Origin of the sequence: Pantoea agglomerans (assembly GCF_020149765.1) — a bacterium.
Classification (GTDB): domain Bacteria; phylum Pseudomonadota; class Gammaproteobacteria; order Enterobacterales; family Enterobacteriaceae; genus Pantoea; species Pantoea alvi.
Genome location: NZ_CP083809.1, coordinates 3,471,926 through 3,699,037, shown reverse-complemented (window position 1 = coordinate 3,699,037; position 227,112 = coordinate 3,471,926). Strand labels below are relative to the sequence as shown.

The 227,112-nt window shown below is 59.2% G+C and carries 211 protein-coding genes, 4 tRNA genes and 3 pseudogenes (2 of these 218 only partly in view); 111 read left to right on the top strand and 107 right to left on the bottom strand.

Annotated features, from left to right (window positions below; genetic code table 11):
- Positions 1-1,186, top strand: the 3' portion of a protein-coding gene (locus LB453_RS20380) for a PAS domain-containing methyl-accepting chemotaxis protein (RefSeq protein ID WP_103793683.1). It extends 359 nt beyond the left edge of the window; only the last 1,186 of its 1,545 coding nucleotides appear in the window; the start codon falls outside the window, past its left edge; the stop codon is at positions 1,184-1,186.
- Here LB453_RS20380 and LB453_RS20375 read toward each other — a convergent pair.
- On the bottom strand, positions 1,183-2,142 hold the full coding sequence (locus tag LB453_RS20375; RefSeq protein ID WP_103793684.1) for an AraC family transcriptional regulator: 960 nt from the start codon (positions 2,140-2,142) through the stop codon (positions 1,183-1,185). The genes LB453_RS20380 and LB453_RS20375 overlap by 4 nt on opposite strands.
- Before the next feature lie 104 nt (positions 2,143-2,246).
- On the opposite strand from LB453_RS20375, the gene LB453_RS20370 reads away from it, so the two are divergent.
- The 4 genes from LB453_RS20370 to LB453_RS20355 all read left to right on the top strand — a co-directional run bounded on the left by LB453_RS20370 (position 2,247) and on the right by LB453_RS20355 (position 6,856).
- Complete coding sequence (locus LB453_RS20370; protein WP_103793685.1) at positions 2,247-3,434, top strand: MFS transporter; 1,188 nt, start codon at positions 2,247-2,249, stop codon at positions 3,432-3,434.
- A 215-nt stretch (positions 3,435-3,649) separates the two neighbouring features.
- Positions 3,650-3,859 carry a DUF1471 domain-containing protein gene (locus tag LB453_RS20365; protein ID WP_103793686.1) on the top strand — a complete coding sequence of 70 codons (210 nt, stop codon included), beginning with the start codon at positions 3,650-3,652 and terminating at the stop codon, positions 3,857-3,859.
- A 209-nt stretch (positions 3,860-4,068) separates the two neighbouring features.
- Complete coding sequence (locus LB453_RS20360) at positions 4,069-5,109, top strand: YncE family protein (RefSeq protein ID WP_103793687.1); 1,041 nt, start codon at positions 4,069-4,071, stop codon at positions 5,107-5,109.
- Between the two features lie 109 nt (positions 5,110-5,218).
- Positions 5,219-6,856 (top strand): dihydroxyacetone kinase subunit DhaK, encoded by a 1,638-nt coding sequence (locus LB453_RS20355; RefSeq protein WP_103794025.1) that lies wholly within the window; start codon positions 5,219-5,221, stop codon positions 6,854-6,856.
- A gap of 42 nt (positions 6,857-6,898) precedes the next feature.
- On the opposite strand, the gene sbmA is transcribed toward LB453_RS20355, so the two are convergent.
- Positions 6,899-8,140: a peptide antibiotic transporter SbmA gene (gene sbmA, locus LB453_RS20350; protein ID WP_103793688.1), complete on the bottom strand. Its 1,242-nt coding sequence runs from the start codon at positions 8,138-8,140 to the stop codon at positions 6,899-6,901.
- Positions 8,141-8,437: 297 nt separating this feature from the next.
- On the opposite strand from sbmA, the gene LB453_RS20345 reads away from it, so the two are divergent.
- Genes LB453_RS20345 through LB453_RS20335 form a run of 3 tightly spaced genes read left to right on the top strand, consistent with a single transcriptional unit; the run spans position 8,438 to position 12,282 of the window.
- Positions 8,438-9,169 carry a gluconate 2-dehydrogenase subunit 3 family protein gene (locus LB453_RS20345; protein ID WP_103793689.1) on the top strand — a complete coding sequence of 244 codons (732 nt, stop codon included), beginning with the start codon at positions 8,438-8,440 and terminating at the stop codon, positions 9,167-9,169.
- 1 nt (position 9,170) lies between these two features.
- The gene (locus LB453_RS20340; protein ID WP_224481564.1) at positions 9,171-10,955 is read left to right on the top strand and encodes a GMC family oxidoreductase; all 1,785 of its coding nucleotides are present in this window, start codon (positions 9,171-9,173) and stop codon (positions 10,953-10,955) included.
- Between the two features lie 10 nt (positions 10,956-10,965).
- Complete coding sequence (locus LB453_RS20335; protein WP_103794026.1) at positions 10,966-12,282, top strand: c-type cytochrome; 1,317 nt, start codon at positions 10,966-10,968, stop codon at positions 12,280-12,282.
- A gap of 47 nt (positions 12,283-12,329) precedes the next feature.
- Here LB453_RS20335 and LB453_RS20330 read toward each other — a convergent pair whose 3' ends face one another.
- The 4 genes from LB453_RS20330 to LB453_RS20315 all read right to left on the bottom strand — a co-directional run bounded on the left by LB453_RS20330 (position 12,330) and on the right by LB453_RS20315 (position 18,280).
- On the bottom strand, positions 12,330-13,742 hold the full coding sequence (locus tag LB453_RS20330; protein ID WP_103793691.1) for an MFS transporter: 1,413 nt from the start codon (positions 13,740-13,742) through the stop codon (positions 12,330-12,332).
- Positions 13,743-13,928: 186 nt separating this feature from the next.
- Positions 13,929-15,449: a p-aminobenzoyl-glutamate transporter gene (gene abgT / locus LB453_RS20325; protein ID WP_103793692.1), complete on the bottom strand. Its 1,521-nt coding sequence runs from the start codon at positions 15,447-15,449 to the stop codon at positions 13,929-13,931.
- 78 nt (positions 15,450-15,527) lie between these two features.
- Complete coding sequence (locus LB453_RS20320; protein ID WP_103793693.1) at positions 15,528-16,970, bottom strand: M20 family metallopeptidase; 1,443 nt, start codon at positions 16,968-16,970, stop codon at positions 15,528-15,530.
- The gene (locus LB453_RS20315) at positions 16,967-18,280 is read right to left on the bottom strand and encodes an amidohydrolase (RefSeq protein WP_103793694.1); all 1,314 of its coding nucleotides are present in this window, start codon (positions 18,278-18,280) and stop codon (positions 16,967-16,969) included. The genes LB453_RS20320 and LB453_RS20315 overlap by 4 nt, the downstream gene beginning before the upstream one ends.
- A 104-nt stretch (positions 18,281-18,384) precedes the next feature.
- Between LB453_RS20315 and LB453_RS20310 the strand changes: the two genes are divergently transcribed.
- Together LB453_RS20310 and yjdN are read left to right on the top strand one after the other, a co-directional pair.
- A complete protein-coding gene (locus tag LB453_RS20310) occupies positions 18,385-19,281 on the top strand; it encodes a LysR family transcriptional regulator (protein ID WP_103793695.1) in 897 nt (298 codons plus the stop codon).
- Positions 19,282-19,354: 73 nt separating this feature from the next.
- A complete protein-coding gene (gene yjdN / locus LB453_RS20305) occupies positions 19,355-19,792 on the top strand; it encodes a VOC family metalloprotein YjdN (protein WP_103794027.1) in 438 nt (145 codons plus the stop codon).
- A gap of 203 nt (positions 19,793-19,995) precedes the next feature.
- On the opposite strand, the gene LB453_RS20300 is transcribed toward yjdN, so the two are convergent.
- The 3 genes from LB453_RS20300 to LB453_RS20290 form a co-directional block, all read right to left on the bottom strand.
- Positions 19,996-20,862 (bottom strand): nucleoside-specific channel-forming protein Tsx, encoded by an 867-nt coding sequence (locus LB453_RS20300; RefSeq protein WP_033793233.1) that lies wholly within the window; start codon positions 20,860-20,862, stop codon positions 19,996-19,998.
- 275 nt (positions 20,863-21,137) lie between these two features.
- Positions 21,138-22,493 carry a sensor histidine kinase gene (locus tag LB453_RS20295; RefSeq protein ID WP_103793696.1) on the bottom strand — a complete coding sequence of 452 codons (1,356 nt, stop codon included), beginning with the start codon at positions 22,491-22,493 and terminating at the stop codon, positions 21,138-21,140.
- On the bottom strand, positions 22,490-23,149 hold the full coding sequence (locus LB453_RS20290) for a response regulator (RefSeq protein WP_103793697.1): 660 nt from the start codon (positions 23,147-23,149) through the stop codon (positions 22,490-22,492). The genes LB453_RS20295 and LB453_RS20290 overlap by 4 nt, the downstream gene beginning before the upstream one ends.
- 175 nt (positions 23,150-23,324) lie before the next feature.
- Here LB453_RS20290 and LB453_RS20285 point away from each other — a divergent pair, with 175 nt between their 5' ends.
- The 3 genes from LB453_RS20285 to LB453_RS20275 all read left to right on the top strand — a co-directional run bounded on the left by LB453_RS20285 (position 23,325) and on the right by LB453_RS20275 (position 25,953).
- Positions 23,325-23,693, top strand: a complete 369-nt coding sequence (locus LB453_RS20285; protein WP_103793698.1) for a helix-turn-helix domain-containing protein — start codon at positions 23,325-23,327, stop codon at positions 23,691-23,693.
- A 69-nt stretch (positions 23,694-23,762) separates the two neighbouring features.
- Entirely contained in the window at positions 23,763-24,653 is an 891-nt protein-coding gene (locus LB453_RS20280; RefSeq protein ID WP_224481563.1) for a LysR family transcriptional regulator, read from the top strand.
- A gap of 106 nt (positions 24,654-24,759) precedes the next feature.
- Entirely contained in the window at positions 24,760-25,953 is a 1,194-nt protein-coding gene (locus LB453_RS20275) for an MFS transporter (protein ID WP_103793700.1), read from the top strand.
- Between the two features lie 95 nt (positions 25,954-26,048).
- Here the strand turns inward: LB453_RS20275 and LB453_RS20270 are convergent, their stop codons facing one another.
- Positions 26,049-28,439 (bottom strand): glucose/quinate/shikimate family membrane-bound PQQ-dependent dehydrogenase, encoded by a 2,391-nt coding sequence (locus tag LB453_RS20270; RefSeq protein WP_103794028.1) that lies wholly within the window; start codon positions 28,437-28,439, stop codon positions 26,049-26,051.
- Positions 28,440-28,721: 282 nt separating this feature from the next.
- On the bottom strand, positions 28,722-29,312 hold the full coding sequence (locus LB453_RS20265) for a hypothetical protein (protein ID WP_224481562.1): 591 nt from the start codon (positions 29,310-29,312) through the stop codon (positions 28,722-28,724).
- A 386-nt stretch (positions 29,313-29,698) separates the two neighbouring features.
- Between LB453_RS20265 and LB453_RS20260 the strand changes: the two genes are divergently transcribed.
- Positions 29,699-30,940, top strand: coding sequence for an MFS transporter (locus LB453_RS20260; RefSeq protein WP_103793701.1), 1,242 nt, complete (start codon positions 29,699-29,701; stop codon positions 30,938-30,940).
- Positions 30,941-31,036: 96 nt separating this feature from the next.
- Here LB453_RS20260 and LB453_RS20255 read toward each other — a convergent pair whose 3' ends face one another.
- The gene (locus LB453_RS20255; RefSeq protein WP_103793702.1) at positions 31,037-32,194 is read right to left on the bottom strand and encodes a Gfo/Idh/MocA family protein; all 1,158 of its coding nucleotides are present in this window, start codon (positions 32,192-32,194) and stop codon (positions 31,037-31,039) included.
- 277 nt (positions 32,195-32,471) lie between these two features.
- Between LB453_RS20255 and LB453_RS20250 the strand changes: the two genes are divergently transcribed.
- A complete protein-coding gene (locus LB453_RS20250; RefSeq protein WP_103793703.1) occupies positions 32,472-33,377 on the top strand; it encodes a BadF/BadG/BcrA/BcrD ATPase family protein in 906 nt (301 codons plus the stop codon).
- 7 nt (positions 33,378-33,384) lie between these two features.
- Positions 33,385-34,503, top strand: coding sequence for an ROK family transcriptional regulator (locus tag LB453_RS20245; RefSeq protein WP_103793704.1), 1,119 nt, complete (start codon positions 33,385-33,387; stop codon positions 34,501-34,503).
- 55 nt (positions 34,504-34,558) lie between these two features.
- Here LB453_RS20245 and LB453_RS20240 read toward each other — a convergent pair whose 3' ends face one another.
- Positions 34,559-35,650: an ABC transporter ATP-binding protein gene (locus tag LB453_RS20240; RefSeq protein WP_103793705.1), complete on the bottom strand. Its 1,092-nt coding sequence runs from the start codon at positions 35,648-35,650 to the stop codon at positions 34,559-34,561.
- Positions 35,651-35,662: 12 nt separating this feature from the next.
- Positions 35,663-36,262, bottom strand: a complete 600-nt coding sequence (locus LB453_RS20235) for a GNAT family N-acetyltransferase (protein WP_103793706.1) — start codon at positions 36,260-36,262, stop codon at positions 35,663-35,665.
- A 547-nt stretch (positions 36,263-36,809) separates the two neighbouring features.
- Here LB453_RS20235 and LB453_RS20230 point away from each other — a divergent pair.
- From LB453_RS20230 to LB453_RS20215, 4 genes are read left to right on the top strand one after another with little or no spacing between them, the layout of a single operon-like run.
- Complete coding sequence (locus tag LB453_RS20230) at positions 36,810-38,141, top strand: extracellular solute-binding protein (RefSeq protein WP_103793708.1); 1,332 nt, start codon at positions 36,810-36,812, stop codon at positions 38,139-38,141.
- 54 nt (positions 38,142-38,195) lie between these two features.
- Positions 38,196-39,068 carry a carbohydrate ABC transporter permease gene (locus tag LB453_RS20225; RefSeq protein ID WP_103793709.1) on the top strand — a complete coding sequence of 291 codons (873 nt, stop codon included), beginning with the start codon at positions 38,196-38,198 and terminating at the stop codon, positions 39,066-39,068.
- The gene (locus LB453_RS20220; RefSeq protein WP_103793710.1) at positions 39,068-39,883 is read left to right on the top strand and encodes a carbohydrate ABC transporter permease; all 816 of its coding nucleotides are present in this window, start codon (positions 39,068-39,070) and stop codon (positions 39,881-39,883) included. The genes LB453_RS20225 and LB453_RS20220 overlap by 1 nt, the downstream gene beginning before the upstream one ends.
- Positions 39,884-39,901: 18 nt before the next feature.
- Positions 39,902-41,230 carry a glycoside hydrolase family 28 protein gene (locus LB453_RS20215; RefSeq protein WP_103793711.1) on the top strand — a complete coding sequence of 443 codons (1,329 nt, stop codon included), beginning with the start codon at positions 39,902-39,904 and terminating at the stop codon, positions 41,228-41,230.
- On the opposite strand, the gene LB453_RS20210 is transcribed toward LB453_RS20215, so the two are convergent.
- Complete coding sequence (locus LB453_RS20210; RefSeq protein ID WP_103793712.1) at positions 41,227-42,303, bottom strand: tartrate dehydrogenase; 1,077 nt, start codon at positions 42,301-42,303, stop codon at positions 41,227-41,229. The genes LB453_RS20215 and LB453_RS20210 overlap by 4 nt on opposite strands.
- A gap of 86 nt (positions 42,304-42,389) precedes the next feature.
- Between LB453_RS20210 and LB453_RS20205 the strand changes: the two genes are divergently transcribed.
- The 4 genes from LB453_RS20205 (at position 42,390) to LB453_RS20190 (ending at position 45,606) form a co-directional block, all read left to right on the top strand.
- Positions 42,390-43,307, top strand: a complete 918-nt coding sequence (locus LB453_RS20205) for a LysR family transcriptional regulator (RefSeq protein ID WP_103793713.1) — start codon at positions 42,390-42,392, stop codon at positions 43,305-43,307.
- A 127-nt stretch (positions 43,308-43,434) separates the two neighbouring features.
- Positions 43,435-44,523, top strand: a complete 1,089-nt coding sequence (locus tag LB453_RS20200) for a YncE family protein (RefSeq protein WP_103793714.1) — start codon at positions 43,435-43,437, stop codon at positions 44,521-44,523.
- Between the two features lie 379 nt (positions 44,524-44,902).
- A complete protein-coding gene (locus LB453_RS20195) occupies positions 44,903-45,202 on the top strand; it encodes a hypothetical protein (protein WP_103793715.1) in 300 nt (99 codons plus the stop codon).
- An 89-nt stretch (positions 45,203-45,291) separates the two neighbouring features.
- A complete protein-coding gene (locus tag LB453_RS20190; protein ID WP_103793716.1) occupies positions 45,292-45,606 on the top strand; it encodes a hypothetical protein in 315 nt (104 codons plus the stop codon).
- A gap of 327 nt (positions 45,607-45,933) precedes the next feature.
- On the opposite strand, the gene LB453_RS20185 is transcribed toward LB453_RS20190, so the two are convergent.
- The 3 genes from LB453_RS20185 to LB453_RS20175 all read right to left on the bottom strand — a co-directional run bounded on the left by LB453_RS20185 (position 45,934) and on the right by LB453_RS20175 (position 48,214).
- Positions 45,934-46,227, bottom strand: coding sequence for a DUF1330 domain-containing protein (locus LB453_RS20185; RefSeq protein ID WP_103793717.1), 294 nt, complete (start codon positions 46,225-46,227; stop codon positions 45,934-45,936).
- Positions 46,228-46,238: 11 nt separating this feature from the next.
- Complete coding sequence (gene yghU / locus LB453_RS20180; RefSeq protein ID WP_103793718.1) at positions 46,239-47,105, bottom strand: glutathione-dependent disulfide-bond oxidoreductase; 867 nt, start codon at positions 47,103-47,105, stop codon at positions 46,239-46,241.
- Positions 47,106-47,194: 89 nt separating this feature from the next.
- Positions 47,195-48,214 carry a LacI family DNA-binding transcriptional regulator gene (locus tag LB453_RS20175; RefSeq protein ID WP_103793719.1) on the bottom strand — a complete coding sequence of 340 codons (1,020 nt, stop codon included), beginning with the start codon at positions 48,212-48,214 and terminating at the stop codon, positions 47,195-47,197.
- A gap of 97 nt (positions 48,215-48,311) precedes the next feature.
- On the opposite strand from LB453_RS20175, the gene LB453_RS20170 reads away from it, so the two are divergent.
- Positions 48,312-49,325, top strand: coding sequence for a Gfo/Idh/MocA family oxidoreductase (locus LB453_RS20170; RefSeq protein ID WP_103793720.1), 1,014 nt, complete (start codon positions 48,312-48,314; stop codon positions 49,323-49,325).
- Between the two features lie 4 nt (positions 49,326-49,329).
- On the opposite strand, the gene LB453_RS20165 is transcribed toward LB453_RS20170, so the two are convergent.
- Together LB453_RS20165 and LB453_RS20160 are read right to left on the bottom strand one after the other, a co-directional pair.
- Positions 49,330-50,214 carry a sugar phosphate isomerase/epimerase family protein gene (locus LB453_RS20165; protein ID WP_033793251.1) on the bottom strand — a complete coding sequence of 295 codons (885 nt, stop codon included), beginning with the start codon at positions 50,212-50,214 and terminating at the stop codon, positions 49,330-49,332.
- A 21-nt stretch (positions 50,215-50,235) separates the two neighbouring features.
- A complete protein-coding gene (locus LB453_RS20160) occupies positions 50,236-51,267 on the bottom strand; it encodes a Gfo/Idh/MocA family protein (protein ID WP_103793721.1) in 1,032 nt (343 codons plus the stop codon).
- A gap of 317 nt (positions 51,268-51,584) precedes the next feature.
- Between LB453_RS20160 and LB453_RS20155 the strand changes: the two genes are divergently transcribed.
- From LB453_RS20155 to LB453_RS20145, 3 genes and pseudogenes are all read left to right on the top strand, one after another.
- Entirely contained in the window at positions 51,585-52,610 is a 1,026-nt protein-coding gene (locus LB453_RS20155; protein WP_103793722.1) for a LacI family DNA-binding transcriptional regulator, read from the top strand.
- Positions 52,611-52,761: 151 nt separating this feature from the next.
- The gene (locus LB453_RS20150; RefSeq protein WP_103793723.1) at positions 52,762-53,685 is read left to right on the top strand and encodes a TIM barrel protein; all 924 of its coding nucleotides are present in this window, start codon (positions 52,762-52,764) and stop codon (positions 53,683-53,685) included.
- A gap of 10 nt (positions 53,686-53,695) precedes the next feature.
- Positions 53,696-54,864: pseudogene (locus LB453_RS20145) on the top strand (Gfo/Idh/MocA family protein).
- 15 nt (positions 54,865-54,879) lie between these two features.
- On the opposite strand, the gene LB453_RS20140 reads toward LB453_RS20145, so the two are convergent.
- The 4 genes from LB453_RS20140 to LB453_RS20125 all read right to left on the bottom strand — a co-directional run bounded on the left by LB453_RS20140 (position 54,880) and on the right by LB453_RS20125 (position 58,930).
- Positions 54,880-55,611 (bottom strand): class II aldolase and adducin N-terminal domain-containing protein, encoded by a 732-nt coding sequence (locus tag LB453_RS20140; protein ID WP_103793725.1) that lies wholly within the window; start codon positions 55,609-55,611, stop codon positions 54,880-54,882.
- Positions 55,612-55,677: 66 nt separating this feature from the next.
- Entirely contained in the window at positions 55,678-56,490 is an 813-nt protein-coding gene (locus tag LB453_RS20135; RefSeq protein WP_103793726.1) for an ABC transporter substrate-binding protein, read from the bottom strand.
- A gap of 19 nt (positions 56,491-56,509) precedes the next feature.
- Positions 56,510-57,382: a phytanoyl-CoA dioxygenase family protein gene (locus LB453_RS20130; protein ID WP_103793727.1), complete on the bottom strand. Its 873-nt coding sequence runs from the start codon at positions 57,380-57,382 to the stop codon at positions 56,510-56,512.
- A 27-nt stretch (positions 57,383-57,409) separates the two neighbouring features.
- On the bottom strand, positions 57,410-58,930 hold the full coding sequence (locus LB453_RS20125; RefSeq protein ID WP_103793728.1) for an amino acid ABC transporter permease/ATP-binding protein: 1,521 nt from the start codon (positions 58,928-58,930) through the stop codon (positions 57,410-57,412).
- A gap of 465 nt (positions 58,931-59,395) precedes the next feature.
- Here LB453_RS20125 and LB453_RS20120 point away from each other — a divergent pair, with 465 nt between their 5' ends.
- The 5 genes from LB453_RS20120 (at position 59,396) to argE (ending at position 64,001) form a co-directional block, all read left to right on the top strand.
- Positions 59,396-60,316 carry a LysR substrate-binding domain-containing protein gene (locus LB453_RS20120; RefSeq protein WP_103794029.1) on the top strand — a complete coding sequence of 307 codons (921 nt, stop codon included), beginning with the start codon at positions 59,396-59,398 and terminating at the stop codon, positions 60,314-60,316.
- A gap of 151 nt (positions 60,317-60,467) precedes the next feature.
- The gene (locus LB453_RS20115) at positions 60,468-61,733 is read left to right on the top strand and encodes a flavin-containing monooxygenase (protein ID WP_103793729.1); all 1,266 of its coding nucleotides are present in this window, start codon (positions 60,468-60,470) and stop codon (positions 61,731-61,733) included.
- Positions 61,734-61,751: 18 nt separating this feature from the next.
- Positions 61,752-62,186, top strand: coding sequence for a RidA family protein (locus tag LB453_RS20110; RefSeq protein ID WP_103794030.1), 435 nt, complete (start codon positions 61,752-61,754; stop codon positions 62,184-62,186).
- A complete protein-coding gene (locus LB453_RS20105) occupies positions 62,183-62,857 on the top strand; it encodes a DUF1028 domain-containing protein (RefSeq protein WP_103793730.1) in 675 nt (224 codons plus the stop codon). Before LB453_RS20110 ends, LB453_RS20105 begins: the two co-directional genes overlap by 4 nt.
- Positions 62,850-64,001, top strand: coding sequence for an acetylornithine deacetylase (argE, locus tag LB453_RS20100; RefSeq protein ID WP_103793731.1), 1,152 nt, complete (start codon positions 62,850-62,852; stop codon positions 63,999-64,001). Before LB453_RS20105 ends, argE begins: the two co-directional genes overlap by 8 nt.
- A gap of 231 nt (positions 64,002-64,232) precedes the next feature.
- On the opposite strand, the gene LB453_RS20095 is transcribed toward argE, so the two are convergent.
- From LB453_RS20095 to aspA, 6 genes are all read right to left on the bottom strand, one after another.
- Positions 64,233-64,308 (bottom strand) — tRNA-Phe (locus tag LB453_RS20095).
- A gap of 107 nt (positions 64,309-64,415) precedes the next feature.
- Complete coding sequence (gene dicD / locus LB453_RS20090) at positions 64,416-64,994, bottom strand: division control transcriptional repressor DicD (protein WP_103793732.1); 579 nt, start codon at positions 64,992-64,994, stop codon at positions 64,416-64,418.
- Positions 64,995-65,046: 52 nt separating this feature from the next.
- The gene (locus tag LB453_RS20085) at positions 65,047-66,747 is read right to left on the bottom strand and encodes a protein-disulfide reductase DsbD (protein ID WP_103793733.1); all 1,701 of its coding nucleotides are present in this window, start codon (positions 66,745-66,747) and stop codon (positions 65,047-65,049) included.
- Entirely contained in the window at positions 66,723-67,037 is a 315-nt protein-coding gene (gene cutA / locus LB453_RS20080; RefSeq protein WP_103793734.1) for a divalent cation tolerance protein CutA, read from the bottom strand. The genes LB453_RS20085 and cutA overlap by 25 nt, the downstream gene beginning before the upstream one ends.
- 76 nt (positions 67,038-67,113) lie before the next feature.
- Positions 67,114-68,415, bottom strand: a complete 1,302-nt coding sequence (locus LB453_RS20075; RefSeq protein ID WP_224481560.1) for an anaerobic C4-dicarboxylate transporter — start codon at positions 68,413-68,415, stop codon at positions 67,114-67,116.
- Positions 68,416-68,517: 102 nt separating this feature from the next.
- Positions 68,518-69,954, bottom strand: a complete 1,437-nt coding sequence (gene aspA / locus LB453_RS20070; RefSeq protein ID WP_103793736.1) for an aspartate ammonia-lyase — start codon at positions 69,952-69,954, stop codon at positions 68,518-68,520.
- 347 nt (positions 69,955-70,301) lie between these two features.
- Between aspA and LB453_RS20065 the strand changes: the two genes are divergently transcribed.
- The 4 genes from LB453_RS20065 (at position 70,302) to LB453_RS20050 (ending at position 73,537) form a co-directional block, all read left to right on the top strand.
- Complete coding sequence (locus LB453_RS20065) at positions 70,302-70,760, top strand: FxsA family protein (RefSeq protein ID WP_033749241.1); 459 nt, start codon at positions 70,302-70,304, stop codon at positions 70,758-70,760.
- 237 nt (positions 70,761-70,997) lie between these two features.
- Positions 70,998-71,291, top strand: coding sequence for a co-chaperone GroES (locus tag LB453_RS20060; RefSeq protein WP_033749242.1), 294 nt, complete (start codon positions 70,998-71,000; stop codon positions 71,289-71,291).
- Between the two features lie 45 nt (positions 71,292-71,336).
- Entirely contained in the window at positions 71,337-72,986 is a 1,650-nt protein-coding gene (gene groL / locus LB453_RS20055; RefSeq protein ID WP_103793737.1) for a chaperonin GroEL, read from the top strand.
- Positions 72,987-73,180: 194 nt separating this feature from the next.
- Positions 73,181-73,537 (top strand): DUF4156 domain-containing protein, encoded by a 357-nt coding sequence (locus LB453_RS20050; RefSeq protein ID WP_103793738.1) that lies wholly within the window; start codon positions 73,181-73,183, stop codon positions 73,535-73,537.
- A gap of 73 nt (positions 73,538-73,610) precedes the next feature.
- On the opposite strand, the gene epmB is transcribed toward LB453_RS20050, so the two are convergent.
- Complete coding sequence (epmB, locus tag LB453_RS20045) at positions 73,611-74,639, bottom strand: EF-P beta-lysylation protein EpmB (protein WP_103793739.1); 1,029 nt, start codon at positions 74,637-74,639, stop codon at positions 73,611-73,613.
- A 41-nt stretch (positions 74,640-74,680) separates the two neighbouring features.
- On the opposite strand from epmB, the gene efp reads away from it, so the two are divergent.
- The 3 genes from efp to LB453_RS20030 all read left to right on the top strand — a co-directional run bounded on the left by efp (position 74,681) and on the right by LB453_RS20030 (position 75,668).
- Positions 74,681-75,247, top strand: coding sequence for an elongation factor P (gene efp / locus LB453_RS20040; RefSeq protein ID WP_033793280.1), 567 nt, complete (start codon positions 74,681-74,683; stop codon positions 75,245-75,247).
- 51 nt (positions 75,248-75,298) lie between these two features.
- Complete coding sequence (locus tag LB453_RS20035; protein WP_103793740.1) at positions 75,299-75,430, top strand: entericidin A/B family lipoprotein; 132 nt, start codon at positions 75,299-75,301, stop codon at positions 75,428-75,430.
- 103 nt (positions 75,431-75,533) lie between these two features.
- Positions 75,534-75,668, top strand: coding sequence for an entericidin A/B family lipoprotein (locus LB453_RS20030; protein ID WP_033749247.1), 135 nt, complete (start codon positions 75,534-75,536; stop codon positions 75,666-75,668).
- A gap of 33 nt (positions 75,669-75,701) precedes the next feature.
- Here the strand turns inward: LB453_RS20030 and LB453_RS20025 are convergent, their stop codons facing one another.
- Positions 75,702-76,226, bottom strand: a complete 525-nt coding sequence (locus LB453_RS20025) for a lipocalin family protein (protein WP_103793741.1) — start codon at positions 76,224-76,226, stop codon at positions 75,702-75,704.
- Between the two features lie 133 nt (positions 76,227-76,359).
- On the opposite strand from LB453_RS20025, the gene epmA reads away from it, so the two are divergent.
- Positions 76,360-77,337: an elongation factor P--(R)-beta-lysine ligase gene (epmA, locus tag LB453_RS20020; RefSeq protein ID WP_103793742.1), complete on the top strand. Its 978-nt coding sequence runs from the start codon at positions 76,360-76,362 to the stop codon at positions 77,335-77,337.
- Between the two features lie 77 nt (positions 77,338-77,414).
- On the opposite strand, the gene degS is transcribed toward epmA, so the two are convergent.
- The 3 genes from degS to zapG all read right to left on the bottom strand — a co-directional run bounded on the left by degS (position 77,415) and on the right by zapG (position 80,455).
- Positions 77,415-78,479, bottom strand: coding sequence for an outer membrane-stress sensor serine endopeptidase DegS (degS, locus tag LB453_RS20015; protein ID WP_103793743.1), 1,065 nt, complete (start codon positions 78,477-78,479; stop codon positions 77,415-77,417).
- A 92-nt stretch (positions 78,480-78,571) separates the two neighbouring features.
- Positions 78,572-79,942: a serine endoprotease DegQ gene (gene degQ / locus LB453_RS20010; RefSeq protein ID WP_103793744.1), complete on the bottom strand. Its 1,371-nt coding sequence runs from the start codon at positions 79,940-79,942 to the stop codon at positions 78,572-78,574.
- A 111-nt stretch (positions 79,943-80,053) separates the two neighbouring features.
- Positions 80,054-80,455, bottom strand: coding sequence for a Z-ring associated protein ZapG (gene zapG / locus LB453_RS20005; protein ID WP_033749631.1), 402 nt, complete (start codon positions 80,453-80,455; stop codon positions 80,054-80,056).
- Positions 80,456-80,630: 175 nt separating this feature from the next.
- Between zapG and zapE the strand changes: the two genes are divergently transcribed.
- The 5 genes from zapE to sspB all read left to right on the top strand — a co-directional run bounded on the left by zapE (position 80,631) and on the right by sspB (position 84,281).
- Complete coding sequence (gene zapE, locus LB453_RS20000) at positions 80,631-81,758, top strand: cell division protein ZapE (RefSeq protein ID WP_103793745.1); 1,128 nt, start codon at positions 80,631-80,633, stop codon at positions 81,756-81,758.
- Positions 81,759-81,986: 228 nt separating this feature from the next.
- Positions 81,987-82,415 (top strand): 50S ribosomal protein L13, encoded by a 429-nt coding sequence (gene rplM / locus LB453_RS19995; protein WP_033793286.1) that lies wholly within the window; start codon positions 81,987-81,989, stop codon positions 82,413-82,415.
- A 15-nt stretch (positions 82,416-82,430) separates the two neighbouring features.
- The gene (rpsI, locus tag LB453_RS19990) at positions 82,431-82,823 is read left to right on the top strand and encodes a 30S ribosomal protein S9 (RefSeq protein ID WP_031375459.1); all 393 of its coding nucleotides are present in this window, start codon (positions 82,431-82,433) and stop codon (positions 82,821-82,823) included.
- A gap of 327 nt (positions 82,824-83,150) precedes the next feature.
- Positions 83,151-83,792, top strand: a complete 642-nt coding sequence (sspA, locus tag LB453_RS19985) for a stringent starvation protein SspA (RefSeq protein ID WP_033793297.1) — start codon at positions 83,151-83,153, stop codon at positions 83,790-83,792.
- A 3-nt stretch (positions 83,793-83,795) separates the two neighbouring features.
- Positions 83,796-84,281, top strand: coding sequence for a ClpXP protease specificity-enhancing factor (sspB, locus tag LB453_RS19980; RefSeq protein WP_103793746.1), 486 nt, complete (start codon positions 83,796-83,798; stop codon positions 84,279-84,281).
- 52 nt (positions 84,282-84,333) lie between these two features.
- On the opposite strand, the gene LB453_RS19975 is transcribed toward sspB, so the two are convergent.
- Together LB453_RS19975 and gltB are read right to left on the bottom strand one after the other, a co-directional pair.
- The gene (locus LB453_RS19975; RefSeq protein WP_103793747.1) at positions 84,334-85,752 is read right to left on the bottom strand and encodes a glutamate synthase small subunit; all 1,419 of its coding nucleotides are present in this window, start codon (positions 85,750-85,752) and stop codon (positions 84,334-84,336) included.
- Positions 85,753-85,801: 49 nt separating this feature from the next.
- On the bottom strand, positions 85,802-90,271 hold the full coding sequence (gene gltB, locus LB453_RS19970) for a glutamate synthase large subunit (RefSeq protein WP_103793748.1): 4,470 nt from the start codon (positions 90,269-90,271) through the stop codon (positions 85,802-85,804).
- 569 nt (positions 90,272-90,840) lie between these two features.
- On the opposite strand from gltB, the gene LB453_RS19965 reads away from it, so the two are divergent.
- The 3 genes from LB453_RS19965 to mtgA all read left to right on the top strand — a co-directional run bounded on the left by LB453_RS19965 (position 90,841) and on the right by mtgA (position 95,066).
- A complete protein-coding gene (locus tag LB453_RS19965) occupies positions 90,841-91,092 on the top strand; it encodes a hypothetical protein (RefSeq protein ID WP_103793749.1) in 252 nt (83 codons plus the stop codon).
- Positions 91,093-91,120: 28 nt separating this feature from the next.
- The gene (gene arcB / locus LB453_RS19960) at positions 91,121-93,454 is read left to right on the top strand and encodes an aerobic respiration two-component sensor histidine kinase ArcB (RefSeq protein WP_103793750.1); all 2,334 of its coding nucleotides are present in this window, start codon (positions 91,121-91,123) and stop codon (positions 93,452-93,454) included.
- Positions 93,455-94,346: 892 nt separating this feature from the next.
- Entirely contained in the window at positions 94,347-95,066 is a 720-nt protein-coding gene (gene mtgA, locus LB453_RS19955) for a monofunctional biosynthetic peptidoglycan transglycosylase (RefSeq protein ID WP_103793751.1), read from the top strand.
- A 3-nt stretch (positions 95,067-95,069) separates the two neighbouring features.
- On the opposite strand, the gene npr is transcribed toward mtgA, so the two are convergent.
- The 11 genes from npr to LB453_RS19900 all read right to left on the bottom strand — a co-directional run bounded on the left by npr (position 95,070) and on the right by LB453_RS19900 (position 103,059).
- A complete protein-coding gene (gene npr, locus LB453_RS19950) occupies positions 95,070-95,342 on the bottom strand; it encodes a PTS phosphocarrier protein NPr (protein ID WP_033793304.1) in 273 nt (90 codons plus the stop codon).
- A complete protein-coding gene (rapZ, locus tag LB453_RS19945) occupies positions 95,339-96,193 on the bottom strand; it encodes an RNase adapter RapZ (RefSeq protein ID WP_033749261.1) in 855 nt (284 codons plus the stop codon). Before rapZ ends, npr begins: the two co-directional genes overlap by 4 nt.
- A 54-nt stretch (positions 96,194-96,247) precedes the next feature.
- Positions 96,248-96,727, bottom strand: coding sequence for a PTS IIA-like nitrogen regulatory protein PtsN (ptsN, locus tag LB453_RS19940; RefSeq protein WP_103793752.1), 480 nt, complete (start codon positions 96,725-96,727; stop codon positions 96,248-96,250).
- Between the two features lie 154 nt (positions 96,728-96,881).
- The gene (hpf, locus tag LB453_RS19935) at positions 96,882-97,169 is read right to left on the bottom strand and encodes a ribosome hibernation promoting factor (protein ID WP_103793753.1); all 288 of its coding nucleotides are present in this window, start codon (positions 97,167-97,169) and stop codon (positions 96,882-96,884) included.
- A 21-nt stretch (positions 97,170-97,190) separates the two neighbouring features.
- Positions 97,191-98,624, bottom strand: coding sequence for an RNA polymerase factor sigma-54 (gene rpoN / locus LB453_RS19930; protein WP_103793754.1), 1,434 nt, complete (start codon positions 98,622-98,624; stop codon positions 97,191-97,193).
- A 47-nt stretch (positions 98,625-98,671) separates the two neighbouring features.
- Entirely contained in the window at positions 98,672-99,397 is a 726-nt protein-coding gene (gene lptB / locus LB453_RS19925; protein ID WP_103793755.1) for an LPS export ABC transporter ATP-binding protein, read from the bottom strand.
- A gap of 5 nt (positions 99,398-99,402) precedes the next feature.
- Complete coding sequence (lptA, locus tag LB453_RS19920; RefSeq protein WP_103793756.1) at positions 99,403-99,951, bottom strand: lipopolysaccharide ABC transporter substrate-binding protein LptA; 549 nt, start codon at positions 99,949-99,951, stop codon at positions 99,403-99,405.
- The gene (lptC, locus tag LB453_RS19915; RefSeq protein WP_103793757.1) at positions 99,920-100,498 is read right to left on the bottom strand and encodes an LPS export ABC transporter periplasmic protein LptC; all 579 of its coding nucleotides are present in this window, start codon (positions 100,496-100,498) and stop codon (positions 99,920-99,922) included. The genes lptA and lptC overlap by 32 nt, the downstream gene beginning before the upstream one ends.
- Complete coding sequence (kdsC, locus tag LB453_RS19910) at positions 100,495-101,061, bottom strand: 3-deoxy-manno-octulosonate-8-phosphatase KdsC (protein ID WP_103793758.1); 567 nt, start codon at positions 101,059-101,061, stop codon at positions 100,495-100,497. Before kdsC ends, lptC begins: the two co-directional genes overlap by 4 nt.
- A 13-nt stretch (positions 101,062-101,074) precedes the next feature.
- The gene (gene kdsD, locus LB453_RS19905; protein WP_103793759.1) at positions 101,075-102,061 is read right to left on the bottom strand and encodes an arabinose-5-phosphate isomerase KdsD; all 987 of its coding nucleotides are present in this window, start codon (positions 102,059-102,061) and stop codon (positions 101,075-101,077) included.
- Between the two features lie 17 nt (positions 102,062-102,078).
- Positions 102,079-103,059 carry a calcium/sodium antiporter gene (locus tag LB453_RS19900; RefSeq protein WP_103793760.1) on the bottom strand — a complete coding sequence of 327 codons (981 nt, stop codon included), beginning with the start codon at positions 103,057-103,059 and terminating at the stop codon, positions 102,079-102,081.
- 225 nt (positions 103,060-103,284) lie between these two features.
- Between LB453_RS19900 and mlaF the strand changes: the two genes are divergently transcribed.
- The 7 genes from mlaF to murA all read left to right on the top strand — a co-directional run bounded on the left by mlaF (position 103,285) and on the right by murA (position 108,090).
- The gene (gene mlaF, locus LB453_RS19895) at positions 103,285-104,100 is read left to right on the top strand and encodes a phospholipid ABC transporter ATP-binding protein MlaF (RefSeq protein ID WP_103793761.1); all 816 of its coding nucleotides are present in this window, start codon (positions 103,285-103,287) and stop codon (positions 104,098-104,100) included.
- Positions 104,101-104,104: 4 nt separating this feature from the next.
- A complete protein-coding gene (mlaE, locus tag LB453_RS19890) occupies positions 104,105-104,887 on the top strand; it encodes a lipid asymmetry maintenance ABC transporter permease subunit MlaE (RefSeq protein WP_103793762.1) in 783 nt (260 codons plus the stop codon).
- 4 nt (positions 104,888-104,891) lie between these two features.
- Positions 104,892-105,437 (top strand): outer membrane lipid asymmetry maintenance protein MlaD, encoded by a 546-nt coding sequence (gene mlaD, locus LB453_RS19885; protein WP_103793763.1) that lies wholly within the window; start codon positions 104,892-104,894, stop codon positions 105,435-105,437.
- Positions 105,438-105,450: 13 nt separating this feature from the next.
- A complete protein-coding gene (gene mlaC, locus LB453_RS19880) occupies positions 105,451-106,083 on the top strand; it encodes a phospholipid-binding protein MlaC (protein WP_224481559.1) in 633 nt (210 codons plus the stop codon).
- 2 nt (positions 106,084-106,085) lie between these two features.
- Complete coding sequence (gene mlaB, locus LB453_RS19875; RefSeq protein ID WP_033749276.1) at positions 106,086-106,391, top strand: lipid asymmetry maintenance protein MlaB; 306 nt, start codon at positions 106,086-106,088, stop codon at positions 106,389-106,391.
- A 115-nt stretch (positions 106,392-106,506) separates the two neighbouring features.
- Entirely contained in the window at positions 106,507-106,764 is a 258-nt protein-coding gene (ibaG, locus tag LB453_RS19870) for a BolA family iron metabolism protein IbaG (protein WP_033749277.1), read from the top strand.
- A gap of 66 nt (positions 106,765-106,830) precedes the next feature.
- On the top strand, positions 106,831-108,090 hold the full coding sequence (gene murA, locus LB453_RS19865; RefSeq protein ID WP_103793765.1) for a UDP-N-acetylglucosamine 1-carboxyvinyltransferase: 1,260 nt from the start codon (positions 106,831-106,833) through the stop codon (positions 108,088-108,090).
- A 64-nt stretch (positions 108,091-108,154) separates the two neighbouring features.
- On the opposite strand, the gene LB453_RS19860 is transcribed toward murA, so the two are convergent.
- Together LB453_RS19860 and ispB are read right to left on the bottom strand one after the other, a co-directional pair.
- On the bottom strand, positions 108,155-108,457 hold the full coding sequence (locus LB453_RS19860; RefSeq protein ID WP_103793766.1) for a helix-turn-helix domain-containing protein: 303 nt from the start codon (positions 108,455-108,457) through the stop codon (positions 108,155-108,157).
- Between the two features lie 249 nt (positions 108,458-108,706).
- On the bottom strand, positions 108,707-109,678 hold the full coding sequence (ispB, locus tag LB453_RS19855) for an octaprenyl diphosphate synthase (RefSeq protein ID WP_103793767.1): 972 nt from the start codon (positions 109,676-109,678) through the stop codon (positions 108,707-108,709).
- A gap of 256 nt (positions 109,679-109,934) precedes the next feature.
- Between ispB and rplU the strand changes: the two genes are divergently transcribed.
- The 3 genes from rplU (at position 109,935) to cgtA (ending at position 111,920) form a co-directional block, all read left to right on the top strand.
- The gene (gene rplU / locus LB453_RS19850; protein ID WP_033749281.1) at positions 109,935-110,246 is read left to right on the top strand and encodes a 50S ribosomal protein L21; all 312 of its coding nucleotides are present in this window, start codon (positions 109,935-109,937) and stop codon (positions 110,244-110,246) included.
- A gap of 15 nt (positions 110,247-110,261) precedes the next feature.
- Complete coding sequence (gene rpmA / locus LB453_RS19845) at positions 110,262-110,519, top strand: 50S ribosomal protein L27 (protein WP_006121751.1); 258 nt, start codon at positions 110,262-110,264, stop codon at positions 110,517-110,519.
- 228 nt (positions 110,520-110,747) lie between these two features.
- The gene (cgtA, locus tag LB453_RS19840) at positions 110,748-111,920 is read left to right on the top strand and encodes an Obg family GTPase CgtA (protein WP_103793768.1); all 1,173 of its coding nucleotides are present in this window, start codon (positions 110,748-110,750) and stop codon (positions 111,918-111,920) included.
- Positions 111,921-111,959: 39 nt separating this feature from the next.
- On the opposite strand, the gene LB453_RS19835 is transcribed toward cgtA, so the two are convergent.
- Genes LB453_RS19835 through LB453_RS19815 form a run of 5 tightly spaced genes read right to left on the bottom strand, consistent with a single transcriptional unit; the run spans position 111,960 to position 116,812 of the window.
- Entirely contained in the window at positions 111,960-112,376 is a 417-nt protein-coding gene (locus tag LB453_RS19835) for a hotdog fold thioesterase (protein ID WP_224481558.1), read from the bottom strand.
- Positions 112,377-112,379: 3 nt separating this feature from the next.
- Positions 112,380-113,138: a 2,3-dihydro-2,3-dihydroxybenzoate dehydrogenase gene (gene dhbA / locus LB453_RS19830; RefSeq protein ID WP_103793770.1), complete on the bottom strand. Its 759-nt coding sequence runs from the start codon at positions 113,136-113,138 to the stop codon at positions 112,380-112,382.
- Entirely contained in the window at positions 113,138-113,989 is an 852-nt protein-coding gene (locus LB453_RS19825) for an isochorismatase (protein WP_103793771.1), read from the bottom strand. Before LB453_RS19825 ends, dhbA begins: the two co-directional genes overlap by 1 nt.
- Before the next feature lie 17 nt (positions 113,990-114,006).
- Entirely contained in the window at positions 114,007-115,623 is a 1,617-nt protein-coding gene (locus LB453_RS19820) for a (2,3-dihydroxybenzoyl)adenylate synthase (protein WP_103793772.1), read from the bottom strand.
- A 10-nt stretch (positions 115,624-115,633) separates the two neighbouring features.
- Entirely contained in the window at positions 115,634-116,812 is a 1,179-nt protein-coding gene (locus tag LB453_RS19815) for an isochorismate synthase (protein ID WP_103794031.1), read from the bottom strand.
- A 177-nt stretch (positions 116,813-116,989) separates the two neighbouring features.
- Between LB453_RS19815 and fepB the strand changes: the two genes are divergently transcribed.
- On the top strand, positions 116,990-117,955 hold the full coding sequence (gene fepB / locus LB453_RS19810) for a Fe2+-enterobactin ABC transporter substrate-binding protein (protein WP_103793773.1): 966 nt from the start codon (positions 116,990-116,992) through the stop codon (positions 117,953-117,955).
- On the opposite strand, the gene entS is transcribed toward fepB, so the two are convergent.
- Positions 117,950-119,200 carry an enterobactin transporter EntS gene (entS, locus tag LB453_RS19805; RefSeq protein ID WP_103793774.1) on the bottom strand — a complete coding sequence of 417 codons (1,251 nt, stop codon included), beginning with the start codon at positions 119,198-119,200 and terminating at the stop codon, positions 117,950-117,952. The genes fepB and entS overlap by 6 nt on opposite strands.
- A 144-nt stretch (positions 119,201-119,344) precedes the next feature.
- Here entS and fepD point away from each other — a divergent pair, with 144 nt between their 5' ends.
- Genes fepD through LB453_RS19790 form a run of 3 tightly spaced genes read left to right on the top strand, consistent with a single transcriptional unit; the run spans position 119,345 to position 122,108 of the window.
- Complete coding sequence (fepD, locus tag LB453_RS19800) at positions 119,345-120,334, top strand: Fe(3+)-siderophore ABC transporter permease (protein ID WP_103793775.1); 990 nt, start codon at positions 119,345-119,347, stop codon at positions 120,332-120,334.
- Positions 120,331-121,311: an iron-enterobactin ABC transporter permease gene (gene fepG / locus LB453_RS19795; protein WP_103793776.1), complete on the top strand. Its 981-nt coding sequence runs from the start codon at positions 120,331-120,333 to the stop codon at positions 121,309-121,311. The genes fepD and fepG overlap by 4 nt, the downstream gene beginning before the upstream one ends.
- Complete coding sequence (locus tag LB453_RS19790) at positions 121,308-122,108, top strand: ATP-binding cassette domain-containing protein (protein WP_103793777.1); 801 nt, start codon at positions 121,308-121,310, stop codon at positions 122,106-122,108. Before fepG ends, LB453_RS19790 begins: the two co-directional genes overlap by 4 nt.
- Before the next feature lie 157 nt (positions 122,109-122,265).
- On the opposite strand, the gene LB453_RS19785 is transcribed toward LB453_RS19790, so the two are convergent.
- From LB453_RS19785 to fes, 3 genes are read right to left on the bottom strand one after another with little or no spacing between them, the layout of a single operon-like run.
- Positions 122,266-126,186: an enterobactin synthase subunit F gene (locus LB453_RS19785; protein ID WP_103793778.1), complete on the bottom strand. Its 3,921-nt coding sequence runs from the start codon at positions 126,184-126,186 to the stop codon at positions 122,266-122,268.
- Complete coding sequence (locus LB453_RS19780) at positions 126,179-126,397, bottom strand: MbtH family protein (RefSeq protein WP_103793779.1); 219 nt, start codon at positions 126,395-126,397, stop codon at positions 126,179-126,181. The genes LB453_RS19785 and LB453_RS19780 overlap by 8 nt, the downstream gene beginning before the upstream one ends.
- A gap of 40 nt (positions 126,398-126,437) precedes the next feature.
- Entirely contained in the window at positions 126,438-127,649 is a 1,212-nt protein-coding gene (gene fes, locus LB453_RS19775; RefSeq protein WP_224481557.1) for an enterochelin esterase, read from the bottom strand.
- Between the two features lie 276 nt (positions 127,650-127,925).
- Here fes and LB453_RS19770 point away from each other — a divergent pair, with 276 nt between their 5' ends.
- Positions 127,926-130,160 (top strand): TonB-dependent siderophore receptor, encoded by a 2,235-nt coding sequence (locus tag LB453_RS19770; RefSeq protein WP_103793781.1) that lies wholly within the window; start codon positions 127,926-127,928, stop codon positions 130,158-130,160.
- Here LB453_RS19770 and pmrB read toward each other — a convergent pair whose 3' ends face one another.
- From pmrB to dacB, 3 genes are read right to left on the bottom strand one after another with little or no spacing between them, the layout of a single operon-like run.
- A complete protein-coding gene (pmrB, locus tag LB453_RS19765; protein ID WP_103793782.1) occupies positions 130,161-131,219 on the bottom strand; it encodes a two-component system sensor histidine kinase PmrB in 1,059 nt (352 codons plus the stop codon).
- Complete coding sequence (gene pmrA / locus LB453_RS19760) at positions 131,216-131,878, bottom strand: two-component system response regulator PmrA (RefSeq protein ID WP_103793783.1); 663 nt, start codon at positions 131,876-131,878, stop codon at positions 131,216-131,218. Before pmrA ends, pmrB begins: the two co-directional genes overlap by 4 nt.
- Positions 131,879-131,881: 3 nt before the next feature.
- Positions 131,882-133,315 carry a serine-type D-Ala-D-Ala carboxypeptidase gene (gene dacB / locus LB453_RS19755; protein ID WP_103793784.1) on the bottom strand — a complete coding sequence of 478 codons (1,434 nt, stop codon included), beginning with the start codon at positions 133,313-133,315 and terminating at the stop codon, positions 131,882-131,884.
- Positions 133,316-133,565: 250 nt separating this feature from the next.
- Between dacB and greA the strand changes: the two genes are divergently transcribed.
- The gene (gene greA, locus LB453_RS19750) at positions 133,566-134,042 is read left to right on the top strand and encodes a transcription elongation factor GreA (protein ID WP_103793785.1); all 477 of its coding nucleotides are present in this window, start codon (positions 133,566-133,568) and stop codon (positions 134,040-134,042) included.
- Between the two features lie 121 nt (positions 134,043-134,163).
- Here greA and yhbY read toward each other — a convergent pair whose 3' ends face one another.
- Positions 134,164-134,457, bottom strand: coding sequence for a ribosome assembly RNA-binding protein YhbY (gene yhbY / locus LB453_RS19745; protein ID WP_103793786.1), 294 nt, complete (start codon positions 134,455-134,457; stop codon positions 134,164-134,166).
- Positions 134,458-134,583: 126 nt separating this feature from the next.
- Here yhbY and rlmE point away from each other — a divergent pair, with 126 nt between their 5' ends.
- The 17 genes from rlmE to LB453_RS19660 all read left to right on the top strand — a co-directional run bounded on the left by rlmE (position 134,584) and on the right by LB453_RS19660 (position 152,563).
- Positions 134,584-135,213, top strand: a complete 630-nt coding sequence (gene rlmE / locus LB453_RS19740; protein WP_033749635.1) for a 23S rRNA (uridine(2552)-2'-O)-methyltransferase RlmE — start codon at positions 134,584-134,586, stop codon at positions 135,211-135,213.
- A gap of 112 nt (positions 135,214-135,325) precedes the next feature.
- Entirely contained in the window at positions 135,326-137,251 is a 1,926-nt protein-coding gene (gene ftsH, locus LB453_RS19735; RefSeq protein WP_033749306.1) for an ATP-dependent zinc metalloprotease FtsH, read from the top strand.
- Positions 137,252-137,332: 81 nt separating this feature from the next.
- Positions 137,333-138,166 carry a dihydropteroate synthase gene (gene folP / locus LB453_RS19730; protein ID WP_103793787.1) on the top strand — a complete coding sequence of 278 codons (834 nt, stop codon included), beginning with the start codon at positions 137,333-137,335 and terminating at the stop codon, positions 138,164-138,166.
- 7 nt (positions 138,167-138,173) lie between these two features.
- Positions 138,174-139,508 (top strand): phosphoglucosamine mutase, encoded by a 1,335-nt coding sequence (gene glmM / locus LB453_RS19725; RefSeq protein WP_103793788.1) that lies wholly within the window; start codon positions 138,174-138,176, stop codon positions 139,506-139,508.
- Between the two features lie 216 nt (positions 139,509-139,724).
- A complete protein-coding gene (gene secG / locus LB453_RS19720) occupies positions 139,725-140,060 on the top strand; it encodes a preprotein translocase subunit SecG (RefSeq protein ID WP_103794032.1) in 336 nt (111 codons plus the stop codon).
- 48 nt (positions 140,061-140,108) lie between these two features.
- A tRNA-Leu gene (locus LB453_RS19715) sits at positions 140,109-140,195 on the top strand.
- A 59-nt stretch (positions 140,196-140,254) separates the two neighbouring features.
- A tRNA-Met gene (locus tag LB453_RS19710) sits at positions 140,255-140,331 on the top strand.
- Between the two features lie 209 nt (positions 140,332-140,540).
- Entirely contained in the window at positions 140,541-140,993 is a 453-nt protein-coding gene (gene rimP / locus LB453_RS19705; protein ID WP_033749310.1) for a ribosome maturation factor RimP, read from the top strand.
- A gap of 24 nt (positions 140,994-141,017) precedes the next feature.
- Positions 141,018-142,505 carry a transcription termination factor NusA gene (nusA, locus tag LB453_RS19700; protein ID WP_033749311.1) on the top strand — a complete coding sequence of 496 codons (1,488 nt, stop codon included), beginning with the start codon at positions 141,018-141,020 and terminating at the stop codon, positions 142,503-142,505.
- Positions 142,506-142,522: 17 nt separating this feature from the next.
- Positions 142,523-145,210, top strand: a complete 2,688-nt coding sequence (gene infB / locus LB453_RS19695; protein ID WP_103793789.1) for a translation initiation factor IF-2 — start codon at positions 142,523-142,525, stop codon at positions 145,208-145,210.
- A 65-nt stretch (positions 145,211-145,275) separates the two neighbouring features.
- Complete coding sequence (gene rbfA / locus LB453_RS19690; RefSeq protein WP_103793790.1) at positions 145,276-145,683, top strand: 30S ribosome-binding factor RbfA; 408 nt, start codon at positions 145,276-145,278, stop codon at positions 145,681-145,683.
- On the top strand, positions 145,683-146,627 hold the full coding sequence (gene truB, locus LB453_RS19685) for a tRNA pseudouridine(55) synthase TruB (RefSeq protein ID WP_103793791.1): 945 nt from the start codon (positions 145,683-145,685) through the stop codon (positions 146,625-146,627). Before rbfA ends, truB begins: the two co-directional genes overlap by 1 nt.
- A 118-nt stretch (positions 146,628-146,745) precedes the next feature.
- Entirely contained in the window at positions 146,746-147,015 is a 270-nt protein-coding gene (gene rpsO / locus LB453_RS19680) for a 30S ribosomal protein S15 (protein ID WP_033749314.1), read from the top strand.
- 307 nt (positions 147,016-147,322) lie between these two features.
- Entirely contained in the window at positions 147,323-149,458 is a 2,136-nt protein-coding gene (pnp, locus tag LB453_RS19675; RefSeq protein WP_103793792.1) for a polyribonucleotide nucleotidyltransferase, read from the top strand.
- Between the two features lie 131 nt (positions 149,459-149,589).
- The gene (nlpI, locus tag LB453_RS19670; protein WP_033749316.1) at positions 149,590-150,474 is read left to right on the top strand and encodes a lipoprotein NlpI; all 885 of its coding nucleotides are present in this window, start codon (positions 149,590-149,592) and stop codon (positions 150,472-150,474) included.
- A 105-nt stretch (positions 150,475-150,579) separates the two neighbouring features.
- Positions 150,580-150,636: a protein YrbN gene (gene yrbN / locus LB453_RS23460; protein WP_100229640.1), complete on the top strand. Its 57-nt coding sequence runs from the start codon at positions 150,580-150,582 to the stop codon at positions 150,634-150,636.
- 16 nt (positions 150,637-150,652) lie between these two features.
- Positions 150,653-152,563, top strand: coding sequence for a DEAD/DEAH family ATP-dependent RNA helicase (locus LB453_RS19660; protein ID WP_224481556.1), 1,911 nt, complete (start codon positions 150,653-150,655; stop codon positions 152,561-152,563).
- Between the two features lie 71 nt (positions 152,564-152,634).
- On the opposite strand, the gene LB453_RS19655 is transcribed toward LB453_RS19660, so the two are convergent.
- Positions 152,635-153,381, bottom strand: a complete 747-nt coding sequence (locus LB453_RS19655) for an SDR family NAD(P)-dependent oxidoreductase (protein WP_103793794.1) — start codon at positions 153,379-153,381, stop codon at positions 152,635-152,637.
- A 179-nt stretch (positions 153,382-153,560) separates the two neighbouring features.
- Here LB453_RS19655 and LB453_RS19650 point away from each other — a divergent pair, with 179 nt between their 5' ends.
- Positions 153,561-154,466 carry an AraC family transcriptional regulator gene (locus tag LB453_RS19650; RefSeq protein WP_103793795.1) on the top strand — a complete coding sequence of 302 codons (906 nt, stop codon included), beginning with the start codon at positions 153,561-153,563 and terminating at the stop codon, positions 154,464-154,466.
- 18 nt (positions 154,467-154,484) lie between these two features.
- Here LB453_RS19650 and LB453_RS19645 read toward each other — a convergent pair whose 3' ends face one another.
- The 3 genes from LB453_RS19645 to LB453_RS19635 all read right to left on the bottom strand — a co-directional run bounded on the left by LB453_RS19645 (position 154,485) and on the right by LB453_RS19635 (position 157,499).
- Positions 154,485-155,495, bottom strand: coding sequence for a luciferase-like monooxygenase (locus tag LB453_RS19645; protein WP_103793796.1), 1,011 nt, complete (start codon positions 155,493-155,495; stop codon positions 154,485-154,487).
- A 116-nt stretch (positions 155,496-155,611) separates the two neighbouring features.
- Complete coding sequence (locus tag LB453_RS19640; RefSeq protein WP_103793797.1) at positions 155,612-156,493, bottom strand: U32 family peptidase; 882 nt, start codon at positions 156,491-156,493, stop codon at positions 155,612-155,614.
- Between the two features lie 10 nt (positions 156,494-156,503).
- Positions 156,504-157,499 (bottom strand): peptidase U32 family protein, encoded by a 996-nt coding sequence (locus LB453_RS19635; protein WP_103793798.1) that lies wholly within the window; start codon positions 157,497-157,499, stop codon positions 156,504-156,506.
- A 56-nt stretch (positions 157,500-157,555) separates the two neighbouring features.
- Here LB453_RS19635 and LB453_RS23340 point away from each other — a divergent pair, with 56 nt between their 5' ends.
- Genes LB453_RS23340 through LB453_RS19625 form a run of 3 tightly spaced genes read left to right on the top strand, consistent with a single transcriptional unit; the run spans position 157,556 to position 158,727 of the window.
- Positions 157,556-157,678: a hypothetical protein gene (locus LB453_RS23340; RefSeq protein ID WP_255728864.1), complete on the top strand. Its 123-nt coding sequence runs from the start codon at positions 157,556-157,558 to the stop codon at positions 157,676-157,678.
- A gap of 24 nt (positions 157,679-157,702) precedes the next feature.
- On the top strand, positions 157,703-158,227 hold the full coding sequence (locus LB453_RS19630; protein WP_103793799.1) for an SCP2 domain-containing protein: 525 nt from the start codon (positions 157,703-157,705) through the stop codon (positions 158,225-158,227).
- Positions 158,221-158,727 (top strand): GNAT family N-acetyltransferase, encoded by a 507-nt coding sequence (locus LB453_RS19625; protein ID WP_103793800.1) that lies wholly within the window; start codon positions 158,221-158,223, stop codon positions 158,725-158,727. The genes LB453_RS19630 and LB453_RS19625 overlap by 7 nt, the downstream gene beginning before the upstream one ends.
- Here LB453_RS19625 and LB453_RS19620 read toward each other — a convergent pair.
- Positions 158,711-158,998 (bottom strand): GIY-YIG nuclease family protein, encoded by a 288-nt coding sequence (locus LB453_RS19620; RefSeq protein ID WP_103794033.1) that lies wholly within the window; start codon positions 158,996-158,998, stop codon positions 158,711-158,713. The genes LB453_RS19625 and LB453_RS19620 overlap by 17 nt on opposite strands.
- A gap of 90 nt (positions 158,999-159,088) precedes the next feature.
- Here LB453_RS19620 and LB453_RS19615 point away from each other — a divergent pair, with 90 nt between their 5' ends.
- Positions 159,089-159,535, top strand: coding sequence for a YhbP family protein (locus LB453_RS19615; protein ID WP_103793801.1), 447 nt, complete (start codon positions 159,089-159,091; stop codon positions 159,533-159,535).
- 18 nt (positions 159,536-159,553) lie between these two features.
- Here LB453_RS19615 and LB453_RS19610 read toward each other — a convergent pair whose 3' ends face one another.
- Positions 159,554-160,075: a type 1 glutamine amidotransferase domain-containing protein gene (locus LB453_RS19610; protein WP_103793802.1), complete on the bottom strand. Its 522-nt coding sequence runs from the start codon at positions 160,073-160,075 to the stop codon at positions 159,554-159,556.
- Positions 160,076-160,219: 144 nt separating this feature from the next.
- Here LB453_RS19610 and LB453_RS19605 point away from each other — a divergent pair, with 144 nt between their 5' ends.
- The gene (locus LB453_RS19605) at positions 160,220-160,846 is read left to right on the top strand and encodes an NAD-dependent epimerase/dehydratase family protein (protein WP_103793803.1); all 627 of its coding nucleotides are present in this window, start codon (positions 160,220-160,222) and stop codon (positions 160,844-160,846) included.
- Here LB453_RS19605 and nrdG read toward each other — a convergent pair.
- From nrdG to argF, 6 genes are all read right to left on the bottom strand, one after another.
- Complete coding sequence (gene nrdG / locus LB453_RS19600; protein WP_103793804.1) at positions 160,843-161,322, bottom strand: anaerobic ribonucleoside-triphosphate reductase-activating protein; 480 nt, start codon at positions 161,320-161,322, stop codon at positions 160,843-160,845. The two genes, LB453_RS19605 and nrdG, sit on opposite strands and share 4 nt — an antisense overlap.
- Positions 161,319-163,457 carry an anaerobic ribonucleoside-triphosphate reductase gene (gene nrdD / locus LB453_RS19595; RefSeq protein ID WP_103793805.1) on the bottom strand — a complete coding sequence of 713 codons (2,139 nt, stop codon included), beginning with the start codon at positions 163,455-163,457 and terminating at the stop codon, positions 161,319-161,321. Before nrdD ends, nrdG begins: the two co-directional genes overlap by 4 nt.
- 208 nt (positions 163,458-163,665) lie before the next feature.
- Entirely contained in the window at positions 163,666-164,052 is a 387-nt protein-coding gene (ridA, locus tag LB453_RS19590; RefSeq protein ID WP_103793806.1) for a 2-iminobutanoate/2-iminopropanoate deaminase, read from the bottom strand.
- An 82-nt stretch (positions 164,053-164,134) separates the two neighbouring features.
- The gene (pyrI, locus tag LB453_RS19585) at positions 164,135-164,599 is read right to left on the bottom strand and encodes an aspartate carbamoyltransferase regulatory subunit (RefSeq protein ID WP_103793807.1); all 465 of its coding nucleotides are present in this window, start codon (positions 164,597-164,599) and stop codon (positions 164,135-164,137) included.
- 12 nt (positions 164,600-164,611) lie between these two features.
- Complete coding sequence (gene pyrB, locus LB453_RS19580; protein ID WP_103793808.1) at positions 164,612-165,547, bottom strand: aspartate carbamoyltransferase; 936 nt, start codon at positions 165,545-165,547, stop codon at positions 164,612-164,614.
- A gap of 227 nt (positions 165,548-165,774) precedes the next feature.
- Positions 165,775-166,782 carry an ornithine carbamoyltransferase gene (gene argF / locus LB453_RS19575; protein WP_103793809.1) on the bottom strand — a complete coding sequence of 336 codons (1,008 nt, stop codon included), beginning with the start codon at positions 166,780-166,782 and terminating at the stop codon, positions 165,775-165,777.
- Between the two features lie 163 nt (positions 166,783-166,945).
- Here argF and rraB point away from each other — a divergent pair, with 163 nt between their 5' ends.
- From rraB to LB453_RS19560, 3 genes are all read left to right on the top strand, one after another.
- Positions 166,946-167,374, top strand: coding sequence for a ribonuclease E inhibitor RraB (gene rraB / locus LB453_RS19570; protein WP_033793365.1), 429 nt, complete (start codon positions 166,946-166,948; stop codon positions 167,372-167,374).
- A gap of 57 nt (positions 167,375-167,431) precedes the next feature.
- On the top strand, positions 167,432-168,193 hold the full coding sequence (gene miaE, locus LB453_RS19565) for a tRNA isopentenyl-2-thiomethyl-A-37 hydroxylase MiaE (RefSeq protein ID WP_103793810.1): 762 nt from the start codon (positions 167,432-167,434) through the stop codon (positions 168,191-168,193).
- Positions 168,194-168,817: 624 nt separating this feature from the next.
- Positions 168,818-169,606, top strand: coding sequence for a histidine phosphatase family protein (locus LB453_RS19560; RefSeq protein ID WP_103793811.1), 789 nt, complete (start codon positions 168,818-168,820; stop codon positions 169,604-169,606).
- Here the strand turns inward: LB453_RS19560 and LB453_RS19555 are convergent.
- Positions 169,601-170,104, bottom strand: a complete 504-nt coding sequence (locus LB453_RS19555; RefSeq protein ID WP_103793812.1) for a GNAT family N-acetyltransferase — start codon at positions 170,102-170,104, stop codon at positions 169,601-169,603. The genes LB453_RS19560 and LB453_RS19555 overlap by 6 nt on opposite strands.
- Positions 170,105-170,392: 288 nt before the next feature.
- Here LB453_RS19555 and LB453_RS19550 point away from each other — a divergent pair, with 288 nt between their 5' ends.
- Positions 170,393-170,905, top strand: a complete 513-nt coding sequence (locus tag LB453_RS19550; RefSeq protein ID WP_224481555.1) for a hypothetical protein — start codon at positions 170,393-170,395, stop codon at positions 170,903-170,905.
- Between the two features lie 17 nt (positions 170,906-170,922).
- On the opposite strand, the gene LB453_RS19545 is transcribed toward LB453_RS19550, so the two are convergent.
- The 5 genes from LB453_RS19545 to pepA all read right to left on the bottom strand — a co-directional run bounded on the left by LB453_RS19545 (position 170,923) and on the right by pepA (position 176,613).
- Positions 170,923-171,255 (bottom strand): type II toxin-antitoxin system PemK/MazF family toxin, encoded by a 333-nt coding sequence (locus LB453_RS19545; protein ID WP_103793814.1) that lies wholly within the window; start codon positions 171,253-171,255, stop codon positions 170,923-170,925.
- Complete coding sequence (locus LB453_RS19540; RefSeq protein ID WP_103793815.1) at positions 171,255-171,512, bottom strand: antitoxin; 258 nt, start codon at positions 171,510-171,512, stop codon at positions 171,255-171,257. The genes LB453_RS19545 and LB453_RS19540 overlap by 1 nt, the downstream gene beginning before the upstream one ends.
- 134 nt (positions 171,513-171,646) lie before the next feature.
- Positions 171,647-174,502: a valine--tRNA ligase gene (locus tag LB453_RS19535; protein ID WP_103793816.1), complete on the bottom strand. Its 2,856-nt coding sequence runs from the start codon at positions 174,500-174,502 to the stop codon at positions 171,647-171,649.
- A gap of 5 nt (positions 174,503-174,507) precedes the next feature.
- A complete protein-coding gene (locus tag LB453_RS19530; RefSeq protein WP_033749344.1) occupies positions 174,508-174,966 on the bottom strand; it encodes a DNA polymerase III subunit chi in 459 nt (152 codons plus the stop codon).
- A gap of 135 nt (positions 174,967-175,101) precedes the next feature.
- Positions 175,102-176,613 (bottom strand): leucyl aminopeptidase, encoded by a 1,512-nt coding sequence (pepA, locus tag LB453_RS19525; protein WP_103793817.1) that lies wholly within the window; start codon positions 176,611-176,613, stop codon positions 175,102-175,104.
- Between the two features lie 257 nt (positions 176,614-176,870).
- On the opposite strand from pepA, the gene lptF reads away from it, so the two are divergent.
- The 3 genes from lptF to LB453_RS19510 all read left to right on the top strand — a co-directional run bounded on the left by lptF (position 176,871) and on the right by LB453_RS19510 (position 180,117).
- Entirely contained in the window at positions 176,871-177,971 is a 1,101-nt protein-coding gene (gene lptF / locus LB453_RS19520) for an LPS export ABC transporter permease LptF (protein ID WP_103793818.1), read from the top strand.
- Positions 177,971-179,047, top strand: coding sequence for an LPS export ABC transporter permease LptG (lptG, locus tag LB453_RS19515; RefSeq protein WP_103793819.1), 1,077 nt, complete (start codon positions 177,971-177,973; stop codon positions 179,045-179,047). The genes lptF and lptG overlap by 1 nt, the downstream gene beginning before the upstream one ends.
- Before the next feature lie 152 nt (positions 179,048-179,199).
- Positions 179,200-180,117 (top strand): Rpn family recombination-promoting nuclease/putative transposase, encoded by a 918-nt coding sequence (locus tag LB453_RS19510; RefSeq protein WP_103793820.1) that lies wholly within the window; start codon positions 179,200-179,202, stop codon positions 180,115-180,117.
- Between the two features lie 84 nt (positions 180,118-180,201).
- Here the strand turns inward: LB453_RS19510 and LB453_RS19505 are convergent, their stop codons facing one another.
- From LB453_RS19505 to LB453_RS19495, 3 genes are all read right to left on the bottom strand, one after another.
- A complete protein-coding gene (locus LB453_RS19505; protein ID WP_103793821.1) occupies positions 180,202-181,482 on the bottom strand; it encodes a DUF445 domain-containing protein in 1,281 nt (426 codons plus the stop codon).
- A gap of 41 nt (positions 181,483-181,523) precedes the next feature.
- Complete coding sequence (locus LB453_RS19500) at positions 181,524-183,026, bottom strand: helicase HerA-like C-terminal domain-containing protein (RefSeq protein ID WP_103793822.1); 1,503 nt, start codon at positions 183,024-183,026, stop codon at positions 181,524-181,526.
- Positions 183,027-183,165: 139 nt separating this feature from the next.
- Positions 183,166-184,737: an ABC transporter substrate-binding protein gene (locus LB453_RS19495; RefSeq protein WP_103793823.1), complete on the bottom strand. Its 1,572-nt coding sequence runs from the start codon at positions 184,735-184,737 to the stop codon at positions 183,166-183,168.
- Between the two features lie 573 nt (positions 184,738-185,310).
- Between LB453_RS19495 and LB453_RS19490 the strand changes: the two genes are divergently transcribed.
- From LB453_RS19490 to LB453_RS19480, 3 genes are read left to right on the top strand one after another with little or no spacing between them, the layout of a single operon-like run.
- Positions 185,311-186,039 carry a gluconate 2-dehydrogenase subunit 3 family protein gene (locus LB453_RS19490; RefSeq protein WP_103793824.1) on the top strand — a complete coding sequence of 243 codons (729 nt, stop codon included), beginning with the start codon at positions 185,311-185,313 and terminating at the stop codon, positions 186,037-186,039.
- Between the two features lie 34 nt (positions 186,040-186,073).
- Entirely contained in the window at positions 186,074-187,843 is a 1,770-nt protein-coding gene (locus tag LB453_RS19485; protein ID WP_103793825.1) for a GMC family oxidoreductase, read from the top strand.
- A 4-nt stretch (positions 187,844-187,847) separates the two neighbouring features.
- Entirely contained in the window at positions 187,848-189,104 is a 1,257-nt protein-coding gene (locus LB453_RS19480) for a c-type cytochrome (protein WP_103793826.1), read from the top strand.
- 194 nt (positions 189,105-189,298) lie between these two features.
- On the opposite strand, the gene LB453_RS19475 is transcribed toward LB453_RS19480, so the two are convergent.
- The 3 genes from LB453_RS19475 to LB453_RS19465 all read right to left on the bottom strand — a co-directional run bounded on the left by LB453_RS19475 (position 189,299) and on the right by LB453_RS19465 (position 191,337).
- A complete protein-coding gene (locus tag LB453_RS19475; RefSeq protein ID WP_103793827.1) occupies positions 189,299-189,976 on the bottom strand; it encodes a MarC family NAAT transporter in 678 nt (225 codons plus the stop codon).
- A 34-nt stretch (positions 189,977-190,010) separates the two neighbouring features.
- Entirely contained in the window at positions 190,011-190,646 is a 636-nt protein-coding gene (locus LB453_RS19470; RefSeq protein ID WP_103793828.1) for a hypothetical protein, read from the bottom strand.
- Between the two features lie 169 nt (positions 190,647-190,815).
- Positions 190,816-191,337, bottom strand: a complete 522-nt coding sequence (locus tag LB453_RS19465) for a DUF2501 domain-containing protein (protein ID WP_103794034.1) — start codon at positions 191,335-191,337, stop codon at positions 190,816-190,818.
- A 493-nt stretch (positions 191,338-191,830) separates the two neighbouring features.
- On the opposite strand from LB453_RS19465, the gene LB453_RS19460 reads away from it, so the two are divergent.
- On the top strand, positions 191,831-192,820 hold the full coding sequence (locus tag LB453_RS19460) for a lysozyme inhibitor LprI family protein (RefSeq protein WP_103793829.1): 990 nt from the start codon (positions 191,831-191,833) through the stop codon (positions 192,818-192,820).
- 30 nt (positions 192,821-192,850) lie between these two features.
- Here LB453_RS19460 and LB453_RS19455 read toward each other — a convergent pair.
- A pseudogene (locus tag LB453_RS19455) lies at positions 192,851-194,557 on the bottom strand (flagellar biosynthesis protein FlhA); the annotation flags it as partial.
- On the opposite strand from LB453_RS19455, the gene LB453_RS19450 reads away from it, so the two are divergent.
- The 6 genes and pseudogenes from LB453_RS19450 to LB453_RS19420 all read left to right on the top strand — a co-directional run bounded on the left by LB453_RS19450 (position 194,556) and on the right by LB453_RS19420 (position 198,644).
- Complete coding sequence (locus LB453_RS19450; RefSeq protein ID WP_103793831.1) at positions 194,556-195,362, top strand: OmpA family protein; 807 nt, start codon at positions 194,556-194,558, stop codon at positions 195,360-195,362. The pseudogene LB453_RS19455 and the gene LB453_RS19450 sit on opposite strands and share 2 nt — an antisense overlap.
- Before the next feature lie 16 nt (positions 195,363-195,378).
- Positions 195,379-196,152: a C40 family peptidase gene (locus tag LB453_RS19445; protein WP_224481554.1), complete on the top strand. Its 774-nt coding sequence runs from the start codon at positions 195,379-195,381 to the stop codon at positions 196,150-196,152.
- Positions 196,153-196,214: 62 nt separating this feature from the next.
- Positions 196,215-197,247: pseudogene (parM, locus tag LB453_RS19440) on the top strand (plasmid segregation protein ParM domain-containing protein).
- 70 nt (positions 197,248-197,317) lie between these two features.
- Positions 197,318-197,896 carry a hypothetical protein gene (locus LB453_RS19435; RefSeq protein WP_103793832.1) on the top strand — a complete coding sequence of 193 codons (579 nt, stop codon included), beginning with the start codon at positions 197,318-197,320 and terminating at the stop codon, positions 197,894-197,896.
- A 258-nt stretch (positions 197,897-198,154) separates the two neighbouring features.
- A tRNA-Leu gene (locus LB453_RS19425) sits at positions 198,155-198,239 on the top strand.
- Positions 198,240-198,311: 72 nt separating this feature from the next.
- Complete coding sequence (locus LB453_RS19420) at positions 198,312-198,644, top strand: hypothetical protein (protein ID WP_146053790.1); 333 nt, start codon at positions 198,312-198,314, stop codon at positions 198,642-198,644.
- Positions 198,645-199,283: 639 nt separating this feature from the next.
- Here LB453_RS19420 and LB453_RS19415 read toward each other — a convergent pair.
- Positions 199,284-200,525 carry a hypothetical protein gene (locus LB453_RS19415; RefSeq protein ID WP_103793834.1) on the bottom strand — a complete coding sequence of 414 codons (1,242 nt, stop codon included), beginning with the start codon at positions 200,523-200,525 and terminating at the stop codon, positions 199,284-199,286.
- A 1,544-nt stretch (positions 200,526-202,069) separates the two neighbouring features.
- On the opposite strand from LB453_RS19415, the gene LB453_RS19410 reads away from it, so the two are divergent.
- Together LB453_RS19410 and LB453_RS19405 are read left to right on the top strand one after the other, a co-directional pair.
- Entirely contained in the window at positions 202,070-203,086 is a 1,017-nt protein-coding gene (locus LB453_RS19410; RefSeq protein WP_103793835.1) for an isopenicillin N synthase family dioxygenase, read from the top strand.
- Positions 203,087-203,095: 9 nt separating this feature from the next.
- Entirely contained in the window at positions 203,096-203,887 is a 792-nt protein-coding gene (locus LB453_RS19405; RefSeq protein WP_103793836.1) for a MetQ/NlpA family ABC transporter substrate-binding protein, read from the top strand.
- A gap of 154 nt (positions 203,888-204,041) precedes the next feature.
- On the opposite strand, the gene LB453_RS19400 is transcribed toward LB453_RS19405, so the two are convergent.
- From LB453_RS19400 to LB453_RS19345, 12 genes are all read right to left on the bottom strand, one after another.
- Entirely contained in the window at positions 204,042-205,472 is a 1,431-nt protein-coding gene (locus LB453_RS19400) for an anion permease (RefSeq protein WP_103793837.1), read from the bottom strand.
- A 99-nt stretch (positions 205,473-205,571) separates the two neighbouring features.
- Positions 205,572-208,181 carry a bifunctional aconitate hydratase 2/2-methylisocitrate dehydratase gene (locus LB453_RS19395; RefSeq protein ID WP_103793838.1) on the bottom strand — a complete coding sequence of 870 codons (2,610 nt, stop codon included), beginning with the start codon at positions 208,179-208,181 and terminating at the stop codon, positions 205,572-205,574.
- 40 nt (positions 208,182-208,221) lie between these two features.
- Positions 208,222-208,812 (bottom strand): RBBP9/YdeN family alpha/beta hydrolase, encoded by a 591-nt coding sequence (locus LB453_RS19390; protein WP_103793839.1) that lies wholly within the window; start codon positions 208,810-208,812, stop codon positions 208,222-208,224.
- Between the two features lie 25 nt (positions 208,813-208,837).
- A complete protein-coding gene (gene citG, locus LB453_RS19385) occupies positions 208,838-209,710 on the bottom strand; it encodes a triphosphoribosyl-dephospho-CoA synthase CitG (RefSeq protein WP_103793840.1) in 873 nt (290 codons plus the stop codon).
- A complete protein-coding gene (gene citX / locus LB453_RS19380) occupies positions 209,685-210,233 on the bottom strand; it encodes a citrate lyase holo-[acyl-carrier protein] synthase (protein ID WP_103793841.1) in 549 nt (182 codons plus the stop codon). The genes citG and citX overlap by 26 nt, the downstream gene beginning before the upstream one ends.
- Positions 210,230-211,750 carry a citrate lyase subunit alpha gene (gene citF / locus LB453_RS19375; protein ID WP_103793842.1) on the bottom strand — a complete coding sequence of 507 codons (1,521 nt, stop codon included), beginning with the start codon at positions 211,748-211,750 and terminating at the stop codon, positions 210,230-210,232. The genes citX and citF overlap by 4 nt, the downstream gene beginning before the upstream one ends.
- A 33-nt stretch (positions 211,751-211,783) precedes the next feature.
- Positions 211,784-212,659: a citrate (pro-3S)-lyase subunit beta gene (citE, locus tag LB453_RS19370; protein ID WP_103793843.1), complete on the bottom strand. Its 876-nt coding sequence runs from the start codon at positions 212,657-212,659 to the stop codon at positions 211,784-211,786.
- The gene (gene citD, locus LB453_RS19365; protein ID WP_103793844.1) at positions 212,656-212,949 is read right to left on the bottom strand and encodes a citrate lyase acyl carrier protein; all 294 of its coding nucleotides are present in this window, start codon (positions 212,947-212,949) and stop codon (positions 212,656-212,658) included. Before citD ends, citE begins: the two co-directional genes overlap by 4 nt.
- A gap of 23 nt (positions 212,950-212,972) precedes the next feature.
- Complete coding sequence (gene citC / locus LB453_RS19360) at positions 212,973-214,046, bottom strand: [citrate (pro-3S)-lyase] ligase (RefSeq protein ID WP_103793845.1); 1,074 nt, start codon at positions 214,044-214,046, stop codon at positions 212,973-212,975.
- 57 nt (positions 214,047-214,103) lie between these two features.
- Complete coding sequence (locus LB453_RS19355; RefSeq protein WP_103793846.1) at positions 214,104-214,967, bottom strand: fumarylacetoacetate hydrolase family protein; 864 nt, start codon at positions 214,965-214,967, stop codon at positions 214,104-214,106.
- Positions 214,968-215,048: 81 nt separating this feature from the next.
- Positions 215,049-216,296, bottom strand: a complete 1,248-nt coding sequence (locus LB453_RS19350) for an MFS transporter (protein ID WP_103793847.1) — start codon at positions 216,294-216,296, stop codon at positions 215,049-215,051.
- Positions 216,297-216,379: 83 nt separating this feature from the next.
- Positions 216,380-217,468 (bottom strand): 4-oxalomesaconate tautomerase, encoded by a 1,089-nt coding sequence (locus tag LB453_RS19345; RefSeq protein WP_103793848.1) that lies wholly within the window; start codon positions 217,466-217,468, stop codon positions 216,380-216,382.
- 160 nt (positions 217,469-217,628) lie between these two features.
- Here LB453_RS19345 and LB453_RS19340 point away from each other — a divergent pair, with 160 nt between their 5' ends.
- Positions 217,629-218,588, top strand: a complete 960-nt coding sequence (locus tag LB453_RS19340; protein ID WP_103793849.1) for a LysR family transcriptional regulator — start codon at positions 217,629-217,631, stop codon at positions 218,586-218,588.
- Between the two features lie 140 nt (positions 218,589-218,728).
- Positions 218,729-219,514 carry a CDP-diacylglycerol diphosphatase gene (locus LB453_RS19335; protein WP_103793850.1) on the top strand — a complete coding sequence of 262 codons (786 nt, stop codon included), beginning with the start codon at positions 218,729-218,731 and terminating at the stop codon, positions 219,512-219,514.
- 105 nt (positions 219,515-219,619) lie between these two features.
- On the opposite strand, the gene LB453_RS19330 is transcribed toward LB453_RS19335, so the two are convergent.
- Positions 219,620-220,069, bottom strand: a complete 450-nt coding sequence (locus LB453_RS19330) for a hypothetical protein (protein WP_103793851.1) — start codon at positions 220,067-220,069, stop codon at positions 219,620-219,622.
- A 775-nt stretch (positions 220,070-220,844) separates the two neighbouring features.
- Here LB453_RS19330 and LB453_RS19325 point away from each other — a divergent pair.
- Positions 220,845-221,351, top strand: coding sequence for an RcnB family protein (locus LB453_RS19325; protein WP_103793852.1), 507 nt, complete (start codon positions 220,845-220,847; stop codon positions 221,349-221,351).
- 100 nt (positions 221,352-221,451) lie between these two features.
- Here LB453_RS19325 and LB453_RS19320 read toward each other — a convergent pair whose 3' ends face one another.
- From LB453_RS19320 to LB453_RS19305, 4 genes are all read right to left on the bottom strand, one after another.
- Complete coding sequence (locus LB453_RS19320) at positions 221,452-222,564, bottom strand: NAD(P)/FAD-dependent oxidoreductase (RefSeq protein ID WP_103793853.1); 1,113 nt, start codon at positions 222,562-222,564, stop codon at positions 221,452-221,454.
- A gap of 36 nt (positions 222,565-222,600) precedes the next feature.
- Positions 222,601-223,374: an amino acid ABC transporter ATP-binding protein gene (locus LB453_RS19315; protein WP_224481553.1), complete on the bottom strand. Its 774-nt coding sequence runs from the start codon at positions 223,372-223,374 to the stop codon at positions 222,601-222,603.
- Positions 223,371-224,183, bottom strand: a complete 813-nt coding sequence (locus LB453_RS19310) for an amino acid ABC transporter permease (RefSeq protein WP_103793855.1) — start codon at positions 224,181-224,183, stop codon at positions 223,371-223,373. The genes LB453_RS19315 and LB453_RS19310 overlap by 4 nt, the downstream gene beginning before the upstream one ends.
- Before the next feature lie 73 nt (positions 224,184-224,256).
- Complete coding sequence (locus LB453_RS19305; protein ID WP_103793856.1) at positions 224,257-225,069, bottom strand: ABC transporter substrate-binding protein; 813 nt, start codon at positions 225,067-225,069, stop codon at positions 224,257-224,259.
- A 195-nt stretch (positions 225,070-225,264) separates the two neighbouring features.
- Here LB453_RS19305 and LB453_RS19300 point away from each other — a divergent pair, with 195 nt between their 5' ends.
- A complete protein-coding gene (locus LB453_RS19300; protein ID WP_103793857.1) occupies positions 225,265-226,335 on the top strand; it encodes a LacI family DNA-binding transcriptional regulator in 1,071 nt (356 codons plus the stop codon).
- On the opposite strand, the gene yfaU is transcribed toward LB453_RS19300, so the two are convergent.
- Positions 226,329-227,112, bottom strand: the 3' portion of a protein-coding gene (gene yfaU / locus LB453_RS19295; protein ID WP_103793858.1) for a 2-keto-3-deoxy-L-rhamnonate aldolase. It continues 17 nt past the right edge of the window; only the last 784 of its 801 coding nucleotides appear in the window; its start codon lies beyond the right edge, outside the window; its stop codon occupies positions 226,329-226,331. The genes LB453_RS19300 and yfaU overlap by 7 nt on opposite strands.

The window sequence follows — 227,112 nt, the reverse complement described above, 5'->3', positions numbered from 1 at the left end:
AGCGGAAATCCGCGGCGCCGAAGCGCTCTACCGCGATTTTCGTGAAGGACGGGCCAAAGGGCGCCGCTTTCATAAAGGGCTGATAGTCCGCACCGGCTGGCGTCGCGTCACATCGCTGCTGAAAACGCTGCCGCTGCGCTGGCGCATTCGCCTGCCGCTGATGACGCTGCTGCCGCTGGCGGCGCTCAGTGCCGCGCTGCTCGGCATGACGCCTGCCTCACTGGGCTGCTTTAGCGGCGGCATGGCGATCCTGCTGCTGCTGACCAGCCTGTGGATGGAGCAGCAGATTTCGCGCCCGATCGAGCGCATTTGCCAGCAGGCGCTGAGCGTGGCGACCGGTGCCAGCCATAAGGTCGAGCAGATGGACCGCGTCGATGAGGTGGGCATGACGCTGCGCGCCGTCGGCCAGCTCGGCCTGATGTTCCGCTGGCTGGTGGATGACGTCAGCGGCCAGGCGATTAATGTCCTCAGCGCCAGCGACGCCATCGCCAGCAGCAACAACGAGCTGAGCCGCCGTACCGAACAGGCGGCGGCCAACGTGCAGCAGACTGCCGCCACTATGAATGAGATGACCGCCACGGTGAAAAGCAACACCGAAACGGCAGGCGAGGTGAATACCCTTTCGGCGCGCACCAGCCAGGCGGCGAGCAAGGGCGGCGACGTGATGCAGGAGATGGTCGGCATGATGGCGGAAATCGCCGAAAGTTCGCAGCGCATCGCCAACATCACCAGCGTGATCGACGGCATCGCCTTCCAGACCAATATCCTCGCGCTTAACGCGGCGGTAGAGGCGGCGCGCGCGGGCGAGCAGGGCAAAGGCTTTGCGGTGGTGGCAGGAGAGGTGCGCAGCCTGGCGCAGCGCAGCGCGAAGGCCGCCAGCGAAATCAAAAGCCTGGTGGAAACCAGCGCCAGCCGCGTGCAGCTCGGCAGCCGCCACGCCGACGCGGCGGGACGCACCATGCAGGATATTGTCGCGCAGGTGCAGAACGTCTCGTCGCTGATTGCGCAGATCAGCGCCGCTACCGCCGAGCAGTCTACCGCGCTGAGCGAGGTCTCTTCGGCGGTCGAGGATCTCGACGATATTACCCACCGCAACGCCGCGCGCGTGCAGGAGAGCGCCGAGGCGTCCGGCCGTATGACGCACCAGGCCAACCGGCTGGTGGAGGCGATCAGCGTCTTCCGCTAAGAGGCGCGCGCCTCTACCCGTCCGGCGCGCAGTGCGCCGGGCGGCTGACCAACGATGCGCTTAAAGGCGCGGCTAAAGGCGGCCAGCGAGCCGTAGCCGAGCTGAAACGCCACCACCTCTACCGCTTCGCCGTTATTGACGATGCGCTGCACCGCCAGCCGCATGCGCAGCTCGGTGAGATAGCGCAGCGGCGTCATGGTGGTGGCGTGCTGAAAGCGCTCGGCAAATACCGAACGCGAGCAGCCCGCCACGCGCGCCAGCCGCTCGACCGTCCAGTTCTCTCCCGGTTCGCGGTGCATCGCGGCAATCGCCTTGCTCAGGCGCGGATCGCGCATCGCCTGCACCAGTCCGCTGCCCTGGCCGCAGCCGTTCTCTACCCAGCCGCGCACGATCAGCGCCGCCACCACGTCCGCCAGCCGCGACAGAATGCCAGCGAACCCGGCGTGGCGCGTGCGCGATTCCCGCTCCATGGCGTCGAGAATCGGCTGGATCTCCGGGTACTGCGACAGCAGCGTGCTCACCAGCATGATATCCGGCATGGTGTTGATCAGCGGCTGCATGCCCCCCAGCTCGAACTTCATACAGGCGCTGAACAGGATCACGCTCTCCTCGTCGTCGCAGGCGTCGGCAGGCGCGCCGATGGCGCAGACGCTGTCGCAGATCGGCTTGCTGACGTAGGCGGCAATATTCTCAGTCGCGGCGTCGGGTGATGAAAGCAGGCTGTGCGGTTTGCCGTGGGGGATCAGCAGCGCGTCGCCGGTATTAAGCGTGAAGATGGCGCCCGACGCGCCGCGCACCAGCAGCGGCCCGCGCCCGACAAAGTGGAACTGCGCGCGGCCCGGCGCATGCTCATAGCGCAGGCCGAAGGGCGCGGCGAGCTGAATGCGCTGATAGGTCACGCCGTGCAGCCGCATCCCCATCAGCAGCTCGCTGGTCAGATCTTCATAATGGCTCATTGCATTCCAGACGAATTATCAATAATGAAGGTGTCACCATCATAGATCGTCTTGCCCGCAGCCTCTATGCTCCAGCCTTAATAAATTTTCTATGGAGAAGCTGCATGAGTCTGAGTAGCGAAGTGGCTGATGAGGTTTCCGTACCCGCGCGTCCAGCCTGGGGCGCGGTATTTTCAATGGCGTTTGGGGTCTTCGGCCTGATCACCGCCGAATTTCTGCCGGTCAGCCTGCTGACGCCGATCGCCGCCTCGCTGCAGGTGTCGGAAGGGCAGGCGGGACAAACGGTAACGGTGACCGCGCTGGTGGCATTGCTGACCAGTCTGGTGGTGGGCAGCGTCACGCGGCGGCTCGATCGCCGCGTGGTGATGCTGGCCTTTACGCTGCTGCTGGTCGCCTCGGCGCTGCTGGTGGCGCTGGCGAGCAACCTGACGCTGATCCTGCTGGCGCGCGTGCTGCTCGGCATGGCGATCGGCGGCTTCTGGACGCTCTCTACCGCTATCACCATGCGGCTGGTGCCCAGCGATCAGGTGCCGCGCGCCCTGTCGATCGTTTTCAGCGGCATTTCGCTGGCAACCATTATCGCCGCGCCGCTCGGCAGCTATCTTGGCGGCCTGATCGGCTGGCGCAATATCTTTATGCTGACCGCCGGGCTGGGCGGGCTGGCGCTGATCTGGCAGTGCTTTACGCTGCCGGCGATGCCGCCAGAGAATAAAGCGCGCAGCGGCGGCGTGCTCGATCTGCTGCGCAGCGGGCTGATGCGCTGGGGCATGCTGGCGGTGATTATGATGTTCACCGGCCACTTCGCCTTCTTTACCTACCTGCGTCCGTTCCTTGAGAGCAGCGCGCAGCTCAGCCTTAATCAGCTCTCGCTGGTGCTGCTGGCGTTTGGCGTGGCGAACTTCTTCGGCACCTCGCTGGCGGGCTACCTGGTGACGCGCAGCGTATCGCTAACGCTGAGCGCGATGGCGCTGGTGATGAGCGCCACCGCGCTGCTGCTGGTGAGCTTTGCCGATCTCTCCTGGCTGGTGGCCGCGGGCGTGGCGCTGTGGGGGCTGGCGTTTGGTTCGATGCCGACCGGCTGGTCCACCTGGATCTCGCGCGCGGTACCGGACGACGCGGAATCGGGCGGCGGCCTGCTGGTGGCCACCATCCAGCTGGCGATCACCGGCGGGGCTGCGGCGGGCGGCTGGATGTTCGACCTGCAGGGCGCAGGCGGCGTCTTTCTCGCCAGCGGCGTGCTGATGCTGCTCGCCTCTGTCACTATCTTTACTCGCGTGCGACATCACGGCTAACAGGTAAATGGGCAGCAAAATATGCTGCCCTTTTTCTTTATGCCAGTGGGTTAACCTTTTGCGGCGCCGCTACACCTAATGTGCGCTTTGACTTTCAGTAAATTTGATAAAGAACGGCAATTATCTCCGCTATCAGCAGCAGCTTCCCCGGTCTATTATTCATATCAACAAGGCGACACGCCTTACCTGAATAAACATCTACCGAGGAATTGACCATGAAAACTATCAAAACTTTTGCTGCTGTTATCGCTCTCTCTGTTCTTCCCCTGACCAGCTTTGCGCAGAGCGTCACCGCTACCGACTCTACCCTTGACGGTGCGGAAGCCAAAATCGCGGCGCAGGCGAAAGAAGCGGGCGCATCTTACAAAGTGACCGAAGCCTACACCAACAACGGCGTACATATGACGGCTGAACTGCTGAAATAAGCCTGACCGGCTGTTGCTGACAGGACGCCTGCGGGCGTCCTGGCGGCGTTTAAGCGGGTGAAACCGCTTCCCTTTCGGCGATAAATCCTTATGATTTGCCAAAAAAACTGTCTCTGCTGGCCTTAGGGCCGTTTCGCTTTTTTGTCTGGTTTGCAATGTGAGCTTTCCAGCACTGCCTGACGGCGGTGAATTTTTGCTATGGAGAGATCATGAAATCCTTATCCTCTGCGCTGCGTGTGACGCTGCTCGCCACCGCGCTCTTTTCCGCTTCCGGCATGCTGGCGCATGCGAACGACCTTACCCAGCCGATCGGCAAAGGCGCCTATGAACTCGCTTTTAGCCCCAGCGACAATACGCTGTTCCTTGCCGCATCACAGGGCAGAGACGCGCCGGGCGGCGCGGTGTTCCGCCTCGATGCGCAAAACCTGGCGATTAAACAAACCATCCCCACCGAGCTGAAAAGCTTTGGCGCGGCGATTAACCCGCAAACCAACGTGCTCTACATTGGCAATACGGTCAGCAGCGCGCTGACCGCCATCGACGCCGTGAGCGGCAAGGTGATCAACACGCTGGTGCTGGACGGCCGCCAGCGCGGCGAGGGCGTGCGCCCGCTGCAGCCGCGCGAGATCGCCGTTGATACCAAAACCAACCGCGTCTACGTCACCGGACTGGGGCCGCAGAGCGTGGTCTGGGTGGTGGATGGCAAAACCCTGCAGCTTATCAGCGTGGTGCCGAACACCGGCAAAATGGCCACCGGCCTGGCGCTCGACAGCGAGCGGCAAAAACTCTACGTGACCAACGCCGACGGCGAGCTGGTTACCATCAACACCCGCACCAACGCGATTGAACAGCGTGAGAAAATCAGCGGTGACAAAGAACACTTTTTCCTGAATATTGCGCTCGATACGCAGGGCCAGCGCGCCTTCCTCAGCGATTCAAAACAGCCGCAGGTGCTGGTGGTCGATCTGCGCGATCGCAAGGTGATCCAGGGGATCGCGGTGCCTGAGTCGCTGGCGGTGCTGTTCAATGCGCAGCGCAACGAACTCTACGTCACGCACCGCAAAGCGGGCGAGGTCAGCATCATCGACGCCAGCAGCTATAAAGTGAAGCGCAGCGTTAAAACCGCAGGGCTGCCTAACAGCCTGGCGCTCTCCGCCGACGGCAGCACGCTCTACGTCAGCGTCAAGCAGCCGGGGTCGCGCAAAGAACCACCGAAGGATCCCGACAGCGTGATGCGTATCGCGCTTTAATTTGACCCTCCTCTTCAGGGGCGGCCGCTGCGCCGCCCTTTGCATTTCTTCGGCTACCTTTATTAGCGTGCCGCTGCCTGGCGGCATCAACACCATTGGAGAAGATGCAATGAGCCAGTTCCTGATGAATGAAAAAAATAATCTGGTCAACGAAGCGATAGAGGGCGTGCTGCTGAGCACGCCGTGGCATAACCTCAGCCGCCTCGACTTAGGCGACGATATTCGGGTGGTGGTGCGCAACGACTGGGACAAAAGCAAGGTGGCGCTGATTTCGGGCGGCGGCTCGGGGCATGAACCGGCGCACGCCGGCTTCGTTGGCAAAGGGATGCTGACCGCGGCGGTCTGCGGCGATATTTTCGCTTCTCCCAGCGTCGACGCGGTGCTGAGCGCCATTATCAACGTCACCGGCGACGCCGGCTGCCTGCTGATTGTGAAAAACTACACCGGCGACCGGCTTAACTTCGGCCTGGCGGCGGAGAAGGCGCGCGCGATGGGCTACCAGGTAGAGATGGTAATGGTGCAGGACGATATCGCCCTGCCGGACAACCCGCAGCCGCGCGGCATCGCCGGCACCGCCCTGATCCACAAAATCGCCGGCTACGCCGCAGAGCAGGGGCAGTCGCTGGCGCAGGTGAAAACCCTGGCGCAGCGCGCCATCAAGGGCACGGCGAGCATTGGCGTCGCCTTTTCCACCTGCCATATTCCCGGCGAAAAGCGCGACAACCGCGTGAAAGAGGGCGAGAGCGAGCTGGGTATGGGCATTCACGGCGAGCCGGGCGTTATTACGCTGGATACGCAAAACAGCGAGCAGCTGGTCACTCTTATGACGGAGAAGCTGGCTAAACATCTCTCTTCCGGCACCCGCGCGGTGCTGATGGTGAACAACCTCGGCGGCTTCTCGATGCTGGAGCTGGCGCTGGTAACGCGCGACGTGCTGAAAAGCCCGCTGGCGGCGCAGATCAGCCATCTGATCGGCCCGGCGACCCTGGTAAGCGCGCTCGATATGAAAGGCTTTTCGCTGACGGTGCTGCAGGTGGAAGCGGCGTTTCTCGAGGCGCTGAAAGCGCCGGTCGAGGTGCTGGGCTGGGCGCCAGTCCATGCGGTGGAGTCAGTGACCACGCTGAGCAGCCAGCGCGTGGTCAGCAACGTTGAATTTACCCCCTCTCAGGACGAACGCACGGCGCAGATAGTTGACCGCGTGGCGCAGACGCTGATCGATCTCGAAGCGGAGCTGAACGCGCTGGACGCGAAAGTAGGCGACGGCGACACCGGTTCGACCTTCGCCGCCGGCGCGCGCAAGGTGAAAAGCGCGCTGGAGGCGCAGCAGCTGCCGCTGGCGGATCTGCCGACGCTGTTCGCGCTGGTGGGCGAGCAGCTGGCGACGGTAATGGGCGGCTCGAGCGGCGTGCTGATGTCGATTCTGTTTACCGCGGCGGGGCAGCGGCTGGCGGAGGGGGGCACGCTGCCGCAGGCGCTGACGCAGGGGCTGGAGCAGATGAAGCACTACGGCGGCGCGCAGATTGGCCACCGTACGCTGGTGGATGCGCTGGAGCCGGCGCTGGCGGCGCTATCGGCGGGCAGCTCACTGGCGGAGGCGGCAGTGGCGGCGGCGCAGGGCGCCGACTCCACCGCGCAGATGCAGAGCGCCAGAGCGGGACGCGCCTCCTACCTTAATCAGCAGACGCTGGATGGGGTAAAAGATCCCGGCGCCTGGGCCGTGGAGAAGGTTTTCGCCGCGCTGGTGTGATGCCGGGCGGAGCTGTCCCCGCCGTGGGGACAGCTTCAGTGGCTACTCGTTTTCCGCCGCTTCGCGCATCATCTCCTGATGCGGGATATCCTGCAGAATCTGCTCGAAACTGCGCAGACGTTTGTAGATCGACATCAGCTCCACCAGCGTCGACCAGGAGGTAATCAGGTACTGGAATGAGGAGCGCACCTGGTCGAAAACGTTGGTGATCTGGTTCAGCAACCCGAGCGTAATGGTGCCCGCCACAATAGAGGGAAACAGCACGAACAGGCCGAATACGTTATCGACCTGCAGATAGAGAATGCGGGTGATATTAAAGTAGAGATAGTGAAAGTAGAGGCGGAAATAGTTAAAGCGTACGCGGCTGAACAGCGCCTGCACCGTCGGCGGCGTCGCGCGATCGGCATTATCTTCGCCGTAGACCAGCTCTTTACGATAGGCCGCCTCGACCCGCTGATTGCGGAACTCCAGCCCCGGCAGCTTGATGCCTACCAGCGCCAGCAGCGCCGTGCCGAACAGCGACCAGAGCAGCGCAGCGATCACCAGCGCATAGGGGATATTGCCGAGAATCGGCACATCCTTAACGTGATGCGACAGGCCGATCAACACCGGCAAAAAGGCCACCAGCGTCATAATCGCCTGAATAAAACTCACGCCCCAGTCCTCCAGCGTGCTGGCGAAGCGCATGGTGTCTTCCTGCACGCGCTGCGCCGCGCCTTCGACCTTACGCAGGCGCTGCCAGTTGTGCATATAGTAGTTGTTCATCGCGGTACGCCAGCGGAACACCCAGTGGCTGATAAAGAACGAGTTCATCACGCCAATCACCACCGCTATCAGGGCTATGCCGAGAAAAGCCATCACTTCCGCGTAAAAACGGCTAATCGGCACCGACCCTGCTTTGGTCAGCGCCTGCTGAATAAGATCGTAAAACGGGCCATACCAGGCGTTGACGCCGACGCCGACCTGCACGCCAAACCAGGTGACAAAGATAATCAGCGCCGATCCCCACACCGACCAGCGCTGCCAGGGATGGTTATCAATAACCCGCCAGGCCAGGGCGAAGATCGCCACCACTATCCAGTAGTAGCCATAAAACCAGAGCTGGCTGGGGGCGATAAAACGCGCGGCCGTGGTCGGCAGCGGCTGCTGGACGGCGGCATGCAGCGCTGGCCAGCGGGACGGCAGGTCATCGGCAAAGCCGAACCAGGCAAAAATCGCGATCAGACTCCAGATCGCTGCCGAGCTGAAAAACAGCGCTGGCCGGGGGAAAAAGGACTTAAACATAGGCTCTCCGCTGTTGTGTGCACTCTTTTATAACGTCTTTTAGCATTATCTGTCTGTTGAGTGTTGTTTCTGGTGGTGACAGTTATCCGGTGCGTCAGGTAAAGCATTTCGACGAGATGTTAATGAATTTGTGCGAATTTGTTTCGGCGAACTAAATGTTTCACCACAACAGTGTTACACTAGCGGCCGCTGTTACCGGTAACAGTGCTGCTGTAACCCTTAATCCGCATAAAAAAACCATTACAACGCAACTGTTTAACTTTCATGCCGCATTATAAGCGGTACTGAGGCAATGTCATGTCAGAACAAAAACGTGGGCAGACACGCAGGGATTTTCTGTTAAGAACCATTGCGCTGGCGCCAGCGATGGCGGCGGGCAGCGCCGTCGTCGGCGGCTTCAGCATGGCACCCGCGGTGCAGGCTGCCGATCCCGCAGCGGCGCAGCCGGCGCGCGACTACCAGCCCAGCTGGTTTACCGCAGAAGAGTTCACCTTTATCAAGGCTGCTGTCGCCCGCCTGATCCCCAATGATGAGCGCGGCCCAGGCGCGCTGGAAGCGGGCGTGCCGGAATTTATCGACCGCCAGATGAACACCCCTTACGCCACCGGTGCCAACTGGTATATGCAGGGGCCGTTCAATCCGGACCTGCCGAAAGAGCTGGGCTATCAGCTGCCGCTGGTGCCGCAGCAGATCTACCGTCTGGGACTGGCGGACGCCGACGACTACAGCAAGCGCCAGCACGGCAAGGTCTTTGCCGATCTCAGCGGCGAGCAACAGGACGCACTGCTGCAGGCGATGGAGAGCGGTGAGGCCGATTTCCGCCAGCTGCCGGCGAAAACCTTCTTCGCCTTTCTGATCCAGAACACCCGCGAAGGCTTCTTCAGCGACCCGATTCACGGCGGCAACCAGAATATGGTGGGCTGGAAGCTGATCGGCTTCCCAGGCGCGCGCGCCGACTTTATGGACTGGGTAGAGCGCGGCGAACGCTATCCGTTCCCGTCAGTATCGATTCGCGGGGAGCGTGCGTAACATGGCAAACGAGATGAAAAAAGCAGACGCGGTGATTGTTGGTTTCGGCTGGGCCGGGGCAATTATGGCGAAAGAGCTGACCGAAGCGGGTCTGAACGTGGTGGCGCTGGAGCGCGGCCCGCATCGCGACACCTATCCAGACGGCTCCTATCCGCAGTCGATTGACGAGCTGACCTACAATATTCGCAAAAAGCTGTTCCAGGATCTGTCGAAAAGCACCGTGACTATCCGTCACGACGCCTCGCAGACGGCGGTTCCCTATCGCGAGCTGGCCGCCTTTCTGCCGGGCACCGGCACCGGCGGCGCAGGGCTGCACTGGTCTGGCGTCCACTTCCGCGTCGATCCGACCGAGCTGCGCCAGCGCAGCCACTATGAAGAGCGCTACGGCAAAAACTTTATCCCGGAAGGGATGACTATCCAGGATTTTGGCGTCACCTATGATGAGCTGGAGCCGTTCTTCGACAAGGCGGAAAAAGTCTTCGGCACCTCCGGCACGCCGTGGAGCATTAAAGGGCAGGTAGTCGGCAAAGATAAGGGCGGCAACCCGTTTGCGCCGGATCGCTCCGATAAATTCCCGCTGCCGGCGCAGAAGCGCACTTACTCGGCGCAGCTGTTTGCCGAGGCGGCGAAGTCGGTGGGCTATCACCCCTACGATCTGCCGTCGGCCAACACCTCCGGCCCCTACACCAACCCCTACGGCGCACAGATGGGGCCGTGCAACTTCTGCGGCTACTGCAGCGGCTACGCCTGCTACATGTACTCGAAAGCGTCGCCGAACGTGAATATCCTGCCTGCGCTGCGCCAGGAGCCGAAGTTCGAGCTGCGCAATAACTCTTACGTGCTGCGCGTCAACCTGACCGACGACAAAAAGCGCGCCACCGGCGTCACCTATGTCGACGCGCAGGGGCGTGAGGTGGTGCAGCCGGCGGATCTGGTGATCCTGTCAGCGTTCCAGTTCCACAACGTCCACCTGATGCTGCTCTCCGGCATCGGCAAGCCCTATAACCCGATCACCAACGAAGGCACCGTCGGCCGCAACTTTGCCTATCAGAACATCTCGACCCTGAAGGCGCTGTTCGACAAAAATACCACCACCAACCCCTTTATCGGCGCGGGCGGCGCGGGCGTTGGCGTCGACGACTTCAACGCCGACAACTTCGACCACGGGCCGCACGGCTTCGTCGGCGGCTCGCCGTTCTGGGTCAACCAGGCGGGTACCAAACCGATCTCTGGCCTGCCGACCCCAACCGGCACGCCGAACTGGGGCAGCAAGTGGAAAGCGGCGGTGGCGGATACCTATACGCACCACGTCTCGATGGACGCCCACGGCGCGCACCAGTCCTACCGCGTGAACTACCTCGATCTCGATCCCAACTACAAAGATGCCCACGGCCAGCCGCTGCTGCGCATGACCTTTGACTGGCAGGATAACGACATCAAAATGGCGCAGTTTATGGTGGGCAAGATGCATAAAATTGCCGAAGCGATGAGCCCGAAGATGATTATCGGCGGCGCGAAAAAGCCGGGCAGCCATTTCGACACCACGGTCTATCAGACTACGCACATCAGCGGCGGCGCCATTATGGGGGAGGATCCCTCAACCAGCGCGGTTAACCGCTATCTGCAGAGCTGGGACGTGCCGAACGTCTTTGTACCGGGCGCCTCCGCTTTCCCGCAGGGGCTGGGCTATAACCCGACGGGCATGGTGGCGGCGCTGACCTACTGGTCGGCGAAAGCGATCCGCGAACAGTATCTGAAAAACCCGGGTCCACTGGTGCAGGCATAAGGAAATGGCGATGAAAAACGGCTTACTGGCCCTGATTCTGGGCACGATGACCTTTGCCGCACTGGCGGACGACAACGGCGGCGATCGGGTAAAACGCGGCGAGTATCTGGCGCGCGCGGGCGACTGCGTCGCCTGTCACACCAGCAAAGATGGCAAACCTTTCGCCGGCGGCCTGCCGATGGCGACGCCGATCGGCACCATCTACTCCACCAATATCACGCCGGACAAAGCGACCGGTATTGGCGACTACAGCTACGACGACTTCCAGAAGGCGGTGCGTCACGGCGTGGCGAAGAATGGCGATACCCTCTATCCAGCGATGCCTTATCCCTCTTATGCGGTGGTAAGCGACGAAGATATGCAGGCGCTCTACGCTTACTTTATGCACGGCGTGGCGCCGGTGGAGCAGGCTAACCATAAAAGCGACATTCCCTGGCCGCTGTCAATGCGCTGGCCGCTGGCTATCTGGCGCACGATGTTCGCGCCGGACGTGAAGGCGTTCCAGCCGGCGGCGCAGGAAGATCCTGAGCTGGCGCGCGGGCGCTATCTGGTGGAAGGGCTGGGCCACTGTGGTGCCTGTCATACGCCGCGCAGCATCACCATGCAGGAGAAAGCCCTGAACAACGGTGAAGGCAGCGACTATCTGGCGGGCAGCAGCGCGCCGATTGACGGCTGGACCGCCAGCAATCTGCGCGGCGATAACCGTGACGGGCTGGGCCGCTGGAGCGAAGAGGATCTGCGTCAGTTCCTGCGCTACGGTCGCAACGACCATACCGCTGCGTTTGGCGGCATGACCGAGGTGGTTGAGCACAGCCTGCAGCATCTCAGCGATAAGGATATCGCGGCGATCGCCCACTATCTGAAGTCGCTCGGCGCGAAGGACCCGAACCAGGCTGCGTTTAGCGTCGATGACGCCACGGCGAAAGCGCTGTGGAAAGGCGACGACAGCGCGACCGGCGCCTCGGTCTATGTTGATAGCTGCGCGGCCTGTCATAAAACTGACGGCAGCGGCTATCAGCGCTTCTTCCCGGCGCTGCGCGGCAACCCGGTGGTGATGGCCGAGGATCCCACCTCGCTGATCCATATCGTGCTGGCGGGCGGCACCTTGCCCGGCGTGAAAGGCGCGCCGACCACCATTACCATGCCGGCGTTCGGCTGGCGGCTGGACGATCAGCAGGTCGCGGACGTGGTGAATTTTATCCGCACCAGCTGGGGCAACGGCGGCAAGTCAGACGTCACGGCGAAGGATGTGGCGAAGCTGCGTAAAGATAAGACTATTCAGCCTTATCAGGGCAGCGCGGATATCCACCAGCTCGAAAATCAGTAATCCTGTATCACGGCGCTCCGGCTCAGGCTGGAGCGCCTTTATTCCACTTAAATATTCTCCAGATCGATCCCGCGCGTTTTTGGCCCGTAAACCCCCACCGACAGCATCACCATCAGCATACTCAGCACGATAAAGGCGATAACGCCCTGGCTGCCCGCATACTGCAAAATCATCCCGATAAGAATGCTGCTGAACACCGTTGAGAGGCGGCTAAAAGAGTAGCAAAAGCCGACCGCGCGGGCGCGGATATGGGTGGGAAAAATTTCCGTCTGGTAGGCGTGATAGCTAAAGGTCAGCCAGGCGTTGGAGTAGGTGATCAGAAAGCCGCAGAGTATCAGCAGCACCGGATTAGTCTGGAAGGCGAACAGCGTGCCGAACACCACCGTCATCAGACAGGATAAAACAATCTGCCATTTGTTCTCGATCCTGTCAGCGTAGCGGCTGCAGATCAGCGAGCCGAGCGGGTAGGCGAGGGTGATAAAAAAGGCGTAGAGCAGGCTGTGGGTGACGGTCGCGCCTTTGCCCGACAGCAGCGCGGGCAGCCAGTTGCCGAAGCCGAAAAAGCCGATCGCCTGAAAGAAGTTCATCACCACCAGCATCAGGGTACGCTTGCGGTAGGCGGGCGCCCAGATCTCGCTGAAGCGGCCGCGTTTCGGCAGCTGCGCCGCCGCGTCATCCGGCGGAAAATCTGCGCCGGGCGCGACGCCGCAGCGTTTCTCCATCGCGCTCAGCACCTGATGCGCCTCCTGATGACGGCCCTGCTGCGCCAGCCAGCGCGCCGACTCCGGCAGATCTTTGCGGATAAACCAGATAATCAGCGAACAGAGTGCCCCTGCAATCACCACCCAGCGCCACCCTTCGAGGCTTAACAGTGTTTGCGGCACCAGCCACCAGGACATGAGCGCCACCGTTGGCACCGAGAGGAACTGCACGAAAAAAGAGAAGGCGAAGGCGCGGCTGCGCAGATGCGTCGGCACCCATTCTGAAAGATAGGTGTCGATGGTCACCAGCTCGATGCCGAGGCCGATGCCCACCAGAAAGCGGAACAGAATAATCATCTCCGCGCTCTGCTGGAAGGCCATCAGCAGCGAGAAAACGCCATACCACGCCAGCGCGCACATAAACGTCAGGCGGCGACCGAAGCGGTCGGCCCAGGGCGCAAGCAGGCTGGCGCCAACAAACAGGCCGAGAAAGGTGGCGGAGGCGAAGGCGGCCTGATCGGCGATGCCGAACACGCCCGCGCTGCCGGTGTGGAAGATACCGGCGGCCACTAGCCCGGCGCTGATATAGCCGGTTTCGAACAGATCGTAGAGCTCAAAAAAGCCGCCGAGCGCCAGCAGCGTAATAAAACGCCATAAGCCGCGTGACGAAGGCAGGGCGTCGATGCGCGCCGCTAAGCTGTTATTCGGCGACGGCGCAGCGCACCCCGGCGCCATCCCTGAAGTGCAGGTGGTTGTCATTATTTTATTAACCTCGGTGTGACGGTGTTTGCCTGTCTCGCTAACGGCGTGGCGACGTTATAAAAATAGTGACCGTTAGCAAGCGAAGAAACAGCAGAATAATCAATTCGGCGATCCTTGCCGAGAGGGGTGTTGGTGAGTTTTTAGCAACGTACGTTGCACTTTTCGCCCTCCCTGGCGAGAGCGCTAAGGCATCTGCGGCCAGACGCCCGGCCCGATCGGCAGCCCCAGCGCATACCACGCGAGCAGCAGCGCGATCCAGGTGATAAAGAAGACCACCGGATAGGGGAAAATCAGCACGTAATAGGTGCCGAGCTGGGCACCTTTCAGGTAGCGCTGCAGAAAGGAGAGAAACAGCGGCAGAAAGGGCGACATCGGCGCCAGCGGCAGCACCGCCGAGTCGGCAATACGGAAGATCATCTGGGCGAAGGCGGGGTGAAAGCCGAGCAGCATAAACATCGGCACGAATACCGGCGCGAGGATCGACCATATCGCCGATCCGCTGGCGATAAACATACAGAGAAAGGCCGACAGGAACATCAGGCCGAGAAAGGCGGGCGCGCCGCTGATACTCGCGCTCTCCAGCACGTCGGTCAGCCCGATGGCCATAAACTTGCCCATGTTGCTCCAGTTGAAGAACGCCACAAACTGCGACAGCGGAAACACCATAACGATAAAGCCCGCCATGCTTTTCATCGGCTCAACCAGCAGCTGCGGAATATCGTCGGGACGACGAATTTGCTTTGTCACCGCGCCATAGACGATCGCCACCACGAAGAAAAACAGAATGATGATCGGCACGATGCCGCGAATGAAGGGGGAGGGCACAATGCCGCCGGTTTTGGGATCGCGCAGCGGCGCATGTTCCGGCACCACCAGCAGCGCCAGCACGCCGATAAACAGCAACGCCGCAATGCCCGCCGCGCGCAGGCCGCGATTCTCCAGCGGCGTCAGGGCCGCCAGCCGCTCGCTGCTGCCCTCATTCCACTGCGGCAGGCGTGGTTCGATAAATTTGTCGGTGAGAATGGCGCCCGCCACGGTCAGCACAATCACCGAGGTGGCCATAAAGAACCAGTTATCGATCACGCTGACCTGTACCGTATCGCTCACCGCCTTCGCCGCCTCGGTGCTGATGCCGGAGAGCAGCACATCGGTGGTGACGATAAGCAGGTTAGCGGTAAAGCCCGAGGCGACGCCGGCAATCGCCGCCAGCAGGCCCGCCACAGGATGACGGCCCACGGCGAGAAAGATCAGCGCCCCGAGCGGCGGCATCACCACCAGCGCGGCATCGGAGGAGATATGGCTGAAAAAGGCGATAAACAGCACCATATAGCTGGCGTAGCGGCGGCTCACGCGTGACGCCATCTTCACCATCAGCGACTGCAGCAGGCCAACTTTTTCCGCCAGGCCCGCGCCGAGCACCAGCGCCAGAATCGAGCCGAGCGGCGTAAAGCCGCTGAAGTTTTTGATGATATTGGGCAGGATCCACTGCAGGCCGGCGACGCTCAGCAGGTTATTAACGCGCACCATCTCGCCGCTGACCGGATTTTTCACCGCCAGATCGAGCGAGCTGATAATCGCGGTGGCTACCATCAGCACCAGGATTAAATAAACAAACAGCAGGAAGGGATTGGGGACTTTGTTGCCGACCCGCTCTATCCAGCCGAACACTTTCCCAGGGCTGCGACTCTCCGACATTATGGTCATGATATTCCTCGTCTTGAATGGTCGTGTTTGCGTTTTTTTATTGTGTTATCGGTCCGCGCCCGGCGGCGCGGCCGCGGCTCAGCTGGCCAGTTTTGAAGGCGTGACGCCTGCAGGAATCGGGCATCTATAGGGCTGCGCGCGGCGCGCCCGTTCAAATTCGGCGCGGCAGCGCGCCAGCGCCTGCGCATCGGTCAGCAGCTCCAGCACGGTGGCGGCCATCACTTTGCCCGCCAGCAGCATCCCCTTGTGCGCGACGGTGGTGCGTCCCTGCGCCACCAGCTGCCAGGTGTGCAGCGGCGTGCCGAAGGTAAAGCAGGGTGCAAAGCACTGCGCAACGGGCGTCACCCAGCTGACGTCGCCGACGTCGGTGGAGCCGTAGAGCAGCTCGCGCGTCGCCGCGCAGGGCGCCACTTCATCCATCAGCAGCTTGTCGCCGTGCGCCTCAATCCAGGCCGCGCCCGCCTCGCCGCCGGTGCGCGCCGCATTAAGCCGCGCGTTGCGCAGATCCTCCTCGCTCAGCGTGGCGCGGATATCGGCGGCGAAGGCGCGCTCGTCGTCGCTGTAGTGCGGCAGACCGAAGTGATGCAAATAACGCTCCATCACCGCCTCCAGCGCGCGGTTCGGCACATAGTTAGAGCAGGCCTTATCGAAGCGCACACTGACCTGAGTGTCGGTCATCAGCGCCGCGCCTTTGGCAATATTGATTACGCGCTGGTAGATCTCCTGCGCCTGCGGCAGCTCGGGCGCGCGGATCAGGTAGAGCACTTCGGCATCGGCCTGCACCACGTTGGGCGAGACGCCGCCGCTGTTGGTCACCGCATAGTGCAGCCTCGCCTCCTGCACGATATGCTCGCGCAAAAAGTTGGCACCGGTGTTCATCAGCGTCACCGCATCAAGCGCGCTGCGGCCCAGGTGCGGTGAGTTGGCCGCGTGCGCCGCCACCCCTTTGAACTGAAATGCCGCCTGGATGTTGGCCAGCGTGCTGAGATTAAACAGGCCGCTAAAGCCCTCGGGATGCCAGGTAACGGCGGCGTCGACATCGTCGAACAGCCCCTCGCGCACCATAAAGGTTTTACCCGATCCCCCCTCTTCGCCGGGGCAGCCGTAGAAGCGCACCGTGCCGCGTCCGCCGTGCTGCGCCAGCCACGCCTTCAGCGCGAACGCCGCCGCCAGCCCCGCGGTGCCGAGCAGATTATGGCCGCAGCCGTGGCCGTTGCCGTTTGCCTCCAGCGGCTCCGGCCGCGCGCAGCCCGCCCGCTGGCTCAGCCCGGCCAGCGCGTCGAACTCGCCAAGAATGGCGATCACCGGCTGGCCTTCGCCCGTACTGGCGATAAAGGCGGTTTCGATATTGCCGACGCCGCGCGTCACGGTGAAGCCTTCCTGCTCCAGCGCATCAGCCAGCAGCGCGCTGGATCGGACTTCGGCGAAGCGGGTTTCTGGCGTCTCCCAGATGGCGTCGCTGAGGGCGGTGAAGCGCGCCTGGTGAGTGTCGATATAGTCGGCAAGGCGATCCGCGTTCATCGTCCGCCTCCGAACTGCGCCTGGTTGAGCGCCAGCGTCGCCAGCATCTGCACCGCTTTGCCCATCACGCTTTCGTCAAAGTCGAAGCGGGCGTTATGGTGACCCGCCGCCAGCTCGCAGCCGAAGATGGCGTAGGTCGCCTGGCCGCCGCGCTGTTTGACGCGCTCCATCATGTAGGTCGCGTCTTCCGATCCGGCGGCCTGCGCCTTGCGGTCCACCACCGAGTCGAAGATGCCCAGCGCCTCCGCCTGCTGGTGGAGAAAATCGACCCAGGGCTGAGTCGGCGTGCAGCTGCGCGCCGCGCCCATCAGCTTCACCTCATACTCCACGCCGTACATCGCGGCTGCGCCGGCGATAACGCGCAGCGCCTGCTGATAGATATCGTCGTTGACCTCGTTGCTGGCGCCGCGCGTCTCCACCTTCATCAGCGCGGTGTCAGCCACCACGTTGCGGCCGGTTCCCGCCTGCAGCACGCCGACGTTGACGCGCGCCACGCCGCCGCTGTGCTGGGGCAGCCCGTGCAGCCCCAGCGTGGCCTGCGCCGCCGCCAGCAGCGCGTTGCGCCCCTCTTCAGGCTTGCCGCCCGCGTGCGCGCCGACGCCGGTAAAGCGTACGTCGAGCTTCGTGGTGGCGAGGAAGCTGTCGCTGCCGCATACCAGTTCGCCAGCGGGCACGCCGGTGCCGAGATGGATGGCGGTAAAGAGATCGACATCGTCCACCACGCCCGCTTCCACCATCGCCTTCGCGCCGCGGACGCCCTCTTCAGCGGGCTGGAAAATCAGTTTGAGGGTGCCGCTCAGCTGCGACTTCATCGCCATCAGCACGCTGGCGAGCGCCAGCCCGATGGTGGTATGGCCGTCGTGGCCGCAGGCGTGCATCATGCCGGGATTGCAGGAGGCGAAGCCTTCGCGCTGCGGCAGGTGATCGGCCGCCTGGCTCTCATTAAGATCGAGCGCGTCCATATCGACGCGGAACCCCATGACCGGGCCGGGTCGGCCAGTCTCGAGCGTGGCGACGATGCCGCAAAAGCCGCCGGAGAACGCGGGCAGCCACTGGGGCAGCGCACCCTGCTGCAGCGCGCGCGCCTCCTGCTGTTTGATGATTTCGGCGTCGGGCAGCCCCATGCGCGCCTCGGCGTTAATCACCTCGCGGCCCAGCTGCAGCTGATAGCCCAGCCTGTGTAGCGCGTCGGCCACCCGCGTCGCGGTGCGAAATTCCAGCCAGCCAGATTCGGCGTACTGATGGAGATCGCGGCGCCAGCTTTGCATCTGCGGCGCCAGCGCCTGGACCTGCTCGGAGAGGGTTGTCATAGGAAATCCTTATTGATGGTTTTTTATGCACAGCGTCGAATTTACACAAGGCGCGCGGACCGCATAAGATGCGAATAACTTTCTCCTGATAAACCGTGGTTATCATGCCGTCACAGCTTAAATTGCATCAGCTGCGCGCCTTTGTAGAGGTGGCGCGCCAGGGCAGTATCCGCGCCGCAGGCCGTCTTTCCGGGCTTTCCCAGCCAGCGCTGACCAAAGCGATTCAGGAACTTGAGCAGGTTTTAGGCGCAAAACTCTTTATTCGCCGCCAGCAGGGTGTGGTGTTAACCGACGTAGGTGATAACTTTTTTCGCCATGCGAGTCTGGTGCTGGAAGAATTACGTGTGGCGCAGGAGGATATTCAGCAGCGGCTGGGGCTGGCAGGCGGACGGGTGAATATCGGGGTGGGCGGCAGCGTGGCGCGCACCATCATGCCGCAGGTTATCACCCAGTTTCACCGCGAATATCCGCAGGTAAAGGTGCGTATCGTTGAGGGGCAGCTGGTGTCGATGATCCCGGAGCTGCGCCAGGGCGAACTCGATTTCACCATCAACACCTACGACCAGAGCCATCTCGATCAGGAGCTGAGCTTCGAGAAAATGATGCAGCGCGACTACAAGGTGGTGGTGCGCAAAGGGCACCCGCTGGAAAAGGCGCGCACGCTGGCGGAGTTGCAGCAGTGCGACTGGACGATGCCGACGCCGAAAGGCAGCTATTACCGACTGCTGCACGATCTGTTTGGCGAGCGCGGCATGGCGCCGAAAATCGTGGTCTCCTGCGAAACCTTTATGGCCTGCACCAGTCTGGTGGCGCAGAGCGATTTCGTCAGCATTTTGTCGGTGGATGTGATTAACGATCCGGTGCTGGGGCACCAGCTGGTGGCGCTGGAGCTGGACGAGCCGCTGCCAAAAGCGACCTTCTACCTGATTCAGCGCAAAGAGACCGCACTGACGCCGATGAGCGCCTATATGGCGCAGCTGTTTCGGCGCTATTGCCAGTAAAAACAGTGCATTAGGTCGATCGTCTACACTGTTAAGGTGCTGTAAGAAATCCAACCGACAAATGGAGGTGAAGATGCAAGTCAGTCCTTATCTGTTTCTCTATGGCCGCTGCGAAGAGGCGATCGATTTTTACCTGGCCGCCACCGAGGGCGAACTGCTGTACAAAATGACCTTTGGCGATATGCCGGATCAGGGTGAACAGGTGGGCGACCAGTCTGCGCCGCCGCTGCCGCCGGAGAAAATCATGCACGCTCATCTGCGTATTGGTCAGGGTGAGCTGATGCTGAGCGACGGCAACACCGATCAGCCGCCAGCTTCAGAACATGCGGGCTATGCGGTCAGTCTGTCGACCACCGATGTGGATCAGGGTAAAGCCTGGTTTGAAAAGCTGTCGGCGGGCGGCAAAGTCACTACGCCGTGGCAGGAGACCTTCTGGTCAGACGGCTTCGCCATGTTTATCGATAAGTTTGGCATTCCGTGGCGCATCAATGTGGTGAAACCGCAGCAGTAAGTCTGGTTAAGGTAGTGTGTTTACGCGGTGAGCGTTTTCCCATAACGCATCGCGTCAGCCCGGTAACGGGCGCACCTCAGGGATGAGGTGCGTATTTGCGCAGGTCGAGCTGGCATAGCCGTTTTTGCATCTCTGCGATCGGGCCAGCTCTCCTGCGACAGGCACTGCTTTCAAGCGGGCAGATAATTGATCGCCCGCTTTTATCAGAAGTTGTAACCCGCCACCAGGTAGTAACCCCAGCCAGTAGATTTCACTTCAAAAGGTCCGCGACCAAAGTTCAGCTCCTGGCCATCCGCCCACTGACCGCCGTTATGGAAGTAACGCGCCACGGCGGAGATATGCCAGTGGTCGTAACCCAGCGACAGAATATGGCTGGAGGCGATGGAGTTGCTGGTGCGCGACGCGTCTGATTTGTCGCGCAGGTCGGAACCCCAGTCAAAGTTGGTAAAGCCGATATAGCTCAGGTTGCCGCCCCACAGGGTGGTAATCGGCACCATATATTTCACCTTGAAGCGATAGCCATCCCAGCTGTTTTCGTTCGCCGCGCCGTAGTTTTCCCACTGGTATTTGGCGTAGACGTTAAGCGACAGGCCGACGTCGCTGTGCGTGTCGATGTCGGTGCCGAGACCCATATACCAGGTGTTCTGGCGGTTATCGCTGTTGCGGCCCATATCGTAGATATAGTTGTTGGCGAAATACCACTCTTTGAACGGGCCGAAGGCCAGGCTGGTGCCGGTCAGCTTATCGATTGAGAAACGCGGCTCAATTTCCATGAACATCGGCGAACCGTGGTCGAAGATGCCGTTGGCGTTGCTGTTACCCATGCCGAAGAAATTGGTCAGATCGAGATAGCCGTAGAAATCGAACCAGTCCTTTTTCGCGAAGGCTTCATATTCCAGATAGACATCGTTATTGAACTGCGGTCCGAAGCGGGTGTGATAGCTGCCCACCACGTTGACGCTCTGATGCCACCAGTCGGAAAGGTATTGCGGATCGCTTTCTGCGGCCTGCGCGCCGCTGCTCAGGGATGTCGCCAGCAAGGCGCCTGCTATCAAGGTTTTAAATTTCATTATCATTAACCACATGCTTTTGACTGCGCGGGGACGCAGCCAGAGTAAAATCGATCCCAGAGTGGGGCGGCGAAGATGTAACCGTTTTTTACAGCCGGTTTTTGACCTGCGTAGCCTGACCGTTACAGAGCGATAGAAAATAGATTTTGCTCACGTTTGTCAAAATGTGTTGCATTGCATTTACGTGAAATTGTGAAGTCCATCACGAAATTAAGCGGTGGCGAACGGAACGCCGCAACCGTTTACGTTGTCGGGATTGCGCGCGAACGTGAAAATCAGGGCAGGGTGACGCGAACCTGTAACCCGCAGATGGCGCCCTGCGGATTGAGGCAGTTGGAGAGGGAAACCTGGATATGGTGTTTCTGCGCGACGCTGCGCACAATCGACAGGCCCAGGCCGCTGCCCTGCGCCTTTACCGTCGGCGAACGGGTAAAGCGGTCAAAGGCGCGATCGATAAACGCCTCGGGCATGCCGGGGCCGTTATCGACGATATCGACCACCGTGCGATCCCCGACCTCATGCAGCAGGACATCCACCAGGCTGCCTTCCGGGGTATGCAGCATGGCGTTGCCGATCAGATTATCGAACAGGCTGCGCAGCTCGGAGCGGCTCGCCTGCAGGCGATAGCGAGTCGAGCCGTTAAAGCCGATGTCGATGCCGCGCTTGTCGGCCACCACCATCAGCTGCTCGATGCTCTCTTTCAGCAGATCTTCCAGCTCGATATTCTCTACCGAGGCGACCAGGGTTTTATCTTCCTGGCGTGAGATATTCAGCAGCTGCGTCACCAGATGTCGCGTGCGCGTTACGCCCGCCTCCAGCTGATCGAACTGGCGGCTCGCTTCGCCCGGCTGAATATGCTGGCGCAGGTTCTCCAGCTGCAGCGTCACCGCGGTGACCGGCGTGCGCAGCTCATGCGCCGCGTCCTCCAGGAACTGGCGCTGCGACGACCAGGCGGCGCGCAGCTTGTTCAGCAGTGAGTTGTAGGCCTCAACCAGCGGCAGGATCTCGTCCGGCAGCCCCTCGGGCGACACCAGATGGGGATGCAGCGTCTCCTGCGCGGCGATCTCGCGCGAGGCGACGCGCAGATCGCGGGTGATTTTGCGCACCACCAGCCAGATAACCAGCAGCGAGAGCGGCATCATCAAAATCAGGGGAATAATCGCCGCCAGCGCGCGCCTCACCATCTCGGCACGCATATGGCTGAGGTTATGCATCACCTGAATGGTTTTAATTTCGCTGCCTGGCTCGCCGGGACGGGTGTAGATACGCCAGGCGCACTCGTCACAGCCGCCAACGTCGATATCGTGCCAGCCTTTTTGCGCCTGCAGCGGCGCATGCAGCTCCGGCCAGGAGCTGGCGCGCAGCCTGCCGTTGCTGTCCCACAGCTGTACGACGTAGGCGCTTTTCATTTTGTCGGCGTGCAGCATCAGTGGCATCAGCGCCGGGATCGTTTTGTTGGTCGCCCAGGCGTCGGCAATTTTCGACAGCTGGTCGTCCTTCATGGTGCCAATCATGTCGCCGTAGCAGCTAAAGAAATACCAGGTTACGCCGCCGATCATCAGCAGATGGATAAGCAGCAGCGTGCTCAGCAGCTTATTGCGCAGGGATCGCATAAAAGTAAAAGGTTTCATAACGCAGGCACGCGCCAGCCAAGCCCGCGCACGTTGCGGATGGCGTCGTTGCCGAGCTTGCGGCGCATGCCGTGGATCAGCACGTCCACCGCGTTGCTGGTTACCTCTTCGCCCCAGCCGTAGATGCGGTTCTCCAGCTGCTCGCGCGACAGGATGGCGCCGGGACGCTCCAGCAGGGCGTAAAGCAGGGCATATTCGCGCGCGGTAAGCTGCTCGCGCTGGCCCTTATAGAGCACTTCGCGCGTCATCATATCCAGCTGAACGTCGCCGCTGCCGAGCAGCGAGTCCGCTGCGCCGTGGCGACGACGGGTGATTGCACGCATGCGCGCCAGCACCTCTTGCAGGTCGAACGGTTTCAGAAGGTAGTCGTCGGCGCCGCTGTCGAGCCCCTGCACGCGCTGCGCCACCGTGTCGCGCGCCGTTAAAATCAGCACCGGCGTGGTATCGCCGCGTCCGCGCGCGCGCTTCAGCACCTGCAGGCCATCGTCGCGTGGCAGGCCGAGATCGAGCAGCACGCAGGTATAGTCGCCCTCATTCCAGGCGTGATGGGCGAAGACGCCGTCGCGCGCCCAGTCAACCGACCAGCCTGCGGCTTCGAGCGCCTGCTGCAGGTTAGCGCCGATCATTTCATCATCTTCAACCAAAAGTACGCGCATGGAAGATCGCCTCGTCAGTGACTGGCCTCAGTTTACGCCGGGATTATTAGCACAGAATTAAAGCCGCCGCACGGCGGCGCGATGCTAATTCTGCGCTAATTTTTCGCTAATTAAGGGATAAATTTTCCCCGTTACAGTGGGTTCACTGAACATCATGCCGTATCAGGAGGAACTCATGAATCAGCGCGAATTCATTCGTAGTCTGCTGCAGTGGATTGAAAATAACTTAGGCCAGGATCTCCATCTGGATGAGGTGTCGCGCCGCTCAGGCTATTCCCGCTGGCATCTGCAGCGTTTGTTTCGTCAGCACACCGGCTTTTCGCTGGCGGAATATATTCGTCAGCGCCGCCTGACGGAGTCCGCGCTGCTGCTGCTGAACAGTAACGAGGCGATTCTGCAGGTGGCGATGAACTACGGTTTCGACACCCAGCAGGCCTACACGCGAACCTTTAAAAACTATTTTCGCGTCACGCCGGGGCAGCTGCGCCGTCAGCGCCGCGTTGAGCCGGATCGTCTGCTGTTTCCGCTGGCGATGGCAAGCTGAGGCCAGCTAACAGGTGTAACGGATAGCTGAATTGTTTAGTCTGCTTTTTTGCGGCGGACGAAGACGATTATGGATAACAGCGAAAACTTAACGGCGATGATGATGTTCGCCCGGGTGGTAGAGTGCAAAAGCTTCAGCGAGGCCGCGCGCGCGCTCGGCCTCTCTAAATCCCACGTCAGCCGGGAGATCGCCCGGCTTGAGGTGCGGCTCGGCTTTAAGCTGCTCTATCGCACCACGCGCAATATGGCGCTGACCGAGCTGGGCCAGGCCTACTATCCCTTCTGTACCCGCATGCTGGCGGAGATGCAGCGCGCCGACGCCTTTGTTCAGCAGCTGCATCAGAACGTCGCGGGCAACGTGCGGCTGCAGGCGCCGGTCACCTACGGCTGCCAGTGCGTCGCGCCGGTGCTCAACCTCTTTTTGCGTCGCCATATCCATATCAATGTCGATCTCGACCTGACCGATCGCGGTAGCGATCGGCTGGAGGAACAGGTCGATATCGCCGTGGCGATCCGCGCCCGCGCGCCGCAGGGCGCGCACGTCCGGCTGTTAGGCGATATTGAGTGGGGACTCTATGCTGCACCGGCCTATCTGGCGCAGCGCCCGCCTGTTACCCATCCCGATATGCTGCCGCGCCACGACCTGCTGATGTTTCACGGGCCGGCGCATACCGCCGCGCTGCCATTTCGCCGCGATAAGCAGCGGCTGGCGGTCGACGTGCGCAGCCGCTTTCGCGCCAACAACAGCATGGCGCTGCTTAACGCCGCCCAGGCGGGCAGCGGCATCGCCTATTTGCCTTCCTATATGGCGCAGGCGGCGCTGGCGCGCGGCGAAATTGTTCAGCTGCTGGCGGAGTGGCAGATGGATCGCCTGCAAAGCTATCTGCTGCTGAAGGAGGCGCAGCCTGCCGCGCCGGTCAGCCTGCTGTGCGACGCGCTGGTCGCCGCGCTGAGCGGCTGATTGTTGCTCTCCAGCAACAGCGGGCGGCGCTGAGTAATTATCGCGCCGCTACTGTTGTTCCCATGACAACGACGCTAGCCTGAAAGCCAGTCAAAAAGGAGGCCTGATGGAAGCGATCGCCGCGCCAGACGCGCAAATCTGGAAACGAAACTTATGGGTATGCGTGCTGGGCTCGTTCAGCACGATTGTCGCAATGACGCTGCTGCTGCCTTTTCTGCCGCTCTATGTGCGGCAGCTCGGCGTAACGGAACCGGCGGCCATCGCGCGCTGGTCCGGGCTGGCCTACGGCGCAACCTTTTTCAGCGCCGCACTGACCGCGCCGCTCTGGGGCAGGCTGGCGGATCGCTATGGCCGCAAGCTGATGCTGATCCGCGCCAGCCTCGGCATGGCGGTGGCGATGGCGCTGATTGGCATGGCGACCGCGCCCTGGCAGCTGGTGGCGCTGCGGCTGCTGGCGGGGCTGCTCGGCGGCTACGCCTCCGGCTCTACCATTCTGGTGGCGTCGCAGACGCCGAAGGCGCAGACCGGCTGGGCGCTGGGCGTGCTCTCTTCCGGCATTATGGCGGGCAACGTTGTCGGTCCGCTGCTGGGCGGCGTGCTGCCGCCGCTGATCGGCATTCGCCATACCTTCTGGCTGACCGGCGGCGTAATTTTCCTCGCCTTTCTGGCGACCACCTTTTTGCTTAAAGAGCAGCCGCGTCCGCCTGCGGCAACGCGCGCCGCCGACAGCGCCTCCGGCGCCGTCAGCGGCGTGGTAAAGCTGATGTGGCTGTCGGGCATGCTGCTGATTTTCGCCAATATGTCGATTGAGCCAATTATCACGCTCTATATTGGGCAGTTCGTTACCGGCGATCGCGCCATTACCGTTACCGCCGGGCTGGTGATGGCCGCCGCCGCGCTGGGCAGCATTCTCTCCGCGCCGCGGCTGGGCAAGCTGGCTGACCGCATCGGCCACTGGCGCGTGCTGATCGCCGGTCTGCTGGCCTGCGCGGCGCTGCTGATCCCGCAGGCGTTTATTACCGCCGCGTGGCAGCTGGTGGTGTTGCGCTTCCTGATGGGGATGGCCCTCGGCGGGCTGCTGCCCTGTATTACGGCGATAATTCGCCATAGCGTGCCGGAAGAGCAGGTCGGACGCATGCTGGGCTACTCGACGTCTGCGCAATATATCGGTCAGGTGAGCGGCCCGCTGTTCGGTGGCTTTATCGGCGGCGCCTTCGGTATGCGGCCGGTGTTTTTGCTGACGGCGGCGGTGCTGTTGTTGTGTGGGGCAGTGAACTGGAGGAAAAGCCGGAAAAAGTAGCGATAAGAGAATGAACTGAACGGGTTCATCTACGCTGGCACGTTGCCAATAAAAAAGCGGACCGAAGTCCGCTTTTTAACATACCTCGAAGAGGCTTATTTCTCGTCCGGCAGCGCGTAGGCGATCACATAGTCGCCCAGTTTGGTGCCGAAGGAGCCGTGACCGCCCGCCGCGATAACAACGTACTGCTTGCCATTCGCTTCATAGGTCATCGGCGTTGCCTGGCCGCCAGCCGGCAGACGCGCCTGCCACAGCAGCTCACCCGTTTCGGTGCTGAAGGCACGCAGATAGTTGTCTGCGGTCGCGCCGATAAAGAAGACTTTACCAGCCGTAGCGATCGGACCGCCCAGCATTGGCATACCCATCTTGAACGGCAGCGGAACCGGTGCGCTGTCGCGCGTGGTGCCGATACGTTTCTTCCAGACCACCTCATTGGTTTTCAGGTCGACGGCAGAAACGTAGCCCCAGGCCGGCTGCTTACACGGCAGACCAAACGGCGACAGGAACGGGTTCAGCTCAACGCCGTACGGCACGCCGTACTGCGGCTGGATACCGGTTTCGGTGCCAGAACCGCCGCTCGCGCCTTCAGGCGGCTCGATCGGGTTGCCTGGACCGCGCGGCACCAGTTTAGAGACGAACGGCAGGGCCATCGGGTTAGCGATAGCGATCTGACGATGCGGATCGACCGCGATGCCGCCCCATTCGAACATGCCCAGGTTACCCGGGAACACCAGGGTGCCCTGCTCAGACGGCGGGGTGAACGGACCTTCATAGCGCAGACGCTTAAAGATCACGCGGCACACCAGCTGGTCATACAGGGTCGCGCCCCACATATCCTTGTCCGTCAGATTCTGCTTCGGACGGAAGGTCAGCTCGGAGTACGGCTGCGTCGGCGAAACGTGATCGCCTTTGGCCGCGCCCTGCGGAACCGGGGTTTCCGGCGCAGGCACTACCGGCTTGCCGGTACGACGATCCAGCACAAAGATGTTACCGGTTTTCGCCGGGGCGTAGATCACCGGAACGGTATTGCCATCTTTATCGGTGATGTCGGCCAGCGTCGGCTGCGACGGCAGGTCCATGTCCCACAGGTCGTGATGCACGGTCTGATATGACCACACCAGCTTACCGGTGGTGGCGTTCAGCGCCAGCACGCTGCTCGCGTAGCGCTCCTGCTCCGGGGTACGGTTGCCGCCCCAGATATCCGGGGTAGAGACGCCCATCGGCAGGTAAACGATATCCAGTTTCGGATCGTAAACCGCCGGTGCCCAGGAGTTAGGCGAGTTCATGGTGTAGGTGTGTTCGTCAGCCGGAATCGCGTTAGGATCTTTCGCGCCCGGATCGAAGGCCCACAGCAGTTTGCCGGTGTTAACGTCGAAGCCGCGAATCACGCCAGAAGGCTCGCGAGTCGAGTAGTTATCCGTTACCGCGCCCGCCATAACGATGGTGGTATCGGTGATAACCGGCGGTGACGTCGGCTCATACTGACCCGGCGTGGTTACCGGCTGCTTGTGCTGCAGATCCAGCTCGCCGTTGTTGCCGAAGGCAGGGCAGCGTGCGCCAGTTTCCGCATCCAGCGCGAACAGACGACCGTCGTTTACCGGCAGGTAAATACGGCGCGAGCAGAGCGCAGGCTGGCTGTTAGCAGCATCGGCCGCCGCAGGCACTTCGTGGTAAGAGACGCCACGGCAGGTCATATGCTGGAAGGTCGGATTCGGTTTCATACCCGGATCGAATTTCCACTTCTGCTTGCCGGTGGTCGCGTCGAGCGCGAACAGAATCTGGTGCGGCGAGCAGAGGTAGAGGGTGTCGCGGACTTTAATCGGCGTCACTTCGTCGGTAATTTCGCCCGGATCGTTAGGGGTCTTCAGATCGCCGGTCTGGAACTGCCAGGCAACCTGCAGGTTCTTCACGTTTCCTTCGTTGATCTGTTTCAGCGGCGAGAAACGCGTACCCTGCTGGTCGCGCGCATAGGCGGGCCAGTCGGCATCGTCGATATTGCTCAGCGGCTGCGCCGGCGTGGCGTTCTGCGCGGTCTCCGGCAGTTTGCCGTTGACCGTTTGCGGATCGTTAAATACCGCATACGCCAGCACCAGTGCGCTGGCGATCAGCGCGACAGCCATGCTGCCCAGCGCGGCTTTGCTGCCAGCGTTTACGCTACGGTAAACAAAAGGCAGGATCAGCCAGACGCCAAAAATTACCAGCACGTCGGTGCGCGGCGCCAGGGCCCAGAAGTCGGTGCCGACTTCCCACACGCCCCAGATCAGGGTGCCGATCAGCAGCAGCGCATAGAGAACCAGCGCGGTGCTTTTGCGACGTGACAGCAGATAAGCGGTGATAAGCATAACCACACCGCCGATAACGTAATACCAGGAACCTCCGATAGCGGCTAACCAACCACCGCCAATCAGCATAAACGCGCCCGTCAGGAATGCGAACAGCACCGTCAGGAAACGAATTACGCCAAAAGATGAGGAACTTTTCCCCATAATGTCGACCTCGTTTGTTGCCATAAAAACACAGAAAACAACGAATTACGCTGTTTTCACGTTATATAAAGTACGTAAGAAAGCAGGTGTTCAATGCTGCTCTTCCCGTGAGCATCTTGATCCGTGTGAGTTAAATTTTATAGTAAAAACGTTAAGAGGTTTGATTTTTTTGGCGCTTTACGCTTAACAGCGCGATTACTACAACATTTTATGAGGTTAACGCTGCGTTATGGCGCTCAGGGTTCGCTCACAACGCCAGCGTTTGGGTTTTTCCTCGGTGCGTCAGCAGATAAGGCTGCCTGCGCGTCGTTGCTGCTGCCATCCCGATATATTTAGCGTCTTCATCACCTCGTCGGGCGGGACAGGCTGGGGGCTGCGGACAATAACCTTAATTTCTCTTTCAGCAAATGAAGATAATAAAAAGGGGAAGGTGAATTTTTGATAATTAGTGTTAAAGAAATCTTCGCTTAACACGATGCCGGAAAAGGGAAAAGAGTCAATCAGTCGCCAGTCTGCGCCGGGCGGCGCGAAGTCGAGCAACCAGAACTGAAAAACATTTGTTATTTCAGGCAAAGCGAGGCGGCACGCTTTTAACGCCTCATAGTTAATGGCCAGGCGAACGCGCGGATGTTGCCAGCAAAAATATTGATCCGGTGCGGCAATGATTTGTTTAAGCTGCTTCAGGGCAACGGGAATAATCATTAATGCCGCTTCATGTGGACAATGATTTTTCCATGTAACTATATCGCCATTATTATTGATTTCCTCTGCATCATCCAGTAAGTAAGGTTTTGAATAACAAAAACCCAGCAGGGTGCCTGCAGGGCCGAGAATATTTTCAGTAACATCTGGATTGTACAAGCTATTTTCCATGCATCTCTGGTTAAAAGAAAAAGTCGGACAAAGTTATAAGTGTTTCTCAAGGTAACGCTCAGGTTACTGCTGGACTCAATATAAAACGGAAATATTAAAGTCGTCATCCTTTTTATGCGCCTTATTGCGCGGCTAATAACGTGCATTGCAAAGAATACTTAATAATTTAATGGACCTAATTTTGTCTTTCTGGAAATAAATAGTCTGATAATAGTCAATAATAAAGCTGCCGCTCTGCGCCGCATTTTAGCGACAGGCTAAAGCACATCCCGACATTGCCAGGCGAGGAGAAATCAAGCACGCTGTGCTGCGCGTTCGCCTGCGCAGATTAAAAAGAGAGGTTCGCGCTATGACGTGAACCGGCAGACTGATTAACGGGATAAATTATGGATTCTGTGGAACAGACAGCGGATGAATCGCTGTTAAAGCATCGGGCGTTTGTTGCGTTCTGGCTGGCGCGCACCTGCTCATCGTTTGGATTTCAGATGTTTTCCGTCGCTATTAGCTGGCAGATCTATGCCCTGACCAACAGCGCGATGGCGCTGGGCATTATCGGGCTAATGCAGTTTTTGCCGTCGGTGCTGCTGGCGCTGCCCGCCGGTCATCTCGCCGATCAGCTTGACCGTCGCCGCATCGTTCTGCTGGGCCAGCTGATCGAGTGCGTCGCGCTGGTGGCGCTGCTGCTTTTAACCCTGTTCAACTGGGCCGGCAAAGTTGAGATCTGGGGACTGGTGTTTCTTATTTCGGTGGCGAAAGCGCTGGAGTGGCCCGCTATTACTTCAATGCTGCCTTCGCTGGTGCCGCCCGCCATTCTTGCGCGCGCCATGGCCTCGACCTCGGTCGGCAGCCAGGCGGCGGTTATTGTCGGTCCAACGCTGGGCGGTCTGCTCTATGTCGCCGGCCCGGACGTCGTCTATGGCGTCTCCGCCGCTTTTTATCTGCTGTCGCTTTTGCTGGTGGCGCGCTTGCGCTACGAGCGCCCGCCGCAGCCGCGTCTGCCGATGAATCTGCCCAATCTCTTTGCCGGGGTGCGCTTTATCCGCGATCGCAAAGATGTGCTCGGCGTTATCTCGCTCGATCTTTTCGCCGTGCTGCTCGGCGGCGCAACGGCGCTGCTGCCGATTTTCGCCCAGGATATTCTGCATACCGGTCCCTGGGGGCTCGGCCTGCTGCGCGGTGCGCCGTCGGTAGGTGCGCTGCTGGTGGGGCTATGGCTCAGCCGCAACAAGCTGGAAAAGCATGTCGGTATGATTATGTTTGGCTCGGTGGCGGGGTTTGGCGTCGCGACGCTGGTGTTCGCGCTGTCGACCCAGCTCTGGCTGTCGCTGCTGGCGCTGGCCGCGCTCGGCGGATTCGATATGGTAAGCATGGTAATCCGCGGCGCGCTGGTACAGCTCGATACCCCGGATGATATGCGCGGCCGCGTTAACGCGGTTAATGCCATTTTTATCAATACCTCGAATCAGCTCGGAGAGTTCGAGTCGGGGATGCTGGCCGCCTGGTTCGGCGCAGTGCCCGCCGCGGCGATTGGCGGCATCGGCACGCTGGTGGTGGTCGGACTATGGATGGCGCTGTTTCCGCATTTACGTAAGCGGCAGAAGCTGGAGAACGAAAACGGCCCGGCATAAAAAACCGGCCGTGAGGCCGGTTACAGTGAGCTGCCAGTCATACCGCTAATCACAGCCTGAAGCGCGACGGGGGACGGCGCGCCGCAGGAGAGGCCGTCAGGCCCCTGTTTTTCCCAGGTTGGCGTCAAAGTGTTGCCAGCTTTCGCGCATATCCACCACGCTGCGGGTTTTGCGTGCCTCATCGATTTTTATTGCGGTGAGGCCCGCTTCCAGCGCGTCCACCACTGAAACTTTCAGCGGCGTTCCCTGTTTAATGTGTTTCACTATCTCTTCCGCCATCAGCGCGTCCGCGCCGTAATGGCCATCGTAGGCGTTGCCGCTGTAGGCGGTTTCAACCTCTTTCTCGCCGCTGCGCGCATTGTGTACGCGGAAGTAGTTGCGCACGAAATCGCCTTCCGCCATGCCGGCAGTGCCCATCACGCAGAAACGACGAAACTCATCAGGCACGTTGAGATTGGCATGAAAGGCGAGGGTGGCTCCGCCCGCATATTCAATCAGGGCGGTCTGGTAGTCGACGATGTCGGCATCGCTGTCAAACACCGCATCGGTGCTGGACCAGCCGCTGGGTTTGATGTGGTAGACCTCAGAGTCTGGGGTCACGGCGCCCTGCGGCGCATGATCGGGGGTAAAGGATTTACGTCCGCCAAAGCTGGCTACCCGCGCCGGGCGCTGCTGCACAAGCCCCTGATAAAGATCGATATCGTGACAGCACTTTTCCAGAATGTAGGGACCGGCATATTTTTCCAGCCGCCGCCAGTCGCGCTGAAAGAAAGCACCGTGGTACGGCTTGATATGTTCTGTCGCTTCTATAGAGGTTATCTCGCCGAGCTGGCCGGCGTCGCGCGCGGCCAGCAGGTCGTGATAAAGCGGTGAATAGCGCAGCACCAGGCCGACCAGAATGCGCGCCTCGCCATACTGGCGCACCAGCTTCGCCATCTCCATGGTTTGCTCTTCATTGATAACGACCGGTTTTTCCGTAAAGACGGTATAGCCCGCCGCCAGCGCCTGGCCGACATGTTCAAGGTGAAGGAAGTTAGGCGAGCCCACCAGCACCAGATCCATTCCGCCGTGCTGCAGTAACGCATCAATCGAGTCGAACGCCTGGCCGGGTTCAATGCCGAAACTGTGCAGGTTGGGCAACCCGGCGGGTGTCGGGTCGTAATAGCCAACGACGGAGAAGTCGTCGTCAGCCTTGTTGAACTCTTTGATAATGTGGGACAGACGAAAGCCGAGACCGATGATGCCTACTTTCATGGTAAACCCCTGATCCTGAAACCGGATGGTGCAGAGCCCGCTCGCTGCCAGGCGCGGCTGGTGATTATGTGTTAGCCAACTTATTACGACAGAAAAACTAATGTCAATATCGCGCTGCGGATAATGTGAGCATGTTTTTATTATCCATATGTTAAATAAAGATAAAATTAAACAGCTTTTTTGCCATATTTATTTGTTATTGCGATTTAAGTTTTTTTACCCTATCGTTCGCTCATTACGGCGATATCTCTTAAGCAGCGGGGGCGGGAGGAAGCGCGTGCAGGCACACTATCTCCTTGGCATTGATGGCGGCGGCACGCAGTGTCGCGCGCGGTTAACCGACCTACACGGTAACGTTCTGGCCGAAGCGGCTGGCGGACCAGCCAACGTCTGGTCTGACTATGATGCGGCGCTGATTCGCGTTGGCGCACTGATCGATAAGGTATTTTTACAGGCCGGCCTGACGCCGCAGGCGCTGGGGGAAACGTCGCTGGTCGCCGGACTGGCCGGTGCCAACGTTGCCTCAGTACAGGCACGGCTGGCCGGCTGGCAACCCGCCTGCGCGGCGTTACGGGTGGTCAGCGATGTTGAGATCGCCTGCGCAGGCGCGCACGGTGGAGAGCCTGGCGCGGTATTTATCACCGGCACCGGCAGCCAGGGCGCCGCCTGGGACGGCACGCGTTTTACGCTGCTGGGGGGCTGGGGATTTGCTCTCTCCGACCAGGGGTCGGGCGCAGAGCTGGGGCGGCGCGCGCTGCGCCTGGCGCTGCTGGCTCACGAAGCTGTGGTTGAACCCAGCGATTTTACCCATCAGCTGATGGCGCAATTCGACCATAGCCCGGAGACCATGCTGCTCTGGACCCGCACGGCCGTGCCCGCTGACTGGGCGCGCGTCGTGCCGCAAGTTTTCGCCGCCGCCGACGCTGGCGATGGTCACGCGCAGCATCTGCTGTCGCAGACCGCCGCCGATATCGGCCTGATGGTGCGTCGCCTGATGACGTTAAGCAGCGGGCACGTGGCGCTGATGGGCGGTCTGGCCGCGCCAGTTCATCGCTGGCTGGCAGCGGATATTCAGGCCTCTCTGGCGACGCCGCAGGGCGATGCGTTAAGCGGGGCGCTGAAGCTTGCCGGTGCGCATCCCGCTTTCTCGGCCAGAGCCGATCGCGTCAGGGCTATTAATTGAGGAATTTATGACCGCTCCCAACGTAACCGCGCGCATTCTGCGGTTGATTGTTGAAAACGCGCCGATTAGTCAGTCCGATTTGAAAGTTCGCAGCGGACTCAGCATGTCGACGGTTTCGCAAGCGACCAATCGCCTGCTGGCGCAAGAGATTGTCCAGGAGCTGGGGCTGCGTCGCGTCTCAATGGGGCGGCCTAAAACGCTGCTGGGGCTTAATCCCGACCGCGCCAGCGTAATTGGCATCCAGCTTAACGCTGAGCGTAACCTGATCGTCATGACCGATCTCAGCGGCAACCTGCTGGGCGAACAGCAAATGCCGTCGGGCACGCTGACGCCGCGCCAGCTCGGCGACGCGCTGGCGAAATTCCTGCGCGGCGTTGAGGAGAGGCGCGTCGGCGCTATCGGGCTGGCGCTGTCGGGGCTGGTGGACGCCGAGAATGGCTACTGTATCCGCTCGAAAGTTCTCGACTGGGATAACGTGCCCATCGCCAGCCTGCTGGAGGAGCGCTTCTCGCTGCCGGTTTTTATTGAGAACGACGCCAATGCGATGGCGATGGCTGCGCTGGTGTTTGGCCAGCTCGGCACCGCGCAGTCAGCGGTTATCGCCACCTACGGCAAGGGCATCGGGGCCGGCATCATTCTTAATCGCCAGCTCTACCGGGGACGCCACGGCAAAGCGGGCGAGATTGGCAATGGACTGGTCGGCGATGGCTCGCTGCGGCTGCTGGAGGATGTTGCCTCCTCGCGCGCCATTCTGCAGCGGGTTGCCGCACAGGAGAATATTGAGGGCGTTACCCTACAGGCCCTCGATCAGCGTCCTACGCCAGAGGTGCTGGCCGCGCTGGAAGAGGCGGGGCGCGAACTGGGCATTTCGCTGGCGAACCTGTCGGTGGCGTATGACCCGGATGTGGTTTATCTGGCGATGGAGCCGCATATGGCGTCGCGCATTTTGCTCGATAACATTACCCAGAGCTTCCAGGCATACCGCCTGAAGCTGACGCCGCATATGACGCCGCTGCAGTTTCTGAGCGAATCCAACCGGATGTGGGCGCTGGGCGCAGCGGGTTTTGCCGTTAATCGTCTGCTTGATCTGCTGGCCGCGCAGGCTGATGAAGAGCCGGTCGCCTGAGACGCACCGCCAGTAAAAACGGGCGACGCGCGCCCGTTAATCTCTATACTTACCTCTAGCGCAGGCGCATGCCCTGCGCATCAAACAGCAGGCAGTGCGCGGCGGAAATGCCCAGTGCAACCTGACTACCCAGATCGCGCGCAATCGCCTCCCGCTCCTCCACCACCAGCATCTGCTCACGGCCAATATCCAGGTAAAGATAGTTGGTGTGGCCCAGCATCTCGCCATAAGCCAGCTCGCCGGTAAAGCGCTGTGGCTCAGGCGTCTGCGCGGCAGGCTGGAAATGCTCGGGACGAATGCCCAGCGTGACCTGAGCTCCCTCGCGGCAGGGCGCGGCGATTTTCAGCACCAGGTTCTCAATCTTCAGCGCCGGCACGCGCAGTTGCACTTCACCCTCGCCAGCCGCGGCAATCTGCGCCTGCAGAAAGTTCATCTTTGGCGACCCGATAAAACCGGCGACAAACAGGTTATCGGGATCGTGATAGAGGGTCAGCGGCGCGCCTGCCTGCTCGATGCGTCCCTGGCGCAGCACCACGATCCGGTCCGCCAGCGTCATCGCCTCCAGCTGATCGTGGGTAACGTAGATCATGGTATTGCCGAGGGAGGCATGCAGTCGGGCGATCTCAATGCGCATCTGCAGGCGCAGCTCCGCGTCGAGGTTGGAGAGCGGCTCATCAAACAGGAAAATGCGTGGATGACGAATGATGGCGCGGCCAATCGCCACGCGCTGCCGCTGGCCGCCGGACAGGGCGCGCGGCAGACGGTCAAGCAGCTCGGTGAGGTGCAGGCGCGCCGCCGTCTGCTCAATCGCCTGGCTGATTTCCGCTTTGGATTTTTTCATCACCTCCAGCGGATAGGCCAGGTTGCCGCGCACCGTCATATTGGGGTAGAGCGCATAGGACTGAAACACCATGGCGATGCCGCGCTCGGTGGCGGGCTGGCGCGTCATATCCTGATCCTCAATCAGCAGCTGGCCGCTGCTGATCTCTTCCAGCCCGGCAATCATGCGCAGCAGCGTCGATTTACCGCAGCCGGAAGGCCCGACAAACACCACAAATTCGCCGCTGTTAATCGTCAGGTCGATGCCATGGATCACATTAACGTTGTCGTAAGACTTCTTCACATTCTGCAGGCGCAGGCTGGTCATCGGCTACCTCACTCAGAGTAACTGGCCCATGTAGATGGCATTGCTGCGCATAATCGGGGTAAACCCCATGCGCTGATAGAAGGCGCAGACCTGCTCGTTCTGCAGGCTGACGCCCAGATGAACGCCGCTGACCCCTGCTGCCCGCAGCGCTGCCAGTTCATGCTCAATCATTTTGCGGCCCCAGCCGCCTTTCTGCGCCGCAGGCAGCAGATTGATGTGCAGATGGGCAGGCCACTGCGCCACCAGCGTCTCAGCCGCCTGGTCGGGGTGACGGATGGCGTCGAGCACCTTGCTGTCGAGCGGGGCGCTGGCGCTGCGCTGACGATATTTTTCCTGTAGCTGCGGCCACCATTCTGCCTGCAGCTGCGCCTCAAAGGTGCGCGTATCAGGCGCGGCCACCACATAGCCCTGCACCTCACCCGCCCGCTCCAGCACAAAGGCGAAGTCCGGCGCGAAGCGGGCATAGGGCACGGCAAAACGCTGGCCGGGGTAGTCGGGATCGGAGTAGAGCGCGCTGGCGTCGCCGCCGGCATCCGCTGTTTCCAGGCAGATGCGGTAGAGCGCCGGATAGTCCGCCGGGGTGGCCGGACGAATGACACCTTGATTCGCCATGATCAATTCTCGTGAGTGAACAGGTTAAGGATTGCCCAGTGCCGCAGCTGAAAAGTTACGTTAATGAAAGCGGACTTAGTTTTCAAGATAGAATAATTACCTTATCGCACTAACCCAGCTCGTTCAGCAACCTTTACCCACATTCTGATGCGCATCTGTGATCGCCAACACGCCCAAACTGCGGCCTTTGGCGGGCGAATTGCGCCCGGCGAAAAGCGAAAAGTGTGAGCGTTATAGGATTTTCATATGTTTTATCAGGGCGTTATTTTGCGATTATCCTTCTGGATTATTCTGCTGCGCAAAGCCTGGCTGGCGCTATGCCGTCAGGGTAAAGGGCGCAGTGGGCCGCGTAGCCTGCTGCTTTTGCCGCCTGACTGCTGTTTATTTGCGCGCGCTCACAGCGTTGCAATTCGCGCCGCGGGCCGTTTGACTTTATTTTTTTATTAAAGTAAGTATGAGGAGGTGCGTTGCTGTGCGGCTTCAGTCTGCGGGATGGCAGACGGTGAGATGAAGGGATGCCGATCCTGGTCTGAAGAAGGTAAGCATAATGGCTGTTTCCTCCGTTCGTTTGTTCCGAATTCGCAATCTGGGTCGGCTGCTGGCGGCGGGCTTGCTGGCGGGCAGCGTTACGCATGCCGCCCACGCCGCCGTGACCCTCAATGAGTGGGATATCTACAACTATCCGCAGCAGACGGCGGCAGTTGACGAGGGGATTAAAGAATTTGCCCAGCAGAACCCCGGCATCGTGATTAACCGCTCGGTTCACTCCTTTGAAGATACGCGCATCCCGCTCAAGCTGGCGCTGACGGCCGGTGACGGGCCGCAGATCGCCCAGGTGAATCAGGGCGGCGGCGATATGGGCTCGCTGGTGAAAGATAAACTGCTGCTGCCGCTCGACGGCTACGCCGCCAGCAACGGCTGGACCACCCGCTTCCCCGACTCGATTCTGAAGCGTAACCGCTGGTCCGACAGCGGGGAGTTCGGCAGCGGCAAACTTTACGGTATCGCCAGCCTCGGCGAGATGGTCGGGCTTTACTACAACAAAGCGCTGCTGGATAAGGCGGGTATCGCGCCGCCGAAAACGCTGGCGGAGCTTGAAAGCGCAATGGCGAAGCTGAAGCAGCAGGGCACCGCGCCGATGATGCTGGGCCTGCTGGATGGCAATATGGGGCAGCAGCTGCTCAGCACCCTGTGGCAGGCGCAGATTGAGAGCCGCGACCGCAAGGCGCTGGACGATCTGATTTACGATGTGGGCGGCACCTTCAAAGAGAGCAAGCTGGTCAACGCCGCCACCATGATGAAGAGCTGGACCGATAAAGGCTATTTCTTCCCCGGCTTCCAGGGGATCGGCCATGATGACGCCGCGACGCTGTTCCAGAACGGCCAGGCGGCTTTTCTGGTCAGCGGCACCTGGTATCTGGGCCAGTTTAAAGATAATAAAGATATCCACTTCGCGGCGATGCCGGCAGGCGAGGGCGTGAAGCAGCCGCTGATGGTCGGCGGTACCGATCTCGCCTTCTCCGTGACCAGCACCGCGAAGAGCAAAGCGGAGCAGGACGCGGCGGCGAAGTTTATCAACTATATGGTCTCCGATGCGATGGCCAACCGCTGGCTGAAGGTCGGCTTCCTGCCGGCGAGCACCAGTAAAGCTGCCAAAATGCCCGCTGATAACCCGCTGCTGGCGGAAGCCTATCAGGTCTGGCTGACGCTTAACGACTATGACGGTTTAGGGCACTACGTGGACTGGGCGACCCCCACCATGAACGCCGAGCTGAATCAGAACGTCCAGCTGTTGCTGGCGGGCCGTCAGACGGCCGATCAGATGGTGGCTAACTTCGACAACAACTATCAGCGCTACCTGAAAACCCTGAAGCACTAAGCCGGTGGCCCGGCGTGCTGCCGGGCCTGAGCGTTCTGAGCCACGAGTACGGTTATGTTGAATCTAAGCGGTTGGCGTAATTTTCTCTATGTTCTGCCTGCGGTGCTGGTCTATGCGGTCTTTCTGCTGTTGCCGCTGCTGGCCTCGCTGGGCATCAGCTTTACCGAATGGGATGGCACCTCGCTGCCGGTCTTCAGCGGCGTCAGCAACTATCTGCGCATGTTCAGCGATCCGGTGTTCTGGATAGCGCTGGGCAATAACGCCATTCTGATGCTGTTTTATACGCTGCTGCCCATCGGCGTGGGGCTACTGCTGTGCAGCTTTTTGTATGACACCCGCAGCAACGGCGAACGCAGCGTGCTGCGTATCCTCTTTTTCCTGCCCTATATTATGCCGATGGCGGTGCTGGGCGTGGTGTGGCGCTGGCTCTATAACCCGGCGTTTGGGCCGATCGATCAGCTGCTGCGCGCCATTGGGCTGCCGCAGCTGGCGATGTCGTGGCTCGGCGATTTTACCTGGGCGCTGCCCGCCGTAGGGCTGGTAGCAACCTGGTACTTCTTTGGCTTCTGCCTGGTGCTGTTTATGGCGGGGCTGCAGCGTATGGATCCCTCGCTGCTGGAGGCGGCCGATCTTGATGGCTCCTCGCGCCGCCAGAAGTTTATGCGCATTACGCTGCCGGGGCTGCGGCCTGAGCTGCGTATCGCTCTGCTGCTGACGGTGATCGCCAGCCTGAAAGCCTTTGACCTGATTTACGTGATGACCCAGGGCGGGCCTGGCACCTCGACCATGGTCACCAATATCTTTATGTATAAGCAGGGCTTTGACCTGCACTATTTCGGCTACGCCTCGTCGGTGGCGGTATTCAGCATGCTGATTGTGCTGGGGATTAACTACCTGATCCATCTCGCCTTAAAGGAGCGTTACTGATGCGAAGCACGCCGGTGATTTCACGCGCGCTGATCTGGATAGTGGCGCTGATGACCATTCTGCCGTTTCTGATGGCGCTGATGACCTCATTCAAAACCCAGATGGAGCTGTTTCAGGGGGTGTTTACGCTGCCCGCCTCGCTGAACTTCAAAAATTACCTGACCGCCTGGCAGCAGGGCCACTTCAACGTCTATTTTCTTAACTCGGTGCTGGTGGTGATCCCGGTAGTGCTGTGCAGCGTGCTGCTGGGTATTCTGGCCGGGTTTGGCTTTGCCTGGCTGAGGATCCCCGGCAAAAAGGCGATAGCAGCGATGCTGGCGCTGGGGATGGTGCTGCCGAGCGAGGCCTTTATTATTCCGCTTTACCATGAGCTGCGCTGGATGGGGCTGACCAACACCTGGCTGGCACTGATCCTGCCTCAGATCGCCCTGTCGCTGCCCTTTACCACCCTGATGATCGCCAGCGCCTTCCAGCAGGTGCCGAAAGAGCTGGTAGAGGCGGCGGTAATGGATGGCGCGTCACGGATCAAAATTCTCTGGGGCATTCTGGTGCCCGCTATCTGGCCAACCCTGTCGACGCTGGGACTGCTGCTGTTTATCTGGACCTGGAACGAATTCCTGATCCCGCTGATTCTGGTTAACAAAGATGAGCTGCGCACGCTGCCGATCGGCATGATGTTCTTTCAGAACAAAAACACCATCGATATTCCGGTGCTGATGGCGGGGGCGATGATTGTGATCCTGCCGCTGGTGGTGGTGTTCCTGATTTTCCAGCGCAAGTTTATCAGCGGCGTCACCGAAGGGGCCGTAAAGTAAAATGTGAGATACCGCACAATGCATCTTTCTCTTGCTGATTTTCATCCCGCCGCCGACGGCGAAACCCTGGATACGGCGGTGCTGCAATGCGCCATCGATCGCATCGCCGCGGCAGGCGGCGGTCGCCTGACGCTGCCCGCCGGACGCTACCGCAGCGGCTGCCTGAATTTGCCTTCCGACTTTGAGCTGCACCTGGAGGCGGGTGCGGTGCTGCTCGCCAGCCCGCAGCGCGCCGATTATCAGCGCTTTCAGACCCTGAGCAGCGCTGAGAAGTCGCATAACGTCCTGCTTTACGCGCTTGGCCAGCGTAATCTGACCATCAGCGGTAAAGGCAGGATCGACGGTGACGGCGAGGTCTGGTTCGCCGCCGGGCGCGACGCCCAGGGCTACCGGCTGCCGCACGCCGATCGGCCGCGCATCATCGTGTTCGAAGCGTGCGAGCAGGTGACGCTGGAGGGATTCACCATTGTCCAGGCGCCGATGTGGACGGTGCATCTGGTCAGCTGCCGCCATGTGCATATCGATCGCCTCACCATCGACAACGCCATGACGATGCCCAATACCGACGCGCTCGACATCGACAGCTGCGAGGCGGTGTTTGTCAGCAACAGCTACTTTAGCGCGGCGGATGACGCCATCTGCATCAAAACCACCTGGAAGCCCGAGGCGCTACGCCGCCCCGCGCGGCAGATCACCATCAGCAACTGCCTGCTGCGCTCCTACAGCTGCGCCTTTAAGATCGGCACCGAAACCTTTGACGATATCGAGGATGTCACCGTCACTAACTGCACCCTGTTTGACTCCAACCGCGGCATCGGCATTCTGTCGCGCGACGGCGGTGCCATGCGGCGTCTGCTGTTCAGCCATCTGACGTTTGTCTGTCACTACGCGCCGCCGTGTCACTGGGGCAAAGCGGATCCGCTGTTTGTGTCGGTGCGTCCGCGCGATCCGGCGGTGCGGCCGGGGCGGGTTGAGCAGCTGCAGTTCACGCAGGCGAGCGGCGTGGCGGAAGGGGCGATTAACCTGCACGCCGCGCAGCCGGGCGATATTCGCGACGTGCTGATCGCCGATGTGCAGCTGCGTCAGGTGGTCAGCCGCGATGGCGCGCAGGGGCAGTTTGATATTCGGCCGCCGTGCAATCCGGACGCGCCCACCGGCATGGGGCTGGATAACGCCTACCGGCTCGATCCCGCGACCGGGGAGGCGTTCGGCGTGGAGCGCTATCCCGGCGGCCTGCCTGCGCTCTTTGCGCGCGGGGTCGAAAATCTGCGCTGGCATCACCTGGCGGTTGAGCGGCCTGAGCCGCTGCCGCCAGGCTGGAATCCGCAGCCTTTCGTCACCGATTAAGCGTTGAGCGCGGCGGCAATCGCTGCGCCGAGCGCTTCGGTGCTGGCGTCGCCGCCGAGATCGCGCGTCAGGCACTCGCCCTGCGCCAGCGTGCGTTCAATGGCGTCGAGCACCGCGTCGCCCGCCGCTTTATAGCCCAGATGCTCCAGCATCATCGCCCCGCACCAGATCTGGCCGATGGGGTTGGCCACGCCTTTGCCCGCGATGTCGGGGGCGGAGCCGTGTACCGGCTCAAACAGGCTGGGGAAGAGGCCTTCGGGATTGATATTGGCCGAGGGGGCGATACCGATGGTGCCGGTGCAGGCGGGGCCGAGATCGGAAAGAATGTCGCCGAACAGGTTGCTGGCGACCACCACGTCGAACCAGTCGGGGTGCAGCACGAAGTTGGCGGTAAGAATATCGATATGGTACTTGTCGACGCTGACCTGCGGGTAGTGCTCGCCCATCGCCTCGACGCGCTTGTCCCAGTAGGGCATGGTAATGGCGATGCCGTTGGATTTGGTGGCGGAGGTGAGATGTTTTTTCGGGCGGCTGTTGGCCAGCTCATAGGCGAACTTCAGGATGCGGTCGACGCCGACGCGCGTCATCACCGTCTCCTGGATCACCACTTCGCGCTCGGTGCCGGGGAACAGAGTGCCGCCGACGCTGGTGTATTCGCCCTCGGTGTTTTCTCGCACCACGTAAAAGTCGATGTCGCCCGGCTTACGGTTCGCCAGCGGTGCCTTAACGCCAGGCATCAGGCGCACCGGCCGCAGGTTGACGTACTGATCGAATTCGCGGCGGAACTGCAGCAGGGATCCCCACAGCGAGACGTGATCCGGCACGATCGCCGGCCAGCCCACCGCGCCGAAATAGATCGCATCAAAGCTTTTTAGCTGCGCGAACCAGTCGTCGGGCAGCATCTTGCCGTGCTGCTGCCAGTATTCGGCGCTGGCGAAGTCGAACCACTCCCAGCGCAGCGCAATGCCAAACTTTTCGGCCGCCGCGTTCATCACGCGGACGCCTTCCGGCATCACTTCTTTACCGATACCGTCGCCGGGAATGACGGCAATACGATGGATTTTTTCAGACACAGGGCACCTCGCAGGGTTGATGTTCGAATTGTCCGCGCAGTATAACTTTGCATCACCGGGAAATAATTAGCCTGAAACGCAAGTCAATGTTGAATCAAAGTAGAGAATCCCGCACCTCCACCGACGATCTCGCCTTCTTTGTGCGCATCGCCTCCCTTGGCAGCCTGACGGCGGCGGCGCGCGATCTCGGCCTGTCGCTGGCGGCGGTCAGCAAGCGTCTCAGCCAGCTTGAGCGACGCCTCGGCGTGCAGCTGCTGAGGCGCACCACGCGACGGCTGGAGCTGACGGCGGAAGGACGGCGCTACCTGGAGGGCGCGCGTCCGCTGCTCGATCAGCTGGCGGCGCTGGAGGAGGCGGTGAGCAGCCAGACTCAGGTGCTGCGCGGCACGCTCAATATCAACGCCTCGTTCGGCTTTGGCCGCCGCCACGTCGCGCCCTGCGTATCGGCGTTCGCGGCGCTGCATCCCGAACTGGCGCTGTCGCTGCAGCTCAGCAGCCAGCCGCTTAATTTTCTTGATGCCAACGTCGATATTGACGTGCGCGTCGGGGAGCCGCCCGATTCGCGGCTGGTGGCGCGTCGGCTGCGCGCCAATCCACGCATTCTCTGCTGTTCGCCCGCCTACGCTGCGCGCTGCGGCCTGCCTGCCGATATTCACGCGCTGGCGCAGCACAACTGTATTCTGCTGCGCCAGCATGAAGGGGATTTCACCCTGTGGCGCTTTGTGCAGGGCAGCGAGAGCGTCAGCCAGAAGGTGCGCGGCACGCTGCTGACCAACGACGGCGAGGTCGCGATGCGCATGGCGCTGGACGGCCACGGCATTCTGCTGCGCTCGTGGTGGGATGCGCGCCACGCGGTTGAACGCGGCGAGCTGCTGCACGTACTGCCTGAATGGCAGGCGCCCGACGGCGATATTTTCGCAGTATGGCAGGCGCAGCGGCAGCTTCCCACGCGCATTACCGCCTTTGTGGATTTCTTACAGGCGCGCTTAAAGCAGGAGAAGTAGAGGAGGCCGCCGCAGCGGGACAACATTTACACACTGATTGTTAATGAGTATGATTCTCATTCTTTTTGAGCGCTGACCGCAGCGGCTGAGCCGGGCGGCGGCGCATCATTTCCCAAGGGAGTCATGCATGAAATCTCTGTTCAGTCCGCGTCACGCCGCGCTTGCTCTGGCGCTGGCCGCCGCTTTTGGCCTCTCGGCCTGTCAGGCACCGGCGAAAAAAGCCGAGGCGCCCGCCGCCGCTGCCGCCGCGCAGCCCGCCTCTGCGGTGAAACAGCGCGAACTCGGCTTTGGCCTGTATGAGATGGCTTACGTGCCGGGCGCCAAAGCGCTCTACGTCGCCAGCGCCGACGCCTTTAAGGATGTCAGCGGCGGCGTGATCTATCGCCTCGATCCCACCACGCTGGAGACCACCGGCAAAGGCTATACCGACCTGAAAAACTTCGGCATGACCATGAACCAGGACGGCAGCCTGCTCTACGTGACCAATACGCTGGATGGCGGCGTCTCGAAGATCGACCCGGTTAAAGGCAAGGTGCTGGCGCGCACCCTGTTCAGCGAGCGCAACGAGAAAGGGTTCCCGTTCGGCGCGCGTGAGATTTTCCTGCATAACGACCAGCTCTATATCGGCGGCGTGGGCGATCCGGGCGTTATCTGGGTGGTGGACGCGCAGAGCATGAAGCTGAAGAGCCGCATTAAAAATGCTGGCAAATGGGTCACTGGCATTATCTACTCGCCGGTAACCGATCGCATCTACGCCGCGAACGGCGGCGGCGAAATCCTGGTGATCAACCCGCGCAGCCATAAGATTGAGAAGCGTCTGACCGCGGGCGACGGCAAAGAGTATCTGCTGCTGAACATGGCGGAAGATCCGGCAACCGGCCGTCTGTTCGTGACCGACAACTCGAAAGCGAAAACCACTCTGGTGTTCGATGAGCGCACCGGCAAGGTAATCAAACGCATTGACGGCGACGCGCTGGGCATTAAATTCAACGCGAAACGCAACGAGATCTATATCAGCCAGCGTGAATCGCAGAAGGTGCTGCAGCTTGACGCCACCACCTACGCGGTGAAAAACAGCTGGTCGTTCGAGGGGCATCCCAATAGCCTGCTGGTCACGCCGGATGGGCAGACGCTCTATGTCACCATCAAGCAGGGCTTTAACAAGGATCACAGCAGCAAAGGGCCGGACAGCGTGGCGCGCATAGCGCTGAATTAAGGTTTATAAAGGGCCGCCTCACGGCTTCACCTGTGGCGGCTCTTTTCCGGTGAATGAATCAGGCTCCCTTTCCCTGCGACCGGTGAATATATTCCATTACTGGAAATAATGTTATGGCTGCATTATTTTTTTACCACAGGATATATTGCTATTTTCTGTCTAAAAGACATGCCCGGAAAAGTATACCCGCTGTTAACCCTGGCGTAATTAACGCCGCTCTGTTTTTACACCTGAAATGATAGCGTTAATGCGCCATGAAAATGGATGTTTTTACTATTTTTTCTGGCGAATAGCTGCTGTATTCTACTGAATCAATGAGCTTTGCTTCTCTTCAAATAAACAGAATGCTGCTATTCACTTATTATCGAAGGTGAAAATAATGAGAACGTTAAAACAATACGAGCTCAGCATCGTAAGCGGTGGTGCGCCGGCGACTGCCGATCAGGTAAGCGCTTTTCTTGAAGGCATTGTCTGGGGCGCGCTGGATGGATTCCTGACCGGTGTTACCGTGGGTGGAAGCGGCAGCCGTAGCGCCATATTTGGCATTATCTCTCAGGGCATAGGGGCAATTTTTGGCGGTGTTATTGGCCCGATCGTGGGCGCGATTATGGGCGCAATGGCTGGCAGAGAGGCGGTCGCAGCCTATGCGGCTGATGTCAGGACGCGCTATTCCAGCTAGCCGAAAGTGTTGCGCCAGTACCCTCTTCATTAAAGGGGCTTTAATGGAGTTTTCAGTAGTCATCATATTAATATATAAGGAAATTAATCATGCGTGAATTATCTGTTATTGAAACTGAAATCGTCAGCGGCGGTGCAATCGTCTCCTCGGTGGGCGAAGCAGCAGAAGGCGCAGCATGGGGCTTCTTTGAAGGCCTGGCGACTGGCGCGGCAGTGGGCGGCAGCGCCAGCCGTAGCGCCGTATTCGGCCCTATTGCTCAGGTTGTCGGCCTGATTTTCGGCTGTATTGTCGGCCCGGTTGTCGGAACCTTTATCGGCGCGCTGTGGGGCAGAGATGCCGTCGCGGCCTATGGCGCCGACTTCCGTAAGAATTACGGCACCAGCGACAGTGTAGCCCTGGTATAACACGAAAAATCTTTAGCGACTCTGATTTATCTGGCAGCGTTTTTTATTTGTTTTATGTGTAATTATAAAACCCTTTTAATAATATTATTTAAAGGACGCTAATGTCTGCCTGGAGCGTCACGAGTCTGGAAAAACTCCGCAGCAGAAGGCTGCGGGGTTTTAATTTTTCAGAAGAGGCTGTGTTTATATCGCTTGAGTTGTCGAGCCGGTCTGTTACTTTTTTCTCTTGCTGTTGGTAGCTAATTTATTGCAATCAGCTTATCGGGAAGAAATAAAAAAGCCGCGCCCTGAGGCTACGGCTTATGAATGCAGATTAGCGGAACGCGATTACTGATCGACGCCCTGCACCAGCACGACACGGTACTCTGCACCTTTCAGGCGGTGCTGTTTAGCTTCCTGATACTCCGGGCTGTCATACCAGCCGTGCGCTGCCTCAACCGTTGGAAACTCCAGAACGACCACGCCGTCCGCTTCCGGCCCTTCCAGCGTCTCCAGCTGTCCATAAAACGCCAGCGGCGTAATAGGGTGATCGCCGCGCGCTTTCCCCGCTTTCTCGCCGTAAATAGCGAACTCTTCAGGGTTGGTAATTTTGTCGCGAATAAAGATTACATATGCGCTCATTGTCGGCTCCTTTACGCCTGGCGTTTATCTTCGGTGTTGGTATCAAAATCGGATGCGTCGTGGCGCTCGTGCAGCTGATCGGCCGGATCGCCCATCACGCGATTCACTTTGCGTCCGCGGATAACCGCCGGACGCTCGGCGATCTCCTGCGCCCAGCGCACCACGTTCTTGTAGGATTTGGCGTCGAGGAATTCGGTTGCGCCATACTGGTTGTTCAGCACCAGGCCGCCGAACCAGGGCCAGGTGGCGATATCGGCGATGGTATAGGCGTCGCCGCCAAGGAAGCGGCTCTCCGCCAGACGGCGATCGAGCACGTCGAGCAGGCGCTTGGTCTCCAGCGTATAGCGGTTAATGGCGTATTCGATTTTCTCCGGCGCGTAGTGGTAGAAGTGGCCGAAACCGCCGCCGACGAAGGGCGCGGCGCCCTGTAGCCAGAAAAGCCAGTTCAGCGCTTCGGTACGGCCCGCCAGATCGTCCGGCAGGAAATGGCCGAATTTGTCCGCCAGGTAGAGCAGAATATTGCCGGACTCAAACACGCGCTGCGGCGGGTTCACCGAATGGTCGCTGAGCGCCGGAATCTTGGCGTTGGGGTTGATATCAACAAAGCCGCTGCCGAACTGATCGCCGTCGCCGATGCGGATCAGCCAGGCGTCATACTCCGCCTCTTTGACGCCGACCGCCAGCAGCTCCTCCAGCAGAATCGTCACTTTCTGGCCGTTGGGCGTGCCGAGCGAATAGAGCTGCAGCGGATGCTTGCCGACCGGCAGCGCTTTTTCATGGGTTGCGCCTGCGATGGGGCGGTTGGTTTTTGCGCCGTTGCCTTTGGCTTCCGGATCCCATTTCCAGACTGTTGCGGGCTGATAACTGTTTTCCGACATAGTGTGGGTTCGCCTTGTTGATGAGAAGGTGTCAGACGTCTCTGAGTGTAGCAGGGCGAATAATTGCGGTTTAACCCTGCTGGCGTTCGCTAGTCGACGTTCTCCTGGGTATAGAGCATAAAGTCGACGCGGCCATCCGCATAAGTGGAAAAATCACCGCCTTTTTCCAGCTTTTGCAAAAGCAGGTTCAGCGCCAGCTGGGCGTGGCGCTGGGTATTCTGATCGAGCGTTAAGGTGAGAATGCGCTGCTGCAGCAGCTGGCGCGTGGTGGCGTAAAGCTCGTGGGTGATGTAAACCACGTCGCGTTCGCGGCGATGGCGCGCCAGCGCCTGCGAAATCGCGCTGTTGCCAGAGCCGGTATTGTAAACGCCGACTATCGACGGGGATGCCACCAGCGCCTTCTCCAGCAGCTTGCTGATGCGCGAGCGATCCTCCAGACCGGCCAGCACCTCGCGCAGCGCCAGATGGGGAAAGCGCTGCTGCAGCACGTCGCGGAATCCCTCGATGCGCTGGCGATGCGCGCGATAGTCGACGCGGCCGCTGACCATCAGCACCTCGCCCGCGCGTGCCAGCATGCTGCCCATCATCAGCCCGGCGGTGCGGCCAGCCTGCAGCTGATTGATGCCGACGTGCAGTAGCCGCTCGGCGTCGGGCAGGTCGGACACCAGGGTAATCACCGGTACGCCGCGCGCTTTGCAGTCGCGCAGCGCCTGGTAAATCGCGGGATGTTCATGGGCAAAGACCATCAGCCCGTCGACTCTGCGGCTGCTGGCGAGAATATGCGCTGCCAGCTTCTCCGGCGCGTTTTCAGCGATAAAGGTGCGCTGCAGGCGCAGGCGACGATAGCCGAGCGCGTCGGCCAGCTGCTGGAAATCCTGCGCCAGCTGGCGAAAGAAAAAGGCGTCGGTGCCGCTGAGGATCACTTCGATTTGCCACGGCTGGCGGTGCTCTTCCGGCAGAATACGGTTAAGGCCCGCCGCGCGCGCCGCCTCCAGCACCTTCTTCGTCATCGCTGGCGACACGCCGCCGCGATCGTTAAGCACCCGGTCTACGGTCGCCACGCCGACGCCGGCGGCGCGCGCCAGATTAGTGAGCGTCATTCGCTTCATGCTGAGTGAATTCCATCAATTTCTGCATTCAGCCAGCCTGACAGAACGGGCTATTTTGACAAGGTCAGCTATCCCGAACTGTGAAGAGGAGATCGAAATGTCCCCTGTAACTCAACGCGTTGCCCTGATCGGCAGCGGCTTTATTGGTCAGGTACACGCCGCGAATCTGGCGGCGCATCCGGGCGCGCATCTGGCGCTGGTGTGCGACCTCGACGCGGCGCGCGCCGAGGCGCTGGCGCAGCGCTATGGCACGCGGGCGGGGCGCGTCAGCGAGGCGCTGAATCGCAACGATATCGATGCGGTGCTGATCGCCAGCTCAACGCCGACGCACGCCGATTTTCTGGCGCAGGCGGCAGGGGCTGGCAAGGCGGTCTACTGCGAAAAGCCGATCGATCTGTCGCTGGCGAAGGCGCGCGCGGTGGTGGAGAGCCTCGCGCCGCTGAAGGTGCCGGTCACCGTCGGCTTTAACCGCCGCTTCGACCGCAGCCACCAGCAGCTGAAGCAGCAGCTTCAGCAGGGCGCAATCGGCGCGCCGGAGCTGATCCAGATGGTGTGCCGCGCGTCTGAGATGCCCTCTCTCGACTACCTGCGCGCGTCGGGCGGACAGATGCGCGATCAGGCGATCCACTTTTTCGATCTGCTGCGTTTTCTGACCGGCGACGAGGTCGATACCGTCGGCGCGCTGGGTGCGGCGCTGGCGCAGCCTGCGCTGCGCGACTTCGGTGATGTCGATACCTCGGTGCTGATTATGCGGCTGGAACGCGGCGCGCTGGCACAGCTCGATAACACCCGCCGTACCGGATACGGCTATGACGAGCGCATCAGCGTGGTGGGATCGCAAGGCATGCTGGCGTCGGAGCCGCAGGCGATGCGCGGCGCGACGCTCTATCAGCAAAGCGGCATCACTCAGCCTGGCCTTTTCCCGGACTGGTTCAGCCGCGTGCGCGACACCTACTACGCTCAGCTTGACGCCTTCCTGCGTCATCTCGGCGGCGAAACGGTGGCGGATCTGCCTGGCCTGATGGATGGTCTGCAGGCGCAGGCGATTGCCGAGGCGGCGTGCGAGTCGCTGACCAGCGGACGCTTCGTCAAGGTCGAGCGACTGGCATAGCCGCTTATCGGCTCAGCAGTTCGCGCTCGATCAGCTCGCGCGTCTCTACCGCCTGCGTCTTCATCTTCTCGGGGTAGCCGAACAGCGCAGAGGCGATAATGGATTCGCCGCCCACTTTATAGGTGCGGTTGGCGAAGTCCATCTCGCGCAGCGTCTGGAACAGCGTGTCGAAATCGACCTCGCCTTCGCCGACGCCGACGTGCTGGTGGATAGTGGCGTCCACGCCCGGCGGGTTAACGATATAGCGGCAGTGTTTGGTATGGTTCATGGTATCGGCGATCAGCACATGGGAGAGATCCTCGCCGGCATACTCCAGCATCGGCCTGACGTCGCCCTTGCCGTTGTCGTAGAAAAAGGTATGCGGCACGCTGTAAACATATTTCACGTTGTCGCTGCGGAACGACTTCACCATATCGGCGGTTTCGTTGCTGTTCTCGCAGAAATCCCACGGATGCGACTGGATCTCGACGCGGATATTCTCGCGCTCGAACAGGGGCAGCAGCTCCTCCATTGAGCGGTAGAACATCTCTTCGCAGATCTCCGGCTCATTGGGGTTGCCGGAAAGCTCGGTATTGATCACCTGCACGCCCATCTCTACCGCAATCTCAATCATGCGCTTCCAGTTTTTTACCGCCGCCTGACGCCGCAGCTCGTCCGGGCCGGACCAGCGATAGACGACGATAAACGAGGAGATCTCCACGCCGGTGGCGTTCAGCGCGTTTTTATATTCGCGCATAATTTCGCGGCTGGCTTTCGGGTGCTTATAGAAAGGGTTGATCTGCGGATGGGGCGACTGCTCGATATAGTTGTATCCCCATTCGGCCACCTGATGCACCATGCGGGTAATACCCATATCCCTGATTACATCCACATCAAAAGCGATTTTCATCTTCACGACTCCAGGCTTAAGTTAGCGTTCTTCGTTGAATACCACGCCAGTCTGCCGACGCACCTCATCCATCGCGCGCAGCGTCTGCAGCGAGGTTGTCAGCGAGCGGATCGGCGAATCCGTCAGGCTCTGGCCGATGCACCAGGCGAAGTGGTTAATCTCATGGCAGAGCTGCTGATAGCGGTTGGCTGGCTCTTCCCAGTGCAGCGTCCGGCGCTTATCGCTGGAGACCAGGCGGAAATTACCCGGCGCGTAGAACTGGCCGTCGAGGCAGAGCGTGGCGTCGCGTCCGGCGATTACCGCCGTGCCCGGCGTATTGCTGAACAGGGTGGTATGCAGCACTGACTGCACGCCGCGCGCATGGGTAAAGAGCATTGCGGTCTGACCGTTGACGCCGCCTGGCGCGGGTTCACCCTGCGCGGCGATGCGTTCGGGCGCGCCGCCGACCAGAATGCTGAAGGCGATTAAATAGCTGCCGAGATCGAGCATCGGCCCGCCGGCGAGGTCGGCATTGAAAATGCGGTGATCCGGGGTGAAAAACTCGCCGTGATCGGCGATCAGGCTGTGAATGTCGCCCAGTGCGCCATCCGCCAGCAGCTGGCGGATAACGTCATACTTCGGCGCGAAGTCGCACCACATCGCCTCGACACAGAGCCGTCCCGCCTGGCGCGCCGCCTGCTGCAGCGCTTCACCCTCGCGCGCGTTAAGCGCCAGCGGCTTTTCAATCAGCACATGTTTGCCCGCCTGCAGCGCGCGCAGGCCGTCGGGGAAGTGGTGGTTATGCGGCGTGGCGATATAGACCGCGTCGATATCCTCGCGTGCCAGCAGCGCATCGATGCCGGCGCAGGCGTGGGGAATCGACCATTTGTCGGCGAACGCCTGCGCCTTGTCATAGCGGCGCGATGAAACTGCCGTCAGCTGCTGGCGGGTGTGCTGGCAAAGCGCGCTGGCGAAATGGTCGGCGATCCAGCCAGGGCCGACGATGCCCCAGCGCAGCGTCGGGATCTGTTGCGCATCGGGCAGGCGCGGCGCCGGTAAGGTAGAGGGAAACATAACATCTCCGTATTTATCATTCTGTTAATGGCGCGCGACGGCGTAACGCGCATCCGTCAGGCTTTCACTATAGAAAGCCGGAGGCTGCCTTCTCTAACCTTTTGCTGATGGAATTCCATCAGCCTTTTCGCAGGCGAATTGCGGAAAATTTCTAGCAAATGTATTTTCCGAAGGGAACTGATTTGGAAATGAATGTTTCATTATGCGAAGAGGATCAAATTTACGCGCGGTTTTTTATCAAAAAATCGGGCCAGCGCGCCGGGGCGGGTAGGATAGCGAAAGCGAGCTATTTCAACCTTCTCAGGAGGCAACAGAGCATGACGAAAGTCACTATGAGCGCCATCGCGCGCGAAGCGGGCGTGGGCGTGGCGACGGTCGATCGCGTGCTGAACCAGCGCGCCCCGGTGCGCGGCGCAACTGAACAGAAGGTGCTGGCGGCGGCCAGCCGCTTAGGCTATCGCCACGCGCAGGCCCGGCTGCTGCACGCCGGCTCGCCGCCGACGGCGACGCTGCGCATGGGATTTCTGCTGCTCTCTACCGACTATTCACTCTACCAGCAGCTGAGCGAGGCGCTGCGCGAACAGGCCGTACCGCACCATCCCGCCGGCGTCGAGCCGCTTTTCATCACCCACGGCATCGACGAGGTGGAGCAGGCGGCACAATCGCTGCGCGCGCTGGCAACGCGCGTCGACGCAATCGGCGTGGTGGCGCTCGATCATCCGCTGATCCGCCATGCCATTCAGGCGGTATCGCGTCAGGGCGTGCGGGTCTACGCGCTCTTTTCCGACTTTTCGCCCTGCGGCCAGGCGGGCTATATCGGGGTGGATAATCAGAAGGCGGGGCGCACCGCCGCCTGGATGGCGCAGCATCTGCTGCGTCAGCCCGGCAGCGTCGGCGTGCTGCTCGGCGATCACCGCTTTACCTGCCAGGAGAGCTGCGAAATCAGCTTTCGCTCCGGGATGCGCGAATATGGGGCGACGCAGCGCGTGCTTGAGCCGCTCAACACCCGTGAAAGCGTCGAGGGTGGCTATCGCGCCGCGCAGGCGCTGCTGGAGGAGCACGCCGATTTGCAGCTGATCTATGCGCCGTGTGGCGGCATCGAGGGGGTGGTGCGCGCGCTGCGCGAACAGGCGCAGCGCAGGGTCATGTTGCTCTGTCACGGGCCGGTGCAGGAGGGGGAACTGGCGCTTATCGACGGCACTATCACAGTGATGCTGCGCCATAACATCGAGACGATGGCGGCGGCCGTGGTGCGGCTTTGCACTGAGCGCCAGAACAAGGGCGACGCGCGCTATCAGCAGGTGGTGCTGCCTTTCGAGATTATCACCAGAGAAAACATGTAAATCATTTAGTTACTGATTTAAATGATAATTTTCTATCATTTTTCTGATAAAAATAACTATGATCGCTATCAAAGAATAAAACTTCCACGGTTGTTTGATATGGAAAATATATTCGATACTCGCAGCAAATGTGCCTGCCCGGAGAGCTATCGTGACCATCCATATCGCCAACGCGCCCTGTAGCTGGGGCGTGGATAATCCCGACAATCCCTTTCTGCCGCCGTGGCAGACCGTACTGCGCGAAGCGGCGCAGGCGGGCTACCGCAGCATTGAGCTTGGGCCGTGGCGCTATCTGCCAGTGGATCCAGAGCAGCTCAGCCGCGCCCTGAACCAGCACGGCCTGTCGATCGTTGCCGCCACGCTGTTCGACGATCTGGTCAGTGAGGCTAACTTTCCGGCAATGATCGCGCTGACGCACAGGCTGTGCCGCACCCTGTCCCAGATACCCACCGCCGCGAAGACCCACGGCGACAACGCGCCCGCGCCCTATCTGGTGATTATCGACTTCGGCAACCCCGAGCGCGCCCGGCTGGCCGGGCAGTCTGAACGCGCGCCGCGCCTCGGGGCGGCGGAGTGGCAGCGCCTGATGCGCCATATCAGGCAAATCAGCGAGATCGCCTGGCGCGACTACGGCGTGCGGCCGGTGATCCATCCGCACGCGGGCGGCAGCATTGAGTTTGCCGACGAGCTGGCGCAGCTGGTGCAGGATATTCCGCATGAGGTGGCCGGGCTCTGCCTCGATACCGGCCATCTCTACTATGCGGGCATGGATCCCATCGCCGCGCTGCGGCGCTACTGGCATCGCATCGACTATCTCCACTTCAAAGATGTCAACGAGGCGGTCTGGCGCGACGTGCTGGCCCGCGGCCTCGACTTCTTCAGCGCCTGCGCCGAAGGGGTGATGTGCCCGATTGGCCAGGGCGCTATCGACTATCCGGCCGTGCGCGCCTTTCTGGCCGGGCAGGACTACCAGGGCTGGATCACGCTGGAGCAGGAGCGCGATCCGCGCCAGGCCGACACCAGCCTGCGCGACGTCAGCGCCAGCCTGAGCTATCTCAAATCCGTGGGTTTTTAAGGAGAAGACGATGATAAATGGTACAAAAGGGGTGGATCGCGCCCTGCGCTGGGGCATGATCGGCGGCGGCGGCACCAGCCAGATTGGCTATATTCACCGCTCGGCGGCGCTGCGCGACGGCAACTTTCAGCTGCTGGCGGGCGCGTTTGATATCGATGCCGAGCGCGGCCGCGCCTTCGGCGTCTCGCTGGGCGTGGCGGCCGAACGCTGCTATCCCGACTACGAGACGCTGTTCGCCGCCGAAGCGGCGCGCGAGGATGGCATTGAAGCGGTTTCCATCGCCACGCCCAATAATACTCACTTTGCGATCTGCCGCGCAGCGCTCAACGCCGGGCTGCACGTGGTGTGCGAAAAGCCGCTCTGCTTTACCACCCAGGAGGCGGACGAGCTGGAGCGGCTGTGCGCGGAGAAAAAGCGGCTGATCGGCGTCACCTACGGCTATGCGGGGCATCAGCTGATCCAGCAGGCGCGGGAGATGATCGCCCAGGGGATGCTGGGGGAGATCCGCATCGTCAATATGCAGTTCGCCCACGGCTTTCACCATGAGGCGGTGGAGCTGCAAAATCCCAGCACGCGCTGGCGCGTCGATCCCCGCTTCGTCGGCCCCAGCTATGTGCTGGGCGATCTGGCGACCCACACGCTGTTCCTTGCCGAGACGATGGCGCCGCAGCTTAAGGTTAAACGGCTGCTCTGCGCGCGGCAGAGCTTTGTCGCCACGCGCGCGCCGCTGGAGGATAACGCCTGTGTGATGATGGAGTATGACAACGGCGCGGTGGGCACGCTCTGGGCCTCGGCGGTAAACTGCGGGTCGATGCACGGCCAGAAGATCCGCATCGTCGGCGCGAAGGCGAGCCTGGAGTGGTGGGACGAACAGCCCAACCAACTGCGCTATGAGGTGCAGGGCGAACCGGTGCGTATTCTTGAGCGCGGCATGCCTTACCTGGCGGCGCGCGCGCTGGAAGAGGACCGCATCGGCGGCGGCCATGCCGAGGGGTTGTTCGAGGCCTGGTCGAATCTCTATCGCCGCTTCGCGCAGGCGTTCGCCGCCAGCGATCGCGGCGACGCCGCCTTTCTGCAAACCTTCTGGTATCCCGACGTCCATGCCGGACTGGCGGGCGTGCGCTGGGTCGAGCAGTGCGTCAAATCGGCGGAGGCGGCGCGGTCTGGGTCGAATGTTAGCGGCCCGCTGAGAGGCTAGTCGAGCAGCGACGGATCGGCGGCGATCATCAGCGCCTTCATCTCCTCGAAATGCTGGCGCGAGAAGTCGGGGATGCCTTCCCAGGCGCGCGCCGTCTTCTCCGCTACCGCGTCGCTGAGGATTTTCAGCGGCTGGCCGGTGGACCAGGCGGTGACCAGGATCTGGCAGGCGCGCTCCAGCGTCCAGATATCGTCGAAGGCTTCGCCGATATGGGACGCCGTGACCATTACGCCGTGGTTGCCCATCAGCAGGCGGCTTTTGCCCGCCAGCAGGCGCGCCAGCCGCGCGCCTTCCTCTACCGTGTCCGCCATACCGCCGTAAAGGGTATCGACCGCCACGCGATTAAAGTAGCGCGCGCTATTCTGATCGATCGGCGGGATATGCGGCTCCGCCAGACAGGCGACGCTGGTGGTATAAACCGGATGCAGATGCAGCACCACGCGCGCCTCCGGCAGGCGCTGGTGGATCTGGCCGTGAATCGACCAGGCGGTGGCGTCCACGTCGTCGCGCTGCGCGCAGGCGGCATCGTCGGCGTTGAGCAGCAGCAGATCGCTGGCGCGAATGCGGGAAAAGTGCTTCCACTTCGGATTGAGCAGAAACTGCTTGCCGTCGGGGGAGACCGCCGCGCTAAAGTGGTTCGCCACCGCCTCGTGCATGCCCAGATGGGCAATAATGCGAAAAGTGGCGGCAAGATCGATGCGGGTTTGTTCTTCAAACGAGAGCGCCATAAATCTCTCCTGACAGGGGATTGAGAAGGGAACGCGGGCGACGCTTGCCTGACGCCCGCGTCGGGCTTACGGCTGCGGCATCAGGGTTTTGATATCCTCTGCGCTGGGAGCCTCAAAGTTATACTTCTTCAGCAGCGCGGCGTACGCCGGCGTTTTGCTGTACTTCTCCAGCCCGTCGATCAGCGCCTGCTTCACCTCATCGTTGCCTTTCTTCACGCCGAAGCCGTTCAGCACCGGATAGATCAGCGTTTCAGAGGAGATCTGCACCCGGTTGCCCAGCTTCTGCACCACGCCGCGCGCCACGGCGGCGTCGGTGATCTGTGCCTCGACCGCATGGGACAGCATCGCCTGGGTGGTTTGCGGATCGGTGGTGTATTCGCTGATGGCGATAGGTGGCTTACCGTTCTTCACGCAGTAGTCGGCAGAGAGCTTATGCAGCTGCTGTAGCCAGGAGGTGGCCCCCATTGAGCCAATTTTATGGCCGCAAAACTCTTCTGGCGTTTTCGGCTGGTAGGCGCTGCCTTTCAGCGACAGGATCGCTTCGCCGCTCTTGAGATAGGGGATCATATCGATCACCTTCAGGCGTTCTGCGGTGATGTACATCGAGGAGTTGGTGATATCGAAACGGTTGCCCTGCAGGCCGGTGATCAGGTTAGGAAAGCGGGTATCAAGGTTAACCGCCTGGCGGCCCATCACCTTCGCCAGCCCGTCGAGAAACTCGATATCAAAGCCGGTCGGTTTGTTGTTCTCAATATATTCATAGGGGAAAAAGGTCATATCGGAACCGGCGATGATTTTCCCCGGCTGCTGGAACGCCGAGGCGCTAAACGACCCCAGCGCGACGCTGGCGGCCAAAAAAGTCAGGGCAACAGATTTCATAGAGCCTCCGTGGTGGCGATTAGGCGCGGGCAAGATCGTTGCCAGCCTGCTGAACAAAGAAGGATGCGCCGCTCGGCTTCTGCGGCAGACGGAACTGGTTGGCGGTGCTGCGGATGGTGCCGCTCTCCTGGCCAGACACCAGCGCGCCGGCGTCCCGGCTCGGCAGCGGGTTTTCGCCGAAGGGCAGGGCGTCTTCCGCCGCATAGACGGCGATAAACAGCGTGCGCGGCAGCGCGGTTTCGTTGGGGCTGGAGGCGTGGAGCAGGCGCGTGTGCATAAAGCAGACCGAGCCTGGCGGGCCGAAACAGGCGGCAGGCTGGCCGCACTCCGCTTCGACCACCGTTTGATCCACCGCGCCGGTAAAGCGGCCGTTTTGCCAGTGGGAGTAGAGCGGGCCTTTATGGCTGCCCGGCACCACGTTCAGCGGGCCGTTTTCCGGGGTAACTTCGCTGACCATCAGCAGCGCGGTGACGATGTCGTCGTTGCTGTGCGGCGTGAAGAGAAAATCCTGATGCCACTCAACTTTGGTGGCGGTGTGCGGCAGCTTGGAGTTGATCTTGCTGTGGTGAAAGCGCGCGCCCTGGCCGCCGGTCAGCTGGCCGGCAATCTGCGCCATGCGCGACTGCAGCGCGGCGTGGCGATAGGCGGCAGAGATTTCGGTTGGCGAGCTGACGCGGCGCAGCGACGGATGGTCGGCGCGGTGATCGCTTTCCAGATCGAAACGCGCGCGGCCGTCCAGGGTGTCGCCGTACGCCGCCTGCTGGCTGCGGCTCTCTTCCACCCAGCCGTCAAAATCGTGCTGCAGCGCGGCGATCTCTTCGGCGCTCAATACGTTTTCCACCACCAGAAACCCCTGCTGGTGATACTGATCTATCTGCCACTGTTCGATCATGATTTTCCCTCGTGCGGGTTAAATGGGTTAAGCCAGAGAAACATCTTTTAAAAAGGCTTCAACGCGCGGGTGCTGCCCGCTGCGCATCGCCTGCGGCGCGTCGTCGCAGACAACGCGGCCCTTTTCCATAAATACGATGCGGTCAGAGACCTTAAAGGCGAAGTTCATCTCATGGGTGACGATCACCATGGTGATGCCCTCATGCGCCAGGGTTTCAATCACCTGCAGCACTTCGTTGACCTTTTCCGGATCGAGCGCCGAGGTCGGCTCGTCAAACAGCATGATCTGCGGACGCATCATCAGGGCGCGGGCAATAGCGACGCGCTGCTGCTGGCCGCCGGAGAGCTGGTGCGGATATTTCCACGCGTGCTCCAGCATGCCGACCTTGTGCAGCAGCTCGCAGGCGTGCTGCCTGAGTTCGTCGCGCGCTGCCAGGCGGTGGTAGCGCGGCGCCAGCATCAGGTTGTCCAGCACATTGAGATGCGGGAACAGGTTGAAGCTCTGGAAGACCATGCCGATGTTGAGGCGGTGTTCGGCGTGCTCAATAAAGCGCGGCTTCTGCTCGCCCTGCTGGGTGAGATGGATAAAGGGCTGGCCGTTAATGCGGATTTCGCCGTTGTCGATCTGCTCCAGCCCGTTCAGCAGGCGGATCAGCGTGGTTTTGCCGGAGCCGGAAGGGCCAATGACCGACACCACTTCTCCCGGCTGGATTTGCAGGCTGACCGCGCCCAGCACTTCAACATTGTTATAGGCCTTATGCAGGCGCGAGGCCTGCAGCGCCGGGCCGCTGCTCTGCGCCGCCGGGCGCGCCAGTGGGGTGGCCCCGCGCTGCGCCAGCGCGAAAAGCTGCTCATCCACCTTGCCTGACGGACGGCGCTGGGTAACGTCGAGGTGGCGCTCCAGCTGCTTCAGCAGGAAGTCGAACACCGTCACGATCAGCACGTAGTAGCAGGCGACCGCCGCCATGGTCTCCATCACCAGGAAGTTCTGCGAATAGAGACGCTGGCCGACCATCAGGATCTCGGTCAGGGAGATCACCGATACCAGCGAGCTGAGCTTAACGATGGCGATATATTCGTTCGCCAGCGCGGGCAGGGCGACGCGCACCGCCTGCGGAATAATGATGCGCCACTGGATACCGGCGAAGCGCAGGCCGAGCGCCCGCGCGGCTTCGCTCTGGCCTTTGGGAATCGACAGCAGTCCGCCGCGATGAATTTCGGCGATATAGGCGCTTTCGCTGAGCACCATAGCGATCAGGCCCGCCCAGAAGGGATCGCTCAGCAGCGCAGAGGTTCCCGGCGCGGCCTGCGGCAGGTTATAGACGAAAATCAGCAGCACCAGCAGCGGCAGGCTGCGGAACAGCCAGATATAGCCGCGCGCCGGCAGGTTGAACAGCAGGCGGTTCGACTGCTTCGCCAGCGCGAGAATAAATCCCACTACGATACTGATGCCCCAGGTGAGCAAGCTCAGTTTAATGACGGTCCAGGTCGCCAGCCAGAATTCGGCGTCGCTGAACAGGCTGAACATATAGTTCCAGTTAAAAGTCATGAGGCATTTCACTCGCTCAAATAAACGCGAATTCCAGAAAATTCGCCGCTGTCGATATATTCACACTATGGCGGCAGCGGCTAATTTGAGGCAATTAGTAAATTGTTGTCTTCAGACTTTAAAAAAACTATCCAGCCAAAAAAGGCGGAAAATGATGCGCCGCGCTGATTAATTTAAAAAGGGGCGCTTTTTCATTGGGCGCAATTTAGCTCGCCAATGGATTGCTCTGTTAAAGAGCAGTCCTGTGCCAAAATGATGCAGTGATAAAAATAACTGTTTTTTGCGACATAATTAGATTTATTCAGGCGTTGATATATCAGCAACAAAGGAAATTTTTTGATGCGCGCCGCACGCCAGCGGGCTGCGCATTAACAGGGCGCAGGAGTGGCATGGCCCTTGCAGCGAAAAGAGACCTGTAAAAAAGCGCGCCAGTCGAGCACGCTAAAAGAGATAAGTAAGGTTTTTATGATGCGATTCACGCTGAAACAGCTTAAGTACTTTGTCACGGTGGTCGAAACAGAGAGCATCGCCGAAGCGTCACGCCAGCTGCATATCGCGCAGCCCTCTATCTCCATCGCCATTAAAAACCTGGAAGATACCTTTGATCAGCAGCTGTTTATTCGCCACCACGCGCAGGGTGTCTCCCTGACGCCGGGCGGTCGCCGTTTCTACGAGAAGGCACGCGATCTGCTGCGGCTCTCCTATGAGTTTGAGCAGAACTCGCGCGCCGAGCATCAGCTGGTTTCCGGCACCATCGCCGTTGGCTGCTTTGAGTCAGCCGCGCCGCTCTACCTGCCGAAGCTTATCGCCGGGTTTAAAAAAATCTATCCCGATATCACCATCGAGCTGTATGACGGCGAGCAGCATGAGCTGATGCACGGGCTGCACCGCGGACGTTTCGACCTGGCGTTTCTTTACGATCTCGATCTCGACCACTCCATCAAAAAAGAACCGCTGAACGCGCCGCATCGGCCCTATGCGCTGCTGCCCGCCGCGCATCCGCTGGCGCGCCAGGCGACGGTGACGCTGCAGCAGCTGAGCCGCGAACCAATGATCCTGCTGGATGCGATCCCGAGCAAAAACTACTTTATCCGCATCTTTAAAGAGAAGGGCTATCATCCTGAGGTCGCCTACAGTTCGCCCTCAATTGAAATGGTGCGCTGCATGGTGGGCCAGGGATTAGGTTTTTCCGTGCTGGTGACGCGTCCCTGCTCCGATATTACCTACGACGGACAGCAATTAATTCACCTTGAGATTGAAGATGAGATGGCGGATTCGATGCTGATAATGGCCTATCTGCAAAATAATGAGCCGACACGGCCGGCGCAATTGTTTATGGAATATTGTCGTCGTGCCGAACTTTTTCCTGCGCCGTTGCGTCAATAATTTTTTTTCAGGCGAGTAGGCCGCGCAGCCTAATAAATTCCTATGCAGGTGTTAGCTTTATAATATTTTACCCGCTCTGTCGGCTCAAATAGTCTTGGAAACCTTCCCTATGGTGAATATATCGGCCGGCGGCTGGTTGAAGGACGCGGAAATGACAGAGATGAAAACAGAGACTGATACCCTGGTGATTGGTGCCGGGCAGGCGGGCGTCGCGATGAGCGAACACCTGAGCCGCCTCGATGTGCCGCACCTGGTGCTGGAGAAAAACCGCATCGCCGAAGCCTGGCGCAGCGGGCGCTGGGATTCGCTGGTGGCGAATGGCCCGGCCTGGCACGACCGCTTTCCCGGCATGGCGTTTCCGGAGTGTGCGCCCGACAGCTTCGTCGCCAAAGAGAAGGTGGCGGACTACTTCGTCGCCTACGCGGAAAAATTTCATGCGCCGATCCGCACCGGCGTGGAGGTGCTGCGCGTGGAGCGCAACAGCGGGCGGGCAGGATTTACCGTGTACACCTCGGAGGGCGTGATTGAGGCGCAGCGCATCGTGGCGGCCACCGGCCCCTTTCAGAAGCCGGTTATCCCGGGGATCGCGCCGCGCAGCGAGCGCCTGACGCAGATCCACTCCGCCGACTACCGCAACCCGCAGCAGCTGCCGGAGGGGGGCGTGCTGGTGATCGGCGCCGGATCCTCTGGCGTGCAGATCGCCGATGAGCTGCAGCGCGCGGGCAGAAGGGTCTATCTCTCGGTTGGCCCGCACGATCGCCCACCGCGCGCCTATCGCAACCGCGATTTCTGCTGGTGGCTGGGGGTGCTCGGCATGTGGGACGCGGCGGCGAGCCAGCCGGGTAAAGAGCACGTCACCATCGCCGTCAGCGGGGCGCGCGGCGGCCATACCGTAGATTTCCGCGCGCTGGCGAACCAGGGCGTCAGTCTGGTCGGCATGACCCAGGCGTTCGACGGCGAAACGGTGCGGTTTCAGCCCGACCTCGCGCAGAACATCGCGCGCGGCGACGCCAGCTATCTGGCGCTGCTGGATGCGGCGGATGACTATATCGCCCGCAACGGCCTCGATCTGCCGGAGGAGCCGGAGGCGCGCCATTTCCTGCCCGATCCCGCCTGCGTCGCCCATCCGCTCAGCGAACTCAACCTCGCCAGCGCGGGCGTGAACAGCATTATCTGGGCGACCGGCTATGTGGCGGACTACAGCTGGCTGGCGGTCGACGCCTTTGATGAGAAGGGCAAACCGCAGCACCATCGCGGCGTTTCCGCCGAGCCGGGCGTCTACTTTCTCGGCCTGCCCTGGCTCTCCCGGCGCGGCTCTACTTTTATCTGGGGCGTCTGGCACGACGCGAAATATATCGCCGACCAGATTGCGATTCAGCGCCAGTATCAGCACTACCAGTCCGCGTCGCCCTTTTAACCCAGCAGGAGAGCCATGATGCCAACCCATACCCGTATTCGCATGTTTAACACCAAAGAGACCTATCCCAATCAGGCGCTCGATAACGATCTCTGTCAGGCGGTGCGCGCAGGCAACACCGTGTACGTCCGCGGCCAGGTCGGTACCGATTTCGACGGTAATCTGGTCGGGCTGGGCGAACCGGGCCTGCAGGCGGCGCAGGCGATGAAGAACGTCAAGCAGCTGCTGGAAGAGGCGGGCAGCAACCTGTCCCATATCGTGAAAACCACCACCTATATCACCGATCCGCGCTACCGCGAGCCGGTCTACCTGGAAGTAGGCAAATGGCTAAAAGGCGTTTTCCCCATCTCAACCGGGCTGGTGGTGTCGGCGCTGGCGCAGCCGCAGTGGCTGATGGAGATTGACGTCATCGCCGTGATCCCGGATAGCTGGCACGGTAAGGAGGCGTCATGACCCTTTCGATTAGCGCGCGCTGTCCAGAGAGCGGGCAGTTGGGCGTTGCCATCAGCTCCTCCAGCATCGCGGTCGGCGCGCGCTGCCCCTGGCTGCAGGCGGGAACGGGCGCGGTCTCCAGCCAGAACATTACCCTGCCCGCGCTGGGGCAGCAGATCCTGGCGCAGCTGGAAGCGGGCGCGTCGGCGCAGCAGGCGCTGAAGCTGGCGCTGGCGGAGGATCGCTTTAGCGACTATCGCCAGGTCACGGTGATCGACTCCGCCGGCGAGGTGGCGCACTTCAGCGGCAGCGAAACCCTGGGTGTCTGGAAGGTGGCGCAGGGTGAAAACTGCGTGGCGGCGGGCAATATGCTGGCGGACGGCGCGGTAATCGACGCGATGGTTGCCGCGTTTGATGCCTCTTCCGGCGAGCTTGCCAGCCGACTGATCGCCGCGCTTCAGGCGGGCATCGCGCGCGGCGGCGAGGCGGGGCCGGTGCATTCCGCCGCCGTGAAGGTGGTGGATGACTACACCTGGCCGCTGGTGGATCTGCGCGTGGACTGGGCTGACGAGGATCCGGTCGGCGAGCTGTCGCGGCTGTGGCTCGCCTACGAACCGCAGATGGAGGCCTACGTGACGCGCGCGCTCGATCCGCGCGACGCGCCGAGCTACGGCGTGCCGGGCGATGAATAGCGCGCTGCGCGAGACGCTGTCGGCGCTGCTCGCCTTCGATACCACCAGCCGTGAATCGAACCTGGCGCTGATCGGCTTTATCCGCGACGTCCTTGCCCGGCGCGGCGTTACGGCTGAGCTTTTTTATGACGAGAGCGGCGCTAAAGCCAACCTCTATGCGCGGCTGGGGCCGGCGGGCGACGGCGGGGTGCTGCTGTCGGGCCATACCGACGTGGTGCCGGTCGACGGACAGCGCTGGACGGTACCGCCTTTTGCGCTGACCGAGCGCGACGGGCGCTGCTATGGCCGCGGCAGCGCCGATATGAAAGGGTTTATCGCCTGCGTGCTGGCGTCGCTGGATCGCTTTTTAGCGCAGCCGCTGCGGATGCCGCTACATCTCGCTTTCTCCTGCGACGAGGAGGTTGGCTGTCTGGGTGTGCGCTCGCTGGTGGCCCACCTCAGCGCATCGCCGGAAAAGCCCGCGCTCTGCATAATCGGCGAGCCCACGGCAATGCGCCCGGTTTACGGTCATAAAGGCAAAGTGGCGATGCGCTGTCAGGTGCGCGGCCGCGCCTGTCATTCCGCCTATGCGCCAGAGGGCGTTAACGCCATCGAACAGGCGGCGCAGCTAATTGGCCATATCGCCAGCGTCAGCGAGTCGCTGCGGCAGACGCAGGATGCGCGGTTCAATCCGCCGTTCAGCACGCTGCAGGTCGGCACGATTCAGGGCGGGGCAGCGCTCAATATCGTGCCGCAGGATTGCCAGTTCGACTTTGAGCTGCGCACCCTGCCGGCGGCCGATGTTGATGGCGTGCTGGAGAATATCGCGGCCTTTGCGCGCGACCAGCTGCTGCCCGCGATGCGCGAGCGGGCGCCGGAGAGTGAGATTGCATTTCAGCCGCTGGGCGCCTATCCCGGCCTGTTGACCGATCCGCAGAGCGACTTCGCCCGCTGGCTGGCGCAGTGGAGCGGCAGCGACACCTTTTCCACCGTCGCCTTTGGCACGGAAGGGGGACTGTTCGACGAGATTGGCATTGCGACGCTGGTATGCGGTCCGGGGAGTATGGCACAGGGACATCAGGCGGACGAGTTTGTCGCTGTCGAGCAGCTTGAGCGCTGCATGAAGATGCTGGGCAATCTTTGCGACTGGATGCGCGCCGGTTAACCGGGTGCGACGACGGATTGCGCACAAAGCAAAAACCCCCGCCGAAGCGAGGGTTTCAAATTTTGGTGCCCGAACCCGGACAAAAATGCCGGGAGCATTTTTGCTTTGTCGCGCCTGCGCGGCAAACCCGCAGGGCGAGCCGCTGGACGCGGCGAGGTCATCGAACCGCTTCGATGAACGGGTTCCGCACAAAAGCAAAAACCCAGCCATAAGGCTGGGTTCTCTAATTAGTGGTGCCCGAACCCGGAATCGAACCAGGGACACGGGGATTTTCAATCCCCTGCTCTACCGACTGAGCTATTCGGGCAACGGGGCGCATTAAACCGTAATGGCCGCTTCGCGTCAACGCCTTTCCGGTAAAAAAGCGGGAAAACGTGACTGATTGCCTGATTTTCAGGCAAAAGCGGCAAAACCCTAGGCCAGAGCGCCGTTAGCCCGGCACAGCGCGATGCGCAGCACATCTTCTGCCAGGCGTTTGGCTGTCGCCACGTCCTGCACATTGCGCTTCACCAGCAGCCTGCTGAGGCAGCCTTCCAGGATCAGCTCAAGCTGGTCCGCCACCATCGTCGGATTATCCAGCCCCAGCTCTACCAGAATGGCGTGGGTGAAATGCCAGGAAGCCTGTTTCTGCTGCTCGGCAATCTGGTGTACCGGCTGATCCGGCTGCGGATAAAAGCTACAGGCGGCAATAAACAGGCAGCCGGGAAAGCGGCCTTTCTGCACCTGCTCACTCAGCACATGATAGCGCGCCAGCAGCTTCTGCTCGCCGTCCAGCTCGCTGAGCAATACCTGACGCCGCCAGCTGTCGATCTGCTGCCCGTGATAGCGCAGCGCATCGTAGAGCAGGGCGTCGCTGTCGCGCCAGAGCGCTTCCAGCTGCGGCAGCGTCACTTCGCTGCTGGCCGCCAGCTGCGGTAATAATGACGTCGTCGCCGCCAGTCCATGTTTTTCGAGCGCATTTAACGCATGCTCGAGTATCTGTTCACGCTGCAAATGACGTCTCCTCTCTTTACCAGTCCGCCGATGGCGGGAATTCCAGTGTCGTTCAACGCGCCCGATTCTGCAAATGTGTGCGGAAATCCTCCGCGTTGAGAAAGCCCGTCACGCGCGAGCCGGGGATCTCACGGCCCTGCGCATCGAAAAACAGGATGGTCGGCAGGCCAAGCACCTGAAGATGCTGCAACAGGGCGTTATCCGTGGCGTTATTCGCGGTGACGTTTGCCTGCAACAGCTGGTAGCGGCCCAGCGCCTCACGCACGCCCGGCTCGCTGAAGGTATATTTTTCAAACTCTTTGCACGCCACGCACCAGTCGGCGTAGAGATCGACCATGGTGACGCGGCCGTTGGCCTGTTGCAGCGCCGTGTCGAGCTGCGGCGCAGAGGCAATATGTTTAAAGGGCAGCGGCGCCGCCGTCGGCGATGCGGCCGGTGCATCCCAGACCCACTCCTGCAAGGGACGGGCACTGACGAGCGCCGCCGCCAGCATCACTATCTGCACCAGCCGCCATTTGCCGCCCTGGCCGCGCAGGCTGTGGCAAAAGGCCCAGGCGAAACCGGCGACGCCCAGCGCGCTCCAGAGCCGCACGCCCCACGTATCACCCAGCACGCGTTCCAGCAAAAATACCGGCAGCGCCAGGATGACGAAGCCGAAACCTTGCTTAACCGTCTGCATCCAGGGACCACTTTTCGGCAGCAGGCGGTTGCCGAACATCGTAACCAGGATCAACGGCAGGCCCATGCCCATCGCGTAGAGCCACAGCGTGCCCGCGCCGGTCCAGAGATTACCGCTCTGGGCGATATAGAGCAGAATAGCGCTAAGCGGCGCGGTGGTGCAGGGCGAGCAGATCAGGCCCGCCAGCGCGCCCATCAGGAACACCCCCGGCAGCGAGCCGCCCTGCTGGCGGTTGCTCCACAGGGTAAGGCGCGTCTGAACGCTGGCGGGCAGCTGCAGCTGGAACAGGCCGAACATCGACAGCGCCAGCAGGGTGAAAATCAGCGATAAACCGATTAGCACATAAGGATGCTGCAGCGCTGCCTGAAAGCGCAGGCCCGCCGCCGCAACCACCACGCCCAGCAGCGTATAGGTCAGCGCCATGCCCAGCACGTAGATTAGCGCCAGGCTAAACAGCCGCAGCAAGGAGCCACTGCGCTGGCCGCCGAGAATAATTCCGGCGATCAGCGGATACATCGGCAACACGCAGGGGGTAAAGGCGACGCCGATGCCGATCAGCAGCGCCCAGAGCGGCGAGAAGGGCAGCGGCGCGGCCGACGCGGGCTGGACGCTGACCGCTGGCGGCGTCGCGTCGGCGGCCACCGCGGTTAGCGGGATGGTGCGCGTCTCGGGCGGATAGCAGAAGCCCGCCGCCGCGCAGCCCTGATAGGTCACCCTGAGGCTGGCGCCGCTGGCGGCCTGGCGTAGCTGCACCGGTACGCTGAGATCCTGCGGGTAGATTTCGCTTTTGCCGTAAAACTCATCTTCATGCGACTGGCCTGGAGGCAGCTCCACCGGCGCGATCTGCGCCTGCTGCGCGCTGACATGAATCTGCTGACGGTAAAGGTAGTAGCCCTCTTTTACCTTCCAGCTGAGCGTCAGCTGCTGGCCCTGCTGGCTGAAATCGAAAGCAAACGCCTGGTCCACGGGGACAAAGCGGCTGCTGGCGTTTGGAGAGAAAATAGAGGCCTGCGCCGGCAGCGCGATAAACAGCGCCAGCGCAAAGGCGATCAGACAAGAGATGCGTGCAGCCATGACAAGTATTCACTGTCTCCATGTTGAACCGGTAGCGCCAGCAGTTCAGGCACTTCAAAGGGGTGTTCGCGCTTAAGCAGATCCATTAGCGCCTGCTGGTGCGTGGTACTGCTTTTTAACAGCAGCTGGACTTCGCTGGCCTGCTCCAGCTTGCCCTGCCAGACGTAAAGCGAAGTGGCGCCGGGCAGCAGCGTAACGCAGGCGGCAAGCTTCGCCTCCAGCGCCTGAGCGGCGAGCCTTCGCGCGCAGGCTTCATCCGGCGCGGTACAAAGAATCACAACGGCGTTCATCGCGTCGCTCCTGGTTGCGGAAAGCGAGGATGATAGCACGCTCGCCGCACGTCAGGCTTTACCGGTTGTAACCGTGCTACAGCACCAGGCCGCCGATTAAAAAGCCGAACAGCACCGACAGCGCAATCGCCAGCACGCCCGGCACGATAAAGGCGTGGTTAAACACATATTTGCCGATGCGCGTCGAGCCGGTGTCGTCCATTTCGACGGCGGCCAGCAGCGTCGGATAGGTCGGCAGCACGAACAGCGCAGAAACGGCGGCAAAGGAGGCGATGGCGGTATGCGGCGACACCCCCAGCAGCAGCGCGGCGGGCATAAGCGCCTTGGCGGTGGCCGCCTGCGAATAGAGCAGCATGGAGGCGAAAAACAGCGCCACCGCCAGCAGCCAGGGCGCCTGCTGCAGCAAATCACCCGCCAGCTGCTGGATCTCGCCAATATGCGCTTTGACAAAAGTATCGCCGAGCCAGGCGACGCCCATTACGCAGACGCAGGCGCTCATGCCCGACTTAAAGGTGCTGGCGCTGAGAATAGCGCTGGTGTCGATTTTGCAGCTCAGCGAGATCAGGGTAGCGATGGTCAGCATAAGGACCACGATCGCCTCGTTGCGCGGCAGCGGCGGATTGGCAATCAGGCCTACGCCGTCGCTGATAGCGGTGGCGTAGAGCACTACCGCGACGATGCCGACCAGAAACAGCAGCACCGACCGTCTGGCACCGGGCTTCTCTTCATAGCGGCTCGCCCCGCGCAGCTTGACTTCGCCTCTGGCCAGGCGCGCCTGATAAACCTCATCTTCGTGCAGCTCTTTGCCGAGGAAGTTGGTGACCAGCGCGGCGAGAAACAGGCCGATCATCGTTGAGGGGATGGCGATCGCCAGCAGGGCGATATAGCCGACGCCGCGCGGCTCCAGCAGCGAGGCGAAGAACACCACCGCGGCGGAGAGCGGCGAGGCGGTGATGGCGATCTGCGAGGCGACCACGGCGATGGAGAGTGGACGCGACGGGCGCACGCCTTGCTCTTTCGCCACTTCGGCTATCACCGGCAGCGTCGAGAAGGCGGTATGGCCGGTGCCCGCCAGCAGCGTCATTGTATAAGTCACCAGCGGCGCCAGCAGCGTGACGTAGCGCGGATGGCGGCGCAGCAGCCGTTCCGCCAGGCTAACCAGATAATCCATGCCGCCCGCGACCTGCATCGCGGCGATAGCGGCGATGACCGCCATAATGATCTCAATCACGTCAAAGGGGATAGCGCCGGGCTTCAGCCCGCAGAGCAGCGTCAGCGCCAGCACGCCCAGCCCGCCGGCGAATCCGATCCCGATACCGCCCAGACGCGCGCCTAACCAGATCGCCAGCAGGACGATCGCTAATTCAACGACGATCATTCGTCACCTCATAAGAGTGAGAAAAAGAGCCGGTTATGTACCAAATAAAAAGGCGCGCCGTGTTGATCGCGGCGCGCCTTTTTTCGCATTGTGAAAACAGACCTACTGTTCGTTTTCGTCAGTGTAGCGACGCGCCTTGTAGACCGGGTACATCAGGTTCTGCACCGAGAAGATGTCATCCAGCTCGCTTTCGGTCAGCAGGCCGCGCTCCAGCACCACTTCGCGCACGCTTTTACCGGTTTCCGCGCAGATCTTGCCGACGATATCGCCGTTGTGATGGCCAATGTACGGGTTGAGGTAGGTCACGATGCCGATGGAGTTAAAGACGTAGGCTTCGCACACCGCTTTGTTAGCGGTAATACCGTTAACGCATTTCTCCAGCAGGTTGTAGCAGGCGTTGGTGAGAATGCTGATCGACTCGAACAGCGCCTGGCCAATAACCGGCTCCATAACGTTGAGCTGCAGCTGGCCCGCTTCCGCCGCCATGGTTAAGGTGGTGTCGTTGCCAATCACCTTGAAGCAGACCTGGTTCACCACTTCCGGCACCACCGGATTGACCTTGGCGGGCATAATCGAGGAGCCCGCCTGCAGTTCCGGCAGGTTGATCTCGTTCAGGCCTGCGCGCGGGCCGGAAGAGAGCAGGCGCAGGTCGTTGCAGATCTTCGACAGCTTCACCGCCAGGCGCTTCAGCGACGAGTGCACCATCACGTAAGCACCGCAGTCGGAGGTCGCTTCGATCAGATCTTCCGCTGGCACCACCGGCAGGTTGCTCACCTCGGCGAGACGCTGCACCGCCAGCTGCTGATAGCCGTCCGGCGTGTTGAGGCGCGTGCCGATCGCCGTGGCACCCAGGTTCACCTCCAGCAGCAGCTCGGCGGTGCGCAGAATGCTGCGCGTCTCTTCGTTCAGCAGCACGTGGAAAGCGCGGAACTCCTGGCCGAGCGTCATCGGCACCGCGTCCTGCAGCTGGGTGCGGCCCATCTTGAGAATGGTTTCGAACTCCGCCGCCTTGCGCTCAAAACCTTCGCCCAGCTCTTTGATCGCGTCCAGCAGCTTGAGAATCGAGCTGTAGACCGCGATACGGAAGCCGGTGGGATAGGCGTCGTTGGTGGACTGGCATTTATTGACGTGATCGTTGGGGTTAAGGAACTGATATTCGCCTTTCTGGTGGCCCATCAGTTCCAGCCCGATATTGGCCAGCACTTCGTTGGTGTTCATATTGACCGAGGTGCCCGCGCCGCCCTGATAGACGTCGACCGGAAACTGATCCATGCATCTGCCGTTATTCAGCACCTCGTCGCAGGCCTGAATAATGGTGTTGGCGATATTGCGCGGAATGGTTTGCAGCTCTTTATTGGCGAGCGCGGCGGCTTTTTTCACCATCACCATGCCGCGTACAAATTCAGGGATGTCGCTGATTTTACTGTTGCTGATACGGAAATTTTCAATCGCACGCAGAGTATGAACGCCGTAGTAGGCATCCGCGGGGACTTCACGCATGCCTAGCAGGTCTTCTTCGATACGAATGTTGTTCGCCATGATAACCTTCTTGTTATTGGCCGCTTGCGCTGGCGCTATCCATCACAGGTGATGTATTGATTTGTCGTGGAAAGCCGGAGCCGACAGTGTATCCGCCTCGACACCGGCGCGCACGATCATATGCTGCCGCCGGGCTAAAGCGCGAGCATGGACAGGTATCCATGCATCAATTATTGCTGCAATAACTACGATATGTGAGATGACGCACAAATTTAACCCTTCTGTAAATATTTGAAAACAGCGGTTGAATTAGCGTTACGGCAGGCCCATCTCATGGCTATGCCGTTTGACAGGGCATTTTCCGCTGCCTGCCTGACGCAGAGCAGCCCGACTAAAAGGAGAATACGGTGCGCTGGTTACCGTTAATCATTATTTTTGCGCTCGCCTGGATTGAGATCACCCTGTTTATTCAGGTGGCTCACGCGCTGGGCGTGTTGCTGACCATGCTGCTGGTGATTTTCACCTCGGCAATCGGCGTGTCGCTGGTGAAAAACCAGGGCATGAAAAACTTTATGCTGATGCAGGAGAAGCTGGCGCGCAACGAGAGCCCGGCCGAAGAGATGATTAAAAGCGTGTCGCTGATCATCGCGGGTTTCCTGCTGCTGCTGCCTGGCTTCTTTACCGACTTCCTCGGCCTGCTGCTGCTGTTGCCGCCGGTGCAAAAGCATCTGACCCTGAAGCTGATGCCCCACCTGCGCGTCTGGCGCGGCCCTGGCGCCGGCCCGGACAGCGGATTCACCGTGGATGGTGAGTATGAGCGCAAGGACAGCGACCGCATCGGCCATGACGATCGCCACGATCGCTAAAGGCGGTTCAGAAGAGAAGCGTGACCTGAGGTCGCGCTTTTTTTATGCGCGGCGCGAAATGCGGCCCTTTTGCGCAAAATATGGGCAGTTGTCATCGCCAGGTAAAAAAATTGTCCTGGCGCCCCTTGAAAGCCATTTTAACCGACCCTATCTCTTGCACCACGAGGCCGGAAGCCCTGCAGCCCGGCGTTCAACCCAGAAACTGAATGATTGGACTTCTCAAAGGAGAGCTATCTAATGAAAATTCGTCCGTTGCACGATCGCGTTATCGTCAAGCGTAAAGAAGTTGAAGCTAAATCTGCTGGCGGCATCGTTCTGACCGGCTCTGCAGCAGGCAAATCAACCCGTGGCGAAGTACTGGCCGTGGGCAATGGTCGCATCCTGGAAAATGGTGAAGTGAAGCCGCTGGACGTTAAAGTTGGCGATCTGGTGATCTTTAGCGAAGGCTACGGCGCGAAAACTGAAAAGATCGACAACGAAGAAGTGCTGATCATCTCTGAAAGCGACATTCTGGCGATTGTTGAAGCGTAATTACGCGGAACTCACTGAACGAAACGAATTTAAGGGACAATTGAAATGGCAGCTAAAGACGTAAAATTCGGTAATGACGCTCGCGTAAAAATGCTGCGCGGCGTGAACGTACTGGCAGATGCAGTAAAAGTTACCCTGGGCCCGAAAGGCCGTAACGTGGTTCTGGATAAATCTTTTGGTGCACCGACCATCACGAAAGATGGCGTGTCCGTAGCGCGTGAGATCGAACTGGAAGACAAGTTCGAAAACATGGGCGCGCAGATGGTGAAAGAAGTTGCCTCTAAAGCGAACGACGCAGCAGGCGACGGTACCACCACCGCAACCGTACTGGCGCAGTCAATCATCACCGAGGGCCTGAAAGCTGTGGCTGCGGGTATGAACCCGATGGATCTGAAGCGCGGTATCGACCAGGCCGTTGTTGCAGCGGTTGAGCAGCTGAAAGCGCTCTCTGTTCCTTGCTCAGACTCTAAAGCTATCGCTCAGGTCGGCACCATTTCCGCTAACTCCGATGAGAGCGTCGGCACCCTGATCGCCCAGGCGATGGAAAAAGTGGGTAAAGAAGGCGTTATCACCGTTGAAGAAGGCACCGGTCTGCAGGACGAGCTGGACGTGGTTGAAGGTATGCAGTTCGATCGCGGCTACCTCTCTCCGTACTTCATCAACAAGCCGGAAACGGGCGCAGTTGAGCTGGAATCACCGTTCATCCTGCTGGCTGACAAAAAAATCTCCAACATCCGCGAAATGCTGCCGGTGCTGGAAGCCGTTGCTAAAGCAGGCAAACCGCTGCTGATCGTTGCTGAAGACGTTGAAGGCGAAGCGCTGGCAACGCTGGTGGTCAACACCATGCGCGGCATCGTGAAAGTTGCTGCGGTGAAAGCGCCGGGCTTCGGCGACCGTCGTAAAGCGATGCTGCAGGATATCGCTATCCTGACCGGCGGTACCGTTATCTCTGAAGAGATCGGTATGGAGCTGGAAAAAGCGGCGCTGGAAGATCTGGGCCAGGCAAAACGCGTGGTTATCAACAAAGACACCACCACCATCATCGATGGCGTGGGTGAAGAGGCGACGATTCAGGGCCGTGTAACCCAGATTCGTCAGCAGATCGAAGAAGCAACCTCTGACTACGACAAAGAAAAACTGCAGGAGCGTGTAGCGAAACTGGCAGGCGGCGTGGCCGTTCTGAAAGTAGGCGCAGCAACTGAAGTTGAAATGAAAGAGAAGAAAGCCCGCGTTGAAGATGCCCTGCACGCAACCCGTGCTGCGGTAGAGGAAGGCGTGGTAGCGGGTGGCGGCGTGGCGCTGGTTCGCGTTGCAGCACAGCTGGCCGATCTGCGTGGTCAGAACGAAGATCAGAACGTCGGTATCAAAGTTGCGCTGCGCGCAATGGAAGCACCGCTGCGTCAGATCGTCTCTAACGCCGGCGAAGAGCCGTCTGTTGTCGCTAACAACGTGAAAGCGGGCGACGGTAACTACGGTTACAACGCGCAGACTGAAGAGTACGGCAACATGATCGACTTCGGTATCCTGGACCCAACCAAAGTGACCCGTTCTGCCCTGCAGTACGCGGCCTCTGTTGCTGGTCTGATGATCACTACCGAATGCATGGTGACCGACCTGCCGAAAAGCGACGCGCCTGACTTAGGTGCTGGCGCTGGCGGCATGGGTGGCATGGGCGGTATGGGCGGCATGATGTAATTGCCCTGACGCTTTTGCTCTCTGAAAACCCCCGATCGGAAACGGTCGGGGGTTTTTCTTTTGCGGATGAAAAGGGTATAAGTAAGGGCGCAAACCTTCGGCTTTGCGGGCTCAGGGCAATGAATGTTCAGAAAAAAGAGATACTTTTCTGCTACGCTGCCGCCCGATACTGATGATAATAAATGGGGATTACAATGCGGATTAACCTCTTGCTCGGACTGGCAGTCAGTACCTTGTTGCTGGCGGGATGCAGCAGCTCTCACCAGCTGAGCGCTGGCGGCGAACGTGTCACCTTCACCGATCAACAACCGGGCAGCGAATGTCAGCTGCTGGGTAATGTCACCGGTTCACAGAGTAACTGGCTGAGCGGTTCCGGCGGCGAGGGCAGCTCGCTGCGCGGCGCAGCTAACGATCTGCGCAACCGCGCAGCGGAAATGGGCGGCAATGTGATTTACGGCGCCACCAGCCCGACGCAAAACCTGTGGTCCGCTTTCGCGCCTCTGGACAGCAAAATGAACGGGCAGGTCTACAAGTGCCCGGCGAAAGCCTGATCGCGTTCGCCATCCTGTAGAAAACGGCCGGTTTTAACCGGCCGTTAATTTTTGCGCGCGCAAAGCAGGCGCGCTACGCCTGACGCAGCTGCAGGTCGAGCGGTGTCTTGCTCGGCTCGCCGCCAATCTCTCGCGCCAGCTTTGGCACCATATAGCCGGACACCTTTGTCAGCAGCGTGCGCACCAGCGCGCGCGCCTCGTCGTCAGAGACGTAAAAGTGCGCCGCGCCTTGCACCTTATCGAGAACGTGCAGGTAGTAGGGCAGAATGCCCGCGTCGAACAGCGCGTTGCTGAGATCGGCGAGCGCCTGGGCGTCGTTATTGACGCCGCGCAGCAGCACGCTCTGGTTTAGCAGCGTCACGCCGGCGCGCTTCAGCTGCTGCATCGCCGCCGCCAGCGACGCATCGATCTCCTGCGCATGGTTAATATGCGTCACCATCAAAACCTGCAGGCGCGTCTCCGCCAGCATTCGGCACAGTTCATCGGTGATGCGCGCCGGAATAACCACCGGCAGGCGGCTATGGATACGCAGACGCTTCAGATGCGGTATAGCTGCCAGCGCCTCAATCAGCCACGCCAGCTCATGATCTTTCGCCATCAGCGGATCGCCGCCGGAGAAGATAATTTCATCCAGCTCGGGATGAGCGGCGATATAGTCGATAGCCCCCTGCCAGCTGCGCTTGTTGCCGGGATTATCCTGATAGGGGAAGTGGCGACGGAAGCAGTAGCGGCAGTTGACCGCGCAGCCGCCTTTGACCAGCAGCAGGGCGCGGTTTCTGTATTTATGCAATAAGCCCGGTACGACGCTGCTCTGTTCGTCGAGCGGATCGGCGCTGTAGCCCGGCGCCTGGACAAACTCTTCGCGCTGGGTAAGCACCTGAAGCAGCAGAGGATCCTGCGCGTCACCCGGCTTCATGCGGGCGATAAAGGCGCGCGGCACGCGCAGCGCAAAAAGCTGGCGGGCGTCGCGGCCAGCGGCCAGTTCCGCATGCCCTTCAAGGCCTAAAAGACGTAGTAATTCATCAGGTTCGGTGACAACATCAGCAAGTTGCTGCAACCAATCTTCTCTGGAAGGGGTTTTTAGGGTTACAATGTGTGCCATTTTTTTGGCTATTACCAGTTCAATATTTACAGAGGGCCTTTATGGCGACTTATCTTAGCAACGATTTTCGTTCCGGTCTTAAAATCATGTTCGAAGGCGAGCCTTACGCCATCGAATCCAGTGAATTCGTTAAGCCAGGTAAAGGCCAGGCATTCGCACGCGTAAAAATGCGTCGTCTGCTGACCGGCACGCGCGTTGAGAAAACCTTCAAGTCTACCGACTCAGCTGAAGGCGCGGACGTTATTGATATGACGCTGCAGTACTCTTATAACGACGGCGACTTCTTCTACTTTATGCACCCGGAAACCTTCGAGCAGTATCAGGTTGAATCGAAAGTGCTGGAAGATGTGCAGAAGTGGCTGCAGGACAACGCAGAGTGTATCGTCACCCTGTGGAACAACAAAGCTATCGCCGTACAGGCGCCGAACTTTATCGAAGCTGAAGTCATTGAAACCGATCCGGGCCTGAAAGGCGATACCGCTGGCACCGGCGGCAAGCCTGCTAAACTGGCGACCGGCGCCGTGGTTAAAGTGCCGCTGTTCGTCCAGATCGGCGAAGTGGTTAAAGTCGATACCCGCTCCGGCGAATACGTTTCACGCGTAAAATAAGTGCGAAGGCGCATCCCGGGATGCGCCTTTTTCCTGTGTGAGTAAAGAAGAATGAAAAAACAGCTACTGCTTTTCACTCTTGCGCTGCTGGCCTGTTCAGCGCTCAGCGCCTGCAATACCTTTCATGGCTTCGGCGAAGATGTTTCCCACCTTGGCGGCGCTATTTCGCGCGCGGCAAAATAGTCCTGTCCGATAACCTTTTTTCGGTGTGTTTCAGTACGTTTGGCCATAAGCAGTCTATGCTTAAAGCGCTGTACTTGACTGCAACCACAAAAAGGATATTGCCATGTTAAAGAAAAGTATTGTTGCGATTTTCTCAGTGCTGGTGCTCTCTTCTCTGCTGTCCGCCTGCAACACCACGCGAGGTGTCGGCGAGGATGTAGAAGCGGGCGGCCAGGCTATTCAGCGTACTGCGCAGTAATTTCTTCAAGCCGGTACGATCTCGTCGTACCGGTTATTTCTGCCTGACCCAAATCAGCTCTTCCACCGGGAAACCGGCCTGCCGCGCCTGATCCACCAGCTTTTGCTTCACGCCCTCATCCAGCTGCGGCGTGCGCGACAATATCCACAGGTAGTGACGATTCGGACCGCATACCAGCGCATAGCGGTACTCCTTGTCCAGCGCGATAACATTGTAGCCGCCGTAGAAAGGCCCGAAGAAAGAGACTTTCAGCGCGGCGCGCTGCGGATCGCCGGTAAAGTACGCCTTGCCTACGCTCTCCTGCCATTTCTGCTTCTGCGGCTTGTAGCCGCGGTTAATGACCTTCAGACCACCGTCGTCGCGCGGGCTGTAGGTCGCCGTAACCTGTTCCAGGCCGCGCTCAAAGCGGTGATCGAGGCGCGCGATCTCATACCAGGTGCCGAGATAGCGCTGGCTGTCGAACCCTTCGACGACGGTAACGTTTTTTGGGGGCGTAGTAGAGCAGGCTACTGACAGCATTGAACCGAGGCCTGCGATAAAGGTTTTCCATGGAGACATAAACGATTCCTTTTTGATTGAACAGATTAAGTATAGGTGCCGCTGCGATCTTTCTCTGGTATCGGACGGCTGATTGTCTGCCGGATGCAATACAGGTAGACTTCCACCCCTTATTTTATAAGGAGTCATCAACATGAGCGAAACGGCAAGCTGGCAGCCGAGCGCACCTATTGCCAATTTGTTGAAACGAGCGGCTATCCTTGCGGAAATCCGACGTTTCTTTGCCGATCGCGGCGTGCTGGAGGTGGATACGCCGGCGATGAGCCAGGCAACCGTCACTGATATCCATCTGGTGCCCTTCCAGACGCGCTTTGTCGGTCCCGGCGCAACGCAGGGACGCGATCTCTGGCTGATGACCAGCCCGGAATACCATATGAAGCGCCTGCTGGCGGCAGGCAGCGGACCGATCTATCAGATGGGGCGCTGTTTCCGCAATGAAGAGGCGGGGCGTCACCATAATCCTGAATTCACCATGCTGGAGTGGTATCGCCCGCACTACGATATGTACCGCCTGATGAACGAGGTTGACGATTTGCTGCAGCAGGTGCTGGAGTGCGACAGCGCGGAATCGCTCTCTTATCAGCAGGCGTTTATTCGCCATCTCGATCTCGACCCGCTGTCAGCCGATAAGGCGCAGCTGCGCGAAGCGGCGGAGAAGCTGGGCGAAGGCGAGCTGGCGAACCGCGAAGAAGATCGCGATACCCTGCTGATGCTGCTGTTTATGCTGGGCGTGGAGCCGAAGATCGGCATTGATAAGCCGACCTTCGTCTATCATTTTCCTGCCAGCCAGGCGGCGCTGGCCGAGATCAGCACCGAGGATCACCGCGTCGCGGAGCGTTTCGAGGTCTACTACAAAGGCGTGGAGCTGGCGAACGGCTTCCGCGAGCTGACCGACAGCCGCGAACAGCGTCAGCGCTTCGAGCAGGATAACCGTCGACGCGCGGCGCGCGGGCTGCCTCAGCATCCGGTCGATACTTATCTGCTGGATGCGCTGGCGCACGGCATGCCAGCCTGTTCCGGCGTGGCGCTGGGCGTGGATCGTTTGATTATGCTGGCGCTGAAGGCGGATTCCCTGAGTGAGGTTATCGCGTTTCCGGTGGATCGCAGCTAAACAAGCTAGCGGGACGCTTTGCTCTTCGGTTCCCGCTACCCGCGTTTTAATGCCGTTGCGGCCGGAAAGACGCTCGGTTAATTCCCGCTGTCGGGAAACTCCTGAATGGTCACCGGCAGCGTCAGCTTCCGATCGTTGCGCAGCACCTCGACTTTAATCACTGAGCCTGGGCGGATCTCCGCGACCTGGTCCATGGTCTCCTGCGCGGAGATGGCCGGTTTGCCGTTCACGCTCAGCAGCACGTCGTTGACCTGCACGCCCGCTTTCTCCGCCGGACCGTCCGGCGTCACCACGCTGACGATAATGCCCTGAACGTGATCGATGCCGCTGCCCTGATTGTGCAGGGCGGGCAGCTCGCGCCCGGTGATGCCGATATAGCCGCGGATAACGCGGCCGTCGCGGATCAGCTTGTCCATAATCTTGCTCGCCAGCGCGGTAGGGATGGCAAAGCCAATGCCTTCCGGCGTCTCGCCGTCGTTGCTTTTATCAAAGGTCAGGGTATTGATGCCCATCAGCTCGCCCAGCGAGTTAATCAGCGCGCCGCCGGAGTTGCCCTGATTGATAGAGGCGTCGGTTTGCAGGAAGTTCTGGCGTCCCGAGGAGCTGAGGCCGACGCGGCCCGTGGCGCTGATAATGCCCTGCGTGACGGTTTGCCCCAGGTTATAGGGATTGCCGATTGCCATCACCACGTCGCCAATATGCGGCACGCGGTGCGGGTTAATCGGGATCACCGGCAGGCTGGAGGCGGTGATCTTCAGCACCGCCAGATCGGTCATGGCGTCAGAGCCGACCAGGTTGGCCTCAAAAAAGCGGCCATCCTGCAGCGCGACGATAATCTGATCGGCGTTATTAATAACGTGCTTGTTGGTCAGGATATAACCTTTGGCGTTCATGATCACGCCGGAGCCCAGCGTAGTAATGCCGCGGTTGTTATTGCCGTGGGCGCTGCGGTTGTAGACGTTGACCACGGCAGGCACGGCGCGGCGGACGCCGGCGTTAAAGCTGAAGGGCGTTTCGTCTTCGCTGTCTTCATGGTTAAGAAGGGCGCTGGTGCCGCCCATGCGCAGTGCGGGCAGCGCCGCAAGCAAAATGCCCGCGACAATCAGGCCCAACACCACTGAACGCAAAAGTTTAGGAAACATGGTGTTAACTTATGCCAGGGGGAGATCGCAGGGCAGAATAGCACGAGAAAGGCGAACAAACACGCGCTTGTGTTGTTCGCCTGTAGCAGGAATTAACGCAGCAGCAGGTAGATAGACTCGTCGCCGCGCACCACGTTCAGCGCCAGCACCGGCGGTTTGCCCTCCAGCACTTTGCGCATCTCGGCAAGGCTGGTGACGCGCGTGCGGTTCACGCCAACAATCACGTCATCTTTTTGTAGCCCGACCTGCTCAGCCGGCGTGCCTTTTTCGATGCTGTCGATCTTCACGCCCTTGTCGCCGGTTTTGGTCGCGCCGTCGCTCAGCATCGCGCCCTGCAGCGCAGGCGACATCAGCTGCGCGCTGGCGGTGGTCTGAGCGCTTTGCTCCAGCGTCACCTCTACCGACAGCGGTTTGCCGTCGCGCAGCAGGCCGAGCTTCACTTTCTCGCCCGGCGCGGTGGTGCCCACTTTTACGCGCAGTTCGGCGAAGCTGGTGATCGGCTTGTCATTAATCGAGGTGATGATATCCCCTGACTTAACGCCCGCTTTCTGTGCGGCGGACTGCGGCAGCACTTCCGAAACGAAGGCGCCGCGCTGTGCATCGACATTAAACGCCTTGGCGATATCCGCCGTCATCTCGGTGCCCTTGATGCCGAGCTGGCCGCGCTTCACTTCGCCATATTTGATCAGCTGCTGCGCCAGGTTCATCGCCATGTCGCTCGGGATCGCAAAGCCGATGCCGATATTGCCGCCGCTCGACGCCAGAATCGCGGTGTTGATACCGATCAGCTCGCCGTTGAGATTGACCAGCGCGCCGCCGGAGTTGCCGCGGTTAATCGCGGCGTCGGTCTGAATAAAGTTTTCCAGCCCTTCCAGATTAAGTCCGCTGCGGCCCAGCGCCGAGATAATGCCGGAGGTGGCGGTCTGGCCCAGCCCGAACGGGTTGCCGATCGCCACGGCGAAATCGCCAACTTTCAGCTGATCGGAGTCGGCGATCTTCACCTGCGTCAAATTCTTCGCGCCTTCTACCTGAATCAGCGCGATATCGGTCTGTTCGTCATGACCAATCAGCTTCGCATCATATTCGCTGCCGTCACCCAGCTGCACGCTGATCTTGTCCGCGCCGTTGACCACGTGGTTGTTGGTGAGGATGTAGCCCTTAGCCGCGTCGATAATTACGCCGGAGCCCAGCCCCTCGAACGGCTGCGCCTGATCGCCGCCCGGCCCCTGACCGAAGAAGCGCTTCAACGGCTCGGGAATATCCTGCGCCTGGCTGGCGGTTTCCGTACCTTCAACATGAACGCTGACCACCGCCGGCAACACTTTTTCCAGCATCGGTGCCAGGCTGGGCAGCGGCTGGCCCTGAATCTGCGCGGGCAGGGTCGCCATCGCCGCAGGCGTTGCGGCCAGGCTCATTCCGATACTCAAGGCTAATGCGCTTAACAGACGTGCTTGTTTTTTCATTGCTACAACGCTCTCGCTGCGAATAGTGGGGGGAGTAAACGTATGTGACAGCTGATTCAGGGTCTGGGTTCGCAAAAATGCGGGGCGCAACCGGGTTACGCCCCAATAAGATTAGTCGCGCGCAGCGCGTTCGCCGCGCAGCAGGCCTGACGCGCCTTCGGAATAGTCGCGCGGGATCTGAACCGGTGCCTGATCGTTATCCGCTTCCGCTTCCGTCAGCTGATAGGCAAAGGGGTTTTTCTCGCCCGGCAGGTTCGGCAGCAGATCGTTCGATCCTTTTGCCATATGCTGATAAAGCTGGCGGTAGTCGCGCGCCATGTTATCCAGCAGCTCGGCGCTCTGTGCAAAGTGGTTAGTCAGCTCTTCGCGGTAGTCCGCCAGCTCTGCTTTGGATTTCTCCAGCTCATACTGCATGCTGCGCTGTTCGCGCAGTTTTTTGTTACCGAAACGCATGGCAACCGCGCCGACAATAATGCCAATGACTAAACCAATTAACCCGTATTCCCAGGTCATAATGACTCCCATGTAATTTCCGTTGTTTGTAGGGCATCCACCATTTCAATAGTAGTCACTATACCCGTTAATCTTATGGATGTGGAACTCTGAGGCGGCATGCCTTAGTGTAGGGCGGCCTTTTTTTCGTCAACCGAACTGTGAATAAGACCTTTTCAGGGATTCTGAGAGAACCATGCAAACCTTATCTCCGCTTGCGCGCTATGAGCAGGCGCTGTCGCAGGGCGACTTTAAACCCGATGATGTACAACGCGATGCAATTACCCGACTGGACGCCGTTCAGCGGGCCTTACTTGCACGCCAGCCCGAGCAGCCCGCCAGCGGCAAAGGATTGTTCGGCCGCCTGTCCAGACTGATGGGCAAAGAGAAAACCGACGCGCAGGCGCCGGTGCGTGGCCTCTATATGTGGGGCGGCGTAGGACGCGGTAAAACCTGGGTCATGGATCTGTTTTTTCAGTCTATTCCTGGCAACCGCAAACTGCGTCTGCACTTTCACCGATTTATGCTGCGCGTGCATGAAGAGCTGACGCAGCTGCAGGGGCAGAGCGACCCGCTGCTGATCATTGCCGACCGCTTTAAAGCCGAAACGGACATTCTCTGCTTCGACGAATTTTTCGTCTCCGACATTACCGACGCTATGCTGCTCGGCACGCTGATGGAGGCGCTCTTCGCGCGCGGCATTACGCTGGTAGCGACCTCAAACATTCCGCCGGACGAGCTCTATCGCAACGGCCTGCAGCGCGCGCGCTTTCTGCCGGCGATTGAGCAGATCAAACAGCACTGCGACGTGATGAACGTCGATGCTGGCATCGACTACCGCCTGCGCACGCTGACCTCGGCGCACCTGTGGAACGCGCCGCTGAACGAGGCGACCCACGCCGAGATGGAGCGTATGTTTAAGGCGCTGGCGGGCAGCGCGCGCGACGACGCGCCGGTGCTGGAGATTAACCATCGCCAGATGGCGACGCTGGGCGTCAGCGAAGGGGTGCTGGCGATCGATTTCCTGACGCTGTGCGGAGAAGGGCGCAGCCAGCATGACTATATCGAGCTGTCGCGCCGTTTTCACAGCGTGCTGCTCTACGACGTGCCGGTGATGATCTATAAAACCGAGGATCAGGCGCGGCGCTTCCTCGCGCTGGTGGATGAGTTCTACGAGCGTCACGTCAAGCTGGTGGTCGCGGCGGAAACCTCGCTGTTCGAAATCTATCAGGGCACGCGGCTGAAATTTGAGTATCAGCGCTGCCTGTCGCGTCTGCAGGAAATGCAGAGCGAGGAGTATTTGCGCCTGCCGCATCTGCCCTGAGAGGGCGCAAGAAAAAGATCAAATAGGGTTCGATTTTTGCAATCGACTTCTCTATAATCTTGCGACCCCACGTTACAGCAACTGGATTTATTTCCCGAATCCGTTGTGCTCCGGTAACTCTATCCGAAGGGGTAGGCTTGCTGGTCAAAATGGTCGTGTGAGCCTCAACCGTTTACTTAAGCGTTTGGGTTTTCACCAACGTGTAACTTAATTTGGGTAAGCTTTTCGATGAAAACTTTTACAGCTAAACCAGAAACCGTACAGCGTGACTGGTATGTTGTTGACGCAACTGGCAAAACCTTGGGTCGCCTGGCGACTGAACTGGCGCGCCGTCTGCGTGGTAAGCATAAAGCGGAATATACTCCGCACGTTGATACCGGTGATTACATCATCGTTCTGAACGCTGACAAAGTCGCCGTTACCGGCAACAAGCGTACTGACAAGATTTACTATCACCACACTGGCCACATCGGTGGTATCAAACAGGCGACCTTTGAAGAGATGATTGCTCGCCGTCCTGAGCGTGTGATTGAAATCGCGGTTAAAGGCATGCTGCCGAAGGGCCCGCTGGGCCGTGCAATGTTCCGTAAGCTGAAAGTTTACGCGGGCAACGAGCACACCCATGCGGCACAGCAACCGCAAGTTCTTGACATTTAATCGGGATTACAGGCAATGGCTGAAACTCAAAACTACGGCACTGGTCGCCGCAAAAGCTCCACCGCTCGCGTATTTATCAAGCCGGGCAGTGGCAACATCGTTATCAACCAACGTTCTCTGGAACAGTATTTCGGTCGCGAAACTGCCCGCATGGTAGTTCGTCAGCCGCTGGAGCTGCTGGACCTGGTTGGTAAATTCGATCTGTACGTCACCGTTAAAGGTGGTGGTATTTCTGGTCAGGCAGGTGCGATCCGTCACGGCATCACCCGCGCTCTGATGGAGTACGACGAATCTCTGCGTGCTGAACTGCGTAAAGCGGGCTTCGTTACCCGTGACGCGCGTCAGGTTGAACGTAAGAAAGTCGGTCTGCGTAAAGCACGCCGTCGTCCGCAGTTCTCCAAGCGTTAATTGTTTGCGGCTTCGGCTGCTGCGATTGGCACAAAAAACCCGCTTCGGCGGGTTTTTTATTTTCTACCCCGTTGCGTCAAAAAACGCGTAAAACCCCTGCGCTGCTCGCAAATTCCCCGCAAATCTCGAATCCTCGCCCACAAGCTGCCCAAAATCTGGTAAACTCTGTGTCACTTTGCGCCCATAAGTCGGCGTGTGATGTCGGTCAACCCTCAGGATGTCGGAAAGACAGATCTTACGCGGGCTGTGAGCGAACGATTGAGCAGGTGAGTCGCCGTGTGGTTGGCTATTCGCAGTAACTTTTTGTGAACAAACTTGGAGGTTTTCATGGCTGTCGCTGCCAACAAACGTTCGGTAATGACGCTGTTTTCCGGTCCTACTGACATTTTCAGCCATCAGGTACGCATCGTACTGGCTGAAAAAGGCGTTAGTGTAGAGATCGAGCAGGTCGAAATGGATAACCTGCCGCAGGATCTGATTGACCTCAACCCGTATCGCACTGTGCCGACGCTGGTAGATCGCGAACTGACGCTGTATGAATCGCGTATCATCATGGAGTACCTGGACGAGCGCTTCCCGCATCCGCCGCTGATGCCGGTCTACCCGGTTGCGCGCGGCGAAAGCCGTCTGATGATGCACCGCGTCGAGCAGGACTGGTATAGCCTGATGCACATCATTGAAAAAAGCAGCGGTCAGGAAGCGGAAGCCGCGCGCAAGCAGCTGCGCGAAGAGCTGCTGGCAATTGCGCCGCTGTTCGCCCGCACCCCGTTCTTTATGAGCGAAGAGTTTAGCCTGGTAGACTGCTACCTGGCACCGCTGCTGTGGCGTCTGCCGTCAATGGGCATCGATCTGGCTGGCGCCGGTTCGAAAGAGCTGAAAGGCTACATGAATCGCGTATTTGAGCGTGACTCTTTCCTCGCTTCACTGACGGAAGCGGAACGTGAAATGCGCCTGCAAGCCCGGGGCTAACCTATGGAAATGTCGCAACTCTCAGCCCGCCGTCCTTACCTGCTGCGCGCCTTTTACGACTGGTTGCTCGACAACCAGCTAACGCCGCATCTGGTGGTCGACATCAATCTGGAAGGGGTTCAGGTGCCGCTGGAATACGCGCGCGATGGACAGATTGTGCTGAACATTGCGCCGCGTGCGGTGGGTAATCTGGAGCTGGGCAATGACGAAGTGCGCTTCAACGCGCGTTTCGGCGGCGTGCCGCGCCAGGTCTCGGTGCCGATGGCTGCGATTCTGGCGATCTACGCGCGGGAAAACGGCGCGGGCACCATGTTTGAGCCGGAGCCGGCCTACGAGCTGGGCGTGCAGGACGCTGAAGAGGCGCCGGTCGATCCTGTTATGTCAGTGATCGATGGTGACCGCCCGGACGACGCTCCTGAAGAGGATCCCTCGCCGGATGACGATCCGCCGCCGCGCGGCAATCGCCCGTCGCTGCGCGTGGTGAAATAGAGCATAAAAAAAGCCGGCTGCGATAGCCGGCTTTTTTGTCGCTGCGTGAACCTTACACTTCCAGATAGTCCATGATGCCTTCGGCGGCTTTGCGCCCTTCGGCAATCGCCGTTACCACCAGATCCGAACCGCGCACCGCATCGCCGCCGGCGAAGATTTTCGGGTTGCTGGTCTGGAAGGCGCTTTCAGCCTGTTCCGGCGCGATAATGCGTCCCTGACCGTCCAGCTCTACGCTGAAGTCGGCCAGCCACTCCATTTTGTGCGGACGGAAGCCAAACGCCATAACGACCGCGTCTGCGGGCAGTACATGCTCGGAGCCGGCCACGATCTCCGCGCGGCGACGTCCTGCCGCATCCGGCTGGCCCATCTCGGTGCGCGCCACTTTTACGCCGCTGACGCGACCGCTGGCGTTGATTTCGATGCCCAGCGGCTGCACGTTAAACTGAAACTCTACGCCCTCTTCACGCGCGTTTTTCACCTCGCGTTTTGAACCTGGCATGTTGGCTTCGTCGCGGCGATAGGCGCAGGTGACGTGCGTCGCACCCTGACGGATAGAGGTGCGTACGCAGTCCATCGCGGTATCGCCACCGCCCAGCACCACCACGCGCTTGCCTTCCATATTTATGTAGGGCTGATCGTCCTGCTGCGCAAAGCCCATGGTGTGTTTGGTATTGGCGATCAGGAACGGCAGCGCGTCATAGACGCCCGGCGCATCCTCGTTCTCCAGCCCGCCGCGCATCGACTGATAGGTGCCGACGCCGAGGAAGACCGCGTCATAGGCATTCACCAGGTCGCTCATCTGCACGTCGCGGCCCACTTCCGTATTCAGCTGGAACTCAATGCCCATTTCGGTAAAGAGCTCGCGGCGTTTGATCATCACCTCTTTTTCCAGTTTGAACGACGGAATGCCGAAGGTCAGCAGGCCGCCGATTTCTGGATGGCGATCGTAAACCACCGCTTTAACGCCGTTGCGCGTCAGCACGTCCGCACAGGCGAGGCCCGCCGGACCCGCGCCGATAATCGCCACGCGCTTGCCGGTCGGTTTAACGTGCGACATATCTGGCCGCCAGCCCATCTCCATCGCTTTATCGTTGATGTAGCGCTCGATATTGCCGATGGTGACCGCGCCGAACTCATCGTTCAGGGTGCAGGAACCTTCGCACAGACGGTCCTGCGGACAGACGCGTCCGCAGACTTCCGGCAGGCTGTTGGTCTGATGCGACAGCTCCGCCGCTTCAATAATGCGGCCTTCGTTCGCCAGCTTCAGCCAGTTAGGGATGTAGTTGTGAACCGGACACTTCCACTCGCAGTAAGGGTTACCGCAGGAGAGACAGCGATCGGCCTGCGCCTTCACCTGGCTGTCAGAAAAGGGCTCATAAATTTCTACAAACTCAATTTTACGAATTTTCAGCGGCTTCTTTGGCGGATCAACGCGCTGCAGGTCGATAAATTGATAGACGTTTTGACTCATCGTAACCTCTTACGGCTATCCTGCCCGGCGCACCGGGCAGGACGAACTATTACTGTGCCTGCACGCGCAGCTCGGCTGCGGAACGACTGCGGTGACCCAGCAACGCTTTAACGTCGCTGGACTTCGGTTTAACCAGCGCGAAGCGCGACGACCAGAGCGGCCAGTTGGCGAGGATCTCTTCGCCACGGCTGGAGCCGGTGTGCTGCACATGCTCGGTGATCAGACCGCGCAGGTGCTCTTCATGGATCGCCAGCTCGTCGACGTTGAGCACTTCTACCAGCTCCGGGTTGACGCGCTTGCGGAACTCACCGTCTTCATCCAGCACGTAGGCGAAGCCGCCCGTCATGCCAGCGCCGAAGTTAACGCCGGTGCGGCCCAGCACGCAGACGATGCCGCCGGTCATATATTCACATCCGTTGTCGCCGATCCCCTCGACTACCGTGATCGCGCCCGAGTTGCGCACCGCGAAACGCTCGCCCGCGCGGCCTGCGGCGAACAGCTTGCCGCCCGTCGCGCCATAAAGGCAGGTGTTGCCCGCAATGGTCGCCTCATGGCTACGGAACGCGGAGCCTACCGGCGGACGAATCGCCAGCATGCCGCCCGCCATTCCCTTGCCGACGTAGTCGTTGGCGTCGCCGGTCAGCGTCAGTTCGACGCCGCCTGCGTTCCACACGCCGAAGCTCTGACCGGCGGTGCCGGAAAAGTGCGCGCGGATCGGATCTGCCGCCAGGCCCTGATCGCCGTGGATCGCCGCGATAGCACCAGAGAGCGTCGCGCCTACGGAGCGGTCGGTGTTGCGAATATCAAAGAAGAACGTCTTGCTCTGTCTCGCTTCCACAAACGGCATCGCCTGGTCATGCAGCGCTTTATTCAGCTCGCCCTTGTCGAAAGGCGGGTTGCTGCCTTCGGTGCAGTGCAGCGCTTTGCCCGGCATCGGCGTCGCGGTTTTCAGCAGCGACGAGAGATCCAGGTTCTGCTGCTTGGCGGTGAAGCCATCCAGCTCTTTCAGCAGATCGGTGCGGCCGATAAGGTCAGTCAGACGCTTCACGCCCAGGCTGGCCATCAGCTCGCGGGTTTCGCGCGCGATAAATTCAAAGTAGTTAGTTACCTTGAAGGGCAGGCCGTGATAGTGGTTCTTACGCAGCTTGTCGTCCTGGGTCGCTACGCCAGTTGCGCAGTTGTTCAGGTGACAGATACGCAGATATTTACAGCCCAGCGCCACCATCGGCCCGGTGCCGAAGCCGAAGCTCTCTGCGCCGAGGATCGCCGCTTTAATAATGTCGAGGCCGGTTTTCAGGCCGCCGTCGACCTGTAGACGGATCTTGTGGCGCAGACCGTTGGAGACCAGCGCCTGCTGGGTTTCCACCAGGCCAAGCTCCCACGGGCAGCCCGCATATTTCACCGAGCTTAACGGGCTGGCGCCGGTGCCGCCGTCATAGCCGGCGATGGTGATCAGGTCGGCATAGGCTTTCGCCACGCCGGTGGCGATGGTGCCAACGCCTGGCTCCGAGACCAGCTTCACCGAAATCATCGCTTTGGGGTTAACCTGCTTCAGGTCGAAAATCAGCTGCGCCAGATCTTCAATCGAGTAGATATCGTGATGCGGCGGCGGCGAAATCAGCGTGACGCCCGGCACCGAGTAGCGCAGCTTCGCGATGTAGGGCGTGACTTTGTCGCCCGGCAGCTGACCGCCTTCGCCTGGCTTCGCGCCCTGCGCCACTTTAATCTGGATCACGTCGGCGTTGGCCAGGTAGGCTGGCGTGACGCCGAAGCGGCCCGAGGCGACCTGTTTGATACGCGACACTTTACTGGTGCCGTAGCGCGCCGGATCTTCGCCGCCTTCGCCGGAGTTAGAGTAGCCGCCGAGGGAGTTCATCGCTTCGGCCAGCGCCTCATGCGCCTCCGGGCTGAGCGCGCCGATAGACATCGCTGCGGTATCAAAGCGTTTAAACAGCTCGCTGGCCGGCTCGACGTCGTCGATATGCACTGCGCCGGTGCCAGGCTGCAGCGCCAGCAGATCGCGCAGCGTCGCGACCGGACGCTCGTTTACCAGCTTCGCATAGGCCTGATAGTCGCTGTATTCGCCGCTTTCTACGGCGCGTTGCAGCGTCCCCACCACGTCCGGGTTATAGGCGTGATACTCGCCGCCGTAGACATACTTCAGCAGGCCGCCCTGATCCAGCGGCTTGCGCTGCAGCCAGGCACGCTTCGCCAGGTTGGTCAGATCCTGCTGGAAGTCGGCGAAGCTGGCGCCGCTGATGCGGCTGACCACGCCCTGGAAGCAGAGGCTGGATACATCCGCATGCAGGCCCACCGCTTCAAACAGTTTCGAGCAGCGATAGGAGGCGATGGTCGAGATGCCCATTTTGGACATGATCTTATACAGGCCTTTATTGATGCCGTTACGGTAGTTCAGCATCACGGCGCGGTAATCTTTTTCGATAACGTTGCTGTCGACCATCTTCGCCAGCGATTCATAGGCCAGGTAAGGATAAATCGCGGTCGCGCCAAAGCCGAGCAGGACGGCGAAGTGGTGCGGATCGCGCGCGCTGGCGGTCTCAACGATAATGTTGGCGTCGCAGCGCAGGCTTTTCTCTACCAGACGCGTCTGCACCGCGCCGACGATCATCGGTGCCGGAACCGGCAGGCGGTTTTCGGCGATGGCGCGATCGGAGAGCACCAGCAGCACGGTGCCGTTGCGCACCATACGCTCCGCCTCGTCGCACAGCGCGTGCACTGCCTGTTCCAGGGTCTGCGTCGCCGGGTCGAAGGTGCAGTCGAGCGTATCGGCGCGATAGTATTCACCTTCCAGAGTGGTCAGCTGATTAAAGTCAGACCAGAGCAGGATAGGGGACTTAAAGCTGACGCGATGCGCCTGGCCTTCCGCTTCGCAGAAGACATTCATCTCGCGACCGATGCTGGTGGCCAGCGACATAACGTGATTTTCGCGCAGCGGATCGATCGGCGGGTTGGTGACCTGCGCGAACTGCTGGCGGAAATAGTCATAAATAATGCGCGGGCGGCTGGAGAGCACGGCAAACGGCGTGTCGTCGCCCATCGAGCCGACCGCTTCCTGGCCGTTCTCGCCCAGTACGCGAATAATGGTATCAAGCTCTTCGCTGCTGTAGCCGAACTGCTTCTGGTAAGTTGCCAGCAGCGGATCGTTCAGCTCGCGGCTGCCGACCTGGTTATCAGGCAGATCTTCGAACGGTACCAGACGCTTAACGTTTTTCTCCATCCACTCTTTGTAGGGATGGCGGCTCTTGAGATCGTGGTCAGTTTCCGCCGAATGGAGAATGCGGCCGATGCGGGTGTCGATTACCATCAGCTCGCCTGGGCCGACGCGGCCTTTTTCCACCACTTCGTCTGGCTGATAATCCCAGATGCCCACTTCTGAGGCGCAGGTGATCAGCTTGTCTTTGGTGATGACGTAGCGCGCCGGACGCAGACCGTTACGGTCAAGGTTACAGGCGGCGTAGCGGCCGTCGGACATTACAATGCCCGCCGGGCCATCCCACGGCTCCATATGCATGGAGTTAAAGTCGAAGAAGGCGCGCAGCTCTGGATCCATATCCGGGTTGTTCTGCCAGGCGGGCGGCACCAGCAGGCGCATCGCGCGCACCAGGTCCATGCCGCCGTTCAGGAACAGCTCCAGCATGTTGTCCATCGAGCTGGAGTCGGAGCCGGTTTCATTGACGAACGGCCCGGCGTTCTGCAGATCGGGGATCAGCGGCGTGTTGAATTTGTAGGCGCGGGCGCGCGCCCATTGACGGTTACCGGCAATGGTGTTGATTTCGCCGTTATGTGCCATATAGCGGAACGGCTGCGCCAGCGGCCAGCGCGGCACGGTGTTGGTGGAGAAGCGCTGGTGGAACAGGCAGATAGCCGATTCCAGACGCAGGTCCGCCAGATCGAGATAGAAGCGCGGCAGGTCAGCCGGCATACACAGGCCTTTATAGATATTGACCTGGTTTGAGAAGCTGCAAATGTAGAACGCTTTATCGTCGGTCTGCTCAATGCGCTTTTCCGCACGGCGACGCGCCATATAAAGGCGACGCTCCATATCGCGCGGACGCCAGCCGGCCGGGGCGTTAATAAACAGCTGCTGAATGCGCGGCATAGAGGAGAGGGCAATCTCTCCCAGCACGTCCTGATTGACCGGCACGTCGCGCCAGCCGACCACAGAGAGGGTTTCACGGACCACTTCCTCTTCCACAATGCGGCGGCTCGCCTGAGCCTCTTCCTCATCATGGCTGAGGAACAGCATGCCTACGGCGTAATTTTTTGCCAGGCGCCAGCCCTTCTCCTCCGCGACAACGCGGAAGAAGCGGTCAGGTTTTTGTAATAACAGACCACAGCCGTCGCCGGTCTTGCCGTCGGCAAGGATCGCGCCACGGTGTTGCATACGGGCCAGCGCGTGGATTGCGGTACGCACTACCTTATGGCTAGGTTCGCCTTCTATATGGGCGATGAGGCCGAAACCACAGTTATCCTTTTCAAGGGATTTGTCATACAACATTTCAGTGAACCTCCCCAGGCTCTGTGGATTCCCTTTGGTCGGGCTACGGGCGCAGAAAGTGCTAAGCGACAGGCTGGCGCGCATCGTGCGCTGCACTCCTGTGTCGCCCCATCTGTCTGGCCTTTGGCGTCGTTGTCACAAGCGTCGTGGTCTTGTTACAGGGGGAATCTCTGTTACTGCATAAATATGACGGGTTGAGCACCCGTCCAGAAAGCTTCCAGCGGATTTCCAACTTATCGGGAAAGCGGAATAAGGTCAAATAGCGTTCCTGGTCGTCTTTTTAGCCAGCTTTTATCAATTAACTATTTGAATAGTTTAGTTTTTACAGGCAAAAAAGGCGCTATCGGCAACGCTCGCCGCCAGGCGGAAATGTGAACTCTCTCACTGTCATGCAGCCGTCATATCCCTTTTAGGTGCTGGTTTGACGGGGTTTGACAGCATAATCTGCTGGATAGCAGATTACCCACACGTCATGTATCTGTTTTTCTTATAACAGCCTTTTTGCCGCAAATGCGCAGGCGTCATAAGTAAAATTAATCATAGCGGGCGCGATTATTCAGGCAGTTAAAATGAATGGCTATGCAAAAAGGAAAAGCAGTGCCGGGACAACAAGAGGCTGTCGGCAAAGAAAAAGAAAGGTCTGGATCATGCTCGCCGGAAAGCAGGCGGCCCTCCAGATTATTCGGTTGGCGCAATTAGTCAAGCAATTTAGCGCCAGCGCGGCTATCGTCGGCGATCGTGGCGTCAGATGCACCATAACGGGGCATAACGCGCGCTTTCCGGCGCTTCGTCGCGCCATCGGCAGGATAATTACGCTATGATGAGCCTGTTCTTTTCCAGGGAGTTCGTATGAAACAGATTCGCCTGCTGGCGCAGTATTATGTTGATTTGATGGTTAAGCTGGGACTGGTGCGTTTTTCGCTGCTGCTGGCGTCAGCGCTGGTGGTGCTGGCGATGATAGTACAGATGGCGGTGACCATGGTGCTGCGCGGGCATGTCGAGAGCATCGACGTGGTGCGCTCGGTATTCTTCGGACTGCTGATTACGCCCTGGGCGGTCTACTTTCTCTCTGTTGTGGTCGATCAGCTGGAGGAGTCGCGTCAGCGTCTGTCGCGGCTGGTGGACAAGCTGGAAGAGATGCGCACCCGCGATTTAGAGCTGAACCAGCAGATGAAAGAGACCATCACCCAGCTCAATCAGGAAATTACCGATCGTATTAAGGCGGAGCAGGCGCGCGAACAGGTAATGGATAAGCTGCGCGAAGAGATGGCTCGCCGCGAGCAGGCGCAGATAGAACTGGAGCAGCAATCCTCGTTTCTCCGCTCGTTCCTCGACGCCTCGCCCGATCTGGTGTTCTACCGCAATATCGACAAGCAGTTCTCCGGCTGTAACCGCGCCATGGAGCTGCTGACCGGCAAAAGCGAAAAGCAGCTGATTGGCCTGACGCCGCGCGATATCTATGACGACGACGCCGCGACGAAAGTGCTGGAGACGGATGAGAAGGTTTTCCGCCATAACGTCTCGCTCACCTATGAACAGTGGCTGCAATACCCGGACGGACGCAAGGCCTGTTTTGAAATCCGTAAGGTGCCTTACTACGACCGCGTCGGCAAGCGCAGCGGGCTGATGGGCTTCGGCCGCGATATTACCGAGCGTAAGCGCTACCAGGACGCCCTGGAGAACGCCAGCCGGGAGAAAACCACCTTTATCTCTACTATCAGCCACGAGCTGCGTACGCCGCTTAACGGCATTGTCGGCCTGAGCCGCATTCTGCTCGATACCGATCTCAATCAGGAGCAGCTGAAATACCTGAAAACCATTCACGTTTCAGCAATTACGCTCGGCAACATCTTTAACGACGTTATCGAAGTCGACAAGATCGAGCGCCGCAAAGTGCAGCTGGATAACCAGCCGCTCGACTTCACCGGCTTCCTGGCGGATCTGGAGAACCTGTCCGGGCTGCTGGCGCAGCCGAAAGGGCTGAAGTTCGTTATGGCACCCCAGCTACCGCTGCCGCACAAAATTTGCGCCGACGGCACGCGCCTGCGCCAGATCCTGTGGAACCTGATCGGCAATGCGGTGAAGTTCACCCAGCAGGGCGAAATCGTGGTGCGCGTCGCCTACGAGCCGAACGAGACGCTGCGCTTTGAGGTGGAAGACTCCGGACAGGGCATTCCGCAGGAGGAGCAGGATAAAATTTTCGCCATGTACTATCAGGTAAAAGATCAGCATGGCGGCAAGCCGGCGACCGGCACCGGCATCGGCCTGGCGGTATCGCGCCGTCTGGCGCAGGCGATGGGCGGCGATATCACCGTGCGCAGCGCGCCGGGACAGGGCTCCTGCTTTACCGTGCTGATTAAGGCGCCGCGCGTGGCGGAAGAGGTCGAGGATGACAGCAGAGACGACAGCATGCCGCTGCCGGCGCTGCACGTTTTGCTGGTGGAAGATATCGAGCTGAACGTGATTGTGGCGCGCTCGGTGCTGGAGAAGCTTGGCTGCAGCGTTGAGGTTGCCATGACTGGCCAGGCCGCGCTGGAGATGTTCGACCCGCTGGAGTTCGATCTCGCCCTGCTCGATATCCAGCTGCCGGATATGACCGGACTCGACGTTTCGCGCGCTATCCATCAGCGCTATCCAGACGCCAGCCTGCCGCCGCTGGTGGCGCTGACCGCCAACGTGCTCAAGGACAAGAAAGAGTACCTGGAGGCGGGTATGGACGACGTGCTGAGTAAGCCGCTCTCGGTTCCGGCGCTGACCGCGATGATTAAGAAGTTCTGGGATCACCAGAGCGACGAGGCTGACGCTGCCCACCCGGAAAGCGACGACAAGCGACGCACGCTGCTGGATGTGCCGATGCTGGAGCAATATATCGAACTGGTTGGTCCCGGCCTGATTACGCAGAGCCTGACGATGTTTGAACAGATGATGCCTGGCTATCTGGAGGTGCTCGATTCGAATCTGATGGCGCGCGATCAAAAAGGCATTGCGGAAGAGGGACACAAAATCAAAGGCGCTGCGGGATCGGTAGGGCTACAGCATCTGCAACAGGTTGCGAAACAGATCCAGAGCCCGGAGCTGCCGGCATGGTGGGACAACGTAGGTGAATGGGTGGAAGAGTTAAAGCACGAGTGGCGACATGACGTTCAGGTGCTGCGCGACTGGGTAGCGGAAAGAGAAAAGTAGAGGCCTGAAAAAAAATGACCCCAGTCGAAGACCGGGGTGCGCGAATACTGCGCCAACACCAGGGAAAAAGTCGCTGTTGCTATACTTGGAGGAGTTTAAGTGCAGCAGCGTGGTATCGGTTAACGTCTGTCATCACCTTAGCAAATTCATCAATGACCAGGTAAAGATTCATTAAAATGTGTGATGTTGAGCAGCGTTTAAATACAGAAAACATTAATTTGGCAACACAGTCAAGCAAGGAATTAATTTCTGCGTTGCATTGCGCTCATTTTGACCAATTGTTGCATTTTTTGCGCGGTTTTTGCCTGTCGTAACGACAAGAGCATGGTCTTAAAGCAGCGAAAAAGTCGCACGGCGGTTTTTAACGGTCTGATGTAGGGTAACTGCATGAAATATAAAGTCTAAGATGCTATTTCCGTGCTTTTATCCAAAACGTTTTGGAAAGCGCGCCTTTAAAGTTCCAGATTTGAATTAAGTCCTGTAAATTTACGGAGGACGCGACATAAAATCCAGGGGGCCGGGGCGCGCCCGGGCGAGCAAATTAGCCGTCCGACGTTGCATGTTGTGTAAGCATTCGCATCAATTGGTGAAAAGCACAACATTGCGCTAAGCGGCAAAGTTTAGAAAAGTGAATCATTCATGCAGGCGCTTATCACAAATAATTAAGTATAGGGCGGGAAAGGTGATAAGGCGGCCTGAAGTATGGAACCGATTCCTTTTTCACGGAAGTGCTTGATGTCATTCGATCTGTTTCAATATTTTACAGATAAAATAGCGCCGTGCCGGTTATCTGACGCGCACATTCTGGCGCTTCTTCAGCGATTGTGACCGGGACGAGACTTTTATTACGTCGGAAATTGATTAATGCAGGGAACAGGTAAGAGAACATTGCATGAGCAAGAATAAAGTGAACCGCTGGCAGCGGGTTAAGCGTGCGGTTATCGGCGCGGTGGTGGCGATAGCAGCTATCTGGGTCGCGGGAATTGTGCTGTTTTCCTTTCTGCCGGTGCCGTTTTCAGCGGTGATGGCGGAACGGCAAATCGGTGCCTGGCTGCGCGGCGATTTTCACTATGTGGCGCACGCCGACTGGGTGGGCCACGACGAGATATCGCCCTGGATGGCGCTGGCGGTAATCGCTGCGGAGGATCAAAAATTCCCTGACCACTGGGGTTTTGACGTCGACGCGATTGAAACGGCGCTGGGCAGCGAAGGCGAACGCATGCGCGGCGCCTCGACGCTGTCGCAGCAAACGGCAAAAAACCTGTTTCTCTGGGACGGGCGTAGCTGGGTGCGCAAAGGGCTAGAGGCAGGATTAACGGTCGGCATCGAAACCGTCTGGACCAAGCGTCGCATCCTGACGGTCTATCTCAATATCGCTGAGTTTGGTCAGGGAACCTTCGGCGTGGAAGCGGCGGCGCAGCGCTATTTTCATAAGCCGGCCAGCCGCCTGACGATTGCAGAAGCGGCGCTGCTGGCGGCGGTACTGCCCAATCCTATCCGTTTTCGCGCCGATGCGCCCTCAGGCTATGTGCGACAGCGTCAGCAGTGGATTATGCGCCAGATGCGCCAGCTGGGCGGAGAGGGCTTTTTACAGCGCCATCATCTTAACTAGCGCTTACTCTTCGTCGAAGCCAGCCTCGAAAAGTTCGATAACCGCAGCCAGCGCCTGGCGCTCTTCGGGGCCGCTGGCTTCAATTTCTATATGACCGCCTTTCGCCGAATCGAGCATCAGCAGGGCGATAACGCTGCTCGCCTCCGCCTCGGTGCCAGATTCGTTACGCAGCAATACCTCGGCGTCGAAGCTCTGCACCAGCTCAAACAGCTTCATGGCCGGACGGGCGTGCATCCCCAGCTTGTTTTTAATTTCCACGGTTTGTTTGACGGTCATGATTTGCGTTTTTCCAGCGTACGATGGCGCGACTGCACGTTTTTGCCGCGTGAGCGGAAGTAGTCCGCCAGCTGCTCGGCGATATAGACCGAACGATGTTTACCGCCGGTACAGCCGATAGCGACGGTGAGATAGCTGCGGTTATTGGTTTCCAGCATCGGCAGCCATAACTCCAGGTAACTGCGCGTCTGATAGATAAAATTGTGTACTTCAGTATGGCGATCGAGAAAGGCCGCCACGGGGCGATCGAGGCCGGTCATCGGCCGCAGCTTGGGATCCCAGTGCGGGTTAGGCAGAAAGCGCACGTCGAAAACGTAGTCGGCGTCGATAGGGATGCCGTGCTTGAAGCCAAAAGATTCGAACACCATCGTCAGTTCGCGTTCGCGCTTGCCCAGCAGGCGCGTGCGCAGCATCTCCGCCAGCTCGTGAACCGACATTTCAGAGGTATCGATAATCAAATCGGCGCGGGAGCGCAGCGGCTCCAGCAGGTCGTTCTCTTCATCGATGGCGCTTTCCAGCGACAGATTTTTGCTGGAGAGGGGGTGCAGGCGGCGCGTGTCGCTGTAGCGGCGGATAAGCGTATTGCGATCGGCATCCAGAAACAGCAGCTGCGGCGAAAAGGCGTCTGGCAGATTATTCAGCGCATGTTCGAACACCTCCGGCGACTCCGGCATGTTGCGCACGTCGATGCTTACCGCGGCCGAAATATTGCGCTCCACCAGCGAGTTGGCCAGCTCCGGCAACAGCACGACCGGCAAGTTATCGACGCAGTAGAACCCCATATCTTCAAGCGCGCGTAGCGCCACCGATTTTCCTGAGCCTGACCGACCGCTAACGATCATCAGCACCATGACCTTCTCTCCCGTTTTAAACCGGCGCGCACGCCGGTAAAAGCGCAGCGCGCGTTACTGCTCCTCTGGAGCTTCTGTAATAATGGCGTAGAGTTCTTCATCGCTCTGCGCCGCGCGCAGGCGGCGACACACGGTTTTGTCCGCCAGCCGTTTGGCGACCAGAGACAGGGTGTGCAGGTGGGTTTTGCACTGATCCGCCGGCACCAGCAGCGCAAACAGCAGGTCGACCGGCTGGTTGTCCACCGCATCGAAGGCGATAGGCTGGTCGAGGCTGATAAAGACGCCGACGGCGCGCAGCGTATCCTCTTCCAGCTTGCCGTGCGGTATCGCGATACCGCTGCCGATGCCGGTGCTGCCCATGCGTTCACGGGTCAGGATCGCTTCAAACAGCGTTTGATGCGGCAGATTAAGCTGCTTCGCTGCCAGCTCGCTGATAATTTCAAGCGCGCGCTTTTTACTCTGGCAGTGTACGCCGCTGCGCGTACAGTCCGGCGTCAGCACGGTGCTCAGTTCCAGTGTCAGATCGTTGTTCATTGTCGTTTCACTTGCGAGTTCACAGAGCCGCAGGCCTGCCGCGCTAAACAGCCGCGCGGTATCCCGTGGCGCTTGCACAGATGGCAAAACGGGGCGGTTAATCCGCCCCATCCTGGCCGCCCTGAGCGCGGCAAGCGCGCTGCAAGCGTGAAGGTTAGTGTTTTTTCAGTTTGTCTTTGTGCCGGGTTAGCTGACGGGCCAGTTTATCCACCAGTCCATCCAGCGCCGCGTACATATCTTCCGCTTCCGACGTGGCGTGCAGCTCGCCGCCGTTGACGTGTAAAGTTGCTTCCGCAACCTGAGTGACCTTTTCCACTTTCAGAACAATATAAACCTGATTGATACGATCGAAGTAGTGTTCCAGTTTGGCAAATTTCGTGGTGATGAATTCACGCAGTGGTTCGGTGATTTCAACGTTTTGCCCAGTGAGGTTCAGCTGCATAGGTCTTCCTTCTCATTTCGGTCAAACCAGCTGTTTACGCTGGTTGGAGGGCGGGATAGATAAAGACTCGCGATATTTAGCGACGGTCCGGCGCGCCACCATGATGCCCTGTTCAGATAACATGGAGGTGAGCTTACTGTCACTCAAGGGTTTAGCGGGATTCTCCGCCGAGATTAATTTTTTCACCAGCGCGCGGATCGCCGTAGAGGAGGCTTCGCCGCCGCCTTCGGTATTGACGTGGCTGGAGAAAAAATATTTGAGTTCAAAGATGCCGCGCGGGCTGTGCAGGTATTTCTGCGTGGTGACGCGAGAAATCGTGGATTCATGCATATCCACGGCCTGGGCGATATCCGCCAGCACCATCGGACGCATAAACTCTTCGCCCTGCTCGAAAAAGGCCTGCTGCTGCTCGACGATGCAGCGCGTCACTTTCAGCAGCGTGTCGTTGCGGCTTTCCAGACTCTTGATCAGCCAGCGCGCCTCCTGCAGATTGCTGCGGATAAACTGGCTGTCGCTGTCGTTACGCGCCGCGCCGCCCATTGCGGCGTAGTGCTGGTTGATGCGCAGGCGCGGCACGCTGTCGGCGTTCAGCTCCACCGTCCAGCGCTTGCCGACCTTGCGCACCAGCACATCGGGAATGACATATTCCGGCTCGCCGGTCTGCACCGACTGGCCGGGACGCGGATCCAGCGACTGGATCAGCAGCATCGCCTCTTTCAGCACATCTTCTTTAAAGCGGGTGACGCGCATCAGGCTGCGGAAATCGTGGTTAGCCAGCAGGTCGAGATGCTCGCTGACAATCAGACGCGCTTCGGCCAGCAACGGCGTGGTCGGCGCGAACTGGGAAAGCTGCACCAGCAGGCAGTCGCGCAGATCGCGCGCGCCGACGCCGACCGGATCGAAGCGCTGAATACGCTTCAGCACCGCCTCGACCTCCTCCAGCGCCAGCTCTTCATCGCCCATGCTGTCGAGGATCTCGTTAAGCGAAACGGTGAGGTATCCGGTATCGTCGATGGCGTCGACGATCGAGGTGGCGATAGCGCGATCGGTATCGGTAAACGGCGTTAAATCCACCTGCCACATCAGATAGTCCTGTAGCGACTGGGTGGTTTCGCCCTGATAGACCGGCAGCTCATCGTCCTGATAGTCGGTGCCGGTGCCGGAAGGGGTGCCTGCGGTATAGATCTCGTCCCAGGTGGCGTCGAGCGGCAGATCGTCCGGCATCTCTTTCTGTTCAAGCGCTTCGCGCGTGTCCAGCACCTCATCTTCCTGATAGTCGCGGCTGTCGACCTCTTCATGCACGTCAGCCTGTTCCAGCAGCGGATTGCTCTCCAGCGCCAGCTGCAGCTCTTGCTGAAGCTCAAGCGTAGAGAGTTGCAGCAGCCGGATTGCCTGCTGCAACTGTGGAGTCATTGCCAGCTGTTGGCTGAACCTGAGTTGCAAACCTTGCTTCATATTCAGGACGGGATTTCCTAAGCAAACATCGTATTAACGACACCTTATCAGAGTCTGAACTCTTCGCCCAAATAAACCCGTTTAACCTGCTCATCTTCAAGAATTTCATTTGGCGTGCCGTGAGCAATCAGGCGCCCCTGACTCACGATATAAGCGCGCTCGCAAACCGCCAGGGTTTCACGGACGTTGTGGTCGGTAATCAGCACGCCGAGCCCGCTGTCGCGCAGGTGCTCAATGATTTTTTTGATGTCGATAACCGAAATAGGGTCGACGCCGGCGAAGGGTTCATCCAGCAGGATAAATTTAGGATTGGCCGCCAGGGCGCGCGCAATCTCAACGCGGCGGCGCTCGCCGCCCGACAGCGCCTGACCCATGCTGTCGCGCAGGTGGCCGATATGAAACTCATCCATCAGCTCGTTAGCGCGATCCTGACGCTGCTCTTCGGTGAGATCGTCGCGGATTTGCAGCACTGCCATCAGGTTGTCATAGACGCTGAGACGGCGGAAAATCGACGCCTCCTGCGGTAAATAGCCGATGCCGCGGCGCGCGCGCGCGTGCAGCGGCAGGATGCTGATATCATCCTCATCGATCACGATGCGGCCAGCGTCGCGCGGCACGATGCCGACGACCATGTAGAAGGTGGTGGTCTTGCCCGCGCCGTTAGGGCCGAGCAGGCCGACGATCTCGCCCGATTTCACCTGCAGGCTGACATCTTCTACCACGCGACGGCCTTTATAGGCCTTCGCCAGATTTTCTGCGATTAAAGTGGCCATAGCGATCAGTTACTCTTTTTCGGGCTGTTAGCGTTTTTGTCCTGCAGCTGCGACGGCACCAGTACGGTGGTAACGCGTTTGCTCTGGCCCTGGCTGTAGGCCTGCATCTTCTGCTCTTTGACCAGATAGGTAATGCGGTCGCCTTTGATATTGCTGTCCTGCTGCTCGATATAAGCGTTGCCGGTCAGCTCGACGAAATCTTTTGCCAGCTCATAGTGCAGCTTAGCGGCGTGGCCCTGAACCGGCTTGCCGCTGTCCTGCATCTGATAGAAGGTGGCGGGATTGCCCCAGGCGTCCACGATGGTTTTGTTGCTGTCGCCGCCGGGACGCGTCACCACCACTTTATCGGCGGTGATTTTGATCGTTCCCTGGGTCACGATGACGTTGCCGGTAAAGGTCGCCACATTGCCTTGCAGGTCCAGCGCCTGGTTTTCGGAATCGATATTAACGGGCTTGTCCGAGTCGCCGGTCACCGCCAGCGCGGGTACACTGGCCGCCAGCAGGGCGCCGACCAGGAAAAACTTAAGGCTGTTGTTGTGCATTTTGAATTTCATAATAAGTTTTGACCTTTTCAATCAACTCGGCGTTTTTCGTCCGTAAATTTCCGCGCATCTTCATGCCGGTAGAGTTAAAACCGCGCCCAAACAACGTCACCTGATCGTTAGAGGTCACATCCTGCGAGACGAGGTTGACCTGCGCGTTGTCGGTTTTGATGCGCTGCAGCTGCGAATCCTGCGTCAGGGTGTTGACCTCGACGTGACCATACAGATAAAGCATACGATCTTTGGTGAGTTTGGCTTTATCGGCGCGCACCGACCAGGTCGGCACCTTATTTTCGTCGTAGGTGGTCATCACCGGCTTATCGAACCAGCTCACCTCATCCGCCGCGAAATAGGTCACTTTTTCCGACACCAGTTTGTAAGCCAGCGCCCCTTGCGGGTTATAGACCACGGTGTTTGAATTCGCGCTGGTGTAGGTCGGCTCCTGATCGCTGGTGGCGACCGGCGCGCTGCTGTCATCCTGGCTGGTCAGGTTCCAGCCGATCAGCACCAGCGCAATTAAGGCCAGAATCAGCGTTATCCAACGCCTGCTTTTACTCATACCGATTGCCCTTTGGCATCCTCAAATTTGTTCTGCGCCATTAAAATCAGGTCGCACAGTTCGCGCACTGCGCCGCGCCCGCCCGCGATATGCGTAACGTAATGGGCGCGCGGCAGCAGCACCGGGTGCGCATCCGCGACCGCCACGCTCAGCCCTACGCGGGCCATCACTGGCCAGTCGATAAGATCGTCGCCGATATAGGCGACCTGCTCATCGGAGAGCGACAGTTTATCCAGAAGTTCGCGATAGGCCAAAAGCTTATCGGACTGACCCTGGTAAAGATGCCGAATGCCTAAGGTTTTGCAGCGATCTTCCATCAGGCGCGCGTTGCGTCCGGTAATAATCGCCACCTCTATATCAGAGGTTAGCAAACAGCGGATGCCGAAGCCGTCGCGCACGTTAAAAGCTTTCAGCTCTTCGCCGTTATTGCCCATATAGATCAGGCCGTCCGACATAACGCCGTCGACGTCGCAAATCAGCAGACGGATCTGGCTGGCGCGCGCCATCACCTCCGCGCTGACCGGGCCGTAGCAGGTTTCCACCAGGGAAGTATTTACCGACATTCTTGTTTCCTGTTCAGACTACGCCGGCGCGCAGCATGTCATGCATATGTACCACACCGAGCAGACGATCGTCATCGGCCACCAGCACAGCGGTAATGTTTTTGTTTTGCATCAGGTTCAGCGCCTCGACCGCCAGCATATTGGGGCGAACCCGAATGCCGCCGCGCGTCATCACTTCCGAAATGGTGGCTTTCTGAAAGTCGATGCCCATATCGAAGATGCGGCGCAGGTCGCCGTCGGTAAAAATGCCTTCAATCTTCATCAGATCGTCAACGATAACCGTCAGCCCTAAATTTTTGCGCGTAATCTCCAGCAGCGCGTCGCGCAGCGAGGCGTCGCGCGTAACGTGCGGGATCTCGTCGCCGCTGTGCATGATGTCGCTAACGTGCAGCAGCAGCTTGCGTCCCAGCGCGCCGCCCGGATGCGACAGGGCGAAATCTTCTGCGGTAAAGCCGCGCGCCTCCAGCAGCGCCACCGCCAGCGCATCGCCCATGACCAGCGTCGCCGTGGTGCTGGTGGTCGGGGCGAGCCCGAGCGGGCAGGCTTCCTGCGGCACCTTCACGCAGAGATGCACGTCGGCGGCGCGGCCCATGGCGCTCTCGGGACGGCTGGTAAGGCAGATAAGCGGCACATGCTGCCGCTTCAGCACCGGGATCAGCGCCAGAATCTCGTTGGACTCGCCGCTGTTAGAGATAGCGAGCACCACATCACCGCGGCCGACCATACCGAGGTCGCCGTGGCTGGCTTCGCCCGGATGCACAAAAAAGGCGGGCGTGCCGGTGCTGGCGAAGGTGGCGGCCATCTTTTTACCGATATGGCCCGACTTGCCCATGCCCATCACCACCACTTTGCCCTGACAGCGATAGATCATCTCACAGGCGCGGCTAAAGTCGTCGTTAATATACTGGTCCAGCTGCTCCAGACCTTCACGCTCGATGCGCAGTACCGCTTTTCCCGCCGCTTGAAAGTCGAAATTCGCGTTTGAAAGCTGAGTTGACATGGCAAATCGGTCCTTTGTTATCCGTCGAGGAAAGCGGGCTGAATCCACAAAAGCGCGCCCCAGACGATGAAACCACAGAGTAAGAGGGCGCCCGCGACGCGGCCGATGCGGCGGCTGCGCTGCAGGCAGAGCAGGGTGAACAGCGCGCTGACGCCGAGCATCACCCAGTAATCGCGCGCGAAGGCGTGCTCGTCCACGCCGCCGGGGTTAAGCAGCGCGGGCAGGCCCAGCACGATGGCGATATTATAAATATTGGCGCCAATCAGATTGCCGATGGCGATATCATCTTCGCCTTTCAGCGCGCCCGCCACCACCGTCGCCAGCTCTGGCAGGCTGGTACCGACGGCGATTAACGTCGCGCCCATCACCAGCTCGCTGACGCCGAAATAGTCGGCAAAGGCGGTGGCGTTATCGATCACCATGCGCGTCGACATCGGCAAAATAATCAGCGCGACCGCCAGCCAGAGAAAGGCCACCGTATTGCCGCTCTCTTCGCGCGGCAGCTCCGCAAGCTGTTCGCGCGTCAGGGTATCGCTATTGTCGCGTTCGGCGCGGCGCGCAAAGCGGATCGCCACCAGCAGATAGGCGATGGCGATAGCGATCAGGCCGAGGCCGTCAAGGCGACTCAGGTAGTTATCAAACAGCATCAGGCCGCTGAGTAGTGAGACCAGCAGCATCAGCGGCAGTTCGCGCCGAATCAGATTGGAGTATATGTTCAGAGGGTGCAGCAGCGCCGCGCCGCCGAGTATCAATAAGATATTGGTGATGTTGGAGCCCAGCGCGGCGCCAACGGCAAGATCCATCTGGCCATGCTGCGCCGCCGAAAAAGAGAGGATCATCTCCGGAAGCGAGGTGCCGATGCTGACGACCGTCATGCCGATAATCAGCGGCGGGATACCAAAGGATCGACAGAGTATCGCGGCGCTAAACACCAGGCGATCGGCGCCATAAGCCAGTAAAATCAAACCAACGATCAGCAGGGCAGAGGCTACGAACATGGAAAATCCTTGGATGAAATGCGTTGCCGTCACGTCTTGTGCAGCAGGTTTCAGGTTCTGTCATCAGAAACAGGCGCTGATTTTGACCGTCTGAGCGGCAAAAGTAAATTTTATGCCCGCTTTCGCCAAATGAAGGCAGTAAGTTTCTGTAATGCTATCGTGAACTGGCGCGTTACAGGCTACCATCGTAGGCTTTATAACGCCCGATCCACAGAAGAGGTAATAATGGACCAACAGGAAACGAACCTGGTTGAGGTTCGTGGCGTCAGTTTTTCACGCGGCGATCGTCCGATTTTCGACGATATTTCGCTGACGGTGCCAAAGGGAAAAGTCACGGCCATTATGGGCCCGTCGGGCATAGGTAAAACGACGCTGCTGCGCCTGATCGGCGGCCAGCTGCAGCCCGATCGGGGCGAGATCTGGTTTCGCGGTGAAAATATTCCCAGCTTGTCGCGCGCGAAGCTTTATGAAACCCGTAAAAAAATGAGCATGCTGTTTCAGTCCGGTGCGCTGTTCACCGATCTGACCGTGTATGAAAATGTGGCCTGGCCGCTGCGCGAACATACGCAGCTTCCTGCGCCGCTGCTGCACAGCACGGTGATGATGAAGCTGGAAGCGGTGGGACTGCGCGGCGCGGCACAGCTAAAGCCGGCGGAGCTTTCAGGCGGCATGGCGCGGCGCGCGGCGCTGGCGCGTGCCATCGCGCTTGAGCCGGAGCTGATCATGTTCGACGAACCTTTCGTCGGCCAGGATCCTATTACCATGGGTGTGCTGGTCAAGCTGATCGACGAGCTGAACCATTCGCTGGGCCTGACCTGCATCGTGGTGTCGCACGACGTGCCGGAAGTGCTCAGCATCGCCGACAGAGCCTATATCGTGGCCGGCCAGAAAATTATCGCTCAGGGCAGCACGCCAGAGCTGCGGCAAAACCCCGATCCGCGCGTGCGTCAGTTTCTGGATGGGATTGCGGACGGACCTGTCCCGTTCCGGTTTGCCGCCGGAGACTATCTTGCCGATTTAACCGGCTCAGGGAGAGTGTAAGCCAATGTTGTTAAGGGCGCTGGCGTCATTAGGACGCCGGGGAATCAATACCTGCTCCACCTTTGGTCGGGCGGGCTTAATGCTGTTTCACGCGCTGGTAGGGAAACCCGCCTTTCGCAAACACGCGCCGCTGCTGATCAAACAGCTTTACAGCGTCGGCGTCTTGTCGCTGTTAATCATTATGGTGTCCGGGCTGTTTATCGGCATGGTGCTGGGGCTGCAGGGCTATCTGGTGCTGACCACCTATAGCGCGGAAACCAGCCTCGGTATGCTGGTAGCGCTGTCGCTGCTGCGCGAGCTGGGGCCGGTGGTCACTGCGCTGCTGTTTGCCGGCCGCGCCGGCTCGGCGCTGACGGCGGAAATTGGCCTGATGAAGGCGACCGAACAGCTCTCCAGCATGGAGATGATGGCGGTAGACCCGCTGCGCCGCGTCGTCTCGCCGCGCTTCTGGGCGGGCTTTATCAGCATGCCGCTGCTGACGCTGATTTTTACCGCCGTCGGCATCGCTGGCGGCGCGCTGGTCGGCGTGAGCTGGAAGGGCATCGACCCCGGCTTTTTCTGGTCGGCGATGCAAAACGCGGTCGATTTCCGCACTGACGTAATCAACTGCATTATCAAAAGCGCCGTTTTTGCCGTGACGGTCACCTGGATCGCGCTGTTTAACGGTTACGACGCGATTCCGACCTCTGAAGGGATTAGCCGCGCGACGACGCGCACCGTGGTACACGCCTCGCTGGCGGTGCTCGGTCTGGATTTTGTGCTGACAGCACTGATGTTTGGGAACTAATGCAATGCAAAGCAAAAAAAGCGAAATTTGGGTTGGCGTGTTTATGCTTCTGGCGCTGGTGGCGATGTTATTTCTCTGCCTGCGCGTGGCGGATCTTAAGTCGCTCGGCACCCAGCCGACCTGGCAGCTTTACGCCACTTTCGATAATATTGGCGGCCTGAAAGTCAGCTCGCCGGTTAAAATTGGCGGCGTGGTGATTGGCCGCGTCACCGACATCTCCCTTGAACCTAAAACGCTGCTGCCGCGCGTCACCATGGCGATCAGCGACGAGTACGCCAATAAGATTTCCGACACCAGCTCGCTGGCGATCCGCACGCAGGGCTTACTCGGCGAGCAGTTTTTAGCGTTGAATCTAGGCTTTGACGATCCCGAGCTGGGCTCGGCGATGTTAAAAGATGGCGACACGCTCCGCGATACCAAGTCGGCTATCGTGCTGGAAGACCTGATCGGTCAGTTCCTGTATAAGAGCGGCGGCGACAATAAAAACGATACGGATAACAAGGATCCGCAGGCCGAAGATGGCGCGCCTGCGGCCCCGGCCCAACCCTGAGAGGTAACAATCGATGTTTAAACGTTTACTGATGGTCGCCATGCTGGTTATCGCGCCGCTGGCCGCGGCGGATGCCGCCGATCAAACCAACCCCTATAAGCTGATGAACGAAGCGGCGACGAAGACCTTTACGCGCCTGAAAAATGAGCAGCCGAAGATCAAGCAGAACCCCAACTACCTGCGCGACATCGTGCGTCAGGAGCTGCTGCCCTACGTGCAGATTAAGTATGCCGGCGCGTTAGTGCTGGGCCGCTACTACCGCGAAGCAACGCCGGCGCAGCGCGAAGCCTACTTCAACGCCTTCGGCGACTATCTGGCGCAGGCTTACGGTCAGGCGCTGGCGCTCTACCACGGCCAGACGTATCAGATTCAGCCGGAGCAGCCGCTGGGCGACGCTAAAATCATCGCCATCCGCGTGACCATTGTCGATCCCAACGGCCGCCCGCCGGTTCGTCTCGATTTCCAGTGGCGTAAGAACAGCCAGAGCGGCAACTGGCAGGCGTATGACATGGTGGCGGAAGGCGTCAGCATGATCACTACCAAACAGAACGAGTGGAGCGATCTGCTGCGCACCAAAGGCATCGACGGCCTGACCGCGCAGCTTAAGACCTATGCGGCGCAGCCGATTACGCTGGATAAACAGTAACGATGCATGAGTCATTACGCTGGCAGCGTGACGCCAGCACGCTGTCGCTGTACGGCGAACTGAACCGCGATACGCTGCTGGCGCTGTGGCAGCAGCGCGACACGCTGATCGACAAAGCGGAGATTATCGACGTCTCCGGGCTGGCGCGCGTCGATTCTGCCGGGCTGGCGCTGCTGGTACACCTGCGCGAAATCGCCCGTGCTCAGGGCGTCACGCCGCGTTTTAGCGGCATCAGCGAGAAATTGCAGTCGCTGATCACTCTCTACAATCTTCAGCAGATTATTGTTTCTGCGGAAAAAAGCAGCTGATCCCTTTCTCACTCTCTTAAGCCCCTGTTTTGCGCAGGGGCTTTTGCATGTTTAAGAGTCCGTCGCTTTCCTCTAAGATGTCACCCTTTATTATTTACAACTTAAGTAATGAGCAATGGAAAACAGTGAAATTCAGGCCGTGCTGATGAAAGCGCTGCCGCTGGACGAAGTCCATGTGATGAGCAACGACGGCAGCCACTTTCAGGTAATTGCCGTGGGTGAAATGTTTGGCGAGCTGAGCCGTGTGAAAAAACAGCAGGCCGTTTACGCGCCGCTGATGGAATACATCGCTGACAACCGCATTCATGCCGTCTCCATTAAAACTTATACCCCTGCTGAATGGGCGCGCGACCGTAAACTCAACGGTTTCTGAGCCTTCATCATGGGCGCTCGCCGCTGGCGAGTTCTTCCCGTCTTTAGTTAATTGAGAGCCGTGTTAATGGACAAATTTCGTGTGCAAGGCCCCACCCGCTTGAGTGGTGAAGTGACCATTTCCGGGGCGAAAAATGCCGCGCTGCCGATTCTGTTTGCTGCGCTGCTGGCTGAAGAGCCGGTCGAGATCCAGAACGTGCCGAAGCTGCGCGATATCGATACCACAATGAAGCTGCTGAGCCAGCTGGGTGCGAAGGTTGAGCGCAACGGCTCCGTCCACGTCGACGCCAGCAAGGTTGATATTTACTGTGCGCCCTACGAACTGGTGAAAACCATGCGCGCCTCTATCTGGGCGCTGGGCCCGCTGGTAGCGCGCTTTGGTCAGGGACAGGTCTCTTTGCCGGGCGGCTGCGCCATCGGCGCGCGTCCGGTCGATCTGCATATTACGGGCCTGGAGCAGCTGGGCGCCGAGATCAAGCTGGAAGAGGGCTACGTTAAGGCCTCTGTCGACGGCCGCCTGAAAGGCGCGCATATCGTGATGGATAAAGTGAGCGTAGGCGCGACCGTGACCATCATGAGCGCGGCGACGCTGGCGACCGGCGTTACCATTATCGAGAACGCCGCACGCGAGCCGGAAATTGTCGATACGGCTAACTTCCTGATTACGCTGGGCGCGAAGATCAGCGGCGCAGGCACCGACAAGATCACCATCGAAGGCGTTGAGCGTCTGGGCGGCGGCGTCTATCGCGTCCTGCCGGACCGTATCGAAACCGGCACCTTCCTGGTTGCAGCGGCGATCTCGGGCGGCAAAGTGCTGTGTCACAACACTCAGCCTGATACGCTGGACGCCGTACTGGCGAAGCTGCGCGACGCGGGTGCCGACATTGAAACCGGCGAAGACTGGATCAGCCTGGACATGCACGGCAAACGCCCTAAAGCGGTCAACGTGCGTACGGCACCGCATCCTGGCTTCCCGACCGATATGCAGGCGCAGTTCACGCTGCTCAACCTGGTGGCGGAAGGGACGGGCGTGATCACCGAAACCATTTTCGAAAACCGCTTTATGCATATTCCCGAGCTGATCCGTATGGGCGCGCACGCGGAAATCGAGAGCAACACCGCTATCTGTCACGGCGTGGAAAAACTCTCTGGCGCGCAGGTGATGGCGACCGATCTGCGGGCGTCGGCGAGCCTGGTGCTGGCGGGCTGCATTGCTGAAGGCACGACGCTGGTGGATCGCATCTACCATATCGATCGCGGCTATGAGCACATTGAAGACAAACTGAAGGCGATGGGCGCGCAGATTGAACGCGTAAGCGCTGAATAAGCACGGCTTCAACAAGAAAACCAGCCACGGTAGCGCGGCTGGTTTTTTTTTACCTGATGGATCTTCAGGCGCTGGCAGGATCCTGCTTGCGCTTTTTGTCTCCCGTCGGGGATCGAATGCGCTTTTTGCGATCCAGCAGCAGCTGGGTCTGCGGATCGTAGTAGCGGCTTGGCCAGATCTCGGCGGGATGGACGTCAATCGCCTCCGCAATCAGCCATTCTCCTTTCGGCCAGGGACGCGAAAGGGCATTGGCCAGCGTGGATGAACTCAGGCCCGCCTGGCGCGACAGCGCCGCCAGCGTCGTGCCGCGTCTGCGCAGTGCGGCAATCACATCGGCGGGATGCCAGTCTTCCCTCCTTTTTTTCATATCGCATTCTCCTTGTTCCTTGCGTGAAATATTCCCGGTGCAGCGAAGCGCGCTGTTCTTCCGCTATCTGGAAGCTTCTGGAGTTTATATATCAGAAAGTTTCTTGTTATTTCCAGTAATTTTTGGTCCGGTTCCGATAAGTGCGCGCCGCTACGCAAAAGCACGGCAACATCTGAGGGGGCGTTTCTGGAAAAAGTGAAGCGGGTAAGGGGGAAACAGCGGAGCTGCGGCGGCAGCTCCGAAGGGGTATCAGAAATCGCGCTGTACGGACATATGCGCCAGCGATTCGAGGGCGCTGCGCCAGGGCGATTCCGGCAGCGCGCTAAGCGCCGCGATCGCTTTGTCTGCCTCCTGCTCGGCGCGCTTGCGCGTCCACTCCAGCGAGCCGCACTGCTGCATGGCGGCCAGCACCGGTTCGAGAAGGTGACGGCCGTTGCCCTGTTCGATCGCCTCGCGGATCATCTTCGTCTGCTCCGGCGTGCCGTTATGCATCGCGTGCAGCAGCGGCAGCGTCGGCTTGCCTTCGCTCAGGTCGTCGCCGGTATTTTTGCCCAGCGTGGCGCCGTCGGCGCTGTAGTCGAGCAGATCGTCGATTAACTGGAAAGCGGTGCCGAGAAAGCGTCCGTAATCCTGCATCGCTTTCTCCTGCGCCGGCGTGGCCTCGGCAAGAATGGCGGATGCCTGAGAGGCCGCCTCGAACAAACGCGCGGTTTTGCTGTAAATCACCCGCATGTAGCTCTCTTCAGTGATGTCGGGATCGTTGACGTTCATCAGCTGCAGCACTTCGCCTTCGGCAATCACGTTCACCGCTTCGGACATCAGCGCCAGGATACGCAGCGAACCCATGCTGGTCATCATCTGGAAGGCGCGAGTATAGATAAAGTCGCCGACCAGCACGCTGGCTGCATTGCCGAACGCCGCGTTGGCGGTGGCTTTGCCGCGGCGCATATCGGATTCATCCACCACGTCGTCATGCAGCAGCGTCGCGGTGTGGATAAATTCGATCAGCGCCGCGTTAGTGACGTGCAGCTCGCCCTGGTAGCCGAGCGCGCGCGCCGAAAGCACGGCGATCATCGGGCGAATGCGCTTGCCGCCGCCGCTGATGATGTAATAGCCAAGCTGGTTAATCAGCGAGACCTCGGAATTCAGCTGGTCGAGGATGGTCTGGTTGACGGCCGCCATATCCTGCGCGGTTAATTCATTAATTTGTTCTAAGTTCATTCGTCTGTTCAGCTTTGACTCGTTTCAACGGCTCATGGTACGTGCTTTAACCAGCCTGAGTTCAGGTAATCTGTTACTGATTGTACTTGAATTTTCCAGATGAGAAACGTTTGCGATCGGCCTGTGTTTTTTTTCTGCAAGAGAGTGCAAAGTGCTCTTGTCTTCTGCTGGAGATTTGCGTAGAATTCGCGCCCTATTGTGAATATTTATCGCGCCGCCTGATGAACGAAAGGCATGCGCAGAAGCGGAGTTTTATATGTACGCGGTTTTCCAAAGTGGTGGTAAACAACACCGAGTAAGCGAAGGTCAGACCGTTCGCCTGGAAAAGCTGGACATCGCAACCGGTGAAACCATTGAGTTTGACCAGGTGCTGATGATCGCAAATGGCGAAGACGTGAAAATCGGCGCGCCACTGGTTTCAGGCGGCGTTATCAAAGCTGAAATCGTTGCTCACGGTCGTGGCGAGAAAGTTAAAATCGTTAAGTTTCGTCGTCGTAAGCACTACCGTAAGCAGGCTGGCCACCGTCAGTGGTTCACTGATGTGAAAATTACTGGCATCAGCGCTTAAGAGGAGATCTGACAAATGGCACATAAAAAGGCTGGTGGCTCGACTCGTAACGGTCGTGACTCCAATGCAAAACGTCTGGGTGTAAAACGTTTCGGTGGCGAATCTGTTCTGGCAGGTAGCATCATCGTTCGTCAGCGTGGTACTAAATTCCACGCCGGTAACAACGTAGGTTGTGGTCGTGACCACACCCTGTTCGCTACCGCAGACGGCAAAGTTAAATTCGAAGTGAAAGGTCCGAACAACCGTAAATACATCAGCATCGTTGCTGAGTAAGGTTGTCGTGACGCAGACAGCGACTGTCTGAACGCACGAATAAAAGCCCCGCAGCCATTGCGGGGCTTTTTACATTCTGCGACCTGTCGTTCTGTATTGCTGTACACTTTATGTACGCCTGATGCAAATCAGTCCTGATTTATCCGCCGCCGGTCAGCGCAGACAGACCCTGGCGGACCCGTCCGCAGCCCGTAAGGCGCGCGGACGATTGTGTGACGGAGAAAGAAAATGAAGTTTGTTGATGAAGCGACAATCCTGGTGGTTGCCGGCGACGGCGGCAATGGCTGCGTCAGCTTCCGCCGTGAAAAATATATTCCGAAAGGCGGCCCGGACGGCGGCGACGGTGGCGACGGCGGCGACGTTTATCTGGTCGCTGACGAGAACCTGAATACCCTGATTGACTACCGCTTTGAGAAATCCTTTCGCGCCGAACGCGGTCAGAACGGCCAGAGCCGTGACTGTACCGGCAAACGCGGTCAGGACATTATCGTCAAGGTGCCGGTCGGCACGCGCGTCATCGATCAGGGCACCGGCGAAACGCTGGGCGATATGACGCGTCACGAGCAGAAGCTGATGGTCGCCAAAGGCGGCTGGCATGGCCTGGGCAACACGCGCTTTAAATCCTCGGTAAACCGTACCCCGCGTCAGAAAACCATGGGTACGCCGGGCGAGAAGCGCGATTTGCAGCTGGAGCTGATGCTGCTGGCCGACGTCGGCATGCTGGGTCTGCCGAACGCCGGTAAATCGACCTTTATCCGCGCCGTCTCGGCGGCGAAGCCGAAAGTGGCGGACTACCCGTTCACCACCCTGGTGCCGAGCCTGGGCGTGGTGCGCATGGACAGCGAGCAGAGCTTCGTTGTCGCCGATATTCCAGGCCTGATTGAAGGGGCCGCCGAAGGCGCTGGCCTCGGTATCCGCTTCCTGAAGCACCTTGAGCGCTGCCGCGTGCTGCTGCACCTGATCGACATCGCGCCGATCGATGAGTCCGATCCGGTGGAAAACGCGCGCATTATTCTTGGCGAGCTGGAGAAGTACAGCGACAAGCTGTTCAACAAGCCGCGCTGGCTGGTGTTCAACAAAGTTGACCTGATTAGCGAAGAAGAAGCGCAGGCGCGCGCTAAAGCGATCGCCGAGGCGCTGGGCTGGGAAGAGAAATATTATCTGATCTCCGCTGCAAGCCGTCAGGGCGTGCAGGATCTCTGCTGGGACGTGATGAGCTTCATCAACGCCAACCCGAAAGAAGCGGAAGAAGAAGAGAAGAAGCCCGAGAAAGTCGAGTTCATGTGGGATGACTACCACCGTGAGACGATGGAAAGCGTGGCTGAAGAAGAAGATGAAGAGTGGGATGACGACTGGGACGAAGATGACGACGAAGGCGTCGAAATCATCTACCAGCGTTAATGCCGAAGAAAAGGGACAGCGAAAGCTGTCCCTTTTTCATTACCCCAGCACCGCCACCGTCAGCCGCGACGAGCAGCAGAGCTGGCCGCGCGCGTTGCGGATTTCAATCTGCCACACCTGATTGCGTGAGCCGATATGCAGCGGGCGGCAGATGCCGCGCACTTCGCCGCTGGAGACCGAACGGTGATGGCTGGCGTTTACCTCAATGCCGACCACGCTTTTGCCCTCTTCGGTGCAGAGATAGCCGGCGATCGAGCCCATCGACTCCGCCAGCACCACCGACGCGCCGCCGTGCAGCAGGCCGAAGGGCTGATGGGTGCGCGCGTCAACCGGCATGGTCGCCTCCAGGTAATCGTCGCCGATAGCGGTAAAGCGGATGCCAATATGCGCCACCAGCGAGTGCTCGCCGATGGCGTTTAGCGCGTCGAGATCGGTCTCGCGTTTCCAGATCGCCATCGGTCAGGCTCCCAGCGTCGCGCCGCCGTCAACCACGATATCCTGCAGCACCACATGGCTGGCAAGATCCGAGGCGAGGAACAGCACGTTGTGGGCGATTTCCTGCGGCGTGGCGATCTTGCGCAGCGGGATGCCGAGCTTATATTGATCCGGGAAGCCGTCGATCATCTCCTGCTCGGCGGTCGGCGTATGCCACAGGCTGCGCTGCATCTCGGTATCGGTCGAGCCGGGCGAAACGATATTGCAGCGCACGCCATAGGGTGCCATCTCCAGGCCGACCGTCAGGGTGAGGCTGCGCAGCGCGGCTTTCGACGCGCCGTAAGCTGACATGCCGATACGCGGCGCGTGCGCCGAGTTCGAGGCGACAGAGACGATTGCGCCCGCGCGCTGCTGGCGAAACACCGGCAGCGTCTGCTGGAACATATTGAAGGCGCCGCCGACGTTGACCGCCAGGCATGCCTGGAAATCGGCGGCAGAGATCTCGTCGGTGGCACCGATACGCAGGATGCCCGCGCCGTTTACCAGCACGTCGAGGCGCGGCTGCTGCGCCAGCAGGCGCTGGCAGAGCGTTTTCACCTGTCCGGCATCGGCCACGTCAAGCGTGTGGCAGGCGAAAGGGTAGTCAATATCGTGAAAGCGCAGATCGAAGCCCTGAACCTGTGCGCCCGCCGCGTGAAACGCCAGCGCGGTATGGTAACCGATGCCCTGGCCTGCGCCGGTCACCCAGACCTGCTTGCCGCTGAAGTCAAAGCGCTGGCTCATCAGGCTGTCTCCCGTGACAGCAGCGCCCACCAGCCGTCGATAGTGGGATTTTTCGCCAGGCTTACGAAGTCGATATCGCCGTGCGCCTGACGCCAGCGCGCCGCCAGCGCCATCATGCGCACGGAGTCGAGACCGTAGTCGATCAGGTTCTCATCATCTTCCGGCACCTCGTCATCTTCCAGCAGCGGCAGAATAAGCGCGCGCAGATCGTCCTTGCTGAGCGGCAGCGGCATTAAATCCGCAGTCATTACCACTTTGCCGCTACGTCCGGCGGTATAGGTCAGCGCCATCATATGCTCTTCACGGCTGAAATCCGCCAGCGCGTCCGCCACCATAAAGGGCTGGATATTACGCATAAAGGCGTCAGTGGCGGTGGTGAGACAGCCGATATGGGCGTAGACGCCGGTGATGATCAGCTGATCGCGTCCCATCTCCTGCAGGATCGACTCCAGCGGCGAGCGGACAAAAGCGCTGTAGCGCCACTTGGTCAGCACCTGATCATCAGCGTCGGGCGCCAGCGCATCGACAATCTTCTGCTGCTCTGGATGCTTGTTCAGGCCCGGTCCCCACATATCGTTCAGCAGCGCGCGATCCTCGTCGCTCTGCTGATTGGGCTGCGCGGTATAGAACACCGGGATGCCCTGCGACTTGCACCAGGCGCGCAGGCGCGCGATGTTCTCTACCACCTGATTGACCAGCGGGCTGTTTTCACCCCAGAAGTTAAGGAAGTAGGCCTGCATATCGTGGATCAGCAGGGCAGCGCGCTGCGGCTCCAGCGTCCATTTCACCTTGTTGGCGGGCAGCTCGGCGGCGGCAGGCAGCGAATATGAGGTCAGTTTTGGAATAGCCATAAAATCTCCGGAACAGGTCAGGCTTGCGCTTGTTGATCGGCAAGCTGTTGGCGCAGGCGTTTCTTATCTACTTTGCCGACCGGGGTCAGCGGCAGTTCATCCACGCAGGTAATACGGTCGGGCAACTTATATTCGGCAACGCCCAGCTCGCGCAGATGGCGGCGCAGCGCCACTGGCTTGAGCGGCTGGCGCGCGACGATAAAGGCGCAGCTTTTTTCGCCCATCAGTTCGTCATGCATCGATACCAGCGCCGCGTGGATCACATCGGTATGGCGCTGCAGCAGATTTTCGATCTCCTCGGCAGCGATCTTTTCGCCGCCGCGGTTGATCTGATCTTTCTCGCGCCCCTGTACGGTGATGTAACCCTGCGGGTTAATCTCGATCAGATCGCCCGAGCAGTAAAAACCGTTGGCGTCGAAGCTGGCCGCGTTATGCTCCGGGCTTTTGTAGTAGCCGCGGAAGGTATAGGGGCCGCGCGTCATCAGGCGGCCGACGGCGCCGCTCGGCAGCGGATCGCCGTTCTCGTCTGCTACCCACACCTCATCGTCCGGCGAAATCGGACGGCCCTGGGTGGTGAGAATGGTTTTTTCATCGTCGTCGAGACGGGTGTAGTTGACCAGCCCTTCCGCCATGCCGAACACCTGCTGCAGCCGGCAGCCGATCTCGCTCTGAATGCGCGCCGCCAGCGTTTCGCCCAGCTTCGCGCCGCCAACCTGCATCCGCTGCAGCGACGTCAGCGCCTGATTGCTGCCCCATTCCTGAATCGCCTGCAGCCACAGGCTGACGGCGGGGGGCACCAGCCCGGTATCGGTGACCTGATGCTTTTCAATCAGCGGGAAGCAGTTTGTCGCGCTGGGATCCTCGGCCAGAATCACCTGGCCGCCAGCGTAGAAGACGCCCAGCGCGCCCGGCGAACTCATGGCAAAGTTATGCGGCGCGGGTAAGGCGATGAGATAACGCGTGTCGGCGGTGACCGCGCAGATCTCGTCGCTGGCGCGGATGCTGTAGTAGTAGTCGTTATGGGTGCGCGGGATCAGCTTGGGCGTGCCGGTGCTGCCGCCGGAGAGCTGGAAAAAGGCGACCTCGTCGGCGGCGGTCGGCGTCGGCTGGAAATCACCCGCCGCGTCGGCCATCAGCGCTTCCAGACTGTTTTCCGGCTGGCTGTTGTTGCGCAGGATGACCTGGCGCAGCGACGGCTGCGCAGCGCGCAGCACGTCAGTAAAGCTGTCGTCGGCAAACAGCGTATGGCGGCGATCGGCGATCAGCAGCGCAGGTTCGATCTGCGCGGCGTAGGCCAGCAGCTCGGTGCGCTGGTGGCTGAACAGCGCGTAAACCGACGCCACGCCCAGCTTGAACAGTGCAAAAACGGTAACGTAGAAGTCGGCGACGTTGCCCAGCTGCACCAGCGCGGTGTCGCCGTTTTTCAGCCCGCGACGCTGCAGCGCTGCGGCGAGGTTGTCGCTGCGCTGCGCCAGCTGGCGATAGCTCAGCTGCAGATCGCCTTCGATAACGGCGATGGCGTCGCTCTCTTTATGGCGCGCCAGGATATCGGTCATCGGCACATCCAGCCAGTAACCTTTCTCACGGTAGCGCGCGGCCAGATCGTCTGGCCAGCGATGGTAAGGGATCGACATACGAGTTCCTTTATTGCAGTCCAAAAGCGCGCAGCATGGTGTCGAGTTTGACACCGGTCTCGCGCCATTCTGATTCAGGTTGCGAATCCGCGACGATGCCTGCGCCGGCGAACAGGCGCACCCGCGCGCCGTGTACGGTGCCGCAGCGGATGGTAACGACCCATTCGCCGTTGCCCTGGTCGTCGCACCAGCCAACGATACCGCCGAACAGGCGGCGGTCAAACGGCTCCAGCGTCTGGATCAGCTGCTGCGCGCGCCTGTGTGGGAAGCCGCTCAGCGCGGGCGTGGGATGCAGCAGGCAGGCGAGCGACAGCGCGTTCTCCTGCTCATCGAGCACCTCGCCGTCGATCTGCGTCGCCAGATGCCACAGGGTGGCGGTGGTCAGCAGAGAAGGGGTGGCGGGCACCGAGAGCAGGCGGCTGCGCGGCTGCAGCACGTCGCGCATCGCATCGGTCACCAGCCTGTGCTCGTGACGATCTTTCGTCGACTGCATCAGTGCGTCGCCCGCGGCCCTGTCGCGCTGCGCGTCGGCGTCGCGTCGCGCGGAGCCGGCCAGCGGACAGGAGCTGAAATCACGCCCCTTTTTGCGCAGCATAAGTTCCGGACTGGCGCCGACCAGCGAACCGCCCTGCGGCAGCGGCAGGTGGAAGTGATAGCTGTTTGGGTTTTGCGCCACGATGCGCTGCATCAGCGCGGCGATATCCACCGGCTGCTCCGTAACGATATCCATCAGGCGCGACAGCACCACCTTGTCCAGCTCGCCGCGCTGCGTGGCGGCAACCGCCTCTGCCACCATCGCGGTAAAAACATCGTGCTCCGGCATCGCGGCGCGGCGGCGCACCTGCGGCAGCGGCGGCGGAACCCCGGGCAGCGCAGCCTGGAGATCGGCGCGGTTAAAGGTCTGATGCGATTCAGGAATAAACAGCGCGGCGGGCTGCGTAACGTCGAAGGGGATAGCGCCCACCAGGATCGGATGGGCGATGCCCTGCTTTTTTGCGCAGGCGAAGTGGCGTCGCAGCTGCTGTTGAAAGTCACCGTTCAGGGCGTCACCATCGGCCACCGGCGTGGCGATGGTGGTGTAGCAGCCCTGCGTAGCGATACTGCGCCACGGAGATGTAAAGACAAATCCCCGACACAGTGCGGAGAAATCCTCAAGCAGGGGATTTCCAAACGTCAACGTTTCCACCATAATTTTCACCTATAAATGATAAGGTAACTAATAATGATTATCATTTGTATTGTGGTTGTGTAACCTACGTTGATTAGGCTGGAGTGTCAATAAATTCGCGGCATCGCGCGTGCGATCTCAGCCTGATTCACCGAGGCGGCAGAACCTTGTCTGACAGTTAAAGGTGGGCTGAATCTTATGTTTAAGCGGATTTTTACCACGGTGGCCGCGCTGGCTTTCGTCTCCGTGCTGGCTAATTCTGACGCGCGAGCCGAAGGCGGCTGGCCGCGTACGCTGCAAAGCGGCAGCGGCAGCATAAACCTGGAGAAAGCGCCGCAGCGCATCGTCTCTACCAGCGTGACCCTGACCGGGTCGCTGCTGGCCATCGACGCGCCGGTAATCGCCAGCGGGGCGACCGCGCCGGGCAGCCGTCTGGCGGACGAGCAGGGGTTTTTCCGCCAGTGGAGCGACGTCGCGAAGCGTAAAAACCTCAAGCGGCTCTATATTGGCGAACCGAGCGCCGAAGCGGTGGCCGCAGAAGCGCCGGATCTGATTATCGTCAGCGCTACCGGCAACGATTCCGCTCTGAAGCTGGTCGATCAGTTCTCGGCTATCGCGCCGACGCTGGTGGTGAACTATGACGATAAAAGCTGGCAGCAGCTGGTCACGCTGCTCGGCGAAGCGACCGGCCACGAGGCGGACGCGGCGGCGCGCGTAAAGGCGTTCGATGCACAAGAGGCGGCGCTGAAGCAGAAAATTACGCTGCCGCCGCAGCCCGTTTCCGCCATGGTGTTTAACGGCGGCGGCCGCGCAGTGAATCTGTGGACGAGCGAATCGGCACAGGGCAAGCTGCTGGAGCAGCTCGGCTTTACGCTCGCCGTGCCGCCTGCGGATCTGCAGCAAACGCACAGCATGGGCCAGCGCAAAGATATTATTCAGCTCTCCGGCGAAAACGTCGCCAGCGGCCTGAACGGCAACACCTTTCTGTTATTCGCCGCAGAGGAGCCGGGCGCGCAACAGCTGATGCAGAACCCGTTCCTGGCACAGACCGCGGCGGTAAAGCAGCAGCAGGTTTATGCGCTGGGCGCCGACACCTTTCGTCTTGACTACTACAGCGCCAGCCACCTGCTGACGCGTCTTGAGCAGCTGTTCGTTAAATCATGACGCCTCTTCTGCCAGCGACGGTGCTGGCGGTTGATAGCGTCGCAGTCTCGCCATCAGGATCCACATCACGCCTCCCAGCAGCGCCGCGCCGAAACCCGTCAGCGCGGCGGCCTGCTGCGGCAGCAGCCATGACCCCAGCGCGCCGATCATCGCCGCGCCGATTGCATCGCCGGTGACGTTCTGCGCCGTCCAGAGGCTATTGATGCGCCCCAACAGGGCATCGGGCGTCAGCGACTGGATCAGCTGATACTGCACCAGACTGTTAACGGCGCTGAAGTAGCCGAAGGCCGCCAGACACGCCAGCCCGAGCGCGAACTGCGGCATCAGGCTGAAGGCGCCAAGTGCCAGGAAAGCGGCGACGGCGCTGGCCAGAATCAGGCGGCCAGGCTGCGGCGTCTGCGCGAGCCGGCCGCTGGTCAGCGCCCCCAGCGCCGCGCCGAGCGGCACGGCGGCATACATCAGACCCAGCTCATCAAGGCTGACCTGCCAGTGCGGTGCCAGCGCCGGATAGAGCACGCGCACCGCGCTCGCCAGCGTGACCAGCGCGCCGATCAGCGCCGCCATGCCGACCAGCGGCGCAGAAAACAGGAACTGCACGCCGCTGGCTAGCGCCCGCAGCGGATGTTCGCGCGGCTGTGGCGGCGGCGGCATCAGGGGCAGCCGCAGCAGGGTCAGCACGGTAAGCAGCGTACCGAGGGCGGCGAGGCCGTAGTTCCACGCCGCGCCGCCGTGCGCCAGCACCAGACCGCCGACGGCGGGCGAGAGAATGGCGCCGAAGCGCACCGTCAGCATCGTTATCGCGCCCGCCTGCATCAGGTTCTCGCGTCCCACCAGCGCCGGCGTGGCCGCCAGCAGCGCCGTCACGCCGATCGCGCCGAAGAAGCCGTCCCACAGGCCCAGCAGAAACACCGCGCCGATGGACGGGGAGGGCAGCGAGGCGTTGACGGCCAGCGCCACAAAGCCGAGGCCGCAGGTCGAGCGCGCAATCAGGATAAGCCGTTTGCGCTCGTAGCGATCGGCCAGCACGCCGCCGGTGAGCAGGCCGATAAACATGCCTGCGCCCGCCAGGGTAACGGCGAGCCCGACCAGCGCCGGCGAGCGGGTCAGCTGCTGGATCTGCACCGGCACGGCAATCGCCAGCATGCCGAGCGCGACGATAGAGATAAAACGGGCGATAAAGACGGCGCGAAAAGCGGGATGCGTCTTCAACAGGCTGAGATCGATGAGATGGGAGGGTTTGTTCATTGCTTCGCCTTTTGCTGCGGTTTTCCTCGCTGTAGTCGAGGCGAATCATGGTAACATACAAAAATACGAGTAATAACGATAACAAGTATCATTATCAAATTGACGCGACCGCTGCGTCAGTGAACAGTGAAGGTTCGGAACGTTATGCGCCATCTCATCGCAATAGCCGCCTCAGGGATGCTGCTGTTGCTCTTGCTTGCGCTCAGCCTGATGCTCGGCGCCAAATCGATCGCCATTCATGATGTCTCTCTTGCCCTGACCACCAGCTGCGGCAGCGCCGACTGCGTTATCGTGCGCGAAGCGCGCCTGCCGCGCACCCTTGCCGGCCTGCTGGCGGGCTGCGCGCTCGGGCTGGCGGGGGCGCTGATGCAGAGCCTGACGCGCAATCCGCTCGCCGATCCCGGCATTCTCGGCGTCAACGCGGGGGCGGGCTTCGCCGTGGTGCTGGGCATCGCCCTGGTCGGCGCGGATACGCCCGCCGACTGGCTCGGCTTCGCCTTCCTCGGCGCGCTGCTGGCGTCGCTGCTGGTGGCGCTGACCGGCGCGCTCGGCGGCGGCCGCGTTAATCCGGTGCGCCTGACCCTGGCGGGCGTGGCACTGGGCGCGGTGCTGGAAGGGCTGACCTCCGGGCTTTCTCTCCTTAATCCCGATATTTACGACCATCTGCGCTTCTGGCACAGCGGCTCGCTGGATATTCGCAGCTTTGCCGTGCTGCGCGCCACCTGGCCAGCGGTGGCGGTCGGCGCGCTGATTGCGCTGCTGCTGGCGCGCTCGCTCAATACCCTGAGCATGGGCGGCGATGTGGCGACGGCGCTCGGCGCGCGCGTGGCGCGAACCCAGCTGCTCGGGCTGCTGGCTATCGCCCTGCTGAGCGGCGCCGCCACGGCCGCCGTCGGCCCCATCGCCTTTGTCGGGCTGATGACTCCTCATCTGGCCCGCTGGCTGTGGGGCAATGACCACCGCTGGATGCTGACTGGCACGCTGCTGATTACCCCCTGTCTGCTGCTGGCTGCCGATATACTGGGCCGCCTGATGGTGCCTGGCGAGCTGCGCGTCGCGGTGGTTACCGCGCTGCTCGGCGCGCCGATGCTGATCGTGCTGGTGCGCCGCAAGCTGGGGAGAGGGCAGATATGAGTCGGGCGATGATGCACGGTATCTGGCTGCTGGCGGCCTGCGCGCTGCTGGCCTTTTTCGGCGTTACGCGCGGCGCGCTGCCGATTAGCGGGGCGCAGCTCTGGCAGCTGGTCAACGGCGAGGCGGCGCGCAACGTTCAGCTGATCGTGCTGGAGTGGCGGCTGCCGCGCGTGGCGATGGCGCTGCTGCTCGGCGCGGCGCTGGGCGTCAGCGGCGCGATTTTTCAGTCGCTGCTGCGCAACCCACTCGGCAGCCCCGATATTCTCGGCTTTAATACCGGTGCCTATAGCGGCGTGCTGGTGGCGCTGGTGCTGTTTCAGCAAAACAGCGAGGCCATGACGCTGGCGGCGCTGCTGGGCGGCGTGCTGACCGCAGGCGTGGTCTATCTTTTCGCCTGGCGCAACGGCGTCGAAACCTTCCGGCTGATTATCGTCGGCATCAGCGTACGGGCGCTGCTGATGGCGCTTAACGGCTGGCTGATCGTCAGCGCCTCGCTTGAGGCGGCGCTCAGCGCCGGGCTATGGAGCGCCGGATCGCTCAACGGTATTACCTGGGCGAAAACCGCGCCGGTCATCGCCGTGCTGCTGGCGGCGCTGTTGCTGACCGCGCTGCTGGCGCGACGTATGCGCCTGATGGAGATGGGCGACGATACCGCCTGTGCGCTGGGCGTGCCGGTAGAGCGCAGCCGGCTGTGGCTGATGCTGCTCGGCGTGGTGCTGACCGCCGCCGCGACCGCGCTGGCCGGTCCGATTTCGTTTGTCGCCCTGCTGGCACCGCAGATTGCTCGTCGCCTGTGCGGCGGGATCAAAGGCGCGCTGCCGCTGGCGGCGCTGTGCGGTGCGCTGCTGCTGCTGGCGGCGGACTATGCCGCGCAGCACCTTTTCCTGCCTTATCAGCTGCCGGTCGGCGTTATTACCGTCAGCCTCGGCGGGCTTTATCTGATTGCATTACTGATTAGGGAGGCGCGACGCCAATGACTGAGAAGACAGCGCGCCTGCAGGGCGATGCGCTGACGCTGGGCTACGAGAAGAAAATCGTGGCGGAGGGACTATCGGTCGCCATTCCTGATGGGGAACTGACGGTAATTATCGGCCCTAACGCCTGCGGCAAATCGACGCTGCTGCGTGCGCTGAGCCGGCTGGCACCGCCGCTGAAAGGGCAGGTGCTGCTCGACGGCGCGGCGATTTCGCGCCTCTCAACCAAAGAGGTGGCGCGGCGTCTCGGCCTGCTGCCGCAAAGCTCGCAGGCGCCCTCCGGCATCAGCGTCAGCGAGCTGGTGGCGCGCGGGCGCTATCCGCATCAGCCGCTGTTCGGCCGCTGGCGTGACGAGGATGAGGCGGCGGTGCAGCAGGCGATGCGGGCCACCGGCGTGGCGGATATCGCCGCGCAGCCGGTGGATCAACTTTCCGGCGGCCAGCGCCAGCGCGTCTGGATCGCCATGGTGCTGGCGCAGCAGACGCCGCTGCTGCTGCTGGATGAACCCACGACCTGGCTCGATATTACCCATCAGATCGAACTGCTGGAGCTGATGCAGGATCTCAATCAGCAGCATGGCCGCACGCTGGTGGTGGTGCTGCACGATCTGAATCAGGCGTGCCGCTACGCTACGCATCTGATTGCGATGCGCAACGGCCAGGTTGTTGCCGAGGGCAGGCCGGCCGAGATCGTGACGCCGGAACTGATTGAGGCGGTCTACGGGCTGCGCTGCATGATTGTTGAGGATCCGGTGGCGCATACGCCGATGATTGTGCCGCTGGGGCGCAGCAAGCGCTGAAGGGCTGCAGCAAGCGCTGAAGGGCGGGTGCCGAAGCGGGCGAGTGAGCCACTACGCACCTCATCCCTGAGGTGCGCCCGTTACCGGGTCAACGCTGCGCTTTTGTGCCTGGCGCGAGACGCTTTTCAGGCAACTCCGCTCTCTGCCAAAAAGGCGGTCAGGCAAACTTCGCCAGCAGCTGCTGCAGCTGCGGGCCGATCTGTTCAAACATACGCGGCGAGATAATCTCAACGTGGGCGCACGCCAGCGGCCGCACCTCCAGCTCGCCGACATAGGGCGCCCAGGCGCGACGCGCATCCTGACCCGGCTGCTGCGTCTCGGTGGCGAGGAACAGCGTGGCGCGGCCGCTGAAGCGCGCGCTGCGCGCCGTCGCCAGCAGCCGTACCGAACTGGCGTAGTTAGCTTCGATCGCGTCGAACATCGCCTCTAACCCTTCGCCCGCCTGCTGACGCTGCGCGGCAACAAACTGCTCGCGCTCGCGGTTCACCTCTTCCAGCACCGCCGGATCCAGCTGGTTCTCGCCGCGTTTTTCATCCCAGTTTTGCGTCTCTGGCGGCCAGGTATCAAGCAGGCCGAGGAAGGCGACCTCTTCGCCGAGCGCTTCCAGCCGCGCGGCGATGCCCTGCGCCAGCGTGCCGCCCAGCGAATAGCCGAGGAAATAGTAAGGCCCGTGCGGCTGCTGCTGCCGCAGCGTGGCGAGATGGGCGTCGCACACCGCATCCAGGTGCGCCGCCTGATTCAGCGGGCCGCTGGCGTCCGGTGACTGAATGCCGACGACAGACCAGCGCGCGTCCAGGTAACGCTGCAGAACGCTGAACTGCCAGGCGAAGCCCGACGCCGGATGGAAGCAGAACAGCGTCGGCCCGCTGCCGACGCGCAGCGGCAGCACCGGCTCAAAACCGGCGTTTTGCGCCGCCTGCGCATCGCTCAGCAGCGCTGCCAGCTTCTCAACCGTCGAGGCGACCATAATCTGGCCGACGGAAACCGGCAGCTTCAGCTCGCGCCGCAGCTGCGCCGCCAGCCGCATCGCCAGCAGCGAATGGCCGCCAAGCGCAAAGAAATCCTCCTGCGCGCCGACGCTGTCGCGCGCCAGCAGCGCGGCGAACGCCTCTGCCAGCTGCGTCTCCAGCCCCGGCAGCGGCGCGCGACCCGCATCGTGCGCGCGACTCTGCGGCAGCGGCAGGGCTTTGCGATCCAGCTTGCCGTTGCTGCTGAGCGGCAGCGCCTCCAGCGCAACGATCGCCACCGGCACCATATGGGCGGGCAGCTGCTGCGCCAGCGCGGCGCGCATCGCCTCGCCATCAACGGGGCGGTCTGCCACCACATAGCCCACCAGCTGACGCGCGTCGCCCTGCTGCGCGTCGGCGTTGCCCAGCACCACCGCGTGCGTGACCGCCTGCTGCACGCCGGGCTGCGCCGCCAGCGCATGGTCGATCTCGTTCAGCTCAATGCGCTGTCCGCGAATCTTTAGCTGATCGTCGCTGCGGCCCAGATATTCCACCGCGCCGTTAGCGAGCCAGCGCGCCACGTCGCCGGTGCGGTACATGCGCGTGCCGTCGCCGAACGGGTCGGCGACGAAGCGGCTGGCGGTAAGGTCGGGACGATCGAGGTAGCCGTGCGCCAGCTGCACGCCGGTAAGATAGAGATCGCCCGCGACGCCGGGCGGAACCGGCTGCAGGCGCGCGTCAAGGATGCGCAGGCCGGTATTCCAGACCGGGAAGCCGATCGGCACGCTGGCACCCTCTACCGCCGCCAGCTCCGGGCCGAACGCGGGGTAGTAGCTAACGTCCACCGCCGCCTCGGTCGGGCCGTAAAGGTTGTGCAGCGGCACCCCGGTCAGGGCTTCCCACTGGCGCGACAGATCGGCGGGCAGCGCCTCGCCGCTGCAGAAGACGCGGCGCAGGCTGGCGCAGCGCGCCACGGCCTCCTCCTCCTGCAGCGAGGCGACAAAGGCCGCCAGCATTGAGGGAACAAAGTGGGTGGTGGTGACGCGATAGCGCGCGAAGAGCTGCTGCAGCGCGTCGGGATCGCGGTGCGCGTCCGGCGGCGCCATGACCAGCTGCGCGCCCGTCATCAGCGGCCAGAAAAACTCCCACACCGAAACGTCGAAGCTGCTGGGCGTTTTCTGCAATACCACGTCGTCGGCGGTGAGCGAATAGCTCGCCTGCATCCACAGCAGACGGTTGACGATCGCCTCATGGCCCACCAGCACCCCTTTCGGGCGGCCGGTCGAGCCGGAAGTGTAAATAAGATAGGCGCCATCCTGCGGGCGCGGCGGCTGCGGCTGCGCGGGCGCGGCGACCTCAGGCAGCAGCGCGTCATAGAAGAGCGGGGCGACAGGCGACAGCGCGGCGAAGCGGGTCTCCAGCGCGCGGCTGACGATCAGCGTTTTCGGTGCGGCATCCTCCAGCATCATCTGCAGACGATCGTCGGGATAGCCGGTATCCAGCGGCAGATAAGTCGCGCCGACGCTGACAATTGCCTGCAGCGCCAGCGACAGAAACACCGCGCGCGGCAGCGCCACGGCGACGATATCGCCGCGCTGCACGCCGCTGGCGATCAGCTGCTGCCCCAGCGCCTCGACCTGCTGGCGCATCTCGCGATAGCTGAGCTGGTGGCGATCGTCCGCCAGCGCAGGCGCGTTGGGGGTGCGCAGCACCTGCGCCTGCAGCAGGCTGTCGAGGGTGGCCTCCGGCAGCGGCATCGCGGTCTGGTTGATCGTCTCCAGCTGCTGATGTTCCGCCTCGGTCAGCAGATCCAGCTCGCCGCAGGGGCGATCCGGCTGCGCCGCCAGCTGCCGCAGCAGCAGATCGAAACGGCTGGCGTGCTGCGTCAGCACCGCCTGCTGGTAGCGTGCGGCGTTGGCCAGCAGCTCCAGCGTCAGTTCGCCCTGTTCGCTGATATAGATCGCGATTTCCAGATCGCGCACCGGGCCTGACGCCAGCTGATGCGTTATCCCTTCGACCCCGTTGAAGTCGAGCTGATAGTCGAACATCTTCAGGTTGATCACCGGGCCGTAGAGGGGATCGCCGTCGCCGAGCCGGCCGGCGTCGCGCTGCACCTGTTCGGCGTCAAAGCGCTGATGGCGACGCATCTTTTTCACTTCCGCGGCCAGCTGGCGCGCCAGCGCGCTGAGCGGTTGAGCGGGATCGTAATGCACCGCCATCGGTAGCACGTTAATGACGGGGCCGGTGGCGCAGAGCGCCGCGGAGCCGATACGGCGCATAAAGATAAAGCCGGCGGCGAAATCATTCTGGCCGCTCAGGCGCGCCAGCCAGAGCGCCACCAGCGCAAAAGCAGCATCGGCCGCGCTGACGCCCATCTGCTGAACCAGCGTCTGAAAGTGCGTGCTATCTGGCGAGAAGGTGTGGCGCAGCAGCGCGGTGCTGGCGCTTTGCCCGGCCAGCGGCAGGGGAGAAATTGAGGCGGGCGGCGGCAGCTGCGCGCTTTTCTCGCGCCAGAAGTCGCGATCCCGCTGCCAGCTCGGCGAAGCCTGATAGCGCTGATACTCTTCGACCACCTCGCTGAAGGGGGTAAAAGGCGTCGGCTGCGGCGTTTCACCGCACATCCATGCGGTGTAAAGGTTGGCGATGCGGCGCGTCAGAGCAGTGAAGCTAAAGCCGTCCACCACCAGGTGATGATAGCGCTGATACCAGAACCAGCGCTGCTCGCCCAGGCGCATCAGCTGGTGATGCCACAGCGGCGCGCCGCTCAGTACGCGCAGATCGCCAGCCATATCGGCGCGCATCAGTTCGCGGGCGGCGGCGTCAGGATCGGCGTGCTGACGCAGATCGAGGATCTCAGGCAGGGTGAACGTCTGCGGCGACAGCCACTGCACCGCTTCGCCTTCATGCTCGCCAAACGCCATGTTCAGCGTATCCGCCTCCTGCATACCGGCGACGATCGCTTTGCTCAGCAGCGCGCCGTCCAGCTCGCCGCGCAGCTCGACAAAGTGCGCGACCGCATAGGCGTTAGTCTGCTGCGACAGCTGATCGGCCATCCAGATGCCGGGCTGCGCCGCCACCAGCGGCAGGATTTTCTGGTCGGTATGGTGTGGGTTCATCAGCGTCTCAGACATGGTCGCTCCGGTTGGTGGTCGGGTGGGCCGGGCGAATATCGCGCCAGTTCGCATTGAGCCAGCTCAGGCATTCCGCCTGCGGCTGCGGGCCGAAGAGGCTGCGCCAGCCAGCGGGCAGGGCGCGAAAAGCGGGCCAGAGGCTGTACTGCTGGCGATCGTTGATCAGCACAAGACAATCCTGCTGCGGATCGTCAAAGGGATTGGGTTGCATATCGGTCTCCTGCCCGCAACAGTCGGGCTAGCCAGGCGATTTAAAGAAGATGCTGCCACATTGCTTTCAGTCCATTGAGCAGGCCGCCGCGCCAGCAAAGCGCGTCGTGGCCGCCGTCGACCGGATGAAAAATGACCTGGTGCCCTGCGGCGCACAGGTCCTGCTGAAGCTGTTGGTTTGCTCTATAAATCAGCTGCTCGCGACGTCCCGCCTCCAGATAAAAGCGCGACGGCGTCTGACGGTAGTCGCCCTGCTGCAGCTGCTGGATCAGCCTGCCGTCAGGCTGGCCGCGTTCCGGCCACCAGAACGAGCCGGAAAGGCTGATAGCGCCGCCGAACTGGCGCGGCCAGTTAAGTGCGGCATAGACGGCCGACAGGCCGCCGAAGCTCTGTCCGCTTACCAGCGTCTCGGCGGCGCTGATGCGATGCGGCGCCCAGCCCTGCAGCTGCGGCAGTAGCTCTTCCTGCAGAGCCAGCCAGAAGTCGGGGTTGCAGGGGAGTTCGCGGCTGCGGTGTTCGCGATCGATGATGTCGATCATGACGTAGACCGCCGGCGGCAGCTCACCAGCGTCGGTAAGCTGCTGCAGCGGCCAGGCGATCGGCATGCTGTTGGCCCAGAACTGGCCGTCCAGCAGCAGCGCCAGCGGACGTTCGGTCGACTGCGCCTCGCCGGTGGCGTAGATCCACACCGAGCGGCAGTTGCCGAGGCGCGCGCTCTGCCAGATATGGTGCTGCAGCGGCAGGGCGGGGGCGCGGCCGCTATCAACCGCCTGCCAGACGCGCTGATCGGGTGCGCCCGGCAGATGCAGCGGCGAGACGTGCATGCCGCGCCCGCCCGCCCAGCCGCGTAGCGGATTGAGCGGATCCGCCTGCGCGGTGAGGAATTTTTCGCGCCACCAGGCGCGCAGGGTCGCCATATCCGGCTCGCCCGCGAAGGCGGCGGCATCGCTGTCGGGCATCAGGCAGTAGCTGCCGCGCCAGCTGGCTGGCAGCTGCGTGCGCCAGTACCAGACGTCGGTGCCAGGGATGCGGCTGAGAGAGCGGGGGGCGGCGCGCTGATGGTGATCGGTCACGCCGGTGATATTGATCCAGACGCGGCGCGTAGAGGAGGTGGTTTCACTTCCCTGCGGATCGCGCCAGAAAAAGGTGACGCCGCATTCGCCATCATCGGCGGGTTCGATAAGGGGAAGACCCTGCTGCTGTAATGTTCGCCACCAGGAGTCACTGCCGGTTTCGTTGGTTAACCACGTCATAGAGAGCTTATTTACTGGGCCAGAAGCGCGCAAAGCTGCACGGATGTTATGAAGAATACTATTGATAATTATTTGCATTTGCAATAGGGTGTTTCCCGCTCCAACATCGCGGAGCGCGCGCGTTCCGCCAGCCTCATCAGCCTGTGTTATCAGACGGATGTTCCGCAAAGGAGAGCCTGGGCGCGGCTGGAATGCTTGCTCGCAAGGAATGACTCTTTTACCGGCGCGCCTGCAGGAGACGATAAGGTTTTCGCAGGCAATCCAGGAACATAAAAAATGCCTACATTATCCCGTTTGTCATTAGCCATTCTCATTGAACTCGGTCTGGCCGCGACCAGCGCGCAGGCGGCCGACACCAGCACCTCTTCAGCGTCCGGCACCGTCGATACGCTGGTGGTAAGCGCGGCGCAGCAGAACCTGCAGGCGCCAGGCGTCTCCACCATTACCGCCGATGAAATTAAAAAGCGTCCGCCTGCGCGCGACGTATCGGAAATCATCCGCACCATGCCTGGCGTCAACCTCACCGGTAACTCCACCAGCGGCCAGCGCGGCAACAATCGGCAGATCGATATTCGCGGTATGGGGCCGGAAAATACCCTGATTCTGGTGGACGGCATGCCGGTTTCCAGCCGGAACTCGGTGCGTCTCGGCTGGCGCGGCGAACGGGATACGCGCGGCGACACCAACTGGGTGCCGCCAGAGATGATTGAGCGCATTGAGGTGATCCGCGGGCCGGCGGCGGTGCGCTACGGCAACGGCGCGGCGGGCGGCGTGGTGAATATCATCACCAAAAAATATGATGACCAGCAGTGGCACGGATCCTGGAACGCCTACTACAACGTGCCGGAGCATAAGGACGAGGGAGCCACGCGCCGCACCAACTTTAGCCTGGAAGGGCCGCTGGGGGATGACGTCAGCTTCCGTCTCTACGGCAACCTGGCGAAAACCCAGGCGGACGCTTACGACATCAACGAAGGCCATGCGGCGGATCGTACCGGCAGCTACGCCGGAAGCTATCCGGCCGGCCGTGAAGGGGTGGTCAACAAAGATATCAACGCTCTGCTGCGCTGGGCGTTCGCGCCGATGCAGGCGCTGGAGTTGCAGGCGGGCTATAGCCGTCAGGGCAACCTCTATGCTGGCGATACCCAGAACACCAATACCAGCGCGCTGGTAAAAAGCCTGTACGGCAAAGAGACTAACCGTCTCTACCGCCAGAACTTCGCGGTGAAGTGGACCGGCGCCTGGGATAACGGCGTCAGCACCAACACCTACGCGCGCTATGAGAACACGCGCAACTCGCGCATCAATGAAGGGCTGGCCGGCGGCACCGAAGGCATCTTCTCCAACAGCGGCTTCAATACCATTCAGCTGGACGATGTGCTGCTGCACAGCGAAATCAGCGTGCCGTTCGACCTGCTGGTGAACCAGACCGCCACCCTCGGCGTCGAGTGGAACCAGCAGCGCATGAAAGATCCCTCGTCGACCACCCAGGTTGCTTCTAACGGTTCGGTGCCGGGCATCGCCAGCAGCGGACGCAGCCCCTATTCGCAGGCGGAAATCTTTTCGCTGTTCGCCGAAGACAATATGGAGCTGACTGACAGCACCATGCTGACGCCGAGCCTGCGCTTCGATCACCATTCGATCGTCGGCGATAACTGGAGTCCGTCGCTTAATCTCTCTCAGGGGCTCGGGGAGGATTTCACGCTGAAGATGGGCATTGGCCGCGCCTATAAAGCGCCGAGCCTTTATCAGACCAACCCGAACTATCTGCTCTACAGCAACGGTCAGGGCTGCGCCGCCAGCACCGGCGCCTGTTACCTGCAGGGCAACCGAGACCTGAAAGCGGAAAACAGCATCAACAAAGAGATTGGGCTGGAGTGGAAGCATGAAGGCTATCAGGCGGGCCTGACCTGGTTCCGCAACGACTACCGCAACAAGATCGAAGCGGGCTACGCGCCGTCCGGCAAAGCCTCTAACGGTACCACCGACATCTATCAGTGGGAGAACGTGCCGAAAGCGGTGGTGGAAGGGCTGGAAGGCACGGTCAATATTCCAGTTACGGAGAGCATTAGCTGGAACAACAACTTCACCTATATGCTGCAGAGCAAGAATAAAGAGACCGGCGATCGCCTGTCGATTATTCCCGACTATACGCTGAACTCGACGCTGAGCTGGCAGGCGACGCAGGATCTGTCGCTGCAATCCACGCTGACCTGGTACGGCAAGCAGGTGCCGAAGAAGTATGACTACAAAGGTAATGCGGTTACCGGCAGCGCCACCGATGAGGTAAGTCCTTACTCAGTGGTCGGCCTGAGCGGCACCTATGAGGTGAATAAGTTCGCCAGCGTGACGCTCGGCATCGACAACCTGTTCGATAAGCGCCACTACCGCCAGGGCAACGCGCAGACCACCGGCAACGCCACTACCGGTGCCTGGCTCTATGGCGCGGGAGCCAATACCTATAACGAATCAGGCCGGACCTATTACGTCAGCCTGAATACCCATTTCTGATCAGTTCAGGCGCAACGGCAGCGTGCAGCGGGCGATTAGCCCGCTGCGATCGCTGCGATTAATGAGCTTCAGCTCGCCATAGTGCATCTGCAGGATGCGCAGCACGATATTCAGCCCCAGACCGCTGCCGCCGTAGCGCTGATCGCGACGGCGAAACGCTTTGGTCAGCTCTTCCGCCGCGTCGGGATCGATGCCCGGCCCCTCATCGATAACGCTGAGAATGATATTCCCGTCGTTCTCTTCGAGCGTAATTTCAATCTGGCTCTGAGGTGGACTATAGCGCGAGGCGTTCTCCAGCAGATTGCGCAGCAGCAGGCGCAGCAGCACCGGCTCGCCCTGGCTTTGCGCCACCGCTTTGTCTGGCCAGACAAGCTGCTGCTGGCGCTGTTCGACCAGCTCGCGCATTTCCGGCTGCAGCGGCTGCAAAATTTCCGTCAGCCAGCGCACCGGCTGCGCGTGGCCGCTGGCCAGCGCCTGGCTGGCCCGCGCCAGCATCAGCAACTGCTCGACGGTATGCATCAGCTGATCGATACGCGCCACCAGCATCTCGCTCTGCGGCACGCCCTGCTGCTGCAATAGTTCAAGGTGCAGGCGCAGCCCGGCGAGCGGGGTGCGCAGCTCATGGGCGGCGTCCGCCGTGAACAGCCGCTCCTGCTGCAGCGTGTGATCGAGGCGCGCCAGCAGCTGGTTAATCGCGCCGGTTACCGCCGCCACCTCTTCCATATCCGATTGAATGGCAAGCGGCGTCAGGTTATCGGCGGAGCGCTGCGCCAGGCTGGTCTGCAGCGCTCGCAGCGGGCGGACGATCCAGCTAATCGCCCAGAAGGAGAGCACCAGCGTCAGGCCGACCATAACCACCGAGGGCAGCAGCAGCGAGGCGATCGCTTCGCGGATCTCATTTTCGACGCGATCGTTGCGCGCCTTTGCGGAGAGGGTTTCGTTGACGAGAAAACTAATCTGCTCGCGGCTTTCGTGCCACAGCCAGAAGGCGCTCATGATCTGACAGGTAAGCAGAATCAGCGCCAGCATAATCAGCAAGCGCTGACGCATGCTGTTCATTCACGGTTCTCCAGCCGATAGCCGACGCCGCGCACGGTTTTGATGCGATCTTTGCCTAGCTTGCGGCGCAGATTGTGGATATGCACCTCCAGCGTATTGGAGCCGGTATCGTCCTGCCAGCTGTAGAGATCCTGCTGCAGCGTTTCACGATGCACATTCTGCCCGATGCGCATCAGCAGACGGGTCAGTAGCGCAAACTCTTTGGGCGTCACGTCGAGCGGCTGATTCTCCAGCAGCACCTGCTGCGAAGAGAGGTTCAGCGTCAGATCGCCCTGGCGCAGCAGGTTGTCGCTGTGGCCCTGATAGCGGCGGATCAGGGCGCGTACGCGCGCCTGCAGCTCCGCCAGCGCCAGCGGCTTGATCAGATAGTCGTCGGCACCGGCGTCGAGCCCCTCGATGCGATCGCTGAGCGCGTCGCGCGCGGTCAGGATCAGCACCGGCAGATCGATTCCGGCTCGCCGCCACTGCCGCAGCAGATCGCCGCCGTCGCGATCCGGCAGGCCGAGATCCAGCACGATCAGACTGTACTGCGCGCTGTGCAGCAGCGCGTCCGCCTCGGCGGCGCTGGCGGCGCAGTCAACGGCGTAACCCTGGCTGCTGAGTGCCTGAGTCAGGCCGCCCTGCAGCAGTACATCGTCCTCAACGATCAATATTTTCATACGCTAGTTGTTTTGATAGATATCCCGATAGAGACGGCTCTCGAAGCGCACCAGCGGAATGCGCCGCGTGCGCTGATCCTCCGGCGGTACCGCATAGCCCGACAGGTACTGCACAAAGGCGACGCGCGCGCCGCTGGCGGTGGTGATAAAGCCAGCCAGATTATAGACCCCCTGCAGCGAGCCGGTTTTCGCCGACACTTTGCCGTCAACGCCCGCCTCGTGCAGGCCGCCGCGATATTGCAGCGTGCCGTCGTGGCCCGCCAGCGGCAGCATAGAGATGTAGTCCAGCGTCGCGTCGTTTTTCGCAATGTACTGCAGCACCTGCATCATGGTATCCGGCGCGATCAGATCGTGGCGCGACAGCCCCGAGCCGTCTACCTGAATGCTGTTGCCTAAATCAATATTGGCTTTCTCACGCAGGATGCGGCGGATAGCGTCCGATCCGGCGCGGAAGGTGCCGGGCACGTTGAAATAGTGATGGCCGATGGTGCGGAACACCGTGTCGGCGATCATGTTGTCCGATTTTTTCAGCATAGTATGCAACAGCGTGTGCAGGGGCGCGGACTGGGTCGACGCCAGCACGGTGCCCGGCGAAGTCACCTGGGACTGACGCACCAGGTGACCGCTGTAATCGATCTCCGCCTGACGCAGCTCCTGCTTGAGGATCTCTCCAGCCCAGGCGGCGTCATCCTGTACGGCGAACGCCAGCGGCAGCGGCTCCGCGCGCTGGCGCATGCAGCCGGTCAGCGTATAGCGGTTAAGCTCGCCCGGCACCACGTCCAGTTCGCAATACTGTCCTTCGCCGCTGTTGCGGCCGATAGTGCGCACCTGGCTGAACATATGGGCGGGGTAGTAAGAGGCGATGCGCACAAAGGCGGTTTCGCCCGGCGTGCTGGCGCTGTAGAGCGAGACGGAGAAACAGTTTTTATCAACGATGGCCGCGCCCGGCGGCGCGCTGAAGCACTGGGTCAAATCGTTCCACGGCCAGCCTGGCGCCATGTCATGGCTGGCGAACACCGAGGTGTCGATCACCAGGTTGCCTTTAATATGGGTGACGCCCTGCTTTTTCAGCGCGGCGACCATATTGCGCAGATCCTGACGGCTCAGCGTCGGGTCGCCGGCAAAGCGCGCGACCAGATCGCCGTTGAGCGTGCCGTCGCTGATGGCGCCTTTGGTTTCCAGCGTGGTCTGAAAGCGGTAGTCGCCGCCCAGTTCCAGCAGCGCCGCCAGCGCGGTGATCACCTTCATGGTGCTGGCGGGCAACGCCATCTGTTTGCCGTGATAATCGATTATTGGGGTGCTGGCGCCTATCTTCTGCACCATCAGCGCCAGATTGGCGCCATCCGGCAAATACTGCATGTATTCATCTACGGGCGCTGCTTGTGCCTGCAGCATAAACGCACAGGTTAGTCCGGTAACAAGTCGTGAAAATCGCATAATCTCGCGGTAACTGGCAGGTGAAGGCGTCAATACTACGTCCCGTTACGGTGGAAAGTAAACGATGACCCGCAGGGAACTCTGGGTTAAAATACGTATCAAAATGCAAAACCACTTTCTGGCCCGGAACCTTTTCCGGGTCAGGATTCTTTTATTTGCAAAACGAGGGTCAGACCCTGCAGAACCGGTTTTTCTGTGGACACTGGTCAGGACGACGCCGTTAAAACAGGAAAGAGAGCGAGGAGCTTAAATGAATCAGATTCCGATGACGTTAAGGGGCGCCGAAAAGCTGCGCGAAGAGCTGAACGAACTGAAAACCGTCAAACGCCCGCGCATCATCGCCTCAATCGCTGAAGCGCGCGAGCACGGCGATCTGAAAGAGAACGCGGAGTATCACGCCGCGCGCGAAGAGCAGGGGTTTTGCGAAGGTCGTATTCAGGAGATCGAAGCCAAGCTTTCTAACGCGCAGGTTATCGACGTCACCACGATGCCGAACAACGGCCGCGTGATTTTCGGCGCCACTGTAACCGTGCTTAACACCGATACCGACGAAGAGTCGACCTATCGCATCGTGGGCGACGACGAAGCGGACTTTAAGCAAAATCTGATTTCGGTCAACTCGCCGATGGCGCGCGGTCTGGTAGGTAAAGAGGTGGACGATGTGACCATTATCAAAACCCCGGGCGGCGATGTTGAGTACGAAATTCTTAAAGTGGAATACCTTTAAGAGAGAGCTACGCTTTGAACAGCGTAGAGGTTGTATGTAAAGAATGGAAAAGGCCGCGATGCGGCCTTTTAACCCATGCAGGAGCATGGCACTTTCTCTGGCCGGTTGCCCGGCGACGCGTTTAGCGCGGCAGAGAAATCTTGCTCTCTTTAGAAGGGCGATACAGCACCAGCGTTTTACCGATCACCTGCACGTTGCTGGCTTTGGTTTCACGCACGATTGCCTCAACGATCAGCTGTTTGGTTTCACGGTCTTCCGAGGCGATTTTTACCTTGATCAGCTCGTGATGCTCCAGCGCGGATTCGATTTCGGCCAGCACGCCTTCGGTCAGGCCATTGCCACCGATCATGACCACAGGTTTCAGTGGATGGGCGAGGCCTTTCAGGTGCTGTTTTTGTTTGGTACTTAGATTCATCGTATTTTTTGCTTACTCAGGGATTGAAAACGGTTCATTCTACCGCCATCTCGGGGTTATCACCAAATCAACGCAACCCATTGCGTGCAGGTTTATCGCTGCGATGACGATTTAGTTGAGAAAATTATGACGGGTAAAAAGCGTTCGGCCAGCTCTAGCCGCTGGTTACAGGAACACTTTAGCGATAAATATGTGCTTCAGGCACAGAAAAAAGGGTTGCGTTCGCGCGCCTGGTTTAAACTTGATGAAATACAACAGGGTGACAAGCTTTTCAAACCCGGTATGACCGTGGTAGATCTGGGTGCTGCACCCGGCGGCTGGTCGCAATATGTGGTCCAGCAGATCGGCTCTTCGGGACGCGTTATCGCCTGCGACATTCTGCCGATGGATCCTATCGTTGGTGTCGATTTCCTTCAGGGCGATTTCCGTGAAGAATCGGTGATCAAGGCGCTGCTCGATCGCGTAGGGGATCAGAAAGTGCAGGTGGTCATGTCGGATATGGCGCCCAATATGAGTGGGACGCCGGCAGTCGATATTCCCCGGTCGATGTATTTGGTTGAACTGGCGCTTGAAATGTGTCGGGATATCCTGGCACCGGGCGGCAGTTTTGTAGTGAAAGTGTTTCAGGGAGATGGCTTCGATGAATACCTGCGGGAAATTCGCTCCCTGTTTACGAAAGTGAAAATTCGTAAGCCGGACGCTTCGCGATCTCGTTCGCGCGAAGTGTACATTGTGGCGACAGGGCGCAAACTATAGCCCAATTGATGAAGTTGCAGCCCACCGGCCGCGATTCCATGTATGAAGGATATATAGTACCCTACGCTGTCTGTTAACACCGTTGTAATATGAGGTTAATCCCTTGAGTGACATGGCGAAAAACCTGATTCTCTGGTTAGTCATCGCGGTCGTGCTGATGTCAGTATTCCAGAGCTTTGGGCCCAGCGAGTCGAATGGCCGTAGGGTTGATTATTCAACCTTCCTGTCGGAAGTGAACCAGGATCAGGTCCGCGAGGCACGTATTAACGGGCGTGAGATTAACGTAATCAAGAAAGACAGTAATAAATACACGACCTACATTCCTGTCAACGATCCCAAGTTACTCGATAACCTGTTGACCAAAAACGTCAAAGTGGTTGGCGAACCGCCGGAAGAGCCGAGCCTGCTGGCTTCGATCTTTATCTCCTGGTTCCCAATGCTGCTGCTGATTGGCGTGTGGATCTTCTTTATGCGTCAGATGCAGGGCGGCGGCGGCAAAGGCGCGATGTCCTTTGGCAAGAGCAAAGCCCGTATGCTGACGGAAGATCAGATCAAAACCACTTTCGCTGACGTGGCAGGCTGCGACGAAGCAAAAGAGGAAGTGGGTGAACTGGTCGAGTATCTGCGCGAACCGAGCCGCTTCCAGAAGCTGGGCGGTAAAATTCCCAAAGGCGTGCTGATGGTGGGCCCGCCGGGTACCGGTAAAACCCTGCTGGCGAAAGCTATCGCGGGTGAAGCGAAAGTGCCGTTCTTTACTATTTCCGGTTCTGACTTCGTGGAAATGTTCGTGGGCGTCGGCGCATCTCGCGTGCGCGACATGTTCGAACAGGCCAAGAAAGCTGCGCCTTGCATCATCTTTATTGATGAGATCGACGCCGTCGGTCGTCAGCGCGGTGCAGGTTTAGGTGGTGGTCACGACGAACGTGAACAGACCCTGAACCAGATGCTGGTTGAGATGGATGGCTTTGAAGGCAACGAAGGTATCATCGTTATCGCCGCGACTAACCGTCCAGACGTTCTCGACCCGGCGCTGCTGCGTCCAGGCCGTTTTGACCGTCAGGTCGTGGTTGGTCTGCCGGACGTGCGCGGTCGTGAACAGATTCTGAAAGTGCATATGCGCCGCGTGCCGCTGGCGACCGATATCGACGCAGGCATCATCGCGCGCGGTACGCCGGGCTTCTCCGGTGCGGATCTCGCTAACCTGGTGAACGAAGCGGCGCTGTTCGCCGCCCGCGGCAATAAGCGCGTGGTATCAATGGTTGAGTTCGAGAAAGCGAAAGACAAAATCATGATGGGTGCGGAACGTCGCTCCATGGTGATGACGGAAGCGCAGAAAGAATCTACCGCCTACCACGAAGCGGGCCACGCTATTATCGGCCGCCTGGTGCCGGAACACGATCCGGTACACAAGGTAACGATTATTCCGCGCGGACGTGCGCTCGGCGTGACCTTCTTCCTGCCGGAAGGGGATGCGATCAGCGCCAGCCGTCAGAAGCTGGAAAGCCAGATCTCTACCCTCTATGGCGGTCGCCTGGCTGAAGAGATTATTTACGGTGCGGAACACGTTTCCACCGGCGCTTCCAACGACATCAAAGTGGCCACTAACCTGGCGCGCAACATGGTGACGCAGTGGGGCTTCTCGGAAAAACTGGGCCCGCTGCTCTATGCGGAAGAAGAGGGCGAGGTATTCCTTGGCCGCTCCGTGGCGAAAGCGAAACATATGTCTGACGAAACCGCGCGCATTATCGACCAGGAAGTTAAACACCTGATCGACAGCAACTACCAGCGCGCGCGCCGGATTCTGAGCGAGAACATGGACATCCTTCACGCGATGAAAGACGCGCTGATGAAGTATGAAACCATCGACGCGCCGCAGATCGACGACCTGATGGCGCGCCGCGAAGTGCGTCCGCCAGCGGGCTGGGAAGATCCGGGCAGCAACTCCGACAGCAACGGTACGCCAAAGGCGCCGCGTCCGGTCGATGAGCCGCGCACGCCGAATCCTGGCAACACCATGTCAGAGCAGTTCGACAAGTAACAGGGTTTCACCCTTGCAAAAACCCCGGCTGGTCCGGGGTTTTTTACATCCGTAATCAGGTAATCAGAGGAGAGTTTCCCCATGAAGTTGTACGCCCGTGATGCCCATCTCGATCTGTCGTTTCCCCATGTGATGGGTATTTTGAATGTCACGCCGGACTCCTTCTCCGATGGTGGAAAACATAATTCGCTGGTCGAGGCGCTGACGCATACCAACGAAATGGTTAACGCGGGTGCCACCATCATCGACGTCGGCGGCGAGTCGACTCGTCCGGGCGCGGACGAGGTAAGCGTGGATGAGGAGCTGGCGCGCGTCATTCCGGTGGTAGAGGCGATAGCGCAGCGTTTCGAGGTGTGGATTTCGGTAGATACCTCGAAAGCTGAGGTTATCCGCGAAGCGGCGCGAGCGGGCGCTCACATCATTAACGATATTCGCTCGCTCTCCGAGCCTGGCGCGCTGGAGGCGGCGGCGGCGGCTAATTTGCCGGTCTGCCTGATGCATATGCAGGGCGAGCCGCGCACTATGCAGCAGGCGCCGGAATATCGTGATGTTGTAAGTGAAGTGGATGCTTACTTCGTGAATCAGATTGCGCGCTGCGAGGCCGCGGGCATCAAAAAAGAGCATCTGCTGCTCGACCCTGGCTTCGGTTTCGGTAAGAATCTCAACCACAACTATGAGCTGCTGGCCCACCTGAGCCATTTTCACCATTTTGAACTGCCGCTGCTGGTGGGCATGTCGCGTAAATCTATGATTGGGCAGCTGCTTAACGTCGGGCCTTCGCAGCGTCTGACGGGCAGTCTGACCTGCGCAGTGATCGCCGCGATGCAGGGCGCGCAGATCGTTCGCGTACATGACGTTAAAGAGACGGTCGAGGCGATGCGCGTTGTCGAAGCGACACGGAGAGCAAAAGGATAATTAAGGCATGAGTAATCGTAAATATTTCGGTACGGACGGCATTCGCGGCAAGGTCGGCGAAGCGCCAATCACCCCTGACTTTGTACTGAAGCTGGGCTGGGCGGCGGGTAAAGTGCTGGCGCGCCACGGCTCAAGAAAGGTGCTGATCGGCAAAGATACGCGTATCTCTGGCTATATGCTGGAGTCGGCGCTGGAAGCGGGCCTGGCGGCGGCGGGCTTATCCGCTGCTTTTACCGGCCCGATGCCGACGCCCGCTATCGCTTACCTGACGCGCACCTTCCGCGCCGAAGCGGGCATCGTTATCTCCGCGTCGCACAACCCGTTTGACGACAACGGCATCAAGTTCTTCTCCGCCGAAGGCACCAAGCTGCCGGACGAGGTAGAGGAGGCGATTGAGCTGGAAATGGAGAAGCCGCTGACCTGCGTTGAGTCCGCCGAGCTGGGGCGCGCCAGCCGTATCGTGGATGCCGCCGGCCGCTATATTGAGTTCTGTAAGGGAACCTTCCCGAGCGAGCTGAGCCTTAACGGCCTGAAAATCGTGGTCGACTGCGCAAACGGCGCCACCTACCACATCGCGCCGAACGTGCTGCGCGAGCTGGGCGCCACCGTTATCGCTATCGCCACTCAGCCCGACGGCATGAATATCAATAAAGAGTGCGGCGCGACCGATCTGCGTATGCTGCAGCAGCGCGTGCTGGCGGAGAAGGCGGATATCGGCCTGGCTTACGACGGCGACGGCGACCGCATCATGATGGTTGACCACCTGGGTGCGAGGGTCGACGGCGACCAGATCCTCTATATCATTGCGCGCGAGGGTCTGCGCCAGGGCCAGCTGCGCGGCGGCGTGGTCGGCACGCTGATGAGCAATATGGGCCTCGAGCTGGCGCTGAAGCAGCTCGGGATTCCTTTCGCCCGGGCCAAAGTAGGCGACCGCTACGTGCTGGAAAAGATGCAGGAGAAGCACTGGCGTCTCGGCGCGGAAAACTCCGGCCACGTTATTCTGCTGGACAAAACCACCACCGGCGACGGCATTGTGGCAAGTTTGCAAGTACTCACTGCAATGGTGCGCAACCATATGAGCCTGCACGATCTCTGCAGCGGCATGAAGATGCTGCCGCAGGTGCTGGTCAACGTGCGCTTCAGCGGATCCGGCGACCCGCTGGAAGACGAGACGGTAAAAAGCGTGACGGCGGAGGTGGAAAAGACCCTGGCTGGACGCGGACGCGTGCTGCTGCGTAAATCGGGCACCGAGCCACTGATTCGCGTAATGGTCGAAGGGGAAAACGAAGCGCAGGTAACCGAACTGGCGCATCGCATCGCCGAGCAGGTCAAAGCCGTTTAAGGCGCAAACGGCGGTCGGTTTTACGCCGATCCGCCGTTAAAATCATCAGGATGGCGCTTTTTTCCGCAGTCGATCGCGGCGGTGAAAATTACCCTTGCAGAGGGGGGCGCCTTTGGTTAGTATTCACACCCGCTTCTGATGGGTGATGACGACACGGCCCATCTATACTGGCTGAAGCTTAACTGTGCGGTTATCGCGCAAGGAAACAGGTTGATTATGTACGAAGCTCTTTTAGTTATCTTCCTTATTGTAGCCATCGCCCTTGTGGGTCTGATTATGCTGCAGCAAGGTAAAGGCGCTGATATGGGAGCCTCATTCGGTGCAGGCGCATCCGCAACGCTGTTCGGTTCTACGGGTTCAGGTAACTTCATGACTCGCACCACCGGCATTCTCGCGGCACTGTTCTTCATCATCAGCCTTGTTCTGGGCAACCTGAACACCAATAAGACTTCAAAAGGAAGCGAGTGGGAAAATCTGTCAGCGCCGGCGCAGTCAACGCAATCGACTCAGCCTGCACAACCGGCAACGCCGGGTAACGATATCCCGAAATAAGATCGTCATGCTTGCGACGCGACAGATTCAAGTCGCGGTCTGAACAGTGCCGAGGTGGTGGAATTGGTAGACACGCTACCTTGAGGTGGTAGTGCCCGATTGGGCTTACGGGTTCAAGTCCCGTCCTCGGTACCAAATCTGAGTTTTACTTGCAAATATCGCAAGATCGGCGTAACATTCGTCACGTTTTCGGACGCGGGGTGGAGCAGCCTGGTAGCTCGTCGGGCTCATAACCCGAAGGTCGTCGGTTCAAATCCGGCCCCCGCAACCACTTTCCCTTAGAGTTCTTTTTCAAATATACTGTATGCATCGACGGGCGCATCGCAGCGAGTTTTGAAAAAAATTCTTCTGGACGGTGCCGAGCCGCTTAGCGGCGTACAGGGTCCAGTCACAAAAAGCCCCGATTTTTCGGGGTTTTTTGTTATCAGGAAATCGCAACACTGGGCTATTAAGCCCTTTTTTTATGTCTTGGGGGTGGGCTTGTCCACATTAGAGCAAAAATTGACAGAGTTGGTATCGGCTCCGGTAGAAGCGCTCGGCTATGAACTGGTCGGTATTGAATTCGTTCGTGGTCGCACATCAACCCTGCGCATCTATATTGATAGTGAAGATGGCATCAATGTCGATGATTGCGCGGATGTCAGCCACCAGGTAAGCGCGGTGCTGGATGTGGAAGATCCCATCACCGTGGCTTACAACCTTGAAGTCTCCTCACCGGGACTGGATCGCCCGATGTTTACCGCAGAACACTACGTGCGGTATACGGGCGAAGAAGTCAGTCTGGTCCTGCGTATGGCGGTACAGAACCGTCGTAAATGGCAGGGCATCATCAAGTCGGTCGACGGCGAGATGGTGACGGTGACCGTTGAGGGTAAAGACGAGGTGTTCGCGCTGAGCAATATTCAGAAAGCGAACCTGGTCCCCCACTTTTAAAAGTCCGGATTGAGGCTAACCAGGATGAACAAAGAGATCTTAGCTGTTGTAGAAGCCGTTTCTAACGAAAAAGCCCTGCCGCGTGAGAAAATCTTCGAAGCGCTGGAGAGCGCGCTGGCAACTGCAACCAAGAAGAAGTATGAGCAAGAGATTGACGTTCGCGTCAGCATCGATCGCAAAAGCGGCGACTTCGACACCTTCCGCCGTTGGGAAGTGGTAGAAGAGGTGACGCAGCCGACGCGCGAGATCACGCTGGAGGCAGCCCGCTTCGAGGATGAAGCGTTCAATCTGGGCGACTACGTTGAAGATCAGATCGAATCGGTCACTTTCGACCGTATTACGACCCAGACCGCGAAGCAGGTTATCGTGCAGAAAGTGCGCGAAGCCGAGCGCGCAATGGTGGTCGATCAGTTCCGCCAGCACGAAGGCGAAATCATCACCGGCGTGGTGAAGAAAGTGAATCGCGACAATATCACCCTGGATCTCGGCAGCAACGCCGAAGCGGTGATTTTGCGTGAAGATATGCTGCCGCGTGAGAACTTCCGTCCGGGCGACCGTATTCGCGGCGTGCTCTACGCCGTACGTCCGGAAGCGCGTGGCGCGCAGCTGTTCGTGACCCGTTCCAAACCGGAAATGCTGATCGAACTGTTCCGCATCGAAGTGCCGGAAATTGGCGAAGAAGTCATCGAAATTAAAGCGGCGGCTCGCGATCCGGGTTCACGCGCTAAAATCGCGGTGAAAACCAACGACAAACGCATCGATCCGGTCGGCGCCTGCGTCGGTATGCGCGGCGCGCGCGTTCAGGCTGTTTCCAGCGAGCTGGGCGGCGAGCGCATCGATATCGTGCTGTGGGACGATAACCCGGCGCAGTTTGTTATTAACGCCATGGCCCCGGCCGACGTGGCGTCAATCGTGGTTGATGAAGATAACCACACCATGGATATCGCTGTTGAAGCCGGCAATCTGGCTCAGGCGATCGGCCGTAACGGCCAAAACGTGCGTCTGGCTTCCCAGCTGAGCGGCTGGGAGCTGAACGTGATGACCGTCGATGATCTGCAGGCGAAACACCAGGCCGAAGCGCATGCTGCTATTGATATGTTTACTAAACATCTCGACATCGACGAAGAGTTCGCCACCGTACTGGTGGAAGAGGGCTTCTCTTCGCTGGAAGAGCTGGCATACGTGCCGATCAACGAGCTGCTGGACGTTGATGGTCTGGACGAAGAGACCGTAGAAGCCCTGCGTGAACGAGCCAAAAATGCGTTAACCACCCTGGCGCTGGCGAAAGAAGAGAGCCGTGGTAATCAGGAGCCCGCTGAGGATCTTCTGAATCTCGACGGCCTGGATCGTACGCTGGCGTACCGCCTGGCGGCGAAAGGCGTTTGCACGCTGGAAGATCTCGCCGAGCAAGGTGTCGACGATCTGACGGATATTGAAGGGCTGAATGATGAGCAAGCCGGCGCGCTGATTATGGCCGCGCGAAATATCTGCTGGTTCGGCGATGACGCGTAATAACAGGAAGGAACAGCATGACAGATGTAACCGTAAAATCGCTGGCCGCAGAGATTCAGACCCCGGTCGATCGCCTGGTTCAGCAATTTGCTGACGCGGGGATCCGCAAGTCGGAGAACGACGCGGTCACGCAGCAAGAGAAAGAAACTTTATTGTCTCACCTCAATCGCGAGCATGGTCAGACCGGCTCAGGCAAGTTAACATTGCAGCGTAAGACGCGCAGTACCTTGAATATCCCAGGCACCGGGGGTAAAAGTAAATCGGTGCAAATCGAAGTCCGCAAAAAGCGCACCTACGTAAAAGGTGATGCGGAAGCTGAACAGGCTGAAGCAGAAGCCCAGGCTCAGCGTGAAGCGGAAGAACAGGCGCAACGCGAGGCAGAAGAACAAGCCCGTCGCGAAGCTGAAGAAAAAGCGCAACGTGAAGCCGAAGAGAAAGCCAAGCGCGAAGCCGCTGAAAAGGCGAAGCGTGAAGCAGCGGAAAAAGAAAAAGTGACGAATCATCAAACCGACGATATGACCAAGGCTGCGCAGTCCGATAAAGCCCGTCGCGAAGCCGAAGCGGCTGAACTGAAGCGTAAAGCGGAAGAAGAAGCGCGCCGTAAGCTTGAAGAAGACGCACGCCGCGTCGCTGAAGAAGCGCGCCGCCTGGCCGAAGAAAAATCGGCTGAATGGGAGAAACCTGAAGAAGAGGATAAAGGCGACTATCACGTCACTACCTCTACTCATGCCCGTCAGGCAGAAGACGAAAACGACCGTCAGGTAGAAGCGGGCCGCGCGCGTGCGCGTACCACCGCTAAAGCCGCGCGTCCGGCGAAGAAAGGCAACAAGCATTCTGAAGCTAAAACCGATCGCGAAGAAGCGCGCGCGCAGTTCCGTGGCGGCAAAGGCGGCAAACACCGCAAGCCAAGCGCACTGCAGCAAGGCTTCAATAAACCTGCTCAGGTTGTTAACCGCGACGTCATCATCGGCGAAACCATCACCGTAGCCGAACTGGCTAACAAAATGGCGGTAAAAGGTTCGCAGGTCATCAAAGCGATGATGAAGATGGGCGCGATGGCGACCATCAACCAGGTTATCGACCAGGAAACCGCTCAGCTGGTTGCGGAAGAGATGGGTCACAAAGTGATCCTGCGCCGCGAGAACGAGCTGGAAGAAGCGGTAATGAGCGATCGCGATACCGATGCCGCGCAGGAATCCCGTGCGCCGGTCGTGACCATCATGGGTCACGTTGACCACGGTAAAACCTCGCTGCTGGACTACATCCGTTCGACCAAAGTCGCCTCGGGCGAAGCGGGCGGCATTACCCAGCACATCGGTGCTTACCATGTCGAAACCGACAACGGCATGATCACCTTCCTGGACACCCCGGGCCACGCCGCGTTTACCGCGATGCGTGCGCGTGGTGCGCAGGCGACGGATATCGTTATCCTCGTTGTGGCGGCTGACGACGGCGTGATGCCGCAGACCATCGAAGCAATCCAGCACGCGAAAGCGGCGGGCGTGCCGGTAGTGGTTGCCGTTAACAAAATCGATAAGCCGGAAGCCGATCCGGATCGCGTGAAGAACGAACTGACTCAGTACGGCATCATCCCGGAAGAGTGGGGCGGCGAAAACATGTTCGTCAACGTCTCTGCGAAAGCCGGTACCGGCATCGACGACCTGCTGAACGCCATTCTGCTGCAGGCGGAAGTGCTGGAGCTGACCGCTATCCGTGAAGGTATGGCGAGCGGCGTGGTAATCGAATCCTTCCTGGATAAAGGTCGTGGTCCGGTTGCGACCGTACTGGTGCGTGAAGGTACCCTGAACAAAGGCGACATCGTGCTGTGCGGCTTCGAATATGGCCGTGTGCGTGCGATGCGTGATGAGCTGGGTCGCGAAGTGCTGGAAGCGGGTCCGTCCATTCCGGTAGAGATCCTCGGTCTGTCCGGCGTGCCGGCAGCGGGTGACGAAGCGACCGTGGTGCGTGACGAGAAGAAAGCGCGTGAAGTTGCGCTCTATCGTCAGGGCAAGTTCCGCGAAGTCAAACTGGCGCGTCAGCAGAAGGCCAAGCTGGAGAACATGTTCGCCAACATGACCGAAGGCGAAGTCTCCGAGCTGAACATCGTACTGAAGTCCGACGTCCAGGGTTCTGTGGAAGCGATCTCCGACTCGCTGCTGAAACTCTCCACCGACGAAGTGAAGGTGAAGATTATCGGTTCGGGCGTGGGTGGTATCACCGAAACCGACGCCACGCTGGCTGCGGCTTCTAACGCCATCATCCTCGGCTTCAACGTGCGTGCCGATGCCTCTGCGCGTCGCGTCATCGATGCTGAAAACGTCGACCTGCGTTACTACTCCGTCATCTATAATCTGATCGACGAAGTGAAAGCAGCGATGAGCGGTATGCTGGCACCGGAGTTCAAACAGCAGATTATCGGTCTGGCTGAAGTTCGTGACGTGTTCAAGTCACCGAAATTTGGCGCGATCGCGGGCTGTATGGTCACCGAAGGCAATATCAAACGTCACAACCCGATCCGCGTACTGCGCGACAACGTGGTTATCTACGAAGGCGAGCTGGAATCTCTGCGCCGCTTCAAAGATGACGTTAACGAAGTGCGTAACGGCATGGAGTGTGGTATCGGCGTGAAGAACTACAACGACGTTCGCGTTGGCGATATGATCGAAGTGTTCGAAGTGATTGAAGTTAAGCGCACCATCGAATAAGCATTACGCGATGTGTTGCAATTTGGGAGGCCGCTGGCCTCCCGAATTATTTTGGAGAGTTGATTATGGCAAAAGAATTTGGCCGTCCACAGCGCGTGTCGCAGGAGCTGCAAAAAGAGATCGCCATCATTCTGCAGCGCGAGATTAAAGATCCGCGTCTTGGCATGATGGTGACGGTATCCGGCGTGGAAGTGTCGCGCGATCTCGCTTATGCCAAAGTGTTTGTCACCTTCCTCAACGACAAAGATGAGGATGCGGTGAAAAATGGTCTGAAGGCGCTGAAAGAGGCCTCCGGCTATATCCGTATTCTGCTCGGCAAAGCGATGCGCCTGCGCATTGTGCCGGAGCTGACCTTCTTCTACGACAACTCGCTGATTGAAGGTATGCGCATGTCGAACCTGGTGACGAACGTTATCAGAAACGACGTTGAGCGCCGCGGTGAGAACCCGGCGGAAGATGACAAGGAGGACTGATGAGTCGTCCTCGTCGTCGCGGTCGCGACGTCCACGGCGTGTTCCTGCTCGATAAACAGCAGGGCGCGTCGTCTAACGATGTGCTGCAAAAAGTTAAGCGTCTGTTTAACGCCAATAAAGCGGGCCATACCGGCGCGCTCGATCCGCTGGCGACCGGCATGCTGCCGATCTGCCTCGGTGAAGCCACCAAGTTCTCCCAGTATCTGCTCGACTCGGATAAGCGCTATCGCGTTATCGCGCGCCTCGGCGAGCGTACCGATACCTCCGACGCCGACGGCAATATCGTCGAAACTCGCCCGGTCTCGTTTAGCCAGGCTGAGCTCGACGCCGCGCTGGAGAGCTTTCGCGGCGACACCATGCAGGTGCCGACCATGTTTTCGGCGCTCAAGTATCAGGGGCGGAAGCTGTATGAATACGCGCGCGAAGGCATTACCGTGCCGCGCGACGCGCGTCCGATTACCGTTTTCGAGCTGCAGTTTATTCGCTGGGAAGGCAGTGAGCTGGAGCTGGAAATCCACGTATCCAAAGGCACCTATATCCGCACCATTATCGACGACCTGGGTGAGGCGCTCGGCTGCGGCGCGCATGTGATTATGCTGCGTCGCCTGCAGGTAGCGCGCTATCCGATTGAAAAGATGATGACGCTGGAGCAGCTGCAGGCCGTGGCGGCGACGGTAAACGCGGCGGAAACGCCCGATTACGCGCCGCTCGACGCGCTTTTGCTGCCGATGGATAGCCCGGCGGACGCGTTCCCCATCGTCAATCTGCCCTCTGCCGTCGCTGCCTTTTTTAAGCAGGGCATGCCGGTTGAGGCGGCGAATGCGCCGCAGCAGGGACTGGTACGCGTTACGGAAGGCGATGCGCATAAATTTATCGGCATGGCGGAAATCGCCGATGACGGGCGCGTGGCGCCGCGTCGTCTGGTGGTCGAGTATCCCGCGTAACGTTACGCAACGTCCTATTTGCGTTGCTATCGGTCGAAGAGTAGAATAGCGCGGCTTTAAAGCGGGTAGCTGAATTAGAGATCGGCGCCCATACATTCATTTATTACTGGAGTTTATTATGTCTCTAAGCGTAGAAGCTAAAGCAGAGATCGTTGCTAAATACGGTCGTGGCGCTAACGACAGCGGCTCAACTGAAGTTCAGGTTGCACTGCTGACTGCCCAGATTAGCCACCTGCAGGGTCACTTCTCTGAGCACAAGAAAGACCACCACAGCCGTCGCGGTCTGCTGCGCATGGTATCTCAGCGTCGTAAGCTGCTGGACTACCTGAAGCGTAAAGACGTTGCACGCTACACCAGCCTGATCGAAAGCCTGGGCCTGCGTCGCTAAGTCTGAAGAATCTGATCAAGGATGTAACGCAGAGAGTTTGCGAAAAAACGCGTCTTGCGATCAGATTCGTGCGAGTTTCACGAAAAGGGGGCCTTTACGGCCCCTTTTTTCGAGCAATGCGCAGCAATCCGGACCAAACTCATGTATTGTTGCAGTGAGTGATCTTCGTTTGCAGAGGTTCGCGCGGCTAATGAGAGGCTTTACCGCAGATTCGGTTAAGGGTTGTCATTAGTCGCGAGGATGCAACTGAGGATCGGTAATCCATGGCACGCCAGTGAGGCGTAGCCCCGAAGTTAAGGAATTCATTTTGCTGAACCCGATCGTACGTCAATTCCAATATGGTCAGCATACCGTCACGCTGGAAACCGGCATGATGGCGCGCCAGGCCACCGCAGCCGTTATGGCCAGCATGGACGACACCGCGGTATTCGTTACCGTTGTCGGCCAGAAAAAAGCTAAACCAGGTCAGGACTTCTTCCCGCTGACCGTGAACTACCAGGAGCGTACCTACGCTGCTGGCCGTATCCCGGGCAGCTTCTTCCGTCGCGAAGGCCGTCCAAGCGAAGGCGAAACCCTGATTGCGCGTCTGATTGACCGCCCGATTCGCCCGCTGTTCCCGGAAGGCTTCGTGAACGAAGTTCAGGTTATCGCCACCGTGGTTTCCGTTAACCCGCAGGTTAACCCGGATATCGTTGCGATGATTGGCGCCTCCGCCGCGCTGGCGCTGTCTGGCCTGCCGTTCAACGGTCCAATCGGCGCCGCGCGCGTCGGCTACATCAACGACCAGTATGTGCTGAACCCGACCGCTGACGAAATCAAACAGTCTCGTCTGGATCTGGTGGTTGCCGGTACGCAGAATGCGGTACTGATGGTTGAGTCCGAAGCGGACATCCTGACCGAAGATCAGATGCTGGGTGCAGTGGTGTTCGGCCACGAGCAGCAGCAGGTTGTGATTGAAAACATCAATAATCTGGTCGCAGAAGCGGGCAAACCGCGCTGGGACTGGCAGCCTGAGCCGGCTAACGACGCGCTGATCGCACGCGTTGCCGCGCTGGCCGAAGCGCGCATCAGCGACGCTTACCGCATCACCGACAAGCAGGAGCGTTACACTCAGGTTGGCGTCATCAAAGATGAAACCATCGCTGCGCTGCTGGCTGAAGACGAGACGCTGGACGACGCTGAAATCGGCGATATCGTACACAGTCTGGAAAAGAACGTGGTGCGTACCCGTATCCTGAACGGCGAACCGCGTATCGATGGCCGTGAAAAAGATATGATCCGTGGTCTGGACGTGCGCACCGGCGTACTGCCGCGCACGCACGGCTCGGCGCTGTTCACCCGTGGCGAAACGCAGGCGCTGGTCGCCGCGACGCTGGGTACCGCGCGCGACGCACAGAACCTGGATGAGCTGATGGGCGAACGTACCGACAGCTTCCTGTTCCACTACAACTTCCCTCCGTACTCGGTAGGTGAAACCGGTATGGTCGGCTCGCCGAAGCGTCGTGAAATTGGTCACGGCCGTCTGGCGAAGCGCGGCGTGCTGGCCGTGATGCCGAAGCAGGAAGAGTTCCCGTACACCGTGCGCGTTGTCTCTGAAATCACCGAGTCCAACGGCTCTTCTTCTATGGCTTCCGTGTGCGGTGCTTCACTGGCGCTGATGGATGCTGGCGTGCCGATCAAAGCGGCCGTTGCAGGCATCGCGATGGGCCTGGTGAAAGAAGATGAGAAGTTTGTCGTGCTCTCCGATATCCTCGGCGACGAAGATCACCTCGGCGACATGGACTTCAAAGTAGCCGGTAGCCGTGAAGGTATCACCGCGCTGCAGATGGACATCAAAATCGAAGGCATCACCCGCGAAATCATGCAGGTTGCGCTGAATCAGGCTAAAGGTGCGCGTCTGCACATCCTGGGCGTGATGGAGCAGGCAATCAGCACGCCGCGTAAAGAAATCTCTGAGTTCGCGCCGCGCATTTACACCATCAAGATCAATTCAGACAAGATCAAAGATGTGATCGGTAAAGGCGGTTCCGTGATCCGCGCGCTGACCGAAGAGACCGGCACCACCATCGAGATCGAAGACGACGGCACCGTGAAAATCGCGGCGACCGACGGTCTGAAGGCGAAAGAGGCGATTCGTCGCATCGAAGAGATTACTGCCGAGATCGAAGTGGGCCGTATCTACAGCGGTAAAGTGACCCGTATCGTCGACTTCGGCGCCTTCGTCGCCATTGGCGGCGGCAAGGAAGGTCTGGTACACATTTCTCAGATCGCCGACAAGCGCGTAGAGAAAGTGACCGACTACCTGCAGATGGGTCAGGAAGTGCCGGTTAAGGTGCTGGAAGTGGATCGTCAGGGCCGCGTCCGTCTGAGCATCAAAGAAGCGACAGAGTCTAAGCCGCAGGGCGAAGAAGCTGCCGTGACCAGCGCACCAGACGCAGAGTAATTCCCTGTTTGCCTCTCCTTATCCCATCGCGGATGGGAGAGGCGTTTGTGTCATCGCGAGGGCGGGAATCCTTGTGCACAGCAGGCGGATAACAGGAGCGTTGTCCTAATGTTTGTATTCGGGAGTGGGAAATGAAGCCTTTTTTGCGCTGGTGTTTTGTTGCGACAGCTATCACGCTGGCAGGATGCAGCAACTCCAATTGGCGTAAGAACGAAGTTCTTGCAGTACCTCTACAGCCCACACTGCAGCAGGAAGTGATTCTGGCGCGCATGGAACAAATTCTTGCCAGTCGCGCCCTTACCGATGATGAACGCGCACAGCTGTTATATGAGCGCGGAGTGTTGTATGATAGTCTCGGTCTGAGAGCACTGGCGCGGAACGATTTCTCGCAAGCGCTGTCTATAAGACCAGATATGCCGGAAGTGTTTAACTATCTCGGCATATATTTAACGCAGGCAGGCAACTTTGATGCTGCCTATGAAGCGTTTGATTCTGTACTTGAGCTTGATCCAACTTACAATTATGCGCATTTAAACCGTGGTATCGCCCTCTATTACGGCGGTCGATACAAGTTAGCGCAAGATGATCTGCTGGCGTTTTATCAAGACGATCCCAACGATCCTTTCCGCAGCCTGTGGCTCTATCTCGATGAACGCGAGATGGACGCTGATAAGGCGAAAGTTGCGCTGCAGCAGCGTTACGACAAAGCGGCCCGTGATCAATGGGGATGGAACATTGTCGAATTCTACCTTGGCGACATCAGTGAAAGCACGCTGATGGAACGTCTCAAGGCAGACGCAACGGATAACACCTCGCTCGCTGAACATCTCAGTGAAACCAACTTCTATTTAGGTAAGCACTACCTAAGTCTGGGGGAGAAGGACAACGCGAAAGCGCTGTTCAAACTGGCGGTGGCCAACAACGTCAATAACTTTGTTGAACACCGATACGCATTGTTGGAACTGGCGCAACTCGGCCAGACACAAGACGATTTATCAGAATCTGACCAGCAATAGCTGACGAACTTTTATTGCCTGAAGTACCCGTTAAGTCATCATCTTCCGGGATGAGGGCCTTTCTGTTCGTCAAAACTTCTAATTTGAGCCGGTTCACACTTTTTGATGAAAATGACTGAAAATTTTCACGACGAGTTATGTAGACTGGCCGCCGCAATCTAAGAGGCACGTGTACTACATGACTGATATTCAAACCACTTTTGCTGACCTGGGCCTGAACGCCGACATCCTCGAATCACTGAACGGCATGGGCTACGTTAAGCCTTCTCCGATCCAGGCTGAGTGTATTCCTCACCTGCTGGCGGGCCGCGATGTACTGGGTATGGCGCAGACCGGTAGTGGTAAAACTGCAGCGTTCTCGCTGCCGCTGTTAAACAACATCGATCCTGCTCTTCGCGCACCGCAGATCCTGGTGCTGGCGCCGACCCGCGAGCTGGCGGTTCAGGTTGCTGAAGCGATGACTGAATTCTCTAAACATATGCGTGGCGTCAACGTCGTGGCCCTTTACGGCGGCCAGCGTTATGACGTGCAGCTGCGCGCGCTGCGTCAGGGCCCGCAAATTGTGGTGGGCACCCCGGGTCGTCTGCTCGACCACCTGAAACGCGGTACGCTGGATCTCTCTAACCTGCGTGGCCTGGTGCTCGACGAAGCTGACGAAATGCTGCGTATGGGCTTCATCGAAGACGTTGAAACCATCATGGCGCAGATCCCGGAAGGTCATCAGACCGCGCTGTTCTCCGCGACCATGCCGGAAGCGATCCGTCGCATCACCAAACGTTTCATGAAAGATCCGCAGGAAGTGCGTATCCAGTCCAGCGTCACCACGCGCCCGGACATCAGCCAGTCTTACTGGACCGCGTACGGTCGTAAAACCGACGCGCTGGTGCGTTTCCTTGAAGCGGAAAATTTTGATGCCGCTATCATCTTCGTGCGCACCAAAAACGCCACGCTGGAAGTGGCTGAAGCGCTGGAGCGCAACGGCTATAACAGCGCCGCGCTGAACGGCGACATGAACCAGGCGCTGCGTGAGCAGACGCTGGAGCGTCTGAAAGATGGCCGTCTCGATATCCTGATCGCCACCGACGTTGCTGCGCGTGGTCTGGACGTTGAGCGTATCAGCCTGGTCGTTAACTACGACATCCCGCTGGATGCCGAGTCTTACGTTCACCGTATCGGTCGTACCGGCCGCGCCGGTCGTGCTGGTCGCGCGCTGCTGTTCGTCGAGAACCGCGAGCGTCGTCTGCTGCGCAACATCGAGCGCACCATGAAGCTGACCATTCCAGAAGTGGAACTGCCGAACGCCGAACTGCTGAGCAAGCGTCGTCTGGAGAAATTCGCCGCGCGCGTACAGCAGCAGCTGGAAAGCAGCGATCTCGACCAGTATCGCGCTCTGCTGGAGAAACTCTCTCCGCAGGAAGAGCTGGATATGGAAACGCTGGCTGCCGCGCTGCTGAAAATGGCGCAGGGCGAACGTCCGCTGATCGTACAGCCGGATGCGCCGCGTCCGCAGCGTCGCGAGTACCGCGATCGCGACGACCGTCGTGATGACCGCCGCTCACCGCGTGAAGCGCGTGACAACCGCGAAGGCGGCGATCGTCCGCGTCGTGAACGTCGCGACGTCGGCGAAATGGAGCTGTACCGCATTGAGGTGGGCCGTGATGACGGCGTTGAAGTACGTCACATCGTCGGCGCTATCGCCAACGAAGGCGACATCAGCAGCCGTTACATCGGCAACATCAAGCTGTTCGGCACCCACTCGACCATCGAGCTGCCGAAAGGCATGCCGGGCGATATCCTGCAGCACTTCACCCGTACGCGTATTCTCAATAAGCCGATGAATATGCAGCTGCTGGGCGATGCGCAGCCGCAGAGCGAAGGGCGCGGCGAACGTCGCGGCGGCCGTGATTTCGGCGGCGAGCGCCGTGGCGGCGGCAACCGTGAAGGTGGTCGCGAAGGCGGACGTCGTTTCTCTTCCGAGCGTCGTGAAGGCGGTCGTGAAGGCGGACGTAGCAGCTTCAGCCGTGAAGGCAGCCGCGGTCCGCGTCGCGAAGAGGGCGCTGCTGCAGCGCCGCGTCGTCGCGAGTTCTGATAATCAGCCTGGCTGATTGATAAAAAGGGAAGCCTTCGGGCTTCCCTTTTTTTTTACCTTTCTTTCTCTTCTCAGGCACCACCAGCTATCAGAACGCGCTCGCCGCTGATATAGGCGGCCTCCTCTGAGGCGAGAAACAGCGCCACCTGCGCCACATCTTCCGGCAGCCCGAAGCGCCCCAGCGGCGTCGCCGCCAGCAGCTGCGCCTTAAGCTGCGGATTGAGCTTTTTGGCCGCCAGCAGCCCTTCCGTCATAATAATACCCGGCGCCAGCGCGTTGACGCGGATATTGCGCGGGCCCAGCTCGCGCGCCAGCCCCTGCGTCAGCGTATCGATAGCGCCTTTGGTGGCCGCCCAGAGTACCGAACCCGGCGTGCTCTGCTGGCTGTTCAGCGCGCTGAGATTGATAATGCAGCCGCCGCGCGCAGGAAAGCGCCGCGCCGCCTGCTGGCAAACCAGCAGCGTGCCGAGCAGGTTCACGTTAATCTGCTGCTGCATCTCCAGCAGGCTCAGGGCGCCAAACTCGCCGTGATGAAACTGGCCGGCGTTATTGACCACAATATCGGGCGTGCCGAAGTGCGCCTCTGCGGTTTCAAACAGCCGCTCGACGTCTGTTTCGCGCGAGATATCCGCCTGCACCGCCAGCCCTTCGCTGCCCAGCGTGTGAATATCGCTCACCACATCCACCGCGCCTGGCTCATCCTGGCGATAGTTGACCACCACGCGCGCGCCAGCCGCGCCAAATGCCGTAGCGATGGCCGCGCCAATGCCCTTTGAGGCGCCCGTCACCAGCGCAATTTTTCCATCAAGTGCTTTCATCTTGTCTCTCCACCTGAGTATCGCGTTTGCAAAATATGCGCTTTCAGGCTGATTGTGCGGTAGCGCAATCCTGCAAGTCTCTTGCACGATCCTGCAAATCTGGCGGCCAGGCGGCTGCGTTCGTTGCGGGTTCAGGTAACATGTTCGCCAGCATTTATTCGCGAAGAAGGAGGGAGAATATGGCGGAACCGGCGCAGCTGGCGCATCTGGCGCAGCTTATCGCGCGTCATGCGGCCGACGATGGCCGTCACGACAGCGCGATTGATTTTCTCTTTTTCGGCCGTAGCTCGCGGCCATCGGAACCAACCTACCATGCGCAGTGGGCCAGCTTCGCGCTGGTTGCGCAGGGCGGAAAAGCGCTGCGCATAGGCGAGGAAATTATTCATTACGGTCCTGGCGATCTGCTGCTGGTGACGATGGATATGCCGGTGCGCTCCTGCGTAACCGTTGCGACGCCGGAGAAGCCCAATCTCGGCATTGGCATCGCCATTAACGAAGCGCGGTTAATGCGCTATCTCGAAACCTTTCCGCTCACCTCGTCGCTGCTGGATGCGCGCACCGAACGCGGCATCGCCGCCCATAAAGTTTCGCCGCTGCTGGTGGACGCGGTCATCCGTCTGATTCGCCTGCTGGATCAGCCGCAGGATATCGCCGCGCTGGCACCGCTTATTGAGCAGGAGATCTTTTATCGTCTGCTGACCGGCCCGGAAGGGGGCCGCATCCTTAATATGGCGCTGGCGGAGCGGCCCGGTAACAAGGTGGCGCGTGCGGCACGCTGGCTGCGGGAGAATTTTCATCAGCCGTTAAAAATCGGCCGGCTTGCCAGCAGCGTCGGCATGAGCGCTTCGTCGCTGCATCACCATTTCAAAGCGGTCACCGCGATGACGCCGATGCAGTATCAGAAGCAGCTGCGCCTTAACGAAGCGCGACGCCTGATGATGGTGGAGAAGCTGGATGCGGGTACGGCGGGCTATCGCGTGGGGTATCAGAGTGCGTCGCAGTTCAGCCGGGAGTACAGCCGTTTTTACGGCCGGTCTCCCGCGCGCGACGTGCGTCAGCTGGCGGTGGGGCCGGAAGCGTCGTAGCGCCCACCGCAGAAAAGCTTACAGCGAGCGGGCCGCTTCCATCGCGATGGCGAAGGAGCGCAGACGCGCCTCGGTATCGAAGATCTGGCCGTTGACCATAATCTCATCCGCCTGGGTTTCGCGCATCAGTCCGGCCAGGCCGTGACGCACCTTGTCGGCATCGCCAACCAGCGACATGCTCAGCGCCTGCTGCACGCCATACTGCTCCGACGGCGACCACAGGTTATCCATGTTTTCCACCGGCGCAGGCAGCGGGCCCGGCTTACCGCGGCGCAGGTTGATAAACTGCTGCTGCTGCGAGGTAAACAGGAAGCGCGCGTCACGCTCGCTGTCAGCGGCCACGACGTTAATGCAGACCATGGCATAAGGCTTCTCCAGGCGCGCCGACGGCTGGAATTTTTCACGATAGAGATGCAGCGCCTGGAACAGCTGATCGGGCGCAAAGTGCGACGCAAAGGCGAACGGCAGGCCGAGCTGCGCCGCCAGCTGCGCGCTGTAGAGGCTGGAGCCAAGCAGCCAGACCGGAATTTTCATGCCCAGGCCAGGCACGGGCTGAACCGCCGGCTGCGCATCTTCGTCGGCGTCGAACCAGTTAATCAGTTCCTGAACATCCTCCGGGAAGGTATCCGCATGGATGCTGGAGAGGTGGCGGCGCAGCGCCATCATGGTGCGCTGGTCGGAGCCGGGCGCGCGGCCCAGGCCTAAATCGATACGGCCGGGATAGAGCGAGGCCAGGGTGCCGAACTGCTCGGCGATCACCAGCGGCGCATGGTTCGGCAGCATAATGCCGCCCGATCCCAGATGCAGGGTGGTGGTATTGGCCGCCAGGTAGCCGATCAGCACCGACGTCGCCGCGCTGGCGATGCCGGTCATATTATGGTGCTCGGCCAGCCAGTAACGTTCATAACCCAACGCTTCCGCCTGACGCGCCAGCGCCAGCGAGGTATGAAAAGCATCGCGCGGGGTCGAGCCCTGAGGAATCGGCGCCAGATCCAGCACGGAAAGACGAAGGGGTTTTTTCTCAGACATGGGCACTCCAGTTGGGTATGGCGCAGGTGATGATTGACCTGCACCAACCAGTATTACGTAATAATGCCCATATTAAAACTGCTAACAACGGCAGGCGGCTAGCCTGTATGTGCCTTTCAGGAGGACAGCAGCGTCATGCCGGCCACTTTACGCCAGTAGCCGTTGCAGTCGTTGCCGCTGGCCAGCATCAGCGGCGACTGGCCCTCTTCATTGGCGCGGAAGCGAGCAATCTCCTCCAGCGTCGCGGGGCTCTGCGGCGAGAGGCGCAGAATATCGACCCAGCCACGCATGCCCACCAGATCGTTGCCGAGGTTATAGCAGTAGCCGCTCATGGTCTGAATGCCGTTGAGCACGAACACCTGCTGCCCTTCCTGTGAATGGACGCGGCGTCCGTTAGGGTAGTTGATGCAGCAGGTCTGGCAGTCATCTTTGGCGCGATTTTCGGCGCGGGCGGTAAAGCAGCGCGCCGACAGCGCCAGCGGCAGATAGCCGTAGCCCAGCACCTCCACCTCGAACTGGCTGCGAATGTTGCGCTCCTCGCTCTGCTGCAGCAGCTGCAGCAGCCAGTCGCGCGACATCTCCACCGGCATGCACCAGCGCGTCATGCCCTCTTTCACCAGCAGATGCAGCGTTTCGACGTTATAGACGTTCAGCGTAGGCCCGGCGACAAAGGGCAGCTTGCGCTCGGCCGCCATGTTCACCGTGCCGATATCGTTGGCCTCAATCAGAAACTCGCCGTTGTCGACGTAGCGCTTCAGCTCTTTCAGCTCCGAGGGCGACTGCAGCAGCGCCAGCGTGCTCAGCACCACCTGCTTGCCGCTGGTTGCCAGTTCGCGCGCCAGCTCCATCCAGCGCTGAAACGACGTGGCGCGTCGTTTGCTGCACACCGCCTCGCCGAGGTAGACAATATCCGCGCTGCTGTTTGCCGCCTGCTGATAAAAGTTCGCCAGCTGCTCTGTCGGCCAGTACCACAGCACCGGGCCGATTGCGTATTGCATTCTCTTCTCCTTATTGCCATTCACGGTGGTAAGCGCCAAGCGTGGTTTGCGAGCCTTCGGACAGTTCGTCCAGCGCCGCCGTCCAGGCCTCGGTAACCGCAAAGCTCTCTGGCGCGTGCCTGCAGCGGTCGATCGCCTGACGCCAGACGCGCGCCACCTGTGCCACATAGGCCGGGCTGCGCTGGCGTCCCTCAATCTTCACCGAGGCGACGCCAGCGCGCAGCAGATCCGGCAGCAGCGTCAGGGTATTCAGGCTGGTGGGCTCCTCCAGTACGTGATAGCGCTGACCGTTGACCTGATAGCGTCCTTTGCACAGCGTGGGATAACCGGCGCTCTCATCCGCCGCGTAGCGGTCGATCAGCACATCGTTAAGGCGCGACTCCATGCCGTTGGCCGTTTGCTGCCAGCGCACAAACTTCGCCGGTGAACAGGCGCCCGCGCTGTTGGGCGATTCGCCGGTCAGCCAGGAGGAGAGATAGCAGCGGCCCTCTGCCATGATGCAGAGGCTGCCGAAGGCGAAGACTTCGAGCGGCACCGGCGTCTCGCGCGCCAGCTGCTTCACCTGATGCAGCGATAACACGCGCGGCAGCACCACCCGGCTTAGGGCAAAGTGACGATGGTAGAAGCGCACCGCTTCCAGATTGGTGGCGGAGGCCTGCACCGACAGATGGCGTTCAACCTCGGGATAGCGCTGCGCGGCGTACTCCAGCGTGGCGATATCGGCGAGGATCAGCGCATCCGCGCCGTTCTGCGCCGCCACGTCGATGGCGCGCCGCCAGCGGCCCATGCCGTCAGGGTGAGCGAAGGTGTTAATAGCGACATGTAATTTACGGCGATGCTGATGCAGATAGCGCGCCGCTTCCACCAGCTTCTTATCGGTAAAGTTCAGCCCGGCGAAGTGGCGCGCGTTGGTGTCATCTTTCAGTCCGACATACACCGCATCGGCGCCATTCTCCACCGCTGAACGCACGGCGGGCAGATTACCGGCCGGACACAGCAGTTCCATAGTGATCCCTCGTCGACAGGACAAGGTGACGAGTCTAGGCAAGCGGCAGGGGCGAAATGTTGATTTGGGGCAGTGAATCGCCAGTTGAAGCGACGGATAGCGGAAAATTGGCGCAATGGGGCGGCGAAATTATTGATCTCGGCTGCGGCGTGCGGCGGCGGATGTGGCAATATACCTGAAATTTCCACAAGGGAGAGACGCCCGTGTTTCAACAGTTACGTGCTGAGTTAGTGAAAAAAGGCCCGAAATTCCTGGCCTTACCTGTTTCGCTTACCCCGTTCCCGTTAAAAAAAGCTTTTCTGCAACAACTCCTAAACTGGCAATTTCGCCATGCTTTGGCGGAAGGTGAGTTAGACTTTCTGCAGGCGCGTCATCTGGGTATTGAGATCGCAGATGTGGGTTTACGCTGGATTACTACCATTGAAGAGGGCCAGCTCAGGGTCGTACAGGATGCCGAAGCGGACGTCTGGTTCCGCGGCAATGCAAACGATCTGCTGCTGGTCGCCGCCCGTAAGGCGGATCCGGATATGCTGTTTTTCCAGCGTCGTCTGCTGATCGAAGGCGACACAGAGCTGGGACTGGAGGTGAAAAACCTGATGGATGCTCTGGAACTTGAGTCTATGCCCACGGCGTTGCGCACGGGACTGCAGCAGCTGGCTGCGTTTGTCGAAGCGGGAATGAAACAGGACGCGAAGGCCGCACAGGCGCGCGTGGAGACTGTATGTTAATTCGCACAGAAATTGGGGTGGATGCGGCAAGCATCGACAGTTTGTTAAGACGCAGCTTCAGCACCGAAGCGGAAGCCGAACTGGTGCAGCAGCTGCGGGAAGACGGGCTGCTGACGCTGGGCGTGGTCGCGACGGACGACGAAGGCCAGGTGCTGGGCTACGCCGCGTTCAGCCCGGTGACGTTACAGGGCGAAGACCGTAACTGGGTCGGCCTGGCACCGCTGGCGGTCGATGAAAGCGTGCGCGGCCAGAAAATCGGCGAGCAGCTGATCTACGCCGGGCTGGATACGCTGAATGAGTTCGGCTACAGCGCGGTCGTGGTGGTGGGCGATCCGGCCTACTATAATCGCTTCGGCTTTGAGCCAGCTGCGCGCCACGGGCTGCGCTGCCGCTGGCAGGGCAGCGAAGCGGCATTTCAGATCTATCGCCTGGCGGACGATGCCTTTGTCGGCGCAGAAGGTGAGATCGATTTCGCCGAGCCGTTTAACCGGCTTGCGTAAGCCAGCTGGCAAGGCAGTCCGGCTGTTGTGCCACCAGCCGCAGCTTCTGCTGGCGGCTGAGCTGCTTGACCTGGTACTCCAGCCGCGACGCCGCGGCGCGGTCGCCGGCGTCGCAGCGATAAACCAGCGACAGCGGGCCTCTGCCGCGCAGGGCGCGCGCGCCGCGTCCGGCGGCATGCTGCTCGACGCGCCGCGCCACGTCGGTGGTGATGCCGGTGTAGAGCGCGCCGGCGGCGGTCTGGACAATATAGAGCTGCCAGCCCTCATTCATAATCTGCATCCCTGAATCTTTACTGTCGGGCAGTGTAGCGCGCCAGCGGCGCGGCGGCTATCTGACGATTTTTGCACGGAGCAATAGAAGGTGTCTGACCATTCTCATCTGGTGCGTTACCTGAAAAAACAGCATGTCCTCTCGCTTTGTTGCCAGGCCGACAACGACCTCTGGTGCGCTAACTGCTTTTACGTGTTCGACGAGGCACGCATGGCGTTCTGGCTGATGACGGAACCTGACACGCGCCACGGCGCGCTGCTGCAGGCCAATCCGCAGGTCGCGGGCACGGTCAACGGCCAGCCGAAAACCGTGCTGCTGATTAAAGGCGTGCAGTATCGCGGCCAGATTGCGCGGCTTGAGGGCGACGCGGAAGCGCAGGCGCGCAAGGCTTATCAAAAACGTTTTCCAGTGGCGCGCAAAGTCTCAGCACCGCTGTGGGAGATCCGGCTGGAGGAGGTCAAGATGACCGATAACGCGCTGGGTTTTGGTAAGAAAATTAGCTGGCGGCGTGACGAGAGTGACATCCCTTTCCCCTGAGGGAAAGGGAAAAGGGCGTTATGACGCCTGAAGGATCCGCAGCGACTCGCGGTTAAAGGCGGGCAGATCGTCCGGGGTGCGGCTGGTGACGAGTCGATCGTCATCTACAATCACCTCTTCATCATAGAAGTCCGCGCCGGCGTTACGCAGATCGACAGCAATTGCCTTCACGCAGGTCATTTTGCGGCCGCGCACGCCGTTAGCGCTGATCAGCAGCTGCGGGCCGTGGCAGATAGCGAAAATCGGTTTGCCGCTGGCAACGAACTCTTTAGTAAAGGTGACAAAACGATCGTCGCTGCGCAGCGAGTCGGGCGAATGGCCGCCAGGCAGCAGCAGCGCGTCAAATTCTGCCGGGCTGACGTCGTCAATGGCGCGGTCGATTTTTACCTGCGCTTCGCCCTGCTTGCCGGTGACGGTTTTACCCGCCTCTTTCTCAATGGTCACCACCTCAAAGCCCGCCTGCTTGTAGGCGTCGGCCGGTGAGGTGAACTCTGAGTCTTCAAATTCATCGGTAATCAACACCGCAATCTTCTTGCTCATTTTTCCCCTCCTCATTGATGGTTCGCGCACGATGCGCTCTCCTGGTGAACAGGTTAAGCCTGGTTGTTTGTGCTAAAAATGCAAGCCGGGCGGCAAAAGCTGACTATATTTCAGAGTAATGGCAACAGGTTAGCGGGAGGCGAGATGCATCGTGTATTGGTAACCGGCGCGACGGGACTGGTGGGCGCGCATCTGCTGCGTTTGCTGGCGGCGGATGCGCGCGTCGACGAAATCATCGCGCCGACGCGTCGTCCGCTGCCGCCGATGAACAAGGTGGTTAATCCGGTAGAGGCGGACCTGACCGACGCGCTGCGGCCGCTCAACCTCGCCATCGACAGCGTGTTTTGCTGCCTCGGCACCACGCGAAAAGAGGCGGGCAGCAAAGAGGCGTTTCTGCACGTCGACTATACGCTGGTGGTGGATACCGGCCTGAGCGGGCTGCGGCTGGGCGCAAAGCAGATGGTGGCGGTCAGCGCGCACGGCGCAAATCGCCATTCCCCTTTTTTCTATAACCGGGTAAAAGGCGAGATGGAGACGGCGCTGCGTCATCAGGGCTGGCCGCGACTGACGCTGATCCGTCCTTCGCTGCTGCTGGGCGAGCGCTCGCGCAAACGCACCGGCGAGAGCCTGATGGCGCCGCTGTTCGGCCTGCTGCCTGGCAACTGGCGCTCGGTCTCTGCGCTGGCGGTGGCGAAGTGCATGCACGCCTGCGCCTTTCAGCCCGCCGGCGATCGCATTGAAATTATCGAGTCGGGAGCGATCCCGCGTTAGCTGCGCTCTTTGTGCAGGTCCCAGATAATCTGATTGCGGCTGCCGCGCCACAGCAGCGTCGCATCTTTTTCCGCCTCGACGAAGCGCCCGTCGATCAGCACATCGATATAGCTCAGCACTTCGCGCTGCGCGCAGCTTAGCTCGGCGCGCTGATAGCCGGTCCAGAGCCAGATATCTTTCCCCGGACACTCCGCGCGCACGCGTTTCACCAGCCGGCGAATATGGGGCACGTTGTGCGGATGCAGCGGATCGCCGCCGCTCAGCGAAAGCCCCTGACGACGAATGCGCGTATCCTGCAGATCGGCAATCAGGCGCTCCTCATGCGCCAGGGTGAAAGGCGTGCCGGAGTCGAGCCGCCAGGTGCTCTGGTTATAGCAGCCGCGACACTGGTGCTCGCAGCCGGCCACGAACAGCGTGCAGCGCGTGCCCGGGCCGTTAACGATGTCGACATCGTAGTAGCGATGAAAATGCATCATCCCAGCGGTCCGCTCTCCAGATGTTTGACGCGCCGCTGCACCTCTTCCTGCTTGCCGGCGTTGAACGGGCGCGCGTCGGGGCTGCCGAGATAGCCGCAGACGCGGCGCGTCACCGAGACGCGCGCCGGATCGTGATTGCCGCAGTTCGGACAGGTAAAGCCGCGGCTGGTGCAGCTGAACTCGCCGGTAAAGCCGCACTCATAGCATTCGTCGATTGGCGTATTGGTGCCGTAATAGGGCACGCGATCGTAGCTGTAGTCCCACACGTCTTCGAGCGCCTTGAGGTTATGCTGAACGTTGGGATATTCGCCGTAACAGATGAAACCGCCGTTCGCCAGCGGCGGATAGGGCGCCTCAAAGTCGATCTTGTCGTAAGGGTTCACCTTTTTCTCCACGTCGAGGTGAAAGCTGTTGGTGTAGTAGCCTTTATCGGTGACGCCGGGCACCACGCCAAACTGCGCGGCGTCGAGGCGGCAGAAACGGTCGCAGAGGTTTTCGCTCGGCGTGCTGTAGAGACTGAAGCCATAGCCGGTTTCCGCTTTCCAGGCGTCGGTCGCGGCGCGCAGGCGCGAGACAATCTCAATCCCTTTAGCGCGCAGGGCGGGATCGTCATAGGGATGGCGCGCGCCGCCGCTCAGCGCGTTAAGGGTTTCATGCAGGCCGATATAGCCCAGCGACAGCGAGGCGCGCCCGTTGCGGAAAATCGGTCCCACTTCATCATCGGCGTTAAGCCGTACGCCGCAGGCGCCCTCCATATAGAGGATCGGCGCCACGCGCGCTTTGGTTTTTTCCAGTCGGGCGATGCGCGTCATCAGCGCGCGCTTCGCCAGCGCCAGCCGCGCGTCGAGCAGCGTCCAGAAACGCGCCTCGTCGCCCTGCGCCTCCAGCGCAATGCGCGGCAGATTGAGGCTAATAACGCCCAGATTATTGCGCCCTTCGTGAATTTCGACGCCGTTTTCCTCATAGACGCCAAGAAAGCTGCGGCAGCCCATCGGCGTTTTAAAGGAGCCGGTAACTTTCACCACCTGGTCATAGTTAAGAATATCGGGATACATACGCTTGCTGGCGCACTCCAGCGCCAGCTGCTTGATGTCGTAGTTGATATCGCCCGGACGGCGATTCAGCCCTTCGCGGATCGCAAACACCAGCTTGGGAAAGACGGCGGTCTTATGGTTTTTACCCAGCCCGGCGATGCGGTTGCGCAGGATCGACTGCTGGATAAGCCGCGCCGCCCAGCTGGTGCCAAGCCCGAAGCCGAAGGTAACGAACGGCGTCTGGCCGTTGGCGGTATGCAGCGTATTGACCTCATACTCCAGCGACTGAAAGGCGTCGTAGCACTCTTTCTCGGTGCGCGCCCGCGCATAGGCCTCAACGTCGGCAATCTGCCATTCGGCGGCAATAGCGCGATGCTTCTCCATGCTGAGCAGCACAAAGGGCGCCAGCACTTCGTCGATGCGGTTAATGGTGGTGCCGCCGTAAATATGGCTGGCGACCTGGGCGATGATCTGCGCGGTCACCGCCGTGGCGGTGGCGATCGACTTCGGCGGCTCGATTTCGGCGTTGCCCATCTTAAAGCCGTTGGTAAGCATGCCTTTCAGATCGATCAGCATACAGTTGAACATGGGAAAGAAAGGGGAGTAGTCGAGATCGTGGTAGTGGATCTCGCCGCGCTCGTGCGCCTGCACCACGTCGCGCGGCAGCAGTTGCTGCTGCGCGTAGTGTTTCGCGACGATCCCCGCCAGCAGATCGCGCTGCGTCGGGATTACCTTGCTGTCTTTATTGGCGTTTTCGTTCAGCAGGGCGGCGTTAGTCTGATCGACCAGGCCGCGAATGGCGTGATGCAGCTTGCCACGCTGTTCGCGCGCCACGTCGCGATCGTGACGATATTCGATATAGGCGCGCGCCAGCTGCGGATAGGGGCCGCTCATCAGCGTCTCTTCAACCGCGAACTGAATATCGCGGATATCCACTTCGGCGCGGTCGGCCAGCTTCTCGCTGACGCGCTGAGCGACCGTCGCACACCAGTCTGCATCCTCAACCTGCGCCGCGCGCGCAGCCGCCGCTACCGCCGCCTCGATTCTCGCTGCGTCAAACTCTGAGCGACAGCCGTCGCGCTTCACCACTACCTTTGCCATGCTCTTTCCGTCCCCTATATGTTGTGCCAGGAAAGATTTTAGCCACTATATATGGATGTCAGGAGAATTTAATCGCCGATGTTTTGACCTGAAACAAAGAAGCGCGGGGCGTGGCGCAAAGCCAGGCAGAAGGAAAAACGAGGACGGTGTTGACGACAGGAAGGCGGAACAGGGGATACGCGCTGCGGGCGCAGCGCGCAGCAGATCCTTAGCGGCGCAGGGCGATCGCTTCGATCTCGATCTTCACATCTTTCGGCAGACGCGCCACTTCCACGCAGGAGCGCGCCGGGAAGCTGGCGTTATGCTCGGCAAAAAAGGCTTCGTAGGTGGCGTTGACGGTAGCGAAGTCGTTAAGGTCCTTGACGAAAACCGTGGTTTTCACGATGTCGCCAACCTGCAGGCCTGCCGCTTCAACGATCGCTTTGACGTTTTCCAGCGACTGACGCGCCTGAGCGTCGATCGCCTCCGGCACCGCACCGGTCGCCGGATCGACCGGGATCTGCCCGGAGGTGATGATCATATTGCCCAGATCCACGCCCTGCACATAGGGACCGATCGCCGCTGGCGCTTTTTCCGTACTGATTTCGCGAGACATACTTGCTCCTTAAGAGTGACGCAGCGGCGGCTTGCCGCCGCTGGCGAGAAACATCGCCCCATTATAGGGACGAGCAGGGCGATTACCAGTGACCGAGCACCACGTGGTGCGCAAAGGCTTTCTCGCAATATTTGCAGGTCAGCACCACCTCGGCGTCGCGCTTTTTCACCGCAAAGCTGGAGAAGACCGGCTCGCTGCGGCTGATGCAGTTGCCGTTTGGACAGGTCAGCACGCGCTCAATGCGATCCGGCAGCGTCGGCGCGATTTTTGCCACGACTTCATAGTCGTCGATGCGGTTGACGGTGGCGTGCGGCGCATAGACCGCCAGCTGGTTGATCTGATCCTCGGTGAGAAAGGTGTTTTCGATCTTGATCAGATCTTTGCGCCCCAGCTCGCCCGAGGGCAGGTTAAGGCCGATGGTGATGCGCTGGTCGGTTTCGGTAAGCCGAAACAGCGACAGCAGCTTAAATCCAACCTGCGCGGGAATATGGTCAATAACCGTGCCGCGCTTGATCGCTTCTACCTGCAGTTTGTTGTCGTGAGTCATGGCGATTGCTCCTTACAGATCCTGTTCGCTGTTGAGTACCAGCGCCAGCAGAGCCTGACGCGCGAAGATGCCGTTGCCTGCCTGCTGGAAATACCAGGCGTAAGGCGTTTTATCCACATCGGTGGCGATTTCGTCAACGCGCGGCAGCGGATGCAGCACTTTCATATTGTCGCGCGCGCCAGCCAGATCCGCCGCGCGCAGAATAAACTGCGCCTTGACGTTGGCATATTCCGACGGGTCGAGCCGCTCTTTCTGCACGCGGGTCATATAGAGAATATCGGCGTGTGGGATCACCGCTTCGATGCTGTCGTGGCGCGACCAGACGATGCCGCGCTCATCCAGCGTATCGGTGATATAGGCCGGCATCGCCAGCGCGTCGGGCGCGATAAAGTAGAAGCGGTTGCCGTTGAACTTCGCCAGCGCCTGGGTCAGGGAGTGCACCGTGCGGCCATATTTCAGGTCGCCGACCATAGCGATGCTCAGGTTGTCCAGCCGGCTCTGCGTTTCACGGATGGTAAAGAGATCCAGCAGCGTCTGGGTCGGGTGCTGATTGGCACCGTCTCCGGCGTTAAGGATCGGCACGCCGCCGGAAAATTCCGTAGCCAGCCTCGCGGCGCCCTCCTGCGGATGACGCATCACGATAGCGTCGACGTAGGTGCCGATCACGGAAATCGTATCCGCCAGGGTTTCCCCCTTCTTGCCGAGCGAGGTGTTGCTGCCGTCGGCGAAGCCCACCACCGACGCCCCCAGCCGGTGGATCGCCGTTTCAAACGAGAGGCGCGTGCGCGTTGAGGCTTCAAAGAAGCAGCTGGCGATCACCTTGTGCTTCAGCAGCTCCGGCTGCGGATTGGCTTTCAGCCGCGCGGCGGTGTGCAGCACCAGCTCCAGTTCGTCGCGGCTGAGATCGTTAATGGAAATAATATGTTTGCGATATAACGGGTTAGCCATAGTTCGCCTCTCTGCGCTACCGAATTGCGGACAAAAAAAAGCCCCTGCTTAAGGGGCTTTTTTTACGATCGGGTTGATGACGGAAAAAACAGGGGCGCCGCCTGCGTTCAGGCGTGATGTCGCGTGAATGTTTGCGCTGCGCTGTTGCATGTTTCCTCCGGCAAATTGGGGCGCATTATACCCGTCCGCCATTTTGCATCAAGGGAAAACGTTTGCGGAGCGGCGGGCTAGGCCTGGCTCAGCGTCGCAACCATAACCGCTTTTATCGTATGCATGCGGTTTTCCGCCTGATCGAACACAATGCTGTGCTCCGACTCAAACACCTCGTCGCTGACCTCCATCCCGCCGTGCAGGCCATACTGCTCGGCCATCTGGCGGCCCAGCGTGGTCTGATCGTCATGAAAGGCCGGCAGGCAGTGCAGGAACTTCACCTGCGGGTTGCCGGTCAGCTGCAGCATCGCCTGATTCACCTGGTAGCCACGCAGCAGCGCGATACGCTCTTCCCACACCGCTTTGGCTTCGCCCATCGAGACCCAGACGTCAGTATAGATAAAGTCCGCGCCCTTGACGCCTTCGGCGATATCCTCAGTCAGGGTAATGCTGCCGCCGGTTTTCTGCGCCGCCTGACGGCAGGTGGCGACCAGGTCGGCGTCTGGCCAGCAGCCTTTCGGCGCGACCAGGCGCAGATCCAGGCCAGTCACCGCCGCCGCTTCCAGCATGCTGTTGCCCATATTGTTGCGTGCGTCGCCCACGTAGACCAGGGTCATCTCGTGCAGCGCCTTGCCCGGCAGATGCTCCTGCATGGTCAGCAGATCAGCCAGCAGCTGGGTCGGGTGAAACTCGGTGGTGAGGCCGTTCCATACCGGGACGCCGGCGAATTCCGCCAGCGTCTCCACCAGCGCCTGGCCGTAGCCGCGGTACTGGATGCCGTCATACATGCGGCCCAGCACGCGGGCGGTATCTTTCATCGACTCTTTATGGCCGATCTGGCTGCCGCTCGGGCCGAGGTAAGTGACGCTGGCGCCCTGATCGTATGCGGCAACTTCGAAAGAGCATCGGGTACGGGTCGAGTCTTTTTCGAAGATGAGCGCGATGTTTTTGCCCTTCAGGCGCTGGGTTTCGCTACCGTTTTTTTTAGCGCGTTTTAATTCAGCGGCGAGGTCGAGCAGGGAGGTGATATCGGCCGGGCTAAAATCGAGCAGCCGAAGGAAGTGGCGTTGAAAAAGGTGACTCATAACGGGCTCCAGTGCAGCCATTCTGATTGAATGAAAATTCAATCTAAACGTATGAATATTCATTTTCAACCCCAGCGTAAAGAAACTTTCCGTTTTGAGTAGTGGCGCGCCGGGCAGTGTGGGAAAATACTTGTTTATTGCCGAACACTGAGGGGAATTCGCCATGGCATATGAAGCATTGCTGGAAGAGCAGCGTGAAGAGACACGCCTGATCATTGATGAGCTGCTGGAAGATGGCAGCGATCCGGATGCGCTCTATACCATTGAACATCATCTCTCCTGCAACAACTTCGACTCGCTGGAAAAAGCGGCCGTTGATGCGTTCAAGCTGGGCTATGAAGTGACCGAGCCGGAAGAGCTGGAGCTGGAGGATGGCACCACGGTGATGTGTGTCGATATCCTGAGCGAGTCGGCGCTGAAGCCTGAGCTGATTGACGCGCAGGTTGAGCAGCTGGTGAATCTGGTCGGCAAATATAACGTCGATTATGACGGCTGGGGCACCTACTTCGAAGATCCCGACGCTGAAGACGAAGATGACGACGAAGACGGCGACATTATCGACGGCGACGAAGATAACGGCGTACGCCACTGAGTTCTCCTGGCGGAGCCGCGCGCTCCGCCTTCCCGTATCCTGCCTTTTTGAACCGACATGAACTACGCACCGCTGCTCGAACCCGTCTATCAGTTTTTACTCTGCCGCACGCCGCAAGCCTGGATTGACGAGGCGCGCAAACCGGAAAATCTGACGCTGCTGCTGACCGACCATCTGGTTTGCGAACTGAAAGCGGCGCAGACCGCCACCTGGCTGATCCGTAAATATGTCGCCGACAAGCCGAGCGGCGAAGCGATCCTCGCCTGGCTTAAGCCCTACGAAGATTTTATTTTCCGCGAGCACCCCGACAGCCAGTTTATCCAGGCGCATAAAAACCTCTCCAAAAGCATCATCGTGCGCAATGAGCTGCCCTGGGCGGACGATCTGGTGGAGAAGATGGTGCTGCTGATTAAAGAGGAGCTGCACCACTTTTATCAGGTGTGGGAGATTATGCAGGCGCGCGGTTTGCCCTATAAAAAGATCACCTCAAGCCGCTACGCCAAAGGGCTGCTGCGGGAGATCACTACGCACGAGCCCGATACGCTGGTGGACAAGCTGATTTGCGGCGCCTATATCGAGGCGCGCTCCTGCGAGCGCTTTGCCAGTCTGGCGCCCTGGCTGGACGCGGAGCTGGAGAAGTTCTATATCTCGCTGCTGCGTTCGGAAGCGCGCCACTATCAGGACTATTTAGCCCTGGCAGCGCAGATCTCGCCGAAAGATATCACGCCGCGCGTGCGGGCGATTGGCGAAGCAGAGGCGAAGCTGATTAGCGAACCGGATACGGAGCTGCGTTTTCACAGCGGCGTGCCGGCGTGGTAAATCTCTGTAACGGCACGCGGTATCAGGGTGCCGTTTCATTTTTTCACGCCTGTTTAGCCAGGGGCTATTTTGATTGCGCGCGCTGTACATTATCTGCGTAAAGGGGCATTTCTCGCTTTTTAACCTGTTATTTTTTTGTGTGGCCTCTCACAAAAGGCTATTTATTGCCCTGACTTCTGCCGGGCAATTAAATATATTCCCCTTATTACTGCGGGATTGTTATTTTCAAGCAAAACCCGACTCACGACATCTTTAATTAAAAGCTGTCGTGAGTCGGGTTTTTTACAGGTTAACGCCATGCCACAAAGGCGCAGCGCTATAGATCGCCGTAAAACCTCGTCCTGCACACCAGCATAAACGGCAGATCACGGCTGATTATACTGCTGCGCCGGGCGAGAAACTCAGCGAGCGGAAGCGGAGATTGCGAACGCTATATAAATGTTAACTGGCGCAGAGTGCGCTTAATTAGCGCTGGCTTTTACCTTTTGAATTCTGGCTGGTTATATAAAAACAGTAAGGATAACCCGATTAATAATACGCAGAAAAATTATATGTGCGCAAAGCGTCTGTCGACGGAAATTGCCACTGAATAGAGATTCAACATGTTTAATAAGGAGAGTAACCATGAAAATCGTGCTTAAGACCCTCTTTGCTATCGCGCTGTTGTTGGGCGGCACTATCAGCAGCGCCTGGGCAGCCGATGTGATGCTCTATGTGACGCGTCATGGCAAGACGATGTTCAATACGGTGGAGCGCGCGCAGGGATGGTCCGATACGCCGCTGACGCCCGCTGGCGTGGCGGTTGCCGAGCAGCTGGGGCGAGGATTGCAGCCGCTTACCTTTATCGCTGCCTGGTCCAGCGACGCGGGCAGGGCGAGAGAGACGGCGCAGCTGGTAATGAAAACATGGAAAAATCCGCCGCTACTCCAGGAGAAGAAAGGTTTACGCGAGGTGTGCTTTGGCCTGTACGAGGGGGACCTGAATAAAAACATGATTACGGCCGCAGCGCATCAGGCGGGCTATAGCTCGGACGCCGCGCTGATGGAGGCGTACAGCGCCGGTAAGATCGATATTGCTGGCATCATCGATGCGATTAAACGGGCGGAAGCGTCAGGCTCGCCGGCGCTGGAGGGGATGAAGTCAACCGTGCAGGCGGAAAGCGCTCAGCAGGTAGCAAAACGTATGGTGGAGAGCATGACTGACATAGCGCGACAGGCTCAGCAGCAGGGCGGCGGCAACGTGCTTGTGGTCAGCCACGGTCTGGCTATTTCGTCGCTGCTACAGGCGCTGGGCGATAAAGGATCAAATCAGCCGCTAAAAAACGCCAGCGTCTCCCTGCTGCGCTACACCGACAGCGGCAGGTTCGTGATTGAGTCTGTTAACGATATGCGCTACGTCGAGCGCGGGCTATAGCGTTTTCAGCATACGGACTTCGCAGTCCACATGGCCTGTACAGCCCAGTGCGTTATCAATATGTTCGAAGCCCAGAGATTCGTAGAGCCTGATCGCGCGCGTCAGGCTGCCGGTGGTTTCCAGATAGCAGCGGCGGAAGCCGCGCTGACGCGCATGCTCCATCGCGCGCAGCGCCAGCTCGCGCGCCACGCCAAAGCCGCGCACCTCTGGCAGGAAATACATTTTCTGCAGCTCACAGATATCGGGCGCGCTGCAGGCGAGGGGAGCGACGCCGCCACCGCCCATGACTTTTCCCTGATGCTCAACAATCCAGTAGGCGCTGTGCTCGGCGCTGTAGAGTTCATACAGGCTGTCGAGCTGCGGATCGGCCACGGTATAGCCTTTGTCCGCGGTCAGGCCGAACTCCGCCGAGACGGTGCGGATGACCTGGGCGATATGGGAATTGTCGGCGGCGCTGATGGGGCGCAGCTTAAGTGAAGGCTGAGTTTCAAGGATCATGGCGAAATAGCGTGGTTAACTCGGTTAGTCATTCACCAGAAATAGCATTATCGTCGGTGAAAAGCAATATAACTGATAATGCATGGAGGCATGAAATGGTAGCGTTACGCTGGTTATTTAAAAATTATAAAAACTTATCTGTTCTTTTTGTTGTGACGGAATTTATAAACGTTTGGGCTTACTTTCAGTTGCTTGGTCGTATAGATTTTTTCCTTTGATTATTGGGAATATTGCGGGAAGTTTAGCGGCATTAATACCGTCTCTGATTTTTTTATTGCCATATCTTTCATGTTTGTCTTGCCATCTGCGATTTTTATGATTTTCAAAAATAAAAGCGAGCGCGATCGGCCTGTTCCCTCCACACTGGCGCTAGCGCCCGCCGTGCTTATTGTTGTTATTAGTGATTTTTCCGCTCTGCTCATTCAGATTAACCAGGGTGGAATTGAGCTGGTAGGGATGTCTTCCTGGGAAAAAAAGGTTTTTGCCTTTAACGCGGATCAATTTCCTGCATATTATTTCCCGGAAAAAGAATGGGGGGAAACGCGCAAGTGGGATGAAGGTAATATTCGTCTTGTAAATGGAGTTGGGGTCTTTTCCAGCGGCGCAGTATGGCTGGTGTGTCCTTCTGCTATAAAAGAATTAAGGCAAAAGACTCTGGAAAATAATGGCTTAATCTGGAAGTCGGATGAGAAATCCAAAAAAGATCTCAACGATTTAAGTCAGTTTTGTCTGATAGCTAAAAGCGATCGGGTCAGAACAGGCGCGGCGTTAAAAAAATTATTTGAATCTCTTCCAGGCTAAACTGACCTTTATAAAGATTAAATGAGTATCGCACGCAAAATTGCCTGTACCTCTGCCATCACGTCGGCTGGAATTTTCTCCAGCCGCTTACCTTGACGAGCTCGCATATCAATCGCACGTGGCTGATCACAGCGAATAACGCCTCGGGTACGTGTACCAGCCTCATCGAGTGATACTGCGAAGCCTGCGGTACGGGCAAAACTTCCGCCAGTTGTTATGGGTAATACAACGGGTGTTTGCGTTAGCTGATTAAAAGCCGCAGGCGAGACTATCAATACGGGACGCGTGCCTTGTTGCTCATGACCGGCTGTAGGATCGAGTGAAACCAGCCAGATTTCGCCGCGCTCCATTAGAGTTCCTCTTTACCTACTGGCGTGGCATTAAGCCACTGACGATCTTCATCCGTCAGTTCCGCATTGGGGTCGCATTTAGCCAGCAACTCAGACAACGTGTAGCTGGGAACAGGTTTAGGTTCGATAATCAGACGGCCGTTATCGACGGTAAGACCAACCTGCGCATCGGCACTGAGCTGAAGGATATCGAGCAGAGCGGGGGGGACGGCTAACATAACAGAGCCGCCTACTTTACGAAGATGGGTCGTATGCATAAGTAACCTCCAAAAGTTATATTTAAATGTAACATAAGAGAGAACAGGGTGGCTACTTTCTATTCAATGTAATAAGCCGCCAATAAAAAACCCCGCGCCGTAGCGCAGGGTTTTTTCAGTGAAGCGGCGTAAAATCAGAGCGCCGCAATCACCGCCTGCTGTTCAATCAGCTTCGCTTTCGACTGCTCCAGCTCGGCAACGCGCTCGCGCTCTTTGGCCACGACCGCTTCTGGTGCGCGTGAGACAAAGCCTTCGTTCGCTAGCTTGGTCTGGATCTTCTCAATCTCAACGTCGAGCTTGCCCAGCTCTTTCGCCAGACGATCCAGCTCCGCCGCCTTATCCACCAGGCCCGCCATCGGGATCAGCAGCTCGGCGCCTTCGATGATTTTCGTCACCGAAACCGGGCCTTTTTCGCCTGCCGGCAGAATGGTCAGGCTCTCCAGACGCGCCAGGCGCGACAGGAAGGTGCGGTTCGCCTCTACACGGCGCAGCGCCGCAGGAGAGCAGTCGCGCAGCAGCACGTCGAGCGGTTTGCTCAGGGCGATATTCATCTCGGCGCGGATATTACGTACCGCGACGATCGCCTGCTTCATCCACTCCACGTCCGCCATCGCTTCCGCATCCTCTTTCGCCGCGTCGTACTGCGGGAAAGGCTGCAGCATAATGGTGTCGTCGCTGATGTTCTTCAGCACCTTCACGCGCTGCCAGATGGTCTCGGTGATAAACGGAATAATCGGGTGGGCGAGGCGCAGCAGCGCTTCCAGCACCGTCACCAGCGTGTTGCGCGTGCCGCGCAGCTCCGCTTCGCTGCCGCTGTTCATCACCGGCTTGGTCAGCTCCAGGTACCAGTCGCAGAACTGGTTCCAGGTGAAGTCATAAAGAATATTCGCAGCGATATCGAAGCGGTAGCTGTCCAGCGCTTCGCGGTACGCTTTCACCGTGCTGTTGAACTCGGCGAGGATCCAGCGATCCGCCAGCGACAGCGTCATCTCGCCGCCGTTCTGACCGCAATCCTGATCTTCGGTGTTCATCAGCACGAAGCGGCTGGCGTTCCACAGCTTGTTACAGAAGTTGCGGTAGCCTTCCAGACGCTTCATATCCCAGTTGATGTCGCGACCGGTGGAGGCGAGCGCCGCCAGGGTAAAGCGCAGCGCGTCGGTGCCCGACGGCTCAATACCTTGCGGGAACTGCTTCTCGGTGCGCTTGCGGATCTTCTCCGCCAGCTGCGGCTGCATCATATTACCGGTACGTTTCTCCAGCAGATCTTCCAGCGAGATGCCGTCGACCATATCCAGCGGATCGATAACGTTGCCTTTGGATTTCGACATCTTCTGGCCTTCTTCGTCGCGGATCAGACCGGTCATATAGACGGTCTTGAACGGCACCTGCGGCTTGCCGTTCTCATCTTTGAGGAAGTGCATGGTCAGCATGATCATGCGGGCAATCCAGAAGAAGATAATGTCGAAGCCGCTCACCAGCACGCTTGTCGGGTGGAACTGGCGCAGCGCCTCGGTGTTCTCCGGCCAGCCGAGGGTCGAGAAGGTCCACAGCCCAGAGGAGAACCAGGTGTCGAGCACGTCTTCATCCTGACGCAGCGCCACGTCCGCGCCCAGGTTGTTTTCGCTGCGCACTTCCTCTTCGCTGCGGCCAACATAGACGTTGCCGTCGTTGTCGTACCAGGCTGGAATACGGTGGCCCCACCAGAGCTGACGGGAGATACACCAGTCCTGAATGTCACGCATCCAGGAGAAGTACATGTTTTCATACTGCTTCGGCACGAACTGGATATCGCCGTTCTCGACCGCCTCGACCGCGACTTTCGCCAGCGGCGCGGTACGCACGTACCACTGGTCGGTCAGCATCGGCTCGATGACAACGCCGCCGCGATCGCCGTAAGGCACGGTCAGGTCGTGTGGTTTAATCTCGTCCAGCAGGCCCAGCTCGTCCACGGCGGCGACAATCGCCTTGCGCGCGGCGAAGCGCTCCATTTTCTGGAACTGCGCCGGGATCTCATCCGAGCAGGCGTCGCTGACTTCGCCGTTGGTGTCGTACACCTGGGCGCGTTCGCGGATATCGCCGTCAAAGGTCAGGATGTTGATCATCGGCAGCTTGTGGCGACGGCCGACCTCATAGTCGTTGAAGTCGTGCGCCGGGGTGATCTTCACGCAGCCGGTGCCTTTCTCCATATCCGCGTGCTCGTCGCCCACGATGGGAATGCGACGGTTGACCAGCGGCAGGATCACCTCTTTGCCGATCAGATCTTTGTAGCGCGGGTCTTCCGGGTTGACCGCCACGCCGGTATCGCCCAGCAGGGTTTCCGGACGGGTGGTGGCCACCACCAGATAATCTTTGCCTTCAGCGGTTTTCACGCCGTCCGCCAGCGGATAGCGGATATGCCACATAGAGCCTTTGCTCTCGCGGTTTTCCACTTCCAGATCGGAAATCGCGGTGCGCAGTTTCGGATCCCAGTTCACCAGGCGTTTGCCGCGATAGATAAGGTTCTCTTTATGCAGGCGAACGAACACCTCTTTCACCGCGTTGGAGAGGCCTTCATCCATGGTGAAGCGCTCGCGCTCCCAGTCCACGGAGTTGCCGAGGCGACGCATCTGGCGGGTAATGGTGCCGCCCGACTCCGCCTTCCACTGCCAAATCTTCTCGATAAAGGCGTCGCGGCCGTAATCCTGGCGCGTTTTGCCCTCTTCGGCGGCGATCTTGCGCTCCACCACCATCTGAGTGGCGATGCCCGCATGATCGGTACCTACCTGCCACAGCGTGTTTTTCCCCTGCATGCGCTGGTAGCGGATCATGGTGTCCATGATGGTCTGCTGGAAAGCGTGACCCATGTGCAGGCTGCCGGTGACGTTCGGCGGCGGGATCATTATGCAGAAGCTTTCCTGGCTGGTATCGCCGTTAGGCTTGAAATAGCCTTGCTCTTCCCAGTGCTCGTAAAGCGGCTGCTCGATATCTTGCGGGTTATATGTTTTTTCCATTTCTGCTATGTCGTTTGCGGCTGCGGCGGCGTGGCCGTATTCAATTGGAAACCAACGCTGCGGTACGCTTTATAGCGGTCGCGCGCCAGCTGTTTCTGAGACTCTTCGTAGGGTACGAAGTCTATCACTTCATGGAAAGCAGTAGCAAAATCTGCAAACTGCGGCAGCAGGCTAATCAGCAGATCGCGCGGCGAGCTGCCGCGACGCTGCGGCCAGGCGAGCTCGACCGGCGCGCCGTAGCGCGGACCTTCACCCGCCAGATTGTGCGGCACGAAGGCGTTGGCCGGGCGCTGCCACAGCGCCTCGTCGAGCCGAATGGCCTGCTGTTCGTCTTCACAGGCGATCAAAATGCGTTTGCCCGCCCGCCAGCGCGTTTCCGCCAGATCGCACACCAGCGCCTCGATGGCGCTCAGCTCTTCGCTGGGCGAGTCCGTTTCCATTACGTAGAAGGTTGCGTTTTTCATGGAAATGCCTTGTGGGTGAGAGGTGTCGATGTTACCAGCTAAGGCGCGCGGTAGCACTTCCCGATGAGATGGATATGGCGTCTGCGGTGATATAAATCAATGCGCGCCGCCCCTGAGAGCGGCGCGCAGCGAGGCTTAGTCATCGCCGTTAAGACCGGCGCGGTTCAGCAGGAACTGTGACAGCATCGGCACCGGACGACCGGTCGCGCCTTTGGCTTTGCCCGAACGCCAGGCAGTGCCGGCGATATCCAGATGCGCCCAGTTATATTTGCGGGCAAAGCGCGCCAGGAAGCAGGCGGCGGTGATGGCGCCGCCGGGACGGCCGCCGATATTCGCCATATCGGCAAAGTTCGATTCCAGCTGCTCCTGATACTCGTCCGCCATCGGCAGACGCCAGGCGCGGTCGCCGGACTGCTCGGAGGCGCCGATCAGCTCGTGCGCCAGCGGATTGTGGTTCGACAGCAGGCCGCTGACGTGATGGCCGAGCGCAATAACGCAGGCGCCGGTCAGGGTTGCGACATCGATGACCACTTCCGGATCGAAGCGCTCTACGTAGGTCAGCGCGTCGCACAGCACCAGACGGCCTTCCGCGTCGGTATTCAGCACTTCTACCGTCTGGCCGGACATGGTGGTCAGCACATCGCCCGGGCGCATGGCGCGGCCGTCCGGCATGTTTTCGCAGCCTGCCAGCACGCCCACCACGTTAAGCGGCAGGTTCAGCTCGGCCACCATGCGCATCACGCCGTAAACCGACGCCGCGCCGCACATGTCATATTTCATCTCATCCATCGAATCTGACGGCTTGATGGAGATGCCGCCGGAGTCGAAGGTCAGCCCTTTGCCCACCAGCACGATAGGGCGCGCTTCTGCGTCCGGGTTGCCTTTGTACTCAATGACCGACATCAGCGACTCGTTCTGCGAGCCGGCGCCCACCGCGAGATAGGCGTTCATGCCCAGCTCTTTCATCTGCTGTTCGCCGATGACGCGCGTGGTGACGTTTTTGCTGTAGGCGTCCGCCAGCTGGCGCGCCTGCGAGGCGAGATAGGCCGCATTACAGATGTTGGGTGGCATATTGCCGAGATCTTTTGCCGCCTTCACGCCGGCGGCGACCGCCAGGCCGTGCTGGATAGCGCGCTCGCCGCTGGTGAGTTCGCGGCGCGTCGGCACGTTGAACACCAGCTTGCGCAGCGGACGGCGCGGCTCGGTTTTGTTGCTTTTCAGCTGGTCGAAGTTATAAAGCGCTTCTTTGGAGGTTTCGACCGCCTGACGCACTTTCCAGTAGGTATTGCGGCTTTTCACATGTAGCTCGGTTAAAAAGCAGACCGCTTCCATCGAGCCGGTGTCGTTCAGCGTGTTGATGGTCTTCTGGATCACCTGTTTGTACTGGCGCTCATCCAGCTCGCGCTCTTTGCCGCAGCCAATCAGCAGAATGCGCTCGGAAAGAATGTTGGGTACATGATGCAGCAGCAGGGTCTGGCCCACTTTGCCTTCCAGCTCGCCGCGGCGCAGCAGGGCGCTGATGTAGCCATCGCTGATTTTGTCTAACTGCTCGGCGATCGGCGACAGACGACGCGGCTCGAAAACACCGACAACAATGCAGGCGCTGCGCTGTTTTTCCGGGCTTCCGCTTTTTACACTGAACTCCATGCACTCTCCTGAATCTTAAAGACAACGGCCGCGGCTGTCGCTAGAATGGTCCGCTTGTTACCACAGAGGTAAAAAGTTTGTTGGTAATCAGCGTTCGAACTACGTTTAGTGTGGCAATGCGTTAATTTTCACCACCCTGACGCGTTTGTCATACCATTTTAGCTGCGACGCAGGCCATTGATGAAGAAAAATGGCTAATAAGCGTTGAAACTAGCGATTTTCCTGCAAAAAGACAAGTTATCACAGGCGTACTAAGCGTGATCATCATTAGATATCTGGTTCGGGAAACGCTCAAAAGCCAGCTGGCTATCCTTTTCATCCTGCTGCTTATCTTCTTTTGTCAGAAGTTAGTGCGGATTTTAGGGGCTGCGGTGGACGGCGAAATCCCAACAAATCTCGTTCTGACTCTGTTAGGGCTTGGCGTGCCTGAAATGGCACAACTTATTCTGCCGTTAAGCCTGTTTCTGGCGATCCTGATGACGCTGGGCAAGCTCTATACCGACAGCGAAATCACCGTAATGCACGCCTGCGGATTAGGCAAAAGCGTGCTGGTGAAGGCGGCGATGGTGTTGATGCTGCTCACCTCCGTTGTGGCGGCGGTCAACGTGATCTGGCTCGGCCCCTGGTCCTCGCGCTATCAGGACGAGGTGACGCAAAACGCCAAAGCCAACCCTGGCGCGGCGGCGCTTGCGGCTGGGCAGTTCCAGAGCTCCAGCGACGGCAACTCGGTGCTGTTTATTGAAAACGTCAAGGGCAACCAGTTCGGCAACGTCTTCCTGGCGCAGCTGCGCGCCAAAGGCAACGCACGGCCGTCGGTGGTGCTGGCGGACAGCGGCCATATGGAGCAGCACAAAGACGGCTCACAGGTGGTGACGCTGGATAAAGGCACCCGCTTCGAAGGCACGGCGATGCTGCGCGACTTCCGCATTACCGACTTCACCAACTATCAGGCGCGCGTCGGCTATAAAGAGGCGACGCTCGATCCAAACGACGCCGAGCAGTCCGATCTCACTACGCTGCTCAGCAACGATACCCCGGCGTTCCGCTCGGAGCTGCACTGGCGCTTTACGCTGATTTTCGCGGTGCTGGTGATGGCGCTGATGGTGGTGCCGCTCAGCGTGGTCAACCCGCGTCAGGGACGCGTGCTGTCGATGCTGCCCGCGATGCTGCTCTATCTGATCTTCTTCCTGCTGCAGAGCTCGCTGAAGTCGAATGCGGCGAAAGGGCGGCTCGATCCGGCGATCTGGATGTGGGTGGTGAATATCAGCTATCTGCTGCTGGCGGTAGCCCTTAACCTGTGGGATACGGTGCCGATGCGCCGCGTGCGCGCCCGCTTCAGCCGCGGAGGTTCCGTCTGATGTTTCGCGTTCTCGACCGTTATATCGGTAAAACCATTTTCAATACCATCATGTTGACGCTGTTCATGCTGGTGTCGCTCTCCGGCATCATCAAGTTCGTCGATCAGCTGCGCAAGACCGGGCAGGGCGCCTATACCGCGCTCGCCGCCGGTTACTACACGCTGCTCAGCGTGCCGAAGGATATTGAGATCTTCTTCCCTATGGCGGCGCTGCTTGGCGCGCTGCTCGGCCTGGGCACGCTGGCGCAGCGCAGCGAGCTGGTAGTGATGCAGGCGGCGGGCTTTACCCGCATGCAGGTGGCGCTGTCGGTGATGAAAACCGCTATTCCGCTGGTGCTGCTGACCATGGCGATTGGCGAGTTTCTGGCCCCGGCGGGCGAGCAGATGGCGCGCAACTACCGCGCAACGCAGCTTTACGGCGGCGCGCTGGTGTCGACGCAGAACGGCCTGTGGGCGAAAGATGGCAATAACTTTATCTATATCGAACGGGTGCGCGGCGATAACCAGCTCGACGGCGTCAGCATCTATAACTTCAGCGACGATCGTCGTCTGAAGAGCGTGCGCTACGCCGCCAGCGCGACCTGGGACCAGGCGAACAAACGCTGGAATCTGGCGCAGGTGGATGAGTCAGATCTCAACGACCCGAAGCAGATTAGCGGCTCGCAGAGCCTGAGCGGCGAATGGAAAACCAGCCTGACGCCGGATAAGCTCGGCGTGGTGGCGCTCGATCCCGACGCGCTGTCGATTCGCGGCCTCTATAACTACAGTAAGTATCTGAAGCAGAGCGGCCAGGAGTCGGGACGCTACCGGCTCAATATGTGGAGCAAGATTTTCCAGCCGCTGTCGGTGGCGGTCATGATGCTGATGGCGCTGTCGTTTATCTTCGGTCCGCTGCGCAGCGTGTCGATGGGCGTGCGTGTGGTAACGGGCATCAGCTTCGGCTTCCTGTTCTACGTGCTGGACCAGATTTTTGGCCCGCTGAGCCTGGTTTACGGCCTGCCGCCGGTGATGGGGGCCATCCTGCCCAGCGCCGCGTTCTTCGCCATTAGCCTGTTCCTGCTGATTAAGCGGCGCTAAGCCCGAAAGCAAAACAGTCGCAAAAATGAGGCCGCACATTGCGGCCTCATGCTTATAACCTACTGAAAACCGGTAGTCTTTACCGGTATCGCTAATGACTCTCTTTTTCAGCTATGCCAGGCTCTGCGGAGGTTTTTTCAGAGTCAGGAAAGATGAAGAAGAAAACGACGCCGACGCCGCACGACGCTGTCTTCCGCCAGCTTCTCAGCCAGCCAGACGTGGCTCGCGACTTTATGGAAATCCACCTTCCGCCGCAGCTCCTTGCGCTCTGCGACCTCAGCACGCTCAGGCTCGCCTCCGGCTCTTTTGTGGAAGATGATCTGCGCCCTTACTTTAGTGACGTACTCTACAGTATGAAAACCCGAAGCGGCGACGACGGCTATCTGCAGGTGCTGATAGAGCACCAGTCGACGCCGGACAAACAGATGGCGTTCCGGCTGCTGCGCTATGCGGTGGCGGCAATGAAGCGCCACCTTGACGCCGGACATAAGAAGCTGCCGCTGGTGATACCGGTGCTGTTTTACGCCGGTCAGCGTAGCCCCTATCCCTGGTCAACCTGCTGGCTGGATGGGTTTGGCGACCCGGTGCTGGCCGCCGCTGTTTACGGCAAGGCTTTTCCGCTGGTGGATGTCACCGTTATTCCCGACGAGGAGATTGTGCAGCACCGCCGAATGGCGGCGCTGACGCTGCTGCAAAAACATATTCGTCAGCGCGATTTAGCAGAGGTCATCGATCTGCTGGTGTCGGCTTTGCAGGCGGACGAATCTTCATCACAAACACTCTCGCTGGTAAACTATATTATTCAGGCAGGCGAAACTACAGACGCCGGTGCCTTTGTTCGTGAACTGGCGCAGCGAATGCCGCAACAGGAGGACGCACTGATGACGATTGCAGAACAGCTTAAGCAGGAAGGCCGCAAAGAGGGCGAGATTCAGGGCAAGCTGGAAGGGATGCTTGAGGGCAAACGCGAAGTTGCGCGCAGCCTGCTAAAAATGAAGCTGCCGCGTGAGGCGATCCTGCAGGCTACCGGCCTGAAGGAAGAGGATCTGGCGCGCATCAGCGTAAACTAATCCACTTAGCCGCACCATTTTCCGCCTGACCCTACGGCAGAACCCGCCTTAAAAAGCGGGTTGTGGCGGTAAGAGCGACGCGATTTAACGCGCCAGCAGCGGCAACAGCGCCGGAAGCTGCGACAGCAGATAGAGAATCAGCCCGATAGTGCCGCCAACCAGGGTGCCGTTAATGCGGATAAACTGCAGATCCTTGCCGATATTCAGCTCAATCTGCTGCGACATATCGCGCGCGTCCCAGCTCTTCACCGTATCGCTGATATGACGCGTCAGGAAAGCGGCGAACTCTGGCGCGACGCTGCGCGCGGCCTCCTCCAGATGACGGTTCATCGAGGCGCGCAGCGCGTCGTCGCGCGCCAGGTTCTCGCCCAGCCACAGCGCCGCCTGGCGCACCTTCTCCTGCACGCGCGAATCGTCGCTGTTGAGATCGGTTTTCAGCCAGGCGCGCAGATCGCTCCACAGCTCGCCGATATAGCGGTTCAGCGAGGCATCCTCTTTTATCCAGCGCTTAATCTCCTCGGCGCGCGCCGCCATCTCTGGATCGTGCTTCAGCTTCTCAATCAGCCGATCCACCGCGCGATTAAAGCCGAGGCGCAGCTCGTGGCCCTGGTCAGCCGCCACCTCGTCGAGTACTGAATCCACGGCGTTGGCGACCAGCTCGGCGCTGTGCTCGCCCAGCCACTCGGTCGGCAGCATTTTGGCCTTAATGGGGTGCTCGCGCTTCAGCCAGCGCACAATCTGCATGGCGATAAAATCGCGCGTGGCGGGCTTATGCATCAGGCGCAGCAGCTGATCTATCGCTGCGTCGAGCAGCTCCTGATGACGGTTGTTTTTTGTCAGGCTCTCCAGCAGCACCGCGCCTGTTTGCGACAGATCGACCTTATCGATGGCGCGATGCACCGCGCGGCGCATAAAGGCCTGAATGCGCGCGTCGTCGGTAAGATCGAGAAAGCCGCGCATCACCTGCAGCAGATGACGCCCGACGCGATCGGCATTGCCCGGCGCGTTAAGCCACTGCGCCAGCATCTGCGCCGGATCGTGGCGGCGGATCAGCGCCAGCAGCGAGTCGGTATCAAGAAACTTCTCCTGCACGAAGCGGCCCAGATTGTCGCCAATGCGATCTTTATTGCGCGGAATAATCGCCGTATGGCGCGAGATAAAGGGCACCGGCACGCGGCGAAACAGCGCCACCACGGCGAACCAGTCCGCCAGCGCGCCGACCATCGCCGCTTCGGCAACCGCCTTCACGCCGCTGACCCAGAAGCCCGGCGGCAGAAAAAGCGTGGTGATAAAGGTGGCGGCGGCCAGCAGCAGCAGGCCGAGCGCCAGACGTTTCGTCCGTTTAAGTTCGCGTAATTTATCCATGCTCACAGCTTAGCAGAGGCGAAACCGTGGCGGAAATTGCCTTAGCGACGGCGTCCCCCCAGCAGGTTGCCGAGCACGCCGCGAATAATCTGGTTGGCTATCTGCCGCGTAGCGCTCTTCGCCACGCTCTGCACGATGCCGTCATGCTTGCCGCCGCGCGGGCCGGTATGGCCGAACAGCACCTCTTTCAGCCCGCCGAGAATGCTATCGTCGACCTTGACCTGATTGCCCTTCGCCAGCGGCGCGTCAGCCTGCTCGCTGGCGCCTTTCACCTCCTGACAGAGCTTTTCAAAGGCGGACTCGCGGTCGATCTCCTCGTCATATTTGCCCGCCAGCGGCGAGTGGTTAATCAGGCCGTTGCGCTCGTCGAGGTTAACCGGGCCCATACGGGAGCCGGGCGCGATCACCATAGCGCGCTCCACCACGGAGGGGCTGCCTTTCTCATCCAGGAAAGAGATCAGCGCCTCGCCGGTGCCCAGCGCCTGAATCGCCTCAAGGGTATTGAAGGCGGGGTTGGCGCGCAGGGTATCGGCGGCGCTCTTCACCGCCTTCTGATCCTTCGGCGTAAAGGCGCGCAGCGCATGCTGCACGCGATTGCCGAGCTGGCCGAGCACGCTTTCGGGCACGTCGGCGGGATTCTGGGTGACGAACCAGACGCCGACCCCTTTCGAGCGGATCAGGCGCATCACCTGTTCAACCTTCTCCAGCAGCACCGGCGGCGCGTCGTTAAACAGCAGGTGCGCCTCATCGAAAAAGAAGACCATCTTCGGCTTCTCCAGATCGCCCGCCTCCGGCAAATTTTCATAAAGCTCCGACAGCAGCCACAGCAGGCTGGTGGCGTAGAGCTTTGGCTGCTGGTAGAGCTTGTCCGCCGCCAGAATATTAATAAAGCCTTTGCCGTCGGCGTCGACGCGCATCCAGTCGCGGATATCGAGCATCGGCTCGCCGAAGAAGTGCTCCGCGCCCTGCTGCTTCAGCGCCAGCAGCCCGCGCTGGATGGCGCCCACCGACGCGCTGTTGATATTGCCGTACTGCGTCTGGAAGCTTTTGGCGTTGTCGCCGATGTACTGCGTCATCGCGCGCAGATCGTTGAAGTCGAGCAGCAGCAGCCCCTGATCGTCGGCGACGCGAAAGATAATCTGCAGCACGCCGCTCTGGATCTCGTTGAGATTTAGCAGGCGCGCCAGCAGCAGCGGGCCGAGATCGGAGAGGGTGGCGCGCACCGGATGGCCCTGTTCGCCGAAGATATCCCACAGCATTACCGGACTGCGCTGCGGCTGCCAGTCGGTGACGCCAATTTTCGCCAGCCGCGCCAGCAGTTTCTCGCTCTGCTCGCCTTGCGCCGCAATGCCGGTCAGATCGCCTTTGACATCCGCCATAAATACCGGCACGCCGATAGTGGAGAAGGATTCAGCCAGCTTCTGCAGCGTCACGGTTTTGCCGGTGCCGGTCGCGCCGGTGATGAGTCCGTGGCGATTCGCCATCGCGGGCAGAAGGTGCAGTTTCACATCGGGCGTCTGGGCAATAAGCAGCGGGGCGGTCATAGGTTCACTCTCCGGCAAAGGACATTGTCTGAAGGATAGCAAGCGCGGCGGGGAAAAGGAGAGGATTGCGCTAAAAGGGTGGTGCTCCGTAAAGACGGCGAAGGGTGGCGCGCTGGCTATTGCCCGCGCGCCACGGCTGTTATTTTTGCACCTCATCCAGCAGCAGCATGCTGACGCCAATGCCCTGCTTAACGTTGCTCAGGTTGCTGCGCACCGCCACCTGCTGCGCGCCCTGCAGAATAGTGACGAACGGCGAGTTCTGCTGCACTTCGGTCTGCAGATGGGTGTAGAGCGCGCGGCGCTGCGTGGCATCGCTTTCGCCCGCCGCCTTGCGCGTCTCGGCGCTCAGCGCGGGGATATCCCAGCCCACGCGCCACGCCAGGGTTTTCGAGCCGCCCGGCACGTTCCAGGCGAAAGCGCTGGCGTTGGTATTCGGGTCGATATAGTCCGCGCCCCAATAAACGAAGATGGACTGAAAATCGCGGGCGCGCATTTTGCTCCACAGCTCCGATTCCGCCACCGGCTTGATATCCAGGTTGACCTCCGCTTTGGCGAAGCTCGCCTGCAGCGCCTGCGCCACGTCGATATAGGGCGGCTGATTGACCACCGTCAGGGCGATATGCGTGCCCGGCGCGATGCCGCCATCCTTCAGGATCGCTTTTGCCTTGTCGACGTCGTAGTGGAACGGGGTGGTGTTGAGCGCGCCGTCGAAGCCGTCCGGCAGGAAGCTCTGGTGGACGCGGTACTGGCCTTTCAGCAGCTGGCTGGCGAGGCTGTCGTAGTCTACCAGCCAGCGCGCCGCCTGCCACAGCGCCGGATTGCCGAGCACGGGCTGCTGCGCATTTTTGGTGTTAAAGCCGAGGTAGTAAATCAGGCTCGACGGGAAGGCGTCGATGCGCACGTTCGCATCGCTTTTGAGCGCGGCGATCTGATCGGGGCCGAGCTGATAGGCGACATCCACGTCGCCCTGCTGTATCAGCAGGCGGCGAGTGCCGGGATCGGCGACCCCCTTCAGCAGCACGCGCTTCAGATGGGGCTGTGGCGCGGCGTGCGGGTTGGCCTCCAGCAGCAGCGCCTGCAGCGGCACAAACTGTTTGATAGAAAACGCGCCGCTGCCCGCTGAATGGGTCTTCAGCCAGCCATTGCCGGTATCGCTGTTGCTGGCGTGCTGCAGCGCGGTTTTGCTGTCGACCACCGAGCTTACCGGTGCGGTCAGCAGGCGCAGCGCCAGATCCTGACCAATCTGCGCCGGCCAGCGGATCTCCAGCTGACGATCGCCGGCGGCCTTGAACTGGCTGTCGATATTGTCGGGCGTCCAGCCGAACTCGCCGAGAATAAACGAGGGCGCTTTGTTGAGCTTCACCGCGCGCGTCAGCGAGAAGATAACATCCTGCGCGGTCACCGGATTGCCGCTGACGAAGCGCGCGTCGGGGTTAAGGTTGAAGACCAGGCTATGGGGCGTTTCGCCCTGCTGCCAGCTGCGCGCCAGCAGCGGCGAAAGCTTTTGCGGATCGTCCTTATTCGGCTCCACCAGCGTTTGGTAAACATTACGCAGGCTGCTGTTGCTGACCGTTTCAAAGCTTTCCGCCGGGTCGAAACTGATAATGCCGTCGAGCGGCACGGCGATAACCAGCGTATCTTTCGGCGTCCCGGCGTGCGCCATCGGCGCTAAGGCCAGCGCGCTTAACATCACAAGCAAAATGCGTCGCATAGAAGTTTATCCTGAGTCATTGATAAACCGACTATATCCACGGCGCGCCAGAGTCAAAATGCCGCTTTGTTATGAGCTTTGCACAAAAAAATCGTCTGCGTTTTTCGCTGTTTTACCGCGACGGGTATGACAGGCATTTATTTATTCCTCATCCGCAGACAAATAGCCGTTTGATACCGGCGCGCTCACATTTTCCGCAATATGTCATTGCTGCTGTAAATAAGTGAATATAGGGTTACCGATGAAGAGAATTAGCTTGTATGGAAGTATGATTTTTTTTGATTGATTATTTTCGGCAACTGTCACCCTGCGTAAATAAAACTGGCCCTGCGCACAAATTTTCTGGTTAAATAACCAGCGATTATGTCGTTTTAAACAAAATTCCTGCCTTCACAGCCTGTTACCCGTCCGTAACCATTCAATAACACAATGATAAATTTTCACTAAGACACATTTAAACTTCTATTTTTACATTTCGACATATCTATATCCCTAATATTGCCGCGGAAATGACCGATAAGATTTGTGTTTAACAAATATATTACTTTTACAGCAAGTGAGAGTCGTGCCGCTATGCTTCTTGAAAAACCCACCACCAGACGAAAGTTTTTGCTCGGGTCTTTACTGGCGCTGCCGCTAAGTGACCTGGTTTTAAAAGGGCTGACCGCAGCGCAGGCGGCAGAAATGGCCGCGCCGGAGCTGGCCGACTATAAACCGGGCTTTTTTAGCGCGGACGAGTGGCAGTTTATTCTGGCGGCGACCGATCGCCTGATCCCGGCTGGCGGCAAAGGCAAAGCGCCAGGCGCGCTGGAAACCAACGTGCCGATCTTTATCGACCAGCAGCTGCAGAGCAGCGAGTTTGGCGACGAGATCTACCTGCAGGGCCCGTTCAACGTCCACGCCGATCCCACCTTCGGCTACCAGATTCCGTTCACGCCGCAGCAGATGTACCACACCGCCATCAAACTGGTTACGCAGTGGGTGCAGACGACCTACAGCAAGCCGTTCCAGCAGCTCACGCTGGAAGAGAAAGATGAGGTGTTGACCAAACTCAACAAGAACGGCATCGACTTCGCCGCGCTCGGTGAAGGCAATCTGAAAGCGTCGCAGTTCTTCAGCCAGCTGCTCTCTGATACCAAGCACGGCTATCTCGCGGATCCGATGTACGGCGGCAACAAAGGCATGAAAGCCTGGATCGCCATCGGCTTCCCCGGCGCGCGCGCCAGCTTCACCGAATGGGTGAAGCAGCACAACGTGCCTTATCCGCTGGGGCCGGTCAGCCTTATGGGTGAACGCGCTTAACGGCGCTGAATCAGGTATTTGAGACAGGATTATCATGGCACAGATTACTAAAAAAGAAGTCGACGTCGTCGTTTGCGGCCTCGGCTGGGCCGGCTCGCTGATGAGCATCGAACTGGCGCTGGCGGGCCTTGAAGTGCGCGCCTTAGAGCGCGGCGGCGAGCGCGACTACCCCGATTTCGCCTACCCGAAACCGGCTGACGAATACGCCTATAACGTGCGGAATAAAGTGTTCGCCACGCCGAAAGAGGTGGCGGTCACCGTGCGTTACGACACCACCCAGACCGCGCTGCCGACCCGCAAATGGGGCGCGTTTGCGCCGGGCACCGGCGTGGGCGGCGCAGGTATGCACTGGACGGCGGTACTGATCCGTCCGACGCCAACCGATATCAAGCTAAAAACTTATGTGGACGAGGCCTACAAGCCGGGCATCCTGCAGGAAGATATGCGCGTGATGGACTTCCCGTTTACCTGGGATGAGATCGAGCCTTACTACTACAAGTTCGAGCTGATCTGCGGCCAGTCGGGCACCACCGGCAACCTGCGCGGTCAGATTCTGGAAGGCGGCGACCCGTTTGAAGGCCCGCGCTCCGAGCCTTATCCGCTGCCGGCGCTGGAAGATACGCTGAACAACGTGATGTTTAAAGAAGCGGCAACGAAGCTGGGCTACCATCCGTTCCCCAACCCGTCGGCGTGCGTCTCTCGCGCGTGGAAAAACCCCTACGGCAACCAGATTGCCCCCTGCAACTACTGCGGCTACTGCTCGAAGTACCCCTGTCTGAACTACTCCAAAGCCTCGCCGCAGACCGCGGTAATGGATGCGCTGAAGCGTATGCCGAACTTCTCCTACGAAGTGCATGCGGAAGTGGTGAAGGTCGTGCTGCATGACGACAAGAAGACCGCCAAAGGGGTGATCTACTACGACGTCGACGGCAACGAAGTCTTCCAGCCGGCGAAGATCGTGGTGCTCTCCAGCTTCCAGCTCTACAACGTGCGTCTGATGCTGCTCTCTGGCATCGGCAAGCCGTACAACCCGATTACCGAAGAGGGTGTGGTAGGACGCAACTACGCCTTCCTGTCGAACGGCGGCGCGACCCTGTTCTTCAAGGATAAAAACTTCAACCCGTACGCCACCGCCGGCGCTACCGGCCAGATGTTCAACGACATCTCACCGGGCAACTTCGACGGTCCGGGCCTCGGCTTCCTCGGGGGTGCGAAGATCCACAGCTCGCAGGCCACCGGTACGCCGATCGGCACCTCGCTGCCGAAAGGCACGCCGAGCTGGGGCATGGGCTACAAAGAGGGGCTGGAAGAGTGGTACGGCCACTCCATGAAGATCAGCATCACCACGACCTGCCAGTCGTACCGCGACGTCTATCTGGACCTCGACCCGAACTACACCGACCACCGCGGCCAGCCGCTGCTGCGCATGACCTTTAACTGGAAACAGAACGAACTTAAGCTGCAGCAGTACCTGAAAGGCATCGTCGGCAATATCAGTAAAGAGCTGAATCCGGACAGCATGAGCATGAGCTTCCTGCCGATGGACGCCAACTTCGACCTGACCAAATATGTCTCCACCCATAACGTGGGTGGCGCGGTCATGGGCGATAACCCGAAAACCTCTGCGCTCAACAAGTATCTGCAGAGCTGGGACGTGCATAACGTGTTTGTACCGGGCGGCAACGCCTTCCCGCAGAACTTCCAGGCGAACCCCACCGACACCATCGGCGCGATTACCCTGATGGCGGCGCAGGCGATCAAGGAACAGTATTTGAAGAACCCCGGTCCACTGGTACAGGCATAAGCATATGAAACTGAAATCATTGTTACTCGCCAACGCCGTGCTGCTGGGATGCATGGCTGCTCATGCGCACGCGGAAGATGAAGCCCAGCTGATCAAGAAGGGTGAATACCTGTCGCGTCTCGGCGACTGTATGGCCTGCCACTCTGTCGCAGGCAAGCCGGACTATGCTGGCGGACTGGCGATTGAGTCGAACCTCGGCACCATCTATTCGACCAATATTACGCCGGACAAAGAGCACGGCATCGGCAACTACAGCGAGCAGCAGTTCTCCGACGCGGTGCGCAAAGGCGTACTGCCGGACGGCTCGCGCCTCTACCCGGCGATGCCGTATCCCGACTACGCCAAAATCAGCGATGAAGATATGCACGCGCTGTATCTCTACTTTATGAAGGGCGTGCAGCCGAGCGCCGATCGGCCGCCGGAGACTCGCCTGAGCTTTCCGTTCAGCCAGCGCTGGGGGATGCGTTTCTGGAACTGGGCCTTTACCAGTGACAAGCCGTTCCAGCCAATTGGCGGCGCCTCTGAAGAGATCAACCGCGGTGCCTATATCGTTGAGAGCCTTGGCCACTGCGGCAGCTGCCATACGCCGCGCGGTCTCGGCATGAACGAGAAGGCGCTCGACAGCGGCGATGCGAAGTTCCTGGCGGGCGGCAGCCTGAACAACTGGGACGTGCCGTCGCTGCGCGGTCTGCCGCGCTGGAGCGAACAGGAGATCGTCGATTACCTGCAGACCGGCCGCAACGATAAAGCGGCGGTGGGCGGCGAGATGAAGTCGGTGATTGAGCACAGCAGCTCGCACATGACCGACGCCGATCTTAAAGCGGTCGCGGCCTACCTGAAGTTCCTCGGCGGCAATCCGCCGCTGCAGGCCTACAACGTGCAGGCGCAGCAGCAGACCGAGGCGAAGCTGACGGCGGCGAAGAACCTGAGCGAAGGCGAGCGTCTCTATATCGACAACTGCGGCGCCTGTCACTTTGTTACCGGCAAGGGCGCGCCGGGGATCTTTCCGGAGCTGGATCAGGCGACGATCGTTAACGCTAAAGATCCGACCGGGCTGATCCATACGATCCTGGAAGGCGCGCAGCAGCCCTCTACCGAGAAAGCGCCGTCGACGCTGGCGATGCCGGGCTTCGGCCAGCGTCTGAGCGACGACGAAGTGGCGCAGCTCGCCACCTTTATCCGTCAGGGCTGGAGCAACAACGCGCCAGCGGTGAGCAAGGATCAGGTGGCGGATGTGCGGAAGTCGCTGAAGCACGACTAAAGGGCACCGCGTCTTCTTTCAGGCGGCTGAGAAGTCTGCAAGCGGGTGGGAAGGACCGAAGAGCAAAGCGTCCCGCGACAAGGATGTCGCGGGCCGAGCCGGCAGGGATGCCGCTTTTGCGTCTTTGCGATCGGGCCTTCTCACCCGCGTCAGCACCTTACCTGAAAATATTAAGGGCACCTCGGTGCCCTTTTTTAATGGAAGTTATGCGCCACTTCCAGCACGCCGTTAATCACAAACTGCACGCCCATACAGACCAGCAAAAAGCCCATCAGGCGCGAAATCGCCTCGATACCGCCTTTCCCTACCAGCTTCATAATGCTGCCTGAACTGCGCAGCGCGCCCCACAGGATCAGGGCCACCAGCAGAAAAGTAAGCGGCGGCGCGGCGGCAATCACCCACGCGGGAAAATCGACGCCGCTTTTCACCGTCGAGGCGGTGCTGATAATCATCGCAATGGTGCCGGGACCGGCGGTGCTCGGCATCGCCAGCGGCACAAAGGCGATATTGACCGTATCCTGACGCGCGTCGCTGTTATCCAGCTCATCCTGCTTGTGCTGCGCCTCTACCGAGTGGCCGACCGGCTGCGCGGGAAACAGCATGCGAAAGCCGATAAAGGCCACAATCAGCCCGCCCGCAATGCGCAGCCCGGGAATCGAGATGCCAAAGGTGTTAAGCACCGCATTACCCGCATACCAGGCCACTATCATAATGGCGAACACATAGATGGAAGCCTGACGCGCCTGGCGGTTGCGCTCGCTGAAGTTCATCTCGCCCGCCAGCCCCAGGAACAGCGCAACGGTAGTAAGTGGGTTGGCGAGCGGCAGCAGCACAATCAGCCCTAATCCAACGGCCTCAAATAATGCCTGCATAAACGTCCTCTTTAGATGGCGTGGTCAGGAAGGGCTAGTGTTTAGGCCGCTCCATCGCTTCCAGCAGCTCCGGGAAGAAATCTTCCAGCAGTTCGGGCGTCATCAGCTCTGGATAGCGCATCAGATGCTCGCGGATGCGCTCGTTCAGCTCCGGGATCAGGCTCTGCGCGGCCGCCAGGCCGGTGATCTTTTTCTGCTTCACCAGGCGCAGCACGTCATCCGGCAGGCTGTCTTCGTCATCTTCCTCTTCCACCTCTTCCAGCGCGTCGAGATCGTCGAACATATCGAGCAGCGCCTCAATCTGCGGCGTGCGCGACACATACTGCTCCGGCTTCTCCTCTTCCAGGTAGCGCAGCAGCGCACGTACCGGCGAGCCGTCCGGGGTGGCGGGCGGCGAGGAGGTGAACCACTCCAGCATCAGATGGGTGCTGACGCGATGAACGTGATAGCCGTTATCCACCAGTTCGTCGGCAAGGATATCGGCGGTGTCGTGCTCAAGCAGGCAAATATGGGTGCGATTTGGCGTGAACTGTTCCAGCCACTGGTAGATCTCTTCAATAACCGCATCGTCATACTGAAAGTTTTTGCTCAGGTAGCTGCCGTCTGGCTGATGTACCGTGGCAAAAATAAGGTCGGGATCGAAGTAAATCGCAATGTTGATGCCTTTCATGCGCGCTGTCCTTTGTGGCTTAAAACCTTCACTATAGCGCTGTTAGTCGGACGGGGAAATGTGGGCGGAACAGGTTATAAGAGACTGAAGTGAAATGGCCGCGCGCAACCGCGCGGGCGGCGATTAGCCGGGAAGAGAGAGGGCTCCTCCCGGCCTTACAGCGCTGAAATTACATGCCGATATATTTCTTGCCCTGTTTGAGAACCACGTCGCAGGCTTTGGTTTTCAGCTTCTCGCCCATCGGTGAGTTGCTCAGGCTTTGCAGGTTCAGCTGCTGGCCGTTGCCGGTATTCAGCAGGCCGGCGATGCCCTGCTGGTAGTCGGTGTTTTGCGTCTGCGCCGTCTGGCTGCTCAGGCCGAGCTTATCCAGCACCTGCTCTTTCACCGACTTGACGTTGTTATCCACCACGTTGTGCTGTACGCAGTACTGCATCACGCCTGCGGCGTTGGTCATGCTGTTGGCGCTGACCGCTTTGTCACCGCCGTTCAGCAGGCCGGTCAGCGAGCCGAGCGACAGCCCGCCGTTCTGCGCGGTGCTGTTGGTCGCACTGGTGTTGCTGCTGTTCTGCTGGCTGAGCTGCGACGCCGCGCTGCTCAGCTGATCCTGCCAGCTTGCCGCCGACGCGCTACCGGCTAACAGCAGCGCGCTGAACCCCATGCCTAAAATCGTACGTTGTGTGGCTTTATTCATTTCAACCTCGTTTGTCTTCACGCTGCGCATCGTGAGTTGCGCCGCTAGCTTTGCTAAGAGGAATCTGAGGGGGGAAAGTTCCGGCGACCGGGTAAGGGAGGGCGGAATCGGAGGATTCTGTAAGGAAGGGCGGGCTATATCAACGGCATGCTGGTGAACATCCGCGTGATAAATGGCGGCGTTGTGATGGCTCCGCAACCGAGCGGCTGGCGGCGTGTCGGGAGAAGCCCTGCGCGAGCACAATTTTTACACCATAATATCAACGTCAATGAAGCACAGGCATAATAATATTTTTATTTAACCTTTATTCTATTGGTTGACTTTATTTTTAACCTGAGTGGGAATTAATTTTTACATTAAGCGAGTTATTCCAGGGAAATAGACATCGCTAGCCTGTTTATAGAGTGAATAAGTAAATAATCTATTTTGTTTTATTGCAACCTGAGCGCAATTTAGCCAAAATACCTGACACTTTGGTTAAAAAGCACCCGGCATGATTAAGTTACTGAATGCTTTATGCGTAATTTTCGCGTCATTAGTAGCAACCAGCGCGTTTGCCGTTAACTGCCAGCGTGCGGCGACCCCCCTTGAGAACACGATTTGTCACAGTGAAAATCTCAGCTGGCTTAATAACATTATGGCAACGTACTATCGCGATACGCTGGCGCGCCGCGAAGGATACCCTGTTCATCAGGAGTATCTGGCATGGCAGAAGTCACTCAAAACCTGTTCGTCAGAAAGCTGTATAGAGCGCGCCTACTATGCGGGCATCGGTAAGCTGGCTGAGGCCCCGGCGCAATTTATCTGGCAGGGACGCTGGTGGAATACCCTCGCGGCAAACATGAACGGCGGAGTGATTGAGTTCAGCCACAACGCCGACTGGACGGTAAATGTTGATATTCGCATCTGGTCCGGGCTGAATAAAGAGGCCTATACCGGCGAAGCGCGTAAGATAGACGGCATGCTGCTCATCAACAATATGGCGGGAAGTAAACGCTGCAAGGTGTTGCTGATTCCGGAAAGCAGCGGTGCGCTTCAGGTTTTTAGCAGCGGTAAAAAGGGGTGCAGCCTGTCCATGCCCAGCGGCGCCTTTATTGACGGTATTTACGAAAGATCAGAAAACGACCCGCGCCCGGAAGCCACGCTGCTTTCACTGCAAATCCTGCCTGATGCAAAAACAGACCAGCAATTTCGTGCGCTGGTGGGGAAGGATTATCAGAAATTTATTCAGACGGCTAATGCTTATATATACCACCAGGATATCGATAATATTGGTGCCACGGTAATTTTATCCTGGCTGCGCGGGGCGGCCAACACCCGCACCGCCATCATTATGTATAACGCCAGTGATATCTGGGCAGCCAGAATTGCCCCTGATGAAAAAGGTAAACTGACCTTCTATTATTACAGCACGCAAAATAGCGATATCAGTAAAATGCCGCGCACCATAGCGCAATGGCGAATGCGCTATATGGAGCAATAAAGGCACCTCCTGGTTACCGGGCTTTGCGCGTTACGCCAGCGTGCCCACCACATTTAAATCCGCATCGTCAGGCACTTCATTGTAGGAGAGCACATGCAGCCCTTTTGCAAAAAGGCGGGCATAGCGGGAAATCAGCGGACGCAGCTGCGGCGTCACCAGCAGCAGCGGAGGCAGATTTTTAGCCTTCATCTGTTCGTAAATCACTGGCATCGTATTTTGCAGCTGCGTCAGGATATTGGGATCGACCGGGAAGTTATCCAGCGTGACTTTTCCTGCCTGCTGGGCCTGGTTCAGTGCGCTGAGCAGCAGGTTTTCCAGATGATTATCGATGGTACAGGCAGCCAGCTGAGGGCGATCGCCGTTGATGTTATGCACCAGCGCGCGGCGTAGCGCGTAGCGTACATCGGCGGTAAGCAGCAGCGGATCTTTCGTGATGGCCGAGCTCTCCAGCAGCGTTGAGGCGATGGTCACAATATTTTTCAGTGAAACCTGCTCAAGCAGGAGCTGGCGATAAACGCGCAAAAGCTGGCTAAAGTTGAGCGCCGCGTTTAAGTCCTCTGCAAGCTTAGGTGCCTGCTGAGCCAGGCGAGCATGCAGATGGGTGATATCGTCATAGTTGAACAGCTCCGGTAAATATTCACGCGCGACCCTGTTAACGTGGGTGGCGACCACGCTTGAACAATCCACCACCTGATACCCCAGATTAAGCGCCTTCGCCTTCTGGTCGGGATCGATCCACACAATCGCCATACCGTAGGCCGGATCGGTGTCCAGCACGCCATCAATTTCACCGTAGAGTTCGGTTCCGGGAATAGCCATCAGCTTTTCAGCCTGCACTTCCGCCACCGCCGTGCGTATGCCGTTGACGTGGATCGCATACTGTGAGGGCTTTAGCCGGAAGTTTTCGCGTATGCGGATCTCCGGCAGTAATACCCCACAGAGTTCGGAAATAACCTGCCTTACCCCGCGAACGCGCAGCGAAAGCGGGCTGCCCCTGGACTCGTCCACCAGGGTAACAAGCTTGTAGCCGAGGCTCAGACCGATAGGTTCAACCAGTGGGATGCTGTCCCATGTGATGGCCGTGGAGGCGTCAGGCGCCAGCGCCTCATTGATCGCCTCAATATCCATCTCTTGTGTGGCGGGCTGCACCACTTTGCTTTGGCGCCAGGCGGCAAATAACAGCAGCGCGGTAAAGCTCAGGAAAGCAATGTGCGGCATGCCCGGCACAATCGCCAGAATAAACATCACAAACGCGGCGGTGTAGAGCACCTTCGGTTTTGAAAGAAGCTGCGTTTTGATCTCATCGCTGATGTCATTGCCTTCACTGACGCGCGTTACGATAATCGCGGCGGAGGTGGCGAGCAGCAGGGAAGGAATTTGTGCCACCAGACCGTCACCGATGGTGAGCAGGACATACTGGCGGAAAGCGACGCTGGCCTCTAAATCGTATTTAAAGATACCGATGCAGATCCCGCCAATCACGTTAATGATCAGGACCATGATCCCGGCAATGGCATCGCCGCGGACGAATTTGGATGCCCCGTCCATCGCGCCGTAGAAGTCCGCCTCCTTGGCGACCTCCTGACGGCGGCTGCGCGCCTGCTGCTGGTTGATTAACCCGGCGTTGAGATCGGCATCGATAGCCATCTGTTTGCCGGGGAGGGCGTCCAGCGTAAAGCGAGCCGAGACCTCCGAGATACGCTCTGCACCCTTGGTCACAACAACAAAGTTGATTATGGGCGCGGTAACAGAACAGGAGCGCAAAGAGATCGTCTCACGGCTGCACGGCGAGTCGATATTTGATGGCGGCATCATCCTGTCAATTACGCAGGAAGAGTTTGCCGGAGACAGCCAGATCGCGCTCGTCCACCAGCATAGCAGCAGTGACGATGGCGAGGGCGCTGCCGACGCTGATAAACAGCCAGAGCCGGAGGCGCTGGCGAACAAGACGGATAGGCTCAAAGAGGTCAGCGTAAACGGGCAGGTCAGCGTGAACGCGCAAAGCGAAATTGAGGAGCTGGCGCGCGTTATCATGAAAATAACCTCCGCCTATAACGCGCAGGCAAATCTCCAGATAGAGGTGGTGCCTCAGGGGTTACGTATCCTGATAACCGACGATCCTAAACGCGAAATGTTCCAGCGCAGCAGCGCCATTCTGGCTCCCTTTTTCAAACAGCTGCTGACCGAGTTTGCGCCGGAGCTGAACAAAATTGATAACAAGATCGTGATTACGGGCCATACCGATGCAACCCGCTATCGCGATCAGGAGCTTTATAACAACTGGACGCTCTCAGCCGAGCGTGCGATGCAGGCCCGAACCGTGCTGACGCGCGGCGGTCTCGACCCAGAAAAAGTGTTGCAGGTAAGCGGCATGGCCGACCAGGTGCTGCTGAATCCGGATGATCCCCTGAGTTCCGAGAACCGACGCATCGAGATCATGGTGCTGACGAATTCGGCCAGCGATTCGCTCTATCAGTTCTTCGGGCATCAGGGCGAGAAAGTGATTAAGCCACTGGCAGATAAGCTTAACCATCCTCAGTAACGTCCAGATTAGCGCTGTGAAACCTTTCCCTGCTCTCCGCCAGCTCTTACCCGTAAGGACTTATCCTGTCGCTCTGCTACGCGCTTTCTTCCTGATAGCCATTCTGGCCGGCCCGCTAGCCTCGGCCGAGGCGCAGCCCGTGCCCTTATCCGGGTCGACAATCTCCGCAGAGGTTCAGCAGCGTAAAGCGAACCGTGACAGGCTTTTCGCGCAGGCGAAAAAGCGCAAAACAGGGGGGCCGGCCACCCCCGGCCAGCTATCTCGCGAGCGGGAGCGGAAACTGGCGCAGCGCCTGAGCAACAGAAAGATGCTGGCGATGCATCCGCGCTGGGAGCCGGGCGTTCTCGGCGGCTCAGAGAAAATGCTGAACCGGGTGCGGGATAAGCGCCGCGTGAGAGAGAGCCAGACAAAGTTACGCACCGTCCTTCAGCGCCTGAAAAGCCAGCTCGGAAAACCCTATCAGTGGGGCGGAGCAAGCCCGCACGAAGGGTTCGACTGCAGCGGACTGGTCTTTTACGCCTTCAACCACGTCCTCGAGCAAAAACTGCCGCGTACGGCTAACAGCATGTTTCAGGATAACCGCTTAAAGCGGGTGCAACAGCAGCATTTGAAGAAGGGCGATCTGATCTTTTTCAATATCAACCAGCGGCCGGGGGCCGATCACGTCGGCGTTTATCTTGGCGAGGGGCAGTTTATCGAAGCGCCGCGAACCGGACTCACTATCCGTATTAGTCAGCTTACCAGTGATTTCTGGCAACAACGTTATTTAGGGGCACGACGCGTCCTGTAAGGCCGTGCGGATAGCCCGTTAACCTACCTGTAATGAGACTTTAAATAATGACTGCACAACGTATGAAATTCGCTATCGATGATGGCTCAACCAACGTCAAAATCAGCTGGATCCAGGACGGCGTTCTGAAAACCGTGGTATCGCCAAACTCCTTCCGCAAAGACTGGAAAAGCGCCGCCCTGCTGCGCGGGCAGTCGGTATACAACTACACCATAGGCACAACGAAATACACCTACGACGCCACCTCCGACAAGGCGCTTTCTACCACGCACATCGATTACCAGTATGACGATCTCAACCTGCTGGCCGTTCACCACGCTCTGCTGCAGACGGGTATTGCGCCGTGCGAGGTTGAAATCATCGTTACCCTGCCTATTACGCAGTACTACAACCCGGACGACTGCCAGCGTAACGAAAGCCGCATTGAGGCAAAGCGGCGCAATCTGATGCGGGATATCACCCTGAATAAGGGAGAGCTGTTTCGCATCGCTGACGTTCAGGTGATGCCGGAAAGCCTGCCAGCGGCGCTTTCGCACCTGCTTAACTCACAGGTCAATGAGTTCACCAAATCGCTGGTTATTGACTGCGGCGGCACCACGCTCGATATGGGGGTGATTGTCGGTGAGTTTGATGATGTCTCTGCGATCTATGGGAACAACGAAATTGGCGTGGCCATGGTGACCGACGCGACGCGTAAGCTGTTAGCCGCCGCCGATAGCGACTCCAGCTACCTTGTTGCAAACGAGCTTATAAAGCGCCGCCATGATATCGATTTTGTGAAAAGCGTGATTAACGATGAGTCCCGCATTGCCGATATCCTGGAGCGGATTGAAATCAAGATTCAGGAGCTTGGGGATCAGGTGGCCTATGAAGCGAAGAAGTTCGCCAAAAACCCGAACCGCGTTTATCTGGTCGGCGGGGGCGCATCTGGTTGAACAGGCGGTTCGCGACACCTACGCCACGCTGGGGGATCGCGTAATCGCCATCGAGAACCCACAGAGCGCGCTGTCGCGGGAAATTTGCCTCTACCATGCCGATTCAGAAGTGGGGGAGGTCGCCCTGCCGCATATGGCAGAGGTGGGTGTCGATGAGTAACGGGCCTGTCCGGCGGGTTAATTTTACGCTTTATTTGTCACCTGAGCATTCGCGCGCGGACAGGCGCGCAGTGCTACAGCTTAAACAATGGCATCAGGCCATCAAGCTTCAGGGCAGCACTCCTGAAGACAGCCAGATGGAGATGCGCCGTTTCCACCGCACCCTTTACCTGGCGGGTTTACAGCTGCAACTCCTGAACCCGCTACTTTGCAGCCATATTGCGGAGTCGCTGGGCCGCGAAGGGCTGACGCTTGATGGCCTGTGTCAGGAGCTCTCCAGCGCCGGTCTGCTTACTGGTGGTGGGGCTGCGCCTGTGGAGACAGACCCGGCAAAAGCGAGCGCGGATTTCAGCAAGCAGCAGCTGCGTCAGCTGCGCGCGCTGATGTGCGACGCGCTGCAGCGGCAGCCGCCAGCCGCGCTGGACGAGGCGTCGCGTGAAGAGCTGACCCAGCTGCGCAGCGAGGTCGTTCACCTGAAAACGCTGCTGGAGCAGCAAACCCGACTGCTGCGCAAGCTAAGCTCTGGCGCGTCTGGCGGTGCCATACCCGCGGAGAGTGCTAAAAACGGACAGACCGAAGAGATTGCGCTGAGCAGCCTTAGCGCGCCGGCGCAGAAGATGAAAGCCATTCGGCAAAAAGGTATTTTCTGACCCCTTTGGCGTTGATGCCAGACAGCCGAAAAGGCGGTGGGCAGGGAGAGGCTCGCCTGCGACAGGGGGCAGAAAATAGGGGTGAAGGTGCTGTCGCTGCCGGAGCAAAAGGCTGCGCGAGTGATACAACTGGCGGTGTCGCAGCGGGACTGAGGAGAGAGCTGGTTTTTTGGGCACTTAGCGCGGGTTTACCGCGTCGTCGCTTGCATGGCGACGCGCGGCAGGTATAATCCTCAACGTTTCCGCATCCCCTTCCGTGCCGGAGTGGCGAAATCGGTAGACGCAGTTGATTCAAAATCAACCGTAGAAATACGTGCCGGTTCGAGTCCGGCCTTCGGCACCATAAGTTTTTGCAGGCCTCCCGAGAAAGTCCCTTTATCCTCTAAAAACAGTGCATGCAGATATATTGTTTTCTGTGTTGTCTGAGTTCGTCAACTTAAATCCGGGGGATACTGATCAAGTTAGTGAAGAACGCTTCTTTCAACCAGAAATTTACAAGTCTGGGTTGAAATTCACTTCTTCAATGGAAGGACGGCCACGTGTAAAAGCACTTTTGAAAGGCGCCGTAATTTTTGCCGGTTTCGATTATGCGGTGCATAAAAAAGCGGTTGTAAAGCGTGTCGGCGTGATTGACGCCGGTAATTACGCCGGGCATATATTCCCCGCCGGAACGACTGAACTAGCGGTGCTTCATGCTCAGCAGGCTAAACAGCTTTGCTTTTTACAGCACCAAAAAAATGCCCAGTAGCTCATCGGTTATGCCCTTTTAACAGAACATGTAGGCGTTTGCCTTGAGACGATGATGAATGCCAGCTGTGGCGGCTGCTTTTCCTTTTCCTTGGCCAGGCTCTCCAGCTGCCGCTCAGTTCCTCCTGAATAAAGTGGTAAATGATGCGTAGGCTTTTGAATTATAGCGTTATTCTTCTATTGTATTATCGGGGCAGCCTGCGCCATTCGTCGTTGTATGTATTCGCTAGGGTCTCTGTTTTAGCGAAGTGCTGGCGAAAGGTTTCTGCAAAAGTTGTTGCTTTGTTATTAGAGCACGTGCTTCCAGCCAGTCCTCTTTGCTGAATTTACTTTTAAACATTAGCCTCTGAACTAACAGATAAATACGTAATAAGGATCATAACGGACCATTATTGGAACAGTTCGTTCAGTCAATAATACCTGGGCTGGTAAAGCAGGAACAGGAACAGAATTATATCACCGACCTGTCAGCCGTGACGATTTTCCGACGAATGATTAATAACATTGCCTTGATGGCAGGTGAGGTAACCGTCTACATGAGCGCGCGTATCCTGGAGTGTAGTAAAGCAAATGCAAGCTCTCCTTATGCCCATAATGTTGAGCAAAGGAGGAGAGCTTGATAAAGAAAACCTCTAATCACTCATTTAAGAGCATGCAGAATCTTTATCATAGAGTTATCTATATTCTGTTTGACTTTCTCATAGTAAATTGGCTCAGATAATGGCGAATCCCACGTGTGTATATCCTTCTTATTAAAAGGAATACATTTCATAGCAGCGGCCCTCAGCTGCTCTCCTTTTTGCTCGTACTCATTGATATCATTAACGGTAAATTTCAGGCTTTCTTTTCTTGCTTCAGTTATTTCAGTTGGGCATATCAGCTTGATATCCCCTAAGGTAAATGTACTGACACCGGTAATGAAAAATCTCTCGGGAATATCTTGATAGTATCGAGTGTTCCAGGTTAAACCGTTAAACATACCGTGAGGATGATTTTTACTTTCAATATAATACTGATGGTTTCTCCAGTCACTAATACCTGAGAGATTCATCGCGATATTAACTATCATGTTAGGGATAGGGCGATACCAGGCGCTGAATACAGCAATCACGACAGGTATGCATATTAAAACAATCAAGAAGCTAGTAAGTCTGTTGCCATTTCTACGCTCATTAATATGTATAGTGCCAGGCAGAATGCCAATCGTAACAATAGCCGCTGTTAAGGCAAGAAGTATTATCATTTCAACCCAATTACTTGTCCCTTCACTAAAATCAAGTTGGGCGAGCAGAAAAATCATGGGTAGGATTTGAACGATTCCGGGCGCCATCAGTTGCAAGGGTAGTAAAAATAACAATCCTTTTTTTCGGGGAAGCTTCTCGTAGTTATCAGATTCCTTTAAGCGGGATCTTTGTATTTTAAATAAAAGATGAAAGCAGATAATATAACTGAAGACACACATAGTTATCAAGCTTAATGCAGTTATTAAATAGCCGCTCCATCCAAAAATATAATAAATGTAATACGCAAAAATGATTCCGCAGCATATAAATAAACTGTTCAGATAGCAAGCGTTAGATATTCTGTGTGGCATGCTTGCATAATCTTTTATTTTTTCTTCAAGCCCTGTGCAGATGAGTATTAAAATAAAAGAGGACATGAAAATGACCAAGCTAAATCCAGATATGGATAATAATATGAAAAAAAATATGATACCTAAAGCTGAGCTGAGGCTTACAGCATCAAAAAATATATCTAATCTGTCAATGTTTGAAAGATAGAACCATATAGTAGCTATGGTGCATCCAGTAATAAATGTGGAGGAAGTTATTACTGAAATAATGAATTTTTTATTCAACAGTTTTAGAGCAGATTTATTCATAATTTGAATTCCATATCTTAAGGAAACTCGTTGCCTGCTGAGTGGTTTTTAACAGTTCGCAGGTAGATGTCAATGCATATTACACATCATAAGGCTGAATTATTTTTTTTCGTACCACACAGGGAATGATACAGGGATTACTAATAAAAATGATCTCACCTGTCTCAAGTAATTGCTCTTCACACCCTATGACGGGGTACATTTTGAATAGTTGCGTAAGCCTCGAGGCTTCGTTTGCAAACCGTTCCTTAGCTTTTGGAACTTCTCCAGAGCTATATCGAAAATTAATCTTAAGGTTTGCAATGACCTTGCGTAGCACTTTAATTTCCATGTGGTTTTACTATCGTACAATGAAGCATGTTAACTGGCTTATCTGAAGTAGCAAATCACTGGTATCTGCCTCCTGAATTGCATGCTCGATTTCTGCACCTTGAGTGATTTCCCGGGCAATATGCTCTTCAATTGACTGATTTCTTAGCAAGTACTTTGTGCATCCGGTTGTTTCAAATTGTGTGGAAAGATTGTTCTTTAAACGGAGCGACATTAAGCCCATATCTATGATCTTATACAGATGTAAGCATTATAGTGAGGTACGATTTTTTGAGCAAGTTATAGACAATGTTAAAAGCTTACTACCGCCATCTTATCCAGATTAGCAGATCCTAGTGTAGAGCATGACCAATCATGTCGACAGACAGCAATATGAAATTTTTCTGCCTGATGATTTTTGCAACCTTTTAAGTGTCAGATATTTCTTAAAATTAAGTGTGGGATTTAGTAAATTCCTTTGCATCATTCATGATTCTTATTATTTGGGGTTTTTCGTGAAAGGATTTTCAATAAATAAACCTGAAAGTATTAACTAAGGAGATTTTAGGGTTGATCTTCAAATGAATTGCGCTGGGAAATAGGGCGTAAATTAAAATGGTTAGAAAGTGGGTTGCTTAACGTGGTGCGGTATTAGTCGAAGCCCGGTTAATATCAGTCACCAGCAGGATTGAGTATGCATAAATCGAAAGAGACTATTAAGATTTTTACCCACTTTTTAGTAAAAATACCAGTTTTCGTATTTATTACACATCAGAAAATATTCTAAGTTTTTTGGTTGGTTGAGGAGCAAAAATTGTGTCTGCTGGCTAGATTTTTTGAGCTGTATAACAACGCTTCTCAATAAACGCAGTGCATTGAGAAGACGATAAATATTCTTTCTCAGGGTGTATACATTGCCAATGTTATCTGATGCTCCTCAAATTAGACTGGACTGTGGATCTTGTTTGGAAAATATGGGGCGAGCAATCATTCCAAAATTAAGGATGGCTACTCTTCATCATATTTATGCTGCCTGAATCTGGAAATATTCTGCTGGTTCTCTGTTCACTACTTACCAGCTTTCCTTAATTACCTTATTCTAAATCTCTTTCCCGCATACCCTTTCCCCAACTTCTTCTAAAAACCCCTTGCGATAACATATAGCGCTTCACTATTTCCCGATGCGTTTTATTAGTGCGAGGGTAATTCCGGGCATCCTCTCTGGAAAACGCACAATGACCTGGACAAGCTTACCGGTGCTGGATCTGGCGCAACTCGCCGGCAGCGAAACGGAACAAACCGACTTCTTAACCCGTCTGCGCGAAAGCGCACGCGACGTGGGCTTTTTCTACCTTATCAACCACGGCATCCACCCGCAGCTGCAGGAGAACGTGCAGAGCATTACGCGCGCCTTTTTCGACCTGCCGCAGCAAGAGAAGCTGCGCGTCTCAATGATCCACTCGCCGCACTTTCGCGGCTACAACCTGGCGGGCGTAGAGTACACCCGCGATCAGCGGGACCAGCGCGAGCAGTTCGATATCGGCGCGGATCGCGAGCCGCTGCTGCTGCAGGCGGACGATCCGGCGTGGAAGCGCCTGCAGGGGCCGAACCTCTGGCCAGAGGCGCTGCCGCAGCTGCGCCCGGTGATCAACGCCTGGCAGCAGGAGATGACCCGTGTGGCGCTGCGTCTGCTGCGTGCCTTTGCCCGCTCGCTGTCGCTGCCGGAAGACGCCTTCGACGCGCTCTACGGCCGCTATCCCAACGAGCACGTCAAGCTGATCCGCTATCCCGGCCAGCGCGCAACTGACAGCCAGCAGGGGGTTGGCGCGCACAAGGACTCCGGCTTTCTCACATTTCTGCTGCAGGACGCGCAGCGCGGTTTACAGGTGGAGGTGACACCAGGCAACTGGGTCGATGCCGCGCCGATACCGGGCGCGTTCGTGGTGAATATCGGCGAGCTGCTGGAGCTGGCGACCAACGGCTATCTGCGTGCCACCGTACACCGCGTGCTCTCGCCGCCGCAGGGGCAGGAGCGCATCTCCATCGCCTTTTTCCTCGGCGCGCAGCTCGACAGCCAGGTGCCGATCTATCAGCTGCCCGACGCGCTGGCGGCGGAAGCGCTGGGGCCAACCAGCGATCCCACTAACCCGCTGATCCGCGACGTGGGCTGGAATTACCTCAAAGGACGTCTGCGCTCGCATCGCGATGTGGCGCAGCGCTACTACGGCGATTATCTCAAGACCCTCTCATAAGGAGATTGCATGAAAAAGAAGATGGTAGCGACGCTGGCGCTGGCGGCGCTCTTCTCAGGAACCAGTTCGGCGGCGGTGCTGCGCGTGGCGGCGGATCCGGTGCCGCACAGCGAGATCCTTAACTACGTGAAGAAGATCGATCCTCAGCTCGATCTGCAGGTGATCGAACTCAACGGCAACCTCAACGCCAACGAACTGCTGGCGCGCGGCGACGTCGACGCCAACTACTTCCAGCATCTGCCTTACCTGCGCGATCAGGAGAAGGCGCTGGGCGAAACGTTTGACGTGGCGGCGACGGTGCATATCGAGCCGCTGGGACTCTACTCGCACAAGGTAAAATCCCTGCAGGCGATCCCGGACGGCGCGCAGGTGGCGGTGCCCAATAACGTTACCAACCTGAGCCGCGCGCTCTACCTGCTACAGGCCAACGGACTGATTACGTTGAAGGCGGGTAAGAATGACGCTATCAACAACCTGGCGACGCCAGCGGATATCGACAGCAACCCGCACCACCTGAAGATCGTCGAGATCGAGTCGCCGCAGCTGCCGCGCGCGCTGGATGATGTGCAGCTGGCGGTGATCAACGGCAACTACGCGCTGCAGGCGGGGCTGACGCCGTCGAAGGATGCGCTGGCGCTGGAGAAAGCACAGGGCAACCCTTACGCCAACGTGCTGGTGACGACGCCGAAGCTGGCGAACGATCCGCGCATCAAGGCGCTGGCGAAGGATCTCACTTCGCCGCAGGTGGCGAAGTTTATTGAGCAGCAGTATCACGGCTCGGTGATCCCGGTAAATCCCTGAGCCGGTCAGCCTGGATCGGCTGCGCTACTGGTAAGGGGCATCGTTCAACGTTGAGAGCCAGCAGAAAACGGCTGCTGCGTTGAGCGTTCGATATACAGGCGCTGATGTTAATGTCAGATGCACAGCGTGCCGGGGAGCCGGCACGCGCAAAGATCTACAGCATCTTTTGCTGCAGCAAAAAGTCCCACCAGGGGATGCCGAGCAGGATATGAACCAGAAAGGTCAGCAGAGCCAGCACCGTTCCCACCAGCCACCAGGTTTTAATATCGTTATAACCCGCAGCAAAGATAATCGGCCCCGCCGCGCCGCCGTAGTGGGTGATGCAGCCGCCGTAGGAGTTAGAGAACAGGATCGCCAGCGCAAACAGCAGCGGAGCGGTTCCGGTTATCAGCCCGATGGTGGCAAATACCGGCACCATCGCCGCCACATAGGCGCCGCCTGAGGCGAACAGGTAGCGCACGACGATACTTAAAAACAGGAGCAGCACGATGGTGCTGTTACCCGGGCCGAGGAAATCGAGGTGGGCGGACATAAAAGAGGCCAGCCACTGGAAAAAGCCCACTTTATTTAACGTGGCGCTCAGCCCGATAATGCCGCCGTACCAGATCAAGGTGTTCCAGCCACCCTTGTTTTGCAGCACCTCATTCCAGCTAATGATGTTAAATATCAGCGCGCTCACCATGGCGATCACCGCAACGGCGGACTCATTCAGCCCCAGATGACGGGAAAAAATCCAGCCCAGTAAGGCAGAGACAAAAACAATAACCAGCGCTTTCTCTTTACCGCTTATCCGCCCCAGCTCACGCAGCCCAGCCGTCGCGATATTGATATTGTCTATCTTCTTTAATTCCGGGCGCGCAATGATGTAGGTGATACAGGGGATCACCGCCAGCATCAGCAGACCCAGCGGCATCGCGGCCAGCGCCCAGCCGGCCCAGCTGATCTGGATATGGAAGATATCCGACATAAGCTGTAGCGCCAGGGCATTGCCGGCAAACGCCGTTAAAAACATATAGCTGGTGGTCTTTGTCACCATATAGATGTTGATCATCAGGTAGCGTCCCGCTTTGCAGGGCGTCTCGTTGGGCGTTGATCCCAGCACCAGCGCGATGCTGTTGATAATGGGGAACACCACGCCGCCCGCGCGGGCCGTATTAGAGGGGGTGGCAGGCGAGAGCAGTAAATCCAGCAGCGCCGTGACATAACCCAGCCGCAGGGGGGTGCTGCCAAACTTTAAAATAAACCAGTACGCGAGACGCTTGCCGAGTCCCGTTGTTACAAACGCGGCGCTCAGGGTAAAGGCGCTAAACACCAGCCATGTGGTGCCTGACGCATAGCCGCTCAGCACATCCAGCGAGCCGATCGGGGAGTCGTCAAATTCCGCCACGACAAAGCAGGATAGCGCCACGGCCGAAAGCATCACTACAGGCTCCGGATAAGGCTTGCTCACCAGCCCGACGATGGCGGCGAAGTAAATACCCGCCAGTATCCAGGCTTCTCTGGTTAATCCTTCAGGCGGTGGGATCGCCACAGATAACAGAACGATCGCAGCAAGAAGCAGTAACGTTATTCTTTTTGATTTCAATGTAGGTTACGCCAGTTATATTTTTTATCGGGTTGCTGGCAGAGGCCTCAGGAAAAGCCGGCCTCTGCGCTAAGGGTGTTGCTCTATGCGGGAGAGCGGTTAAAGGCTCTGCCCGGCAAGGCGTACTGTAACCGCCTTATCCTCCGCCGTTAGCTGATATTCAGGTAAGCGATCGAAGTTCAGATAGCGATAGGTGTCATCACGCGTGGCGTTGATTCTCTCCATATGCCACAGATATTGCTCCACCGTCGGCATTTTACCGATAATGGCCGCCACGGCGCTGAGTTCAGCCGATGCCAGAAAGACGCTGGCGTCGGTGCCAAGGCGATGAGGAAAGTTGCGGGTAGAAGTTGAAACCACCCGGCTCCGCTGCCGCACCCGCGCCTGATTGCCCATACACAGCGAGCAGCCGGCGGGTTCGATTCTGGCACCCGATCGAATAAAGGTATTGAAGTATCCCTCTCTGGCAAGCTGTTGCGCATCCATTTTCGTCGGGGGCGCGAGCCAGAGCCGGGTAGGGATCTCTCTGGAGTCGGCAATGATTTTACCGACGGCGCGGAAATGGCCGATATTGGTCATGCAGGAGCCGATAAACACCTCATCTATCGGCCAGCGCGCCACCTCGGAGAGCAGCCGGGCATCGTCTGGATCGTTAGGGGCGCAGACAACAGGTTCGGTAATCTCCGTCAGGTCGATGTCAATCACCGCAGCATACTCGGCGTTTTTGTCGGCAGCCAGCAGCGACGGCTTAGCCAGCCAGGCCTCCATCTCGGCAATACGCCGCTCCAGCGTCGCGGGATCCTGATACCCCTGACGGATCATCCAGCGCAGCAGGGTCACGCTGGAGCGCAGATACTCCGCCACGTTTTCCTCTTCCAGCCGCAAGACACAGGCGGCGGCAGAGCGTTCGGCAGACGCGTCGGCCAGCTCGAAAGCCTGCTCTACTTTCAGCATGCTCAGCCCCTCGATCTCCAGGATGCGCCCCGAGAAAATATTGACCTTATTTTTTTTCTCCACCGTGAGTAAGCCCTGCCGGATGGCATAGAGCGGAATGGCATGAACCAGATCGCGCAGGGTGATCCCTTTTTGCATCTCGCCGGTAAAACGCACCAGCACCGACTCCGGCATATCCAGCGGCATAATGCCGGTCGCGGCGGCAAACGCCACCATCCCGGAACCGCCGGGAAAAGAGATGCCGAGCGGGAAGCGCGTATGGGAATCTGCTCCGGTTCCTACCGTATCAGGAATCAGCATACGGTTGAGCCAGGAGTGGATAATGCCGTCGCCGGGCTTCAGCGCAACGCCGTTGCGGCAGCTGATAAAGTCAGCCAGCGTTTCATGCAGTTCCACATCCACCGGCTTTGGATAGGCGGAGGTATGGCAAAACGACTGCATCACCAGATCGGCCGAAAAGCGCAAGCAGGCCAGATCGGTCAGCTCATCGCGCGTCATCCCGCCGGTGGTATCCTGCGAGCCGACCGTGGAGACTTTGGGTTCGCAATACTGCCCCGGACGAATGCCCTCCACGCCGCAGGCACGGCCCACTATTTTCTGCGCCAGCGTAAAGCCAGCCGAGGAGGGCTGGGGCGCTTTAGGCTGCCGAAAGCGCGTGGACGGGGCCAGCCGCATCGATTCCCGCGCTTTTGCCGTCAGGCTTCTGCCGACGATCAGGGGAATACGGCCCCCGGCGCGCACTTCATCCAGCAGCACCTCGGTTTTCAGCGCGAAGGTGGTGATAAGCCGCTGAGTCGCGCTTTCCCGCACTTCCCCCTGATAAGGGAAGAGGTCGATCTGCATCCCGGTTTCCAGCCCGGAGACATCCATCTCAATCGGCAGCGCCCCTGAATCCTCCAGGGTATTGAAAAAGATCGGCGCGATAGTGCCGCCAAACACAAAGCCGCCGTTTCGCTTGTTGGGCACCGAGGGGATATCGTTGCCGATATGCCATAAAAGGGAGTTGGTCGCCGATTTGCGTGACGAGCCGGTGCCAACCACATCACCCACGTAGACCAGCGGGTAGCCCGCTTTCTTTAGCCCATCGAGCTGTGCCAGCGGGCCGCGGCTGCCTGGCTCGTCGGGGGTCACCCCGTCGCGCGGATTGCTCAGCAGAGAGAGGGCATGAAGGGGAATATCGGGACGTGACCAGGCCTCTGGTGCCGGTGACAGATCGTCCGTTGTGGTTTCACCGGGGACTTTAAAAACGGTAAGCGTAATGCGTTCCGCTAAGGCGGGTCGGCGGGTAAACCATTCCGCCTCGGCCCATGATTCAATAACGCGCTGCGCCCAGGGATTTCCCTGCTTCGCTTTCTCTTCAACCAGGCTGAACTTATCGAAAATAAGCAGCGTGCTGCTTAACTGCGCCGCGGCACTCTCCGCCCAGCGCGGCACATCGAGCAAATCAATCAGCGGCTGAATATTATATCCCCCCTGCATGGCGCCCAGTAATTCCACTGCCTGCTGGGGCGGAATAATATCTGAGTGGTTGTCAGCCTGAATAAGCTGGTAAAGAAAATCGGCTTTAATTTTTGCTGCCGGATCGACACCCGGCGGTACGCGTGCGGTTAACAGCGCAATAAGGCTATCCTTATTTTCGTGCGCTCCGCTCGCCAGCAGGCGAATAACCTGTTTAGTTTGCTCGGGCGTTAAGGGGCGAGGGGGAATATTATTTAATGCGCGTTCCTGCACATGCTTATTATAAGCGTCTAACATAGGATCTCCGGGTCAGATAATATCAGGTAAGATGCGTTAGCTAATAAAAAGGGGTTGTTGATAGTGCCTCTTTGGGCTGGGTCAGCAGGCCGTCAGCAAACGCCGCCAGCTGCGCCAGGCCATAATCCCATTCGCCGAATCCAGCTTCGGTATTGATATGTCCCGCTTCGCCAATATCCAGCAGGCGAGCCTGCCAGCGTCCGGCCCAGAACCGCGCCCGCTCCAGCGGCATTAACGGATCGTTTTGACTGACCACCATCAGCGTGGGCGTGGGCAGCGTTTCAGGCAGCACCGCCTCCTCCAGTTCGAAAAACGATGGCTCCGCCGGGGCCACCATCAGGATCCCGGCAACATTCAGCCGCTGCGTTTGTACCAGACGGCATGAGGCCAGCGCGCCGAAGCTGTGTCCGAGCAGAATGGCGGGGCGCTGCGAGCAGTGCAGCTCGCGACGAATGGCGGAGACCCAGGCGTCAATATCGGCATCCTGCCAGTTGCGCTGGCTTATGCGCCGCCAGTCAGGAAAGCGACGGCCCCAGCAGCTTTGCCAGTGGTGGGCATCGCTGTCCCTCAGGCCCGGCACCAGAACAAAGGTGAATATCTCACTCAGCTGTTGCAGACGTTGCGTGGTCATCCCTGTCTCCTTCCTTAGCTGCGCCTCAGGCCGGGTAATGGGCCAGCAGCCAGCCCACCGCCAGCAGATCCGCGCTGCCGCCGGGGCTGATATTTTTTCTGGTCAGGGCGCGGTCCATGTTGCTCAGCGCAAGCGCGAGTTTTTCTCCCGACAGGCTGGGGCAGTTAAGCATGCGCCTGGCGTAGCGCTGCACATACCCCAGCCCCTTCAGACCGCTGCGCGACACCACGTTGGTGTCGGGATTAGTGGCCATCAGGGCGAGCAGCATCTTCAGCAGCGCCTCCTGCTGCGATAACCCCTGGCGCAGGGCGCTTTCCCACTGCGGCAGGCCGAACCGCCTGACGGTCGCGAAGCCGCTCTCCGCTTCGCCCCGCGCGCCGCTCAGGCCAGAGGTGAGAAAAATCTGCTCGCCTTTGGTTTTGGCCACGGTGCGCGATCTTAACTCCCGCTCAACCAGGCCCGCGCAGATGGCGCTGGTTTCCCGGCAAAGGCGCTGCCGGGTCAGCCTCTGGGTGCGGTTAGCCAGACGGCCTGCGGCGGCACAGAGCAGGCCCAGAGAAAAAATGGCGCCCTTATGCGTATTGATGCCGCCCGTCGCGTCAAACATCGCCTGTTCACACGCTAGGCCGACGGGGCGGATGGCCCACAGCGTCTGCGGTGCGGGCAGCCCGGCGCTGGCCTCTCCCTGGGCATAAAAGTGGGCAAACCAGGGGGAAATGGCGCGAATGCTGGCCATAAACAAGCGAATATCCATATCCCGATGCGCGCCGTTACTGACGCGGTCAACCAGACCGGGCTTGGGCGTCAGCGTCACCTCGCGATACATCGCTTCTGCAGCCAGCCCGGCGATACGCTGCGCCGGCTCGGCCCGCTCAGGGCACAGGGCTAAAGTAGTCACAGGCTAACTCCTTAATCACCTGCGTCAGCGCCTGCGTGGAGTGACGGCGCATCCGGGAGCAGACGTGGGCGGGCTCGTTACAGATAAAGCAGCGGCGCATGGGCTGGTGGATGGCGCTGCGCTTGATCAGGCCCGCTGTCGGACAAAAGACATCCATATCCCACAGGCGGCCCAGCGGGTGCGTATCCTCCAGGTGCGCGGTGACATGCTTGATCATCCATGCCGGCGCCGACAGCGACCAGAAGGCCTCCGGGCCTGTCGGCAGAAAGCGAATTTCATGCTGGAGAACCGGCCACTGATGCTGCTGAAGCGACTGGTTAAGGGCTTTTTTCGCCTCCACCATAATCTGGCGGGCAAGTGGGGTATCTTTTATCTCGCCCGGCCAGACCAGCGTGGTGGAAATCAGCGGCTGTTTGAAACGCAGCAGCCACGCCTGCTGCAACCGGGCGCGCGCCTCTCTGGCGTGCAGAACCGCCTCAAGGGTCACGCCAGCGTCTGAAACGGTGGGGGTGTCGTCGCTCATTCTTTTATCTGCCTTACCACGTCAATCACGCTGCCGTCGCGATAGCGCACCACGCCCACGATGCGGTCAGTAAAGGCAATCGGCTTCGGCTCTCCCGAAATCAGCAGCGCTCTCTGGTAGAGCGCCTCGATATCCATCACCGGCAGCCCGGCGGCCATCAGCCGCTGTTTAATCTCCGGGCGGGCATCGTTAACGGCAATGCCGTGGTCGGTGACCAGCACATCCACGCTTTCGCCGGGGGTGACGCGGGTGGTGACCTGTCTGACCACGGTGGGAATGCGGCTGCGGATCAGGGGGGCGACCACAATGGTGAGATTCGCCGCCGCGGCAACATCGCAGTGCCCGCCCGAGGCGCCGCGCATCACGCCATCAGAGCCGGTCAGAACGTTAACGTTAAAGTCAGTATCAATCTCCAGCGCGCTCAGAATGACGATATCCACGCGATCGCAGCAGGCGGCTTTAGCGGCCGGGTTGGCATAGACGCTGTTAGAGATTTCCACGTGATCGGGATTCTTCGCCAGCGAGTCGCCCGCGACGCTATCAAAGCTTTGGGTATCCAGCAGCTTGGTGATAAGGCCTTTTTCATGCAGATCGACAATACTGCCGGTGATGCCGCCCAGCGCGAAGCGGGCGACGATCTGGTGTTTGCGCATCCGCGACTCCAGAAAGCGCGTGCAGGCGGTGGAGGCGGCGCCCGATCCGGTTTGCAGCGAAAAGCCATCCCGGAAATAGCCGGAATGTTCGATCACGTCGGCGGCGGCGCGGGCGATCATCAGCTCGCGCGGGTTGCTGGTTACGCGAGCGGCGCCCACGCTGATCTTTGCCGGGTCGCCAACGCTATCGACTTTAACGATGTAATCCACCTGATCTTGAACGATGCTGGCGGGCATACAGGGAAAGGGTTCGATGCTCTCCGTGAGCAGCACCACCTTGCGGGCATACCGGGCATCGACCATGGCGTAGCCCAGCGAACCGCAGCGGGAGGGGCCGCCGCTGCCGCTGGCATTGCCATATTCATCGCAGCAGGAGACGGCTAAAAAGGCGACGTCGATAGTGATTTCCCCCTCTTCGATCAGCTTCACCCTGCCGCCGTGCGAGTGGATCTGCACCGGCTCTTCCATCAGACCGTGGGAAATCGCCTCCGCTAACGCACCGCGCATCCCGGAGGTATAGATTCGGCTAATCACGCCATTTTTAATATGCTCAATCAGCGGGGTATTGCAGGCCATCAGCGAGCTGGACGCCAGCGTCAAGCCCTTTAGCCCTTTTTGCGCCAGCTTCTCCATTACCGCGTTGATAACCCGATCGCCTTCGCGGAAAGCGTGATGAAAAGAGACGGTCATGCCGTCGCGCAAATCACAGCGGGCTAATACCTCATCCAGCGAGTCCAAAAGCTTGCGCCCATATTTCTGCCGGGTATCGGCAAGATAGGGAGTATGGGTATTTGCGCCGCGAAAGCGTTCATATTGCTGGCGGGATCCGGCGAGGTTTTGCAGTGCTTCAGTTAAATCAGTCATGGTTAAATCCTGTTGCTCTGGAGGGGTCAGGGATTACTGGCGAATACCGGAGGCGTTTTTCCGTTCGATAACGACCCTGGCGTGGTTAATAATCGGCGCATCGATCATTTTGCCGTTCAGTGAAATCACCCCCAGTCCGTTTCGTTCCCCCTCCTCAGCGGCGGCGACAACGCGCTCGGCATAGTCCACCTCTTCCTGGGTTGGCGCGTAGGCGTTGTGCAGGAGCGCTATCTGGCGGGGATTAATCAGGGATTTACCGTTGAACCCCATACGCTTAATTAAATCCACCTCCTTTAAAAAGCCCGCCTCATCGTTAATGTCGGCATACACCACATCAAACGCATCAATCCCTGCCGCACGGGCCGCATGTAACACCGCGCAGCGCGCATAAAAGAGTTCGGTACCGTCTCCGCGTTCGGTTTGCATATCCATCACATAGTCAAACGCCGCCAGCGCAATCCCCATCAGGCGCGGCGACGAGCGGGCGATGGCGACCGCATTAATCACCCCCACGGCCGATTCGATCGCCGCCATTAATTTGGTTGATCCCACCTCACGACCGCAGCACTCCTCAATGCGGGTAATTTCGCGCTCAAGCTGGTCAATATCTTCCGGCGTATCGGTTTTCGGTAAGCGGATAACGTCAGCGCCAGCGCGAACCGCTGCCTCCAGATCGTCCAGGCCAAAAGGGGTATTTAGCGGGTTAATTCTCACCACGGTTTCGATATCCCGGTACATCGGGTGCTGAAGGGCATGAAAAACCAGCAGCCGCGCGCTGTCTTTCTCTTTCAGCGAAACGGCATCTTCCAGATCAAACATGATGGAGTCGGGTTTATATATAAAGGCGGTCGAGAGCATGGCGGCGCTTGAACCGGGTAAAAAAAGCATACTGCGACGTAATTTTTTCATTGTAGTTTTTCCCACATTATCTCTTTTCTGCCTGTTCCCCGCAGGATCGCCGTCTGCATTCTGGCGCGAATAACACAATCCAGCGCGCCTTTATCCTCAACAATAATTTGCCCCCGGGTCACGTTAAACGCGGCAAGGGTTTCCTTCACCACCGCGGTAATTTGCGCGCCAAACTGTTTATAAACTTCGCTGTTAATCGTTATATCCAGACCCTCTTCACAGGGGCTGACTTTAACAACCAGATCGCTTGATTCCAGCGTCCCGGCTATTGCCGCATTTAATATGTGCATAGTGCTTCCTGAATAATGATTTATTAGGCGCTTGCCAGTTCGGTATCGGTCTGTTTTGACCGACGTTCAGATAACCATCTGTATAAGTAAGGGAGGGTCGTTGCCGGTACCCGGCGCTTAACCGCCTGCATCTCTTGCTGGTGCAGGTGTTTCCTCACCGCAGAGGCTGAGACAGGAAGATTATTTTCATCGGTCATCCTGGGGATTTCGGTTACGTTAATCGCGGCTGCCGGCATTAAGGTTTTATCTTCCAGCCAGTGGTGCATCGCGCAGTTATATTGCGCCGTGACCTTGCAGAAGGGCTCCGTGCCGACAAAGCGCTGATTAATATTTAACGCCGGGGCGATATAGCGACGAAACATCATTAAATCGATTGCCGCATAAACCTCATCAATCCGCTGCTGCTCTTTAAGGAAATAACCGGGAAAGGTGCCGCGCGAAATAATATATTTCGAGCCGGGATGGACCGTTATATTGGGCAGGTGCTGCGATCCCGCCTGCACCATCGCCAGACGATCGCGGAAGGAGAAGGTAGAGAGATCCTCCTCGACCACAAAAACGTGCAGCCAGTCGCACGCCTGTGCCGCCTGCTCAATCAGGTACTGGTGGCCCAGGGTAAAGGGATTGGCATTCATCACGATGCTGCCGATGCGCGGGGCCGCCACCAGATGATGACTGCGCAGCTGGCGGCAGTAGCGGTGAATACCGACCGGGCTGTTTTCCATCAGGGTCGCGCGGTTATCAAGGGTTACCAGCGGATAAAAGCCGCATCCCTGAAAGGACTTCACGTTGTCGGGATGCGTCAGAAGAAAAAGCTGATGCTCACCGTTTTGCATCGCCTGTAGCTCCGCTTCGTGAATAATCTTCAGACCCAAAGAGGTTCCACGCCAGGCATTCTCGACGGCAATACATTTTAAGGTGTTGCCTGCGAGACCGGCACAGGCGACCAGCTGGCGGTTATAGCGAGCAACAACAAACTGCTCAATATCTTTATCGATGCCTAACCCATTGCTTTGCAAGAAGCTGGCGATCTCTTCTTTTACTCTGCCGTTGCCAGTTTCGACGGTTTCGAATTCTGGTGCCTGCTCGGAATACATCAGCTCTCTCCTGAAAACATCGTTAAGGGGATCGAATTGTGGGTGGCCCTGAGCGCACTACGAGGCCAGCAGATCCTGCTGCGGCTCCGCTTCCACGATGGTATTTGTCAGATGCCCGATATTTTCAATCACCACCTCAATCTGGTCGCCCTGATGCATAAAGAGAGGGGGAGTGCGTTTTTTGCCGACGCCGCCGGGGGAGCCGGTAATAATCACATCGCCTGCGCTAAGGGTGGTGAAGGTACTGATATAGCTAATCAGTTCGTCCACTTTATGGATCATGCTGGCGGTGGAATCGTTCTGTACCAGACGGCCATTCAGGTAGGTCTGAATGGTTAGCATATGCGGGTCCGGGATCTCATCAACGGTGGTCATATAAGGGCCGAATGCCCCGGTGCGCCGCCAGTTTTTCCCGGCGGTAAACCAGGCATGCTGCCAGTCGCGCACGGAGCCATCCATATAGCAGCTGTAGCCGGCAACGTGGCTCAGCGCCTTATCAACCGCAATAGCGGCTCCCGGCTGACCAATAATCACGGCCAGCTCGCCTTCATAATCAAACTCGTTGGATAACGCCGGTTTTAATACTGCAGTCTGGTGGCCGGTTTGCGAGTCAGGGAAACGGACAAACAGGGTCGGCGCGCTGCTGGTTTCAGCGAACTCTTTGCGCTTATCGGCATAATTCATTCCCACGCAAAATATCTTTCCCGGATTTTCTATCACCGGTAAAAAGGTAATTTCCTCCGGGAGGATATCTGCCGGGAAATCGACATACTGCCTGGCAATATCCAGCCCATTCCACTGAAGCAAATCCTTTAGCGTAGGGTACTGGTGGCCAATTTTATCGCCGAGGTCAATAATGCCCCGCTCGGTAAAAATACCGTAGCTTTTATGTCCACGATGGCTATAGCTGGCTAATTTCATAGTGAAACCTGCTTATTTATATCAAGGTCGCTGGTGGCTCACGCCCGACTGCGCGGCGTGAGCACGTGATAACATTTTTCGCTATTTCACCGACTCTGCCGGAACGGGCAGCGACTGATTTTCGCTGGCGGATAGATAGCTGGCGACAACGACCCCCACGGCGAGCAAAACAATAATGAAGCCCGTCATGCCCTGCCAGCCGGTAAGATGGAAGACAAAACCGTTAACGAAGCCGATAACCGATCCACCCATGTAGTAGAAGAAGAGATAGAGGGCGACGGCCTGACCACGCGCATGGGTGGCGTTTTTACTTACCCAGCTCAGACCGATAGAGTGGCAGCCAAAGAAACAGCCGGTAAAAATGACGGCGCCGACAATAAAAACCACCACATTAGAGGCCAGCGTCAGCAACATACCTGTCGCCATCAGCAGGAACAGTATGCGCAGCACATTCATGCTGCCATATTTCGCCGATAAACGGCCCGCCTGAGGTGCGGTAAAGAAACTTAACGCAAAGCTAATAGAGATCAGACCGGCATTGGCGGGAGAGATATTGAACGGCTCGGCTTTGAGGAAAAAGGCTAAATAGTTATAGAGGGAGGTGAATACACCAAAGATGATAAAGCTGATAACAAAGGCCAGCGCCAGTTTGCGGTTTTTGAAATGATCGGCCGCGCCTTTTACCACGCGCAGGACATTCAGGGTTGTTGTGGGGGTAAAGTTTTTCGAGGCGGGCAGTAAAAACTTCACCAGCACCGCTACCGCAATCAGGCTGACGGCAAATCCATAGAAGATGGTGTTGATAGAGGTATACTCAATCAGCTGGCTGGCAATCACGCGTCCTGACATGCCGCCCATGGAGTTACCAAAGACAAAGTAGCCGGTAACCACACCAGCCACCACCGGGGCGACCTCTTCGCTGATATAGGCCGTGGCCGCTGCGGCAATCCCGCTGAGCGCCAGCCCGATAACAGCACGCAGCACCACCAGCATCGCCCATGACTGCACCAGCGGGCAGAGCAGCGTCAGTGCGCCCCCCAGCAGCAGGGAAACAATGATCAGTTTTTTCCTGCCGTAGTGATCGGACAGGGTGCCGGTAAACAGCAGCCCGATAGCCAGCAGCGCGGTTTCAGCTGAAAGAATAATACTGACCTGACTGACCGGCACATCATATTCCACTGCCAGAATCGGCAGCAGCGGTTGAATAAAGAAAAGCGACGCTAATTCGGCCAGACCAGATAAAGCCAGCGCCAGGATAACGCGAATATAGTGGCTGGCTTTAACCTGATCCGCGCCTTGCTCATTATGCTGCAGTGTATTTATAGCCATGATGACCTCTATCTTATTTTGGGTACAAAGGTGGCTAGCCTGTAAGGGCTAAAAGTTAGTTGTTATTAGCAGGCTTTTAATTGTTATATGGCTTCAGACAGAACATATTCCGGCACGCAGACGTCGCCTTCAAACAGCTTGCGTGAGGTACGAATGACCGCCGCGCGCGTTTTTTCAATCTCATCGCCCTGTTTTAATAACGAGACAGATATTTTTCCGCCGGGATGTTCAATATGCGTCAGAGCGTTATTACGCGTGCCGGGCTGGGGGGCAACAATCTTATTTGCCACCGAGCCGTCAATAAGGGTTGCGGTGGCAATGCCAATTGAACCGGTAATAGCCAGCGATTTATGGCAGTTGTGCGGCATAAAATAGCGCGCCCGAATGGTGCCCCCTGCGGCTGGCTTACTCAGCAGCACCGGCTTGGGAATCACCTTGTCCGAAACATCGCCGAGGCCCATCGCCGCTCCCGCCTGACGGCGAATCGTTTCCAGCCGCGCCATAAAGGGCCGATCGCCATCCAGCTCAGCGGGTGTTTCGCCGCCGCTTTTTCCCAGCGACGCGGCGTCAATCAGCACCATCGGCATCGCCATATCGATGCAGGTTACCGCCACCCCCTCAATCACATCGCTGGCGTGGCCGGTTGGCAGCAGCTTGCCGGTCTTACAGCCCGCCGAGTTAAGGAAGGTGAGGCCGACAGGCGCTGCCGTTCCCGGTACGCCATCGATATGGGTGTCGCCCTCATAGCTGACAGCGCCCTGCGGGGTTTGTATTTCCGCATCCACCAGCGTGCCGGTATTGAGATTGCGAATGCGCACCGTTGTCACCGGGTGCTGGGCGTTAACCAGCCCCTTTTCAATAGCAAAAGGGCCAACGGCGCTCAGCATATTGCCGCAGTTGGGCGTGGTATCCACCCGGCGCTCATTCACCATCACCTGCACAAACAGGTAGTCGACATCCGCGTCGGGACTCTCTGAAGGACTGACGATAGCGACTTTGCTGGTCTGGGGCGCGCCGCCGCCAATTCCGTCAATTTCCAGTTCATGGCCCGCGCCCATCAGAGCCAGCAGCGCCGCATCGCGTTCCGCAATATCGGCAGGTAAATCGCTGGCCAGAATAACCGGGCCTTTAGAGGTACCGCCGCGCATGAGTACACAAGGGATTTTCAACATTTTGTTTTCTCATTTGAGCCTTTGATAAAAAACAAAATGAGCATTCCATAGTTATTTAGCGCGCGCTAATGCCAAAAAAAGGATGATTAATACGCTTTGCGTATCAATAGCGGGGGCGCTAGTGTAATGACCTTAACGCGAATTAGGGCAGGGAGAACGTATGCAGCATGAATTACAGGGTGTGCAGGCTTTTGTAAAGGTTGCGGAAATAGGGTGTTTTACACGGGCGTCACACTTTCTTCATATTTCACAGCCGGCGTTAACGCGCAGAATAAAAAAACTCGAAGAAAGTCTGGGGGCACTTTTATTTGAGCGATCGACGCGTAATATAAAACTGACGTCAGTGGGCAGAGAGTTCTTACCCAAGGCGAAGAATTTAATTGATCTCTATGAGATTTCTATTCTGAGCATTAAAGAGATGGCAACGCACCAGAGTGGGGTAATCGCCTTATCCTGCTTACCGACCGCAGCCTCCTATTTTCTGCCTGCGGTGATCGGAGATTATAACAATCACTATCCCAATATCCGCATTCGCATTCTGGAGCACAGCGCCAGCGACTGCCTGGAAGCGGTATTAAATGGCGATGCAGAATTTGGCATAAATATGATAAACATCACACATCCCAATATCGACTTTACCCCGCTGGTCAACGAACCCTTTGTGCTGGCGTGTCGGCGCGATCACGAGCTGGCGCAAAAACCGCTGGTGCAGTGGGAGGATTTGAACCGTTTAAAGCTGATTGGCGTCAGGCGCTCAAGCGGAAACCGGGCGTTGATCGATCAGGCGCTGGAGAGCGCCGGCGTCAGGCCCAACTGGTTTTACGAGGTCAGGCACCTGTCGACGTCGCTGGGTATGGTAGAGGCGGGGCTGGGCGTGGCGGTCGTGCCCAGCCTGGCGATGCCGACCGATGAAGATCACGTCCTGGTCAGCCGCCCGCTGGTTGAGCCTGTGGTGCGGCGAACGCTAGGGCTGGTACAGCGCAGGGAGAGTGCCTTAAGCCCGGCGGCGGAGAAGTTTAAAGAGATGCTGCTGCAGCTCTGGTCGCAGGATGCCGCCAGCCCGTGGATTAATAAATTCACCAGCCAGAGCGGCAGCTCCTGCCCGCAGGATGCCCGCTAGCCTGGACTCTCCCGGTCAGGCAATGCACAAGCGGGCCGAAGCGGTATGGGCAACGGTGGCAGATAAGGCTATGCTTTCAGGCTGCCTGCACGAGCCGTTTCCCGTGCACCATTCCTGGCCTGGCGATAGTGACTAAACCTATGCGATCACGCGTTTATCGAGGCGCTCTTCTCTCTGTTACGGCGCTGCTGCTGACCGGCTGCGCGCGCTCCGATGCTCTCTGGCTGGTGACGCAGGATCTCTGTCAGCCAAACTATCACTACCGGCGCGACCCGGCGCCCTGCCAGCAAATTTATCAGCCGCCGGGCAGCGGGCAGGGCTTTAGCGTTCTCCAGAATCCGCGCTACCAATACCATTTTATTCTTGTGCCCACTCAGGCGATGGCCGGGATTGAGAGCATTGCGCTATCGCGGCCGGGCCGCACCGACTACTTCGGCTACGCCTGGCTGATGCGCTATCGCCTGATGGCGGCTTATGGCGCTGACGTTCCCGAGGACAAGCTGGGAATGGCGATTAACTCCGCCTGGGGACGCAGCCAGAATCAGCTGCATATCCATCTGACCTGTCTGCGCGAAGATGTGCGTCGCCAGCTGCAGGCCGAGCGGCCGTACATTAATGAGCAGTGGCGCCCCTTGCCCGATCGCTTGCTGAACCATACTTACTATGCGCGCCGCGTGATGCAGCCAGCGGCGATGGGGATCTATCCCATCGCCTCGGTGGCGCGTTATTTTCACCTGTCGCCGCCGCAGCTGGCGGAGTATGGCGTGGCGCTGATACCCACGACCTTTTCGGGGGAGAAAGGATTTATCCTGCTCACCACGCGGCGCGGCTGGGATAAGGGAAACCGGGCGTCGGTAGAGTCGCTGCTGGATAAAGGCTGCGAAATTCTTACCGCTCCGTCGGCTGTTCATGCCCCAGGCGGATAAGGTTAATTGAACGTGTTCAGTGCTGGCTATTCCCTAAAAAATTAAGGGCAGATTGCGTTGCGCAGAATCGTTAATGCTGGCCAGGGGATTTTTAATTTACAGCCATTAAAACTCTCGCTTCACCACCACGTACCCATTCCAGCGCACCGCGCAGTCGGTATCACTAACGAATGCAGAGATAATTAAAATGTTCTCTTTTCCCTGAAGATCATAAAAGTTATATTTCACTATGATATTTTTAGCATTGTTCCACATAAATCCTTCCGCATACTGCTCTGCGGTAGTTTTGTCATCACTGTTTTCTCCTCCACTCAGGATTCTTTCTTTTTTACCATACAGCAGGGCAAGTTCATAAGTGACCGGTTCCGTATAAAGTATCTCTGTTTTGGTTTTGCTGCGGTCTACCTGAGACAGGGGAATATCGAGATCTTCCACCATGCTAAAGAGCGTAGCTATGCCGACATGGTTTTTAACTGGCACACACTGTTCCGGTGTTACTGATGATGCAACATTGAAGCTAATGAGGATTAAAGCCAGAAGAAATCCTTTTTTCATATAACGATGACCTCGCGATCGCGTGATTCATAGATCCTTTTTCTATATCCAGGCGCTAAAATAATGCAACCATTCGATGCCGTTCCGGGGTTTCTTCTGCTGTCTCCGTGGAACGCCTTTTCATTAAAAGACTTTTGACGCTACGCTTTAAAAAGAAGTGGTTGTTGATCGGAATCAAAACTATATAATTTGTCGGTAATGGGATATTAAATTGTTACTTAATCCAGGAAAACATTAATTCGAAGATTAACTTGTCTATGTAACAATATAATCATTAGCTAATTAATAACTGGCTTTTTAATCGCTTTTAATTGAAAAGTTTAGCGATAACCGAAGAAAGTTTTATGACCAAGTGTTGACCCGGTGTATAAGCGGCAAGCTGGGTATCTGTCCCACACAGCCTGCCAGACACAGTGCCGATTGCGCCTGCTATACCAACGCCAGCGCGCTGCTGCGCCATATGCTGGGGCGCGGCCAGGGATGAGCCTTTCTGCCGAAGTATTTTGGCCGCCGCCTACTGGCGCGACGTTAAACGATTAACAGGGAAACAAGCCATCTGGCGCTGATCCAGACGATCGTTATGCTGTGGAAGCCCGGCATCACCATCGATTTCGCCGTCAGCGAAACGATAAAGATCGTTCCCGACGTCGGGGCGGATCCCCAGGCTTGACGCGCTTCTTTACATTTACCTGCCTTGTCTGCGGAACTGACAGGCTGTACAGATTGTCTTTATCCTGATCTACTTTTAACAAAATCAATCAACGTGGAAAACACTATGCGCAGGACTCAGAACGCACTCTTTTTAGCGGGATTACTTTTTGGCTCGCTGAACCTCGTTCCCGCTGCACAGGCGGAAGGCGACGCCGCCGATACCGTTCCGCCACCGCCGCAGGTTCAGCAGCAGGCGCCAGCCGATACGCAGCCGCAGGGCGACGCCACCGACAGCAGCGGCCAGCCGCCGCTGGGACCCAACGCCGAAGAGCCGGAAGCGGGCAGCACGCCGTCTCCCGCGCCGGACGCGAACGCCGGCAGCCCGCAGGCGCAGTCGAACTACGATATCAACCGCATCATCATCGACTACAAAGATTACAAAATCGGCGACAGCGTGCCGCAGCAGTATCTCGACAAATCCTACACCATCGTCGAGTGGCAGAAGCGCAACCTGCCTGCGCCGGAAACCGGCAGCCACTGGACCTATATCGGCGGCAACTACCTGCTGATCACCAACGACGTCGGCAAAATCCTCAAGGCGGAATCGGGCGATATCTACTATCGCGGCTAAGCGCTTAATCTGTACCTGTGCAGGTGAGAAGGCTTCGGGCCATCTCACCCGCTTGTAGATAGTCAGGGCAGGATAAAGCCGGTCACGCGACCGGCTTTTTTTATGCGAAACGTTCCGGGCGGAAGCTCGCCAGCATCGGCTGCTTCTCGCCGGTCACAATCTCTTCCGCCAGCAGCTCGCCGGCAATCAGCGCCAGGGTGGCACCGGAGTGGGTAAAGGCGACAAAGCAGCCCGGCACGCTCTCCAGCTCGCCCAGAACCGGCTCGCCGTCGCCGGGGATCGGTTTTAACCCCAGCTTCCAGCTGGCGGCGCGCAGCGGTTCACCTTTAATCAGCTTGCTCGCCTCTGCGGTAAGCTGGTCAACGACCTGCTCGTCAATGGCGTAGCTGCCATCGGCCTGTAAGCGGATATCCTCTTCATACCAGTCGTGATCCAGCGCGAAGGTGCTGCCCGGATTGGGGCGCACCGCCGCGCGCGGTGTGTTCAGCACCGCTTTCAGCCCGTGCGCGCCCGGCGCGGTGATCACCAGCATTGAAACGGGGGAGCCGTTGGGGATGGTGACGCCGAGCGGCGCTACCACGTCGGGCGTCGCCGGGCCGCAGGCGACCAGCACCGCGTCGGCACGCAGGCTATCGCCGCTCGCCAGCCTGACGCCGCTGGCGCGCTTGCCGTCGCGCAGCACCTCGCATTTTCCGGCATGCTCGACGATCTCGCCGCCCAGCGCGCGCAGCTGCTGTGCCAGATGCGCCACCAGATGCGGCAAACTGACCCACCCTTCGCCGGGGTTGAGGATCGCCTCCTGCGCCAGCGCCGCGCCCTCAACCTGCGCGTCGGCCTGCGCCAGGCTGTCGCGCGTTACCAGCTTTGAGTCGTAGCCGAGCGCCTTCTCATAGGCATGACGCGCGCGCGTACCGCTCAGGTTATCCGCCTCCCAGAACAGGCCGCCGTCGAAGCGCAGCCAGTCGCGCGTCGGATCGGCGGCAAACAGCGTGCGGTAGCGGTCGATGCCCGCCATGCGTAGCGCATGATAGGGGGCAGAGCGCTCGCCCGCCGAGTTAAGCCAGGAGAGCGAGCGGCCAGAGGCGCCGGAGCAGAGTTCCGCCTCGGTCACCAGCGTAACCGCCGCGCCGCGTTTCGCCAGATGCAGCGCGCTGGAGACGCCCAGCGCGCCGCCGCCCAGTACCACTACGCGACGGAGATGTTCTAATGCCATGATTCGGTTCCTTGTTCAGTTCAGAAATAGAAGGATTTACAGCACTTCCGACAGAAAACGTTGCAGGCGCGGCGACTGCGGCGCGTCGAACAGCGCGGCGGGCGGACCCGCCTCGACAATCTCGCCTTCGTCCATAAACACCACCTGATCGGCCACCTTGCGCGCGAATCCCATTTCATGGGTCACCACCACCATGGTCATGCCGCGCCGACAGAGATCGGCCATCAGCGTCAGCACCCCTTTTACCAGTTCGGGATCGAGCGCCGAGGTCGCCTCGTCAAACAACATCACCTCGGGATCCATCGCCAGCGCGCGGGCGATCGCCACGCGCTGCTGCTGGCCGCCGGAGAGATCGCGCGGGCGATGATCGGCGCGCTGGCCGAGGCCCACCTCCTCAAGCCGCTGGCGCGCAATCGCCATCGCCTGCGCCTTCGGCAGGCCTTTCACCTTCCACGGGGCGAGCGCCACGTTCTCCAGCGCGGTGTGATCGGGAAAGAGGTTGAAGTGCTGGAACACCATGCCGATGCGCAGCCGCAGGGCGTCGGGCTTGTCCTGCAGCACCGAGCGTCCCGCCAGCAGCACATCGCCCGATTTAGGCTCATGCAGACGGTTGATGCCGCGCAGCAGCGTCGATTTACCGGAGCCGGACGGCCCGATAATGCAGGTGGTGCTGCCGGGCGCGATGCGCAGCGACACGCCGCGCAGCACATCAATCGGCCCATAGGAGAGCGAGAGATCGCGCAGCTCCAGGCTTGAACCTTTCCAGCTCGCCGCAGCGGGCGGCTCGCTCAGTTTCATTGCAACGCTCATGATTGCCCCCGATTGCTGGTTAAGGGTTGTGCGGTCAGCGCGCCTTCGTGGCGCTTTCGCACCTCTTCCACCTCTTTCAGGCCGCTCTGCGGCGCGGTGAGCCGCCGGCGGCCGGTGCGGTAGCGCACGTCGATAACGTTTACCGCGTGGGTCAGCGGCACGGTGATCATCAGGTAGAACAGGCCAGCCAGCATCAGCGGCGACAGGTTGCCGGTCAGCACCGCTGCGTCCTGACCGACGCGAAACAGCTCGCGCTGGCCGGTCATCAGGCCAAGCAGGTAGACCAGCGAAGAGTCTTTGATGATGGCGATAAACTGGTTAACGATAGCGGGCAGCACGCGGCGGATACCCTGCGGGATCACCACCTGGCGCATGGCGCGGCCGTAGCTCATGCCGAGCGCGCGGCACGCCTCCATCTGCCCGCGCTCTACGCTCTGAATGCCCGCGCGGAAAATCTCGCCCATATAGGCGCTGGCGATCAGGCTAAGGGCGAAGATGCCGAGCGGGTAGGGCGTCGGACCGAACAGCTGGTAGCTGAAACGCGCCAGGCCCTGACCAATCAGCAGGATGGTCAGAATCGACGGCAGGCCGCGAAACAGGTCGGTATAGAGCCGCGCGGGCAGCCGCAGCCAGCGCGACGGCGAAATGCCCATCAGCGCCAGCAGCAGGCCGAACAGCGTGCCGAGCAGCGTAGAGGCGATCGAGATGATCAGGGTATTGACCAGCCCGGTCGCCAGCAGCTGCGGCAGTACTTCCTTCATTGAGTCGAAGTCAAAGAAGGTGCGGGAAAGCATTGTCAGAAGATCCATCGCCGTACTCCATCAGTACGCGTGACGGGCGAACCCGTCACCGGTAAAAAGCCGAACGCGCAGCGTTCACATATTACTGGCCGCCAGGCAGGTACTCTTTGGGCATCGGCGAGCCGGGAAACCACTTCTGATAAAGCTGTTTCCAGGTGCCGTCCTGCATGGCGGCCTTGATGGCGTTGTCGAGCGCGGCCTTGAACGCCGGTTTGTTTTTGGCGATGGCGACGCCCGCCGGGGCATCGAATGACGGAATATCGGCGGCGGAGACCAGCCTGAAGCGCGCGGCGTAGCTTTTCGCCGCCTCATAGTCGAGGAAAACCGCATCCAGCGTGCCGTTGTTCAGCGCCGAGACGGCGGCGTTATTGTCGGGGAAGCGCACCACGTCGCTCTGGGTGAAGTGCTCCACCGCGTAGCTCTCCTGCAGCGTGCCCTGAATCACCCCAAGACGGCGTTTCGCCAGCGTCTCGACGTTCTTCACGCCGCTGTCGCTGCGCGTCAGCACCGTCAGGTAGCCCGCCAGATAGCCGGTGGAGAAATCCACCGTTTTTTCGCGCGCCGGGGTAATACCGATAGCGGCAACGGCGGCGTCAAACTGACCGTTGGCGACGGCGGGCAGGATCGCGGAGAAGTCCTGTCCGACGAAATCCACCTGCTCGATGCCCATGCGGTGCGCCACGTTTTTAAAGAACTCCACGTCGAAGCCGGTGAACTGGCCGCTGGCGTCGGTGAAGGTATAGGGTTTGGAGTCACCCACGCTGGCGACGCGCAGGTGACCCGGCTCCAGCAGCCCCCAGGGGTTGTCGTTGCTGGCCGCCAGCGTGCTGAAAGAGAAAGAACAGAGTGCGATTGCTGCGCCACAGAGGGCGCTCAGGTGAATTGGCGATTTCATAGCTCATCCGTTTTTGCAGGTTAAACATCAGAGACAGCTGAGCCGGTAATAGTTGGTATATGAGACCGGTCTCAACGCAAATTACGACAAGAGGACAGTTGTTGTGAGACCGGTCTCAAGGCGTTAGAATGAGTTTAAGCACAGCATTTTTTCGCCGTCAATCTTCCTGTCATCAACCTGTGATTCGAATTAATTATGACCAATCAGAAAGCACGCATTAAAGCGCCCACCGTCGCCGACGTCGCCCGGGCGGCCAGCGTATCGAAAGCGCAGGCGGCAAGGGCGCTCGGCGGCTACGGCGCCGTCAGCGAAGAGGTCCAGACCCGAGTCAACCAGGCCGCGGCAGCGCTGGGCTATCGGCCCAACGAGGTGGCGCGCACCATGAATACCGGCCGATCCAACACCATCGGCGTGATCGTCGGCGATATCGAGAACCCGCACTTCGGGCTGGCGCTGCGCGGCATGGCCGACGTGGCGCGCCAGGCGGGCTTTCACCTGCTGCTGGGCAACAGCGATGAAAAGCTGCAGGCGGAGCAGGATGCGGTACGCGTGATGCTGGAGAAGCGGGTCGACGGCATCATCGTCGCGCCCAGCCACTCGGCGCGCGACAAAAATGATCATCTGCTGCAGGTGCTGGAGGAGGGACGCGCGCTCAGGCTGTTCGATCGTGCGGTTATCGATCTTAACGTAGAGGCGATCTGCTGCGATTTCACCGCCGTGGCGCGCGAGGCGACGCAGCGGCTGCTGGCGGCCGGACATGAGCGCATCGCCTATATCACCAGCATGGAGCTGGAGGATGCCTACCGCGACGCCTCGGACTTTGGCCTGACGCCGGTGGCGCAGCGTGTGGGCGGCATGATGGAGGCTTTTGCCGCGGCCGGTCGGACCTGCGATACCTCGCTGATCCAGGCCAACGCCGGCAGCGATGCGCAGATCGCGCGTATCGTCGAATCGCTGTGGCAGCGCAGCGCGCCGCCGACCGCGCTGATCGCGTCGGACAGCCTGGTCGCCATGTCGCTGCTGCGCGCCGTGGCGCAGCGCGGGCTGCGCATTCCGCAGGATCTCTCTTTCATCATGTATGACAACTTTCCCTGGAGCGAAATTGTTGCGCCGCCGCTGACGGTGGTGGCGCAGCCGGTTTATGAGATGGGCCGCGAGGCGGCGCGCCGCCTGATCGCCGACATTCGCGGCGAGCGCATCGGCCCGCTGCCCGCTTTCGGCGCCGAGCTTATCCTGCGGCAGTCTATCGCCGCGCCCGCTCAGTAGCTGGCGCGCGGCGCGCCTGTGGCCTGCTGGCGAAACAGCGCCAGCCGCTGGTCCAGCGCGTCGGTATAGAGCATGGTGTCAACGCCGATGGCGATAAAGTTCGCGCCCCAGCTTATCGCCCGCTGCGCCATATCCTGATCGACCGCCAGGAAACCGGCGGCTTTGCCCGCCTTGCGGATGCGGCGAATGCTTTGCTCAATCACCTGCTGTACCTCGGGATGGGCGGCGTTGTCGGGATAGCCCAGCGAGGCGGAGAGATCCGCCGGGCCGATAAAGATACCGTCGACGCCTTCCACCTCCAGCAGCGCATCGAGATTATCAATTGCGGTTTTGCTCTCCGCCTGGATCAGCAGGCAAAGCTCCTCATCGGCGCGCGCCATATAGTTTTCTACTCGTCCCCAGCGCGCCGCCCGCGCCACGGCAGCCCCGACGCCGCGCGTGCCGACGGGCGGATAGCGCGTCGCCGCCACCAGCGCCCGCGCCTGCTCAGCGCTATCGATCATCGGCACCAGCAGCGTACGTGCGCCGATATCAAGAACCTGTTTAATTAACGCCTGCTGAAATTCTACCGGCCGGATGACCGGCTGGCTGCGGTAGGGCGCAATCGCCTGTAGCTGGTGATAGAGATCCTGCACCGTATTTGGCGCATGCTCGCCGTCGATCAGCAGCCAGTCATAGCCGCTGGTGGCGGCGATCTCAGCCAGATAGGAGGAGGTGCTGCTTAGCCAGAGGCCGAGCTGGGTTTCGCCGCGTGCCAGACCGGCTTTAAACGGGTTA

Coding starts and splice junctions, on each gene's coding strand:
- LB453_RS20375 (WP_103793684.1), bottom strand. CDS start 2,142: ATGAGCCATTATGAAGATCTGACCAGCGAGCTGCTGATGGGGATGCGG.
- LB453_RS20370 (WP_103793685.1), top strand. CDS start 2,247: ATGAGTCTGAGTAGCGAAGTGGCTGATGAGGTTTCCGTACCCGCGCGT.
- LB453_RS20365 (WP_103793686.1), top strand. CDS start 3,650: ATGAAAACTATCAAAACTTTTGCTGCTGTTATCGCTCTCTCTGTTCTT.
- LB453_RS20360 (WP_103793687.1), top strand. CDS start 4,069: ATGAAATCCTTATCCTCTGCGCTGCGTGTGACGCTGCTCGCCACCGCG.
- LB453_RS20355 (WP_103794025.1), top strand. CDS start 5,219: ATGAGCCAGTTCCTGATGAATGAAAAAAATAATCTGGTCAACGAAGCG.
- sbmA (WP_103793688.1), bottom strand. CDS start 8,140: ATGTTTAAGTCCTTTTTCCCCCGGCCAGCGCTGTTTTTCAGCTCGGCA.
- LB453_RS20345 (WP_103793689.1), top strand. CDS start 8,438: ATGTCAGAACAAAAACGTGGGCAGACACGCAGGGATTTTCTGTTAAGA.
- LB453_RS20340 (WP_224481564.1), top strand. CDS start 9,171: ATGGCAAACGAGATGAAAAAAGCAGACGCGGTGATTGTTGGTTTCGGC.
- LB453_RS20335 (WP_103794026.1), top strand. CDS start 10,966: ATGAAAAACGGCTTACTGGCCCTGATTCTGGGCACGATGACCTTTGCC.
- LB453_RS20330 (WP_103793691.1), bottom strand. CDS start 13,742: ATGACAACCACCTGCACTTCAGGGATGGCGCCGGGGTGCGCTGCGCCG.
- abgT (WP_103793692.1), bottom strand. CDS start 15,449: ATGACCATAATGTCGGAGAGTCGCAGCCCTGGGAAAGTGTTCGGCTGG.
- LB453_RS20320 (WP_103793693.1), bottom strand. CDS start 16,970: ATGAACGCGGATCGCCTTGCCGACTATATCGACACTCACCAGGCGCGC.
- LB453_RS20315 (WP_103793694.1), bottom strand. CDS start 18,280: ATGACAACCCTCTCCGAGCAGGTCCAGGCGCTGGCGCCGCAGATGCAA.
- LB453_RS20310 (WP_103793695.1), top strand. CDS start 18,385: ATGCCGTCACAGCTTAAATTGCATCAGCTGCGCGCCTTTGTAGAGGTG.
- yjdN (WP_103794027.1), top strand. CDS start 19,355: ATGCAAGTCAGTCCTTATCTGTTTCTCTATGGCCGCTGCGAAGAGGCG.
- LB453_RS20300 (WP_033793233.1), bottom strand. CDS start 20,862: ATGAAATTTAAAACCTTGATAGCAGGCGCCTTGCTGGCGACATCCCTG.
- LB453_RS20295 (WP_103793696.1), bottom strand. CDS start 22,493: ATGAAACCTTTTACTTTTATGCGATCCCTGCGCAATAAGCTGCTGAGC.
- LB453_RS20290 (WP_103793697.1), bottom strand. CDS start 23,149: ATGCGCGTACTTTTGGTTGAAGATGATGAAATGATCGGCGCTAACCTG.
- LB453_RS20285 (WP_103793698.1), top strand. CDS start 23,325: ATGAATCAGCGCGAATTCATTCGTAGTCTGCTGCAGTGGATTGAAAAT.
- LB453_RS20280 (WP_224481563.1), top strand. CDS start 23,763: ATGGATAACAGCGAAAACTTAACGGCGATGATGATGTTCGCCCGGGTG.
- LB453_RS20275 (WP_103793700.1), top strand. CDS start 24,760: ATGGAAGCGATCGCCGCGCCAGACGCGCAAATCTGGAAACGAAACTTA.
- LB453_RS20270 (WP_103794028.1), bottom strand. CDS start 28,439: ATGGGGAAAAGTTCCTCATCTTTTGGCGTAATTCGTTTCCTGACGGTG.
- LB453_RS20265 (WP_224481562.1), bottom strand. CDS start 29,312: ATGGAAAATAGCTTGTACAATCCAGATGTTACTGAAAATATTCTCGGC.
- LB453_RS20260 (WP_103793701.1), top strand. CDS start 29,699: ATGGATTCTGTGGAACAGACAGCGGATGAATCGCTGTTAAAGCATCGG.
- LB453_RS20255 (WP_103793702.1), bottom strand. CDS start 32,194: ATGAAAGTAGGCATCATCGGTCTCGGCTTTCGTCTGTCCCACATTATC.
- LB453_RS20245 (WP_103793704.1), top strand. CDS start 33,385: ATGACCGCTCCCAACGTAACCGCGCGCATTCTGCGGTTGATTGTTGAA.
- LB453_RS20240 (WP_103793705.1), bottom strand. CDS start 35,650: ATGACCAGCCTGCGCCTGCAGAATGTGAAGAAGTCTTACGACAACGTT.
- LB453_RS20235 (WP_103793706.1), bottom strand. CDS start 36,262: ATGGCGAATCAAGGTGTCATTCGTCCGGCCACCCCGGCGGACTATCCG.
- LB453_RS20230 (WP_103793708.1), top strand. CDS start 36,810: ATGGCTGTTTCCTCCGTTCGTTTGTTCCGAATTCGCAATCTGGGTCGG.
- LB453_RS20225 (WP_103793709.1), top strand. CDS start 38,196: ATGTTGAATCTAAGCGGTTGGCGTAATTTTCTCTATGTTCTGCCTGCG.
- LB453_RS20220 (WP_103793710.1), top strand. CDS start 39,068: ATGCGAAGCACGCCGGTGATTTCACGCGCGCTGATCTGGATAGTGGCG.
- LB453_RS20215 (WP_103793711.1), top strand. CDS start 39,902: ATGCATCTTTCTCTTGCTGATTTTCATCCCGCCGCCGACGGCGAAACC.
- LB453_RS20205 (WP_103793713.1), top strand. CDS start 42,390: ATGTTGAATCAAAGTAGAGAATCCCGCACCTCCACCGACGATCTCGCC.
- LB453_RS20200 (WP_103793714.1), top strand. CDS start 43,435: ATGAAATCTCTGTTCAGTCCGCGTCACGCCGCGCTTGCTCTGGCGCTG.
- LB453_RS20195 (WP_103793715.1), top strand. CDS start 44,903: ATGAGAACGTTAAAACAATACGAGCTCAGCATCGTAAGCGGTGGTGCG.
- LB453_RS20190 (WP_103793716.1), top strand. CDS start 45,292: ATGCGTGAATTATCTGTTATTGAAACTGAAATCGTCAGCGGCGGTGCA.
- LB453_RS20185 (WP_103793717.1), bottom strand. CDS start 46,227: ATGAGCGCATATGTAATCTTTATTCGCGACAAAATTACCAACCCTGAA.
- yghU (WP_103793718.1), bottom strand. CDS start 47,105: ATGTCGGAAAACAGTTATCAGCCCGCAACAGTCTGGAAATGGGATCCG.
- LB453_RS20175 (WP_103793719.1), bottom strand. CDS start 48,214: ATGAAGCGAATGACGCTCACTAATCTGGCGCGCGCCGCCGGCGTCGGC.
- LB453_RS20170 (WP_103793720.1), top strand. CDS start 48,312: ATGTCCCCTGTAACTCAACGCGTTGCCCTGATCGGCAGCGGCTTTATT.
- LB453_RS20165 (WP_033793251.1), bottom strand. CDS start 50,214: ATGAAAATCGCTTTTGATGTGGATGTAATCAGGGATATGGGTATTACC.
- LB453_RS20160 (WP_103793721.1), bottom strand. CDS start 51,267: ATGTTTCCCTCTACCTTACCGGCGCCGCGCCTGCCCGATGCGCAACAG.
- LB453_RS20155 (WP_103793722.1), top strand. CDS start 51,585: ATGACGAAAGTCACTATGAGCGCCATCGCGCGCGAAGCGGGCGTGGGC.
- LB453_RS20140 (WP_103793725.1), bottom strand. CDS start 55,611: ATGGCGCTCTCGTTTGAAGAACAAACCCGCATCGATCTTGCCGCCACT.
- LB453_RS20135 (WP_103793726.1), bottom strand. CDS start 56,490: ATGAAATCTGTTGCCCTGACTTTTTTGGCCGCCAGCGTCGCGCTGGGG.
- LB453_RS20130 (WP_103793727.1), bottom strand. CDS start 57,382: ATGATCGAACAGTGGCAGATAGATCAGTATCACCAGCAGGGGTTTCTG.
- LB453_RS20125 (WP_103793728.1), bottom strand. CDS start 58,930: ATGACTTTTAACTGGAACTATATGTTCAGCCTGTTCAGCGACGCCGAA.
- LB453_RS20120 (WP_103794029.1), top strand. CDS start 59,396: ATGATGCGATTCACGCTGAAACAGCTTAAGTACTTTGTCACGGTGGTC.
- LB453_RS20115 (WP_103793729.1), top strand. CDS start 60,468: ATGACAGAGATGAAAACAGAGACTGATACCCTGGTGATTGGTGCCGGG.
- LB453_RS20110 (WP_103794030.1), top strand. CDS start 61,752: ATGCCAACCCATACCCGTATTCGCATGTTTAACACCAAAGAGACCTAT.
- LB453_RS20105 (WP_103793730.1), top strand. CDS start 62,183: ATGACCCTTTCGATTAGCGCGCGCTGTCCAGAGAGCGGGCAGTTGGGC.
- argE (WP_103793731.1), top strand. CDS start 62,850: ATGAATAGCGCGCTGCGCGAGACGCTGTCGGCGCTGCTCGCCTTCGAT.
- LB453_RS20085 (WP_103793733.1), bottom strand. CDS start 66,747: ATGGCTGCACGCATCTCTTGTCTGATCGCCTTTGCGCTGGCGCTGTTT.
- cutA (WP_103793734.1), bottom strand. CDS start 67,037: ATGAACGCCGTTGTGATTCTTTGTACCGCGCCGGATGAAGCCTGCGCG.
- LB453_RS20075 (WP_224481560.1), bottom strand. CDS start 68,415: ATGATCGTCGTTGAATTAGCGATCGTCCTGCTGGCGATCTGGTTAGGC.
- aspA (WP_103793736.1), bottom strand. CDS start 69,954: ATGGCGAACAACATTCGTATCGAAGAAGACCTGCTAGGCATGCGTGAA.
- LB453_RS20060 (WP_033749242.1), top strand. CDS start 70,998: ATGAAAATTCGTCCGTTGCACGATCGCGTTATCGTCAAGCGTAAAGAA.
- groL (WP_103793737.1), top strand. CDS start 71,337: ATGGCAGCTAAAGACGTAAAATTCGGTAATGACGCTCGCGTAAAAATG.
- LB453_RS20050 (WP_103793738.1), top strand. CDS start 73,181: ATGCGGATTAACCTCTTGCTCGGACTGGCAGTCAGTACCTTGTTGCTG.
- epmB (WP_103793739.1), bottom strand. CDS start 74,639: ATGGCACACATTGTAACCCTAAAAACCCCTTCCAGAGAAGATTGGTTG.
- efp (WP_033793280.1), top strand. CDS start 74,681: ATGGCGACTTATCTTAGCAACGATTTTCGTTCCGGTCTTAAAATCATG.
- LB453_RS20035 (WP_103793740.1), top strand. CDS start 75,299: ATGAAAAAACAGCTACTGCTTTTCACTCTTGCGCTGCTGGCCTGTTCA.
- LB453_RS20030 (WP_033749247.1), top strand. CDS start 75,534: ATGTTAAAGAAAAGTATTGTTGCGATTTTCTCAGTGCTGGTGCTCTCT.
- LB453_RS20025 (WP_103793741.1), bottom strand. CDS start 76,226: ATGTCTCCATGGAAAACCTTTATCGCAGGCCTCGGTTCAATGCTGTCA.
- epmA (WP_103793742.1), top strand. CDS start 76,360: ATGAGCGAAACGGCAAGCTGGCAGCCGAGCGCACCTATTGCCAATTTG.
- degS (WP_103793743.1), bottom strand. CDS start 78,479: ATGTTTCCTAAACTTTTGCGTTCAGTGGTGTTGGGCCTGATTGTCGCG.
- degQ (WP_103793744.1), bottom strand. CDS start 79,942: ATGAAAAAACAAGCACGTCTGTTAAGCGCATTAGCCTTGAGTATCGGA.
- zapG (WP_033749631.1), bottom strand. CDS start 80,455: ATGACCTGGGAATACGGGTTAATTGGTTTAGTCATTGGCATTATTGTC.
- zapE (WP_103793745.1), top strand. CDS start 80,631: ATGCAAACCTTATCTCCGCTTGCGCGCTATGAGCAGGCGCTGTCGCAG.
- rplM (WP_033793286.1), top strand. CDS start 81,987: ATGAAAACTTTTACAGCTAAACCAGAAACCGTACAGCGTGACTGGTAT.
- rpsI (WP_031375459.1), top strand. CDS start 82,431: ATGGCTGAAACTCAAAACTACGGCACTGGTCGCCGCAAAAGCTCCACC.
- sspA (WP_033793297.1), top strand. CDS start 83,151: ATGGCTGTCGCTGCCAACAAACGTTCGGTAATGACGCTGTTTTCCGGT.
- sspB (WP_103793746.1), top strand. CDS start 83,796: ATGGAAATGTCGCAACTCTCAGCCCGCCGTCCTTACCTGCTGCGCGCC.
- LB453_RS19975 (WP_103793747.1), bottom strand. CDS start 85,752: ATGAGTCAAAACGTCTATCAATTTATCGACCTGCAGCGCGTTGATCCG.
- gltB (WP_103793748.1), bottom strand. CDS start 90,271: ATGTTGTATGACAAATCCCTTGAAAAGGATAACTGTGGTTTCGGCCTC.
- LB453_RS19965 (WP_103793749.1), top strand. CDS start 90,841: ATGAATGGCTATGCAAAAAGGAAAAGCAGTGCCGGGACAACAAGAGGC.
- arcB (WP_103793750.1), top strand. CDS start 91,121: ATGAAACAGATTCGCCTGCTGGCGCAGTATTATGTTGATTTGATGGTT.
- mtgA (WP_103793751.1), top strand. CDS start 94,347: ATGAGCAAGAATAAAGTGAACCGCTGGCAGCGGGTTAAGCGTGCGGTT.
- npr (WP_033793304.1), bottom strand. CDS start 95,342: ATGACCGTCAAACAAACCGTGGAAATTAAAAACAAGCTGGGGATGCAC.
- rapZ (WP_033749261.1), bottom strand. CDS start 96,193: ATGGTGCTGATGATCGTTAGCGGTCGGTCAGGCTCAGGAAAATCGGTG.
- ptsN (WP_103793752.1), bottom strand. CDS start 96,727: ATGAACAACGATCTGACACTGGAACTGAGCACCGTGCTGACGCCGGAC.
- hpf (WP_103793753.1), bottom strand. CDS start 97,169: ATGCAGCTGAACCTCACTGGGCAAAACGTTGAAATCACCGAACCACTG.
- rpoN (WP_103793754.1), bottom strand. CDS start 98,624: ATGAAGCAAGGTTTGCAACTCAGGTTCAGCCAACAGCTGGCAATGACT.
- lptB (WP_103793755.1), bottom strand. CDS start 99,397: ATGGCCACTTTAATCGCAGAAAATCTGGCGAAGGCCTATAAAGGCCGT.
- lptA (WP_103793756.1), bottom strand. CDS start 99,951: ATGAAATTCAAAATGCACAACAACAGCCTTAAGTTTTTCCTGGTCGGC.
- lptC (WP_103793757.1), bottom strand. CDS start 100,498: ATGAGTAAAAGCAGGCGTTGGATAACGCTGATTCTGGCCTTAATTGCG.
- kdsC (WP_103793758.1), bottom strand. CDS start 101,061: ATGTCGGTAAATACTTCCCTGGTGGAAACCTGCTACGGCCCGGTCAGC.
- kdsD (WP_103793759.1), bottom strand. CDS start 102,061: ATGTCAACTCAGCTTTCAAACGCGAATTTCGACTTTCAAGCGGCGGGA.
- LB453_RS19900 (WP_103793760.1), bottom strand. CDS start 103,059: ATGTTCGTAGCCTCTGCCCTGCTGATCGTTGGTTTGATTTTACTGGCT.
- mlaF (WP_103793761.1), top strand. CDS start 103,285: ATGGACCAACAGGAAACGAACCTGGTTGAGGTTCGTGGCGTCAGTTTT.
- mlaE (WP_103793762.1), top strand. CDS start 104,105: ATGTTGTTAAGGGCGCTGGCGTCATTAGGACGCCGGGGAATCAATACC.
- mlaD (WP_103793763.1), top strand. CDS start 104,892: ATGCAAAGCAAAAAAAGCGAAATTTGGGTTGGCGTGTTTATGCTTCTG.
- mlaC (WP_224481559.1), top strand. CDS start 105,451: ATGTTTAAACGTTTACTGATGGTCGCCATGCTGGTTATCGCGCCGCTG.
- mlaB (WP_033749276.1), top strand. CDS start 106,086: ATGCATGAGTCATTACGCTGGCAGCGTGACGCCAGCACGCTGTCGCTG.
- ibaG (WP_033749277.1), top strand. CDS start 106,507: ATGGAAAACAGTGAAATTCAGGCCGTGCTGATGAAAGCGCTGCCGCTG.
- murA (WP_103793765.1), top strand. CDS start 106,831: ATGGACAAATTTCGTGTGCAAGGCCCCACCCGCTTGAGTGGTGAAGTG.
- LB453_RS19860 (WP_103793766.1), bottom strand. CDS start 108,457: ATGAAAAAAAGGAGGGAAGACTGGCATCCCGCCGATGTGATTGCCGCA.
- ispB (WP_103793767.1), bottom strand. CDS start 109,678: ATGAACTTAGAACAAATTAATGAATTAACCGCGCAGGATATGGCGGCC.
- rplU (WP_033749281.1), top strand. CDS start 109,935: ATGTACGCGGTTTTCCAAAGTGGTGGTAAACAACACCGAGTAAGCGAA.
- rpmA (WP_006121751.1), top strand. CDS start 110,262: ATGGCACATAAAAAGGCTGGTGGCTCGACTCGTAACGGTCGTGACTCC.
- cgtA (WP_103793768.1), top strand. CDS start 110,748: ATGAAGTTTGTTGATGAAGCGACAATCCTGGTGGTTGCCGGCGACGGC.
- LB453_RS19835 (WP_224481558.1), bottom strand. CDS start 112,376: ATGGCGATCTGGAAACGCGAGACCGATCTCGACGCGCTAAACGCCATC.
- dhbA (WP_103793770.1), bottom strand. CDS start 113,138: ATGAGCCAGCGCTTTGACTTCAGCGGCAAGCAGGTCTGGGTGACCGGC.
- LB453_RS19825 (WP_103793771.1), bottom strand. CDS start 113,989: ATGGCTATTCCAAAACTGACCTCATATTCGCTGCCTGCCGCCGCCGAG.
- LB453_RS19820 (WP_103793772.1), bottom strand. CDS start 115,623: ATGTCGATCCCTTACCATCGCTGGCCAGACGATCTGGCCGCGCGCTAC.
- LB453_RS19815 (WP_103794031.1), bottom strand. CDS start 116,812: ATGGTGGAAACGTTGACGTTTGGAAATCCCCTGCTTGAGGATTTCTCC.
- fepB (WP_103793773.1), top strand. CDS start 116,990: ATGTTTAAGCGGATTTTTACCACGGTGGCCGCGCTGGCTTTCGTCTCC.
- entS (WP_103793774.1), bottom strand. CDS start 119,200: ATGAACAAACCCTCCCATCTCATCGATCTCAGCCTGTTGAAGACGCAT.
- fepD (WP_103793775.1), top strand. CDS start 119,345: ATGCGCCATCTCATCGCAATAGCCGCCTCAGGGATGCTGCTGTTGCTC.
- fepG (WP_103793776.1), top strand. CDS start 120,331: ATGAGTCGGGCGATGATGCACGGTATCTGGCTGCTGGCGGCCTGCGCG.
- LB453_RS19790 (WP_103793777.1), top strand. CDS start 121,308: ATGACTGAGAAGACAGCGCGCCTGCAGGGCGATGCGCTGACGCTGGGC.
- LB453_RS19785 (WP_103793778.1), bottom strand. CDS start 126,186: ATGTCTGAGACGCTGATGAACCCACACCATACCGACCAGAAAATCCTG.
- LB453_RS19780 (WP_103793779.1), bottom strand. CDS start 126,397: ATGCAACCCAATCCCTTTGACGATCCGCAGCAGGATTGTCTTGTGCTG.
- fes (WP_224481557.1), bottom strand. CDS start 127,649: ATGACGTGGTTAACCAACGAAACCGGCAGTGACTCCTGGTGGCGAACA.
- LB453_RS19770 (WP_103793781.1), top strand. CDS start 127,926: ATGCCTACATTATCCCGTTTGTCATTAGCCATTCTCATTGAACTCGGT.
- pmrB (WP_103793782.1), bottom strand. CDS start 131,219: ATGAACAGCATGCGTCAGCGCTTGCTGATTATGCTGGCGCTGATTCTG.
- pmrA (WP_103793783.1), bottom strand. CDS start 131,878: ATGAAAATATTGATCGTTGAGGACGATGTACTGCTGCAGGGCGGCCTG.
- dacB (WP_103793784.1), bottom strand. CDS start 133,315: ATGCGATTTTCACGACTTGTTACCGGACTAACCTGTGCGTTTATGCTG.
- greA (WP_103793785.1), top strand. CDS start 133,566: ATGAATCAGATTCCGATGACGTTAAGGGGCGCCGAAAAGCTGCGCGAA.
- yhbY (WP_103793786.1), bottom strand. CDS start 134,457: ATGAATCTAAGTACCAAACAAAAACAGCACCTGAAAGGCCTCGCCCAT.
- rlmE (WP_033749635.1), top strand. CDS start 134,584: ATGACGGGTAAAAAGCGTTCGGCCAGCTCTAGCCGCTGGTTACAGGAA.
- ftsH (WP_033749306.1), top strand. CDS start 135,326: ATGGCGAAAAACCTGATTCTCTGGTTAGTCATCGCGGTCGTGCTGATG.
- folP (WP_103793787.1), top strand. CDS start 137,333: ATGAAGTTGTACGCCCGTGATGCCCATCTCGATCTGTCGTTTCCCCAT.
- glmM (WP_103793788.1), top strand. CDS start 138,174: ATGAGTAATCGTAAATATTTCGGTACGGACGGCATTCGCGGCAAGGTC.
- secG (WP_103794032.1), top strand. CDS start 139,725: ATGTACGAAGCTCTTTTAGTTATCTTCCTTATTGTAGCCATCGCCCTT.
- nusA (WP_033749311.1), top strand. CDS start 141,018: ATGAACAAAGAGATCTTAGCTGTTGTAGAAGCCGTTTCTAACGAAAAA.
- infB (WP_103793789.1), top strand. CDS start 142,523: ATGACAGATGTAACCGTAAAATCGCTGGCCGCAGAGATTCAGACCCCG.
- rbfA (WP_103793790.1), top strand. CDS start 145,276: ATGGCAAAAGAATTTGGCCGTCCACAGCGCGTGTCGCAGGAGCTGCAA.
- truB (WP_103793791.1), top strand. CDS start 145,683: ATGAGTCGTCCTCGTCGTCGCGGTCGCGACGTCCACGGCGTGTTCCTG.
- rpsO (WP_033749314.1), top strand. CDS start 146,746: ATGTCTCTAAGCGTAGAAGCTAAAGCAGAGATCGTTGCTAAATACGGT.
- nlpI (WP_033749316.1), top strand. CDS start 149,590: ATGAAGCCTTTTTTGCGCTGGTGTTTTGTTGCGACAGCTATCACGCTG.
- LB453_RS19660 (WP_224481556.1), top strand. CDS start 150,653: ATGACTGATATTCAAACCACTTTTGCTGACCTGGGCCTGAACGCCGAC.
- LB453_RS19655 (WP_103793794.1), bottom strand. CDS start 153,381: ATGAAAGCACTTGATGGAAAAATTGCGCTGGTGACGGGCGCCTCAAAG.
- LB453_RS19650 (WP_103793795.1), top strand. CDS start 153,561: ATGGCGGAACCGGCGCAGCTGGCGCATCTGGCGCAGCTTATCGCGCGT.
- LB453_RS19645 (WP_103793796.1), bottom strand. CDS start 155,495: ATGTCTGAGAAAAAACCCCTTCGTCTTTCCGTGCTGGATCTGGCGCCG.
- LB453_RS19640 (WP_103793797.1), bottom strand. CDS start 156,493: ATGCAATACGCAATCGGCCCGGTGCTGTGGTACTGGCCGACAGAGCAG.
- LB453_RS19635 (WP_103793798.1), bottom strand. CDS start 157,499: ATGGAACTGCTGTGTCCGGCCGGTAATCTGCCCGCCGTGCGTTCAGCG.
- LB453_RS23340 (WP_255728864.1), top strand. CDS start 157,556: ATGTTGATTTGGGGCAGTGAATCGCCAGTTGAAGCGACGGATAGCGGA.
- LB453_RS19625 (WP_103793800.1), top strand. CDS start 158,221: ATGTTAATTCGCACAGAAATTGGGGTGGATGCGGCAAGCATCGACAGT.
- LB453_RS19620 (WP_103794033.1), bottom strand. CDS start 158,998: ATGAATGAGGGCTGGCAGCTCTATATTGTCCAGACCGCCGCCGGCGCG.
- LB453_RS19610 (WP_103793802.1), bottom strand. CDS start 160,075: ATGAGCAAGAAGATTGCGGTGTTGATTACCGATGAATTTGAAGACTCA.
- LB453_RS19605 (WP_103793803.1), top strand. CDS start 160,220: ATGCATCGTGTATTGGTAACCGGCGCGACGGGACTGGTGGGCGCGCAT.
- nrdG (WP_103793804.1), bottom strand. CDS start 161,322: ATGATGCATTTTCATCGCTACTACGATGTCGACATCGTTAACGGCCCG.
- nrdD (WP_103793805.1), bottom strand. CDS start 163,457: ATGGCAAAGGTAGTGGTGAAGCGCGACGGCTGTCGCTCAGAGTTTGAC.
- ridA (WP_103793806.1), bottom strand. CDS start 164,052: ATGTCTCGCGAAATCAGTACGGAAAAAGCGCCAGCGGCGATCGGTCCC.
- pyrI (WP_103793807.1), bottom strand. CDS start 164,599: ATGACTCACGACAACAAACTGCAGGTAGAAGCGATCAAGCGCGGCACG.
- pyrB (WP_103793808.1), bottom strand. CDS start 165,547: ATGGCTAACCCGTTATATCGCAAACATATTATTTCCATTAACGATCTC.
- argF (WP_103793809.1), bottom strand. CDS start 166,782: ATGAGTCACCTTTTTCAACGCCACTTCCTTCGGCTGCTCGATTTTAGC.
- rraB (WP_033793365.1), top strand. CDS start 166,946: ATGGCATATGAAGCATTGCTGGAAGAGCAGCGTGAAGAGACACGCCTG.
- miaE (WP_103793810.1), top strand. CDS start 167,432: ATGAACTACGCACCGCTGCTCGAACCCGTCTATCAGTTTTTACTCTGC.
- LB453_RS19560 (WP_103793811.1), top strand. CDS start 168,818: ATGAAAATCGTGCTTAAGACCCTCTTTGCTATCGCGCTGTTGTTGGGC.
- LB453_RS19555 (WP_103793812.1), bottom strand. CDS start 170,104: ATGATCCTTGAAACTCAGCCTTCACTTAAGCTGCGCCCCATCAGCGCC.
- LB453_RS19550 (WP_224481555.1), top strand. CDS start 170,393: ATGTTTGTCTTGCCATCTGCGATTTTTATGATTTTCAAAAATAAAAGC.
- LB453_RS19545 (WP_103793814.1), bottom strand. CDS start 171,255: ATGGAGCGCGGCGAAATCTGGCTGGTTTCACTCGATCCTACAGCCGGT.
- LB453_RS19540 (WP_103793815.1), bottom strand. CDS start 171,512: ATGCATACGACCCATCTTCGTAAAGTAGGCGGCTCTGTTATGTTAGCC.
- LB453_RS19535 (WP_103793816.1), bottom strand. CDS start 174,502: ATGGAAAAAACATATAACCCGCAAGATATCGAGCAGCCGCTTTACGAG.
- LB453_RS19530 (WP_033749344.1), bottom strand. CDS start 174,966: ATGAAAAACGCAACCTTCTACGTAATGGAAACGGACTCGCCCAGCGAA.
- pepA (WP_103793817.1), bottom strand. CDS start 176,613: ATGGAGTTCAGTGTAAAAAGCGGAAGCCCGGAAAAACAGCGCAGCGCC.
- lptG (WP_103793819.1), top strand. CDS start 177,971: ATGTTTCGCGTTCTCGACCGTTATATCGGTAAAACCATTTTCAATACC.
- LB453_RS19510 (WP_103793820.1), top strand. CDS start 179,200: ATGAAGAAGAAAACGACGCCGACGCCGCACGACGCTGTCTTCCGCCAG.
- LB453_RS19505 (WP_103793821.1), bottom strand. CDS start 181,482: ATGGATAAATTACGCGAACTTAAACGGACGAAACGTCTGGCGCTCGGC.
- LB453_RS19500 (WP_103793822.1), bottom strand. CDS start 183,026: ATGACCGCCCCGCTGCTTATTGCCCAGACGCCCGATGTGAAACTGCAC.
- LB453_RS19495 (WP_103793823.1), bottom strand. CDS start 184,737: ATGCGACGCATTTTGCTTGTGATGTTAAGCGCGCTGGCCTTAGCGCCG.
- LB453_RS19490 (WP_103793824.1), top strand. CDS start 185,311: ATGCTTCTTGAAAAACCCACCACCAGACGAAAGTTTTTGCTCGGGTCT.
- LB453_RS19485 (WP_103793825.1), top strand. CDS start 186,074: ATGGCACAGATTACTAAAAAAGAAGTCGACGTCGTCGTTTGCGGCCTC.
- LB453_RS19480 (WP_103793826.1), top strand. CDS start 187,848: ATGAAACTGAAATCATTGTTACTCGCCAACGCCGTGCTGCTGGGATGC.
- LB453_RS19475 (WP_103793827.1), bottom strand. CDS start 189,976: ATGCAGGCATTATTTGAGGCCGTTGGATTAGGGCTGATTGTGCTGCTG.
- LB453_RS19470 (WP_103793828.1), bottom strand. CDS start 190,646: ATGAAAGGCATCAACATTGCGATTTACTTCGATCCCGACCTTATTTTT.
- LB453_RS19465 (WP_103794034.1), bottom strand. CDS start 191,337: ATGAATAAAGCCACACAACGTACGATTTTAGGCATGGGGTTCAGCGCG.
- LB453_RS19460 (WP_103793829.1), top strand. CDS start 191,831: ATGATTAAGTTACTGAATGCTTTATGCGTAATTTTCGCGTCATTAGTA.
- LB453_RS19450 (WP_103793831.1), top strand. CDS start 194,556: ATGGGCGCGGTAACAGAACAGGAGCGCAAAGAGATCGTCTCACGGCTG.
- LB453_RS19415 (WP_103793834.1), bottom strand. CDS start 200,525: ATGAATAAATCTGCTCTAAAACTGTTGAATAAAAAATTCATTATTTCA.
- LB453_RS19410 (WP_103793835.1), top strand. CDS start 202,070: ATGACCTGGACAAGCTTACCGGTGCTGGATCTGGCGCAACTCGCCGGC.
- LB453_RS19405 (WP_103793836.1), top strand. CDS start 203,096: ATGAAAAAGAAGATGGTAGCGACGCTGGCGCTGGCGGCGCTCTTCTCA.
- LB453_RS19395 (WP_103793838.1), bottom strand. CDS start 208,181: ATGTTAGACGCTTATAATAAGCATGTGCAGGAACGCGCATTAAATAAT.
- LB453_RS19390 (WP_103793839.1), bottom strand. CDS start 208,812: ATGACCACGCAACGTCTGCAACAGCTGAGTGAGATATTCACCTTTGTT.
- citX (WP_103793841.1), bottom strand. CDS start 210,233: ATGAGCGACGACACCCCCACCGTTTCAGACGCTGGCGTGACCCTTGAG.
- citF (WP_103793842.1), bottom strand. CDS start 211,750: ATGACTGATTTAACTGAAGCACTGCAAAACCTCGCCGGATCCCGCCAG.
- citE (WP_103793843.1), bottom strand. CDS start 212,659: ATGAAAAAATTACGTCGCAGTATGCTTTTTTTACCCGGTTCAAGCGCC.
- citD (WP_103793844.1), bottom strand. CDS start 212,949: ATGCACATATTAAATGCGGCAATAGCCGGGACGCTGGAATCAAGCGAT.
- citC (WP_103793845.1), bottom strand. CDS start 214,046: ATGTATTCCGAGCAGGCACCAGAATTCGAAACCGTCGAAACTGGCAAC.
- LB453_RS19355 (WP_103793846.1), bottom strand. CDS start 214,967: ATGAAATTAGCCAGCTATAGCCATCGTGGACATAAAAGCTACGGTATT.
- LB453_RS19350 (WP_103793847.1), bottom strand. CDS start 216,296: ATGGCTATAAATACACTGCAGCATAATGAGCAAGGCGCGGATCAGGTT.
- LB453_RS19345 (WP_103793848.1), bottom strand. CDS start 217,468: ATGTTGAAAATCCCTTGTGTACTCATGCGCGGCGGTACCTCTAAAGGC.
- LB453_RS19340 (WP_103793849.1), top strand. CDS start 217,629: ATGCAGCATGAATTACAGGGTGTGCAGGCTTTTGTAAAGGTTGCGGAA.
- LB453_RS19335 (WP_103793850.1), top strand. CDS start 218,729: ATGCGATCACGCGTTTATCGAGGCGCTCTTCTCTCTGTTACGGCGCTG.
- LB453_RS19330 (WP_103793851.1), bottom strand. CDS start 220,069: ATGAAAAAAGGATTTCTTCTGGCTTTAATCCTCATTAGCTTCAATGTT.
- LB453_RS19325 (WP_103793852.1), top strand. CDS start 220,845: ATGCGCAGGACTCAGAACGCACTCTTTTTAGCGGGATTACTTTTTGGC.
- LB453_RS19320 (WP_103793853.1), bottom strand. CDS start 222,564: ATGGCATTAGAACATCTCCGTCGCGTAGTGGTACTGGGCGGCGGCGCG.
- LB453_RS19315 (WP_224481553.1), bottom strand. CDS start 223,374: ATGAGCGTTGCAATGAAACTGAGCGAGCCGCCCGCTGCGGCGAGCTGG.
- LB453_RS19310 (WP_103793855.1), bottom strand. CDS start 224,183: ATGGATCTTCTGACAATGCTTTCCCGCACCTTCTTTGACTTCGACTCA.
- LB453_RS19305 (WP_103793856.1), bottom strand. CDS start 225,069: ATGAAATCGCCAATTCACCTGAGCGCCCTCTGTGGCGCAGCAATCGCA.
- LB453_RS19300 (WP_103793857.1), top strand. CDS start 225,265: ATGACCAATCAGAAAGCACGCATTAAAGCGCCCACCGTCGCCGACGTC.